This is a genomic window from Rhodoferax koreense (genome assembly GCF_001955695.1).
Lineage (GTDB): Bacteria > Pseudomonadota > Gammaproteobacteria > Burkholderiales > Burkholderiaceae_C > Rhodoferax_B > Rhodoferax_B koreensis.
This window is the reverse complement of sequence record NZ_CP019236.1, coordinates 1529147-1752853: the sequence shown is the minus strand read 5'-3', so window position 1 is coordinate 1752853 and position 223707 is coordinate 1529147. Positions and strand designations below refer to the sequence as shown.

The 223707-nt window shown below is 64.9% G+C and carries 220 protein-coding genes, 2 tRNA genes, 1 other RNA gene and 3 pseudogenes (2 of these 226 only partly in view); 88 read left to right on the top strand and 138 right to left on the bottom strand.

All coding sequences use genetic code 11. The features are described 5' to 3' along the window. From clsB to RD110_RS28820, 4 genes are all read right to left on the bottom strand, one after another. A protein-coding gene (clsB, locus tag RD110_RS08275) for a cardiolipin synthase ClsB (protein ID WP_076198453.1) crosses the window boundary here: on the bottom strand, positions 1-1189 show its 5' portion. Its footprint begins 23 nt before the window's first position; the window shows 1189 of its 1212 coding nt (coding positions 1-1189); it begins with the start codon at positions 1187-1189; its stop codon lies off the left edge, out of view. After that, positions 1190-1924 (bottom strand): endonuclease/exonuclease/phosphatase family protein, encoded by a 735-nt coding sequence (locus RD110_RS08270; RefSeq protein WP_076198451.1) that lies wholly within the window; start codon positions 1922-1924, stop codon positions 1190-1192. It abuts the gene before it with no gap. Beyond that, entirely contained in the window at positions 1921-2433 is a 513-nt protein-coding gene (gene nudB / locus RD110_RS08265) for a dihydroneopterin triphosphate diphosphatase (protein WP_076198439.1), read from the bottom strand. The genes RD110_RS08270 and nudB overlap by 4 nt, the downstream gene beginning before the upstream one ends. Positions 2434-2554: 121 nt before the next feature. Next, positions 2555-2683: a hypothetical protein gene (locus tag RD110_RS28820; RefSeq protein ID WP_275425865.1), complete on the bottom strand. Its 129-nt coding sequence runs from the start codon at positions 2681-2683 to the stop codon at positions 2555-2557. On the opposite strand from RD110_RS28820, the gene RD110_RS08260 reads away from it, so the two are divergent. Then, complete coding sequence (locus RD110_RS08260) at positions 2682-3659, top strand: GMP reductase (protein ID WP_076198437.1); 978 nt, start codon at positions 2682-2684, stop codon at positions 3657-3659. The two genes, RD110_RS28820 and RD110_RS08260, sit on opposite strands and share 2 nt — an antisense overlap. A 21-nt stretch (positions 3660-3680) precedes the next feature. Here the strand turns inward: RD110_RS08260 and RD110_RS08255 are convergent, their stop codons facing one another. Both RD110_RS08255 and RD110_RS08250 read right to left on the bottom strand, forming a co-directional pair. Then, positions 3681-4628, bottom strand: a complete 948-nt coding sequence (locus tag RD110_RS08255) for a carbohydrate kinase family protein (protein WP_083686152.1) — start codon at positions 4626-4628, stop codon at positions 3681-3683. Between the two features lie 8 nt (positions 4629-4636). Next, a complete protein-coding gene (locus RD110_RS08250) occupies positions 4637-5488 on the bottom strand; it encodes an alpha/beta hydrolase (RefSeq protein WP_157900094.1) in 852 nt (283 codons plus the stop codon). A 191-nt stretch (positions 5489-5679) separates the two neighbouring features. Between RD110_RS08250 and RD110_RS08245 the strand changes: the two genes are divergently transcribed. Further along, positions 5680-5755: transfer RNA gene (locus RD110_RS08245), tRNA-Lys, on the top strand. Between the two features lie 311 nt (positions 5756-6066). Here the strand turns inward: RD110_RS08245 and RD110_RS08240 are convergent. The 10 genes from RD110_RS08240 to RD110_RS08195 all read right to left on the bottom strand — a co-directional run bounded on the left by RD110_RS08240 (position 6067) and on the right by RD110_RS08195 (position 21080). Beyond that, complete coding sequence (locus RD110_RS08240) at positions 6067-8238, bottom strand: polysaccharide deacetylase family protein (protein ID WP_076198431.1); 2172 nt, start codon at positions 8236-8238, stop codon at positions 6067-6069. 126 nt (positions 8239-8364) lie between these two features. After that, complete coding sequence (locus RD110_RS08235) at positions 8365-9642, bottom strand: hypothetical protein (RefSeq protein ID WP_076198429.1); 1278 nt, start codon at positions 9640-9642, stop codon at positions 8365-8367. Then, the gene (locus tag RD110_RS08230) at positions 9639-10466 is read right to left on the bottom strand and encodes a hypothetical protein (protein WP_076198427.1); all 828 of its coding nucleotides are present in this window, start codon (positions 10464-10466) and stop codon (positions 9639-9641) included. The genes RD110_RS08235 and RD110_RS08230 overlap by 4 nt, the downstream gene beginning before the upstream one ends. Positions 10467-10476: 10 nt before the next feature. Next, positions 10477-11349, bottom strand: coding sequence for a YaiO family outer membrane beta-barrel protein (locus RD110_RS08225; protein ID WP_162277352.1), 873 nt, complete (start codon positions 11347-11349; stop codon positions 10477-10479). 2 nt (positions 11350-11351) lie between these two features. Then, positions 11352-12545 (bottom strand): non-hydrolyzing UDP-N-acetylglucosamine 2-epimerase, encoded by a 1194-nt coding sequence (gene wecB / locus RD110_RS08220; protein WP_076198424.1) that lies wholly within the window; start codon positions 12543-12545, stop codon positions 11352-11354. Beyond that, positions 12542-14476 (bottom strand): polysaccharide deacetylase family protein, encoded by a 1935-nt coding sequence (locus tag RD110_RS08215; RefSeq protein WP_076198422.1) that lies wholly within the window; start codon positions 14474-14476, stop codon positions 12542-12544. Before RD110_RS08215 ends, wecB begins: the two co-directional genes overlap by 4 nt. Next, positions 14473-15615 carry a polymer-forming cytoskeletal protein gene (locus tag RD110_RS08210; protein WP_076198420.1) on the bottom strand — a complete coding sequence of 381 codons (1143 nt, stop codon included), beginning with the start codon at positions 15613-15615 and terminating at the stop codon, positions 14473-14475. The genes RD110_RS08215 and RD110_RS08210 overlap by 4 nt, the downstream gene beginning before the upstream one ends. Further along, positions 15612-16937 (bottom strand): glycosyltransferase family 2 protein, encoded by a 1326-nt coding sequence (locus RD110_RS08205; protein ID WP_239467199.1) that lies wholly within the window; start codon positions 16935-16937, stop codon positions 15612-15614. The genes RD110_RS08210 and RD110_RS08205 overlap by 4 nt, the downstream gene beginning before the upstream one ends. A 272-nt stretch (positions 16938-17209) precedes the next feature. Next, positions 17210-19381, bottom strand: coding sequence for a hypothetical protein (locus RD110_RS08200; protein WP_157900093.1), 2172 nt, complete (start codon positions 19379-19381; stop codon positions 17210-17212). A 178-nt stretch (positions 19382-19559) separates the two neighbouring features. Continuing rightward, the gene (locus RD110_RS08195) at positions 19560-21080 is read right to left on the bottom strand and encodes a CoA-acylating methylmalonate-semialdehyde dehydrogenase (protein ID WP_076204621.1); all 1521 of its coding nucleotides are present in this window, start codon (positions 21078-21080) and stop codon (positions 19560-19562) included. Positions 21081-21190: 110 nt separating this feature from the next. Between RD110_RS08195 and RD110_RS08190 the strand changes: the two genes are divergently transcribed. Next, positions 21191-22132, top strand: coding sequence for a LysR family transcriptional regulator (locus tag RD110_RS08190; protein WP_076204618.1), 942 nt, complete (start codon positions 21191-21193; stop codon positions 22130-22132). Here the strand turns inward: RD110_RS08190 and RD110_RS08185 are convergent, their stop codons facing one another. The 3 genes from RD110_RS08185 to RD110_RS08175 all read right to left on the bottom strand — a co-directional run bounded on the left by RD110_RS08185 (position 22133) and on the right by RD110_RS08175 (position 24638). Next, positions 22133-23245 (bottom strand): extracellular catalytic domain type 1 short-chain-length polyhydroxyalkanoate depolymerase, encoded by a 1113-nt coding sequence (locus RD110_RS08185; RefSeq protein ID WP_076204617.1) that lies wholly within the window; start codon positions 23243-23245, stop codon positions 22133-22135. It lies immediately after the preceding gene. A 37-nt stretch (positions 23246-23282) separates the two neighbouring features. Continuing rightward, a complete protein-coding gene (locus RD110_RS08180) occupies positions 23283-23690 on the bottom strand; it encodes a CopG family transcriptional regulator (RefSeq protein ID WP_239467198.1) in 408 nt (135 codons plus the stop codon). A gap of 162 nt (positions 23691-23852) precedes the next feature. Continuing rightward, positions 23853-24638, bottom strand: coding sequence for an Npun_F0296 family exosortase-dependent surface protein (locus tag RD110_RS08175; protein WP_157900092.1), 786 nt, complete (start codon positions 24636-24638; stop codon positions 23853-23855). Between the two features lie 289 nt (positions 24639-24927). On the opposite strand from RD110_RS08175, the gene RD110_RS08170 reads away from it, so the two are divergent. The 3 genes from RD110_RS08170 (at position 24928) to RD110_RS08165 (ending at position 27982) form a co-directional block, all read left to right on the top strand. Next, complete coding sequence (locus tag RD110_RS08170; protein ID WP_162277351.1) at positions 24928-26889, top strand: diguanylate cyclase domain-containing protein; 1962 nt, start codon at positions 24928-24930, stop codon at positions 26887-26889. Positions 26890-27024: 135 nt separating this feature from the next. Continuing rightward, the gene (locus RD110_RS27800; RefSeq protein WP_157900091.1) at positions 27025-27177 is read left to right on the top strand and encodes a hypothetical protein; all 153 of its coding nucleotides are present in this window, start codon (positions 27025-27027) and stop codon (positions 27175-27177) included. A 352-nt stretch (positions 27178-27529) separates the two neighbouring features. Beyond that, positions 27530-27982, top strand: a complete 453-nt coding sequence (locus RD110_RS08165) for a hypothetical protein (RefSeq protein WP_076198410.1) — start codon at positions 27530-27532, stop codon at positions 27980-27982. A 12-nt stretch (positions 27983-27994) separates the two neighbouring features. Here RD110_RS08165 and RD110_RS08160 read toward each other — a convergent pair whose 3' ends face one another. The 16 genes from RD110_RS08160 to RD110_RS08085 form a co-directional block, all read right to left on the bottom strand. Further along, on the bottom strand, positions 27995-28285 hold the full coding sequence (locus RD110_RS08160) for a hypothetical protein (RefSeq protein WP_076198408.1): 291 nt from the start codon (positions 28283-28285) through the stop codon (positions 27995-27997). A 2-nt stretch (positions 28286-28287) separates the two neighbouring features. Continuing rightward, positions 28288-28812, bottom strand: a complete 525-nt coding sequence (locus RD110_RS08155) for a hypothetical protein (protein ID WP_076198406.1) — start codon at positions 28810-28812, stop codon at positions 28288-28290. A gap of 1 nt (position 28813) precedes the next feature. Beyond that, positions 28814-29287 (bottom strand): glycoside hydrolase family 108 protein, encoded by a 474-nt coding sequence (locus RD110_RS08150; RefSeq protein WP_076198393.1) that lies wholly within the window; start codon positions 29285-29287, stop codon positions 28814-28816. Continuing rightward, positions 29287-29556 carry a holin gene (locus RD110_RS08145; protein ID WP_076198391.1) on the bottom strand — a complete coding sequence of 90 codons (270 nt, stop codon included), beginning with the start codon at positions 29554-29556 and terminating at the stop codon, positions 29287-29289. Before RD110_RS08145 ends, RD110_RS08150 begins: the two co-directional genes overlap by 1 nt. Continuing rightward, entirely contained in the window at positions 29553-29939 is a 387-nt protein-coding gene (locus tag RD110_RS08140; protein ID WP_076198389.1) for a hypothetical protein, read from the bottom strand. The genes RD110_RS08145 and RD110_RS08140 overlap by 4 nt, the downstream gene beginning before the upstream one ends. Positions 29940-29950: 11 nt before the next feature. Next, the gene (locus RD110_RS08135) at positions 29951-30313 is read right to left on the bottom strand and encodes a hypothetical protein (protein ID WP_076198387.1); all 363 of its coding nucleotides are present in this window, start codon (positions 30311-30313) and stop codon (positions 29951-29953) included. Next, the gene (locus tag RD110_RS08130) at positions 30314-30724 is read right to left on the bottom strand and encodes a hypothetical protein (protein ID WP_076198385.1); all 411 of its coding nucleotides are present in this window, start codon (positions 30722-30724) and stop codon (positions 30314-30316) included. It abuts the gene before it with no gap. Further along, positions 30724-31260: a hypothetical protein gene (locus RD110_RS08125; RefSeq protein ID WP_076198383.1), complete on the bottom strand. Its 537-nt coding sequence runs from the start codon at positions 31258-31260 to the stop codon at positions 30724-30726. The genes RD110_RS08130 and RD110_RS08125 overlap by 1 nt, the downstream gene beginning before the upstream one ends. A gap of 190 nt (positions 31261-31450) precedes the next feature. Continuing rightward, positions 31451-33337 carry a hypothetical protein gene (locus RD110_RS08120; RefSeq protein ID WP_157900090.1) on the bottom strand — a complete coding sequence of 629 codons (1887 nt, stop codon included), beginning with the start codon at positions 33335-33337 and terminating at the stop codon, positions 31451-31453. Between the two features lie 3 nt (positions 33338-33340). Then, a complete protein-coding gene (locus tag RD110_RS08115) occupies positions 33341-34705 on the bottom strand; it encodes a hypothetical protein (protein WP_076198380.1) in 1365 nt (454 codons plus the stop codon). Between the two features lie 2 nt (positions 34706-34707). Then, positions 34708-35358 (bottom strand): hypothetical protein, encoded by a 651-nt coding sequence (locus tag RD110_RS08110; RefSeq protein ID WP_157900089.1) that lies wholly within the window; start codon positions 35356-35358, stop codon positions 34708-34710. 1 nt (position 35359) lies between these two features. Continuing rightward, entirely contained in the window at positions 35360-36163 is an 804-nt protein-coding gene (locus RD110_RS08105; protein WP_076198376.1) for a hypothetical protein, read from the bottom strand. Position 36164: 1 nt separating this feature from the next. Further along, positions 36165-36482, bottom strand: a complete 318-nt coding sequence (locus tag RD110_RS08100; protein ID WP_076198374.1) for a hypothetical protein — start codon at positions 36480-36482, stop codon at positions 36165-36167. After that, positions 36479-36946, bottom strand: coding sequence for a hypothetical protein (locus RD110_RS08095; RefSeq protein WP_076198372.1), 468 nt, complete (start codon positions 36944-36946; stop codon positions 36479-36481). The genes RD110_RS08100 and RD110_RS08095 overlap by 4 nt, the downstream gene beginning before the upstream one ends. Further along, on the bottom strand, positions 36946-38373 hold the full coding sequence (locus RD110_RS08090) for a hypothetical protein (RefSeq protein WP_076198370.1): 1428 nt from the start codon (positions 38371-38373) through the stop codon (positions 36946-36948). Before RD110_RS08090 ends, RD110_RS08095 begins: the two co-directional genes overlap by 1 nt. Beyond that, positions 38373-39035 carry a phage adaptor protein gene (locus RD110_RS08085; protein ID WP_076198368.1) on the bottom strand — a complete coding sequence of 221 codons (663 nt, stop codon included), beginning with the start codon at positions 39033-39035 and terminating at the stop codon, positions 38373-38375. Before RD110_RS08085 ends, RD110_RS08090 begins: the two co-directional genes overlap by 1 nt. A 570-nt stretch (positions 39036-39605) precedes the next feature. Here RD110_RS08085 and RD110_RS08075 point away from each other — a divergent pair. Further along, on the top strand, positions 39606-41606 hold the full coding sequence (locus RD110_RS08075) for an acyltransferase family protein (protein WP_076198364.1): 2001 nt from the start codon (positions 39606-39608) through the stop codon (positions 41604-41606). A 190-nt stretch (positions 41607-41796) separates the two neighbouring features. Next, entirely contained in the window at positions 41797-41925 is a 129-nt protein-coding gene (locus RD110_RS28815) for a hypothetical protein (RefSeq protein ID WP_275425864.1), read from the top strand. A gap of 22 nt (positions 41926-41947) precedes the next feature. On the opposite strand, the gene RD110_RS27795 is transcribed toward RD110_RS28815, so the two are convergent. The 17 genes from RD110_RS27795 to RD110_RS07995 form a co-directional block, all read right to left on the bottom strand. Continuing rightward, on the bottom strand, positions 41948-42181 hold the full coding sequence (locus tag RD110_RS27795; protein ID WP_157900088.1) for a hypothetical protein: 234 nt from the start codon (positions 42179-42181) through the stop codon (positions 41948-41950). Positions 42182-42269: 88 nt separating this feature from the next. Beyond that, a complete protein-coding gene (locus RD110_RS08070) occupies positions 42270-43382 on the bottom strand; it encodes a hypothetical protein (protein ID WP_157900087.1) in 1113 nt (370 codons plus the stop codon). Between the two features lie 8 nt (positions 43383-43390). Then, positions 43391-44854 (bottom strand): hypothetical protein, encoded by a 1464-nt coding sequence (locus RD110_RS08065; protein ID WP_076198360.1) that lies wholly within the window; start codon positions 44852-44854, stop codon positions 43391-43393. A gap of 12 nt (positions 44855-44866) precedes the next feature. Beyond that, positions 44867-45175: a hypothetical protein gene (locus tag RD110_RS08060; protein ID WP_076198358.1), complete on the bottom strand. Its 309-nt coding sequence runs from the start codon at positions 45173-45175 to the stop codon at positions 44867-44869. Positions 45176-45185: 10 nt separating this feature from the next. After that, complete coding sequence (locus RD110_RS08055; RefSeq protein WP_076198356.1) at positions 45186-45797, bottom strand: hypothetical protein; 612 nt, start codon at positions 45795-45797, stop codon at positions 45186-45188. A gap of 118 nt (positions 45798-45915) precedes the next feature. Next, on the bottom strand, positions 45916-46971 hold the full coding sequence (locus tag RD110_RS08050; protein ID WP_076198354.1) for a phage major capsid protein: 1056 nt from the start codon (positions 46969-46971) through the stop codon (positions 45916-45918). Positions 46972-47103: 132 nt separating this feature from the next. Continuing rightward, the gene (locus tag RD110_RS08045) at positions 47104-48213 is read right to left on the bottom strand and encodes a hypothetical protein (RefSeq protein WP_157900086.1); all 1110 of its coding nucleotides are present in this window, start codon (positions 48211-48213) and stop codon (positions 47104-47106) included. Between the two features lie 2 nt (positions 48214-48215). Continuing rightward, a complete protein-coding gene (locus RD110_RS08040) occupies positions 48216-50369 on the bottom strand; it encodes a hypothetical protein (protein ID WP_076198350.1) in 2154 nt (717 codons plus the stop codon). Further along, positions 50369-50959, bottom strand: a complete 591-nt coding sequence (locus RD110_RS08035) for a hypothetical protein (RefSeq protein ID WP_157900085.1) — start codon at positions 50957-50959, stop codon at positions 50369-50371. The genes RD110_RS08040 and RD110_RS08035 overlap by 1 nt, the downstream gene beginning before the upstream one ends. Positions 50960-51032: 73 nt before the next feature. Continuing rightward, positions 51033-51521, bottom strand: coding sequence for a hypothetical protein (locus RD110_RS08030; RefSeq protein ID WP_076198346.1), 489 nt, complete (start codon positions 51519-51521; stop codon positions 51033-51035). A 42-nt stretch (positions 51522-51563) separates the two neighbouring features. Next, positions 51564-53105 (bottom strand): terminase, encoded by a 1542-nt coding sequence (locus tag RD110_RS08025; protein WP_204250041.1) that lies wholly within the window; start codon positions 53103-53105, stop codon positions 51564-51566. Further along, entirely contained in the window at positions 53102-53578 is a 477-nt protein-coding gene (locus RD110_RS08020; protein WP_076198344.1) for a terminase small subunit-like protein, read from the bottom strand. The genes RD110_RS08025 and RD110_RS08020 overlap by 4 nt, the downstream gene beginning before the upstream one ends. Continuing rightward, positions 53575-53940, bottom strand: a complete 366-nt coding sequence (locus RD110_RS08015; protein ID WP_157900084.1) for a hypothetical protein — start codon at positions 53938-53940, stop codon at positions 53575-53577. Before RD110_RS08015 ends, RD110_RS08020 begins: the two co-directional genes overlap by 4 nt. Next, a complete protein-coding gene (locus tag RD110_RS08010) occupies positions 53937-54221 on the bottom strand; it encodes a hypothetical protein (protein ID WP_239467197.1) in 285 nt (94 codons plus the stop codon). The genes RD110_RS08015 and RD110_RS08010 overlap by 4 nt, the downstream gene beginning before the upstream one ends. Further along, the gene (locus RD110_RS08005) at positions 54202-56034 is read right to left on the bottom strand and encodes an AAA family ATPase (RefSeq protein WP_076198338.1); all 1833 of its coding nucleotides are present in this window, start codon (positions 56032-56034) and stop codon (positions 54202-54204) included. Before RD110_RS08005 ends, RD110_RS08010 begins: the two co-directional genes overlap by 20 nt. Continuing rightward, positions 56031-57005, bottom strand: a complete 975-nt coding sequence (locus RD110_RS08000; RefSeq protein ID WP_157900083.1) for a helix-turn-helix domain-containing protein — start codon at positions 57003-57005, stop codon at positions 56031-56033. Before RD110_RS08000 ends, RD110_RS08005 begins: the two co-directional genes overlap by 4 nt. After that, the gene (locus RD110_RS07995) at positions 57002-57301 is read right to left on the bottom strand and encodes a helix-turn-helix domain-containing protein (protein ID WP_076198334.1); all 300 of its coding nucleotides are present in this window, start codon (positions 57299-57301) and stop codon (positions 57002-57004) included. Before RD110_RS07995 ends, RD110_RS08000 begins: the two co-directional genes overlap by 4 nt. A gap of 122 nt (positions 57302-57423) precedes the next feature. Here RD110_RS07995 and RD110_RS07990 point away from each other — a divergent pair, with 122 nt between their 5' ends. Further along, complete coding sequence (locus tag RD110_RS07990; protein WP_076198332.1) at positions 57424-57663, top strand: hypothetical protein; 240 nt, start codon at positions 57424-57426, stop codon at positions 57661-57663. 13 nt (positions 57664-57676) lie between these two features. Here the strand turns inward: RD110_RS07990 and RD110_RS07985 are convergent, their stop codons facing one another. Beyond that, positions 57677-57880, bottom strand: coding sequence for a Cro/CI family transcriptional regulator (locus RD110_RS07985; RefSeq protein WP_076198330.1), 204 nt, complete (start codon positions 57878-57880; stop codon positions 57677-57679). 69 nt (positions 57881-57949) lie between these two features. Between RD110_RS07985 and RD110_RS07980 the strand changes: the two genes are divergently transcribed. From RD110_RS07980 to RD110_RS07970, 3 genes are all read left to right on the top strand, one after another. Beyond that, on the top strand, positions 57950-58339 hold the full coding sequence (locus RD110_RS07980) for a helix-turn-helix domain-containing protein (protein WP_076198328.1): 390 nt from the start codon (positions 57950-57952) through the stop codon (positions 58337-58339). Positions 58340-58468: 129 nt separating this feature from the next. Continuing rightward, positions 58469-58690 carry a hypothetical protein gene (locus RD110_RS07975; protein ID WP_076198326.1) on the top strand — a complete coding sequence of 74 codons (222 nt, stop codon included), beginning with the start codon at positions 58469-58471 and terminating at the stop codon, positions 58688-58690. Further along, entirely contained in the window at positions 58687-59046 is a 360-nt protein-coding gene (locus tag RD110_RS07970) for a hypothetical protein (protein WP_076198324.1), read from the top strand. Before RD110_RS07975 ends, RD110_RS07970 begins: the two co-directional genes overlap by 4 nt. Here the strand turns inward: RD110_RS07970 and RD110_RS07965 are convergent. Next, positions 59006-59668, bottom strand: a complete 663-nt coding sequence (locus tag RD110_RS07965; RefSeq protein ID WP_076198322.1) for an SOS response-associated peptidase — start codon at positions 59666-59668, stop codon at positions 59006-59008. The two genes, RD110_RS07970 and RD110_RS07965, sit on opposite strands and share 41 nt — an antisense overlap. 123 nt (positions 59669-59791) lie before the next feature. Here RD110_RS07965 and RD110_RS07960 point away from each other — a divergent pair, with 123 nt between their 5' ends. The 4 genes from RD110_RS07960 to RD110_RS07945 all read left to right on the top strand — a co-directional run bounded on the left by RD110_RS07960 (position 59792) and on the right by RD110_RS07945 (position 62026). Beyond that, positions 59792-60034 (top strand): hypothetical protein, encoded by a 243-nt coding sequence (locus tag RD110_RS07960; protein WP_076198320.1) that lies wholly within the window; start codon positions 59792-59794, stop codon positions 60032-60034. A 69-nt stretch (positions 60035-60103) separates the two neighbouring features. Beyond that, a complete protein-coding gene (locus RD110_RS07955; protein WP_076198318.1) occupies positions 60104-60460 on the top strand; it encodes a hypothetical protein in 357 nt (118 codons plus the stop codon). Between the two features lie 370 nt (positions 60461-60830). Beyond that, the gene (locus tag RD110_RS27790; RefSeq protein WP_157900082.1) at positions 60831-61286 is read left to right on the top strand and encodes a hypothetical protein; all 456 of its coding nucleotides are present in this window, start codon (positions 60831-60833) and stop codon (positions 61284-61286) included. Beyond that, a complete protein-coding gene (locus tag RD110_RS07945; RefSeq protein ID WP_076198314.1) occupies positions 61280-62026 on the top strand; it encodes a DUF1828 domain-containing protein in 747 nt (248 codons plus the stop codon). The genes RD110_RS27790 and RD110_RS07945 overlap by 7 nt, the downstream gene beginning before the upstream one ends. A gap of 121 nt (positions 62027-62147) precedes the next feature. On the opposite strand, the gene RD110_RS07940 is transcribed toward RD110_RS07945, so the two are convergent. The 3 genes from RD110_RS07940 to RD110_RS07925 form a co-directional block, all read right to left on the bottom strand. Then, on the bottom strand, positions 62148-62465 hold the full coding sequence (locus RD110_RS07940; RefSeq protein WP_157900081.1) for a hypothetical protein: 318 nt from the start codon (positions 62463-62465) through the stop codon (positions 62148-62150). A 528-nt stretch (positions 62466-62993) separates the two neighbouring features. After that, a complete protein-coding gene (locus RD110_RS07930; RefSeq protein WP_076198308.1) occupies positions 62994-63335 on the bottom strand; it encodes a hypothetical protein in 342 nt (113 codons plus the stop codon). After that, positions 63332-63877 carry a hypothetical protein gene (locus tag RD110_RS07925; RefSeq protein ID WP_157900080.1) on the bottom strand — a complete coding sequence of 182 codons (546 nt, stop codon included), beginning with the start codon at positions 63875-63877 and terminating at the stop codon, positions 63332-63334. Before RD110_RS07925 ends, RD110_RS07930 begins: the two co-directional genes overlap by 4 nt. 555 nt (positions 63878-64432) lie before the next feature. Here RD110_RS07925 and RD110_RS07920 point away from each other — a divergent pair. Next, positions 64433-65092, top strand: coding sequence for a hypothetical protein (locus RD110_RS07920; RefSeq protein ID WP_076198304.1), 660 nt, complete (start codon positions 64433-64435; stop codon positions 65090-65092). Positions 65093-65247: 155 nt separating this feature from the next. Further along, complete coding sequence (locus RD110_RS07915; RefSeq protein ID WP_076198302.1) at positions 65248-65934, top strand: hypothetical protein; 687 nt, start codon at positions 65248-65250, stop codon at positions 65932-65934. Positions 65935-66159: 225 nt separating this feature from the next. Here RD110_RS07915 and RD110_RS07910 read toward each other — a convergent pair whose 3' ends face one another. Together RD110_RS07910 and RD110_RS07905 are read right to left on the bottom strand one after the other, a co-directional pair. Beyond that, the gene (locus tag RD110_RS07910; protein WP_076198300.1) at positions 66160-66516 is read right to left on the bottom strand and encodes a hypothetical protein; all 357 of its coding nucleotides are present in this window, start codon (positions 66514-66516) and stop codon (positions 66160-66162) included. 3 nt (positions 66517-66519) lie between these two features. Beyond that, positions 66520-67173, bottom strand: coding sequence for an Arc family DNA-binding protein (locus tag RD110_RS07905; protein ID WP_083686147.1), 654 nt, complete (start codon positions 67171-67173; stop codon positions 66520-66522). Positions 67174-67206: 33 nt separating this feature from the next. Here RD110_RS07905 and RD110_RS28950 point away from each other — a divergent pair, with 33 nt between their 5' ends. The 6 genes from RD110_RS28950 to RD110_RS07875 all read left to right on the top strand — a co-directional run bounded on the left by RD110_RS28950 (position 67207) and on the right by RD110_RS07875 (position 70792). Then, positions 67207-67389 (top strand): Arc family DNA-binding protein, encoded by a 183-nt coding sequence (locus RD110_RS28950; RefSeq protein WP_076198296.1) that lies wholly within the window; start codon positions 67207-67209, stop codon positions 67387-67389. Then, positions 67386-68153 carry a BRO-N domain-containing protein gene (locus RD110_RS07895; protein ID WP_076198294.1) on the top strand — a complete coding sequence of 256 codons (768 nt, stop codon included), beginning with the start codon at positions 67386-67388 and terminating at the stop codon, positions 68151-68153. The genes RD110_RS28950 and RD110_RS07895 overlap by 4 nt, the downstream gene beginning before the upstream one ends. Positions 68154-68239: 86 nt before the next feature. Further along, the gene (locus RD110_RS07890) at positions 68240-69040 is read left to right on the top strand and encodes a hypothetical protein (protein ID WP_076198292.1); all 801 of its coding nucleotides are present in this window, start codon (positions 68240-68242) and stop codon (positions 69038-69040) included. Further along, positions 69037-69810 carry a hypothetical protein gene (locus RD110_RS07885; RefSeq protein ID WP_076198290.1) on the top strand — a complete coding sequence of 258 codons (774 nt, stop codon included), beginning with the start codon at positions 69037-69039 and terminating at the stop codon, positions 69808-69810. The genes RD110_RS07890 and RD110_RS07885 overlap by 4 nt, the downstream gene beginning before the upstream one ends. Next, on the top strand, positions 69807-70487 hold the full coding sequence (locus RD110_RS07880) for a hypothetical protein (RefSeq protein WP_076198288.1): 681 nt from the start codon (positions 69807-69809) through the stop codon (positions 70485-70487). Before RD110_RS07885 ends, RD110_RS07880 begins: the two co-directional genes overlap by 4 nt. Beyond that, entirely contained in the window at positions 70484-70792 is a 309-nt protein-coding gene (locus RD110_RS07875; RefSeq protein ID WP_076198286.1) for a hypothetical protein, read from the top strand. Before RD110_RS07880 ends, RD110_RS07875 begins: the two co-directional genes overlap by 4 nt. A gap of 14 nt (positions 70793-70806) precedes the next feature. Here the strand turns inward: RD110_RS07875 and RD110_RS07870 are convergent, their stop codons facing one another. After that, complete coding sequence (locus RD110_RS07870) at positions 70807-71010, bottom strand: hypothetical protein (RefSeq protein WP_076198284.1); 204 nt, start codon at positions 71008-71010, stop codon at positions 70807-70809. 56 nt (positions 71011-71066) lie between these two features. Between RD110_RS07870 and RD110_RS07865 the strand changes: the two genes are divergently transcribed. Genes RD110_RS07865 through RD110_RS07855 form a run of 3 tightly spaced genes read left to right on the top strand, consistent with a single transcriptional unit; the run spans position 71067 to position 72708 of the window. Next, positions 71067-71336, top strand: a complete 270-nt coding sequence (locus RD110_RS07865) for a helix-turn-helix transcriptional regulator (RefSeq protein WP_204250040.1) — start codon at positions 71067-71069, stop codon at positions 71334-71336. Then, positions 71333-71554, top strand: coding sequence for a hypothetical protein (locus tag RD110_RS07860; RefSeq protein ID WP_076198282.1), 222 nt, complete (start codon positions 71333-71335; stop codon positions 71552-71554). The genes RD110_RS07865 and RD110_RS07860 overlap by 4 nt, the downstream gene beginning before the upstream one ends. Continuing rightward, positions 71506-72708 carry a site-specific integrase gene (locus RD110_RS07855; RefSeq protein ID WP_076198280.1) on the top strand — a complete coding sequence of 401 codons (1203 nt, stop codon included), beginning with the start codon at positions 71506-71508 and terminating at the stop codon, positions 72706-72708. Before RD110_RS07860 ends, RD110_RS07855 begins: the two co-directional genes overlap by 49 nt. 125 nt (positions 72709-72833) lie before the next feature. Here the strand turns inward: RD110_RS07855 and ssrA are convergent. The 4 genes from ssrA to ompA form a co-directional block, all read right to left on the bottom strand. Continuing rightward, positions 72834-73220: a transfer-messenger RNA gene (gene ssrA, locus RD110_RS07850) on the bottom strand. Between the two features lie 45 nt (positions 73221-73265). Then, complete coding sequence (locus RD110_RS07845) at positions 73266-73931, bottom strand: HAD-IA family hydrolase (RefSeq protein WP_076198278.1); 666 nt, start codon at positions 73929-73931, stop codon at positions 73266-73268. Then, a complete protein-coding gene (gene ubiG / locus RD110_RS07840) occupies positions 73928-74644 on the bottom strand; it encodes a bifunctional 2-polyprenyl-6-hydroxyphenol methylase/3-demethylubiquinol 3-O-methyltransferase UbiG (protein WP_076204608.1) in 717 nt (238 codons plus the stop codon). The genes RD110_RS07845 and ubiG overlap by 4 nt, the downstream gene beginning before the upstream one ends. Before the next feature lie 129 nt (positions 74645-74773). After that, positions 74774-75415: an outer membrane protein OmpA gene (gene ompA / locus RD110_RS07835; RefSeq protein ID WP_076198276.1), complete on the bottom strand. Its 642-nt coding sequence runs from the start codon at positions 75413-75415 to the stop codon at positions 74774-74776. 228 nt (positions 75416-75643) lie between these two features. Here ompA and gyrA point away from each other — a divergent pair, with 228 nt between their 5' ends. The 11 genes from gyrA (at position 75644) to rfaD (ending at position 89594) form a co-directional block, all read left to right on the top strand. After that, entirely contained in the window at positions 75644-78313 is a 2670-nt protein-coding gene (gyrA, locus tag RD110_RS07830; protein WP_076198274.1) for a DNA gyrase subunit A, read from the top strand. 91 nt (positions 78314-78404) lie between these two features. Next, positions 78405-79514 (top strand): 3-phosphoserine/phosphohydroxythreonine transaminase, encoded by a 1110-nt coding sequence (serC, locus tag RD110_RS07825; RefSeq protein WP_076198272.1) that lies wholly within the window; start codon positions 78405-78407, stop codon positions 79512-79514. A gap of 3 nt (positions 79515-79517) precedes the next feature. After that, positions 79518-80636, top strand: coding sequence for a prephenate dehydratase (gene pheA / locus RD110_RS07820; protein ID WP_076198270.1), 1119 nt, complete (start codon positions 79518-79520; stop codon positions 80634-80636). 12 nt (positions 80637-80648) lie between these two features. Further along, positions 80649-81527 carry a prephenate dehydrogenase gene (locus RD110_RS07815; RefSeq protein WP_076198268.1) on the top strand — a complete coding sequence of 293 codons (879 nt, stop codon included), beginning with the start codon at positions 80649-80651 and terminating at the stop codon, positions 81525-81527. Between the two features lie 10 nt (positions 81528-81537). Continuing rightward, positions 81538-83541: a bifunctional 3-phosphoshikimate 1-carboxyvinyltransferase/cytidylate kinase gene (locus tag RD110_RS07810; RefSeq protein WP_076198266.1), complete on the top strand. Its 2004-nt coding sequence runs from the start codon at positions 81538-81540 to the stop codon at positions 83539-83541. A 195-nt stretch (positions 83542-83736) separates the two neighbouring features. After that, complete coding sequence (rpsA, locus tag RD110_RS07805) at positions 83737-85422, top strand: 30S ribosomal protein S1 (RefSeq protein ID WP_076198264.1); 1686 nt, start codon at positions 83737-83739, stop codon at positions 85420-85422. 170 nt (positions 85423-85592) lie between these two features. Beyond that, the gene (locus RD110_RS07800; protein WP_076198262.1) at positions 85593-85913 is read left to right on the top strand and encodes an integration host factor subunit beta; all 321 of its coding nucleotides are present in this window, start codon (positions 85593-85595) and stop codon (positions 85911-85913) included. Positions 85914-85990: 77 nt separating this feature from the next. Further along, entirely contained in the window at positions 85991-86305 is a 315-nt protein-coding gene (locus RD110_RS07795) for a LapA family protein (protein ID WP_076204605.1), read from the top strand. Beyond that, positions 86295-87452: a lipopolysaccharide assembly protein LapB gene (gene lapB, locus RD110_RS07790; RefSeq protein ID WP_076198260.1), complete on the top strand. Its 1158-nt coding sequence runs from the start codon at positions 86295-86297 to the stop codon at positions 87450-87452. The genes RD110_RS07795 and lapB overlap by 11 nt, the downstream gene beginning before the upstream one ends. Before the next feature lie 147 nt (positions 87453-87599). Beyond that, a complete protein-coding gene (gene rfaE1, locus RD110_RS07785) occupies positions 87600-88547 on the top strand; it encodes a D-glycero-beta-D-manno-heptose-7-phosphate kinase (protein ID WP_076198258.1) in 948 nt (315 codons plus the stop codon). A 12-nt stretch (positions 88548-88559) separates the two neighbouring features. Further along, positions 88560-89594 carry an ADP-glyceromanno-heptose 6-epimerase gene (rfaD, locus tag RD110_RS07780; protein WP_076198256.1) on the top strand — a complete coding sequence of 345 codons (1035 nt, stop codon included), beginning with the start codon at positions 88560-88562 and terminating at the stop codon, positions 89592-89594. Between the two features lie 44 nt (positions 89595-89638). Here rfaD and ispH read toward each other — a convergent pair whose 3' ends face one another. Next, the gene (gene ispH / locus RD110_RS07775) at positions 89639-90580 is read right to left on the bottom strand and encodes a 4-hydroxy-3-methylbut-2-enyl diphosphate reductase (RefSeq protein ID WP_076198254.1); all 942 of its coding nucleotides are present in this window, start codon (positions 90578-90580) and stop codon (positions 89639-89641) included. A gap of 86 nt (positions 90581-90666) precedes the next feature. Then, the gene (locus RD110_RS07770) at positions 90667-91131 is read right to left on the bottom strand and encodes an FKBP-type peptidyl-prolyl cis-trans isomerase (protein WP_083686145.1); all 465 of its coding nucleotides are present in this window, start codon (positions 91129-91131) and stop codon (positions 90667-90669) included. Positions 91132-91273: 142 nt separating this feature from the next. Here RD110_RS07770 and radC point away from each other — a divergent pair, with 142 nt between their 5' ends. The 5 genes from radC (at position 91274) to RD110_RS07745 (ending at position 95849) form a co-directional block, all read left to right on the top strand. After that, the gene (radC, locus tag RD110_RS07765) at positions 91274-91960 is read left to right on the top strand and encodes a RadC family protein (RefSeq protein WP_076198250.1); all 687 of its coding nucleotides are present in this window, start codon (positions 91274-91276) and stop codon (positions 91958-91960) included. Further along, the gene (locus RD110_RS07760) at positions 91957-92592 is read left to right on the top strand and encodes a Smr/MutS family protein (protein ID WP_076198248.1); all 636 of its coding nucleotides are present in this window, start codon (positions 91957-91959) and stop codon (positions 92590-92592) included. Before radC ends, RD110_RS07760 begins: the two co-directional genes overlap by 4 nt. Positions 92593-92668: 76 nt before the next feature. Beyond that, positions 92669-93634: a polysaccharide deacetylase family protein gene (locus RD110_RS07755; protein ID WP_076198246.1), complete on the top strand. Its 966-nt coding sequence runs from the start codon at positions 92669-92671 to the stop codon at positions 93632-93634. A gap of 74 nt (positions 93635-93708) precedes the next feature. Next, positions 93709-94962: an AAA family ATPase gene (locus tag RD110_RS07750; RefSeq protein ID WP_076198244.1), complete on the top strand. Its 1254-nt coding sequence runs from the start codon at positions 93709-93711 to the stop codon at positions 94960-94962. After that, positions 94959-95849, top strand: a complete 891-nt coding sequence (locus tag RD110_RS07745) for an HNH endonuclease family protein (protein WP_076198242.1) — start codon at positions 94959-94961, stop codon at positions 95847-95849. Before RD110_RS07750 ends, RD110_RS07745 begins: the two co-directional genes overlap by 4 nt. A gap of 26 nt (positions 95850-95875) precedes the next feature. Here the strand turns inward: RD110_RS07745 and RD110_RS07740 are convergent, their stop codons facing one another. Beyond that, positions 95876-96280, bottom strand: a complete 405-nt coding sequence (locus RD110_RS07740; RefSeq protein ID WP_076198240.1) for a group II truncated hemoglobin — start codon at positions 96278-96280, stop codon at positions 95876-95878. 11 nt (positions 96281-96291) lie between these two features. Then, positions 96292-96672, bottom strand: coding sequence for a winged helix-turn-helix transcriptional regulator (locus RD110_RS07735; RefSeq protein WP_076198238.1), 381 nt, complete (start codon positions 96670-96672; stop codon positions 96292-96294). Positions 96673-96723: 51 nt separating this feature from the next. Here RD110_RS07735 and RD110_RS28525 point away from each other — a divergent pair. Next, a pseudogene (locus RD110_RS28525) lies at positions 96724-96972 on the top strand (nuclear transport factor 2 family protein); the annotation flags it as partial. Between the two features lie 24 nt (positions 96973-96996). Continuing rightward, on the top strand, positions 96997-97821 hold the full coding sequence (locus RD110_RS07730) for an SDR family oxidoreductase (RefSeq protein ID WP_076204602.1): 825 nt from the start codon (positions 96997-96999) through the stop codon (positions 97819-97821). An 18-nt stretch (positions 97822-97839) separates the two neighbouring features. Here the strand turns inward: RD110_RS07730 and RD110_RS07725 are convergent, their stop codons facing one another. Together RD110_RS07725 and RD110_RS07720 are read right to left on the bottom strand one after the other, a co-directional pair. Next, positions 97840-100368 (bottom strand): ABC transporter permease, encoded by a 2529-nt coding sequence (locus RD110_RS07725; protein WP_076198236.1) that lies wholly within the window; start codon positions 100366-100368, stop codon positions 97840-97842. Between the two features lie 104 nt (positions 100369-100472). Beyond that, positions 100473-102257, bottom strand: coding sequence for a diguanylate cyclase (locus tag RD110_RS07720; protein WP_083686144.1), 1785 nt, complete (start codon positions 102255-102257; stop codon positions 100473-100475). Positions 102258-102414: 157 nt separating this feature from the next. Between RD110_RS07720 and tam the strand changes: the two genes are divergently transcribed. Together tam and RD110_RS07710 are read left to right on the top strand one after the other, a co-directional pair. Beyond that, on the top strand, positions 102415-103179 hold the full coding sequence (gene tam / locus RD110_RS07715; RefSeq protein ID WP_076198232.1) for a trans-aconitate 2-methyltransferase: 765 nt from the start codon (positions 102415-102417) through the stop codon (positions 103177-103179). Positions 103180-103195: 16 nt separating this feature from the next. Beyond that, positions 103196-104134, top strand: a complete 939-nt coding sequence (locus tag RD110_RS07710; protein WP_076198230.1) for an SMP-30/gluconolactonase/LRE family protein — start codon at positions 103196-103198, stop codon at positions 104132-104134. Between the two features lie 17 nt (positions 104135-104151). On the opposite strand, the gene RD110_RS07705 is transcribed toward RD110_RS07710, so the two are convergent. The 7 genes from RD110_RS07705 to apbC all read right to left on the bottom strand — a co-directional run bounded on the left by RD110_RS07705 (position 104152) and on the right by apbC (position 112109). Continuing rightward, the gene (locus RD110_RS07705) at positions 104152-104487 is read right to left on the bottom strand and encodes a c-type cytochrome (protein WP_239467196.1); all 336 of its coding nucleotides are present in this window, start codon (positions 104485-104487) and stop codon (positions 104152-104154) included. Then, a complete protein-coding gene (gene fdhD, locus RD110_RS07700) occupies positions 104484-105326 on the bottom strand; it encodes a formate dehydrogenase accessory sulfurtransferase FdhD (RefSeq protein ID WP_083686143.1) in 843 nt (280 codons plus the stop codon). The genes RD110_RS07705 and fdhD overlap by 4 nt, the downstream gene beginning before the upstream one ends. Next, positions 105313-105579: a hypothetical protein gene (locus RD110_RS07695; protein ID WP_076198228.1), complete on the bottom strand. Its 267-nt coding sequence runs from the start codon at positions 105577-105579 to the stop codon at positions 105313-105315. Before RD110_RS07695 ends, fdhD begins: the two co-directional genes overlap by 14 nt. Before the next feature lie 3 nt (positions 105580-105582). Further along, a complete protein-coding gene (locus tag RD110_RS07690; RefSeq protein ID WP_076198226.1) occupies positions 105583-107925 on the bottom strand; it encodes an FdhF/YdeP family oxidoreductase in 2343 nt (780 codons plus the stop codon). Positions 107926-108195: 270 nt separating this feature from the next. Continuing rightward, positions 108196-109827: an OFA family MFS transporter gene (locus tag RD110_RS07685; RefSeq protein ID WP_083686142.1), complete on the bottom strand. Its 1632-nt coding sequence runs from the start codon at positions 109825-109827 to the stop codon at positions 108196-108198. Between the two features lie 231 nt (positions 109828-110058). Next, positions 110059-111021, bottom strand: a complete 963-nt coding sequence (locus tag RD110_RS07680) for a LysR substrate-binding domain-containing protein (protein WP_076198224.1) — start codon at positions 111019-111021, stop codon at positions 110059-110061. Further along, on the bottom strand, positions 111018-112109 hold the full coding sequence (apbC, locus tag RD110_RS07675) for an iron-sulfur cluster carrier protein ApbC (protein ID WP_076198222.1): 1092 nt from the start codon (positions 112107-112109) through the stop codon (positions 111018-111020). The genes RD110_RS07680 and apbC overlap by 4 nt, the downstream gene beginning before the upstream one ends. Positions 112110-112246: 137 nt before the next feature. On the opposite strand from apbC, the gene RD110_RS07670 reads away from it, so the two are divergent. Together RD110_RS07670 and metG are read left to right on the top strand one after the other, a co-directional pair. Then, positions 112247-113476 (top strand): patatin-like phospholipase family protein, encoded by a 1230-nt coding sequence (locus tag RD110_RS07670; protein ID WP_076198220.1) that lies wholly within the window; start codon positions 112247-112249, stop codon positions 113474-113476. 80 nt (positions 113477-113556) lie between these two features. Beyond that, the gene (metG, locus tag RD110_RS07665) at positions 113557-115635 is read left to right on the top strand and encodes a methionine--tRNA ligase (RefSeq protein WP_076198218.1); all 2079 of its coding nucleotides are present in this window, start codon (positions 113557-113559) and stop codon (positions 115633-115635) included. Positions 115636-115642: 7 nt separating this feature from the next. Here the strand turns inward: metG and RD110_RS07660 are convergent, their stop codons facing one another. After that, a complete protein-coding gene (locus tag RD110_RS07660; protein ID WP_076198216.1) occupies positions 115643-116014 on the bottom strand; it encodes a hypothetical protein in 372 nt (123 codons plus the stop codon). Between the two features lie 126 nt (positions 116015-116140). Beyond that, positions 116141-116647: an outer membrane protein assembly factor BamE domain-containing protein gene (gene bamE, locus RD110_RS07655; RefSeq protein ID WP_076198214.1), complete on the bottom strand. Its 507-nt coding sequence runs from the start codon at positions 116645-116647 to the stop codon at positions 116141-116143. Positions 116648-116683: 36 nt separating this feature from the next. On the opposite strand from bamE, the gene RD110_RS07650 reads away from it, so the two are divergent. Further along, entirely contained in the window at positions 116684-116890 is a 207-nt protein-coding gene (locus RD110_RS07650; protein WP_076198213.1) for a DUF3460 family protein, read from the top strand. Positions 116891-116977: 87 nt separating this feature from the next. Beyond that, positions 116978-117826, top strand: coding sequence for a segregation and condensation protein A (locus RD110_RS07645; RefSeq protein WP_076204590.1), 849 nt, complete (start codon positions 116978-116980; stop codon positions 117824-117826). On the opposite strand, the gene RD110_RS07640 is transcribed toward RD110_RS07645, so the two are convergent. The 3 genes from RD110_RS07640 to RD110_RS07630 are packed head-to-tail and all read right to left on the bottom strand — an operon-like array spanning position 117811 to position 120696. Then, positions 117811-118887 carry a glycosyltransferase family 4 protein gene (locus RD110_RS07640; protein WP_076198211.1) on the bottom strand — a complete coding sequence of 359 codons (1077 nt, stop codon included), beginning with the start codon at positions 118885-118887 and terminating at the stop codon, positions 117811-117813. The two genes, RD110_RS07645 and RD110_RS07640, sit on opposite strands and share 16 nt — an antisense overlap. Continuing rightward, the gene (locus tag RD110_RS07635) at positions 118884-119792 is read right to left on the bottom strand and encodes a UDP-2,3-diacylglucosamine diphosphatase (RefSeq protein ID WP_076198209.1); all 909 of its coding nucleotides are present in this window, start codon (positions 119790-119792) and stop codon (positions 118884-118886) included. The genes RD110_RS07640 and RD110_RS07635 overlap by 4 nt, the downstream gene beginning before the upstream one ends. A gap of 1 nt (position 119793) precedes the next feature. Beyond that, positions 119794-120696 (bottom strand): GNAT family N-acetyltransferase, encoded by a 903-nt coding sequence (locus RD110_RS07630; protein ID WP_076204587.1) that lies wholly within the window; start codon positions 120694-120696, stop codon positions 119794-119796. A 155-nt stretch (positions 120697-120851) separates the two neighbouring features. On the opposite strand from RD110_RS07630, the gene RD110_RS07625 reads away from it, so the two are divergent. From RD110_RS07625 to RD110_RS07610, 4 genes are all read left to right on the top strand, one after another. Continuing rightward, entirely contained in the window at positions 120852-121253 is a 402-nt protein-coding gene (locus RD110_RS07625) for a phage holin family protein (protein WP_076198207.1), read from the top strand. A gap of 15 nt (positions 121254-121268) precedes the next feature. Next, the gene (locus tag RD110_RS07620; RefSeq protein ID WP_076198205.1) at positions 121269-121523 is read left to right on the top strand and encodes a helix-turn-helix domain-containing protein; all 255 of its coding nucleotides are present in this window, start codon (positions 121269-121271) and stop codon (positions 121521-121523) included. Positions 121524-121560: 37 nt separating this feature from the next. Then, positions 121561-122328 carry an exodeoxyribonuclease III gene (xth, locus tag RD110_RS07615; protein ID WP_076198203.1) on the top strand — a complete coding sequence of 256 codons (768 nt, stop codon included), beginning with the start codon at positions 121561-121563 and terminating at the stop codon, positions 122326-122328. A gap of 101 nt (positions 122329-122429) precedes the next feature. Further along, complete coding sequence (locus tag RD110_RS07610) at positions 122430-124280, top strand: gamma-glutamyltransferase family protein (RefSeq protein WP_076198201.1); 1851 nt, start codon at positions 122430-122432, stop codon at positions 124278-124280. A gap of 21 nt (positions 124281-124301) precedes the next feature. Here the strand turns inward: RD110_RS07610 and RD110_RS07605 are convergent, their stop codons facing one another. Both RD110_RS07605 and RD110_RS07600 read right to left on the bottom strand, forming a co-directional pair. Further along, a complete protein-coding gene (locus RD110_RS07605) occupies positions 124302-124550 on the bottom strand; it encodes a hypothetical protein (RefSeq protein WP_076198199.1) in 249 nt (82 codons plus the stop codon). Between the two features lie 11 nt (positions 124551-124561). Next, complete coding sequence (locus RD110_RS07600) at positions 124562-124780, bottom strand: DUF3606 domain-containing protein (RefSeq protein WP_076198197.1); 219 nt, start codon at positions 124778-124780, stop codon at positions 124562-124564. 238 nt (positions 124781-125018) lie between these two features. Here RD110_RS07600 and RD110_RS07595 point away from each other — a divergent pair, with 238 nt between their 5' ends. The 3 genes from RD110_RS07595 to RD110_RS07585 all read left to right on the top strand — a co-directional run bounded on the left by RD110_RS07595 (position 125019) and on the right by RD110_RS07585 (position 127974). Next, positions 125019-125834 (top strand): transglutaminase-like domain-containing protein, encoded by an 816-nt coding sequence (locus RD110_RS07595; protein WP_076198195.1) that lies wholly within the window; start codon positions 125019-125021, stop codon positions 125832-125834. 209 nt (positions 125835-126043) lie between these two features. After that, positions 126044-126814: a substrate-binding periplasmic protein gene (locus RD110_RS07590; protein ID WP_076198193.1), complete on the top strand. Its 771-nt coding sequence runs from the start codon at positions 126044-126046 to the stop codon at positions 126812-126814. A gap of 185 nt (positions 126815-126999) precedes the next feature. Beyond that, positions 127000-127974, top strand: a complete 975-nt coding sequence (locus RD110_RS07585) for a magnesium and cobalt transport protein CorA (RefSeq protein ID WP_076198191.1) — start codon at positions 127000-127002, stop codon at positions 127972-127974. A gap of 9 nt (positions 127975-127983) precedes the next feature. Here RD110_RS07585 and RD110_RS07580 read toward each other — a convergent pair whose 3' ends face one another. The 6 genes from RD110_RS07580 to RD110_RS07555 all read right to left on the bottom strand — a co-directional run bounded on the left by RD110_RS07580 (position 127984) and on the right by RD110_RS07555 (position 134669). Then, entirely contained in the window at positions 127984-129318 is a 1335-nt protein-coding gene (locus tag RD110_RS07580) for a PQQ-dependent sugar dehydrogenase (RefSeq protein ID WP_076204584.1), read from the bottom strand. 133 nt (positions 129319-129451) lie between these two features. Then, on the bottom strand, positions 129452-130384 hold the full coding sequence (locus tag RD110_RS07575) for an alpha/beta fold hydrolase (protein ID WP_076198189.1): 933 nt from the start codon (positions 130382-130384) through the stop codon (positions 129452-129454). Positions 130385-130399: 15 nt separating this feature from the next. Then, positions 130400-131578 carry a HupE/UreJ family protein gene (locus RD110_RS07570; protein WP_157900079.1) on the bottom strand — a complete coding sequence of 393 codons (1179 nt, stop codon included), beginning with the start codon at positions 131576-131578 and terminating at the stop codon, positions 130400-130402. After that, the gene (locus tag RD110_RS27785) at positions 131575-132729 is read right to left on the bottom strand and encodes a tetratricopeptide repeat protein (protein ID WP_076198185.1); all 1155 of its coding nucleotides are present in this window, start codon (positions 132727-132729) and stop codon (positions 131575-131577) included. Before RD110_RS27785 ends, RD110_RS07570 begins: the two co-directional genes overlap by 4 nt. Further along, the gene (locus RD110_RS07560) at positions 132729-133001 is read right to left on the bottom strand and encodes a hypothetical protein (protein ID WP_157900077.1); all 273 of its coding nucleotides are present in this window, start codon (positions 132999-133001) and stop codon (positions 132729-132731) included. The genes RD110_RS27785 and RD110_RS07560 overlap by 1 nt, the downstream gene beginning before the upstream one ends. A gap of 36 nt (positions 133002-133037) precedes the next feature. Continuing rightward, positions 133038-134669: a DUF4331 domain-containing protein gene (locus RD110_RS07555; protein ID WP_076198181.1), complete on the bottom strand. Its 1632-nt coding sequence runs from the start codon at positions 134667-134669 to the stop codon at positions 133038-133040. A 278-nt stretch (positions 134670-134947) separates the two neighbouring features. On the opposite strand from RD110_RS07555, the gene RD110_RS07550 reads away from it, so the two are divergent. Both RD110_RS07550 and RD110_RS07545 read left to right on the top strand, forming a co-directional pair. Then, positions 134948-135523 carry an RNA polymerase sigma factor gene (locus tag RD110_RS07550; RefSeq protein WP_076198179.1) on the top strand — a complete coding sequence of 192 codons (576 nt, stop codon included), beginning with the start codon at positions 134948-134950 and terminating at the stop codon, positions 135521-135523. A 9-nt stretch (positions 135524-135532) separates the two neighbouring features. Next, on the top strand, positions 135533-136324 hold the full coding sequence (locus RD110_RS07545) for an anti-sigma factor (protein WP_076198177.1): 792 nt from the start codon (positions 135533-135535) through the stop codon (positions 136322-136324). A gap of 16 nt (positions 136325-136340) precedes the next feature. Here the strand turns inward: RD110_RS07545 and copM are convergent, their stop codons facing one another. The 5 genes from copM to yaaA form a co-directional block, all read right to left on the bottom strand. Further along, positions 136341-136739: a CopM family metallochaperone gene (gene copM, locus RD110_RS07540; protein ID WP_076198175.1), complete on the bottom strand. Its 399-nt coding sequence runs from the start codon at positions 136737-136739 to the stop codon at positions 136341-136343. Positions 136740-136838: 99 nt separating this feature from the next. Further along, positions 136839-137705: an NADPH-dependent 7-cyano-7-deazaguanine reductase QueF gene (gene queF / locus RD110_RS07535; RefSeq protein WP_076198173.1), complete on the bottom strand. Its 867-nt coding sequence runs from the start codon at positions 137703-137705 to the stop codon at positions 136839-136841. Between the two features lie 12 nt (positions 137706-137717). Next, positions 137718-138602 carry an alpha/beta fold hydrolase gene (locus RD110_RS07530; protein ID WP_076198171.1) on the bottom strand — a complete coding sequence of 295 codons (885 nt, stop codon included), beginning with the start codon at positions 138600-138602 and terminating at the stop codon, positions 137718-137720. A 124-nt stretch (positions 138603-138726) separates the two neighbouring features. Further along, positions 138727-139614 (bottom strand): 2OG-Fe(II) oxygenase, encoded by an 888-nt coding sequence (locus RD110_RS07525; protein WP_076198169.1) that lies wholly within the window; start codon positions 139612-139614, stop codon positions 138727-138729. A 43-nt stretch (positions 139615-139657) separates the two neighbouring features. After that, on the bottom strand, positions 139658-140434 hold the full coding sequence (yaaA, locus tag RD110_RS07520) for a peroxide stress protein YaaA (protein ID WP_076198167.1): 777 nt from the start codon (positions 140432-140434) through the stop codon (positions 139658-139660). Between the two features lie 158 nt (positions 140435-140592). Between yaaA and RD110_RS07515 the strand changes: the two genes are divergently transcribed. Both RD110_RS07515 and galU read left to right on the top strand, forming a co-directional pair. Continuing rightward, positions 140593-143568, top strand: coding sequence for a valine--tRNA ligase (locus RD110_RS07515; protein WP_076198165.1), 2976 nt, complete (start codon positions 140593-140595; stop codon positions 143566-143568). An 80-nt stretch (positions 143569-143648) separates the two neighbouring features. After that, positions 143649-144554, top strand: a complete 906-nt coding sequence (gene galU / locus RD110_RS07510) for a UTP--glucose-1-phosphate uridylyltransferase GalU (RefSeq protein WP_076198163.1) — start codon at positions 143649-143651, stop codon at positions 144552-144554. Between the two features lie 61 nt (positions 144555-144615). Here the strand turns inward: galU and RD110_RS07505 are convergent, their stop codons facing one another. Together RD110_RS07505 and cysM are read right to left on the bottom strand one after the other, a co-directional pair. Next, complete coding sequence (locus RD110_RS07505; protein ID WP_076198161.1) at positions 144616-144843, bottom strand: sulfurtransferase TusA family protein; 228 nt, start codon at positions 144841-144843, stop codon at positions 144616-144618. Positions 144844-144861: 18 nt separating this feature from the next. After that, entirely contained in the window at positions 144862-145764 is a 903-nt protein-coding gene (gene cysM, locus RD110_RS07500; RefSeq protein WP_076198160.1) for a cysteine synthase CysM, read from the bottom strand. A 38-nt stretch (positions 145765-145802) separates the two neighbouring features. Between cysM and RD110_RS07495 the strand changes: the two genes are divergently transcribed. Further along, positions 145803-145887: transfer RNA gene (locus RD110_RS07495), tRNA-Leu, on the top strand. 151 nt (positions 145888-146038) lie between these two features. On the opposite strand, the gene istB is transcribed toward RD110_RS07495, so the two are convergent. Together istB and istA are read right to left on the bottom strand one after the other, a co-directional pair. Next, positions 146039-146932: an IS21-like element helper ATPase IstB gene (gene istB, locus RD110_RS07490; protein ID WP_076198159.1), complete on the bottom strand. Its 894-nt coding sequence runs from the start codon at positions 146930-146932 to the stop codon at positions 146039-146041. Continuing rightward, a pseudogene (gene istA / locus RD110_RS07485) lies at positions 146925-148456 on the bottom strand (IS21 family transposase). Before istA ends, istB begins: the two are co-directional and overlap by 8 nt. On the opposite strand from istA, the gene RD110_RS27780 reads away from it, so the two are divergent. The 5 genes from RD110_RS27780 (at position 148412) to RD110_RS27770 (ending at position 151770) form a co-directional block, all read left to right on the top strand. Further along, positions 148412-148672 (top strand): antitoxin VbhA family protein, encoded by a 261-nt coding sequence (locus RD110_RS27780; RefSeq protein ID WP_157900076.1) that lies wholly within the window; start codon positions 148412-148414, stop codon positions 148670-148672. The pseudogene istA and the gene RD110_RS27780 sit on opposite strands and share 45 nt — an antisense overlap. Positions 148673-149308: 636 nt before the next feature. Further along, positions 149309-149833, top strand: coding sequence for a plasmid mobilization relaxosome protein MobC (locus tag RD110_RS07480; protein ID WP_076198158.1), 525 nt, complete (start codon positions 149309-149311; stop codon positions 149831-149833). Between the two features lie 60 nt (positions 149834-149893). Further along, positions 149894-150058 (top strand): AAA family ATPase, encoded by a 165-nt coding sequence (locus RD110_RS27775; protein ID WP_157900075.1) that lies wholly within the window; start codon positions 149894-149896, stop codon positions 150056-150058. 346 nt (positions 150059-150404) lie between these two features. Continuing rightward, positions 150405-151220, top strand: a complete 816-nt coding sequence (locus RD110_RS07470) for a patatin-like phospholipase family protein (protein ID WP_338053087.1) — start codon at positions 150405-150407, stop codon at positions 151218-151220. 43 nt (positions 151221-151263) lie between these two features. Then, a complete protein-coding gene (locus RD110_RS27770; protein WP_157900074.1) occupies positions 151264-151770 on the top strand; it encodes a hypothetical protein in 507 nt (168 codons plus the stop codon). A 99-nt stretch (positions 151771-151869) separates the two neighbouring features. On the opposite strand, the pseudogene RD110_RS27440 reads toward RD110_RS27770, so the two are convergent. From RD110_RS27440 to RD110_RS07450, 5 genes and pseudogenes are all read right to left on the bottom strand, one after another. After that, positions 151870-152034 (bottom strand): annotated as a pseudogene (locus RD110_RS27440) (IS3 family transposase); the annotation flags it as partial. A gap of 146 nt (positions 152035-152180) precedes the next feature. After that, positions 152181-153341 carry an IS30 family transposase gene (locus RD110_RS07465; RefSeq protein ID WP_076198156.1) on the bottom strand — a complete coding sequence of 387 codons (1161 nt, stop codon included), beginning with the start codon at positions 153339-153341 and terminating at the stop codon, positions 152181-152183. A gap of 234 nt (positions 153342-153575) precedes the next feature. After that, the gene (locus tag RD110_RS07460; RefSeq protein ID WP_076198155.1) at positions 153576-154220 is read right to left on the bottom strand and encodes a hypothetical protein; all 645 of its coding nucleotides are present in this window, start codon (positions 154218-154220) and stop codon (positions 153576-153578) included. Then, positions 154217-157372 (bottom strand): HsdM family class I SAM-dependent methyltransferase, encoded by a 3156-nt coding sequence (locus tag RD110_RS07455; RefSeq protein ID WP_204250039.1) that lies wholly within the window; start codon positions 157370-157372, stop codon positions 154217-154219. The genes RD110_RS07460 and RD110_RS07455 overlap by 4 nt, the downstream gene beginning before the upstream one ends. Next, positions 157369-157659, bottom strand: coding sequence for a DNA-binding protein (locus RD110_RS07450; protein ID WP_076198154.1), 291 nt, complete (start codon positions 157657-157659; stop codon positions 157369-157371). Before RD110_RS07450 ends, RD110_RS07455 begins: the two co-directional genes overlap by 4 nt. A gap of 756 nt (positions 157660-158415) precedes the next feature. Between RD110_RS07450 and RD110_RS07445 the strand changes: the two genes are divergently transcribed. Then, positions 158416-160167 carry a retron Ec67 family RNA-directed DNA polymerase/endonuclease gene (locus tag RD110_RS07445; RefSeq protein WP_076198153.1) on the top strand — a complete coding sequence of 584 codons (1752 nt, stop codon included), beginning with the start codon at positions 158416-158418 and terminating at the stop codon, positions 160165-160167. A 479-nt stretch (positions 160168-160646) separates the two neighbouring features. On the opposite strand, the gene RD110_RS27765 is transcribed toward RD110_RS07445, so the two are convergent. Then, positions 160647-161018 carry a hypothetical protein gene (locus RD110_RS27765; protein ID WP_157900072.1) on the bottom strand — a complete coding sequence of 124 codons (372 nt, stop codon included), beginning with the start codon at positions 161016-161018 and terminating at the stop codon, positions 160647-160649. Between the two features lie 503 nt (positions 161019-161521). Continuing rightward, complete coding sequence (locus RD110_RS07440) at positions 161522-164671, bottom strand: DUF11 domain-containing protein (RefSeq protein WP_162277348.1); 3150 nt, start codon at positions 164669-164671, stop codon at positions 161522-161524. 387 nt (positions 164672-165058) lie between these two features. Between RD110_RS07440 and RD110_RS07435 the strand changes: the two genes are divergently transcribed. Beyond that, a complete protein-coding gene (locus RD110_RS07435; protein WP_076198141.1) occupies positions 165059-166351 on the top strand; it encodes a lytic murein transglycosylase in 1293 nt (430 codons plus the stop codon). 43 nt (positions 166352-166394) lie between these two features. Here the strand turns inward: RD110_RS07435 and RD110_RS07430 are convergent, their stop codons facing one another. The 7 genes from RD110_RS07430 to RD110_RS07395 form a co-directional block, all read right to left on the bottom strand. Beyond that, on the bottom strand, positions 166395-169547 hold the full coding sequence (locus RD110_RS07430; RefSeq protein ID WP_162277347.1) for a DUF11 domain-containing protein: 3153 nt from the start codon (positions 169545-169547) through the stop codon (positions 166395-166397). A 326-nt stretch (positions 169548-169873) separates the two neighbouring features. After that, positions 169874-170170, bottom strand: coding sequence for a DUF7507 domain-containing protein (locus RD110_RS07425; protein WP_076198137.1), 297 nt, complete (start codon positions 170168-170170; stop codon positions 169874-169876). After that, positions 170119-173127 (bottom strand): DUF11 domain-containing protein, encoded by a 3009-nt coding sequence (locus RD110_RS07420; protein WP_157900071.1) that lies wholly within the window; start codon positions 173125-173127, stop codon positions 170119-170121. Before RD110_RS07420 ends, RD110_RS07425 begins: the two co-directional genes overlap by 52 nt. A 513-nt stretch (positions 173128-173640) precedes the next feature. Next, positions 173641-175206 carry a methyl-accepting chemotaxis protein gene (locus RD110_RS28810; protein WP_083686136.1) on the bottom strand — a complete coding sequence of 522 codons (1566 nt, stop codon included), beginning with the start codon at positions 175204-175206 and terminating at the stop codon, positions 173641-173643. 152 nt (positions 175207-175358) lie between these two features. Continuing rightward, entirely contained in the window at positions 175359-175637 is a 279-nt protein-coding gene (locus tag RD110_RS07405) for a DUF1289 domain-containing protein (RefSeq protein WP_076198133.1), read from the bottom strand. Positions 175638-175652: 15 nt separating this feature from the next. Continuing rightward, entirely contained in the window at positions 175653-177587 is a 1935-nt protein-coding gene (locus RD110_RS07400; protein ID WP_204250037.1) for a potassium transporter Kup, read from the bottom strand. Between the two features lie 105 nt (positions 177588-177692). Further along, positions 177693-178445: an IclR family transcriptional regulator gene (locus tag RD110_RS07395; RefSeq protein WP_076204575.1), complete on the bottom strand. Its 753-nt coding sequence runs from the start codon at positions 178443-178445 to the stop codon at positions 177693-177695. A 114-nt stretch (positions 178446-178559) separates the two neighbouring features. On the opposite strand from RD110_RS07395, the gene RD110_RS07390 reads away from it, so the two are divergent. Then, on the top strand, positions 178560-179744 hold the full coding sequence (locus RD110_RS07390) for a fumarylacetoacetate hydrolase family protein (RefSeq protein ID WP_076198131.1): 1185 nt from the start codon (positions 178560-178562) through the stop codon (positions 179742-179744). 63 nt (positions 179745-179807) lie between these two features. Here the strand turns inward: RD110_RS07390 and RD110_RS07385 are convergent, their stop codons facing one another. Then, entirely contained in the window at positions 179808-180386 is a 579-nt protein-coding gene (locus RD110_RS07385) for a glycine zipper 2TM domain-containing protein (RefSeq protein WP_076198129.1), read from the bottom strand. Between the two features lie 476 nt (positions 180387-180862). Here RD110_RS07385 and RD110_RS07380 point away from each other — a divergent pair, with 476 nt between their 5' ends. Then, entirely contained in the window at positions 180863-181786 is a 924-nt protein-coding gene (locus RD110_RS07380) for a S1C family serine protease (RefSeq protein WP_239467195.1), read from the top strand. Between the two features lie 6 nt (positions 181787-181792). Here RD110_RS07380 and RD110_RS07375 read toward each other — a convergent pair whose 3' ends face one another. Next, positions 181793-182722: an SDR family oxidoreductase gene (locus tag RD110_RS07375; protein WP_076198127.1), complete on the bottom strand. Its 930-nt coding sequence runs from the start codon at positions 182720-182722 to the stop codon at positions 181793-181795. 44 nt (positions 182723-182766) lie between these two features. Between RD110_RS07375 and RD110_RS07370 the strand changes: the two genes are divergently transcribed. Beyond that, positions 182767-183870: a CDP-6-deoxy-delta-3,4-glucoseen reductase gene (locus RD110_RS07370; RefSeq protein WP_239467194.1), complete on the top strand. Its 1104-nt coding sequence runs from the start codon at positions 182767-182769 to the stop codon at positions 183868-183870. A 27-nt stretch (positions 183871-183897) separates the two neighbouring features. Here RD110_RS07370 and RD110_RS07365 read toward each other — a convergent pair whose 3' ends face one another. From RD110_RS07365 to RD110_RS07330, 8 genes are all read right to left on the bottom strand, one after another. Continuing rightward, positions 183898-185175 carry a carbohydrate porin gene (locus RD110_RS07365; protein WP_083686135.1) on the bottom strand — a complete coding sequence of 426 codons (1278 nt, stop codon included), beginning with the start codon at positions 185173-185175 and terminating at the stop codon, positions 183898-183900. 87 nt (positions 185176-185262) lie between these two features. Next, positions 185263-185916 (bottom strand): beta-phosphoglucomutase, encoded by a 654-nt coding sequence (gene pgmB / locus RD110_RS07360; protein WP_076198125.1) that lies wholly within the window; start codon positions 185914-185916, stop codon positions 185263-185265. Positions 185917-185945: 29 nt separating this feature from the next. Then, positions 185946-188303, bottom strand: a complete 2358-nt coding sequence (locus RD110_RS07355) for a glycoside hydrolase family 65 protein (protein ID WP_076204563.1) — start codon at positions 188301-188303, stop codon at positions 185946-185948. A gap of 59 nt (positions 188304-188362) precedes the next feature. After that, positions 188363-189553 carry an ABC transporter ATP-binding protein gene (locus RD110_RS07350; RefSeq protein ID WP_076198123.1) on the bottom strand — a complete coding sequence of 397 codons (1191 nt, stop codon included), beginning with the start codon at positions 189551-189553 and terminating at the stop codon, positions 188363-188365. 13 nt (positions 189554-189566) lie between these two features. Further along, entirely contained in the window at positions 189567-191222 is a 1656-nt protein-coding gene (locus RD110_RS07345) for an alpha-glucosidase family protein (RefSeq protein WP_076204560.1), read from the bottom strand. A gap of 8 nt (positions 191223-191230) precedes the next feature. After that, positions 191231-192076 (bottom strand): carbohydrate ABC transporter permease, encoded by an 846-nt coding sequence (locus tag RD110_RS07340; RefSeq protein WP_076198111.1) that lies wholly within the window; start codon positions 192074-192076, stop codon positions 191231-191233. Between the two features lie 17 nt (positions 192077-192093). Next, on the bottom strand, positions 192094-193032 hold the full coding sequence (locus RD110_RS07335) for a carbohydrate ABC transporter permease (protein WP_076198109.1): 939 nt from the start codon (positions 193030-193032) through the stop codon (positions 192094-192096). Positions 193033-193144: 112 nt separating this feature from the next. After that, positions 193145-194413 (bottom strand): ABC transporter substrate-binding protein, encoded by a 1269-nt coding sequence (locus RD110_RS07330; RefSeq protein ID WP_083686134.1) that lies wholly within the window; start codon positions 194411-194413, stop codon positions 193145-193147. A 177-nt stretch (positions 194414-194590) separates the two neighbouring features. Here RD110_RS07330 and RD110_RS07325 point away from each other — a divergent pair, with 177 nt between their 5' ends. Together RD110_RS07325 and RD110_RS07320 are read left to right on the top strand one after the other, a co-directional pair. After that, a complete protein-coding gene (locus RD110_RS07325) occupies positions 194591-195604 on the top strand; it encodes a substrate-binding domain-containing protein (RefSeq protein ID WP_076198105.1) in 1014 nt (337 codons plus the stop codon). Between the two features lie 58 nt (positions 195605-195662). Continuing rightward, positions 195663-196649 (top strand): Bug family tripartite tricarboxylate transporter substrate binding protein, encoded by a 987-nt coding sequence (locus RD110_RS07320; RefSeq protein ID WP_076198103.1) that lies wholly within the window; start codon positions 195663-195665, stop codon positions 196647-196649. A 5-nt stretch (positions 196650-196654) separates the two neighbouring features. Here the strand turns inward: RD110_RS07320 and RD110_RS07315 are convergent, their stop codons facing one another. After that, positions 196655-196963, bottom strand: coding sequence for a hypothetical protein (locus RD110_RS07315; RefSeq protein ID WP_157900069.1), 309 nt, complete (start codon positions 196961-196963; stop codon positions 196655-196657). Between the two features lie 159 nt (positions 196964-197122). On the opposite strand from RD110_RS07315, the gene RD110_RS07310 reads away from it, so the two are divergent. Beyond that, positions 197123-198106 (top strand): DnaJ C-terminal domain-containing protein, encoded by a 984-nt coding sequence (locus RD110_RS07310; RefSeq protein ID WP_076198090.1) that lies wholly within the window; start codon positions 197123-197125, stop codon positions 198104-198106. After that, positions 198103-198417, top strand: coding sequence for a chaperone modulator CbpM (locus RD110_RS07305; protein ID WP_076198088.1), 315 nt, complete (start codon positions 198103-198105; stop codon positions 198415-198417). The genes RD110_RS07310 and RD110_RS07305 overlap by 4 nt, the downstream gene beginning before the upstream one ends. Here the strand turns inward: RD110_RS07305 and RD110_RS07300 are convergent, their stop codons facing one another. The 3 genes from RD110_RS07300 to RD110_RS07290 all read right to left on the bottom strand — a co-directional run bounded on the left by RD110_RS07300 (position 198418) and on the right by RD110_RS07290 (position 203328). Then, complete coding sequence (locus tag RD110_RS07300; RefSeq protein WP_076198087.1) at positions 198418-199953, bottom strand: mechanosensitive ion channel family protein; 1536 nt, start codon at positions 199951-199953, stop codon at positions 198418-198420. It lies immediately after the preceding gene. Between the two features lie 159 nt (positions 199954-200112). Next, positions 200113-202713: an ATP-dependent chaperone ClpB gene (gene clpB, locus RD110_RS07295; protein ID WP_076198085.1), complete on the bottom strand. Its 2601-nt coding sequence runs from the start codon at positions 202711-202713 to the stop codon at positions 200113-200115. Between the two features lie 186 nt (positions 202714-202899). Further along, complete coding sequence (locus tag RD110_RS07290) at positions 202900-203328, bottom strand: molybdenum cofactor biosynthesis protein MoaE (RefSeq protein ID WP_239467265.1); 429 nt, start codon at positions 203326-203328, stop codon at positions 202900-202902. On the opposite strand from RD110_RS07290, the gene RD110_RS28510 reads away from it, so the two are divergent. Both RD110_RS28510 and RD110_RS07285 read left to right on the top strand, forming a co-directional pair. Next, the gene (locus RD110_RS28510) at positions 203218-203550 is read left to right on the top strand and encodes a hypothetical protein (RefSeq protein ID WP_239467326.1); all 333 of its coding nucleotides are present in this window, start codon (positions 203218-203220) and stop codon (positions 203548-203550) included. The two genes, RD110_RS07290 and RD110_RS28510, sit on opposite strands and share 111 nt — an antisense overlap. Positions 203551-203674: 124 nt before the next feature. Then, positions 203675-204595 (top strand): dihydrodipicolinate synthase family protein, encoded by a 921-nt coding sequence (locus RD110_RS07285; RefSeq protein ID WP_076198083.1) that lies wholly within the window; start codon positions 203675-203677, stop codon positions 204593-204595. A 7-nt stretch (positions 204596-204602) separates the two neighbouring features. On the opposite strand, the gene moaD is transcribed toward RD110_RS07285, so the two are convergent. The 6 genes from moaD to RD110_RS07255 all read right to left on the bottom strand — a co-directional run bounded on the left by moaD (position 204603) and on the right by RD110_RS07255 (position 210796). Beyond that, positions 204603-204854 carry a molybdopterin converting factor subunit 1 gene (gene moaD / locus RD110_RS07280; protein WP_076198081.1) on the bottom strand — a complete coding sequence of 84 codons (252 nt, stop codon included), beginning with the start codon at positions 204852-204854 and terminating at the stop codon, positions 204603-204605. Further along, a complete protein-coding gene (locus tag RD110_RS07275) occupies positions 204851-206134 on the bottom strand; it encodes a molybdopterin molybdotransferase MoeA (protein ID WP_076204554.1) in 1284 nt (427 codons plus the stop codon). Before RD110_RS07275 ends, moaD begins: the two co-directional genes overlap by 4 nt. 11 nt (positions 206135-206145) lie before the next feature. Next, entirely contained in the window at positions 206146-206679 is a 534-nt protein-coding gene (gene mobB / locus RD110_RS07270) for a molybdopterin-guanine dinucleotide biosynthesis protein B (RefSeq protein ID WP_076198079.1), read from the bottom strand. A gap of 81 nt (positions 206680-206760) precedes the next feature. Next, entirely contained in the window at positions 206761-208203 is a 1443-nt protein-coding gene (gene thrC, locus RD110_RS07265) for a threonine synthase (protein ID WP_076198077.1), read from the bottom strand. Beyond that, the gene (locus RD110_RS07260) at positions 208203-209525 is read right to left on the bottom strand and encodes a homoserine dehydrogenase (RefSeq protein ID WP_076198075.1); all 1323 of its coding nucleotides are present in this window, start codon (positions 209523-209525) and stop codon (positions 208203-208205) included. The genes thrC and RD110_RS07260 overlap by 1 nt, the downstream gene beginning before the upstream one ends. A 47-nt stretch (positions 209526-209572) precedes the next feature. Then, complete coding sequence (locus RD110_RS07255) at positions 209573-210796, bottom strand: pyridoxal phosphate-dependent aminotransferase (RefSeq protein WP_076204551.1); 1224 nt, start codon at positions 210794-210796, stop codon at positions 209573-209575. 146 nt (positions 210797-210942) lie between these two features. Between RD110_RS07255 and RD110_RS07250 the strand changes: the two genes are divergently transcribed. The 4 genes from RD110_RS07250 (at position 210943) to RD110_RS07235 (ending at position 214225) form a co-directional block, all read left to right on the top strand. Further along, entirely contained in the window at positions 210943-211320 is a 378-nt protein-coding gene (locus tag RD110_RS07250; RefSeq protein WP_076198073.1) for an Mth938-like domain-containing protein, read from the top strand. Positions 211321-211518: 198 nt separating this feature from the next. Further along, positions 211519-211995: a peroxiredoxin gene (locus RD110_RS07245; protein ID WP_076198071.1), complete on the top strand. Its 477-nt coding sequence runs from the start codon at positions 211519-211521 to the stop codon at positions 211993-211995. A 188-nt stretch (positions 211996-212183) separates the two neighbouring features. Beyond that, on the top strand, positions 212184-213899 hold the full coding sequence (locus RD110_RS07240) for a PhoH family protein (protein ID WP_076198069.1): 1716 nt from the start codon (positions 212184-212186) through the stop codon (positions 213897-213899). Between the two features lie 26 nt (positions 213900-213925). Then, the gene (locus RD110_RS07235) at positions 213926-214225 is read left to right on the top strand and encodes an antibiotic biosynthesis monooxygenase family protein (RefSeq protein ID WP_076198067.1); all 300 of its coding nucleotides are present in this window, start codon (positions 213926-213928) and stop codon (positions 214223-214225) included. Between the two features lie 64 nt (positions 214226-214289). On the opposite strand, the gene RD110_RS07230 is transcribed toward RD110_RS07235, so the two are convergent. Further along, the gene (locus tag RD110_RS07230) at positions 214290-214946 is read right to left on the bottom strand and encodes a YiaD family glycine zipper/OmpA-like lipoprotein (protein ID WP_076198057.1); all 657 of its coding nucleotides are present in this window, start codon (positions 214944-214946) and stop codon (positions 214290-214292) included. Positions 214947-215231: 285 nt separating this feature from the next. Between RD110_RS07230 and RD110_RS07225 the strand changes: the two genes are divergently transcribed. Further along, complete coding sequence (locus tag RD110_RS07225; protein WP_076198055.1) at positions 215232-215735, top strand: pyridoxamine 5'-phosphate oxidase family protein; 504 nt, start codon at positions 215232-215234, stop codon at positions 215733-215735. Between the two features lie 77 nt (positions 215736-215812). Here the strand turns inward: RD110_RS07225 and RD110_RS07220 are convergent, their stop codons facing one another. From RD110_RS07220 to RD110_RS07205, 4 genes are read right to left on the bottom strand one after another with little or no spacing between them, the layout of a single operon-like run. Continuing rightward, on the bottom strand, positions 215813-218398 hold the full coding sequence (locus RD110_RS07220; RefSeq protein WP_076198053.1) for a bifunctional aconitate hydratase 2/2-methylisocitrate dehydratase: 2586 nt from the start codon (positions 218396-218398) through the stop codon (positions 215813-215815). A gap of 57 nt (positions 218399-218455) precedes the next feature. Next, positions 218456-219061, bottom strand: a complete 606-nt coding sequence (locus RD110_RS07215) for a hypothetical protein (RefSeq protein ID WP_076198051.1) — start codon at positions 219059-219061, stop codon at positions 218456-218458. Next, positions 219058-220086 (bottom strand): HpcH/HpaI aldolase/citrate lyase family protein, encoded by a 1029-nt coding sequence (locus tag RD110_RS07210; RefSeq protein WP_076198049.1) that lies wholly within the window; start codon positions 220084-220086, stop codon positions 219058-219060. Before RD110_RS07210 ends, RD110_RS07215 begins: the two co-directional genes overlap by 4 nt. A gap of 8 nt (positions 220087-220094) precedes the next feature. Continuing rightward, positions 220095-221081, bottom strand: a complete 987-nt coding sequence (locus RD110_RS07205; protein WP_076198047.1) for a malate dehydrogenase — start codon at positions 221079-221081, stop codon at positions 220095-220097. A gap of 218 nt (positions 221082-221299) precedes the next feature. Between RD110_RS07205 and RD110_RS07200 the strand changes: the two genes are divergently transcribed. The 4 genes from RD110_RS07200 to sdhA form a co-directional block, all read left to right on the top strand. Further along, on the top strand, positions 221300-222112 hold the full coding sequence (locus RD110_RS07200) for a GntR family transcriptional regulator (RefSeq protein ID WP_083686133.1): 813 nt from the start codon (positions 221300-221302) through the stop codon (positions 222110-222112). Between the two features lie 126 nt (positions 222113-222238). Beyond that, a complete protein-coding gene (gene sdhC / locus RD110_RS07195; RefSeq protein WP_076198045.1) occupies positions 222239-222682 on the top strand; it encodes a succinate dehydrogenase, cytochrome b556 subunit in 444 nt (147 codons plus the stop codon). Between the two features lie 20 nt (positions 222683-222702). After that, positions 222703-223071 carry a succinate dehydrogenase, hydrophobic membrane anchor protein gene (gene sdhD, locus RD110_RS07190; RefSeq protein WP_076198043.1) on the top strand — a complete coding sequence of 123 codons (369 nt, stop codon included), beginning with the start codon at positions 222703-222705 and terminating at the stop codon, positions 223069-223071. A gap of 8 nt (positions 223072-223079) precedes the next feature. Next, positions 223080-223707: the beginning of a succinate dehydrogenase flavoprotein subunit gene (sdhA, locus tag RD110_RS07185; RefSeq protein ID WP_076198041.1), read on the top strand. 1181 nt of this gene lie beyond the right edge of the window; only the first 628 of its 1809 coding nucleotides appear in the window; it begins with the start codon at positions 223080-223082; its stop codon lies beyond the right edge, outside the window.

Genomic DNA, 223707 nt, shown 5'->3' with positions numbered 1-223707 from the left:
GCAGCGCCAGCCGCATCACCAGCATGGCCAGGTACTCCATGCCCCGCTGGCGCAGCGGGCGGCGCGCGTACGTGGCCGGGTCCACGGCCGGGCCGGCCAGTTGCATGGCGCCCAGCAGCCGGTCACGCAGCTCGGTGGCGAAGCCGGCATCGTCCACCACCACATTGGCCTCGCGCGCGAGCAGCAGGCTCAGCGGATCGAGGTTCGACGAACCCACGGTGGCCCAATGCCCGTCGATCACCGCCACCTTGGCATGCAGGAAGCTCGGTGCGTATTCGAAGATTTCGACGCCGGCGCCGAGCAGCGCGCCGTAGATGGGTCGCGAGGCGTGATACTGCATGAAGTACTCGTACCGGCCCTGCAGCAGCAGTTGCACACGCACGCCGCGCTCTGCCGCGAGCACCAGCGCGCGGCGCAGCTTGAAACCGGGCACGAAGTAGGCGTTGGCGATGATGATCTCGCGCCGCGCGGCACCGATCGCGCGCAGGTAGGCGCGTTCGATGCGCTTGCGGCTGCGCAGGTTGTCGCGCAGCACCAACGCCGCGCGGGCCAGGTGGCCGCCGGCCAGGCTTTGCCCCGCTGGCGCCGGCAGCGTGATGGGCGCCAGCAGCCGCTGCACGGCCTTGTGCAGATGGTGCTGCCGGAGTTCGCGCACCGCCTGCAGGCGCCGCCACAGCAGCGCCACGGTCTGTTCCGCCTCGGCCACGAGCGGCCCGGTGATGCGCACGGCGAAGTCGAATCGCGGCGCGGCCAGCACGCCATGGGTCGGATCATGGAAATCGTCGAGGATGTTGATGCCGCCGCAGAACGCCAGCTCGCCATCGATCACGCACAGCTTGCGGTGCAACCGGCGCCAGCGCGTGGGCAGCAGCAGCGCCATCGCGCTCACCGGCGAATACACGCGCCAGGCCACGCCGGCCTGGCCGAAACGCGATCGCCACAGGGCGGGCAATACGCCGGTGCCCAGGCCGTCCACGGTGAGGCACACCTTCACGCCGCGTTCGGCCGCGCGTGCCAGGGCCTCGGCCACGGATGCACCGGCGCCGGTGAAGTCGAAGATGTAGGTTTCGAGCCGCACCTCGTGCCGCGCGCCGTCCATGGCCTCGATCAGGGCGGGAAACAGTTCCCGGCTGCCTTCGAGCAGCCGCAGGTGGTGGCCGCCGCGCAGCCGGGGCGCCGAGCGCGACATCTACGTCGGCATGCCGAACTCGGCCAGCAGCGGCAGATGGTCGGACATGCGCCACCAGATCCGGCCCTTCGGCACTTCCAGCCCCAGCGGCTTCAGGCCGCGCGCGTAGACGTAATCGAGCTGCACCAGCGGTAGCCGCGACGGATAGGTGAGCGCGCCCTTCTTCTCGAACGCCTGCATGTGGATGGCGTTGAGCGCGGTGCGCATCTGCGTGCCCCAGTCGTTGAAATCGCCCGCCACGATCAGCGCGGCGCCCGCCGGCACCTCTCGGGCGATGTAAGCCTGCAACTGGCGCACCTGGCGCAGGCGGCTGGCCGGGATCAGGCCCAGGTGCACCACGATCACGTGCACGGGTGTGTCGTGCACCTGCACGTGCACGTGCAACAGGCCGCGCTGCTCGAAGCGGTGGTCGGACATGTCTTCGTGTTTGTGCCACACCACCGGCCAGCGCGACAGCAGCGCATTGCCATGTTCACCATGTTTGGTGACCGCATTGGTCTGGTAGATGGCCTCGTAACCCTCGGGCGCCAGAAAGTCGGCCTGCGGCAGATCCGGCCAATGGGTGAAGTATTTCTGCTCGTTGCGGTTGAGCTTGCGCACTTCCTGCAGGCAGACGATGTCGGCATCGAGCTGCTCCACGGCATGGCCCAGATTGTGGATCTCGAGCCGGCGCGCCGGCCCCAGGCCCTGCACGCCCTTGTGGATGTTGTAAGTGGCCACGCGCAGGATGTTCATGCGGCGGCCGCCCAGCCCGAGGTGGGTGAAATGTCTTCGATGAAGCGTGGCAGCATCAGGATGGCCTCGGCATTCGACGGCGAGAAACAGGCCTCCGCCGCTGCCAGGTAGGGCAGCCAGCGGTACGCCGTGTGCTCGCGCGGGCTCAGGCGCACCTCGGTGCCAGCCGGCACCTGCAGGCTGAACAGATGCTCGGTGTTGTGCACCACGCCCGGCGCGTAGCGGTGGCGCCACTGCGGGTAGATCTCGTAGATGTTCTCGATGTCCCAGTCGCACAGGCCGTCGGCCAATGCCGAGCCCGGGCCGCAGGCGATGCCGGTTTCCTCGAACACCTCGCGCACTGCGGTGTCATGGAAGTCCTCACCGGGGGTGTCCTTGCTGCCGGTGACGGATTGCCAATGGTCAACATGGCCGACGGCATCGGCGCGGCGGATCAGCAGCACCTCGAGGGCGGGCGTGTGGATCACCACCAGCACGGATTCGGGAAGTTTGGGCGGTTTTGGGTTCACGGGGCGATCTTAGCCAGTCGGGCCGCGCAAGGCACGGCTTTACCGTAGCGCAACGCGCAACCACGCGGCCAGCGTGGGTTCAACCCCGGCGGCTCACCCCAAAGGGCCGGCAGGGCTAGAATCAATCACCGGGCCCAAGCAATTGCAGCCCGGTTTTTTGTGCCCGGCTCAGTTCGGGAGACGCACGAAGACCGGCTTCAGTCCAAGCGCTCAATCGTTTTTCAAACTTTTGATGAAAGCTGACGGACATGGAAATCTTCGACTACGACAACGCCCTGCTGCTGCCGCGCAAATGCCGCGTGGAAAGCCGCTCCGAATGCGACGCCAGCGTGGAGCTCGGCGGGCGCAGCTTCCGCCTGCCCGTAGTGCCGGCCAACATGAAGACCGTGGTGGACGAGGCCATCTGCGAATGGCTGGCCGAACACGGCTACTTCTACGTGATGCACCGCTTCGACCTGGACAACGTGAAGTTCGTGCGCCACATGCACGAACGCGATCTGTTCGCCTCGATCTCGCTGGGCGTGAAGCCGGCCGACTACGCCACGGTGGACCAGCTCGCCGCCCTCGGCCGCGCGCCCGAATACATCACCATCGACATCGCCCACGGCCATGCCGACAGCGTGAAGAACATGATCGCCTACCTGAAGAAAAAGCTGCCGGCTTCGTTCATCATCGCTGGCAACGTGGGGACGCCCGAGGCCATCATCGACCTGGAGAACTGGGGCGCCGACGCCACCAAGGTCGGCATCGGCCCGGGCAAGGTCTGCATCACCAAGCTCAAGACCGGCTTCGGCACCGGCGGCTGGCAACTGAGCGCGCTCAAGTGGTGCGCGCGCGTGGCCACCAAGCCCATCATCGCCGACGGCGGCATCCGCGATCACGGCGACATCGCCAAGAGCATCCGCTTCGGCGCGACGATGGTCATGATCGGCTCGCTGTTCGCGGGCCACGAAGAATCGCCGGGCAAGACCGTGGAAGTCGACGGCGTGTTGTACAAGGAATACTACGGCTCGGCCAGCGACTTCAACAAGGGCGAATACAAGCACGTGGAAGGCAAACGCATCCTGGAGCCGATCAAGGGCAGGCTGGCCGACACGCTGGTCGAGATGGAGCAGGACGTGCAGAGCTCGATCAGCTACGCCGGCGGCACCCGGCTCATGGACATCCGCAAGGTCAACTACGTCATCCTCGGCGGCGACAACGCGGGCGAACACCTTTTGATGTAGCCGCCCTACGACCCGCCTCGGTCAAGGGGCGGCGGCCAGGAAGGCGTCGAGTTCGGCGCGGTCCGGCCCGTTGACCACCCCGCCGGCGCGCTGGCACTTGATGGCCGCCGCGGCGGCGCCGAAACGGATGGCCGCCCGGTCGCCCAGGCCGTCGGCCAGCGCAATGGCCAGCGCCGCATGGAACACGTCGCCCGCGCCGTTGGTGTCGACCGCCTTGATCGGGAACGAGGGCAGGAACTGCACCTCGCCCGCCTGCGATGCCCGCAGCCAGTACACGCCGCGCTGGCCCAGCGTGACCACCGCCACCTGGGTGCCTGCGGCAATCGCAAGCTGCAGCGCGGCCGGCAGGGCCAGGCCCGGCGCGAACGCGGCCAGACCGCTTTCGGAAAACACCGACCAGTCGGCCAATGCACTCAGGACCTGCAGATCGGCCTGCGGCGAGATGTCGCCGTCGAGCACGCTCAGCACGCCGTTGGCCCGCGCCCAGTGCAGCGCCTGCGTGGCGCCACGCATCCAGCGGGGATCGACCATCACCACGTCCGCACCTTCGAAGCCTCGCGTGTCAAGGGCGCCGGCGCGTGCCAGCGCATCGCCACGGCTGTTGAAGATCTGGCGCTCGCCATGGGCATCGATCACCACCGCCGAGATCGACGACGAAGCGCCCGGCACACGCTGGAGCCCGGTGCAGTCCACGCCGTTGTTGCACAGCCGGCCATGCAGGAAGGCACCGGCCTCGTCGTCACCCACCGCGCCATGCAGCCGAACCCGTGCGCCGAGCCGCGCCGCGGCGATCGACGCATTCGAAGCCATGCCACCCGAAATCATGCGGTAGCGGTGCGCGGGCGTCTTGGTCGGCTGCGCGGGAAATTCGGCGATGTCGAAACAATGGTCCACCGCGGCGTGGCCGACGGTGCACATGCGCGGACCCATCCGGTCCGAGACTGCCCAGTTGTCAACAAACTCTGACATCGGTCACCTCACTGCAGGAGTAGTTGGCAGGCCAGCTGGTGCAGGCGATGGCGCGGCCTGGTCAAGGCCTCGACGATGCTGAAGTGGTTCAGGCCGGGCAAGGTTTCGCTCACCGGAACCGTCTCGGTTCCCCAGGCCTGCTGGATCAGGGCGTTGTGGCGCAGGAACTCCGCGCTCTCGTCGCCGCCGACCACCGAGAACAGCTGGCCATTTTTCGGTGCGGGCATCCAGGCCGGGCTGCTTTGGCGCGCCTGCGCCGACGTGAGGCGAAGCGCCTCGGCGAGGAACGGCGTGCGGCGGATCGACTCGAGCTCATACAGGCCAGAGATCGACAGCACGTGCCTCACCAAGCGCGCCGGCAGGTCCGTCCCGACGGCCGTCCATTGGCAGGCCAGCAACATCGCCGCCAAATGCCCGCCCGCCGAATGCCCCACCACGGTGATGCGTTTCGGATCGCCGCCGAAACGCGCGATATTGCGGTACACCCAGGCCAGCGCCTGCACCTGCTGCAGGACGATCTGCGCAATCGTCACGGTCGGGCACAGGTCGTAGTTGGGCAACACCACGCACGCGCCGACACGGTTGAAGGCCGGCGCAACGAACGCGTGTTCGGCCTTGTCCAGCGAGCGCCAGTAGCCGCCGTGGATGAACACCAGCACCGGCGCCTTCGCCCCGGCAGCCGGGAAGATATCGAGCTTCTCCATCGCTCCGTCGCCATAGGCGGCATCGAGCGTGCAGCCCTTGCGCCGACGCACCCGCGCCGAAGTCTCCGCCCAATGGGCCAGATGCCTCGGGTGCTCAGGCACCAGCGCCCGGTTGTTGTACATGCGATCCAGCCACGCCCCGTCGATTCTTGTCACGCGAACATCCTTGCTTTTTGCGGCACGTATCTTGGCACACGCGGCGACTGCCGCCTCGCGGAACGCCGGCACCCGGTGACGGCCGGACGACGATACAGAAAAATACGTTTTGTTGAGTCCACCCGGAAAAATCCAGATTTTTGCTGCATAATAGCGGGCTTAGCAGGCGAGACTTTCTCGGATGCTCAAGTGGGTTCTTAGCTCAGTTGGTAGAGCAGCGGACTCTTAATCCGTAGGTCGTGTGTTCGAGTCACACAGGACCCACCAAAAAATTAAGAAGAATCAAGCACCTCACGCGAAAGCGTCAGGTGCTTTTTTCTTTTCCGATTTTTTGTCCATGTTCTTCTGGTTGCATCGGGTTGCGCGTACCCTGCGCAAGCGTCTGATGGCATCGAAAAGGCATGCGGGGCCTGGTTCAGCCGTTGAATACCTGCCGCCAAGCCGACGACCGGTTCTTCGCTGACCCTGCCCCGTCTCATGTCCGTCATTCACCGAGTCGGCGGACCGACCGCCACGACGTCGGCGGCTCCGTGCTCAAAGCCATTGTGTGGCCCAGTCGTCGGGCCGCGGCCTGGACGTCAGAGTTTCCACGCCATGAAGGTGATGCTCGTGCCGGATTTGGCCGTCACCACCCAGTTCTTCGAGTCGGTCGTCGAAACGCTGCCCGAGCCCGATATGACGGCCGGCATGGTGTATTCGCTGCGGGGCAACAGCCACGTCACATCGGTGAGAGACACCGGGTTGTAACCCGTGAAGTTGATCCAGCCGGCAGTGCCGCTGGCGCTCCAGGTGGTCTGCAGACGGCGCTGAGAGAAGTCGGCGAGTTCGGCCATCGTGTACCACTTGAACCGGCCCGCCGATTGCAGCGTCGCGGCGCGCCTGACGAAAGTCTTCACGACACCCAGGTGCCCGAGTGCGCCGGGTGGATGGTTGTAGAACAGGCGGTTGGTGCGGTTGTTGACCACGAAGCTCTGCAGGTCGACCAGCCACTGCGCGGACGTGCGGTCGGTGACACCGTCGAGTTCGAACTCTTCGAACGTAGCGGACTTGCCCAGAGGAGCAATGGGCATGGCCCAGAGCTTGTTCGTCAGGCGCTCGCCGCTGCGCCATTCGCGCGTGGCTGCTGCTCCGGTGTTGCTGACGGTGTACATGCCGACCACGCCTCGCCGCTCCAGCCATTGCGTGGCCCAGGTGGGATTGTTGCCCACGGGAGCCGAATAGGCGCGCAAGCGTTGATTGGTGACGTCCTCGATCGCGTTGAAGTTCAGCACCAGCCAGGGCAGGTAGGTATCGGCATTGGTCTCGTTGGCGTTCAGGCCGTACAGGTCATGGTTCCAGCCACCGTGCGAGCCGATCTCGTGCGGCATGCCGTAGCCGCGCGCGTACCAGCCGACCTTGGCGGTCTTGGCCACCACGGCCTGCGCAGCCGGGTTGTTGGGCAGGTTCATGCCTGCCCCATCGCCCAGGGTCACGACATCGGGACCGGCGGTGAAATGCACGGTGAACGGACCCTGGTTCTGCATGAAGTCCATGGCCATGAGGCTGCGGAACTGCGGCACGATGTCATCGCCGTCGTCCACGTGCCAGTTGTAGACCAGGCCGCCCACGCCCCTGGGCTGGACGGACAGGCGCGGCATGACCACCTGGTCACGCGCGAAGTGGTTCAGGAAGCCCTGGATCAGCACGCCGTCGGTGCCGATCGCCTTGAAGTAGCCCAGCGGGATGTTGACGAACAGCACCTTTCCGGAACCGTAGTCGCGCTCGCCCGCCACCAGTCCGTGCTGGGGCGAAGTCAGGAACACCTTGCCGGGGAAGGTACCGGTCGTCACGAAGTGGTAGTAGCTCAGTTCGCCGAAGCCGTAGCCGCTGATCGACTGCATCGCCGCGTCAGAGGACGCAAGCCTGGAGGCCGTGACCGCGGGTGCGTTTTCGCTCCAGTTGGAGCCGTCGGCATTGACGACGGCGCTGACGTCGTCGCCCTGGCGCAGGCTGGCCGCGGTGCTGCCCGTCCTAAGTTGCGACTGCAGTTGCGCCAGCGCCTGCGTCGCGTTGCCGACACGCAGGTCATAACGCAGTTGCGTCGCGCTGGTCGCAGCGGCCGAGAGCCGGGCCAGGCTGGGCGAGCCGCCCCTGGCGCGCGCCTCGATCAGGGAGCGCATGAACTGCGAGCCACCGGGGTCGAACCGGTTGGTCGGAACGAACACTGCGTTCGCAGGGCCGGCGGTGGCGACGGCGGCCGCAGCGCTGCCGGTATCGGCCACGTAGGGCATGTATTTGCCCGGCGGCAGCGACAGGTTTTCCATGCGGCCCTTGCTGCCGACGATGGGGCCGAAGCCGACCACGCGGTCGCGCAGCAGGTCGTACTGCACGTAGTCCACGCCCACCAGGTCGGAGAAGCGGGACTTGCCCGTCAGCGAGTACACGCCGCTGTCGGTCAAGGCGCCTGCGTCGTAAGTCAGCATCAATTGACCGCCGGCGTTGACGTATTGCTTCACGGCCGCCACCAGCGCATCGCTGGCCTGGATGTGCGCGCTGTCGGGCAGGATCAGGCCGGCAATGGTGTTCACCGCGTTCGCCCCGAGGGCGAGAAAGGCGGAGTCGGTCATGGTCCTGATCTGGATACCTTCTTCGGCAGCCGAATCCGTCCAGACCTGGACCTGCCAGCTCGACAGGCTGGCCCCATCGGGGATCAGCAGCGTGAGCCTGTCGCGCGAGGTTGCAGCCTGCGCAGCGCCGCTCAGGGCCAACATAATCGGCCACAGCAAAGCCGCGACCAGTCGCCGGTCAATCCGCCGGAGGAAGAAACAACATGAGTCAAGCAGGGAAGGCATAGGACACCTTGAGTTGAGGTTGAGGGAGGGGAACGACGAAAGTGGTCACCTGCCCGGTGGTCCGGGAAGGCCCGGCGCATCGGAGGCAATAGGGCTGCGGACCGGGTCGGCGAGCCAGAACAGCCAGAGCAGATCGCCGACCTGGAACGGCCAGGCGAACGGCCTGGCCGGCGGCATCCATGCCAGCCGGGCGCGGGCCACCCAGGCCCGGGTGCTGTCGATTTCGCCAACGCAGCGTGCCGCCACGGCCACCGCCGGCCACCAGAAGCCGTCCGGATCGACATTGCGGGCAGACCAGTCGGCCTTGTTGCGCCATTGCGCGGCCGCCTTCCGCCAGGCCGCGCGCGAGCGCTGCAGGGCCGCCGGGCCGGCGTCGCGGCCCCACAGCAGCGGCCAGGCCTGCGCAACGGTGTCGGGATACCAGGTTGAAAAATCGGGCTTGGTGGCGCCGAGGCTCACGCGCCAGGTCTGGCTGGGTGCATGCCACAACTGCTTCACGATGGCGGCATCCAGCCGGGCGGCGGTGGCCGTGCTGTTCAGGCCCGCCTGCGGTACCTGGTAGACCTCGGTCTGCAAATGCGCCCAGGCCCGCCAACCGGCGGCCACCTCGACCGCATCCATGAGGTAGGCCACCTGGTGGTCCGGCTTGGCCCAGCTCAGGCCGCCGGGCTCGGCGAGCGACGCCATGGTGCCGGCCGCGGACTCTAGCGCCGCGCGCACCGCGGGCTCGCGCAGCAGCCCGGTGTCGCCGCTGAAACGCAGGTAGGCCTCGGCCATGAGCAGCGTGGACGCGGCCGTGCTGTCGTCGGCGTCCACCTGCGGGCAGGTACGTGCATCGCGGCCGGGTGGGCAGGTCGCTTCGCGCAGATCCGCGCCGCGCACCCAGTGGTCGAACACCACGCCCCGGCCGGGCCCGGTGACGGTGGTGTGCGAGACCTGCCAGCGCAGCCAGCGCGCGGCCGCGGGCGCGAGCGCAGGTTCGATCCGCAATGCACCGATGAAGGCCAGGTTGACCTGGTAGGCCGAGACGTAATGCCAGGCTTGCCCCTGCGGATCGACGTAGCCCGGCGAGGGATGGGCCTTGACCGCACCGTCGGCGGGCTCGCCGGGCGCCTGCAGCATCAGGGACTCGAAGGTGCGCAGCGCGGCGTCGCGGAATTCGGCGTCGACGACCTGCCCGGGCTCGCAGGCATCGGGCGCCGGCGGCGATCCGACCTCGGCGCGACCGGCCGCCATCACGCCGAACGCACACAGCAGGACACCGGCCACGCGAAGCGGCATCCCGGACGCCAAGGCTTCGTGCCGCGCACCACCCAGGCTCATGCCGCCTCCCGGTCGCCGGACGCGCTGGGGGCCGGCCAGCTCATGCCCCAGCCGTAGAGTGCGACGAAGCCGACGATGGCCAGCATCACACCGAACAGCAGGTGCAGCACCGGCAGCAGGATCAGGCCGGCGGCCTGCACCAGCGCGACATGCAGCGCATATTGCAGCGGCGTCAGCACGGCCAGATAGGCGGCCGTCAGCACGGTGAGCAGCGTGCGCTGCCACATCGCGAAAGGAAACAGATAGAAGGTGGCCAGGTGGATCCACGGCGTCAGCAGGATCAGGTACCAGGCCTGGCGCATGCCGCTGATCACGTGGCTGCCGATCGAATGCACGAAGCTCGCGGGCCAGAACGCGAAGAACAACACGGCCGCGGCATGGATCAGCACACCCAGCCGGACGAAGAACGCGATCGGCTTCGCCGGTTCGGGCAGCCAGGAGGTGCACCACCACAGCATCGTCAGCGCGGCACCGTGCCAGACCGGAGCCCAATCGTCGGGCACGGCCTGCACCAGTTCGATGGACGGCACACTCACCGCGAAGAGTTCGTGCGTGGCCACACCCGCGCCTCCCAGGTCGAACCGCCCGGGCAGCGCCAGGACCTGCATCCACCACAGCAGCTGCATGCCCCAGAACCGGCCCACCCAGGGCCGCAGCCACCACAGCGCCAGGCTCAGGCCGAGGGCCAGGGCCACGCTGCCCCACAGCCGGCCGCGCGGCAACGACAGGCGCCAGATGGCGCGGTGCGTTGCAATGGTGCCGCCGCGGTGGCCTTTGGCGCGCAACCGTGCCAGCACTTCGCGCGCGAGGTGTCGCTGCGTCATGGCCGTGCCCTCACCACTGGACGAACAGCCCCGCGCCCAGCGTGCTGCGGTGGTAGGTCGGGTTCCGGTAGTACTCGGCCTGCGCGCTGAGGCCCCAACGCGGGCCCAGCCAGTAGCGCCAGTTGACGCTTGCGCTGCTGCTGCGGAAATTGACGAGTTCGGTCGGGCTGCCGAACCAATAGGCCCAGTTCTGGGCGAGGCTGCTGCCGGTGGGTTGCGGCACCGTACGGGCCTGTGTGCCAAGCGACTGGTACGCCTCCGTGCCTTCGCTGTAGCGCACGCTGAGGTATTGCGCCCCTTCGCGGCCGAAGGTCACGCTCGCATACGGCATGTGCGAATGGATGCGGCCCGGCTGGCTCACGTTCAACGTCACGCCGGCCTCGATCACCACCGGCGCGTCGAGGTACCAGGCGGCGGACAGCCGCATGCTGGTGTCGTTGCGATCGCTATCGAAGGCCGCGCGGTACAACGCGGCCGAAGTCACCAGTTGCCGACTCGGAAGCCACTTGCGCGACAACTGCGCATCGACGCGGTAGTTGGCCCAGTTCGGGCCGCCCGTGCCGGCCGCCACCGTGCCGGTGGTGTACCAGTCGGGCGACAGCACCGCGGTATACGCAATACCGACGATGCCGCCGTGGTCGCCGAATTTTCGCTCGTCGAGCACCTCCGCCTGCAGCACGTCACCGCCCGCCAAGGCCCAGGTGCCGCGCAGGTCGAGCGATTCGCCGTCGGGCAGCCCGGCGGAAAGCTTGCTGTGGCTGCCGATCAGGTCGAAGGTGGCCCTCGCCGGCACGGCCTGTTGCGCGGCGTCCTGCGCCATGGCCATCTGAGCCGTACAAAGCAGGGCGGCGACCACCGCGGTCGGCGATATTTTCCAGGCCACCGTCATGCCTCGATCTCGCGGGCCAGGACGTCGGCGATGCGCCGCGCGGTGTGGCCGTCGCCAAACGGGTTCACCGCACGGCGCATGCGCTTGAGTTCGGCCCCACCCTTGAGCAGCTGCGTCACGGTGGCGAGGACATGGTCCGCGTCGGTGCCGACGATCAGGCCCGCGCCGGCTTCGATCAACTCGGGCCGCTCGGTCGTGCTGCGCAGCACCAGCACCGGGCACGAGAGCGCCGCGCCCTCCTCCTGGATGCCCCCCGAATCGGTCAGCGCCAGCAGGCTGTGCTGCAGGCACCACAACAGAGCCGGATAGTCGAGCGGCGGGCACAGGCAGAGCCGGCCCTCGAGCCGGTCGGCCAGCGCCCCGAGTTCGGCATGCACCACATCGCTGACGGCCGGGTTGCCGTGCACCGGCCAGACGACGGCGAGGTCGTCATGCGCCGCCAGCAGGCGCGCCACGGCCCGCGCAATGTTCCGGATGCCCGGGCCCCAGTTCTCGCGCCGATGGGCGGTCACCGTAATGAGGCGGCAACGCGCGAGGTGCGGCTGCAGCCTCTGCAGCGGCCCGGGCAGCGCCAGCCTGCCGCTGCCAAGCAGTTCGGCCAGGCGCGAGGTGCCCGCGAGCGCGGCATCGACTGCGGTGTTGCCGACCATGTGCACGCCGCCTGCGGCCAGGCCCTCGCCGTTCAGGTTGGCCGCCGCGCCGGGCGTGGGGGCGAAATGCCAACGCGCCAGCCGCGCCGTGAGTTCGCGGTTCTTTTCCTCGGGGAACGGTTCGCGCGCATTGAAGGTGCGCAGGCCGGCCTCGACATGGCCGATCGGGATGTCGAGGTAGAAGGCCGCCTGCGCCGAGCCCAGCGTGCTGGTGGTGTCGCCATGCACCAGCACCGCACTCGGCCGCACTTTCTCGAAGACGTCGGACAGCCCTTCGAGCAGCAGCGCATTCAGGTGCGCCAGGCTACCGTTCCTTCGTTCGAGCATCACCTCGTGCTCGGGCGCGATGTCGAAGAAGCTGTAGAGCGACTCGGCCATCTCCCGGTGCTGGCCGGTGTGCACCCAGGCCACGGGCATGCCGCGGCGGCGCAGTTCGGCGTAGACCGGCGCCATCTTGATGATCTCGGGCCGGGTGCCTACGGAGATCAGGATAGGGTTTCGCGAGGCCGTGTCGGGCGCGGCGGTGAAGGATGTCGTCATGGATCGGGATGCGGAGTGGAAGGAGATGTGGAGGCGGCGGATCCGGTAGCCGGCGCCAGCCGGAGCCGCAGCGTTGGCGATGCGCCGGCGACGACGCGCCAATAGGCCACATCCCGGTCGATCTGCGCCTGGCCGGCCAGCAGCGTTGGCCGCGCGTAGCGATCGACCGGCAGCAGCCAGGTCATGTGTTCGAGCGAGCGCGGATGGCTGGCCTCGAGCCATTGCCCCCCGTCCTGCGCGCCATCGGGTTCGAGCGTCCAGTCGACCTTGAGCCGGTCATTGGCAAAGTCGGCGTAGGCCGCCATGGTGGTCCAGCGCAGCGTCTGGTTCTTCACCAGTTCGGCCGTGTGCCGCATCCAGCCCTTGAAGGCTTCGGGGAACATGGCGATGCCCGGCGGGTGGAAATACACCAGCCGCACCGTGCGGTACTCGGCGCAGAAATCGGCGACATCCTTGAGCCAGGCTTCGATGTCGCGCTCGGGCACATGGGCCGCCTGTGCCTCTTCGAAGCTCGCGTAGACGCCGTAGCTCATCACCGGAAAGGACCACATGTCCTCGGGACCGCGCAGGCCATCCTGGTAGCTGCGCGTGGGCGCCATGCCGATGTCTCCCGTGAAGTAGTAGGCATGGATGCCGCGCCCCCGCAGCCATCGGGTCACCCAGGCCGGGTGGTTGCCGATCGGCGCCGAGTACTCGCGCACGGACCGACCGCTGGCCTGGGCGACGGCGGCCAGGTTCTTCTCGATCAGCGGGATCGAGAGCTTGCGGTCCTGCCTGTCGACGAGGCGGCCGAACGCGTTGTGGATCCAGCCGCCATGGCTGCCGACCTCGTCGCCGCGGTCGGCGAAGCGGCGCACCCATTCCTTCATGCGCGTGTTGTTCGCCAGGTCCATGCCCTGGCCGTCGCCCTCGGCGTCGACGTCGGGGCCGGCGGTCAGGTGCACCGAATAAGGCCCCTGCTCGAACACGCCGAGCGCAGTCAGCGACTCCATGGCCGGCACGGCCGCGGCGGAGTCGATATGCCAGTTCATGACCATCGCGCCGCGCGCGTCGGGCATCGGCGAGAGCTGCGGCAGTCGGGCCACGTCCTGCGCGAAGTAGCGCAGGAAGCTGTTGAGGAAAAAGCCGTCGGTGCGCAGCTTCAGGTAGCCCAGCGGCAGGTTCACGAACAGCACCTGGCCCTTGCCGAACGCGTGCAGCCCGGCCAGCAGGCCGTCGCCGTCGAAATGCATCAACCGCCGGCCATCGAACCGGCCACGCGTCTGGAACACCGGGTAGCGCAGGCGGCCGTAGTTGTAGCTCACCACCGCGAGTTCCTCGTCGGCCAGTGGCGGCGGCTGGGTGCTGGTCAACGGGTCCTGGCTGTCCTCGCGCATCAACTTGCCGGGTGACAGGCGCAGCAGCGGCATGGCCGCGCCATCGACCCAGGCGACCTGCTCGCCCGACATGCGCGCGCCAAGCTCGCCGTACAGCGCGTAACGCACGCCGGCCATGTCGGAGAAGCGCGACTGCACCGGGTGGTAGGTGCCATCCATGTCCTCCAGGCCTGCATCCTGGGTCAGCAGGATCTGGCCGCCGTTGCGCACGCGTTGCTCGAGCTGGGCCACGAGTGCGTCGTTCATGCGGCGGTGCACGGTGTCGGGCAGGATCAGCGCCGCATCGAGCGGAAGACCGCCCGGGCGCAGCAGCGCCGAGGCGCGTACCACGGACATCGCAAATCCGTTCTCGGCGGCAGCGTCCTGCCACAGCTTCACATGCACGTTGTCGTCGGAAAGATCGTCGGGAATCAGCAAGGCCAGCCGGGTGACCTGGACCGGTGTGGCATCCGAAGCCCGGCTCCAGTGCCACAGCAACGACAACAGCACCGCAGCCAGCGCGATGACGCCCAGCCGACGCCACCAGAGGTAGCGGGCGGAAGGAGCCGTCGTCATGCGAGGGCCCGTTCCCGCGCCGCGACGGGGGCGGGCCGCGACAAGTCCGACACCGTTGACTCCGCTGGATGCGCATCGGCCGTCTGGCCATCGCCCGCACTTCTGGTCGATCCCTTTTCACCCGCCCAGACCGTGCCATGCACGACCGCACCACTGCTGACCCGGATGACCGGCGCGGCCACGGTCGCCCACCGCTGTGGATCGCCGATGCGGCAGTTCGCGCCGACATCGACCGCCGTCTCTGAGACCGCCGCGCCCTGCACCACGCAGCCATGGCCGAGCTGGATTTCGCCATCGGCGAAGATGCTGCCGCTGACCCGGCAGCCGCGCGCCAACCGCAACCGGCCATGTGCCTTGAGGCTGCCGGTGACGCGGCAGTCGGCGCCGAGTTCCATGTCGCCGGCAGCGACCAGATCGCCCTGCCATGCACGCCGCGCGGGCAAGACCACGCTCGCCTTGCTGAAGCCCCGTCGCTGCTGCGCGTCCCAGGCCAGCCCCGCTGGCCAGTCTCGCATCGGCAGGATTTCACCGGCCACGGCCTCGGCCCCGATGGTTCTCGGCAGGAACTGGATGGTCGGCGCATGCAGGAGCGTGAAGCCCACGCCCTCATCCAGGCTCAAGGCCTGGGCCGCGGTGATGCGGCCGGGCAACGTGCTGCCGGCATGAACCGTCACGTGCCGGCCATGGGCCCAGCGCAGCACGGAAGCCCCGCCCAGCAGATGCAGATCCGCGTCGGACCACAGCGCCCGGTAGACACCGCCGGTGGCCGTGGTGAGGCTGCCCGTGGCCGCGACCTCGACGAGGAAGGACACGCGGCGCGGCAGGCTGGCATCGCCATCCACGTGCCACACCCGGCGGCTCGCGCCCGTGTCGCGTTCCGCTGGCGACAGCGGCCACGCCACGGCGGCGGCCTGGGTCAGGCACATGAGTTCGGACTGTCCGACGCGGTTTGCGCACGAACGGATCGCGTCCTTCAGCATGGCCGAGAAACGGGTCGCCATGAACGTCGGGTCGAGCGCGTCGGTCTCGTCGATCGGCAGCGGCACGATGTCCCGTGGGCGCCGCCATTCGCTCAGCGCCGGCAGCATCGGCAGCAACACCACGGCCAGCGTCAGCCCGGCAAGCAGGGCCAGCATCATGGCTGGCCCTTCGGCGCGGCACGGCGGTAGCGCACGGTCTTGTCCCAGTGGAATTTGCGCCCGGGCATGCGGTCCACCACCACCTGTTCCCAGACCGACAGCGCAATCGCCACGGCGCTGACGATGAAGCCGAGGAAGGAGAAAGCCAGCAGGCGGATGCGCCGGTTCGAGCGGTCCAGGTGCACGGCCGCGGCGATCTCGAAGAACGCCGCGAAGTTGCCCAGCGCGCTGTGCACCATGAAGGCCATCAGCAGCAAGGCGGGGGCGAGCCACTGGATGCTGACGGTGAAATACATCAGCACGCTGAGCACCCAGCCCAGTAGCAGGATCGGCGACATCATGTAGACGCCGAGCAGCAGCAGACCGTCCACGCGTTCGACGAGGCCGAGTTCGCGGTTGCGGTACAGCGCGCCGGCATGGCGCACCATGGCTTGGTTGTGGCCCTTGGACCAGCGCTTGATCTGGCGCATGCGCACGGCCCAGCTCTGCGGCACCTCTTCGTAGCATTCGGCGCGGTTGTGATAAACCGTGCGCCAGCGGCCCAGCAGCAGCCGGTAGGTCAGGTCGGTGTCTTCGGCGAGCACGTCGTCATGCCAGCCGCCCACGGCCTGCAGCGCACTCATGCGGATGCCGCCGACGGTGCCGCCGTACTGCGGCACCAGGCCGAGGTTCATGCGCGCCTGCTGGTCCACTTGGTAGCCGCCGGAGCGCTCCAGGTCGAGCAGCCGGGTGAGCAGATTGGCGCCGACGTTGTGCGGCACGACGCGGCCCATCACCGCGCCCACTTCGGGATCGAAGAAGGGCGCCATCAAGCGCCGGATCAGCCCGCGCGAGGGCATGTAGTCGGCGTCGAAGACGACGATGAAATCGGTGTCGACGGTCTCCGTCGCGTCCTTCAGCGCCGCCGCCTTGCCCGGTTTGCCGCCCACGCGGTGGAACGGCACGATGCGCCCGGGGAAGCGCGCGACCACGGCGTCGATGATTTCGCGCGTGCGGTCGCTCGAGCGGTCGTTCACCGGCACCACCACCATGCGGTCGGCCGGGTAGTCCACCAGCATCAGGTTTTCCAGGCAATCCTGGATCACATCCTCTTCGTTGTGCGCGGCCACGAAGATGGTGACCCGCGGCCAGTCGGCGCTGACGATGCTGGCGTAAGTGTGGCGCTGGCGGCCGAACAGGCGGTTCAACGAAAACACGTAGTGCCGCGCCGTGTAGACCGTGAGCAGCAACATGACCACCACCATCAAACTGGCGAGCGTCCAGGCCCAGGTGGCGCCGAGCGGGCTCTGGACGCGGACACCGAACTGCGACGTTTCGAGCACGCCCGCAGCAGTCGCAAAAAGAAGACAAACCACACTGGTTACCAGTGCTGTTTTTCCAATACGGATGGTCATTCGTTCCTGTGCAGAGTATGCAAAGTCGCGAAGTATGCCCAAAGGGATACCAACCAAAGGCGGATTTCTGCGTGTTTGGCGCCGTCTTTTACATGCCGTATCTCAATCGTTCATCGATTAACGTAACACGTTCGACATAGGAAACAGATACTTGATTTATATGAGTATTTATCCAAGCGAACGCGGTGCAGCAGGCAAACTCAGACGGTGAAAAATGCGCGAACTCCTTGCAGCCAGCCCAGGCGCCAAGCCGCGAGCGCCGCGCCCAGCACCAGCAGCAAGGCCACCAGGCTCCACCCTCCGACATGGCGCTCGCCGAACGGGTCTGGCTGGCGCCGCGTGCCCGGCGGCAGGCGCGCGGTCTGCGACAGGGACGCGCCCAGCCGCACGTTGAGCCGCATGCGGCCATTGATGGCCCAGCCGCTGGCGTCCAGGATGGGGCCGAGGCTGCGCTGGCGCAGCTTGAGCCAGGCGATCAGCATGCTCGGCCCCGAGATCGACAGCACGATGCCGATGATGGCCAACGGAATCCACCAACCCAGATCGACGAACTTCCCGAACACGCCGACGATGACCGCGCTGATGCTGCCCAGGGCCACCCCCAGTGCGGCCACGGTGCCGACATCGATGCGACTGCGCGGTGCTGAGACCGGCGGCGTGGTCATCGTGGAAGCGGTGGCTGTGGGCAACGCCTTGTCGGCCTTCGCGATCTGGCCGGCCCAGCCCCCGAGCTTGGTTTGCTGCGTGGCGTCGCTGGCGGCCGCGCGCTTGGCGACCTGCTCCTCGATCATGCGCAGGAACTTCTTGTACGGGGAGAGGAAGGCCTGGGCGATGCTGATCGGGTTCTCGATCACCTTGACGATGCGGGCGTCCCAATCGAGGCCGTCGCGATCGTAGAAGAGTCCGTTGCGACCGACGAACAGGAAGTCCACATCGCCGGCCGTGAAGGCCGCGGCGATCGTCATCCTTTCCTTGCCGCGCGTGCATTCGCAATAGGCAAGATAGGCCTTGGCCAGGCCGGCCACGACCGCATGCTTGCCGGCATCGGCCACTTGCACCGTGAGGTCGCAGCTGCGTCCGTCGAGGTACAGCCGGCCTGCCTGGAAGACCGCGCCCTCCCGGTGGTAGAAAGACTCGAAGGAGACGAAGTTGCGCAGCAGCGCCAGCAGGTCGCGCTGCAGCCGCAACAGCTTTTCCAGATCGTTCACCAGGCCCTGCTGCGGGGCAGCCTGGCTGTCCTGTGCGATCAGCGCCAGCAATCGTTCGCGCGCCGCGGGCAGATCGCATCCGAGCAGCCGGTTCACGGTCTCGCTCCCGAGCGCGGCCACCGGGCCTGCGGGGCGCGTGGCCAGCCAATCGCCGCACGGTGCGACCAGGGCTTTGAGCTGCTGCCAGGCCGCTTCGTCGATGGCATGGCCATGGTCCGCGCCAAGCAGCGGCAACACAGCCTGTTCGCGCAGCGCGTCGAGCGCAGGCTGCCAGGCGGGGTTCACATATTCTCCCAGCGGCAGGGCACGGCCGGCGGCCACTGGCGCCAGTGGCAACTGCTTCAACGGATCGGCGGTGAGCGACAGGATCTGGGACGCATAGGCGCGCAACTCTTCGGCCGGCGGCGCATTCAAGGCCCCGGCGGCGCCCGCGTCATACGCGGCCAGTCGGCAGCGCGCAAAGAAATCCTCCACCTTGGGCTGTACCGCCTGCACGGCCTGCGCCGCGGTGCGTAGTGCGCCGCAATCCTGCTCACCTTGGGCATGCCAGGCCAGCAGGCGCTCGGCGGCCTCGAAGAAAGCCAGGCCACGGGCCTTGTCGATACCCGGCGTACCGCTGGCGTCGTCGACACCGCCGCCAGTGGCGATGATGGTTTCGATCAACTCGCGCAAGGCCGCATCTTCGGCCGCGGTCGCGGGCGTCACGATGCCGTCGCCATTGAAGCGTTCGCTCGCCAGGTGCTTCTGGCGTTCGACCAGTGCCTCGAGTCCGATGTCGCTCGCATCTTTGAGCCCCTGTAGTGCCAAGGTATGGCGAGCCTCCGCGGCCAGGGCACGCCCTGCCTCGTTGTCGGCCAGATCATCGAGCGCCAGCCGGCCGGCAGGCTGCAGCAACAGATCGGGGTTGCGCAGACGCGCGCAGGCCCAGTCGCAGGCCGCCAGCAGCTCGGGCGCGCGGATGCGTCCGTCGTGGTCGGTGTCGATGAGGTCCAGCGTACGGGTGTCGAAGTCGATGCCGCGCGTGGGGCAAGCCAGCGCCACCCAGAGCTTCTGGTCGAGTTCGCGCAGGTGCGCGATGTCGGCACCGCGGGTGATCAGGACTTGGTCGACGCCGCCCGCGCGGAAGAATTGCCAGGCGTGGGGCACATGGGATTCAGAAGACATGGGCTGAGAAAGCAGCGCCGCATCGCCCGTTGTGGCATCCAGGGGCGCACGGAATGACTAGGGGAAAACGAAACCCAAGCATCGCGCACCTTGACCGTGACAGGTGTCCAAACCCGCCACACCCGGCTGTAGGACGGCGCCCTTTCCGGCGCTCGTGCTCCCCTCTTATCCTCGCCTCTTACTTGGCCGTGGGCATCACGAACTCGGCGCCCTTGCCGATGCTCTCGGGCCAACGCTGCATCACGCTCTTTTGCTTGGTGTAGAAACGCACGCCCTCCTCGCCATAGGCGTGCATGTCGCCGAAAAGGCTCTTCTTCCAGCCGCCGAAGCCGTGCCAGGCCATCGGCACCGGAATCGGCACATTGATACCGACCATGCCGACCTGGATGCGGCGGCTGAATTCGCGTGCCACGTTGCCGTCGCGCGTAAAACACGACACGCCGTTGCCGAACTCGTGCGCGTTGATCAGTTCGATGGCCGAGGCCAGGTCCGGCACACGGACGCAGCTCAGCACCGGACCGAAGATTTCTTCCTTGTAGATCTTCATCTCGGGCGTGACGTGGTCGAACAGCGTGCCGCCCATCCAGAAACCGTTGTCGCAACCCGCGCCGGCACGTGCGCCCTGGAAACCGCGGCCATCGACGAGCAGCTTCGCGCCTTCCTTCTCACCGGTTTCGATGTAGCCGGTGATGCGTTGGTGTGCGGCGCGCGTGACGATCGGGCCCATTTCGGCCGCGAGGTTGGTGCCGTTGAGCACCTTGAGTTCATGCGTGCGTGCCACGAGCTTGTCGATGACCTTGTCGCCCGCGTCGCCCACCAGCACAGCCACGCTGATCGCCATGCAGCGTTCGCCGGCCGAACCGTAACCCGCGCCGATGAGGGCGTCCACGGTCTGGTCGATGTCGGCGTCGGGCATCACCACCATGTGGTTCTTCGCGCCGCCAAGCGCCTGCACGCGCTTGCCGTGGCGCGCGCCGGTCTCGTAGATGTAGTTGGCGATCGGCGTGGAGCCGACGAAGCTGATGGCCTTCACGTCGGGATGCTCGAGCAGCGCGTCCACCGCCACCTTGTCCCCCTGAACCACGTTGAACACGCCGTCGGGCAGGCCAGCCTGCCTGAGCAGATCGGCCATGAACAGCGACGGCGTCGGATCCGTCGGGCTGGGCTTGAGCACGAAGGTATTGCCGGCGGCAATCGCCACGGGGAACATCCACATCGGCACCATGACCGGGAAGTTGAACGGCGTGATGCCAGCCACCACGCCCAGCGGCTGGCGCAACGTCCAGTTGTCGATCCCGGTGGAGACCTGGTCCGTGTAGTCGCCCTTGAGCAACTGCGGAATGCCGCAGGCGAATTCGACGATGTCGATGCCGCGCGAGACCTCGCCCTGCGCGTCGGTGAACACCTTGCCGTGTTCGGCGGTGATCATGTGGGCCAGTTCGTCCTTGTGCACGTTCAGCAGCTCGAGGAACTTGAACAGCACGCGGGCCCGGCGGATCGGCGGCGTGTCGGCCCACTTGGGGAATGCGGCCTGGGCCGCGGCCACGGCCACGGCCACCTCGTCCACGCCGGCCAGCGCCACGCGACCGGTCACCGCGCCGGTAGCCGGGTTGAACACATCCTGTGTGCGGCCCGAAGTGCCGGCGGCAATGCGGCCGCCGATGTAGTGGGCGATGTCGGTGATGGCGGTGCTGGTCATGATGGTGCGTGCGGTGCAGTGGTGAAAGTGCATGGAGTTTAGGAAGCCGTGCAAGCCTTGCATAGACCGCGTGGCTGAAAGCTTTGTTCATCATGGTGAACAATGCAGGCATGCGAAGTTCAAAAGTCGAAAGCCTCTGGTCCCATCTGCACTGGTTGATCGTGTTGTCCGAACAGGGCAGCTACACCGCCGCTGCCAAACGGCTCGGCGTGAGCAAGGCCGCCATGAGCCAGCACATTGCGGAACTGGAGCGCGAGGTCGGGCTGCCACTGGTGCGCCGCACCACGCGCAGCATGCGGCTGACCGAGGCCGGCCAGCGGCTGGTGGACGACACCGGGCATGCCTTTGCGCAGATCGCCGAAAGTTTCCACGGGGCCAAGGATCTTGCCGGTGAACCGCGCGGCCTGGTGCGGGTTACGGCGCCGGTCGCACTCGGCCGACAACAGCTCGTGCCGCGCGTGGCCGCGTTTTTGCTCACGCATCCGGCGATTCGCGTGGAAATGGAACTGTCCGACCGCTTCAGCTCACTCGCCACCGAAGGCTTCGACCTCGCGGTGCGGCACACGGCGGCGCCACCCGACACCCACGTCGCCTGGGAGCTGTGCAGGACCTACTCCCTGCTCGTCGCCAGCCGGGCCTACCTGGACCGCTGCGGGAGCCCGGCCGCACCCCAGGCCCTGACGGAACACGCATGCCTGCACTATCCCCGCGGGAAGGACTCGCCGGTCTGGTCCCTCGAGCCGAAGTCCGGCCGCACCAAGGCGGCCCAACGCATCACCGTGCCGGTGGGCGGCCCGCTCGCGGCCAACAACAGCGAAGCGCTGCGCGATGCCGCCATGGCCGGGCTTGGCATCGCGCTGGTGCCGGATTTCTCGGCCCAGGCCGGTTTGCGCAGCGGCGAGTTGGTGGAGGTGTTGCCCGACTGGCGCCCGGTCGGTACGTTCGCCGAAAAGATATTTGCGCTGCGGCCTTATGCGCAGCAGGTGCCGCGCGCGGTCACGCTGTTCGTGCGCCACCTCGAGCGCAGCATGGCGGCGGGTTTCCAGGCCTGATCAGGCGCGCGCGTCCGGGCGGCGATGCCCCGCGAAAAAGCGCATCATCTCGCGAGTCGCATCGGGGCCGGTGCCATCCGTGTAGCTGCCCTGCGGCCGCCCACCCGACCATGCATGGCCCGCGCCGTGAATCAGCCAGTGTTCGGCCAGTACGCGGCCATCCGCGGCAGTGTGGACGGTGCGGGTGAAGCGACGGCCGTTGGGAGCGCGGCCCTGCTCCTGCCGTTGCGAGGCAGGCGCCGCGTCGTCGCCCAGCGCCTTGGTGACGACCTGCTGACCGTTCAGCGGATGCACCGTGTCATCACGGTCGCCATGGAAGACGATGGTCGGCACCGCCGCGCCCGATGCGCCGTTCGCGCGCGCGGCACCGGCCGGGGAAACGCCTGTTTTCATCACCGAAAAGGCGCCGGGCATGTCACGCGCCGCACCGGGCGGCAGGCCGGAATGCACGCCGGCCGCGGCAAAGATTTCGGGATACGCCTCGGCAAGAATCGCGGCCATGGCGCCGCCGGCCGACAGCCCGGCCACATACACGCGGCTGGGGTCGATGCCGTGGCTGCGCACGATGGCCTGTGTGAGGTTGCTGATCACTCCCGGTTCACCGTTACCGCGGCCCTGGTGGTTGTGCTTGAACCAGTTCCAGCAGCGCGACGGATTGGCATCCTGCGCCTGCGCGGGGTACAGCACATAAAAGCCTTGCTCGCGCGCCAGTTCGTTGATACCGGTGCCGGCGGCGAAATCATCGGGGTTCTGCGTGCAGCCATGCAGCATGACCACCAGGGGCAGCGACTGGCCCTCGTAGCCAGGCGGCACATAGAGCTTGTAGGCGAGGCTGCGACCGGCATGGCTGTGCGTACCGCTGACGAAGTCGGCGCTGGCGGCGTCGGTTTTGGCCGAGGTGGGCTTGGCGGCACCGACCTCGAAGACGTAGCCGTCGAGCACGGTGCCTTGTGTCGTCGGCGGTGCCACGGGCATGCCGGGCGGCGAAAAGCCGGGATTGGACAGGCCGGCCTGCCTGAGTGCACGTTGGATGTTTTCCGTCGCCTGCTGCAGGTCGCCGCCTTGCGTGAGCCGGCTGGCTGCGCGCATCAAGTCGTGGATGGAGGAATGCATGGAATCTTTCATGAAGGTGTTGGGAATGCGACGTGGCTCAGCGCTGGCGGCTGGCCAGCGCGGCCTTGACCTCGGTGCTGGCTTGCAGCGCGCCGAGCACGTCGATTGAATCGATGGTGGCGAGCGCGAGTTCGGGCGTGACGTCGGCGGCAATCGTCGCGAGTCCGAGTACGCGAATCTGCAGCTTTTGTCCGGCGGCCTGCACGGCACGCAGGTCATCCGCGCTGAAATGCTGCATGCCGAGCACGAGCATCTTGCGGGCCACGACCTGCTGGACGGCGTCGGCATGGCTGCGCAACTGGTTGCGGATGGCGGTGCGGATGAAGTCGGAACGGTTGCCGTAGAAGCTTTCGGCCACCAACAGGTCGATCTGGCCAAGATCGACGAACCCCAGGTTGATGGTGATCTTTTCCGAATCGGCCGGTTTGAGTTTGTTTGGCAGCATGGAAAGCATCCTAACACCATCCAACTGGATGGTTATTGGATGTTTTTTGACCATTTTCACGGAATGGACATGGGGACGAACAGAAAAAAAGGCCGTCCGCTGAACCAGCGAACGGCCTTGGGCCAAGGGGCGCGAGGCCCCCGGCCATCCCACCAACAGTCTTCAGCGGATCAGCTTGCGGCGACGTGTGACCACCACCGCGGCCAGGGCCAGGCCCGTCAAAGCCAGGGAGGCAGGTTCGGGCACGTTGCGGGCGATGTTGTAGCCAATGGCCAGGTTGTCCATCTCGAAGGCGACGCCAGAGGTGGAGAAAGCGAAGCTGGTGAACTGCTCGGCCGGCGTGAAGAACAGGTTCACGTAGATATTGGACGAGTCGGCCTGCTGGTTGCCGGACGTGCCCTTGAACTGGTTGATCAGGCTGCTGCCGGTCACGGTGGCAATCACGGCCCCGGAGGCGTTATAGAAAATGAGGTCGTTGAAGGTATCGATCGAGCCGTAGTAGAGACCGAAATAGTTCAGGCTGGCGCCCGGACCGAGCGTTGCCAGCAGTCCCGAATAGTTGATGTTCACTTTGTCGGGCAGCGCGCCGCCAGGCGTCGGCCCGAAAGCGTAACAGGTCTTGTCGCCTGCAGGCGCGGCAGCCACGCTTGCCACAGTGCCCGTGCGCAGGCCATAGGTGCCGCCGGCGATGCTCACGAGGTTCGACGGCGTATCCAAACCGCATCCCTGGGCATTGCCGCCGCCGTTGCGCGCGTCGAACGTCTCCACGAACAGGCCTGAGCCGGCCGCCGCCACGTTGTTGGCACCCAGCAGATAGCTCGTCTTGCCCGATTGGTCGCCGCCAGCGACATTGGTGTTGGTGGAGTCGAAAGAGACGCTGTACGCCAGCGCAGGGACGGACGCCGCGAGACCCATTGCCATCACGCTGCCGAAAAGAATCTTTTTCACCTGGCTCACCCCTTTTGTTTCTTGAAAGTACATATGGAAACAATTATCCGTATGGACATGGAAGATCGCCCAACGCCGACTTGCTCCGCGCCCGGCTTTCCGGTACTTCTTGGCACAAGCTCGCGGCTTTGTCGTTGGGTGTGTTCTTCGCCCAACGCGCGTTCGAGGGGGTACATGTGAACGATTGCACGCTTGGACAGGGCAGACTCGAACCCCATCGATTTGCACCATTTCCGGACTATTTCATTCCTGAAAAAGAACACACAGCGCGAAAATCGATCGGATGCCCATGCCTCAGGACCGCGGTCCAATCTCATCCACCGTTTCCCGCGCCGACCTGTCGGCATGGGCGGTTCTGGTGCTGGCATTGAGTTTGATTTTCCTCATGGGCGCCGTGCAATTGCAGCGCAACCACGCGCAAATCAAGGCAGAACAGCAAAACCGCCTGCAGACCCAGGCGAGAGTTGTGGCGGAAAACTTGGTACGGCAGCTGCGCGGCGTGGACAGTGCACTGCGGGGTCTTCGCGCTGACCTGACAGCCCCGTCGGCGGCGCAGGCGGATGTCGTCTCGCCACATCGGCTCAATGAACTCGGTCGGGCCATGCCGGGCGTCAGAGGCATCGTGGTACTCGACGCGCAAGGCAGGATCACGGTTTCGGAAGCATCGGTCCTGGAGGGCCAGGATTTTGCCTCGCGCGAATACTTCAGGGCACCCAGGGAACGGCCGGACTACACGAGCCTGTACGTGTCGCCGCCGTTCACATCCACACGTGGTGTCTACTCCATCAACCTCGGCATCGCCGTGCCCGATGTGCATGGCCGGTTCAATGGCGTCATCTCGGCAAATCTCGATCCGGAGTATTTCGAAATCGTCGCCCGCTCCGTGCTGTATGCGCCCGACATGCTGGTGAGCGTGATCCACGGTGATGGCAAACCGTTCATCGACCTTCATCCCGCGCGATCCGGCCACGGCAAAGACCCGGCACAACACAGCGCCAGTTTCGCGCGACACATTGCCAGCGAACGCAGCGAGACCATCGCCGAAGACGAAGATGCCTTGACCCATGACAACCGCATGGTGGTGTTTCGCACCGTTTTTCCGCCAGAACTGGACATGGACACGCCGCTGGTGGTGTCGGTGAGCCGCAGCACGCGAGAGGTCTATGCGCCGTGGCGCGACGACGTGCGCAGCCTCGCCTTGCTGTTCGTTCTGTTGTGCATCAGTTCGGCGGGCACCTTGCATTTCGTGCAGCAACGCCGCCAGGCGACCTCCCATGCCGCAAACGAACGTCAGCGGCTGGCCGACATCAGCGCCGAGCAGCTGCGAGGCGCCGCCGAGCTTCAGCAGCGCACCGGCCGCCTTGCCAAGGTCGGAGGCTGGCAGCTCGAACTGGCCACCCAGCAGATGACCTGGACCGACGAGATGTACGAGATCCACGACGTCGATCGACAAGCTGCACTGTCGAGAGGGGTGGCTCTCTCACCTTACACGCCCGATGCGCGTCGATTGGTCGAGTCCGCCATGCATGAAGCCATCCAACACGGCACACCGTGGTCGCTCGAAGCCCGCGTGGTCACCGCTCGGGGACGCCAACTCTGGGTGCGCACCCAAGGAGAAGCCATCGTCGAGAATGGCCGGGTGGTGCGGCTGATCGGGGCATCGCAGGACGTCACCGAGCGCGTACGTTTTGCCACCGAGTTGCAGGCGGCCAACGAGAAGCTGGAGCGCCTCACCGTCACGGATGGCCTAACGGGCGTCGGCAATCGCCGGCTGTTCGACCAGAAACTCGCGACCGAATGGACCCGTTGCGCGCGGCGCGGACTCGACCTCGGCTTGCTGATGGTAGACATCGACCACTTCAAACTCTACAACGACCATTACGGACACCAGGGCGGCGATGCCGTGTTGCGCCAGGTGGCCACCATCCTGACGCAATGCGTGCAGCGGTCTGGCGAACTGGTGGCACGCTACGGCGGGGAAGAGTTTGCGGTGCTGCTGCCCGGCAGTGACATGGAGAGCGCGAGCATCGTCGCCGATCTGTTTCTCGCCCAACTTGCCCAAGCCGCGATTCCGCACATTGCGTCGAGCACCGCTGCCGTGCTCACGATGAGCATCGGCGTCGCCAGCATGGCGCCCGTCGCCACCGATCAGCCCGCACAGCTGATCCGGTCTGCGGACAGCGCTCTCTACATCGCAAAGCACCTCGGCCGCAACCGCGCGGAGCAGGCCCCGGCGGTCGCCGGCCCCTAAGGCCCCCACAGCGCCCACGGTAGGTGACGCGGACGCTTGGGATTCGCTCTGATATTGATCGAATAATGCCGGAATTCGCAGCCTAAAAATTCAGGCTTCATGCAAACGACATGTGGTTCCGCTAAATTGAGGCGCATGAGTCACGACACCTCCTCCCCATCCGCCGAGTCCGAACGACCCGTCGCCGAGCCATTGACCAGCACGGCACTCATCCAGTCGGTGCTGATGCTGGGTATGCTGGGCTTGGCCGCCTACAAGGTGCTTGACGCGGCTTTGCGCCTGCTTTGAGCAGGCCGCCCGAACGTTCGACGCGCCGGAACAAGCTGAATCGGGCTTTGGCGATCGTCGTTCTGACGGTGGTGGCGCTGGCGTTCATCGGTGGCGTCACCATCTTTTCATACCAGATGCTAAGGACGGCATAACGCCAAGCCGTATCGCGTTCATCTTCTGTTCAAGATAAAAAAACGGGAGTCGCTGGTGACAACGACTCCCGTTCGGTGCGGTGGTGGAGCTGGGGGGATTTGAACCCTCGCCGCACCTAGGCTGGACGGGGGTTTGCGCCATTCGGTGCGAATCCGGTGCGAACCGCTCATCCCGTTTCCTGTTCCCCGCGAGCCTGGCGCTGCGTAGGATCGGCCGGATGAAACGCTACTTCTTCAGCTTCCTGATGCGCGGCGAGGCCGAGAGAATGATATTCGAGGTGGCGGAGCAGGAACAGATTCGGCTGTCGGCCTGCCTGGAAACCTTCGATCCCTCGCAGACCATCGGGTTTTTCGGGTTTGACTCGACAGATGGGCAGAGCGTCCATCTCAACCTTGCCGAGCTCCAGGTCGCCCGGCAGCTTTGGGAACCGATATGGATTTCCAGGGAGGCGGAGGAATACGAAGGTGGCGTCAAGCTGAAATTCAGAGACCGGCCCGAAATCTTTGATGAGTTCGTCGAGCCCGAGGACTGCATGACACTTGTGGAAGGCCTGGCGGACGAGAGCACACTTTTCGTCACCTTCGTTGATGGCGATGGCGAAGAGTACGTTTTTGCCAAGCCTCACCTGATTTGGGCGATCGTACCCACAAAGTATTTGCAAGGAAACTGACGATGCCGCGGCTCAGGACAGTGGCGCCGGCCCGGTGGCGAACGTTTTTGGCTTGGTGTGGCGTTCCGTCTCGATTTTCTCGATGCCGAACTGCTCCCGCAACATCACGCCGAGAGCTAGCCAGTCGGCTTTTTCGATTCGGTGGATCTGCGTTCCGTCCCGCAGGAAGGCGCTGATGAAGGCCCGCTTGCCCCCCAGCAGTTGCGCCGTGGCCACTACGGGGAACTTGTCGCGATTCTCGTAGCTGTCGCCATCCTTGAACCCGCGCAGGGTCACAGTGATGGATTCTGCGTGCCAGTGCATTGCTATCGCGTCAGGTTGGTGATCGTCAGATCTTTGTTCGCCGAACTTCGCGAACTGCCGAACTCGTACTGATGTGCATCGCGCAAGCATAGGCCGAAAGTAGCGGCGATGGTGCTGATCAGGCCCACGGCCTCGCCGGGAATTTTTTCCTTGTAGAAGATCAGCACCACGAGGCAGGCGATCAGACCTACGACGTCAAGAAACACCATGATGTCAGCGCGTACGTTGCGCCGGCCCAGCTTGGCCAGGTCTACATCGCGGGCGCGTGCATCGGCTCGGTCGGCCAGGTAGGCCTTCTCCAGGTCTGTTTCGCTGGCCAGCACAGCAGTCTTGAACTGCAGCGCCAGGGTCGGGTCGGCCTGCAGGGCCGTCGCCGCCTCATCGGGAGTGCCCTTGCCGGTCACCGTCTTGGCGATGTCGATCACCTGGCCGGCCACCGTCGCGGCCGTGTCCGAGTTGCTGAAGTATTTGATTAGTTGCGGCGCGAACTGCGAAGCCAGCGCCAAGCCAATGGTGATGGGGTCCATTTCAATTGTCCTCAGCAGCGTAATCGAGGTTGCCGGCCACGCGGATCGCCCAGCCCTTGCCGTAGGTCGGCCAGTTGGCTAGGCTGGCGTAGTAGCGGATGCGCTGGGCGTTGAAGCGCAACAGCACGTCATTGAGCTCCATGGCGGCCAGCGCGGCGGCGCTGCGAGGCCCCCAATGCCCGTCGTCGGCCACACCGACCGCCGACTGCAGCTTGCGCAAGCCGGTTGCCAGGCCACCATTGACGGCGAAATCGAAGACCTGGAACTTGACGGCCGGATGCGCGTCGCCGAGCGGTTCCCAGAAATCACGCAGGTAAATCAGCTTTGCACCGTCGCGGGTCAAGGCCTTGATGTCGACGTTGGGGTAGGAGCGCTTGCTGATCCCCCAGTTGGTCTCGCCGCCCGGGTCGCGAACATCGTTGCTGTAGCCGCCCTCGTGACCCAACAGTCGGTCGAATGCTTGCTCAAATTCCATCAATCGTCCTCCCCAAGCGAAACCATGTCGGTGTCGCTGCTTAGCATCCGTTCGAGCCGCCGCATACGCGCAGCGTGCTCGCGCTTGGCGCGCTGCCGTGCTTCGAGCTTGAAGGCGAGGTTCATCAACAAGCCCGCCACAGCCACGCCGAGGCCGGCCCAGGCGATGAACTCGTGCGAACTGAACCCCGCGATGAAAGCGACAGTGCCGCCTCCCGTGGTGACTTTGCTGGCAATGCCCGCGGTTGCTGCTTCTGCTGGCGTGTTCATGGGAGCGCAGCCGCCTCCGCAAAAAGGCAATCTGTTTCTTCCTCCGTGAGAGGAACTTCGGCAATCAAGGTCTGTACCAGGTCAGAATCGCGGTCCACCGTCTGAGCCCGCGCCCAAGTGATCCGCGCCTCGATTCCTGCCTGCCCTGACATGGCTTGGATCAGGTTTTCTACCCGCGTTAGCTTGCCGGCGCGACTGAGGACGATCTGCGCATTGAGCATGGGCACGATCCGCGGCACCGCGAGAGGAGGCGTCAAGGGCTGACTTAACGCTTCGGCCTCGGCCACTGAGATGGACACCAATTCAGGCCCGATGAAGGCGTCTTGCGACCCATCGGCTTCGAACGCGTAGACGGCGTTCGCGGAGTTCTTGAAATATTTCATGGGACTGTTCTTTAGCGGAGCTCGGCCCAGGAAGCCAGCGAACCTTGCGTGACGAGCAAAGCGTAGGAGGCTCCCGGAGGTACAAGTGCAGTGGCCGCGAGCGTCGTGTTGGCCGGTGTGCTGCCAGCGGTGGTGACGCTGATTCCAATACTGGACACGCCGCCAATCGTCCAGGCCAATGCCAAGGTGCTGTTCGCAACCACGCCGGACACAGACGCGGACACCATGATCGTCTTGCCGGTCGTGTTGATATACGTTGTGTTGATCGCCCGGCTGGCCATAAGCCCTTGCCAAGTTTGGGCGCCCTTTTCCACCCGTGCCAGTTGCGCGGAGAAAGATTTTTTGAGCGGCAGTGCGCTAAATCCGGCCAACATTCAATAATCTCCGGCTACGCCGACCAGAGCAATAGAAAACGACCCGCCCACGGCCGATTTGACGCGAGCCCGTAGGGCGCAGCCGGTTTCGAGATACAGCGCCCCGCTCTCTGTGTACGTCAGGCCAGGAATGTCCGTGGGGTTCAGCAGAGCCACGGATTTCGCCGCGCCGTTCGTGCCCGCGCCGATCGGAATCGTCACTTCGCCGATTGGGTAATCCACGCCGGATTTCTGCACTGCGAGTTGCATTACGTAAAACCCGGCCGTATCGGTGCTTGCGCCAAACAGCGAATCGACACGCGAGCCATTGATCCCGGCGGAGAAAACCGTTTTGAACGTGGTGCCGTCGGCGTTGACGAAAGCCACGGCGGGGGTGCGCGGCGTGGCGATGAAGGATGGAGCGCTGGACATTAGAAACCCCCGTAGAAGGCGGAAAGAGCAGGAAGGGATGCGGCACGAGCCGCGGCATCGACCTCAACGACGGCCGCCTGGGTGTTGGTGCTGCTGATCGTGGCGGTCGGTGCGAAAGCCTGCGCCGCGGCGTTGTTCGCGGTCACGAAGACCTGCCACTTGCCAGCGGCGTAATCGGCGGCAAAGTTGCCAGAGACATGGGCGACCGCGCAGATGTAGGAAGCGCCAGAAACGTCCACCATGTCGTTCACGGCATATGCGGTCAAGGTAGCCCACAGGCCGCGAGCGTTCCACTTCGTCGCCTGAACGAATGCCTTGGTCGTGGCGCTGAGGTTGTAAGGCTCGACCAAAGCGTCCAAGAGCTTGCCGTCGTCGCGCTGGATCAGCGCCAGGTTGCGCTCGATGTCCGAAATGGAAACTTCGATGGCGTCGAACTCAGCGTCCACGCGGTCGGTGCGCACGGTCGAGCGGCCTCCGACATTGGCGCGCTCGTCCTGTGCAAAGTTCGTCGACGGCGTGTAGGGCGTGGGTTGCATGCCACGTATTTGGCATTTCTCACGCCTACGTTTTTTCCACGAATCCGCTTACCATCCGGACATGACTTTCGAAAAACTGCTCGGCACCGCGATCGCCATGTCCATGGTCTGCCTGTTCTGGCTCGGCGTGAACATGTTCGACGGCTGGGTGCAGCGAAACGTCTATCCCGTCATCCGCTTGAAGTTCGCGCTACTGCGCCAGAAAATTGCCAGTGGAAAGGCCGGCCAGACCGCCAAGAACCTGTGTCGCACGCTTGGGGTTGGCAAAAAGCACATCGGTCGCTGACTGCGGCGCACCGCGCTGGATCTGCTCGCCCATCAGTTTGGCGGCAGACTTGGGCTCCAGCAGAGCCTGCGCGATGATGGTCTGGATCTTCTCCTCGGGGCCCGCATAGAGGAACTTCGCCACCTTCGACACGCCGGGAAAATTTAACGCCCCACCGACCACGCCCGGCGCACCGGATTGGTTTGCGATGTTGCTCATGGCAAGTTTCTGGAAGGTGTCCGAACCCACGCCGCGGCCCAGGTCCTGCGCGTTGGCCTTTCGCGCCAGGTCGCCAGCGATGCCTTCCAGCGTGCGCATCTGGTCGGGCGTCATCACGTCGGCCATGCCCGAGCCTTTGAACTTGGTGGCCTTTACCGCCGTCTGGTCTGCATTGCGCAACGCGGTGGCGAACTTGTTGCCGGTCTCGCGCGCCAAGCCGCCGTAATCGTTCAATGCCGGTTCCAGTTTTGTCAGCAGTTCTTGACCAATGTCCATCTGCCCGATCGGCTTCGACATATCGGCGTAGGTGGTGCGGGCCTGGCGGTACGCAGGATTGCGCGACTCCATCCAGTTCAACAGTTGCCCTCGCAGCGCCTTCACCGAATCACCCGCCGAACCTGCATAGCCTGATGCCGGATCCTTCAGCATGGTGTCCACAGCCATTTTCAGATCGTGCAACCCCTGGCCGGTGATCTGCGTCGATGCCGCTGGGCCCTTCACCCCGAGGCCTCCAAATGGGCTCGGCGGCTCCACGTTGAAGGTGAACGGCCGTTGGTTGTTCTCCGCCAGCTTCTTCGCCATGGCGAGGGCCTCCTGCATCGCCGGTGTCTGCAGCAGGCGCTGCAGTTGAGGGTCCATCGTGTAGTTCGCCTGGGCCGCCTGCGAATACAAGCCCTTCGTAGCTGCCTTGCGCGCATCGACCGCCGCGGCTCGTGACGTGGCATCGCCCGCCATGTCCCGCAGCGCGCCGGTGCGGGCCGCGGCCTGCTCCATGCCACGCTGGGCGAACTCGGCCGGTTGTGCCGCCGCGACGGAGCGCTCCAGCGCCGCGATGCCACCGTTCTCGGCCACCTGGGCCGCCGTCGGTAGTGATCCGGGCACCAGCCCGGCCGCACCGGCAAGGCGCTGCACCACGTCGTCCGCGCCCTCGCCCGCCGCACGATTCAGGGTACGCCCGGCGATGGCCTGCCGGCCGCCCTCATACAGCGGCTCGGTCAGGGCCTTGGCCGTGCGCCCGATGGCCGGCACCACCTTACTAACCGCGCGCGCCACGGCCGGCACCACGGCACCGCCGGCCACACCAGCAACGGCACCACCTGCCGCACGTCCAGCGCGCTCGCCGGCTGTCCCATACTCCAAGGCGCCAGGGGCAGCACCAGCGACCGCCAGCCGGGCCACGTTGCCAGCCACACCCGCCGCGCCGCCGACCGGAACGACCATCGAGGGCAAGGCCTCGCCGATCGCGGTGGTGATGGCGTGCTGCTCCTGCAGCGGCTTGTAGAGGCGTGTCTTTTCTTCATGGTCTGCCCGCAACTGCTCGAGCGCGGCCTTGTCGCCGGTCAGGTTGAATCCCAGCTGCTTCATGCCGTCGATGATGTTGTCGGTGGTGCGGCCGGCGCCGATCAGCGCCGACATGAACGCGCCCGGGTCGTCGGGCGTGGCCTGGGGTGCGGGTGCTGCAGCGGGCGCCGCCGGCGTGGCCTTGCCGAAGTGCTGCTGCGCGAAAGCGGTCACTTGCTCCGGGGTGGCTTCATCGGGGCCCTGGAACACGTGAATTGCGCCATCTGGGCCTTGAACACGGTATTTCGCCATGGCTTATTCCTTGCCGAGGTAGGTGAAGCCGGCCGGCCCTGGGGCCGCGGGCACCGGTTGCGCACTGGTCAGGCTGGGCACGCCGCGGCGATCCTTCGGCACGGAGCCGAACACACCCTCGATCGCGATCTGGCGGTTGCGCGCCTTCTGCTTGATGGTTTCCGGCTTGTCGTTCGGCTGCGGGAAGTATTGCTTCGTGGCGTTGGCGAACTCGCTCGGTGCGATCGCGGCGCCCGACTCGCGACGCAGGATCGCGTTGATGAAGTCGCGCTGCGCCTGCTCGGCGCGCTGGCCCTCTTCCGACTGCAGCCAGTTCGCGACCATCCCGATGCCGGGCACCACGCTGTTGTCGGCCGCGACGCGCGAGTTCACTGAAGCGGGCGAATACTTGCCTTGCAGCTGATTCAGGATGCTGTCGGCCTCCTGCATGCGCGAGCCGTAGCCGTTGTCCTTGGCCTGGCCCTCGGTCAGCTCCTTGGTGCGGCCGGCCATGGGCTTCCCGTCGACCATGATTGGGCGAGCGGTGCCGGCCCGCTCGTCAATGAGCATGCCGCTTGCTGCGTCAAATTTGCCCTTGGGCGCATTGATGATCTGGCCGGTTTCGGTGCGGATCTTCTCCGTCGCCGCCTTGTGCTGTCCAGCGCTGGCGTAGCTGTTCGCCGCCGACGCATTTTGCGCACCCGCCTGGGCGCCGCGCAGGCCGATGGTGGACTTGGCCAGCGGATTGTCGGTGTTCAAGCTGCCGGCGAACAGATCGAGCACACCGCCATCGCCGCCGGCATGGTACATCGGCTTGCCGTCCATGGCGGCTTGAGCACCGGCGACGGCGTTGCGGTTCTGCGTGCCCGCCAGGATCGCGTCGGACAGCGCGGAGGCCCGGTCAATTTGTCGACCTTCGGCGACACTCTTGCTACTTTTGTCGCCGATCGCGATGGCATTTCGGTTGCCGCCGATCATCGCCGCGACGTTGCCCAGCTTGGACGCCCAGTCTGGCGCGGGCATCGTTGGGCCGACGCCATCCACCGCGGGGGTGTCGTACCGACTGCCCAGTTTGCCGGTCTGCAAGTAGGCGTCGACGGTGGGCGCCTCGTCAGACGGAATGCCCGAATTCAGCATCGCGGCGTCGCGCAGCGCGGTCGGGGAACGCGCCTCGAGCTCGGCACGCTCCGATGCCGCCTTGGCGCCGGCCAGGTCCGCGGTGGCGTCGTGCGCGCGCTGCTGGGCCAAAGCGTTGGCGATCTTGCTCTGGTAGGTCACGGCCTGCTCGCGGCCCTGCTCGAAAGCCTGATTGCCGCCCACCAACGCCTGGGCGAGGGCACCCAGGCCTGGCGTGGCGGCGCGAAATGCGGATACGTTGTAGTTGGGCATGGTTACCGTCCGATCCCTCGTGCGTATTTCAGGCCGTAGCTGCCGTCCGGGTCCCAGCTCACACCAGCGCCAGCCTTGCCGGCCATGGCGCCGCCGGCGGCCGAGGCGATCGAGCCGAGCAAGCCATAACCAGGCGTCTGAACGCTGTCGGCGTCATTGCGCGTGGCCGAATCCATGTTTTTGGTCGTGCCCCAGAGGTTCTGCAGGTTGCCCGCCAGGCCGGCCCGGCGCAGTGCGTCGTCGTTCATCAGTCCGCCGGCCGAGCGGTTCTTCGCGGCCTCGCGGGCGATCGACGTCAAGCGCGTGCCCTCGTCGATGGTGCGGCTCGCCTTGTCCTTGAGAAAATCAGCGCTGACGTTGCCTGCATCACCCGCGGTGTCCACCAGGGCGCCACCGGCGCCGGCGATGTCCGTCTGTGCTTGTTGGTAGGCCTTGTCCTCGTTGGCCGCGAGCTGCTGATTGCGCTGATCCATGCCGTAGTTCTGGCCCTCGGTCTGCACGAGGGCGGTAGCCTTGTCGGTGGCTGCGTTGTCGCGCTCCATCTGGCGGTTCAGGATCTGGCGCTTTTCGTCAGCCTGGTCCTGTTGTGCCTGGTTTTGTAGCAGCGCGCCACCGCCCGAGAGAAGCAACGGAAGAAGAACTTCTGGTCCCATGTCAAACCCCCGTGATCATGCCCGTGGAGGCTTTGGTGGATCGGCCGCTTGTCGGCGCGTAGTTGTTGAACCATTCCGTTCCGGCCTGTTTGCCCTGCCGGTACTGGCTCTGGTTCGAGATCAGCGCGGTGTTCGCGAACAGATCACCGAGCGTGGTGCCGGTGGCGTCCGCCGCGGCTTGATCGTTGTTGTTCTGCAGCTGGGCCGTCGCCGAGCTCAACGCGGAACCCTGGTCCATGCCGGCGTCGATGGACTGCAGCAGGTTCAAGCGCGTGGTTTCATCGTTGCCCTTGAAATTGGCCTTCGCCGCATCGGCCTTGCCGCCCAGGTCGAGCAGACCGTTCGAATACGTGCGGCCGAGCAGCGCGTTCTGGTTGATGTCCTCGCTGCCGCCGTTCAGCCCCTTGGCGAACAGTTCGAACTTGAGCGCACGACCGGCGCTGTCCTTGGTTTCGTCGAGGCCGCGTTTGCCGGCGTTGTAGGCGTTGTCGCGGACCGTCTGGTACAGCGTATCGCGCGCCCCGGCATTGGGATTCGCCTCGCCACCCGTCGTGACACCTGAATTTTTGTAAGCGGCCAGCGCCTTGTCGTAGCCGGCCTGGTCGAACATGGCGCTACCGGAATCACCAACGCTCTCGCCACTCCAGTAATCTGCCATGTTGGGCGACGTCCCGGTGTAGGTCGTCGTGGTCGGCGCGTTGCCAACGCCGAACTGGTAGTTCAGTGCGTCGCGCGCGGCCTGCTTCTTGGCTTCGGTCTCGGCCTGTTTCTGCTCGTAGTTGTCGCTTCCGCCGCCGCCACCCATGTCAAGCTCCCGGAGTCCATTTGACCGTGCCACCCGCGGTGGAGATGAACGCCATGCGCTCACCTTCCATCAACTCGATGCGATAAGGCGTGTTCGCCACGAACACCTGGTCGGTGCCGTCGTTCAGCGCGGTCGGGTTCGTGCCCTTGCGACCGAAGCAGGTGTTGTCCGGGGTCACCAGCACCTTCACCGGCACGCCGGCGGGATGGTTTGCGGGTCGCACCACCACGGGCGACTGCGCGGATGTGCCGGCGGCGTTGACGATGGATGTGGACTGCCCGCCGGTCAAGGCCTCGGCGGTGATCTGCGTGATGTTCATGGCGACCCCTGATAAACGAAAGTAAGAATGTCCTGGCCGTCTCTGCCGGCGCGTCGGCGGACGCCCTCAAGCTCGAAATTCAGGCTGCGCGCGAACACATCGGCCTCGGCCCAGCCCGCAAGGACTTGCGCCTCGATGCGCGGGATGGACTTCGCAGCGTTGCGGAAGACTTTACGGCTGTGCCGGATGAGTTTTTTCCACGATGCGGGTTGCATGGCGTCGGTGGCCACCATCCACGCGGTGCCGCACCAGGGGACGTGCTGACTGATGCCGCCGATCGCCACCGGTTCGTTGAACGTGTCGAAAAGGGCCCAGGCCGCGCCGTCGGTTTGCCAGCGGTTCAGGCCGAAGACTTCGGGGTCGGTGATCGTGCTGACGGCGCGCAAGCATTCCCGGTCCATCTCGCGCATATGGTGCGCGACGTAGACGGCGGCCGAGAGCGTGAGCGTGCGGAATTCATCCATCAGCCGTTGAGGCCTAGGGTGTTGTAAAAAAGCGTGAGCGCGTCAATCGTCATGGCCTCGTCCTTCGAGTGCCGAAACACCGGGGCCAGCGCCGGCGCCATGATCTCCACCGGCAGGATGTCACCCGGCCGCGTGTCGCCAGGAATCACCATCGGAATCGATTCCTTGCCGGTGTCCCGTGGATCGAACTTGTAGGACACCGACGGTGTTCCTTCGGTCACGAAATCGGCCCCATAGAACTGCTTGCTGACGCCCGGGCTTTTGGCATCCTGAAAAGCCATCTGGACTTCGATGTCGATCAGTTGCCCGTCATCGGTGAACTTCAGTGGGTCGGCTTCGTATAGGGCATCGACGCTGCGCAGATAGACCTTGCCGGCCAGTGTCGCGATGGCCTTGATCTCGATCGGGTAGATGTACTCGGACCAGCAGGCGATCTTGCTGCTGCGCGAGAAGGTGTACACCCACACCTTGGAATAGCTCCCCATGTCCATCACCGCCCAGTACTGCCCGAACTCGGCGATCCATACGCCCATGATCTCTTCAGGATCGGCTGTCGCGGCCACGGTGGCAATGTCCGGCTTCACCAGGGGATCGATCGGCACACCAACATCGGAATCATCGATCCGATTGCTCACGGCCTGCACGGTCATAGAGCGAAAACCGAAGGGCGACAGGAACACCAGGTCGCTGAAGAAGGACGCCAGTGAGAGCGGCGCCTGCGTGCCGATGCCGTACAGCCGCTTGCTGATGGCGTTCGCCGCGGGGTCGGTGGCCACGGCCCAGATCTGCGCGCTGTCGTCGAAGAACACCACCAGGCTATCCTGGAAGGTGCCGCAGGCTTTCACCAGGCCCTTGGTGTCCTGCTGAAGGCCCGCGGGCAGGAAGCCGGCATCGGAGGCCGTTGTCCAATCGCGCGCGGCACCGGCGGCCGAGTAGCGCACATTCTCCGCAGAAGGCGCGAAGATCCGGCTCGCGGCCTTGGTCACGCCGATGGTGTGCGGGCAGTTGGCGTCGGAGATGTAAGTGGTGGCCCCGTCGACGTAATGGTGACGGGTGTAGCCCGAGGCGTAGCGCGCCACCACGTAGATGAACCCCTGGAAAAGGTCGGCGTAGTAGATGCGGTCCAGCGTGGAACCTGCAGGCGGGACATTCAGGCTCACGCGATCGATCGGCAGGCCTGCAACAACCGGCGGCGCAAAGCCAGAGGGGGCGTCGCAAAACACCTTCAGCGCACCGCTCACCGACTCGAGGCCGAAGGATCCGGCCAAGCCGGCAGTGACCTTGCGCAGCCCCGGACGCTTGTTCAGGCGCTTGCCGAGCGTGACGTAGGCATTGCGCAGGCTCCAGAGCTTGTTCGCATCCTGGCTGTTGATCGACAGTCGGCGATCCAGGCCGCCGGAGAACTCGTTGTACGTGATGGCAGGCATCAGGGCACGTCCCGACCGACCACCGCGGGCTTGCGCAGCTGCGGCGGCATGGTATCGCGCCGGTAGACGCCGTTCGAGCCGAAGGACTGGCCGCGGATCGAGGCCAGCAGCGTGTTCAGCTGCCCCTGGTAGGTCGGCGCGTCCGGCTGCCGGTAGTGCGCCTTGGCGTTGGCGAGGGCGTGCAGCAGCACCATTTCATCCTCGAGGGTGCACGCGTCGCCAGCTTCAGAGAATCGACCCAGATCGGCCACGTACCAGATGCGGATGGTGTATTGCTGGTTGGCGCGCGGGTAGATCAGGATCTGTGCATATCGCTCGTAGCGCACCGGGGAGGAAAGCGTCTCCATGGTGGACCACATCGTGGTGGTGATGCCTTCGCGAAGCTGCAGCCACTGACCGGAATACTTCGTCTCCACCCGCAATACCCGTTGATCCCGGGCGCAGGCATCGGGGTAATCGATCTCGTTTTGCTGCTCGCCGAGGGTCTTGTCCTCGTAGGCGATCAGGTGTTTCCAGTCCTGCATCCGGTACAACTGGGCCTGGCCATTGGCTAGGAAGGAATCGATCAGCGCCAGGTTCGCGCCGCCCGAGGCGCCCATGCCGGCCATCCCCAGCCGGGCTAGCAGTGTCGTGCGAAGGGTTTCGAGCGTGCGGTAGGCCATCGGCCGACTATCGGGCGGATGGCGCTACTTTTTTTCCACGTTGGCACGGGCAATGGTCCTCAACCCCATCCTCACCGGCAGTGGGTGGGGATCGCGCCCGCTCTAACTAGGGCGGTAGCACTCGTTAAAGGCACCTTCTGGCATCCAGGTTTCGTACTGATCTGGACAATCAAGCCGGCGCACAACCAAATACCCCGGGAATATACGAAGGTGGCTGGGTGGCGCCTTCATGTTCCGCGATTGCGCCATGCGCCTGTATCGACGGTCGTACTCTGCATTTGAGAGCTCCACAGCCCGAACCTGTCGTCCGAACTTAGACGCGGCCCCGCCGTCGATGGCGTCGAAGACTGCCATCTCGGCTTGGTCGAGATAGCACTTATTGAAATCAAAGGCTGTCATGCGGTTCCCGCTTGAGAGGCCGACATCGTATCAGCCACCTCGCGCGGTCCTATCCCCCGGCAAAGGGGGGTGGGATCTGTCGTGATCGCGTGGTCGAAAGGTGCTTACTTACATGTTGCAGTGCACAAAAACCTGATGTAATAACAAGCTAACGATCACTCGAAAGTTAGTATGCAACCGAGGCCTGCCGGTCCAACAGAATTTCGTGCCGACATCAATGGGCTGCGCGCCTGGGCGGTTGCCGCAGTGGTCCTATACCACTTCGCTGTTCCAGGATTCAGCGGCGGATTTGCTGGCGTAGACGTCTTTTTTGTAATTTCCGGATACTTGATGACCGGAATCATTATCAAAGGCCTCGAAAGGCAAGTCGAGGACACATCTTTCGACATCTGGAAATTCTATCTCGCGCGCGCTATCCGAATTATTCCAGCGCTGCTTACGCTGTGCTCTGCGTTGATGGCCGTAGGCTGGTTCTTCTTGCCACCGGTTGAATACGCCTTACTTTCTAAACACGCCGTCAGCGCACTAGGTTTTTTCAGCAACATCATTTATTTTATTGAAATAGACTACTTTAATATTGATGCACATTACAAATGGTTGCTGCATACATGGTCTCTGTCCGTAGAATGGCAATTCTACCTTGTTCTACCCATATTATTGGCCTTACTGTGGAAGGTCGCACCTGGTAGAAAAAACGCAAGGATAGCGGTCGTACTAGCTATTTTCATTTCCCTGGCAGCGTCGATATCTGCATCAGAATTAAATCCGAGCTTTGCCTTCTATCTATTACCAACCAGGGCGTGGCAAATGCTGGTTGGAGGACTTGTCTTTTTAGCACCGATGGATTTGCAGCGCTCACGTCGTACTCAACTTACTGTCGAGGCGACAGGCTTCCTGTTACTAATATTGTCGATAGGTATTTTTACTACCCAAACGGTGTGGCCAAGTTGGCGGGCCCTAATCCCTACTTTAGGTGCGGCGCTAGTTCTCGTTGCAAATAATGCACGCTCTGCCTGGACAGGCACACGGATTGCGCAATGGTTGGGGAAGTGCTCTTATTCCATATATTTGTGGCACTGGCCGCTTGTCGTCGGACTTTTCTACGCTGACTCCAGCAAAAACGCATTGGCAGTGTCCTGTGGCCTCGTGGCGACCGCAGTGCTGGGCTGGCTTTCCTACCGATTTGTAGAGCAGCCAACTGCGAGATCTTTGCGCCTCATGACGCCGGTCAAAGGTTGGGGAACAATCGGTGCACCTGTTGTGGTGTTGGCTGCTGCGGGTATCGCCATCAAGCTTGGCAACGGTATTCCAACCCATATGAGTGAGCGCTATCAGAAAATCATAGGGGAAACTCAGCTGCCTTTATCTTCCAACGGCTGGTGTTTCTACTCAGTGGACACAAATCCAGCGCTGTCAGTCGGCGCAAACGGACTCACTTGTCATCTCGGCGCCAAGGGCGCAGCCGCGAAAGTCCTGTTATTCGGCGACTCATTTGCCGGACACAACGAACCATTTTGGGACCAGATAGGACGCAAAGAGAACTTCGACGTTAATGCGGTCACCACAAATTGGTGTGCGCCGGCGTTAAATGCAGATTTCGTAGGCCCCACACCGGGCCGCGCCTTCGAACAATGCTTAATTAATCGTAAATACTTTCGAGAAAGCGTTAAAGATTATGACATGGTGGTAATGGGAGGCAACTGGATTGAAACGCTTAGAAATAAGCAGCTGGCAGGTTTTGAGGAAGCCGTTTCCTTCGCATCCACTCATTCCGCAACCGTGGTCATCATGCCCTCTCCACCGCGATATGATGCAAATCTTGGGTTAAAGTTTGCACGCAATCTAGCAAATGGCGTAGATTTCAATATAGAAAAATACACAATGAAAGAAAATCACGCCATTACAGAAGCAAACCTAGCAATAAAAAATATTGCTTCCAAATACAAAAACGTGATTTATTTGGATCAAGAGGAGGTCTTCCCAAAGAGCGGAACCAATCTTCTTGATGGGACAGTATTGCCTCTAAGCTTCGACGGCGCGCATATAAGCATCTTTGGCGCGAGGACATCGGCTGAATTCTTTGCAAAAACTCAAGCTTATAAACTGGTCATCCGGAGCTTACGCGAGCCACAATTCCCGAATTCTTCCGCTGTTGCATCCGGTCGCCCGTAGCCAGGACATAGCCATCAGCAGGTTGGCATAACCATCGTGACCGACCCACCTGGCTCACTCTGCATTGCGGCGAACAGTCCTCATGCACCCTGCTTCATACCCGAAATCTGACGGACGAAGGAGTGCTTTGCGCAGGAGTTGCCTGATTCGTGCGACAGGTTACATTTGCATTTGCTCGAAAGGCAAACAAATGGACCCCATCCTCACCCTCGCCGCCCTAGGTTATGCCGCAATCATCGTTGGCATCTACTCTCTGGCGCGCTCGTATTACAAGCTGCCGCCAGAGGATCGGGTGGTCGAGGATGAGGACCGCCGCTAGCCAACTCAGGTCAGCGGCGCCATCAGCCGACCCACAAACGATGCGGCCGGATAGGCACGCCGCTGGCATTCAGATGCCAGCCCGCAGGCACCGTTAGCACTGTCCGGCCCACACCGATCGCGGCGTTGTCGGCAATGATCCCGCCCGATACGATGGTTGAACCAACGTCCACACTGATGCCGAAGGTTGCCTGGGTCGGATTCGTCGCAAACACGACTTCCAAATGATCGAACGTCCCACCTGGCGTAACCGTCAATCGATCGGCAACGGGTCATTCCCAGAAGACGACCGCCGAGCGCATCAAACGACGCCAACGGCGATGAGGTGCCCCGGCAAAGGGGGGTTCACACCGCGCGCAGCAGGCTCTGAAACGCCATGTTGATCTGCGCGGACGGCAGGCCTGGCGCACCCTGCATCGCTGCAATGCCGCGGATGCGGTCACCGTAGTTGTCGGCCGCGCTCGGGCAGATCCAGCCGCCCTCGGAAAACTCGTTCCAGGCGTAGTGCAAGCCGATGCCGCTCTCGCAGTTGCCAGGGAACGACTCGATGAACGTTTTCGCCGCCTGCACATGGGCCAGGTACTGCGCCGTGGTCGGCATGGCATAGGCTGTACCCGCAACCGATTCGCCACCGACATAAGGACTGCCAGAACCCACGCGCGGCGTCCAGTCGAGGCCTGACGTGATCTGAGGGATGATTTGGCTACCGCTGGCTTTGAGCGCATTCCACCGTGCCACGGCGACGGCCGTCAGGTCAGCGTAGGTCTTGGCCACCTGGCCTTGATTCGAGTACGTGAAATAACCACTGAAGGCATCGAATCCGAGGTTCGTGTACGTGCTGTCCAGCGACACGATGTAGGGATTTTGTCCACCCAACGCTTGGACTTTGGTGCGCAGCGAAGCAATAGCCGCCTGTGCCGTTGCCAACACACCGCCGCCCGTCTGTGCCACGAATGAAGCAGCGTCGAACAGCGCCAGGATCGGCCGGCCGTTGTACTGGTGGTAGTCGGCCTCCAGCATCCGGGCGGCCAGCACGCTGGAATAGCTGTCCCAATCCGCAGCCAGTGCCGGCGATGACCAGGTGCGATAGCCCTCCATGATGAAAGCGTGCTTCACCTTTGAGCGGTGTGGGCTAACAAGGTAACCCTTGTAGCCGCCATTCATGCCCGCGGTGAATACGGCATCTTCAGTTCCCTTGCCTGGTGCCAGGAAGTTCGGCTCGCTCGGGTACATGAGATACCAAAACGCCTCAATTCCGCACAGCGAGGCCATCAGCAGGTCGGAGTCGATCACCGCCTGGTCGTTGCAGTTGGCGGTAATGGTCGCACCCACGCGCTGCGCGAAGTAGGGCCGGCGCGGCTCGTACTGCACGGGGCCAAGGTAAGAGTTCTCGTAGGCGCCCAGCGTGCCATTCGCCCCTTGCCAGAGGCCGTTCCAGTGAACAACAGCGTGTCGCATGTCGGTCCTTAGACGTTACGGCTGAGAGCGGTCTGCAGCGTCTGCATGCGCGCGTGGAAGGCGAACATTTGCGCCTGGGTCACGCCGGTGTTGAAATAGGCCGAGCCGCCCGTGTAGCTGTTGGCATCGAGCACCTGATCCGGCGTGCCGTTGGCATTGCGCAGCAGTTCGAAGGCTTCCAACGTGCAGTCCGCACCCGTTGTGCTCGTTGCGCTGGTGTTCAGGCTCGTAGCATTGAACGTCAGTTCCGCGTCCGTGTTGGAACGGCGAATGACACCGTATCCGCCAGCTGCATTCCCATTGAACGCCGCGGGTGAGGAGGTGCTGAACGCGCCGCCTGCCTTCCCGCGGATGCTGGTGGACGAACCCGTCCCGACTGCATTGGTGTTGTAGCCGAGCGTGAAGTGGTTCGTTTCAGCGACACCCAAGCCGCAGCGCAGCGTGGTGCTGCCTGCCTGCGTTGTCCGCAAGTATTGGTAGAACGATCCGATGTGCTTCGGGTTGTACTGGCGGCGCACGTATTTGGCCGTGGTGCCATCACCCTTCACGCCCAGATTCTCGGCGTAGTCGCCCGACACGATGCCGACGAAGATGGCGTTCGTGGCGTTCTTGATCTTGACCGGCGAGGCCGCGAAGTCACCGACCGGAACCCAAATGTCATCGAGCAACGTCCACAGGCCATCGGCCTTCAGGCCGGTGATGAAAGCCTGCACCGCAGCCTTCGTGCCGCTGCTGGTCGTACCGCTTGCGGCCGTGACGCGCGCATTGAACGCGGTCATGTCGGCATCGGTCGGGGCCGATGCGTCCACGCCGTTCAGCAGGAACTTGTTGGCCGCGATCTGCGTCAGCGACACCATGACACCGGCCGAAGCGGCACGGTACAGAGTCGAGGGGCCGGCCACGCCGTTGACCGTCACACCAGAGGGGAAAGTAAAACCGGGCGTGCCATTCAGCGCAACCACGCACGAGAACAGCGAATTCAGCGTTGCGCCGGCCAGGCCCAGCGGGATTGTCATCACCAAATCGGGATTCACCAGCGGGACGATGGAACCGGAATCCGACGATGCGAACGACCGGGCCGACGAGACATCAGTCCCCACCGTGGTGCTGCCGCCGCCACTCCCACCCCCTTCCACCGAAAATGTGGCTGCCGTGCCCACGCCCTTGAGACGGTAGACCGTGCCAGCGTCCGTGCCCGAGCTCGCCAGGGTCAGCCAGGTGCCAGGCGGATATGTCAGCGTGCCGGCCGCGAGTTGCGCATTCAGGTCAGCGATTTCGCTCGCGTTCTTCACACCCAGATTCGGCAGCGTCGCGATGTTCGCCGGCGCGGTAGGCCCCGCATAGAAGGTCCGGCTGTTGTCCGCGTTCACGAGGTAGACCGGAAACTTCAGCGCGTACGCGTCGGCTTGGGCCTGGGTGATCGTCAACGGAACGGCCGTTTTCGAATCCTTCTGGATGACATAGGTGGGCATACCGCGCTCCGGTTATTTCGAGGTGGATTTCTTCTTGGCGGCGGTCTTTGCGGGCGCTGCGACTGCGGCAGGCTCCTGCGGGGTTTCGGTGACGGCTTCGGGCGCATCGCCATCGGCCGGGCCTGCTTCTTCGGGCTCTGGCTGCGCGAGATCCGCGGCCACCTGTTCCTGGGTCGCGCGCCACGCCTTCAACGGTTGCGTCTCGCCCTCGCCGATGACGACTAGGACGCCATGCCCCTGATCCTCGAAGGCCTGGGCCTCGTCGACGGTGAGTTCCTTCGGCACCTGGGTGGCCGGGTCTTTGACGATCAAGAAAAGCATGGTGGGCTCCTTAGCCGAGTTGGACGTCGAGGGATTCGGCGAGCTTCACGAGCTCGTCCAGCGGCATGGCCGCGAGTTCTTTTCGCTTCTCGATGGCTTCGCGCTTTTCTTCTGCCGAGGCCTCCTTGTGCACGTCCGGCGCGTAGCCGTAGGCCAGGATCAGGCCGCGCAGCTGAGCTTCGGGCAGATCGGCCAGGCGAGGCACGCCCACCAGCGACGCGAATTGACCGGATTGCAGGCGGCCGTAGACCTTCTCGACGTTGGACACGTTGTCCTCGCGGTGCTTGCCGTAAACATCCGCCAGGCGCTGGTATTCGATGCCGGCGTCACCGGAGAACACGTAGCCGAGGCACAGGTTGGTGGACGGCTTGGAGAAGGCTTCCTGCGTCTTGTTGTACGGCAGGTTGACGGGCGAGGCCTTGGCCGAATAGCCTTCGTCGAGCTTTTCGATGTCGACAGGCTTGATGTTGCCCTCGCCGTGGATTTCTTCGAGGATGGGGAGCTCGTGCTGCCAGATCACCACGGGCGTGCTGAGCATCGGCCCCTGGAAGACGTTGACGAGGATGCGGCGCGACAGACTGGCGCCCTTGGGACCTGCGTATCTCGATTGTGCGGTGGCCATGTGATCTTCCTTTTTGTATTCAAAAAAGGGCCGGGTTGCCCCAGCCCGAAAGGTCCTGCCACCGCCGCGACAGAACTGGAGACAACTGCAGAGAAGCGGTCAGGCGGCCCGCGGTGAATCAGGCCAGGGCGAGAACGGCGTTGGCGTTCGCGCGGTTCATGGTCAGCGCGCCTTTCCAGGTGAGACCCCAGTAGTACTCGTAGCGGTCATACGCACGAGGCGGCTTGCGGGTGATCATGTCGTGGCCTTGCAGGGGGCGCAGCGTGATCGTGCTGGAGTTCAGCATGTAGCAGCGCTTTTCCCAGGCGGTGGCCGGGGCGTAGCGGCTGTCCAGTTCCTGGAACTCGGGCGACCATTCCATCTCGATGCCCTGGAACGTCAGCACTTCGGTGCCGCCTTCGACGCGCTTGCGGTTGCTCGGACCGAAGTCCATGCGGCCGAAAGTGTTCAGCACGAAGTTGCGGTAGCCGTCGATGAACTGCGAGCCAGCGATCAGCGCGTCGGGCTTGCCGCCGTTGCGCATGCACTGGCGGTAGTTCACTTCCATGCTGTTCAGGATCGTGCCAGTGCTGGTCGTGGTCGTCAGGCCGGTGGCCACGTTGTTGCGCCAGTAGGCGTTGGCCGCGCTGGAACGGTCGATGCCGCCGACCACGCCCGCCGTCGGCGTCAGCGAGAGCAGCGAATCCAGGCCCGCGATGGAGTCGGTCGACTGCGTGCCGTCCAGGTGCAGCTGGTAGCTGAACTGCTCCTGGAAACCCAGGCGCAGCACTTCGGACTGTTCTTCGAACAGGTTGGTCAGCTGGATCTTTTCGGCTTCGGACGAGTTGCCGGGCTCGCGGTCATCGTTGATGATGATGCCGTTCTGCGCCAGGCGGTCTTCATCGAGGGCCAGGCCGTCGTGGCACGAGCGCCATGCGTAGTTCGCCTGCTCGTTGGTGACGCGACGGTTGTACGTCACGATGGACGAACCGTTGTACCACTGGAAGTTGGACGAGTAGCTCTTGCGGAGCTGCTCGACGATGTACTGCTTCGCGCCGGGCGCCTTCTTCTGCTTGCTCTTCAGCAGCTTCAGCAGGGGGCGTTCCAGGGCGATCTGGTCGACGGGCTTGTTGGCCAGGTAGAAGTCGATGCCGATCTTGCCGGCGTCGCTGATTTCTTGTGCGGTGAATGGCATTTTTCATCCTTGCAAATGTTGAAGAACACACGCCCCGACGACTGGGCTACTACGTCACATTTGCGCGGGATGAATTGCGCTCACATCCGAACCGACCATGCCCTTGGCGAAGGGGCGTTACGCCGTTGCCGACTACATGCCTGCGGGCTTTGGTGCGCCCCACATGGCCTCGTAGCTGGACTTTGGAGCCTGCCGAGGCGACTCACCGCCCGTTGGACGCAGCACCTGGGTGCTTTGCGTTGTTCGAGCCGATGCGGCAGTTTGCTTGATGAGGTTGTAAGTTTTTTCCACGATGCGCGGCCACAGGTTCGGCGGCACGCCGACGAGCAGGCCACCCTGCACTTCCTTCAGCAGCAGCGGTTCGATGCGCAGGTAATCGAGGTCGCTGGTCATCTTGGACTTGCAGAACTGGTCGACGGCAAGCTGACCCTGTTGCACTGCCTGCTGGACTTCCTGCTGCTGGCGCTCTTGCTGTTGCTGGCGCTGGGCGCCTTGCTGCTGGTTCTGCTGGATGGTGCGGGCTCGGGCGATCTCCAGCGCGCGCTCCTGGTCGATCTGCAGGTTGTCCACGGCCTCGCGCAGGTCGGGGAAAGACGCCAGCGCATCCACCTGGCCGATCGGCTTGCCGGTGACGAGCGAGATCTGGCGCAGCTGGTCTTCCAGCACCTTCTGCGCGCCGGCCATGTCGCCGCGGTTGATCAGGCCGATCACGGAGGTGGCCTGTTCGAACTGCTCGCGGGTCACGCCGTTGTCGCGGAAGGTCGTCTGCATGGCCTGGGCACTCTGCAGCATGGGCAGCACGGCTTCAGGACTGCCGGCGATCTGCGTGGCCTGCTCCAGCTTGCCAGCCAGCTCCTTGTTCGTGTTCACCAGCGCCTGGAAGCGCTCCTGCGCCTTGGGTGCCAGCCCTTCGGGCATGGCGTTGGGGTCGACAGGCGGCTTCTTCAGCGGATCGACGGGCGGCGCGGCCGGGTCCACCGGTGGCTTGCCGGCGAAACGGCCGAGCGCATCGCGGGCGCGCTGGTCGGCGGCGGCCTTTTCCTCGGGCGTCGTCACCGTCGGGAACATGGCCTCCTGCATGGTCGCAGGCTTGGGTGTCAGTTCGGTGCCGGGCGTTGCCTCGGGCGTCTCGACGCCGGCGACCGGCGTCAGGTCGGCGGATTCGGTGGGCTCGAAGCCACCACCGTCTTCACCGGGTTCTGGGCTGCGGTACAGGCGAGAAAAGAATCGGCGGATTTTCATGGTCATTGCGGCATCTCGGCCGTCTGTGGTTGCGGAACGGGTTGCGCGCCAGGCTCTCCTGGCTCGCTGGGTTCGTTGGTCGGGTGCTCGCCCGGCTCCTGGGCCTCCGGCATCGGCGGGAGGCTCTCCAGCACGCCCGGGGCGATGTTGCCCATCACGGCCTGGAAAGCGATCGCGCCGCGGATCGGGTCGGCCGACGTGGCGATCGAAGCACCGGCGGAGACCAAGCCCTTTTCGAGCTTCTCGTTGGCGTCCTTCAACTCGGCCTCAAGCGCATCGAGTTGCTGCTTGCCCATGATCAGCTGCTGCTTCATGGCGGCCGGGTCGTCCTGGCCCTCGGCCTGCTTCGGCAAGAACTGCTCGATGTCGATGCGCTCGTCGAAGCGGCGCATGGTTTCCCGGGTGAGCTCGATCACGGCCTGGGCGAGGTTGTCCTGGCCCTTCTCGCGCAGCTCGGCCACCTTGCTGACGGCCTCGTTGATGATGGGCAGCAGCTTGGTCCAGCGGTCCTGCTCCTGCAAGCGATCAGGCTTGCCGGTCGAGCCACCGCGCACTTCCACGCTGATCAGGTTGAAGATCTGGTCGATGCCCATTTGCGGCCACACCGCGTCCTCACCGGCCAGCGCCCTCACCTCGGCCTCGTTGAACTTGCGCAGCATGATCTCCAGGCAGTACGGCCCGAGCTCGTTCAGCAGGTCCTCGAGGATGTCCTGGCGCTCACCGGCCCGGCTGCGCAGGCCCTGGCTGAGAATCTCCGCCTCCGTGGCGGTCTTGGCCTTGGTGATCGAGCCGGTGGAGGTGTCGCCGCCGCCCAGGATCTTCTCCATGTCGCCGCGCGCGCCGCTGGTGTCGTAGTTCTCGCCTTTCAGCTGGGCCATCTGCCCCATCCAGACGTCGTTCGTGATGGGCTGACCACCAACACCTTCCACCATGATGGTGTCGCCACCCTTGCGGTTCTTGATGTTCTCGACGTCAGCCGGCGTGAGTGATCCGCCCTTGCGCACGATCAGGACCGGCAGTGCTTCGCGGCGGTCGCGCACGAAGTCGTCGCGGCTCTGGTTGTGCTCGGACACCAGCTTGTCGGTCAGTTCGATATCCGACAGCGGGTAGAAACTGCCGTCTATCTCGTTGAACGTCAGCAGGAAGAACGGATACCAGCGCTTGCCGGTCCAGTCAACCGACGACGGCGGCTTGCAGAAGCCCTCCTCGCCATCGCAGACGTAATACAGGCGGTTGTCGTCCTGACACCAGATTTCCCACACGCACAGCAGCGTGGCCGAATTGTCCACGCCACCGTTGCCGGCCTTCATGGCGCCGCCGTCCTCCTGCTCGGAATAGCTCTTGCCCTTCTTGCAGGCGTAACCGAAGGTGGTCTGATACTGGTCGGGCGTCATCCACACCCGGTGCGCCATGGCGGCAGCCCGTGGGTAATCGGCCACGGCGCGCACGGACGGATCCACCACCAGGATGTCCTCGCTCATCACGAAATCGAGCGCGATGCCCTTGGCAATGGCGATCTCAGTCTGCGACTGCAGCCCCTCCATGGTCTGCTTGAGCTCGGCCAGCTTCAGCACCTCGTCGCTGCCGGCCTGGGGATCGTTGGCCTGGTCGAGCAGCATCTGGATGCGGTCGATGTTGTCCTGGGTGTCCTTGATCTGGTTCAGGATCAGCGGGTCCTGGCCGCGCTTCTCCTGCCAAGAGGCCTTGAGCCAGCCCACCGACGTGGCGAAGCCCGAGCGGATGGTCTTCTTGGCTTGTTTCTTCAGGTTCGCATCCTTGACGACGAACTTCTTCAGCATGAACTCGCAGGTCGAGGCGAATTTCTTCGTCGCATCGATCTGCTGCGGGTTGACACCTGGGCCGGGTTGCGCCGAGAACTCCGGATCCTTGGCGTAGATCTGCGGCAGCATCGCGGCCATGTTGGCGTAGTGCAGGTTCGCGCGGACCGTTTCCTTGCCCTCGGTGTTCGGCTTCTTGCCGGCCAGCAGCTTGCGGTTGGTGTCGAACTGCTTGAAAGTCTTCTCAACGCGCTTTTCGGCCGCGGCGATCTTCTTCAGCCAGTCGGCCGCGAGTTTCTTGTCCTCTTCGGAGACAACCCGCTCCGCCGGCGACTGGTCGGCAGCCTCGGGGGCGGCGGGGGCGGGTTGTTCGAACATCAGCTGGTGATCGAAACGCCGACGGTGCCCGACGTGTACGCGGTCAGCACAGCGCGCATGATGATGTTCGGCTTGATCTCGAACTCGACGCCGGATGTCGCCGCGGTGAGGGTCACGGTGCTCTTGGCGGGCGTGGAGTTCGAGCCCGCCGATGCGACACCGATCGAAGGCGCCATGACCGGAGCGCTGGCCCCGTCGTTGTTCGAACCGGCGGCGAAATCGGCCAAGCTGGCATAGGACTCGATGTCGAGGGTGGCCACGCCGTTACCCCAGGCGGCGCAATTCATGCTGTGCTGCTTCATGTGCGGGGTGTGGCTGAACACCACGCCGACGCGCGGCGTGCCGCCATAGGCGCCATTGCCGGACGAGCCGAGCAGCACCGCGGTGGTGGCCGTCACGTTCGCCAAGCTCCAGGTGCCGTTCGCGTTGGTGTTGCCTGTGATGCCGGCGATCGCGATGCGGTCGTCGTTCTTCAGGCCATGGCCAGCGCCCAACGTGATCACGATCGGCGTCGCGTTGGTGGCGCCTGACACGGTGAGAAGCGCGGCGGCAGCCGTTGCGGAGCCAAGGGAGAGAACTTTGTTGGACATGATGTTTCCTTCTTCGGCAGACTACGGACCTGCCAGCCGGACACGAAGCAAAGGGCCGTGCCGCCCGAGAGAATCAGTGGGCTACACGGCCAGCGGCCATCACAATGTCGTCACCGGCCAGAATGCGCAGCTTCGCGGCATCGGCTTCGAATTCGGGGTTCTTCTCGGCGTCAGGCTTGGCGGCGAGGTTCAGGCGCTCGATCGGGAGCAGCGCGGCGATGCGCGCCTGGGCGGCCATGGCATCGACGATCTGGTCGTCCTCGCTGTTCAGCGCGTTGATGGTGTCCTGCAGACCCATGCCGGCCATCAGATCGGCAGATTCGCGGTCTGGCGCATGGATGACGATCACGTCACCGCCGACCGTGGCGCCGCCCTGCATGGTGAAGATGTTCTGTCCGTCGAGCCAGCCGGCCACGGTATAGAGGAACATCACCTCGCCGTCGTCATCCCGGCGTGTGCCTTCGAAGATCACGGCCGGCTCTTGCAACTTGGCAAGCTGCGCAGCGGTGATGCTGCGACGGGTGGCGAAGTGTGGCGCGACGTTGGCGGCGGAAATGCTCATGCCGCTATTTCACGGCGGCAAGCGTTACGTTTTTTCCACGTTTCAGCCGCGGCTGCCCTGCGAAGTGATCCAGTCCATCGTCCATGGCGCCGGGCCGGTCGGGGTGCGCGGCTTCTGCACACGGCTCACCGGCCGACCCATGCACGCATAGCGCGTGTCGTCGCCGGCGTGGTCTTCCATGTCGGAGTTGATGTCCTCGGGCTTGTTCTCGTCGTGCTGCAGCGGCGGCACCGTGCGCCACCAGTCGTAGCAGTCCTCGGTGACGAACAGCATGGGCTCGCCGTCGTCGACATCCTCCCAGGCCAGGCGGGAATACATCTCCTGCCAGCCGAGGGCGCGCGTGTTGTCGGCAGGGGCGAAGCGCGGGCCGCAGATCTTGTTCGGATCGCGTGCGTCGCATTTCAGCATCTTCTCGGCGTTGGACGCGCCGCCGTCCTCCTTCCACATCGAGGGATCGGCCCGGCTCATGGCCTCATCGATCTTCTCGCCGCGTTCGCGCTCCATGATGCCGCGGCCCACCGCCTCGGCCGACAGGCGTAGCCCCTCGTTGGCCTTGATCTGGCCGTCCTCGTCCCGCTTGACGCCATACCACTCCCGGTAGCGCACCAGCGCGCCCTGGGGCAGCATGCGCTCCTTACCGTCCTTGAAGGTCTTGACCCACTCGGCCTCGGCCACCACCCACCAGCCGACGCTGAACGGTTTCGCGCTGCCCCAGTCGAACGACCGGAAGCGCGTCCAATGTGCAGGCGGGGTGAAGCTCGGCAGCTTGTGTTTGTCCTCGCGGATGTTGTCGAAGAACGCGCCGGCCACGATCGACCAATCACCGTCGCGCATGGCGCGCACCAATTCCTTCGTGCCCAGGCCGGCCAGCTTGCCCTCGTACTCGGCCGCGTCGATGTGCGGGTTGTCTTCCAGCCTGGCCGGGATGTACTGACGCAGCATGCCGCCCTCGGACGGCGACATCCGGCGGATGGCGAACTCGGCCACGCCATCGATGAAAGCCGCCTTCACCCAGCCGTGTCCCAGGTTGCCCGGATTCGACCCGCTGAGTGCCAGTGGGATCTTGGCCGACAGGTTCACGCCGAACTTTTCGCGGAAGAAATCGATGGCCCATTGCGGGATGTCCAGGCCCGGCGCGCGCATCCGGCCGCGCAGGAAGCGATAGATCGTCGAGGTGAACATGGTGAGCTCGTCGATCAGCAGCACATGGATTTCCGCGCCCTGGTACTTGAACCGGTGCTTCTCGAGCTGGCAATGGCACAGGAAGATGCGCGAGCCGTTCCAGAACCTGATTTCGTCGTCCACGATCTTGACGTGGCCCGACTGCACCAGCGGCGCCAGCATCACCGGAAAGCCGCCCGTGCCTTCCATGTGGTTCTTGATCAAGTCCTCGTAGATGCGGCGGAACAGGTACACGTTCAGGCCGGGGATCAGTCCGCACAGGATGATGGCCAGCGCGCGCATGAAGTAGCTCTTGCCGCCACCGGCCGCGCCACCGTAGAGGATTTCCGTGGCTTCGGACTTCAGCGCGCGGGTCTGCTTCGGCGTGAACTTGATGTTGAACTGCGGGGGGTTCGTCGTCATGAGAGGGTGATGTTGAACACCGGCGGTATCGCATTAAGTGGCTTGCCATCACCATCGGTCACGGCCATCTTGTCGCCGTAGCGTTTCGGGTCCCACTTGGCGAGCAGCTTCAGGCGGGTCTCGACGCGCAGCTTGGAGCGCTGGACGTGCTCGGCGTTGAACGCCATGGCTTTGACCGCCCCCTCGTCGCCCTCGCCGGCCAGCTTCTCGATGAAGTCGTTTCGCGCGTCGTCTGCGATCTCCAGGCATGCATTGGCGATGGCGTCGAAGCCGGCCTCTCGCGCACGCGCGATGGCGGACGAAATCGCCTCGTCGCCATCTGCCCAAATCCGCACAGTATGGTCGCTCGGCATGTGCGCATCCCGGCAAATCTGTGCCAATGGCTCCCCGGTGCTGAGGCGCGTGCAAATCTCCGCAACCAGTTCCGGCGTGTACTTGCTCGGCCGACCTGCCTTGCCCTTCTCCTTCTTCATGCCACCTCCACGAACAACAGGCGCTGATGGTCTTCAACCGTCTGTGTGACCGCAACCTTGCGCGGGCGTGGGCGACCCCGGATAGAGCGATCGGCATCCACCATCACCACCGGGCGGATTTCCAGGACATCGGGCTCGAACTCCCGCATGTGGGCGACGTACTGCTCGGGGCAGTAACGGCGGTAGAGCGCCAGGACAATGCGCGCATCCAGGTCCTTCGGGTCGCCTCCTTCGCACCAGTGGGACACGGACTTCACCGTCCGGCCGCAAGCCTTGGCGACCTTGGTCATGGAGACGCCTGCCTTCATCAGATCCCGGAGGATGAAGAACCAGGGGCGCTGCTTTTGATTGCGTGGGTTCATCGGGTGAGCCTCCCTCCGGCTACACGCTCTTCCGCACGCTTGATCATGGTGCTGCGCACCGCACTGGAAATCTTGTGGCACTCGTCTTTCCTGCCGGCGTAGAGCGGCACGTAGTCCATAGCACGGTCGTCGGAATAAGCGCGGCGGTTGCTCGAAAGCATCTCGGCGAACGATTCGATGTGAAAAGCGTTCTGGCTGTGGCTCCACAGGAGGACCCATGGACCACCTGTGTTGGCGGTCGGGGCCGGCGTGGGCGTGAGATTAAAGGTGCTCATGTTCATTGCTCGGCTCCTGGGTTGAAAAATCGACGTAATGGAAAGGAAGGCGGCGCGGCTGCGATCGGTATTGCATGGAGGCTTTGTCGAACCAGAGGCGCCAGGTGTAGTCCTGGTGTTCGCCGTACCGTGACTTTTTCAGGATCAGCTTCGCGTCGATGTCTTCCTGCTGCTTCTGCCATTCCGCGATGGCCTCCTCGTCGGTCGTGTTGGGTGGTGCCTCGTCCTTGGGCGCTTTCCAGATGGAGAAAACGTTGTCGGCTCCGTTGACGATGCCACCAGCACCAGCGACATCCATCTTTCCGGGCGCCTCCGTTTCGTCCCGCCCCTTGCGCGGGTGAGCGACGAGGTGCACATGGGCGTCGTAGGTCTTCTTGAAGACCACGATCTTCTGCACGGCTTCGTTCTGCCTGCTGATCGCGCCCGGGCCGTCCTGCGGCACGTCGATCATCATCAGGCTGTCGATCACGAAGTGGCGCACCCCATAGCGGCGGGCGGCATAGGCGAAGACCTCCAGCAGGCGATCGAGCTTCGCCGTGCCCACCAGGTCGAACAGCCAGCATTTGTCACGCAGCCATGCCCCAACGGCGTGGATGTACTGCCGGGTCGGGCGGTCAACGCCGGTGGCTTGCTTGTGGATCCGCTTCAGGTGCTTGGCCGGCGGCATTTCTCCAGAGAAGATCACCACGCGCTCACCCTGCTTCATCAGGCCCAGCAGGATCTGATCGAGCATCAGGCTTTTGCCGTGGCCGTTGATGCCGGTCCAGCAGGTGTATTCGCCGCGGCGGAAGTAGAACCAGTCGACTTCCTTGTCGAGCCTCAGTGCGGGCTCGGCGGGTGCGCCAGGGGGCGGGTAGAACAGGGCCTCCACCTGTGGGGTGTAGTCGTCGGCGCTGTGCAGTTCGTCAGGGTCCAACGGGCGCGCATCGTCCATGGCCATCTTGAAGTCGTACGGCTCCGCGCCATCCTGCAGCCACTGGTTGGCATCCTTGGCCCCCAGTCGAACCCGACGGCAGCGTTCGATACCGAGCCGGCTGATGACCTCGGCAGCGCCTTTGTCGCCGGGCGGATCGTTGTCGAAGCAGACGAGGATGTCGCTGAACCGCTCGAGCCGATCCCAGTCGATCTCGATCCATTGATGGTTGCCCGCACCCTGGTTGACCGACAAGGCGGGAACGCCCATCTGGTGCAAGGTCATCGCGTCGATCTCACCCTCCGTGATCGCCACGGTCCGGGCCTTCGGCTCGATGAGGTGCCAGCCGAACAGACACGGTGCAGCGTCCTTTTCCTGGCGCATGTCCTTTTTGTCGTCGGGGTTGCGGTACTTGACGTTGATCAGCTCGCCGGTATCGTCGATGAACGGGAACACGGCGTACACCTTCCCCGATTGCTGCATCTCGCCGACCTTGAACGCCTTGATCGTTTCCTCGGTCAGACCTCGGCTGGTGAGCCACTCGGCGACACGGGCCTTGGGCGTTCGAACGCTGGGCTTGGCCGGCCGGCGATAGACCCTCTCCGGAGGCCGCGGCGCATCGTCGCGGATGCCGAGGAAGGCCTTGATCGATTTCATCGCTTCGGGCATCGACTGGCCCCGGCACGCCATCCACAGGTCGATCAGGTCGCCGCTTTCCCCCGAGCTGAAATCCTTCCAGACCCCTGCTTTTGCACCGCTGACGCGCACCGACAGGCTCTCCCCCGGCTCGCCGCTGGTGTTGCCGACCTTGACCTCCTGGCCTTTGCGTTTGCCCTCGGGGAGCAGGAGCTCCACCACGTCCACGGCCCGAGCGGCGAGCGCCCTGCTGATCTCGGCGGCGTTCATGCGCTCACCTCCGCAGGCAGTCGCTTGCCGTCTCGGAACTGATGAAAGTTCAGGACGTGGCAGTGCGCGTTTTGGGCTTCGGCGATGTGCGTGAAGCCGGCGAGCTCGAACCAGCTCGGACCCTCGGCGGGCTTTTTCGCCGTCGCCGGCGGCTCGTCGTTCCAGCGTTCGTTGTTGAGCCAGGTCGCAGGGTGGGGAATGAAACGGCCGCCCTCCTTCCGCCAATCCTCGGTCTTACGCTGCCACGCGATGGCGTCTAGCATCAGGTCGATGACGGCCCGGTCGGGTTCGCGCGTTTTCCAGACCTTGAACCAGGCCTTGTGCGCTGCCGGTCTCGAAACCTTGCGGGGGTAGGCCTTCCAAAATTCGAGGAACCCGGCCAACACGAATGCACCTGCATCGATTTCAGAATCCGATGCTCGCGCGTTGGTGGTTCTTGATGGTTCAACTGATGGTTCTTGATGGTTAGTGTGCGGCTGCCGCACTGGTTTGTGCGGCATCTGCACGGGTGGTGGTGCGGCATCTGCACCGGTCAGTGCGGCATCTGCACTGGTCCCCTCGTTCAACCCGTGCGGCATCTGCACCCCTACCTGTGCGGCATCTGCACTGGTTTCGGTGTTTGACCGGTGCGGCATTTGCACGGGTGGGAGTGCGGCATCTGCACTGGTCAAGCGCTTCATGGTGCGTGGCGATTTCTCGCTGGATGGGCTGAAGAGATCAGGGGTCAGCATATATTTGGTGTGCCGGCCGTTCGATCGGTCGGCCGATAGGGCATGGCTCGATTCCAGCCATTTCAGGGCGTCGATGACCGCCCGCCGGGATACGCAGGTGCGCTCGGAAATCGTGTCGATCGACGGCCAGCACAGGCCTGCATCATTGGCTTGGTCGGCCATTGAGATCAGCACGGCCTTCGCGGTCGGCGGCATGCGCAGCGGCCAGCAACATTCCATAACTGCGTAGCTCAAGATCAATCCCACTCCAGGTTTCGGACGGACTGCACGGCGTTCAGGTGCTCCTTGGCCATCAGCAGCAAGGCGTCCACGTAGTCGGGCGGGAAACACCGTGAGGTGGCCGGCGAGACCTTAAGCCCGGCATAGGCCAGTACCAGCGCCAACTTGTCGAGGTGGTCGCTGAGCAGCCGGGAAACGGTGGATTCGCTGACACCCATGGCCGCGGCAATGGCGGCCTGCGTGGCGTCGCGCTGGGTGGCCTGCAACACCGATGCGGTGATCTTGCGGGCGCGGACGTCTGGCGGTTCAAGATCCATCACGGCCCACTTTCATGGCATTGCATGAGGATGCGGCGCCGTGCGGCTGCTGCATGGCGGTGAAATTCGTTGCAGTGCGTCTTGCTGGTGCTTCCAGGCAGGCCGGCCGAGACTTGCCTCCCATGACACACCACATACCCCGAACACCGGCACAACTCGCCCACCCTGCCCTCGTCCACCGCTCGTCGCACAGCGCTGTCTCGGTCAACACCCGCACCACCGGCGAGAGCACGCAATCCGTACGGACCTCTAAGCTCGAAATGCACTGGGTGGACGGCGTGCTGCAGGTGCGCTTCATCGAGGCGCGCATGGTCGGCCAGACGAGGCTAGGCGACGCGCCGTGCCGGCCGAGGCGGATGTGAGCGTCGCGGGGCACTATGCCTCCTGCCGAGCGTCTGCGGTCAGTTCGAGCCGCAGCTTCCTCGGGAGGTGCTTGCGTGCCATCACAGCCCAGATTCGGTCCTCTATCCGGTCGGTCAACTCTTCCGGCCACTTCTTCACCGCCTGGTAAGTCACGCCAACGGCCTTGGCGGTTGCGTGTACTCCGCCCAGAAGTTCAATCGCTTTTTGCTTTTTCATACCGTTATTTGAACCGATGTTTAACGATTTAACAACACGGGTACAAAAATATTTGTTATGCTATGAACCATGGTTACATACTGGGAACGCTTAAAGCCGGAAATGGACGCGCGGAATATGGAGGTCGCGGATTTGGCACGAGCCATCAACGTGACTTTTCAGGCTGTTGCGAAGGTGCGAAACGGGGGCGCATTCGGCTCCGCGAACAACTTCAAGGCCGCCACACTGTTCGGACTGGCGCCGAGATGGCTTGCGACTGGCGAGGGCAACAAGTGGGCGAGCGAGGCCCAGCGTGAGGCAGCGGAAGCGATCCCGTCGCTTCAAGCAACCCTCGGCACGGTCTGGCCATTCCCGACCCTACAGCCGGCCGACTTCGAAGGACTGGGCGAGTCCGAACTCACCCGCCTGGAGAAGACGATCCGTAATCGGATCGAAGAGCTGAAATCAGACCGCATATAACGCGGCTGTGCCGCTTGGTGCAACACGCGACCAAACCACCACCGACCAGAACAATGGTTGAAGCGGAACGCCCATCGCGCTAAACTAACTGTATGAAAATACAGTATTTGGCAGAAAGGAGTTATCGCTATGAGCCACTCGCCACTGGTCAGCGTTGACCAAGACCTGAAGGAAATCGCCATTCAAGCCGGGCTGCTGGAACCAGATCAGGAACCTTCCGGCGCCCTGCTCGCCTACGGCTACGACATCATTGCGGCGTGCGCGCGCATCGGTGACAGGTACGGCGACCCGGAGCGCAACCCGGGCGACCACATCCGCGCGGTCTTCTTTCCGCACCCCGATGCACCGTGAAGCTGCAGGTTTACCGACTGCGGGAGAAGGGCCGGCGCCTGCCGGGAGGTGAGGTCGAGCGGCGCGGCCCGGAAGTTGGCGAATTCATGTACGAGCGGAACAACATGCGCGGCCGCACGTTCAAAGCCTTGCTGGTGCGCCCTGGTGACATGAAAAACTTCCATGTGATTCCGCTGCTCGACGAGGCAGTCATCCTGAAGGTCGATAGCCAGGGGATGCTGATCGCCGGCCGCGAATTCGTCTCGAACGGCGTTCGAAAGCACCAGAACAACGAATACCGGCAAAGCTGGTGGTGCGTCCTGCCACAAGGGGCAACTACGCCACCGGCCCCGCTTGAAACACCTCCACAGGCGTGAGCCTGAGAAGCGTCCTTGCCTCGTCAACGGTGCCGGCCAGCCAAGTGTCGATATCGCCCGCCTCAATCGGTATCACGCTGCGCTTGTCCTGCTGATCGGGCCCGAGCTTCGGGTCTGGCTTGTGCATGCGGCGCATCAGCGGATGGTGGTCCGCGTTGAGCGTGAGCATGGTGTAGCTCTCGTGGATCTCGCCTGTGGCCTTGTCGGTCCATGTGTTCCACAGGCCGGCCAGGCTCCAGGGTTCACCGTCGGCGCGGCGGAAGCGCCACCATTCGTTCTTCCCGCTTTCCCAGTTCGGTTCGTCGAAGTCGAGCGCCGGGATGATGCAGCGCTGGCCGCGGGCCCATGGCTGCTTGTAACTGGCCGTCTTTTCCAAGTCCTCACTGCGCGCGTTGTTCGTGCTGTACGGCAGCTTCGCGGCTTTGGCAAACCACGGAATCAGCGCCCATTGACCGACCACCAGCTCGCGCGAGTAGCCGGCATCTTCGCGCGCCCGCCGGATGAACGGGCCAGGGCTGCGCGGAAATTGCGTCGGAGGCCATAGAGGCAGTGTCTTGCCCCTGGGAAGGTCCCAGAAGCGCTCCACATCCGTTTCCTGCGGGCTGGTGTACCGGTTGCACATGACAAGATCGTAACGCTACCCCGTCAGCAGTAGGGTCGCAAAAAATGGATTGAATTGACGTTGGCGCGTGCCTATGATTTCCTCAAATTTGTGGATGGACTCCACGACCGCAGGAGACAAGCAATGTCGATCGAGATGCTGGCAAAGCTGGCCGAGCAGCCGTTGCCGCGCTTTTTTCTGGAGCAGGAAGACATAGACCGGGTCTTGCTCTGCCAGGCAGCGGGTTATGTCGATGCCTACGTCCCGCCGCCGTCCAAGGACGCCGGGCCGGCCAAGGTGATGCGCATCAAGCCTGAAGGGCACCGGGCGCTGGCGATTTACTACCGAGAGAAGATCCGGGAAAGCGGCTTCGGCGACCTTAGCTGAATGCGGCGTTCGCCGACATGCGCTCTTCAGAACGAAAAAGATACTGGCATCCTGAACGGAGGGATTGCCATGAGCACAGCGCGCGCGACACGGATCACCGATATCGAGGTGTTCAACCTGCCTGGCGACAACGAAGTCGCCATGACGGTTGAGACCGGAGAAACCTGCCAGACCGTCGTCCTGGACAACGCCGAGGCGGCTGCGCTGATCACCAGTTTGACGGCGCGCCTGATGGAACGACAAACCCCCGAGGCAATGCAGCTGCTGCAGATCTTCGCCATCCGCAAGATCGATGCCGGGCAAACGCCGGACGGCAGGCCCTACCTGCAATACCAACTCGAGAACGGGCTGACGTTCGGCACCGGGATCACGCGCGGAGAGGTGGCTGCGCTGCATGCCAGCCTCGGAGCGCTACTTGTGAACTGAACAGTCTCTCGGCGAATCGCTCAACCTTGCGTTGGTCGGCCTGCCCTACGACTCGGCCCGGGTCTTCCAGCGGCCGTCGGGCAAGCGCTCCTTGCTTGGCGTCGGCCGCGGTGGTGGCGGTTCAGGGCGTGAAGGAGGCTTCAGATCCGTTCGCATGGCGAACTAATTCTGGCACTGATTCGGTCGACTTTCGAGCGTTTTCCTCGGTGTGCAGCCGCCTGGGCGGTCCCCCGAGATTGCTGACAGACTCGCTCGCTTGCCCGAAGTGAGTGCAAACCCCTGCACCATCGGGTAATTTTTACGGGAAGCATCCTGTTTCATCTTGCACAATAGATGTCCCCGTCGCGTTTTATTCACATAGGAAGACTACTTGGCCCATCTGTCACTGCATGAGTTAATCTCGATGCAGAAAAGAAGTATTCGGTGGTCAGGCTTCAAGGCACGATCAAACCATGCGGGTCATCTCATTGGCGTGGCGGAAGTCGCTGACGGGCATGGAATCACCATCCCAGGCGTGACCGTCCAGATTGAAATAAAGGCCCCGGTGGACGCCTCGCGCTGCTTATACCTTTTCAGTCTTATGCAGCAGGTAAAAGGGCAACGTGGCGTCGTCTATCAATTGGAAGTGGCGCCAGCGGAAAAACGAACTCACAATGGTCATTCGCCCATCTACGGACCACACGAGCACGTTGGTCGCGAAGAAGAACCCACACCGGTCACAAGCAGTGCGGTAACCTGCAACAATTGGAAATCGTCTCTCGCGTGGTTTTTCCTGCGAGTCAACGTCCAAGCTTTCCCAATCGAAGACCCTACCGAGCCATGTTGAACTGCAGCTGGGCGTCAGCCCTGACACGTTTTGACTGCCAGACCATCCGGGCGCTGGACGGTAGCCCCTGCCTAGAAATCGGTACGCCGTTCAGCCTGCCCGATGGCAGCGCCATCAACCTATACATCCACCAGGTTGGTCAGGAGATGCTGAAGATCAGCGACAACGCTGATACGCTTTTTCAGTTGGGAGGCATGGGCCTGGATGTCTGGCAAGCGGCACGCCTGAACGCTGTGCGCGACTTGATGAAGCGCCACAAAATGGCAGTTGGTGAGCGAGGCGAGGTGTTCCTGTTAGCCAAGCATTCCCATGCCGCAAGCGGATTTGCGTTGGCCATAACTGGGCTGCTCGCGCTGTCCGGCTGGGCTGCCAACCATATGGAGATAGACGCGCCAGAAATTGACATCGTCGCTCAGATGGAGCCGTACATCATCGCACGCGATCCGAACGCAGTGCTTAAACGTAGACCACATGCCCGAGGCGCATCCAGCACGGATTACACGTTCGATTTGCAGCACGGGAGAGATCTCATTGACGTAATCCCCGCAGATCCACGATCCACCGGTGCAGCGATGCGCAAGGCGGGGGACATCCAAAACGGCCCGTTTGCTGAGCACCTGTCGCCGTTGATCATCGTCTACGACTTGGTGAACAGCGAGAAGGCGACGAACGAAATAAGCATTCTCGGCTCGATGACTCGTGCGATGCCGGCGAGCCATCTGATGGCGACGTTTCATTGAACTGGCCGCTGACCATCCAAGCAGCCCGCCCCGAGCGGGCTTTTTAACGCCCGCTCGATATCCCGTTAGGCCCTGATGCGTGCTGCCTCTTTACAGGCTCCGCTCGTGGCCCAGTCGAGCTTCAGGCTTTAACCTTGCCGCTCGCCGTCAATCCCACGTAATCAGGCACGTTTGGCTTTGGCTCAGGCCGATCCTTCACCGGGTTTTGCTCGTTGTACGAGTCGTGCTGTGCGGTGGCCACTATCGCGTCAGCCTCTTCCAACTCTGCAAGTAGTTGCGCCTCACGGGCCTCTTTGCTTTCGACAGAGCGATCTGAGCTATCCCTGTTGATGCGGATCAATTCCCCAATGCGGTCACGGCGGGTGCGCGCCTCGGCCACAGCGTCCCGGTGGTCTTTAGGCAGGGGATTGTTCTGGACGTTGGTGCGGCGTTTGTTCAAGCGGGTCTCCGTTGTAGGGTGAGCGAGGCCTGTCAACTTTAACCTGCAACTTTCGCGGATCCAACACGGCTCAGGGGCGCCCTGCTCGGCCCTTTGTTTGTCCACAGTCATCCCGCTTCGCCCACCGTATTGATGATGCAAATTCGCTGGACCTATGGGTCAATCCGTCACCGCGCCCACGCGGACCGTGGGAGCTTCGGGACACACCATGGCAACAAGGAAAATTGGGAGGGACGCGGAGACCGGGCTGTTCAAGCCGGTGAAGGAGGCTGAAAAAGACAAAAAGGGATCGGTAGTCGAGACCATCAAGATCCCTGCGAAAAAGCCCCCGGCCAAAAAAACCAAGTAGCCTGGCTCTCTACATCAGCCCACCCTACCCCGGTGGGCTTTTTTACGCCTGGACGATCTACCTCCATGGCTCAACCGCAAAGGGCTAATAGATAGCCAGTTTGCCTCGCTGAATCGTGAAACTCCTTGCATCCCCGCGACCGAGCACCACCTCAATGGGGCAAGAAGTTCGCCATGCTTTCAAGGCTTCTTGTCGACGGCATCGTGCTTGCCGCATGTGCGAAAGTATGCGGTGCCATGCTCGAGCGTGAAACTGGCTTTGTAGTTGTCATCTGCTGTGAGATGGATTGTCCAAACCGCGACCTTTTTGGTTGGGTCCAAGCGGCTTTGCACTTCGCGGTTCTTCAGAGTGTGAAGGTGCAACTTTGCAGGCGGCGCATCCAATTCCATGAAAAGCATGGACTGAATTGCTTTTTTTCCCTCTGCCTGAACGTTACCCGGCAGATCTTTCCATCTGGCTCGGTACGCGTCGTTGTTCAGGTCGATTCCTCGGATGGTACGCCCCTCGATCGGGGCGTTCATCCTTCCGAGGCGATGCGATCGAAGACAGCTTCCAGTTCAGCCGCGTTAGTAGCGGAGTAGCCTTCGCTGATGTGAGCGTGATTGGCTTCAATGTCCATCAATGCCCAGCGGAATGATTCCATGGCGTCGAAAAGATCGCAGGCCGCGGCGGCTGCGTTCGTCGCAGCAGCGCTGATCTTGCCGTGCCTTTTAGCGATGGCTGCAAGGTTGAGAAAATCGCCATGCCTGCGGAGCATGCCGTGTTTCATGCCCTCAATGTGTTTGAACATGTCGTCGAGCGAAGGGTAGGATTCGATGCCAGCGGCATCGTTGGAACTGTTCCTCAACTCGTCAGCAGCTCCGCGGAACCAGATGGTGTCGTCTCTCATGGACTTAGTCATCTTGTCCACCACTCTTGCGTTGAAGTGGTCAAACCAGGCGAAAGAAAGGCGTCGAACGAAAGGCCCAATCAGCGAGGAGTTGTGAAGCTCGCTCTCGATACGTCCCATGCGTTCCGTCGCCAGATCGAAGAAGGTCGAATCTATGGCCATTGCTGATCTCATCTCTCTTCCCTCCCTGGTTGATGGTGCGGTGGTTCTTCTCTTGTGTTCGCCGAAGCGAAAACTTGACCATCTGGTCAAGACTCCCAATTATGGGCGTTATTAGCGAGACTGTTAGTAACGTCGTGGACTTATCCACACTTTTCCGCACGTTTTCGCACTTTGCCCCACATCACGCTACGGGTTTACCCATGGCTCAGCAGCGTTAACCTGTCGTTTTAACCAGTTGTTGCAGGGCCTACCTTGAGGTTCCCCGTGTGTCGGCCTCTCCACATTGCTTGCGCTTTGATCTTGGTTCACGAGATGCTCTCAAGGACTGCCTTCGCCTTCCCTGGTGGCGTTGATGTGACAGATCCAGGCCCCACTAGTTCCGCATGGCCTGCATCAATCGTTCGTTATGGTGCCGTGGGTCACCATGCATCCGGGGTACAGGTTCCCTGCACATCGATGACGTGGCGCTATTGACGGGCCTCTTCTCGTCCACGGTCGTCCCGCTTCGTGTCGCACAATGGCGCAAGCGGCACGCATTCATCCGTGCCTACCGAGCGAAAGGGCGCGATGAGGATTGCTGAAGAAATTGCATTGATGGAAGCCGAATTTGTCCCTGGTGATGTGCTGCTAACCGCGGTTGCCGAGCAAGAACAAGTCCATGCCTATCAAGCAGCAAGTTGGTTTGTGCGACACCTCACCGCGCTGGACGAGCTTCCGATGTTTGCGTTCAATCGTCTCCTGAGGGATTTCCGCATCATTTCGCCCCCTTGGTCGTCCGACGTTTTCCACGCTGTGGCGGACCAGAGACCAGATGAAGTCGACTGGGACGAAGACCAAGATGGCTATATCGGCGGTTGGCTCTCGCCCGCGCTTGAAGATTTCTTTGCTGGCACTGGCGTAAAGTTTCCCGCCGCAAGGGTGGCCGCCCTGCTCAACCCAGGCCAGGACCCAGGTGCGGTCGCTTCTACGATTGCGGAAACGTTTCAGCCCTCGCCCCAAAGCCTCGAGGCCTTGCGCGCAGAGACGCTATCGACAAAGGAGCGCACGACGCTCTTGACCATCATCGCGGCCATTGCCGAAGAAGCAAAGATCCAAATCTTGACCCCCAGCAAGTCCGCGGAGTTGATTGCCGGGCTGACCGTTGCGATGGGCACTCCCGTCGCAAAGCGCACGATCGAAGAGCACCTCAAGAAGATTCCTGACGCCCTGGAGCGCCGAGCCAGATAGCAACGGACTGGCAGTTGCCGCCGTCGCTTGGCAATTGCCAGTCCGGCTGATGCGCCTGGGCTAAGCATTAACAATCGTTCTCCGTCCAACATAGTCCCGGATAGTGCCGCACAATCCGGTGATGGCAATTCTGCCGTCCAGATGGACAAGGCGAGATGACGATAAAAATCCCACCGCGGAAGTACCTCACGTTCAAGGAATTAGTAGACCGCTGGCAGTGCACAGACAGTGATCTGAGATACCTCGTTGTAAACGGCGAAATGAAGCCCTCCTTCAAGGCGACGGAGCCGCTTAACGTTCCTGACTGGGAATTTGATTCGTTTTCCGGAGCGTGCATTCCAAGTGACAAAATGTCGGGCATCGAAGGATACGATTTGGAGATACTGCCAGGAGGTTGGCTTTACCTTCAGAGCCCCCAAGTCATCGCTCCTCTGGACTGCAGATTTGAACTGGCCAGTTCGGCTCGCGATCCTAAGGTTCCGGAAGATGAAAATGACGGGCCACTAGGTTCGTGGTTTTGGCTGACCGTGCCTCTCGGAATGGATGAAGTGCAAGAAAAATGTGCTTTCGTGATGGAGGAAGTGCTGAGGTACGAGTCTCGGCACGACCAAGAAACCCCAAACGCCGAAATCGAAAAACCCCTGGGGAATCGCGAGCGCGACACCCTGCTTTGCATCATCGGAACCGTTTGCACGATTGCAGGGATCGACTTCAAAAAGTCATCGAAGTCTGCTGCCCAGATTCAGCATGCCGCAGCCCAACTGGGCGTCTCCATCGGAGACTCGACCATCGAGGGCCATCTCAAAAAGGCGAGGGAAGCGCTTGGCAGCCGCATGAAATAAGGGCTTGATAGGCAATTGCCTATTTGGTTTGGGCAATTGCCCCCACGGTCCAGCCTGAGCAACGACAGTTCATCCCATACCGCCACGGCGGGTTTACTGGGATGAACGATGCCACCAAACACTACAGCGCAGCCGCTACCTACCAAGCCGAGTGGTTTGTCCGGGATTTTGACGGTGAAGTCCAAGATCATTGGCGGCATGAGCACCGTCAAAATCTTCGTGAATTTAGGGTTTGGGCCCATCCGCCGCAGCTACAGCCTTGGCACGGGAGGCTTTCACCCATATACCAAGATCGTCGAACAGGTTCATGGCGACGATGATCAGCATCGTCTGCATTCCCAATCCCAGCAGGAGATCCTGTCGCGCGGCCGGCTGGTGATTGTTGAAGAGCTCGAAGGCCATCCAGATCAGCCCTCCAATCACGAACAAATCCAGGGCGACCATAAAAAGCTTGAAGTTCAGGGCGCGCCTCAACTGGTCCTTGTGCCGCTCCAGCCAATCCTTCAGAAGGAAGCTGACGATTTGCTGGAGCAGAAACAGGAGCCCGGCGCCAACCAGCGAGCCGAGATTGAATACGTCCATGGGTTATGGCTTGCGCTTGGGGGATGGTCCGTTGTTCGCGACCTTCCGTCCTACCTGCATCGGTTTTCTGTTTATTACCGATTGGTAGAAGTCGAGGGGTTCCTGGATGGCGTCACCGCGAGAAGAAATCGTCCTAGCTGCTACGCGCTTCGCCTTTTTAAGATTGGCCTCGGCAGTCTTCGCAGTCTCCATGGCCTTGTCAAAACGTCCAGCTTCAAGGGTCCTTTCCGCATCAAGGTAAAGCAGGTACGCAGCCTCGTAGGCCTCATCAAGTTCTTTCTTGTTCGGAAACTCTACTCCCAACGCATCCAGTGCGGGGAACAACTCCATGAAAGCCTGCCCCACGATGGCGCCTTGAAAGATACGGCTGACATTCTGAATCTCCATGGCCGCAGCGTCTTCCTCCGCCTTTGCGACTGCAAGAGCCAATGCCTGGACCACAGTGTCCGAGCCGGACGGCTCGATCGAAAAGGACGCATCAAGTCGATGCAGCAACTCCGCATGCAAGCTGCGCCCACTTTTCTCCGCGGCGGCCTGCACCTTGCTTTTTAGCTCCTCCGGCATTCGCAGAGGGTAGGAGGGAGCTTGATGTCTGTCTGTTGCCATACCCGGATTGTGGACATCAAAAGGATTCTTTTCAAAGAATCTAATTGACATCCACAAATTAAGAATCTATATTTCATCCACATCATGCCAAACAAAGACCGCCATCAAATTCCGCCAACCCCGGTTCGGCTGCCTGACTCCTTGAAAGCCGACTTGAAAAAGTCTGCAAGCAAGAACGATCGCAGCCTAAACGGCGAAATCGTCAACCGCCTCCGGTCGACATTCGACGACCACAACCCTAGCCAACTCAAAGGAGCCCGTGCATGAGCAACATCATTCCCTTCAACTTCGACGGTGCAGCGATCCGTGTGATCGACCTAGACGGCGCACCCTGGTTCGTCGCGATGGAAATCGGCGCGGTCCTGGCTTACTCAGACGCTGAAGCGATGACCCGTCGTCTCGACGACGACGAAAAACAAAACCTACAGATCGTCGGTTTCGGTTCCAGAGGCGTAACCCTGATCAACGAATCAGGTCTCTACTCTGCAATTCTCGGCAGCCGCAAGCCAGAAGCGATGAAGTTCAAGAAGTGGGTTACTTCGGAAGTGCTGCCAACGATCCGCAAAACCGGCAGCTACACCGCGCCCAAGCCCGGCGCGTCACAGGTTCGTCTGGCCTATGACGCAGCCAAGGCTTTCCCGCCGCTGTTCCGCGTGGCACGCCTGCTCGGCTGCGACAAGAACGCCGCCGCCATCAGCGCGAACCAGATGGTGACCAAGCTCACCGATGTGAACCTGATGGCGGGCCTGGGCCAGATTCACCTGGTGGCGGAAAAGCAGGACACCCAGTTCTTCACGCCGACCGAGTTGGGCAAGCGCATCGACACCAGCGCCCGCGGCGTGAATCTGCTGCTGGCCGAAGCCGGTCTGCAGATGAAGCGTGGTGACGTGTGGGAAGTGACCGAGGCCGGCCACGAGTTCGCGCGGATCTACGACACCGGCAAGAAACACGGCAGCGGCGTACCCGTGCAACAGATCAAGTGGGCGGCGAATGTTTTGCCGCTGCTTGGCGAGCAGAAAGAGGCCGCATGAGGCCCACAAAAGGCGAATCCGCTAAGCACGGCAATGCGAAGCGGATTCTTGAAAACCACCCCAGCGCTTAAACCGAAGGAATCTTCATGGCGAATCCTACCGCAGGCACGCCCACGCGTGCAACCAGGGCAAAAACCGCCCCTCCGCCCTCCGTCGTCGAAGACCCGACGACATCTGCTCTTTCCCCAGCGCAAACCGTCTGGATCGAGAGCGCCCGGCCCATTCTTCGCGAGTGGATCGACAACCTGTACGAGCTGAACAACACCATCATCTCGGAAGAAGCCGAAGGGCCGGCGGCCAAGCTGGTCGATCTGGCGGAACGGGAAATCAAGCGCCTGCAACGCGCTGAAGACACCGACGACGGATGGCGAGCGCCCTACGAGTTCAGCTACGAGCTGTCGTACGGCATGCAGGTGTTGTTCGAGGCGGCCCACAGCGCTGCCGATGAAACGGTATGCGACCCGGCCGGCCTGGTGAGGCATGCCGCACTGGTGGCCCAGGCAGCGGCCTGGACGCACCTGGTAAGCGAGACGGTGGACAAGCTGCCGGCGAGCATCGACACCCTTCGCGAGGTCTGCAAGGGCAGCGCTGTGTCGTTCGCCGCGTCACGTACGCCCTCGCCCGCCAAACCGATCTCCGCCAATTCCATGAACGGCTACAACCCGGCCCAGGTCAAGATGGCCTTCGAACACCTGGCGTCGATGGCCTGCACGATCCGTGACTATCTCGAGCAGGACGAAGCCGTCAGCCCCTTCCCCGCCATCATGATGGTGTCGCAGGTGGGTGCGTTGGCCGATCAGATGGCGAACTTCAGCGTGATCGGCCCGGTCTCCGAATGGGCCATCGGCCCGCAGTTCCGCGATGCCGGAAAGGCGGTGACAGCATGAACGCGACCATCACCCCGACCCGGGCCAAAGCCAAGCCCGCCGTCGTCGAACAGCCGGCCGCGCCCGCCCTGCCCTGGTGGCTCGGCCCCACGACACAGGCACGCGACGCGCTGAGCACCCTGCTCAACGAGGCCTATCACCTCGACCTGCCTGATGAGGACAGTGATTCGAATTACGCTTTGCGGCTGCTCGGCATGGCCGCCGCGGTGGTGGACGATGAGATGCTTCCCGCCGAGATGCTGAACGCCGAAGATCCTCAGAACACGGTGGCCGAAGCGTCTTTCAACTGCATCGCCCTGCTGCGTGCCACGTTGGTCCACCCGGACGGCTCGTTCGACATCCGTCGGCGCACATGGGTCCAGCATGCGTTGAGCATCCTCAACGTGATGACCAGCATGCACATGAGCGGGGCCAAGGGGCAGGACTACGTGCCGACGCTGGAGCGAGCCGTACAGACCGCGCCGCCAGAGCTGGCTTCCGTTCAACCGCCGCAGGCCATCACACGCGACACCGAACTCGTACAGAGCGGCGATATCGCCCTCAGCATCGTCTCGCATGCAACGTGGGACATCGAACCCCTCAGCGATGCATTACTCGACGTGGCCGGCGAATTGGGCGGCGTAGAGGCAGGCCTTGTCCGGTGCTATGCCCTGCGCATCAAGCATCTGAACAGCATCGTCATGTCGTACCTGACCGACGACTCCATCACCGTCGACGAATCTCACCAGGCCGTCTTCGGCCGGCCGTTCCCCGAAGGAGTCCCAGCATGAGCACCACCGAAGCACTCTCGGCCAACGAAATCGAGCGGTACTGGGGCCACTTCAGCCTCTCCATGGACTCGGCTTACGAAATAATCGATCGAGCCACGAAGGCTGCCGCTGAACAAACGCACTGCCGTCGTACGCTGGAGATTGCTCGCGACTGGCTCGGAGCAACCACCAATACATTGTCCGAAGACCGGGCGTCCGAGGCGACCGTCGCCGAGGCCCGGGGCGACCTCGCGTCAATCATCGCCCTTCTCTTCGGCGGCATCAAACTCGCCGATGGGCCGGATGCTGCAACAGTTCAGGCACTGTTGGTCAAGGCGAACGACCAGTTGACCATCCTGCTCGGTGAACTGGACACGGTGGAGGCCAAGGGCTACTTGGCGAAACCGGCACGCGAAGAGCGCGATCCAGCTCAGGCGGAGAAACCAAAGGAATTCCTCAGCGGGCGCACTGAAGATGACGTGCAACAGGCCCTGACGGAAATCGTCACGGTCTGCGAGTCGGGCTGCAGCTACATCGACAAAGCGGCGCAGGCGGGCGAAGTGGACCTGGCGGTGGTTCGGTCGATGTTGAAACAGGTCGGCAGCCTGGCCGACGACTTGGGCATGACGCACTATGGCGTGGGCAGCCCGGTCGATTGGGTCATTCAGTTCGCCCCCGAAAAGGCAGGTGCCGAATGAAAACGCCCTACCTCGTGCTTTGCACCAACTCCCAAGCCGCGCGCATCGTGGAGGATCGAGCCACGCTGGAGCGTTTCGCTGCGGCGGTCTCAAGCCAGCTCGCGGATCTGCTGGTCGTCGTCGGCAACACGGACGCCGACGAGGGGTTCATCAAGGGCACCCTTGAACTGGCCGCCGATCTGGCTTTTCAACTCCAGCAAGCTTGCGCCGCCCTCAGGGACGGCCCTGAACGTCATCAAGACTTCGATTGGCAGGCCCCGCCGGAGTCTGTGCAGAGACGAAGCGCAAAGGCGGTGGCGGCATGATTCCGTCGTCGAATTTACTGCGCTCCTTCTGCGACTCCGGGTATGGCAATGTGGTTGATAGCGATGATCTGCGCGATGGCCAAAATCTCGTTCCGGGTGTACTCGCTGCCAGGAAAGGCAAGGGCCGCAACTTCAATGGCGGCCGCGATTTGATCCAAGGTCCGCTCTTTGGCGATGTTCAGGCCGCGCTTCTTGGCGATGTCCGTAAATGCATTCATGTGAGTCCCCGAAGAATTAAGTCGCTCAGTATGACTGCGCATGGAGAAGGCACAGCATGACCAGCAACATCGAACAGGCCAGGTCCCTGATCCGCCAAGCCCTGATGCTGCTCGGCGAAGGTCCCGGCAGCGAGGCACCAGCCCCGGACCGGCTGATCCGTCTGCCCGAGGTGATGGAGATCACCGGGTTGAAGAAGTCGACCATCTACAGGATGCTCAAGGACGGCGTGTTCCCTCCACCCGGCAAGCTGGGCACGAGGTTCACGACCTGGAAAGAAACCGCCATTCGGGCCTGGGTTGACGCCCGGGTCCCACACACACCATGACCAACGACCAACAATACCGCTGGGTAAAGCTCTCCCGGCATTGCGAAATGACCGGCGACACGCCGGATGCCGTCCACGCCCGCCGCCGAAAGCAGCAGTGGACCGACGGCGTACAGTGCAAGCTCGGCAAGGATGGCAACCTGTACGTGAACCCGGAGGAATGGAACAAATGGGTGGAGGGCAACCAGCCGGAAACATCGCATGTCCGCGTGGCATAAAGATCCGCGAGTTCAAGCACGAGCTGCGCATCCAGATCGCATTCAGCTTCCGCTCGGTCGAATGCCGTGAACTGCTGCCGCCCGGCCCGATCACCAAGACGGCCGTCACCCTGGCCAACGGGCTGCGCGCGGAGATCCTGCGCAAGATTTCGGAGGGGACTTTCGTCTACGGCGATTACTTCCCCAGCAGTCCGCGGGCCAAGACCTTCGGCGCCGATGGCGTGCGAATCACCGTCGGTAAGCGGCTGCAGAAGCAGCTGGAGGCCTACGAGCACCAGGTGGCCAACGGCACCATGTCGCCCAGCACGCTCGACGGCTACAGGAAGGCCATCCGCAGCGAACGCATGGCACACTGGACGGACAAGCCCCTTGCGGCCGTCACGCCCAGCGAGTTGCGCACGTGGGTCGCCAGCCTGGACGTCACGGCCAAGTTCGCCCGCAACCTGCTGACGCCGCTGCGCAGCGTATTCGAGGACGCGCTGAACGACGACCTGATCGAGTTCAACCCCTTCGACCGGATTGCCCTTACCAAGCTGCTGAAGCAGACCACCAAGGCCAGCGACTACGAGGTGGATCCGTTCACCGAGGACGAGCGCGAGGCCCTCATCTCCGCATGCCGACCGGACGAAGCGCCCATGGTACGGTTCTGGTTCGCCACCGGGCTACGTCCAGGCGAACTGATGGCGCTGCAGTGGCCCAAGATCGACTGGACGGAGAAGAAAGCGCGGATCGACCGCAACCAGGTGGCCGGCGTCGTGAAGGGACCGAAGACGGAAGCTGGCATCCGCGACATCGAACTCAGCACTGAAGCTATCGCTGCCCTCACCGCCCAGAAACCGATCACCTTCCTGGCCAACGCCCATGTCTGGGTCAACCCGGCCAGCGGCAAGGCCTGGACGACCGACGCCCAACTGCGCAAAACATTGTGGGTATCGCTATGCAAGCGGGCCGCGGTGCGGTACAGGAATCCGTACCAGGTACGCCACACCTGGGCTAGCAGCCAGATCACCGCGGGGGTCAATCCGTGGTTCGTTGCGGATCAACTCGGCCATGTGGACGTGCAACTGGTGTTCACCACCTACGGCAAGTTCATGCCGGCCGACTACCGCAAGCCGCGTGTAGCCGGGTTGAAAGTGGTGGCGAACAATGGTTAAGCGTGCGTTTCCGCGTGCGAATTTCGGTGCGAAATCCGTGCGAAACGGGGGCCAGTTTGGGGAGGTAAAAGCCGGTTTGGAAGGAAAAACGCCAATGGTCTCCCATTGGCGTTAGTCGTCTTTACTGGTGGAGCTGGGGGGATTTGAACCCCCGTCCGCAAGCCTTCTTCGAGCAGATCTACATGTTTAGCGGTCTGATTTGAGTCTTGCCACCTGTGTCGCGCAGTCGCACGCTACACAGGACGCCAGTACCCTATTGTCTCGCTCCAGACCAAGGTACCCGGTCCGGCGCCAGCCGATGTGAATAACCTTACAGCCTGGACTGATCGACTTGCGTCAAAAAGCCCTTGCCCAGCCCATCGGCCTGCTGTTGTAAGGCTCACTGGTTATTAAGCAGCGAGTGCGAAACGTTCGTCGTTTGCAGTTAGTTTGTTTGAATCTGTTTTACGAGCGCATTCAGCTCGACATGCACCACAGCGATTCCGAACCCACGTCGAAACCAGTGCAGCCCCAGGGTTTGCATTTTAGGCCATTTGCCCGGATCACAAGGGCTCGAGTCAGTTTAGCCAGTTTAATAAGGCCAGTGGCGTGTCGATGGACGCATGGGCGCCCCAGGCGGCCGGATCTGCCTTGTTCCCGAGATAGCCGTAGGTGGCGGCAATGGTGCCCATGCCGGCGGCGCGGCCGGCAATGATGTCGCGTTCATCGTCGCCGACGTAGAGGCAGCGCTCGGGCGCCAGGCCGATGCGCCGGGCCGCTTCGAACAGAGGCTCGGGGTGCGGCTTACTGTGCGGCGTGGTGTCGCCGCAGACCACGGTGCGGGCGGTGGCGAACAGCGGGATGGCACGGGTCAACGGCAGGGAGAAACGCTCGGCCTTGTTGGTGACCACGCCCCAGGGCAAGCCGCGGGCATCGAGCTGGGCGATGAGTTCGGCCACGCCATCGAAAGCGTGGGTGCGTTCGGTCATGCAGTTTTCGTAATTGACGAAGAACTCTTCGCGCATGGCCGGAAAATCCGGATGGTCCGGCTTCATGTCGAAAGCCAAGCCGAGCATGCCGCGCGCACCGGCACCGGCCATGTGCCGGTAGTGCGAGAGCGGTAGGGAATCCAGTCCGCGGTCTGTGCGCATGCGGTCGACGGCGGCGCCAAGATCGGGAGCACTGTCGATGAGGGTGCCGTCGAGGTCGAACAGAACGGCGTCGATGGGGCCGAAAGGACTCATGCTGCAGGCTTTCTGGTGGCAAACATGTAGTTGACGCTGGTGTCCGCGCTGAGCCAATAGCGGCGCGTGAGCGGGTTGTGCTCGAGGCCGCGGGTCTGCTGCAGCGCCAGGCCTGCCGCGCGTGCATAGAACGCAAGTTCACTCGGGCGGATCAGCTTGGCGTATTCATGCGTGCCGCGGGGCAACATGTTCAATACATATTCGGCACCGACGATGGCCAGCAGGAAAGCTTTGGCATTGCGGTTGATGGTGGAGAAGAACACCCAGCCGCCAGGCTTCACGAGATCGGCACAGGCTTGCACCACCGACGCCGGATCGGGCACGTGCTCCAACATCTCCATGCAGGTCACGATGTCGAAGCTGGCCGCTTGCTCGGCGGCAATGGCTTCGGCGCTGACTTCGCGGAATTGCAGGTTCGGTGTGCCGGCCTCCAGCGCGTGCAGTTGCGCGACCCGCAGTGCCTTGGTCGACAGGTCGATCCCAAGGACTTCAGCACCCTGGCGCGCCATCGCATCGGACAGGATGCCACCGCCACAGCCGATGTCGAGCACCTTCTGGCCAGCGAGCGGCGCGATGCCGTTGATCCAGTCCAGGCGCAACGGATTGATCTGGTGCAGCGGGCGGAATTCGCTGTCCGGGTCCCACCAGCGGTGCGCAAGTTCGGAGAATTTGGCCAGTTCGGCCGGGTCGGCATTCAGGGTCGGTTGCTGCATGTTGTCATTGTCCCGCAATCAGACGTACGGCCAGCGTCCGGACAAGAAAAAGCCCCGCGAGCGTGAGCAGGCGGGGCTGGCGAGCAGGCCGCAGCCTGCTCCAATCCATGAAAGGCGGATTGGCGGAAATCAGTTGGCGCGGGTGCCGACCACTTCGATTTCAACGCGACGGTTCTTGGCGCGGCCTTCAGCGGTCTTGTTGTCAGCCACTGGTTGCTTCTCGCCCTTGCCTTCGGTGTAGACGCGGTTCTTTTCGATGCCCTTGGACACCAGGTAAGCCTTGACGGCTTCGGAACGGCGGACCGACAGCTTCTGGTTGTAGGCATCGCTACCCACGGAGTCGGTGTGACCCACGGCGATGATGACTTCCAGGTTGATGCCCTTCACCTTGCTCACGAGGTCGTCCAGCTTGGCCTTGCCTTCTGGCTTCAGGACCGACTTGTCGAAGTCAAAGAACGCGTCAGCGGCGTAGGTGACCTTGGTCGCAGCGACGGCTGGTGCGGCGGCGGCAGGAGCCGGGGCAGCAGGAGCCGGAGCAGCGGCAGGTGCCGGTGCAGCAGGAGCGGCGGTTGGAGCGACCAGCGCGCCATCGCAGCCAGGAGCAGCGGTTGCAGGCGTCCAGTTCGCATCGCGCCAGCACAGTTCGTTGGTGCCGTTCTTCCAGACCAGTTCGTTAGAACCGTTCTTCCAGTTATCAACGGTTTGTGCACCAGCGGCCGTTACCAACGCTGCGGAGGCAAACAACATCGCCACTTTGTTCAATTTCTTCATGGTTCTCCTCTTGGGGGGAAAAGGCGCAGCAGCGCTGCGAAACAGGACGCTCACAGTGACCACCACCGTGAACGTTCATTGAATTGTGCCACACGTAACTATGAAACCAAGGGTTAACGGGCGTTTGCATCGTAGGACGAAAGCCGATTTAAGCGCATGTGTTGCGGCGGTGCGACAGCCACTTGACCTTAAAATGAAACCCTCTCGCCGCATCACGTCCAATCGCTCATGACCCAGTTCGCCAAAGAAACCCTGCCCATCAGCCTTGAAGAGGAGATGCGGCGCAGCTACCTCGATTACGCGATGAGCGTGATCGTGGGCCGGGCATTGCCTGATGCACGCGATGGCCTGAAGCCGGTGCACCGCCGGGTGCTGTTCGCCATGCACGAACTGAACAACGACTGGAACCGCGCATACAAGAAGTCGGCGCGCATCGTGGGCGACGTGATCGGCAAGTACCACCCGCACGGCGACCAGTCGGTGTACGACACCATCGTGCGCATGGCGCAGGATTTCTCCATGCGCCACATGCTGGTCGATGGCCAGGGCAACTTCGGCTCGGTCGACGGCGACAACGCCGCGGCGATGCGGTATACCGAAATCCGCCTGGCCAAGATCGCGCATGAACTGCTGGCCGACCTCGACAAGGAAACCGTCGATTTCGGGCCGAACTACGACGGCAGCGAGAAGGAACCGCTGGTGCTGCCCACGCGGCTGCCTAATCTATTAGTGAACGGCTCGGGCGGCATCGCCGTGGGCATGGCCACCAACATTCCGCCGCACAACCTGAACGAGGTGGTCGACGCCTGCCTGCATCTGCTGCGCAACCCGGACGCTTCGGTCGACGACCTGATGGAAATCATTCCGGCGCCCGACTTCCCCACGGCCGGCATCATCTACGGCATCAACGGCGTGAAGGACGGCTACCGCACCGGCCGCGGCAAGGTGGTCATGCGCGCCAAGTGCCACTTCGAGGACATCGACCGCGGCCAGCGCCAGGCGATCATCGTCGACGAGCTGCCCTACCAGGTCAACAAGAAGACGCTGCAGGAGCGCATGGCCGAACTGGTGCACGAGAAGAAGATCGAGGGCATCAGCCACATCCAGGACGAGTCCGACAAGTCCGGCATGCGACTCGTGATCGAATTGAAGCGCGGCGAAGTGCCCGAGGTGGTGCTGAACAACCTCTACAAGCAGACGCAGCTGCAGGACACCTTCGGCATGAACATGGTGGCCCTGATCAACGGCCAGCCCAAGCTCTGCAACCTGAAGGACCTGGTCGAGGTGTTCCTCGAACACCGGCGCGAAGTGGTCACGCGGCGCACGGTGTTCAACCTGCGCAAGGCCCGCGAGCGCGGCCACGTGCTCGAAGGCCTGGCGGTGGCGCTGGCCAACATCGACGACTTCATCCGCATCATCCGCGAGTCGCCCACGCCGCCCGTGGCCAAGGTCGAACTCATGAACCGCCCCTGGGACAGCAAGCTCGTGCGCGAGATGCTCACCCGCACGCGGGCCGACGGCGGCATCGTCAACGCCGACGACTACCGGCCCGACGGCCTGGACCGGGCCTTCGGCATGGGCGCCGACGGCTTGTACCGCCTCTCCGACACGCAGGCGCAAGAGATTTTGCAGATGCGCCTGCAGCGCCTGACCGGCCTGGAGCAGGACAAGATCGTCGCCGAATACAAGGAGGTGATGGCCGAAATCGAGGACTTCCTCGACATCCTGGCCAAGCCCGAACGCGTGTCGGTCATCATCGGCGAGGAACTCACCGCCATCAAGACCGAATTCGGCCAGACCAAGCTCGGCGCGCGCCGCAGCCTGGTGGAGCACAGCTCGTTCGACCTGAGCACCGAAGACCTGATCACGCCGACGGACATGGTCGTCACGCTGTCACACAGCGGCTATATCAAGAGCCAGCCCTTGTCCGAATACCGTGCGCAGAAGCGCGGCGGCCGCGGCAAGCAGGCCACGGCGACGAAGGAAGACGACTGGGTCGACCAACTGTTCATCGCCAACACGCACGACTACCTGCTGTGCTTCTCCAACCGCGGCCGGCTCTACTGGCTGAAGGTGTGGGAAGCGCCGCAGGGCTCGCGCGGCTCGCGCGGCCGGCCCATCGTCAACATGTTTCCGCTGCAGGAAGGCGAGAAGATCAACGTCGTGCTCGCGCTCACCGGCGCCAACCGCACCTTCCCCGCCGACCACTATGTGTTCATGGCAACCAGCATGGGCACGGTGAAGAAGACCCCGCTGGAAGATTTCAGCAACCCGCGCAAGGCCGGCATCATTGCCGTCGACCTCGATCCGGGCGACTTCCTGATCGGCGCCGCCCTCACCGATGGCGAACACGACGTGATGCTGTTCTCCGACGGCGGCAAGGCCGTGCGCTTCGATGAAAACGACGTGCGCCCCATGGGTCGCAATGCCCGCGGCGTGCGCGGCATGATGCTCGAAGAAGGCCAGAGCGTGATCGCCATGCTGGTGGCCGAGGACGAAGCCCAGAGCGTGCTCACCGCCACGCTGAACGGCTACGGCAAACGCACCAGCATCACCGAATACACGCGCCACGGCCGCGGCACCAAGGGCATGATCGCGATCCAGCAGAGCGAGCGCAACGGCAAGGTCGTGGCCGCCACGCTGGTGCATGCGGACGACGAGATCATGCTGATCACCGACAAGGGCGTGCTGGTGCGCACCCGCGTCAGCGAGATCCGCGAACTCGGTCGCGCCACCCAGGGCGTCACCCTCATCGGGCTGGACGAAGGCTCCAAGCTCAGCGGTCTGCAGCGCATCGTGGAAAACGACGCGAACGTGCCTGCGGCAGATGCCGAATCCGGCGGCGGCGAAACGGCGGCCCCCGATACCGGCGAAGCCCCCGACGCGCCAGACGCCTGATCCGCCATCTCCGTAGCGCCTTGCTACTGATTCAATAGCTACCTGCGCCTATCCCACCTGCGCAGTAGGCACTTTTTACTGTGGACTTGAGATGAACCGACCGTACAACTTTTCCGCCGGTCCCGCGGCCATTCCCGAAGAGGTGCTGGCCACGGCCGCGAGCGAAATGCTCGACTGGCACGGCAGCGGCATGAGCGTGATGGAAATGAGCCACCGCGGCAAGGAATTCATCTCCATCTACGAAGAGGCGGAAGCCACCATCCGCGAACTGCTGGCCGTGCCGGGCCAGTTCAAGATCCTGTTCATGCAGGGCGGCGGCCTGGCCGAGAACGCCATCGTGCCGTTGAACCTGTCGCGCGGCGGCAGGGCGAACTTCGTGGTCACCGGCAGTTGGAGCCAGAAGTCGCAGAAGGAAGCGCAGAAGTATTGCGAGGTGCACATCGCCGCCAGCAACGCCTCGCCCGCCGGCCACACCAGCCTGCCCGATCCTGCCACCTGGTCGCTCGATGCCAAGGCCAGCTACACCCACATCTGCACCAACGAGACCATCGACGGCGTCGAATTCCAGACCCTGCCCGATCTCAAGGCGCTCGGCAGCGATGCGCCGCTGGTGATCGACTTCTCGTCCCATGTGGCTTCGCGGCCCGTGGATTGGTCCAAGGTCGGCCTGGCCTTCGGTGGCGCGCAGAAGAACCTCGGCCCGGCCGGCTTGACCATGGTCGTGGTGCGCGAAGACCTGCTCGGCCATGCCATGGCCGTCTGCCCCAGCGCCTTCAACTACAAGACCGTGGCCGACAACGAGTCGATGTTCAACACGCCGCCGACCTACGCCATCTACATCGCCGGCCTGACCTTCCAGTGGCTCAAGCGCCAGAGTGAGGCCGGCCTGACCGGCATCGCCGCCATGGAGCACCGCAACATCGCCAAGGCCAGGTTGCTGTACGAGGCCATCGACGGCTCGCAGCTTTACTTCAACAAGGTCGACGCGGCCTGCCGTTCGCGCATGAACGTCCCGTTCTTCCTGCGTGACGAGCGCCGCAACGACGCCTTCCTCGCCGGCGCCAAGGCGCGCGGCCTGCTGCAGCTCAAGGGCCACAAGTCGGTGGGCGGCATGCGCGCCAGCATCTACAACGCCATGCCGCTGGCCGGCGTGCAGGCGCTGGTGGACTACATGCGAGAATTTGAGACGAAACAAGCCTGAGCCATGTCCGAACCACATTCCTCGTCCGAACCCACCAAAGACATGCCGAACCTGGCCGACCTGCGCGTGCAGATCGACGCCATCGACCAGGAACTGCTGTCCCTGCTGAACCGGCGCGCCCATGTGGCCGAACAGGTCGGCGAAGTCAAGAAACGCGAAGGCACGCCCTTCTTCCGGCCCGACCGCGTGGCCCAGGTGATCGAGAAGATCCAGACGCGCAACCCCGGTCCGCTGAAGGACCAGCACGTGACCAACATCTGGCGCGAGATCATGTCGGCCTGCCTGGCGCTGGAGGCGCCTCAGCGCGTGGCCGTGCTCGGCCCGGTGGGCACCTTCACCGAGCAGGCGGCGCTCGAATACTTCGGCAACGCCGTGGAGATGGTCTACTGCGCCAGCTTCGACGAAGTGTTCCACGCCACGGCGTCGGGCGCGGCGCAGTATGGCGTGGTCGGCGTCGAGAACTCGACCGAAGGCGTGGTGGCGCGCACGCTCGACCTGTTCCTGCACTCGCCGTTGCATGTGGTCGGCGAGGTGAGCCTTTTGATCCGCCACAACCTGCTGCGCCAGAGCGATTCGCTCGAGGGCATCGAGGTCGTGCTGGCCCATCCCCAGGCGCTCGCCCAGTGCCAGACCTGGCTGAGCCGCCACCTGCCGCACGCGGAGCGCCGCGCCGTGTCGAGCAACGCCGAAGGCGCCCGCCTGGCGACCACCAACCCGGCCTGGGCCGGCCTGGCCAGCGAGCATGCCGCGGCCCAGTTCAACCTGCACATCGCCGCCCACGCGGTGCAGGACGAAGCCTATAACCGCACGCGCTTCGCCGTGATCTGCCTGCCGCAGACCCTGGCCGCGCCGCCGGCCACGGGCAAGGATTGCACCAGCCTCGTGGTCTCGGTGCCGAACGTGCCCGGCGCCATGCACGACCTGCTGATGCCGCTCAAGCGGCATGGCGTGTCCATGACGCGCTTCGAATCACGACCGGCGCGCACCGGCCAGTGGGACTACTTCTTCTACATCGACCTCGACGGCCATCCGAGCCAGCCCAACGTCGGCCAGGCACTCGATGAACTGAGCAAGATCTGCGCGTTCTACAAGGTGCTGGGTACCTATCCCGTCAGTTCATGAAAGCCATGCCAGATGTTTGAACAACTCGGCCTGATCGGCTGCGGCCTGATGGGCGGCTCGTTCGCCTTGGCGTTGAAACGAGCCGGCCTAGTCAAACGGGTGGTCGGCTACAGCAAGTCGCCCTCCACCACCAGCCAGGCGCGCCAGTTGGGGGTGATCGACGTGGAAGCGCCATCGGCGCTGCTGGCGGTCGCCGGCGCCGACATCGTGCTGCTGGCCGTGCCGGTGTCCGCCACCGAGGCCACCTTCAAGTCGATCAAGCACCTGATCACGCCGCAGACCCTGGTGATGGACGTGGGCTCGACCAAGCGCGATGTGGTGGACGCGGCGCGGCGCGCACTGCGCGAACAGGTCGGCTCCTTCGTGCCCGCGCACCCGATCACGGGCAAGGAAGTGTCGGGCGTGGAGCATGCCGACCCCGACCTCTACATCGGCAAACACGTGATCCTCACCCCCATCGAACGCACCATGCCGCGCCAGATCCAGCAGGCCACGGAAGTGTGGACGGCGCTGGGCTGCAACGTGGTGCAGATGACGCCCGAGTCGCACGACGCGGCGTTTGCCGCGGTGAGCCACCTGCCCCACCTGATCGCCTTCGCCATGATGCAAAGCCTGCTGACCCAGCCCAATGGCGCGGAATACCTGCGCCTGGCCGGCCCGGGCTTTCGCGATTTCACGCGCATCGCGGCCAGCGATCCGCACATGTGGCGCGACATCCTGGTGGCCAACCGCGAGGAGCTGCTGACCCAGACGCAACACTTCCGGCGCGCGTTGGAGCACCTGGAACAACTCATCGACAGACAGGACGGCGACGCGCTCGAAGACCTGATCGCCCAAGCCAGCGACGCCCGCGCCGACTGGCGCATGGTGTCCTTCAAACCCCAGAAATAGTGCCCGCCTGATGTTCTCCACCGCTTTCCTCGATCTCCCGCCACTGGAGGGTGCCGGCGGCACGGTGCTGCTGCCCGGCTCCAAGAGCATCTCCAACCGCGTGCTGCTGCTGGCGGCCCTGAGCGGCGGCACCACCACCGTGCACGACCTGCTCGACTCCGACGACACGCGCGTGATGCTCGCGGCGCTGCGCCAGCTCGGCTGCGGCGTCGCGCAGCAGGGCTCGACCGTGGAGATCACCGGCCTCGACGGCCAGCTCAAGGTCACGCAGGCCGACCTGTTCATGGGCAACGCGGGCACGGCGATCCGCCCGCTGACCGCCGCGCTGGCCGTGCTCGGCGGCGACTTCACACTGCATGGCGTGCCGCGCATGCACGAGCGCCCGATCGGCGACCTGGTCGATGCCCTGCGCCAGCTCGGCTGCCTGGTGGCCTACACGGGCAATCCCGGTTATCCGCCGCTGCGTCTGGGCGGCCAGGGTGCGCCACCCCGACTGCACCTGGACGCCCCGATCCGCGTGCGCGGCGACGTGTCGAGCCAGTTTCTCACCGCGCTGTTGATGGCCCTGCCCCTGGTGGCCAGGCAGGACGTCGTCATCGAAGTCGTGGGCGAACTCATCTCCAAGCCCTACATCGAGATCACGCTGAACCTGCTGGCGCGCTTCGGGATCACGGTCGCGCGCGAGGGCTGGCAGCGTTTCACGATCCCCGCCGGCAGCCGCTACCGGTCACCGGGCGAGATCCATGTCGAGGCCGACGCCTCTTCCGCTAGCTATTTCATAGCACTCGGCGCAATTGCGACGGGCGACAGCGGCACAATTCGCATCGAAGGCGTGGGCGAGGCGTCGATCCAGGGCGACATCCGTTTCGTCGAGGCCGCACGCCTCATGGGCGCGCAGGTCGCCGGCGGGCCGAACTGGCTCGAAATCCGCCGCGGCACCTGGCCGCTCAAGGCCATCGACCTCGACTGCAACCACATTCCCGACGCGGCCATGACGCTGGCGGTGATGGCGCTGTATGCCGACGGCCCGACGACCCTGCGCAACATCGCCAGTTGGCGCGTGAAGGAAACGGACCGCATCGCCGCCATGGCCACCGAAATGCGCAAACTCGGCGCCACGGTGGAAGAAGGCGCGGACTTCATCCGCGTGCAGCCGCTGGCGAATCCAGCGGATTGGCGCGCTGCGAGCATCCACACCTACGACGACCATCGGGTTGCCATGTGTTTCTCGCTCGCCGCCTTCAATCCGGCCGGCCTGCCGGTGCGCGTCGAAGATCCGAAATGCGTCGCCAAGACCTTCCCCGACTATTTCGAAACCCTGCTCTCGGTGTCGCACACGGCGACCCGGCACATCCCGGTGATCTGCGTCGACGGCCCCACCGCCTCCGGCAAGGGCACGGTGGCGGTGGCGGTCGCGGCGCGACTGGGCTACCACTTCCTCGATTCCGGCGCGATGTACCGCGTCACCGCCCTGGCCGCGTCGCGCGCCGGCCTGGCCATCGACACGGCGCATGAAGCCGCCATCGCCACGCTGGCGCAGACGCTGCCGGTGCGCTTCGAAGGCGGCAAGGTGTGGCTGGCCGGCGACGACGTGACCGAGCAGATCCGCACCGAGGAAGCCGGCATGAACGCCTCCAGGGTGTCGGCATTACCGAGCGTGCGCACCGCGCTGGTGGCCCTGCAGCACAGCTTCCGGCGCCTGCCCGGCCTGGTGGCCGACGGGCGCGACATGGGCACGGTGATCTTCCCGCAGGCCTCGCTCAAGGTGTATCTCACGGCCAGCGCCGCCTGCCGCGCCGAACGCCGGCATAAGCAGTTGATTTCAAAGGGGATTTCAACTACAATCGACAGTCTTCGCGCAGACCTGGAAGCGCGGGATGCCCGGGACTCGTCCCGCAGCGTCTCGCCTCTGAAGCCCGCGCAGGATGCCTTGCTGCTCGACAACTCCGAGATCTCGATTACCCAATCGGTCGATCAGGTGCTGGCGTGGTGGGAAGGCCGGCAGCCTTTCTGAGGTTGCCAAAACCCTGGCCCATTCCGTTGGTTCCGCGCTGCAGGCCGTGTCCTCGAACATGTGCCGCACGCGGTCTGGCGGTCTGGTTTTCAACCCTGCAACCCCGCGGTCTCAAACACCGCAAACCGCCACGACAGCCATAAAAACGGTCGCAATCCCGCGCCCGGAAACCTGCTCAGTGGATTAGGAAACTCAATGTCAGAATCTTTTGCCGACCTTTTCGCCGAATCGGAACAACGTACTGAAACCCGTATCGGTGAAGTCGTCACCGCCGAAGTCGTCCGTATCGAACACAACTTCGTCGTCGTCAACGCAGGCCTCAAGTCCGAAGCCTACGTGCCGCTCGAAGAATTCAAGACCGACAAGGGCGAAGTCGAAGTCCAAGTGGGCGAATTCATCTCGGTGGCCATCGTCGCCATCGAAAACGGCTACGGCGACACCATCGTCAGCCGCGACACCGCCAAGCGCCTGGCTTCCTGGATGTCCCTGGAGAAATCCCTGGAATCCGGCGAGTTCGTCACCGGCACCACCAGCGGCAAGGTCAAGGGCGGCCTGACCGTCCTGGTCAACGGCATCCGCGCCTTCCTGCCCGGCTCGCTGATCGACACCCGCCCCATCAAGGACTTGTCTCCCTATGAGAACAAGACCATGGAATTCAAGGTCATCAAGCTCGACCGCAAGCGCAACAACGTGGTGCTGAGCCGCCGCGCCGTTGTCGAAGCGTCGATGGGCGAAGAACGCGCCAAGCTGATGGAAACCCTGAAGGAAGGTTCCGTGGTGCACGGCGTGGTCAAGAACATCACCGAATACGGTGCGTTCGTGGACCTGGGCGGCATCGACGGCCTGCTGCACATCACCGACATGGCATGGCGTCGCGTGCGTCACCCGTCCGAAGTCGTGACGGCTGGCCAGGAAATCACCGCCAAGATCCTGAAGTTCGACACCGAGAAGAACCGTGTCTCGCTGGGTCTGAAGCAAATGGGCGACGATCCTTGGATGGGCGTGAACCGCCGTTATCCGCAAGGCACGCGCCTGTTCGGCAAGATCACGAACATCGCCGACTACGGTGCATTCGTCGAACTCGAACCCGGCATCGAAGGCCTGGTGCACGTCTCCGAAATGGACTGGACCAACAAGAACATCGCTCCCGCCAAGCTGGTCACGCTGGGTGAAGAAGTCGAAGTCATGGTCCTGGAAATCGACGAAGACAAGCGCCGCATCAGCCTGGGCATGAAGCAATGCAAGGCCAACCCATGGCAAGAGTTCGCGCAGGACACGAAGCGCGGCGACCGCGTCAAGGGTCCGATCAAGTCGATCACCGACTTCGGCGTGTTCGTCGGCCTGGCTGCCGGCATCGACGGCCTGGTCCACCTGTCCGACCTCTCGTGGAACGAACCCGGCGAAGCCGCGGTGCGCAACTACAAGAAGGGCCAGGAAGTGGAAGCCATCGTGTTGGCCGTCGACGTCGACCGCGAACGCATCTCGCTGGGCATCAAGCAGCTCGACTCCGATCCGTTCACGACCTTCGTGACGGTGAACGACAAGGGCCAGACGGTGACCGGCAAGGTCAAGACCGTCGACGCCCGTGGCGCCGAGATCGACCTGGGTGAAGACATCATCGGTTACCTGCGCGCTTCCGAAATCAGCCGCGACCGCGTCGAAGACGCGCGCAACGTGCTGAAGGAAGGCGACGAAGTCACCGCCGTGGTGGTCAACGTGGATCGCAAGACCCGCAACATCCAGCTGTCGATCAAGGCCAAGGATGCAGCCGACCAAAGCGAAGCGATGCAGTCGCTGAGCCAGCAATCCGCGCGTGAAAACGCCGGCACCACCAGCCTGGGTGCCCTGCTGCGCGCCAAGCTGGACAACAACAATAACTAAGTTGTTGAACGGTTGAGCTCAGGCCGATCCGACTTGCAAGGGCAAGAGGATTGGCCTGATTCACGACCGACGCATGTCCGCATGCGTTTTGATTTCCACCCGGCGCAGCATCCACCGGCCTTTCGATGCGCACCGGATGGAAATCAAAACGGAATGAACTCCCTCGCCCAATGACCCGATCCGACCTTGTTGAAGAGCTGGCCGCCCGTTTCAGCCAGCTGACCCACCGCGACGCGGAAGCCGCCGTCAAGACCATCCTGGACGCGGTCAGCGAAGCGCTGGTGCGCGGCCACCGCATCGAGATCCGCGGTTTCGGCAGCTTCTCGATCAACCGCCGGCCGCCGCGCATGGGACGCAACCCGCGCAGCGGCGAGGCCGTGGCCATTCCCGAAAAACGCGTGCCGCACTTCAAGCCCGGCAAGGCCCTGCGCGAAGCCGTCGACCAGCGCACGGCCGAACTCGAAAACAAGCCCATCTCCCGCCGCGCCTGAACCTGCCGCGCGGCGTTCTGGAGGCTCTGACGATTGAATAGAATGCCAGCCGATAGAGGGCCAAAATGAAAAATCTGATGTGGCTGCTTAAGTGGGTACTTAAAGCAGCCATTTTTTTTACCCTGTTCGCGTTCGCCCTGAACAACCAGCAGGATGCGACCGTGCATTTCTTTTTCGGCACGCAATGGCGCGCACCGATGGTGCTGCTGATCCTGAGCGCTTTCGCCGCCGGTCTGGCGCTGGGCATCCTCGGCATGGTGCCGCGCTGGTGGAAACACCGCGTGGTGGCGCGCAAGTCGCTGCAGCCCGCAACCCCGGTGCCACCGGCCTCGGCCGTGACCGCCGACGTGCCGCGCACCGAGCCTCTGACGGGCCCACCGCATGGACTTTGATCTCGGCTGGATCCTGCTCGGCCTGCCGATCACCTTCATCCTCGGCTGGCTGGCCTCGCGTTTCGATCTGCGCCAGCTCCGCGTGGAGAACCGGCAGGCGCCGAAGGCTTATTTCAAGGGCCTGAACTTCCTGCTCAACGAACAACAGGACCAGGCCATCGACGCCTTCATCGAGGCCGTGCAGAAAGATCCGGACACCTCGGAACTGCACTTCGCGCTCGGCAACCTGTTCCGCCGTCGCGGCGAATACGAACGCGCCGTGCGGGTGCATGAGCACCTGCTCTCGCGCGGCGACCTCAGCACGGTGGACCGCGACCGTTCGCAGCACGCACTGGCGCTCGACTTCCTGAAGGCCGGCCTGCTCGACCGCGCCGAGGCCGCGCTGCGCAAGCTCGAAGGCACGAAGTACGAAGCGCAGAGCCGCCTGGCGTTGCTGTCGATCTACGAACGTTCGCGCGACTGGCCCAAGGCTTCGGCCATCGCCAAGAAGCTCGAGGACGCGGGCCAGGGCAGCTTCAACGGGCGGCTCGCGCATTACCTGTGCGAGCAGGCCGCCGCCCTGGTCGCTTCGCGCCAGCCCGAAGCGGCCCTGCTGCTGTTGCAACAGGCCATCGCCACCGCGCCGCAGGCGCCGCGACCGCGCATCGACCTGGCGGCCCTGCAGCAACAGGCCGGCCAATTTGGCGAAGCCTTTGCCACGCTGCAGACGCTCGCCGAGACCGCACCGATCGCCATGCCGCTGATTGCGCCGATGATCGCGCGCGTCGGCACCGAGGCCGGCCGATCGGCAGAAGCACTCGCTTTGCTAGAAGCCAGCTACGCCCAGAGCCCGTCGCTCGACGTGCTCGAGGCCATCGTTTCGCTGCAGTCCGCCAACCCGGCCGAGGCCGCCGCTGCACGTTACCGCTATGTGCAGCATCTCGACCACGAGCAATCGCTGGTCGCTGCCGCACGCTGGATCGCCGGCGAGAAACTCGAACACGAAGAATTCCATCCCCAGGTGCAACGCGCGCTCGACCACGCCACCAAGCCGCTCACGCGTTACCGCTGTGCGGCCTGTGGCTTCGAGGCCAAGCAGCATTTCTGGCAATGCCCCGGCTGCCAGGCCTGGGACAGCTATCCCGCAAGAAGGGTCGAAGAACTGTAATATGGAACACCCCCAAGTCGCTCACTTCGTGTAGCTCTCCCCCCCTTGCAGGGGGCGACACCAGCGGCCTGGCAAAGCCAGTTCTGCGGTGCCTCTGGAATAGGTCAGATCCGTTCTACAGTGCACGCAGCGCGTTATAAAAACAAAATGACAACCTTTTCCAAACTGTCGCGCGCACAGATGACCCAGGCCCAAGTGCTGGTGGTCGGCGACGCCATGCTCGACCGCTACTGGTACGGCGCCGTGGACCGCATCAGCCCCGAGGCACCGGTGCCCGTGGTGCGGGTCACGCGCGAGGAAGAACGCATCGGCGGCGCGGCCAACGTGGCCTACAACATCGTCACGCTCGGCGCGCAGGCATCGCTCTTGACGGTGGTGGGCGACGACGATGCGAGCCACAAGCTCGAGGCCCTGGTCGCCAACACCGGCATCCGCACGCACTTCGGCCGCGATCCGCAGTTGCAGACCACGGTCAAGCTGCGTGTCATCGGCCGCCAGCAGCAACTGCTGCGCGTGGACTTCGAGAACACGCCCAAGAGCGAGATCCTGGCCACGCAGTCGGCCACCTTCGCCACCCTGCTGCCGACGCACCAGGCCGTGCTGTTTTCCGATTACGGCAAGGGCGGCCTGGCCCACGTGGGCGACATGATCGCGCTGGCGCACGCGAGCGGCAAGAAGATCCTGATCGACCCCAAGGGCAGCGACTATTCACGCTACAGCCGCGCCAGCCTGATCACGCCGAACCGCGCCGAGCTGCAGCAGGTGGTGGGCAGTTGGAGCAGTGAGGAAGAGTTGCGCAACAAGTCGCAGAACCTGCGCCAGCAATTGCAACTGGAAGCCCTGCTGGTCACGCGCAGCGAGGAAGGCATGACGCTTTACGACGAAGCCGGCGAACTGCACGTGAGCGCCCAAGCCCGCGAGGTGTTCGACGTCACCGGTGCCGGCGACACGGTGATCGCCACCATGGCCGCGCTGGTCGCAGCCGGCCTGAGCCTGCGCGAGGCCATGCCGCTCGCGAACCGCGCCGGTGGCGTGGTGGTGGGCAAGTTCGGCACGGCCACCGTCAGCTACGACGAACTGTTTTCCGCGCTTTAAAGAGGATTTCCCATGACCCGCATCGTTGTCACCGGCGCAGCCGGCTTCATCGGCAGCAACCTGGTGCGCGGCCTGAACGCGCGCGGCATCAACAACATCATCGCGGTCGACGATCTCACGCAGGGCGACAAATTCCGCAACCTGGTCGATCTGCAGATCGCCGACTACGTCGACCAGGACGTGTTCTACAGCCGCTTCGCGCAGGGCGTGTATGGCGACGTCGAGGCCGTGTTCCATGAAGGCGCGTGCAGCGACACCATGGAGAGCGACGGCAAGTACATGATGGACAACAACTACCGCGTGTCCTGCGACCTGTTCCAGGCCTGCCAGCACCGCGGCACGCGCCTGTTGTACGCCTCGTCCGCGGCCACTTATGGCGGCTCGACCAGCTTCATCGAGACGCAGGAATACGAACGCCCGCTCAACGTCTACGGCTATTCCAAGCTGCTGTTCGACCAGCGCATGCGCCTCGAATGCGGCGCCGACTTCGGCAGGCTGAAGAACCTCACCAACAACCAGGTGGTGGGCTTTCGTTACTTCAACGTCTACGGCCCGCGCGAGCAGCACAAGGGGCGCATGGCCAGCGTGGCCTTCCACCAGTTCAACCAGTTCAAGGCGGAAGGCCGGGTCAAGCTGTTTGGCGAATACGGCGGCTACGCCCAGGGCGGCCAGATGCGCGACTTCGTGTTCATCGACGACGTGGTGGCGGTGAACCTGTGGTTCTTCGACCATCCGGACCAATCGGGCATCTTCAACCTCGGCACCGGCCGCGCGCAGCCGTTCAACGACGTGGCGCATGCCGTCGTGAATACCCTGCGCGCCGAGGCCGGCCAGCCCGCGCTGAGCCTGGACGATGCGGTGACGCAAGGCCTGATCGAATACGTCGCCTTCCCGGATGCGCTGCGCGGCAAATACCAGTGCCACACCCAGGCCGACCTCACGGCCCTGCGCGCCACGGGTTGCGACCATGTGTTCGCCGATGTCCAGACCGGCGTCGCACGTTATGTGCAAAGCCTATCGCAGGACGGCTCGGCCGCTATCAAATAAATAGCTGACCGCGCAGACCCCGCCTGCGCCGCAGGCCTTTTTTCTTAAGAAGCCGGCACATCCATCCGCAAGCCCTTGGGCAGCGGAAACTTCACCGTCTCCTCGATGCCGTCCATCTTGCGCACGGCCACCGCGCCCAGGGCCTTGATGCGGTCGATCACCTGCTTCACCAAGACTTCGGGCGCCGACGCACCAGCGGTCAGGCCGACGCGGGTCTTGCCCTCGAACCAGGCGGGCTGCAACTCTTCGGCGCTGTCGACCATGAAGGCCGGCGTACCCAGTTTCTCGGCCAGTTCACGCAAGCGGTTGCTGTTGGAGCTGGTGGGGCTGCCGACCACGATGACGATGTCGACCTGCGGGCTCATGACCTTGATCGCGTCCTGCCGGTTCTGCGTGGCGTAGCAGATGTCCTGCTGCTTGGGTTCGCGGATCAGCGGGAACCGCGCCTTCACGGCGGCGGAGATTTCAGCCGCGTCGTCCACGCTCAGCGTGGTCTGCGTCACGACGGCCAGTTTGCTGGTTTGCGACGGCTGCACATGGGCCACGTCGGCCACGTCTTCCACCAGGTGGATGCCACTCTCGAGCTGGCCCATCGTGCCTTCGACCTCGGGATGGCCCTTGTGGCCGATCATGATGAACTCGAAGCCTTCCTTGTGCAGCTTGGCTACCTCGACATGCACCTTTGTCACCAACGGGCAGGTCGCGTCGAAGATCTGGAAGCCGCGCGCACGGGCTTCGTCCTGCACGGCCTTGCTCACGCCGTGGGCCGAGAACACCAGGGTCGCGCCCGGTGGCACATCGCTCAATTCCTCGATGAAGATCGCGCCCTTGTCCTTCAAATCGTTGACGACGTAGGTGTTGTGCACGATCTCGTGGCGCACGTAGATCGGCCGGCCGAATTTCGCCAGCGCGCGTTCGACGATCTCGATGGCCCGGTCAACGCCCGCGCAGAAGCCGCGCGGTTCGGCGAGGAGGATGACCCCCACGCTACCCGCTTCGCGTGGTTCGCTGCCCCCCGGGGGGGCCGATTTTTCTAGGGGCGGCCCGTCGAAAAATGTTTCCTCAGGACAGCTCATAGCACACCGATCAACAGCACTTCGAACGTCACCGGCTGGTCGGCCAGCGGGTGGTTGAAGTCAAACAACACGGCGTCCGATCCATCGGCCTTGCCGACCTGCTGCACCGCACCAGCGTACTGGCCCAGGCCGTCCGGCGTGGGGAACTGCACCACGTCGCCCACGCGGTAGGTCTCGTCGGGGTCGCCCAGCTGGTTGAGCAGCTTGCGCGCCACCCACTGCACCATGTCGGGCTTGCGTTCGCCGAAGGCCTCGCCCGCCGGGATCTCGAAGCTGGCGCGTGTGCCCTCTTCCAGCCCCAGCAGCCGCTGCTCGACGGCCGGCGACAGCTCTCCCGTGCCCAGCGACAGCGTGGCCGGCTTGCCTTCGAAGGTGTTGATGATGTCGCCCCCCGGCCCCGCCAGGCGGTAATGCAGGGTCAGGAAAGACCCGGGTTGGACGGTGGCGATGGTGGTGGACATAAAAACTCTCTGGGCCGCGCCCGATAGTGGCCGGGTCGGCATTTGGCGAATAAACTGGCCTCCATTGTAGAAAGTTAAGCGGCCAGCCCCCGCCAAGAACCATAAAACCCTGCATGCCCCGCCCGACCCTGCCGCCTCTGCAATGCCGCTCAAAGATTTGCCCCCCGATGCACAGCCGCGCGAGAAGCTGCTCGCGCGCGGCCCCGGCGCGCTCGTCGACGCGGAACTGCTGGCGCTGCTGCTGCGCACCGGCATCCAGGGCAAGGGCGTGTTGATGCTGGCCCAGGAACTGCTCGCGCCGCCGCCGCTGGGCTTCGGCGGCATCGCCGGGCTGCTGCACACCACGGCCGATGGCCTCAGGCGCATCAAGGGCCTGGGGCCGGCCAAGCGCGCCGAGATCGTGGCCGTGCTGGAGTTGTCGCGGCGCGCGCTGGCACAGCAGCTCCAGGAGCGCGAGGTGCTGACGGCGCCCGAAGCCGTGAAGCATTTCCTGCAGTTGCACCTGGCGGCCAAGGCGCACGAGGTGTTCGCGGTGATGTTCCTCGACGCGCAGCACCGGCTGCTGGCCATGGAGGAAATGTTCAAGGGCAGCCTGACCCAGACCAGCATCTACCCGCGCGAAGTCGTGCTGCGCGCCTTGCACCACCAGGCCGCGGCCGTGGTGCTGGCCCACAACCACCCCAGCGGCAGCGTGCAGCCCTCCAGGGCCGACGAATCCCTGACGCAGACGCTGAAGTCGGCGCTGGGCCTGGTCGATGTGCGGGTTCTGGACCATGTGATCGTCGGCCCCGGCGTGTCGTTGTCGATGGCCGAGAAGGGTTTGCTTTGAAGATCACCTCGCTGCAGGACCTGAAGAAGATCCAGAAGTCCATCCAGGAGACCGCCGCACGGCAGGCCGCCGAACGCGCCGCCCAGCTCGAGCGCGAACGCCGGCTCGCGGCGCAGAAGAACCTGTTCATGCTGGCCGTCGGCGCCGTCAACCCGCTGCCCGACCAGCGCAAGGCCGAACTCAGGAAGGCCCAGCCCGAGCCGGTGGCCACCCAGCTGCAGCGCGACGAACAGGCGGTGCTGGTCGAGGCGATCAGCGACGGCTTCGACGCCAGCAACCTGCTCGACACCGACGACGCGCTGAGTTATCGCCGCCAGGGCATCGGCGCCGACGTGACGCGCCGGCTGCGCAAGGGCGAATGGAGCATCCAGCGCCAGATCGACCTGCACGGCCTGCGCAGCGACGCCGCACGCGACGCCTTGTCGGGCTTCATCCGCGACGCGCAGAAGCACGGCATCCGCTGCGTGCGCGTGGTGCACGGCAAGGGCCTGAGCTCACCCGGCAAGACGCCGGTGCTCAAGGGCAAGGTGCGCAACTGGCTGGTGCAGAAGAACGAGGTGCTGGCCTTCGTGCAGGCCCGGCCGATCGACGGCGGCGCGGGTGCGCTGGTGGTGCTGCTCAAGCCCGGCTGAACCGCAGGGTCAACCGACCGGCGCGCTGCAACGTCATACACTCTGTCGGCGCTGGTGCAGCCGTCTCGCGAAAAACATGTTCAAAACCCTCCTGAAGCAACTCTCGCCCGCCGGTGAACGCGGCCGCCTGTCGATCCTGATCTTTCACCGCGTCCTGCCCGAACGCGACCCGATCTTCCCCGGCGAAGTCGATGCCGCCGCCTTCGACGCGATCTGCGGCTGGATGAAGGCCTGGTGCAACGTGTTGCCGCTGGACGTCGCAGTGCAGAAGCTGAAGGAACGCAGCCTGCCCGAGCGCGCCGCCGCCATCACCTTCGACGACGGTTATGCCGACAACCGCACCGTGGCCCTGCCGATCCTGGCCCGGCACGGCCTGACCTCCACCTTCTTCATCGCCACCGACTTCCTCGATGGCGGCCGCATGTGGAACGACACCGTGATCGAATCGGTGCGCCTGTGCCAGTCGCCGCAGCTCGACCTGACCCAACTCGCCAAGCGCGACGGCTCGGGCCACCTCGGCAGCCACACCATCGACACGCCCGAGGCCAAGCGCCAGGCCATCGAGCACATCATCGGCCAGATCAAATACCTGCCGGTGCTGGAGCGCCACCTGCTCACCGAGAAGATCGCCGATTGCGCGGCCGTGAAGCCGCCGGTGGACCTGATGATGACGTCGCAGCAGGTGCGCGAACTGCGCGACGCCGGCATGCAGATCGGGGCGCACACACGGTCGCACCCGATCCTGGCCAAGCTCGAAGCCGACGCTGCCTATGCCGAGATCGCGCAGAGCCAGCGCTTCCTGGAAAGTGTGCTCGGCGAACGCGTGGGCCTGTTCGCCTACCCCAACGGCAAGCCCGGCACCGACTACATCCCCGAGAGCGTGCGCATCGTGCGCGAACTCGGCTTCGACGCCGCCGTCTCCACCACCAAGGGCGCGGCCGATGCCGGCACCGACCTGTTCCAGATCCCGCGCTTCACGCCCTGGGATCGCAGCCGCCTCAAGTTCGGCGCACGCTTCGCGGACAACCTCTGGCGCGCCTGACAGGCCGCCGCATCGCCTGAACAGGCGTTGCACCCCGACGGCTTCGACGTTATAACCGCGCACCCGGAGGCGCGATGTACATCCACCAGTTGTCGGTTCGCAACCTGCGCAGCATCGCGGCGCTGGAGGCCAATTTCGCCTTCGATGGCCAGCGTTACGGCCCGGCCAGCGGCATGGTGCCGCCGCGCCTGGCCAACGTGAACGTGATCCTCGGCGACAACGGCGTGGGCAAATCCTCGCTGCTGCAGGCCGTGGCGCTGGCGGTGCTCGGGCCTGATGCCGGCGATTTGCCGACACGGCCGATGGTGCGCATGCAGCCCGGCGGGGACGCTGCCCGCAGCCGCGCGGTCGGCGCCCATGCGGCCGAGATCGAAGCCGTCTTCGCTTCCGCGGCATCTCCTCGGGGTGCGCGCAGCCTGGCTGCACCCCCGTCCGTCCACAGCATGCTGCGCATCGTGCGCGAGACCGGCAACACCCGCGGCGAACAGACCGAATGGCTGGGCCCGAACCCCAGGACCCGCGGCGCCGCCCCGGCCGGCTTCGCCGTCGGCTACGGCGCGACGCGAAACGCAGCTGCGGCTGCCTCCGCCACCGCACGCGGCCAGCCGACTTCGCTGCAGGCGCAGCGTTTCGCCAGCCTGCTCGACCACGGCGGCGGCTTGGTGGCGCTGGAGATGTGGATGCCGCAGCTGCAGCGCAGCCGGCGCCGCTTTCAGGAGGCCACAGCGCTGCTCAACCGCCTGCTCGCCCCCGTGTCCTGCCGCTTCACGGGCCGGCGCGACCGCCAGGGTATCTACCTTTTCGAAGGCCAGGCCCCTGTCGCGCTGCCGCTGGCCGCCTGGTCCGACGCGCAGCGCAGCTTCATCGGCTGGGTGGCCGACCTGCTCTACCACCTGTGCGCCGCCTGTCCGCGCGGCCAGGCCCTGGCCGATCAGCCCGGCATTGCGCTGGTCGACGAGATCGACGCGCACCTGCATCCGTCGGTGCAGATGCAGATCGTGCCCACCCTGGCCGCCGCGCTGCCCCGGGTGCAGTTCATCCTCACCTGCCACAGCCCGCTGGTGGTGGGCGGGCTCGACATTGCCAACCTGCTGGTGCTGCGCCGCGCCGGCGACGGCGTGGAAGCCACACGCATCGACCGGCCGGTCTACGGACTCGACGCCGACCAGTTGCTGGTGAGCGATCTTTTCGGCCTGCCCTCCACGCGCGCCGCAGGCCAGCGCGACACCTTGAAACGCCTGGCCACGCAGGCCCGCGGCGGCGATGCCCAGGCCGCGCTGCGCTTCCTCGATGCGCTGGCGCCGGGCCAGGGCGGCGGCGCGCGATGATCCGCTACCCTATCGGCGAAGCCGAACTGCGCCGGCGCATCGAAGACCCTGCGCAGGGCGGCAAGGCGGGGTGGCTGGCGCTGGCCGCCACGGGCCAGGCGGCCGTGGCGAAGGCCGGCCGCTGGACCAACGGGCAGTTCCCGGAACTCTGGACCGACGTCAAGGGCGTCTACATCACGCTGCAGCACTCGAAATGCGCGTACTGCGAAACCGTGGTCGGTGGCGCGGCCGGCCGGGTCGAGTTCGACGTGGAGCACTTCCGGCCCAAGTCGCGCGTGCAGCCGTGGTCGCCTCCGGCACCGCTGGCCGCGTTGAAGATCGTGGTTGCACGAGGCGACGCCGCCGGTTACCACCTCCTGCCCTATTCGATCTGGAACTATGCGGTGTCGTGCAAGACCTGCAACACCAGCTACAAGGGCGACCGCTTCCCCACCGCCGCCGCGCCCGCAAAAACCAGCGCCGCGACGGCTGCGCTCAAGGCCGAGAAAGCCTATCTGGTGTATCCGATCGGCAGCCGCGACACCGACCCGCAAAGTCTGATCGGCTTCAACGGCGCCTCGCCCTGCGCCGTGGCCAAGAGCGGTTTCCCACGGCAACGCGCGCTGGTCACCATCGCCTTCTTCGGACTGGACGACGCCGACCGGCGCGGTGACATCTTCAAGGCCCGTGCCGGTGTGATTCTGGCGGTGGGCATGTGCCGCCAGTTGCTGGTGGCGGCCAACGCGGCGACCAAGGCCAAGCTGCAAAAGCGCCTGGACGCCTTCCTTTCGCCTGCGGCGCAACACAGCGCTTGCGCCCAGGCCTTCAACGCGTTGTGGGACGCGGATCCGGCCCTGGCCGCCGACTTCATGGACAAGGCCGACGCGCTGTTCCAGAGCAGTTCCTGAGCGGTCCCAAGCGGCCTAGCCGTAGCTCAGACCCCCTTGTTGCGCATCCAGTCCGCGGTCTGGAAGAAACTGGCCTTGAGCCGCTGGCGCAGGTCGTCCGGCACGCCGGTCTCGCCCATCGCCTGGTCCATGCAGGCCAGCCACTGGTCGCGCTCCAGAATGCCGATGGCGAAAGGCATGTGCCGCATGCGCAGCCGCGGATGGCCGAACTGCTCGGTGTAGTGCTGCGGCCCGCCCATCCAGCCGCACAGGAACCAGAACAGCCGCTGCCGCGCGTTGTCCAAGGTCGGCCCATGGGCGGCGCGCAGGGCCGCGTATTGCGGCTCGAGTTCCATCAGGTCGTAGAACCGCTCGACCATGGCCTTGATGCGGTCCTCTCCGCCGATCCATTCGAAAGGGGTGTTGAAGGGCGCGGGTTCTTCGGGTGTCATGGGCGGGGATTCTAGGTGTCCCGTTGTTCGCCCCACTGCAGGATGGCGTCGAGTGCCGGACACAGCGCCTGGCCCCAGGCCGTCATGCGGTAGTCGACTCGCGGCGGCACTTCCGGATACACCGTGCGCGCAACGATGCCATCCGCCTCCAGTTGACGAAGCTGCTGCGCCAGCATCTTCTGCGAGATGCCGTCGATGCGTTTTTCGAGGTCCGAGAAGCGCTGCACCTGACCGCCGAACAGATGGAACAGGATGACCAGCTTCCAGCGCCCCTCCACCAGGCCCAGGAGTGCCTCGATGTCGATGGCCGCCGACAGCGGCGTGTAGACCTTGCGCTGGGCCGGGGGATTGGCCCCACGCAAGGCACTTACTTCCTGGTGCGTACTTCTCATGCGATCAGGATACCCCGAGCATCAAGACCTCGCGACCTCCAAGCCATCACCATGACACTCGAACACCATCCCGCCCTCGCCCGCTACCTGGAAGCACAGCGCCTGCGCGACCCCTCGCGGCTCGATGCCTGCTTTGCACCCGATGCCACGGTCCACGACGAAGGCCAGACCTGGCAGGGCCTGGCGCAAATCCAGGCCTGGAAGCAGGCGGCCCAGGCCAAGTACCAATACGACCTCACAGCGATCAGCCTCACGCCCCAGGACGGCCAGCTCAAGCTGCTGACGCGGGTGGCGGGAAACTTCCCCGGCAGTCCGGTCAACCTGATGCATGTCTTCACCGTCGCGGACGACAAGATCCAGTCGCTGGCGATCCGCAACCCGGTCCAGCTCGAAGGCCTGCGCGCCCTGGTCACCGGCGGCACCAAGGGGGTCGGCGCGGCCGTGGTGACCCGGCTGAGCGCGGCTGGCGCCCGGGTGTGGACCACGGCGCGCTCGCGCCCGGCCGATCTGCAGGCGGAGAGCTTCACCGCGGCGGACGTGAGCACGGCCGCAGGCTGCCAAGCAGTGGCCGAGGCCGTGCAGGCGAAATTCGGCGGCGTGGACATCATCGTGCATGTGGTCGGCGGCTCCAGCGCCCCGGCCGGCGGCCATGCCGTGCTGGACGACGCGCAATGGCAGCGGGCAATCGACCTGAACCTGCTCCCCGCGGTGCGGCTCGACCGCGCGCTTCTGCCCGGCATGCTGGCGCAAGGCTCTGGCGTGATCGTGCATATCACGTCCATCCAGCGGCAGTTGCCGCTGCACGAAGCCACGCTCGCCTACGCCGCGGCCAAGGCCGCGCTCTCCAACTACAGCAAGGGCCTGTCGAAGGAAGTCAGCCCAAGGGGTGTGCGTGTGGTACGGGTTTCGCCCGGCTGGGTGGCAACCGAAGCAGCCGTGGCGCTGGTGCGGGAGATCGCCCGCCAGAACGGCACCGACGAGCACGCCGCCCGGCAGTCGTTGATGGCTTCCCTCGGTGGCATTCCGCTTGGCCGGCCCTGCCGACCCGGGGAGGTGGCCGACCTGGTGGCGTTCCTGGTGTCGCCGCAGGCCGGCGCGATCACCGGGACGGAGTACGTCATCGACGGCGGCACGGTGCCGACGGCCTGAAGGCCGGCCCATGCCGGTTCAATCCGAAGCGCTGCGCAGCGTCAGCATCACCGGCCGGCGCAAGATCTCGCGCAGCCCCCACCAACCGGCTGCCAGCGCCAGCACGGCACCGGCCAACGCGCCGAGCACGGGCACCCACAGCGACGAGGTCCAGGCGAAGTCGAACACGAAACGCGCCAGCGCCCAGCCCACGGCCACGGCCGCGAGGCTGGCCAGGAAACCGGCGAGCAGGCCGACGCCGGCGAGTTCGGCGCGCTGCACCTGGCGCAGCAACGCGGCCGGCGCACCCAGCGCACGCATGATGGCGAATTCGCGCGCGCGCTGCTCGCGCGTGGCGGTGATGGCGGCGAACAGCACCACCAGCCCGGCGGCGAGCGTGAAGCCGAACAGGAATTCAACCGCGCGGATCACCTGGTCCAGCACGCGCTGTACCTGGGCCAGCGCGGTGCTGAGATCGACGTTGGTGACATTGGGAAAAGCCCGCACCAGGCTGTTGTCGAAACCCTTGGTGTCCGGTGCGCGGAAGGCCGTCATGTAGGTCACCGGCACGTCGGGCAGCGTGCTGACCGGGTAGATCACGAAGAAGTTGGCGTGCATCGAGCCCCAGTCCACCTTGCGCAACGAGGTGATCTTCGCATCGGTCTGCTGCCCGCCCATGTCGAAGCGCAATGAATCGCCGAGCTTCAGGCCGAGCGTCTTGGCGATGCCTTCCTCCACGCTGATCGCACCGGGCTCCTCGTCGGTCCATTTGCCGGCGACGATCTCGTTGTGCGGCGGCCGGGTGGCGCTGTTCGACAGGTTGAACTCGCGGTCGACCAGGCGCTTGGCGCGGTCGTCGGTGTAGTCGTCGGGCGAAACCGGCTTGTCGTTCACGGCCACCAGACGGCCGCGGATCATCGGGTACCAGTCGTACTGGCGCACGCCACCGTCGCGCAGGGCCTTCTGGAACGGTTCGTTCTGCTCGGGCATGACGTTGATCACGAAGCGGTTGGGCGCATCGGCCGGCGTGGCCTTGCGCCAGCTGTCGACGAGGTCGGTGCGCAGCAGCACCAGCAGCATCAGCGCCAGCAGCCCGACGGCAAGCGCGCTCACCTGCACCACGGCATAGGCCGGCCGCGCCGAGATCTGGCGCGTGGCCAGCACCAGCCAGCGCGGCGCCGTGGCCTCGTTGACGCTGCGCCGCAACAACATCACGCACACCCAACTCAGCGCCGCAAACACCAGCACCGCCGCGCCGAAGCCGCCGACCGCGATCAGCCCCAGTTTCACATCGCTGCTGGCCGCCAGCAGCAGCGCCGCGAAGCCGAGCACGCCCAGGCCGAGCGCGGCCACCGACGTCGGCTTGAGGTTGCCCATGTCGCGCCGGATCACGCGCAGCGGCGGCACCTGCGCCAGCTGCAACACTGGCGGCAGGCCGAAGGCGCACAGCAGCGTCAGGCCCATGCCCAGGCCGAACATCACGGGCCACAGCGTCGCCGCGGGCAACGTGGCATCGACCAGGCCGGCCAGCAGCGCGACGAAGGCGTAATGCACGCCGAAACCGAGCGCCACGCCGAGTCCGCTCGCGAACAGGCCGACCAGCGCGAACTCGAAGGCATAACTCAGGGCGATGGTGCGCTGGCTCTGGCCCAGCACACGCAGCATGGCGCAGTCGTCCAGGTGATTCGCCGCGAAGCCGCGTGCGGCCAGGCCCACCGCCACCGCGCTCAGCAGCGCCGACAGCAGCGCCACCAGGTTCAGGAACTTGTTGGCGCGCTCCAGCGTCTGGCGCATCTCGGGCCGGCCGCTGTCCAGCGACTCCAGGCGCAGCCCGCGCGTGGCGGGTTTCTTGATCTCGGCATCGGCCCAGGCCACGAAGTCGGCCACCGGGCGCTCGGCGCCGGCCACGGCCAGGCGGTAGGTGAGCCGGCTCGCCGGCTGGACCAGCCCGGTGGCGGCGAGATCCCGCTCGTTGATCATCACGCGCGGCGCGAAGCTCATGAACCCGCCGCCGCGGTCGGGCTCGATGACGATGATGCGCGCGATGCGGAACGCCGAATCGCCCATGAGCAACTGGTCGCCCATGCGCAGGCCGAGCACATCGAGCAGCGGCGCATCCACCCAGGCCTCGCCCGGCGCGGGGATCTCCCGCGTGGCCGCGCCGGGCGCGTTCGGCGCATCGGGTCCGCTGGCCACCTTCAGGCTGCCGCGCAGCGGATAGCCCGGCGGCACCACCTTGAGCGCCACCAGCTTGGCCGCGCCGCCCTGGGCATCCGGGGCCCGGCCCATGGTCGGAAAGCCCACTGTGAGCGCGGTCTGCAGGCCCAGCGCGCGCGCCTGCGCCAGGTAGCCGGCCGGCGGCGCGTTGTCGCTGACCAGCACCGCGTCGCCGCCGAGCAGTTGCCGCGCGTCGCGCTGCAGGCCGCCCTGCAGCCGGTCGGCGAAGAAACCGACCGCGCTGAGCGCGGCCACGGCCAGCGTCACGGCCACGATCAGCAACCGCAGTTCCCCCGAGCGCAGGTCGCGCCAGAGCGTGCGCCAGCCCAGGCGCCAGAAGGAGTTTTTCATAAGTGGCCGCTACCTTAGCGCAAATGCCGACGCCCACGCGGTTCAGGTGGAATTGCGGGCATTGCGGTATTGCGGTATCACGCCCCCGGAGCGGTGCAAGCCCTTCAGGCCGCAGCCAGCGTCGCGGGCGTCGTGTCCTCGTTGAACGCGCTGTCGCCGCGTCCATGCTTCTTCACGAAGTACATGGCCTGGTCGGCCGCATGCATCAGCACGCTCAGGTCGCGCCCGTCGGAAGGAAACCGGGCGATGCCGATGCTGCACCCCACCTTCAGCTGCTTTCCGTCGAAAGGCACCGGCTGTGCGACCAGATGGATCATCCGCTGTACCAGGGCCTGCAACGCCGCGCGGTCGGGCGTGTCGCCGAGCAGCACCGCGAACTCGTCACCGCCCAGGCGCGCCGCCAGATCGCGCCCGCCCAGCACGGACTGCAGGCGCTGGCCGACGGTGGCCAGCACCTTGTCGCCGGCCGCATGGCCGCATTGGTCGTTCACGGGCTTGAAATGGTCCAGGTCGATCAGCAGCACGGCCGCCTGCGTGCTCGTCTCCAGCAGGCGACGTCCATGCTGCGTCCATCCGCTGCGGTTGGACAGGCCGGTCAGCGGATCGGTCTGCGCATCGCGGGCCAGTTGCTCGGCCTTCTGGCCAAGCTCGCCATTGAGCTTGCGCACGAGATGGATGCGGCTGCCCATCGCGACGACGAGCACGGTGATCTCGACCACCAGGCCGAATTGCAGGCCGTCGTAGTGCCAGGGCAGATCCAAGACCCGGAAATTGTTCAGCGCCACACCGGCGGCCGCGAAGAACAGCACCGCCAGCGCGGCCAGGTACCAGCCAGCAGGCCTGAAGCCGCGTTGCAACGCCACGCCTGCGGCGGCGAACATGACGACGGGCGTTGCCAACGACAGGGCCTGGGTGAGGACCAGGGCCCAGCGCGTCGGCCCCAGCAACGCCAGCAGCACGGCCAATCCGCACAGCGGCATGAAAGCCAGCAGGCTCCTGGCAAGACGCGGCGCATAACGCGGCAGCTCGAGGAAGCTGCGGCAGAACAGTGCGGCGAAGGCGATCCATAGCGGCGGCGCGGCCAGGACCACGGTCGGCACCCAGGCGCGGGCATCGGCCAGCAGATAGCGGCCGAGATGGCCGTTGAGCGCGGCGATGGTGACGATCGCGAACAGGCAGGCCAGGAAGTGATAGCCATACAGCGGCTCGCGGAACACCGCCAGCAGCATCAGGTTGTAGATCAGCATACCGAGCAGCAGCCCATAACAGATGCCGTTGTACATCGACAGACCCTGCTCGGCCTGGCCGAACTGGACCGCGTCCCACACGCTCCACTGGTAGTACTGCGGCAGGTCGGAGACGGCGCGCAGGTACAAGGTGTACTCGCCCGGCTGCGCCAGATGGAACCGGTACATGGCGCGGTCGCCGTCCAGCGCGGGCTGCGCCGACGGCACGGCCAGGTCGCCGAGGCGCGGAGGTGCCAAGGCCGTGCCATTGACGTCGTAGGGGCCGTACACGCTGAAGTGCTGGAGGATGGAATTGGAGGAGTCGATCAACCAATTGCCGTTGCTGCCTGCCTGGTGCAGCCGCACCTTGAACCAGCGCGCATGCGCATCCAGGCCAGATTGCTGCACGACCGACGACGGCACGGCGAAGCGGTCGTCCAGGGAAGTGTTGCGGATGTCGGCGATGCTCATGCTGCCCTGGACGTCCTCCAGATAGCCGATGCGCCCGACCAGGGAAGTCCCCCCAGGCGCTGCGTCCAGTGTCACCAGTGGCACCACCTCGGCCCGGGCGACGGCAGAGGCGAGCAGGACCCAGCTCCAGGCCAGCACCAAGGCCAGGCAGCAGCTGCGGATCGACAACAGGGGCGGGCGAGACGTCACCATCGATTTGCACAATATTCAGCTGTCTATCGTTATTTGTACACAAAACTTTAGTTGAAAATAATTGAGCACCATGTTACCAGCGGATGCACTCTACCGGCGCGGCCCCGACAGCTACAGTACGCTAGCGCTTCCGCCATCCCGCTCGAAAGGAATCACGATGACCTGGTCAGCCCGACAGTATTCAAGCTTCGAACAGGAGCGAACCCGCCCGGTGCGCGATCTCGTCGCCGCGCTGCAGGTCGAACATGTACGCAGCGCGGTCGACATAGGGTGCGGCCCGGGCAACTCGACCGAAGTACTGGCCCGGCGCTACCCCGGCGCGGTCGTGACCGGCATGGACAGTTCCGACGACATGGTGGCCGCCGCACGCGAGCGCCTGCCCGCGCTGCGGTTCGAGGTGGCCGACATCGCCAGCTGGCAGCCACCGCAAAGCTACGACGTGATCCTGGCCAACGCCTCGCTGCAATGGCTGCCCGACCATGCACGGCTCTACCCGCGGCTCGTGGCGCAACTCGCGCCGGGCGGCAGCCTGGCCGTGCAGACGCCCGACAACCTCGAGGAGCCGGCACACCGCCTGATGCGCGAGGTGGCGGCCGATGGCCCCTGGTCGGCCAAGATCGGCGGTCTCGAACATCCGCCACGCCACAGCGCCGAGTTCTACTACGCACTGCTGCGCCCGGTTTGCAGCCAGGTCGACGTGTGGCGCACCACCTACTTCCACCCGCTCAAAGGCGGCGCGGCTGCAGTGGTCGAATGGTTCAAGGGCACGGCGCTCAGGCCTTATGTGGCGCCGCTCGATGCGGACGAAAAAGCCGCCTTTCTTGCGCGTTACCTCGAAGCCATCGCCAAGGCCTATCCGGCGCTGCCGGACGGCACCGTGCTGCTGCCGTTCCCGCGGCTGTTCATTTTGGCGAGCCGCTGACAAAGAGGATTTCTTCATGTGGCAAGCCAGCGAACGTTATCCCGACCCGGCGATCGAGGTGCTCGATCCGCGCTTTCTCAACTACCGCATCACATCAGCCGCCGTGGAGCGGCTGGCCACCGGCATGCGCTGGGCCGAAGGGCCGGCCTGGTTCGGCGACGGGCGCTACCTGCTGTGGAGCGACATCCCGAACAACCGCATCATGAAGTGGGAAGAGGAAACCGGCGCGGTGAGCGTGTTCCGCAAACCGTCGAACTACGCCAATGGCCACACGCGCGACCGGCAGGGCCGGCTCGTCGGCTGCGAACACGGCGGCCGGCGCGTGGTGCGCACCGAATACGACGGCAGCCTCACCGTGCTGATGGACCGCTTCGAGGGCAAGCGCCTGAATTCGCCGAACGACGTGGTGGTCAAGTCCGACGGTTCGGTCTGGTTCACCGACCCGCCGTTCGGCATCCTCGGTTTCTACGAAGGCGCGCCAGCCCCCAGCGAGTTGCCGACCAACGTCTACCGGCTCGACCCAGTCACGGGGGCGGCCACCGTTGTCACCTCGGCCGTGGCGCGGCCGAACGGCCTGTGTTTCTCGCCCGACGAAAGCCGGCTCTACTTGGTCGAGTCCGGTGCGGTGCCCCGCCGCATCCGGGTCTTCGACCTGAGCCAGGACGGACAGCGGCTCGAAAACGACCGGGTCTTCGTGCAATGCGCGGAAGGCGAGACGCCGGATGGCTTTCGCTGCGACGTGGACGGCAACCTCTGGGCCGGATGGGGCCTGGGCGAGGGCCGCGACGGCGTGCGCATCTTCGCCCCGGAGGGCACCGCCATCGGCCACATCCACCTGCCGGAACGCTGCGCCAACCTGTGTTTCGGCGGCCCGGCGCGCAACCGCCTGTTCATGGCGGCGAGCCAGTCGGTCTATGCGCTGTATGTGAATACCCAGGGGGCAGCCGGCGGCTGAAACGGGGCCGCCACCGATCACGGCGCCGGCTGCGACAGCACCCAGATCGCGAGCAGGCGCGCATCGGCTTCGCTGACCTTGGGCTGGCGCGGCATGATGACGCGGCCCCAGGTGCCCACGCTGCCGCTGCGGATCTTGGCCGCGAGCTGTGCGGGCATGGCCGGGTCGTTCCGGTAGCGCTCGGCGACCTGGGCAAAGCCCGGGCCGACCTGCTTGTGCACCAGGCCATGGCAGGAAAAGCAGCCGTAGTCCTGCGCTTTCTGTTGAGGCGTCGGTTCGTTCGCGCTGCAAGCCAGAACAGGCCACAGCCCGGCCATCAGCCATGCAACACGGAGCCGACGGATGAACATCATGCCGCCGGCACGTAACGCGTCGCGCGCGGCGAGCGGCACAGGCCCCAGAGCTGCAACCCGGCCCGCGTGGCAATCTCCAGCGCAAGCGAGGTGGGCGCAGAGATCGTGGCGAGCATGGGGATGTCGAGCCGCGCGCATTTGCGCACCAGCTCGTAGCTTGCGCGGCTGGACATGACGACAAAGCCGTCTTCCTTCAACCGCCCCTGCAGCGCCAGCCGGCCGAGCAGCTTGTCGAGCGCGTTGTGCCGGCCCACGTCTTCGAGCACATCGCGCAGCGTGCCGTCCGGTGCAGCCCAGCCCGCGGCATGCACGGCGCCGGCCTCGGCATTCAAGGTCTGCCAGGCCGGCATGGCGTCGATGGCGCGCAGCACGGTAGCCGCCGGCATCGACGCCACCCAGGCGCGCGGCGTGATCGCCTCGGGCACGATGTCCAGCGCCTCGAGGCTGTCGATGCCGCAAATGCCGCAACCGGTACGGCCCGCCAGCGCACGGCGCCGTTCCTTCAGCCGCGCGAAACAGCGCGAGGCGATGTCCAGGTGCACTTCGCACGCGGCGGGCGAGCCGAGCAGCTCGACCCCATACACGTCGGCCGGGCTGTCGACCAGGCCTTCGCTCAGCGCGAAGCCGAGCGCGAATTCGTGCAGATCCGCCGGTGTGGCCATCATCACCGCATGCGAGATGCCGTTGAACACCAGCGCCACCGGCACCTCGGCTGCCACCACGTCGTCGCGTGCGGCACCTGTGGGGCCGGTCTGCGCCGAGAATGACCACACGCGGCACGGTGCCAGCGGCTCGGGTATCTGCTCGGTGATGATTGCGTCGTCGTCAGGTGTCGGCATCGGGTTCCTTCAGCGATGGCAGGGTACGCCGGCCCGCCTCGGTGAGGTGGACCATCCAGCGGCCATCGAGCGACTCTACACGCAGCCAGTCCGGACCGGGCTGGCCGCCGATCGTGGCCTCGCTCATGAGGTGCAGCCGGCGCAACAGCACACTCGCGCCGAGGCCGAGCCGCTTGCCCAGCCTCGGCAATGACACGGGCTCGGACGACTCGGCCAGGGCCTGCAGGATGGCGACCGTAAACGCGTCGGCCATGGCTCAAGCCACGCCGGCGTCTGCCTTCAGGGCAGCGCCCGCGTCCACATCGGCAGCATGCGGCACCAGTACCACGGGGATCGATTTCGAGGTCGGCGTGCCGGCGTTCAGCGCGACGGACGACAACGGCACGAGCGGATTCGTCTCCGGGTAATAAGCCGCGATGTCGCCGCGCGGGATGTTGTACGCCACCAGCTTGAACTTGTCGGCACGCCGCTGCTGGCCATCGTCCCACACCGTCTTGATGTCGACCCAATCGCCATCCTTCAAGCCGAGTTGCTTGATGTCGGCGGCGTTGATGAAGACCACACGGCGCTGCCCGAACACGCCGCGGTAGCGGTCGTCGTGGCCGTAGATGGTGGTGTTGTACTGGTCGTGCGAACGCGTGGTGAGCAGCGTGAACACGGTGGTGTCGAGCCCGCGCGATCGCACCTGTTCGCGGGCCTTGTGCGACGGTGTGTCGCGCGGCACGGCATGCGTGAAGAAGCCGGCCTTCTTCGATGCGGTATTCCATTCGCGCTCGCTCGCGGTATTGCGCAGGCGAAACCCGCCCGGCACGGCCACGCGCTGGTTGAAGTCCTTGAAGTCGTCGAACACCGCCTCGATCTTGTCGCGGATGCGGCTGTAGTCCTCGATGAGCCAGAGCCACGGCGTCTTCGAGCGATGACCGATCGTGGCCGCGGCCAGCCGGGCGACGATGGCCGGCTCGGACAGCAGGTCTTCGGACGCCGGCGGGTTGATGCCCGAGGAAATGTGCACCATGCTCATCGAGTCCTCCACCGTCACGCCCTGCGGGCCGGCGGCCTGCACGTCGATCTCGGTGCGGCCCAGACAGGGCAGGATCAGCGCCTCGCGGCCATGCACGATATGGCTGCGGTTGAGCTTGGTCGTGACGTGCACCGTCAGGTCACACTGGCGCAGCGCCTTCCAGGTCTCGTAGGTGTCGGGCGTGGCCGCGGCGAAGTTGCCACCGAGCGCGAAAAAGACCTTGCCCTTGCCTTCCAGCATGGCCTGGATCGACTCTACCGTGTCCCAGCCGTTCTCGCGCGGCGGCGCGAAACCGAACACCTCGCCCAGCCGGTCCAGGAAGGCCGCCGGCGGCTTCTCCCAGATGCCCATGGTGCGATCGCCCTGCACATTGCTGTGGCCGCGCACCGGGCAGGGGCCGGCGCCGGGCCGGCCGATGTTGCCGCGCAGCATCAGCAGGTTCACCAGCATCTGGATGGTGGCCACCGAGTCGCGGTGCTGGGTGATGCCCATGCCCCAGCACAGGATGGTGCGTTCGGCATTGCAGTACACGTCGGCGGCGGCGCGGATCTGCGCCTCGCTCAGGCCCGATTCCTCCTCCAGCAAGGTCCAGGACTCGGCACGCAGATCGGCGGCGAGTTCGGCGAAGCCGGTCGTGTGTTCGGCGATGAAGCCGAGGTCGAGCACCTGGTCGCCGCGGTCCTCGCGCTCGATCACATGCTTCATCATGCCCTTGACCGCGGCCAGGTCGCCGCCCACGCGCAGTTGGTAGTAGTGCGTGCTGATCTCGGTTGAACTGAGGGTGGCCATCTCGAGCTTGTCCTGCGGATCGGCGAAGCGCTCCAGCCCGCGTTCACGCAGCGGGTTGAAGCTCACGATCTTCGCGCCGCGCTTGTGCGCCTGCCGCAGTTCGCCAAGCATGCGCGGGTGGTTGGTGCCGGGGTTCTGGCCGAAGATGAAGATGGCGTCGGCCAGTTCGAAGTCGTGCAGCGTCACCGTGCCCTTGCCCACGCCGATCTGCGGCCGCATGCCGCTGCCGCTGGGCTCGTGGCACATGTTGGAGCAATCGGGAAAATTGTTGGTGCCGTATTCGCGCACGAACAACTGGTACAGGAAGGCCGCCTCGTTGCTGGCCCGGCCCGAGGTGTAGAACACGGCCTGGTTCGGATCGGGCAAGGTGTTCAGATGCCGGGCGATGAGGGCGAAGGCGTCGTCCCACGCGATCGGCACGTATTTGTCGCTGGCCGCGTCATACACCATGGGATGCGTCAGCCGCCCTTGGTCTTCGAGCCAGAAGTCGCTTTGCTTCGCGAGTTCGGCAACGGTGTACCGGTCGAAAAGTTCAGGGCCGGCGCGCCGCGCGGTAGCCTCGGCTGCCACGGCCTTCACGCCGTTCTCGCAGAACTCGAAGGTGGAGGCGTGGTTGCGGTCGGGCCAGGCGCAGCCCGGGCAGTCGAAGCCGTCGGGCTGGTTCGCCGACAGCAGCGTCTTCGCGCCCTTGAGCGCAATGTCTTGTTTCAACAGCGCGTTGGTGACGCTGCGCAACGCCCCCCAGCCGCCCGCGGGGCCCTTGTAGAGCTCGATCTTTTGTTCTTGCATGCGGCAGTATTGGATGCGGCTTGATCCAGGTCAAATTGAATCGGGACATGCGGCGATTCAATTTGGAAATGAGGAATCCGGGTGGGCATGGTGCTCCGTCGTGCCTCGGTAGACTTCATGGCCTCAATTGACGTTGTTGGCCACGCTGCCCTTGCCCGAAGAATGGCTCGCTGCGGAGCCGGCCCATAGCTGGTTGCGCGAGACGCTGATGACGTTGTGCCTCTGCGCCCTCGCCGTCACCGAAGGCCGGTACCGGGAGCGCACCCTCCCTCAGTTGAAGAACTTGGCCGCGCTCACCAGCGTCTTGTAGACGCCCCAGGCCAGCGGAATGCCCACCGCGGCCCAGGCCAGCGCCACCGTCAACGGGCTCACCGCGTCGGCGTTGCCGCGGCCGCTGCCGACCTCGGAAGCCGATGCCTTTTCATGCGCCAGTTTCTTCTCCACCGCGAGTTCGGCGTCCGTCATGAAGTGTTTGTCCGCCAGCGGACGCACCAGCAGGTTGGCGACGAGGCCGATCACCAGCATGCCGACCAGGATGTACATGGTCTGGTTGTAGACCTGTTCGCGCGGGATGCCCAGGCCGAGCTGGTATTCGCGCATGTAGTTCACCACCACCGGGCCGAGGATGCCGGCCGTGGCCCAGGCGGTGAGCAGGCGGCCGTGGATGGCGCCGACGAATTGCGTGCCGAACAGATCGGCCAGGTAGGCCGGGATGGTGGCGAAGCCGCCACCGTACATCGACAGGATGATGCAGAAGGCGCCGACGAAGGCCAGCTTGCTGCCCGCGCCCGCACTTGACGGGATGCTGAAGTACAGCAGGCCGCCGAGCACGAAGAACACGCAATACGTCATCTTGCGGCCCAGCTTGTCGGACAGGCTGGCCCAGACGAAGCGGCCACCGATGTTGAACAGGCTCAAGAGCGCGGTGAAGCCGCCGGCCACGGCCGCGATGGCCGCGAGCTGCGCCTTGTCGAGTTCGGCGAACTTCTGCGGCACGCCGATGAGGGCGCCGCCGAACACTTCCTGCAGCATGGGCGAAGACATGCCGATCACGCCGATGCCGGCGCTCACGTTCATGCACAACACGGTCCACAGCAGCCAGAACTGCGGGATGCCCCAGACCTTCTTCACGTGCACATGGCGCTGCGTGATCATCGTGTTGGCGGTGGGCGGCGGCGGCGTCCAGCCGGCGGGCTTCCAGCCCGTGGCCGGCACGCGGTAGCCGAGTGCGCCGGCCATCATGAACACGAAGTAGACCAGCGCCATGACGACGAAGGTCTGCAGCACGCCGGCGCTGGTGGGCGTGGCGAAAGACTTCATCAGCTCCACGGCGAGCGGCGAGCCGATCATCGCGCCGCCGCCGAAGCCCATGATGGCCATGCCGGTGGCCATGCCGCGCCGATCGGGGAACCACTTGATCAGCGTGGACACCGGCGAGATGTAGCCCAGCCCCAGGCCGATGCCGCCGATCACGCCCGAGCCGAGGATCATCAGCCAGAACTGATGCAGGTGGATGCCCAGCGCCGACAGCAGCATGCCGCCACACCAGCACAGGGCGCTGACGACGCCGGCCTTGCGCGGGCCCACGCGTTCGAGCCAGCCGCCCCAGATGGCCGCCGAGCAGCCGAGGAACACGAAGAACAGCGTGTACATCCAGCCGAGCGTGGCGATGCGCCAGTCGCAGTCGGTGGCGAACAGTTCGGCGAAGAAACTCATGTCCTTGGCGCAGGCCTGGGCCCCGGTGCCGGCCGTGGCCAGCATCTTGGACAGCGGCAGCCAGAACACCGAGAAGCCATAGGCCATGCCGATGCACAGGTGGATGGCGAGCGCGGCCGGTGGCACCAGCCAGCGGTTGAAGCCGGCGCCGGCGATGATGCGCTCCTTCTCCAGCCAGCCGGGCATCGCCGATGGGCTGGCAGGGCCGCCCGCTGGCAGTGTGGCGGTTTGGAAGGTGTCCGAAGATGGTCCGGCCATAAGGCTCCTCAAAGTTGGGGTTGACAACGTTGCGGTGCCGGAGATCGCCGTCATCCGCAAACGAAGCCGCGGAGTGTACTTTTCGTAACCCCGTCGATCCAATTGGATCGGCACATGGTGCAATTCAGGAAAAAAATGAAGGGGAAACCCTGGGCGAGGTCAGTTCGGCAGCGGGAACTCGGTCATCGGCGGCAATTGCTGCAGCCAGGTTTCGTCCTGCATCAGCGCGATGGCGGCCTGCAGCGCACGCGACACGCGGTCGCTGTTGTGCGTCATGAAGCCCAGCGGCGTCTGCAGCAGCGGCTCGACCAGCGGCCGGGCCTCGAAGGCGGCGTCGTGGCGCAACAGCTCAAGCGCCGCGCCGGGCAACACGCTGGCCAGCGCGCCGGCGCCCACGCTGCGCGCCAGGGTGTGGATCGAGTTGGTCTCCATGGCCGGCGTGACCAGCACGCCCGCGGCCTCGAAGGCCTGGTCGACGATGGCGCGGTTGTGCATGTCGGGCGTGAGCAGGCACAACGGCAAGGCGCCCGCCTCGGCCCAGGACATCGGCGCGCCGAGCCGCCAGGCCGGCTCTGCACCGGGCTCCTCGCCGGGACCGGAAGTGCGCTGCACCAGGTAGTAGCGCTCCGTGCATTGTGGCCAGACGGCCAGGCTCACGTTGCGTACGCGGGTGCGGTCGGTGTAGCCCAGGGCCAGGTCGAGCGACATGCTGTCGAGAGCGGTCTCGATCTCGAGCGAGCTCAGCGAGATCACCGTGGGCATGATGCCCGGATGGCGCAGCTGCAGCGCGATGGCGAAACGCGAGAGGATCGGCATGGCGGTCGGCACTGCGGCCAGCCGCAGCCGCCCGCTGGGCTGCGTGGCTTCGTTGTGCAGCCGCTGGCGCAACAGTTCCTGCTCGTGCAGCATGCGCTGCGCGGTGGCGAACACGGCCTCCCCCTCGGCCGTGAGCCCGGCGAAGGTGCGGCCACGCTTCACGATCAGCACGCCGAATTCGCCTTCCAGCGCGCGCAACGCGTTCGACAGCGCCGGCTGCGTGATGTGGCAGGCCTGGGCCGCGCGGCCGAAGTGGCGGTGCTCGTTGAGCGCCACCAAATAACGCATGGAGGCGAGGACGTTCAAGTGTTTTTACTGATGGAAATGGTCGGGAACTTGGAAGAAAAGTCCTTGTTCTTCCCCGCGATCGACACCGCCACCTGGCGCGCCACGGCCTTGTACAGCGCGGCCACCTCGCCGTCCGGATCGGCCGCCACGGTGGGATTGCCGGTGTCGGCCTGCTCGCGGATGCGGATGTCCAGCGGCAGCGCGCCGAGGTAGTCCATCTGGTAGTCGGCCGCCATCTTCCTGCCACCGTCGGCGCCGAAGATGTGCTCCACATGGCCGCAGTTCGAACACACGTGCACCGCCATGTTCTCGACGATGCCGAGGATCGGCACGCCGACCTTCTCGAACATCTTGATGGCCTTCTTGGCGTCGAGCAGCGCGATATCCTGCGGCGTGGTGACGATCACCGCGCCCGTCATCGGCACGCGCTGGGACAGCGTGAGCTGGATGTCGCCGGTGCCCGGCGGCAGGTCGACGATGAGGTAGTCCAGGTCCTTCCAGTTGGTCTGGCGCAGCAGCTGTTCCAGCGCCTGGGTGGCCATCGGGCCGCGCCAGATCATGGCCTCGTCCTGCGCCACCAGGAAGCCGATCGACATCACCTGTACGCCGTGGTTGACCATCGGCTCCATGGTCTTGCCGTCGACGCTGTCGGGCCGGCCGGTGATGCCCATCATCATCGGCTGGCTCGGGCCGTAGATGTCGGCGTCGAGCAGGCCCACGCTGGCCCCCTCGGCGGCCAGTGCCAGCGCCAGGTTGGCAGCGGTGGTGCTTTTGCCCACGCCACCCTTGCCGGAGGCGACGGCCACGATGTTCTTCACGCCGGGCAGCAACTGCACGCCGCGCTGCACGGCATGCGGCACGATCACGCTGGACAGGTTCACGCTCACGTTCCGCACGCCTGGCACGGTGCGGGCGGCCGCGGCCAGCGCCTCGCGCAAGGCCGGTATCCGGCTCTTGGCCGGGTAGCCCAACACCACGTCGAATGCCACGTCGGCGCCCGCCAGCTGGAAGTTGCGCACGGCCTTGGTGGAAACGAAATCAAGGCCGGTATGGGGATCGACGACGGTGGCGAGCGCGTCGAGGACGAGTTGTTGGGTCACGGACATTGGGGGTTACTCCTGGGGGCCTGTAGTCTAGCGAAGGCCTGCCGACCCCGACGTCCGTCGGGCCATCGCACAGAACTGCCGCGGAATGCTATATATTCAATAGCAAAAGAAGAGACATCCATCGCCCTCCGAAGCGCATGACAACGCCATTGCAAGCCCAACGGCCCGTCGCCTCCCCGTCCACGGGGTTGCTGCTCACGGGCGGCGGCGCCCGCGCGGCCTACCAGGTCGGCGTGCTGCAGGCGCTGGCGGATCTGCGCCGGGCCAGCGGCGCCAGCGACCAGGGCAATCCGTTTCCGATCATCGCCGGCACCTCGGCCGGCGCCATCAATGCCGCGGCGCTGGCCTGCGGCGCCGACGATTTCGACGGCACGGTGCGCCGCATCGCCGAGGTCTGGCGCGGCTTTCACGCCGGCCAGGTGTACCGCGCGGATTCGCTGGGCGTCGCCCGCACCGGGGCGCGCTGGCTGGGCCTGTTGTCGGTGGGCTGGATGCTGGCGCAATGGCGCCGCGTGCACCCGCGTTCGCTGCTCGACAACAGCCCGCTGCACGACCTGCTGAAGCAGCTGGTGCCGCTGGAGCGCTTGCCCGAGCTGGTGCGCCAGGGCCATCTGCATGCGCTGGCGGTCACCGCTTCGAGCTATAGCTCGGGCGAACACGTGACCTTCTTCGACGGCGACGCCGATCTCCAGCCTTGGACACGGTCGCAGCGCCAGGCGGTGCGCGCGCCCATCACCCACGCGCACCTGCTGGCCTCGTCGGCCATTCCCTTCGCGTTCGCCGCCGTGCCGCTGCCCATGCAGGGCGGCACCGAGTATTTCGGCGACGGCTCGATGCGGCAGTCCGCGCCCATTGCGCCAGCCATCCATTTCGGGGCCGAGCGCATCGTGGTGATCGGCGCGGGCCGCATGCACGAGCCACCGGGCGAGGCCCCCACGCTGGGCAGCGAAACCTACCCGTCGCTCGCGCAGATCGCGGGCCATGCGCTGTCCAGCATCTTCCTGGACGCGCTGTCGGTCGACGTGGAGCGCGTGCGCCGCATCAACCAGACGCTGGCGCTGATCCCGGCCGAACAGCGCCACCTCAGCACCCTGCGCCCGATCGAGCTGCTGGTGATCGCGCCCTCGCAGCGGCTGGATGCGGTGGCGGCCCGCCACGTCCAGAGCCTGCCGCCGGCGGTGCGCGCCATGCTCAGGGGGCTCGGCATGGGCTCGCAGGAAGCCGACGCCAAGGGCTCGGCGCTGGCCAGCTACCTGCTGTTCGAGGCCGACTACACCCGCGAGCTGATGGCCCTGGGCCATGCCGATGCCTGCCGGCAGAGCGCCGAGATCTGCGCGTTCTTCGGCTGGCCGGCCATCGCGCTGTAGCCGTCGCGCCAGCCTGGCGGGTTTGGGCGGGCGCGGCACGGCCGACTAAAATCGGGGGCTGTTTTGAAAGCCCGCAGTCCATGCCACGCCAAATCTTTGTCACCACCGCCCTGCCCTACGCCAACGGCAACTTCCACATCGGCCACATCATGGAATACATCCAGGCCGATATCTGGGTGCGGCACCAGCGCATGCAGGGCAACCTGGTGAACTTCGTCGGTGCGGACGACACGCATGGCGCGCCGATCATGATCGCCGCCGAAAAAGCCGGCAAGACGCCGCAGCAGTTCGTGGCCGACATCGCCGCCGGCCGCAAGCCCTACCTCGAAGGTTTCCACATCGCCTTCGACAACTGGCACAGCACCGACGCGCCCGAAAACCACCAGCTGGCCCAGCAGATCTACCGCGAGCTCAAGGCGGCGGGCCTGATCGCGAGCAAGACCATCGAGCAGTTCTTCGACCCCGAGAAGAACATGTTCCTGCCCGACCGCTTCATCAAGGGCGAGTGCCCGAACTGCCATGCCAAGGACCAGTACGGCGACAACTGCGAGGTCTGCGGCAAGGTCTATGCGCCGACCGACCTGATCAACCCGTACTCGGCCCTTTCAGGTGCCAAGCCCGAACTCAAGAGCTCGGAACACCTGTTCTTCGAACTGTCGAACCCACGCTGCGTGGAATTCCTGGAAAAGTGGACGCAGGACGGCCGGCTGCAACCCGAGGTGGCCAACAAGGTCAAGGAATGGTTCACCGTGCGCACCAACCCGGACGGCAGCACCAGCGAAGGCCTGGGCGACTGGGACATCAGCCGCGACGCGCCCTACTTCGGCATCGAGATCCCGGACGCACCGGGCAAGTATTTCTACGTGTGGCTCGACGCGCCGGTGGGCTACCTCGCCTCGCTGAAGAACCTGCTCGACAAGCGCGGTGAAGACTTCGACGCCTACATGGCCAATCCGGACCTGGAGCAGTACCACTTCATCGGCAAGGACATCGTCACCTTCCACACGCTGTTCTGGCCGGCGATGCTGCACTTCAGCGGCCGCAAGACGCCGAACTCGGTGTTCGTGCACGGCTTTCTCACCGTCAACAACGGGGAGAAGATGAGCAAGAGCCGCGGCACCGGCCTGGACCCGCTCAAGTACCTGAGCCTGGGCATGAACCCGGAATGGCTGCGCTACTACATCGCCGCCAAGCTCAATGGCAGGAACGAAGACATCGACTTCAACGCCGAAGACTTCATGGCGCGCGTGAACAGCGACTTGATCGGCAAGTATGTCAACATCGCCAGCCGCGCGGCGGGCTTCCTGGCCAAGCGCTTCGGCGGCGCGCTGGGCGCGGTGTCCGAAGACGGCATCGCGCTGATCGAGGAACTGCGCTTCGAGGCCGAGTCGATTCAGCGCTACTACGAGCAGCGCGACACCGCCCGTGCGCTGCGTGAAGTCATGGCACTGGCCGACCGTGTGAACGCCTATGTCGATGCCAACAAGCCTTGGGAGCTCGCCAAGAAGGAAGACGCGCGCGAACGGCTGCACGACGTGTGTTCGGCCTGCGTCGAAGCCTTCCGCCTGCTCACGCTGTACCTCAAGCCGGTGCTGCCTGCGCTCGCGGCCGAAGTCGAAAGCTTCCTGAAAATCGCGCCGCTGCAGGACGGCGACGCCGTCACGCCATTGCGCCCCGGCCATGTGATCGGCGACTACAAGCACCTGATGCAGCGTGTCGACATCAAACAGCTTGATGCATTATTTGAGGCTCCCACGCAATCAGAGACTGCGCTGGCAGCTACGGAAAAAATAGCACCAGGCGGTGAAGAAATTGCACCCCTGATCACCATCGATGACTTCGCGAAGATCGACCTGCGCATTGCGAAGATCGTGAACTGCGAACCCGTGGAAGGCTCGACGAAGCTGCTGCGCCTGACGCTGGACGTGGGCGAAGGCCGCGAACGCAACGTGTTCAGCGGCATCGCCAGCGCCTACAAGCCGGAACAGCTCGTCGGCAAGCTCACGGTGATGGTGGCCAACCTCGCGCCGCGCAAGATGAAGTTCGGCGTGAGCGAAGGCATGGTGCTCGCGGGCAGCCATGGCGACGACAAGGTGGACGGTGGCATCTACGTGCTCGAACCCTTCCCTGGCGCGCAGCCGGGCATGCGCGTGCGCTGAAAGGGCCTCAGGGCTTGGCGGGTTGGGGCTTGCCGGTGCGGTCGTCGCCACCGGCGTCTTCGACATCGCCACGGCTCACCGGTGCGCTGGTGCCAGCCGCATAGCTGCGGTCGTTGCCAATGGCGCCGCGGGCGCTGTAATCGCTGCCGCTGCTGTCGCTGGGGCCAACCGGTGGGCTGCCGTCGGCGCGGCCGGCACCGTCGGCCCGCTCCGATGGCAGCACACTGCCGTACTGGTGCGCGCTGTTGTCGTCGCCATAACCGCCACCCGCTTCGTTGCCGCCGTTGCCGTCACCGCTGGCACTGCCGTATGCGTTGGTGTTGCGATGGCCATCATGGTCGCCGCGGCGCTGGTTCAGCGGATTTTCTTTTTTGTCCATCTCGCATCCTTTCGGTTCTTGCCCGAATCGGGCCGTGATACAAGGATGCACAAGGCGATGTGCCGCACGGGCCGGTGTGTGGCCCATCCAGACGTAGGCGCCGACCGACGGTGAATTCGCGGTGGGTCAGCGGTTGGTTCCGCCGTCGGTCTGCGGATCGGGTACCGAGCCGGTGCGCAGCACGCGGTAATCGTTGTCGAAGGTGACGGTGAAGATCAGCTGCTGCTGGTCGCGGCGGTAGCGCCAGTCGTAGTCGACCTCCTTCTTCAGCGCGAAGGGGGTGATCTTCATCGGCTTGCCGAGCATCTTGCGCACGTCCTCCATCATCATGCCGGGCTGCACCTTGGCGAAATTCTCCGGCGTGAGCACCTGGCGCAGCGCGCTCATCTTGCCGTCGGGGCCGATGGTGATCATGTAGTTCTGCGTGCCCGCGGGCTGGCGGTTGTATTCCAGGGTGCGGCCGCCGCCGGGCGCGTCCCAGATCTTCTCGGGTTCGCCGAACTTCGCGCGCACGTCGGCCTCGGTGGCCACGCCTTCCTCGAGTTCGGCGATGCGTTGCGGATCGCAGCCGGAAAGCAGCAGCGCCGCCAGACAGGTTCCCAAGCAAATTTTCTTCAAACGACTGGCAACCATCGCTCCCCCGTAAAATCAAGCAAAGAGGTTAAGTCTATGTCCATATTTCGCCGTCCCGATTACCAGTCCGACACCACGCAGTTCATCGACCAGCTGAAGGCCCAGAAGCCCGAGCTGGAGGCCCAGCAACGCGCCGGCCGCGCGCTGCTGTGGGACAAGAACGTGGACCGCGCCGCCTGGCGCGAATACCGCGAAGCCCAGGTCGAACAGCAGCCCTACGTCTACCAGACCCAGGTCAAATAGACCCCGCGTTCATCATCGAATCCATTGCCAGCGCAGCATTTACGGACGCTGACAGCTACTGATTCGATAGCAAACTTGAACAACAACGTGGACCACGCAGCCACCCTGGCCCTGCCACCGGAGCCGGGCGGCAGCGGCACGCCCCAGGTCGTCGACCAGGTGGCCCTGGCGCGCCTGTACGGCGAGCCGCTGTTCACCATGCCGCACGACCTGTACATCCCGCCGGATGCGCTGGAAGTGTTCCTCGAGGCCTTCGAGGGCCCGCTCGATCTGCTGCTCTACCTGATCCGCAAGCAGAACTTCAACATCCTCGACATCCCGATGGCCGGCCTCACGCGCCAGTACTTGGTGTACGTGGAGGAGATCCGCACGCGCAACCTGGAGCTCGCCGCCGAGTACCTGCTCATGGCCGCGATGCTGATCGAGATCAAGTCGCGCATGCTGCTGCCGCCCAAGGCCGTGGCCGAGGGCGAGGAGCCCGAGGACCCGCGTGCCGAGCTGGTGCGCCGCCTGCTCGAATACGAGCAGATGAAACTCGCCGCGGCGCGCCTGAATGCCCTGCCGCAGTACGGCCGCGACTTCCTCAAGGCCCAGGTCTACATCGAGCAATCGCTGCAGCCGCGTTTCCCCGACGTGCACCTGGTCGACCTGCAGCAGGCCTGGGCCGACATCCTGAAGCGGGCGCGGCTCGTGCAGCACCACAAGATCAGCCGCGAGGAGCTGTCGGTGCGCGAACACATGAGCTATGTGCTCAAGCGGCTGCAGGGCCGCAAGTTCGTCGAGTTCGAGGAATTGTTCGACCCGGCCAAGGGCATGTCGGTGCTGGTGGTGACCTTCATCGCCCTGCTCGAACTCGGCAAGGAAACCCTGATCGAGATCACCCAGGCCGAAGCCTTCGCGCCGATCTACGTGCGTCTGGCCTATTCGCCGGTCTGAGCCAGGCCGAGCGGCCGGACCATCGGCTTCGCCGCGCTGCGTGCCGGCACCAGGTGGCCCACGAACAGCCGCGTCGATGCCTCCCAGCTGAAATGCAGCGCCCGCGCCCGTGCCTCGGCGCGCGGCGTGGCCAGGGCCCCGAAGAAGGCCTCGCGCAAGTCCTCGTGCAACACGCCGCCACGCGCGGCGCCATCGTGCGCACCCAGCACCTCGAACGGTCCGTCCACCGGATAGGCCGCCACCGGCGTGCCGCAGGCCATGGCCTCGGCCATCACCAGGCCGAAGGTTTCCGACGGGCTGGGGAAGACGAACACGTCGGCGCTGGCATAGACCCTGGCCAGTTCGTCGCGCGGCAGCACGCCCATCCACCGCACGCCGGGAAAACGCTCCTTGAGCGAGGCTTCCAGCGGCCCGACGCCGCAGACGATCTTCGTGCCCGGGATGTCGAGCTTGAGGAAGGCCTCGACGTTCTTCTCGTACGACACCCGGCCCACATACAGCGACACCGGCCGGGCCAGCGTGCCGGTCGAGGCGCAGCCGCGTGCCGTCTCGGCATAGGCGAAAAGCCGCGCGTCGACGCCGTGCGTCCAGCGCCGCAGATTCCGGAAGCCGCGCTGCTCCAGCATCTGCAGCACGCCGAGCGTGGGCACCATCACGCCCGACGAGGCCTTGTGGAACCGGCGAAACAGCGCATAGCCCCAGGCCAGCGGCAGCTTCAGCGCGGCCTGCAGGATTTCCGGGAACCGCGTGTGGAACGCGGTGGTGAAAGCCAGCCCGTGGCGCATGGCATAGCCGCGCGCGGCCCAGCCGAGCGGACCTTCGGTGGCGATGTGCAGCGCGTCGAATTCCAGCGCGTCCAGGCGGCGGGCCATTTCGCGGCGCGGGCGCACGGCGATGTCGATGCCGGCATAACCCGGGCACGGCCGGGTGCGGAACAGGCCGGGGTGGATCACCTCCACGCGGTGGCCGGCCAGCTCGAGTTCGCGCACCAGCTCCACCAAAGTGGTGACCACGCCGTTGACCTGCGGCTGCCAGGCGTCGGTGACGAGGGCGATCCTCATGCGGGCATCTCTTCCGGAGTGAATTCTTCCGGTGTGGATTCCAGCGGGCGGGACCCGGCCGAAGGCTGGCGGATGCGCCCGTTCCACTGCACGAGTTCGAGCCGGCCGTCGAGATGCTCGACCAGCGCCGTGCGGCTTTCCACCCAATCGCCGTCGTTGCAGTACAGCGTGCCGTCGATCTCGCGCATCTCGGCGCGGTGGATGTGGCCGCAGACCACGCCGTGGTGGCCGCGCTTGCGCGCCTCGGCGGCCACGGCCTCTTCGAAATCGGTGACGTAGTTCAACGCCTTCTTCACCTTGAGCTTGAGATAGGCCGACAGCGACCAGTACGGCAGGCCCATGCGGTTGCGCAGCCGGTTCAGGTGGCGGTTGAGCTTGAGCGTGAATTCGTAGAGGCCGTCGCCCACATAGGCGAGCCACTTGGCGCACTGGATCACCGCGTCGAAGGCGTCACCGTGCACCACCCACAGGCGACGGCCGTCGGCCGTGGTGTGCACCATCTCGTCCTGCACCTCGATGCCGCCGAAATGCAGGCCGAGGAAACCGCGCGCGAATTCGTCGTGGTTGCCGGGGATGAAGACCACGCGGCAGCCCTTGCGCGCGCGGCGCAGCAGCTTCTGCACCACGTCGTTGTGCGACTGCGGCCAATACCACTTGCGGCGCAGCTGCCAGCCGTCGATGATGTCGCCGACCAGGTACAGGGACTGGCTCGGATGGTGTTTCAGGAAGTCGAGCAGCGCCTCGGCCTGGCAGCCCGCTGTACCCAGGTGCAGGTCGGAGATGAAGATCGCGCGGTAACGCGGCGGGCCGGCGCTCTCCTCCGCTTCGATGTCCGGCCCGGTGCCGGCAGCAACGCCGTTCAACAGCTTGCTCCAGGGGGCGGTGGCATCGAAGGTGGCCTGCATGTCAACCTCCGTTCAGACCTTGTGGGCCGCGGCCGAGGAAGTGTTTGCGGTAGCGCGAAGGCATGTCGGCGATGCGCATGAGCATCGGAAGGTCGGCGGTGTTGAAGTCCGGGTCCCAGGCCGGCGCGCCGAGGATCTTCGCGCCCAGGCGCAGGTAGCCCTTGATCAGCGCCGGCGGCTCGATGTCGAGCGTGCCGTCGAGCTGGTCGACGGGCAGCGGCAGCCGCGGCAACACGTGGTGCTCGATCGGCGCGAGGTGCGTGCGCTTGAGCTGCTGCCAGATGCTGGCTGCGGCGTCTCCGCTGACCACGCCGTTGTGCAGCATCGGAATGCTGGCGCAGCCGACCATGGTGTCGAGCTGGTTGCGCACCATGAATTCAGCCAGCGCGCCCCACAGCGCCATGATCACGCCGCCCTGGCGGTAGTCGGCATGCACGCAGCTGCGGCCCAACTCCACCATGCGCGGGCGCAGCGTGCGCAGCCGGGTCAGGTCGAATTCGGTGTCGCTGTAGGTGCTGCCCACGCGCCGGGCCTGCACCGGCGTGAGCACGCGGTAGGTGCCGACCACTTCGCGCGTCGCGGCGTCGCGTACCAGCAGGTGTTCGCAATAGTCGTCGAACAGGTCCACGTCGTGGCCCGGCACGTTGGTGGACAGCCGCGCGCCCATCTCGCCAGCGAAGACCTGGTAGCGCAGGCGCTGGGCCTGGCGCATTTCGTCCTGGTGCTTGGCCCAGGCGACCTCGATGCCCTGCGGTGCATTCCGCGCAACGGATTCAGCCGCCGGCACCGGCGCCTCGACCACGGCCGCCGCGGCGACGTAAGCCCGGCGCGTGAAGGCACCACGCAGCAGGGAGGCCGGCGTGATCGGCGACAGCGGGAACGTCGGGTTGGGCAGCTCTTTCACGGTCGGCTCCTGTTGGTGCATGAAAATGTCATGCAGGGAGTCTGAAAGCGCGCGGTGACGGGGGTGTGTCGTTTCGATGGCGGTTCGATGACAGCGCCCGAAGCCCGCCGGTCGATATGATCGGTGCCACCTCATCACCCCGCCACGCATCCGCCATGTCCGCCAACCTCACCGCCTTCCTCGTCCACTGGGCCATCACCGCGCTCTCGCTGTGGATCGCCAGCCATATCTTCAGCGGGCTCAAGTTCAGCAGCACCGGCGCGCTGGTGGTGTCCGCGCTGCTGCTCGGTTTTGCCAACGCCATCGTCAAGCCGCTGCTGATCGTGCTGACCCTGCCGCTCACGCTGCTGACCTTCGGCATCTTCCTGCTGGTCATCAACGCGCTGGTGCTGCTGCTGGTCTCGGCGCTGGTACGCGGCTTCAAGCTCTCGGGCTTCTGGACGGCGTTCTTCGCCAGCATCTTCATCTCGCTCCTGAGCATTGCCATCGGCTCGCTGCTCGGCGGCGACACCCCGGCCACCACCATCCAGATGCCGCACAACGGCGTCTGGCTGTAGCCACCACGTTCGGCCATGAGCCAAGGCAAGCGGGTCTCCGCGACCCTTCCCGACGACGCGGTCCGGGCCATCCAGGCCATGGGCGCCGCGGCCCGGCAGGCCCGCCTGCAGGCCGGCGAAGGCCAGGCCGCCGCAGCCGCCCGCCTGGGCGTGCACGTCCAGACCATCGGCCGCATCGAGGCGGGAGAACCGGGCGTGGCCGTCGGCCATGTCCTGGGCATGCTCGCGCTGTACGGCATCCAGACCAACCTCCAGTCGCCCCAGGGCTGAGCACGCCCGCGACATGCACAACCCACGGTAGATCCCCATGCAACTCGCCACCTGGAACGTCAACTCCCTCGCTGTCCGCCTGCCGCAGGTGATCGACTGGCTGCTCGCCCATCCGGTGGATGTGCTGGCCCTGCAGGAAACCAAGCTCACCGACGACAAGTTTCCCCACGCGGCGCTGGCCGAGGCCGGCTACCGGGCGCAGTGGTACGGCCAGAAGACCTACAACGGCGTGGCGCTGCTCACGCGCAGCGAAGCCACCGACGTGGTGCGCAACATCCCGGGCTTCGACGACGAACTGGCGCGCGTGATCACCGCCACCGTCGACGGCGTGCGCGTCATCGGCGCGTACATGCCCAATGGCCAGGCGCCCGGCACCGACAAGTTCGACTACAAGATGCACTGGCTCAAGGCGTTGCGCGACTGGGTGCGCGAGGAGCTGGCCACGCATCCGAAGCTGGTGCTGATGGGCGACTACAACATCACCTTCGACGACGCCGACGTGTGGGACCCGGTGCTGCTCAAGGACACCATCCACTGCACGGAAGAAGAGCGCTACCACCTGCGGGCGCTGGTCGCCCTGGGGCTGGCCGATGCCCATCGGCTGTTCCCGCAGCCGGAAAAGAGCTATTCGTGGTGGGACTACCGCGACTTCGCCTTCCGCCGCAACCGCGGCCTGCGCATCGACCACATCCTCATCAGCGAGGCGCTCAAACCGTTGGCCCGGCGTTGCGTCATCGACAAGCCGACGCGCAAGAACGAACGGCCCAGCGACCATGCGCCGGTGATCGTGGAGCTCGATCTCTGAGGCGTCCGAGGTTTCCGGCGTGTTCGTAAACAAGTGAAACCCCGGTAGAGGCGGCGCGGTGCCCTGGGTAGACTGAAACTTGCCGAACAACAAGGAACCGCATGAAGCCTGCTTTCACCAGCCTCCCCCGTCTCGGCAGCCTCGCCTGCGCCGCCCTGCTGGCCGCCTGCGCCTCGCCAGGCCATCCCCCGGCCTTCAGCTACAAGACGCCGGACCAGCCCGAGGGCTCCTCCGGCTACACCGAGAAACCCGGCTGGCGCACCCATACGTATGCGGTGGCCGCGGCCAACCCGTTGGCCACCGATGCCGGTGCGCAGGTGCTCAAGGCCGGTGGCTCGGCCATCGACGCCGCCATCGCCGTGCAGATGGTTCTGGCCCTGGTGGAGCCGCAGTCCAGCGGCGTCGCCGGCGGCGCATTCCTGGTGTATTTCAACGGCAAGGACGTCGAGGCCTTCGACGGCCGCGAGACGGCACCGGCCGCGGCCGACGAAAGGCTGTTCCTCGGCGCGGACGGCAAGCCGCTGGCCTTCTATGACGCTGTAGTCGGTGGTCGCTCGGTCGGCACGCCTGGCGCGGTGCGCATGCTGGAGCTGGCCCACCGCGAGTACGGCCGCCTGCCCTGGGCGCAGTTGTTCCAGCCGGCGATCCAGTTGGCCACCAACGGCTTCAAGGTCAGCGCCCGGCTGAACACCCTGCTCGCCGGCGAGCCGCACCTGAAGAAGGATCCGGTGGCTGCCGCGTATTTCTACGACGCGAGCGGCCAGCCCTGGCCCGTGGGCCATGTGCTGAAGAATCCGGCGTTGGCCGATGTCCTGCAGCGCATCGCCACGCAGGGCTCCAAGGGCTTGCTCGAAGGCGAGGTGGCCCAGGCCATCGTCGACAAGGTGCGGCACCATCCGGCCAATCCCGGCCAACTCGCGCTGACCGACCTGTCTGGCTACCAGGCGAAGAAACGCGCCTCCCTCTGCTTCGACTACACGGCCAAGGCGGCTGCTGGCGCGAAGGATTACCGCATCTGCGGCATGCCGCCGCCCAGTTCGGGCACCATCGCCGTGGGCCAGATCCTCGGCCTGTTGAACAACACCGATGCGGCACGCCTGCCGCTGGCCGCCGGCGTGACCGGCTTTTCCGGGCCGACCCCTGGCGCGGACTGGCTGCACCTCTACACCGAGGCCTCGCGCCTGGCGTTTGCCGATCGTGGCCAGTTCGTGGCCGATCCCGATTTCGTGCAGCCCCCCGGCGGCAGTTGGTCCACACTGTTGAGCCCGGCCTACCTGGCGGAACGGGCCAGGCGCATCGACGGCTCACCCACCGGCCAGAGCATGAAGACAGCCACGCCGGGCCATCCGGGCGCGATGCAGGTGAGCTACGCACCCAGCCCCGACCAACCCGAATACGGCACGAGCCACATCAGCATCGTTGACGCCTACGGCCATGCGCTGGCGATGACCACCACCATCGAGGACCAGTTCGGTGCGCGCCAGATGGTGCGGGGCTTCCTGCTGAACAACGAACTCACCGACTTCAGCTTTGCGCCGGCCGACGCCGCCGGCCTGCCGATCGCCAACCGCGTGCAGCCCGGCAAGCGACCACGCTCGTCGATGTCGCCGACACTGGTGTTCGACAAGGCCACCGGCCAGTTGGTGATGAGTGGGGGCAGCCCCGGCGGTGCGGTGATCATCCACTACACGGCCAAGACGCTGTACGGCGTGCTCAACTGGGGCATGAACGCGCAGACTGCGATCAACCTGCCCAACTTCGGCTCGCTCAACGGGCCGACGCTGCTGGAGGAAAAACGCTTTCCGCCTTCCACCGTGGAGGCCCTGCGCGCGCGCGGCGCGGAAGTGCGCGAGCAACCCATGGTCAGCGGCCTGCAAGCCATCCAGAAGACCGCCGACGGTTATTTCGGTGGCGCCGATCCGCGCCGCGAAGGCTTGGTGCTCGGCGACTGAAGCCGCGGCGGTTTCAGAGGACTAGAAACGGCCCTGTCCGTCCCCGGTGCGGTCGTGCACCCAGCGCACCGCCTGCTGCTGGGCGTGGCGCAATGCCTCCTCGGCGCCGGCGTAAGCCTCGGCATCCTGCGGCAATGCGAGCTGCTCCAGCCCGGGCAGGCCATGACGGTACAGCACATGGGGTTCGAAGCTCTCGGGTCCGCGTTCGATCACGCTGCAGGTGAAATGGCAACCACGGTACTCGAAGGCCGTGTCGGTCGTTGCGTCCATCAGGCCGCCCCTTACGGTGCACCGGCGGCTGTGGTACCGCGGCCGGCGCTGGGCGGCATGCCGAGACTCACCCGGATCTCCTCCGCCGACACGCCCACGGATGCCACTGCCCGGCGCAAGGCGGCCTCGCTGACGCCGAGTGCGGCGGTCCAGTAGTTCACCTCGCGCGGCTCGGTGATGTTGATGTCGCCGTGGTCCGATGCAGCGGATGTTTGGTGGTGATCTGCCATGGAAACCTCCTGAAGTAGCCGCCATTTTTCCGCGCCGCTCAGTGCTGGCCTGTCGGCGGAAACAAGCACACGGTGTGGGATTGCGCCTGCCGGGTGCACACGTAGGCCGAAGCCCACACAGGTGCGTGATTGGCCTACGCGCTAATGGGAAACCCCATGGCAAGGCAGCGCCGCACGACGACCTAGGATGGCCAGGCACCAATCGTGCTTCACTCCCCATGCAACCAAGGTTTTCCCCATGCTCATCCAGATCGGCTATGACATCGAATTGAGCGTGACCGCTCCCACCGCGCTGATCTACATGCTGCAGGTGCACCCCTCCAGGGCGGCGGACCTGGTTGCGCCCGAGAACATCACCATCAGCCCGCCGCTGCAGACCGACTTCTACCAGGACGCGTTCGACAACCATTGCGCACGCGTCCATATCCCGTACGGCACCAGCACCGTGCGGCTCCAGAACCAGGCCACCATCCGCGACAGCGGCCTGCCCGATCCGGTGGACTTCTACGCCTATGAACACGCGCCCGCCGATCTGCCGGTGGAGACACTGCAGTTCCTGCTGCCCAGCCGCTATTGTGATTTTGACGGGGAACTGCTCGCATTCGCCTGGAGCCGTTTCAACGGCGTGCCGCAGGGATGGCAACGGGTTCAGGCCGTCTGCGATTTCGTGCACCAGCACATCCGCTTCGACTACCAGACCGCTCGCCCGACACGCACCGCGCTCGACGGCTTCCGCGAAGGTGTGGGCGTGTGCCGCGACTACACGCACTTGGCGATTTCGCTGTGCCGTTGCCTGAACATTCCCGCGCGCTACGTCACCGGCTACCTCGGTGATATCGGCATTCCGCCCGTGCCGTATCCGATGGACTTCAGCGCCTGGTTCGAGGTCTACCTGGGCGACCGCTGGCACACCTTTGACGCGCGCCACAACACGCCGCGCATCGGCCGCGTGGTCATCGCCCGCGGGCGCGACGCCGCCGACGTACCCATCACCATGGCGTTCGGTGCCAATTCGCTACTGCGCTTCAACGTCACCACCGACGAAGTGTTCTGAACCGCGTCTGCCCCAGCCCGGGGCACGCACACCCCGGGCGCACCAGAAGCGCTTACGGCCCGTCACATCGGTCCACTTGCCAGCCCCTGGTCACTTCACTACGATGGCACTGCCGGAATTTGAATCAACTTGTGACTTGAGTCGCCAATTGCGTTTCGCAGGTGTCTTGGATCCATCGATTCAATTCCACCATCGAAACGGAGGCGAACATGTGCAACCTGGAACCCCGCGGAACCCAGTTGCGGCCGACCACTCGCCGCACGGTGCTCGCCGCCCTCGGCATGGCGCTGTCGGCAACGTCGTTCGGCCAGGCCCCTGCGCCCGAGATCTACCTCGTCTCCGACGAATGGCACGACCTCACGCGCCGCGACGGCACCGGGCTGTATTTCGACCTGATCCGCATGGTCTACGAGCGCCGGGGCGTGAAGATCAGGATCGGCATCTTTCCCTATGCCCGCACGGTGCAGATGGTGAAGGAGAAGCAGGCCGACGCCTGGGTCGCCTCCTTCCTGCACGAGAAGGATTTCCCGCTCTATCCGAAATGGCATTTCGACCAGAACGCCCAGATGGTGGTGTTCCGCAAGACCCTTCCCGGCGGCTACAGCGGGCTCGCTTCGCTGCGCAACAAACGCGTGGGTTGGCTGCGCGACTTCGGGCTGGACCGCTACATCCTCGAGCCGATGAAGATCAACGAGGTGGACTCGATCAAGAGCGCCTTCCTGATGCTGGAGAACGACCGCTTCGACTACTTCATCGGCGCCAAGTCCGATCTGGAGGACGGCATCAAGAAGGACAAGATCGACATGGGCCGCTACGAGATGGTGTTCGCCATGAATCTCGGCCTGTACCTGGCCTTCGCCGATACCGAGCGCGGCCGGAGCTTCCGGGCGATGTGGGACAAGGAAATGGAGGGCCTGCACAAGACCGACGCCTTCAAGGCCGTCTACAAGAAGTACGGCTACGACTACCCGTTCCCTTGAGCCCGGCTGGATGTGGCATGCCCCGGGCCGGCGGCCGGGTCGGCGTCGCAACCGGGAAATCTCGGCCGTCGACTTTCAAGACGGCGCCGGGCGTGCGGCAAGGCCTGCCATGTGCCATCATGCGCGCCTCGTGACCCCGTTCGCCCCATTCACCCGTTTGCAGGCGCTCCCTTCGAAAGCGACAGATGCTCATCAATTGTGTGGTCTACCAGCAAGGCGCCAAGCTGGCCGACATCCCCGTCCAACAGATCAGTGAATACCTCGCCCGGCCCGGCACCTTCGTCTGGGTGGCGCTGCAGGACGCCACCGCCGAGGAGCTTGCCGAGATGCAGGCCCAGTTCGGCCTGCACGAACTGGCGGTGGAAGACGCCCAGCATGGCCACCAGCGACCCAAGATCGAGGAATACGGCCCGTCCATCTTTGCCGTGCTGCACCTGGTGGAGATCGACCCGGCCGATCCCGTGTCATTGCATGTGGGCGAGGTCGACGTGTTCACCGGGCGCAACTACGTGCTGTCGGTGCGCAACCGCAGCAAGGTCGGCTTCCTCGGCGTGCGCGAGCGCTGCGAACGCGAACCCGAACTCTTGACCAACGGCGCGGGCTTCGTGCTGTATGCGCTGATGGACGCGGTGGTGGACCGTTACTTTCCGATCATCGATGCCTTCGAGTCCGAACTCGAAACCATCGAGCAGCAGATCTTCACTTCCGGCGCGGCGCGCGCCAACATCGAGCGGCTGTACGAGCTCAAGCGGCGCGTGATGGTGCTCAAACACGCCGTGGCCCCGTTGCTCGAAGGCACGAGCCGACTGCATGGCGGACGCGTGCCGCAGATGTGCGCCGGCGTGCAGGACTACTTCCGCGACGTGGTGGACCATCTGGCGCGCATCAACGGCTCGATCGACACCATCCGCGACACCATCGGCACGGCCATCCAGGTGAACCTGGCCATGGTGACCATCGAGGAAGGCGAAGTCACGAAGAAACTGGCCGCCTATGCCAGCATCTTCGCGGTGTGCACGGCGTTCGCCGGCATCTGGGGCATGAACTTCGAAGCCATGCCGGAACTCAAGTGGCGCTACGGCTACCCGGTGGCCCTGCTGGTGATCGCCGTCGCCTGCGGCCTGGTCTACCGCAAGTTCAGGAAGGCAGGGTGGGTCTGAACGGCCTGCCTACTGCGCCGACACCCGCCAGATGACGTTGCCCACGTCGTCGGCCACCAGCAGGGCGCCCGTCTTGTCCAGGGCCACGCCCACCGGGCGCCCGAGGGCCTTGCCGTCGTCGCTGAGGAAACCGGTGAGCACGTCCACGGGCGCGCCGGCCGGCTTGCCGTTCTGGAACGGTACGAACACCACCTTGTAGCCGCTGTGCGGCTTGCGGTTCCATGAGCCGTGCTGCCCGATGAACATGCCCTGGGCGAACACGGCGGGCAGCGTGGTGCCGGCGGACCAGGCCAGGCCGAGAGAAGCCGTGTGCGGCCCGAGCGCGTAATCGGGCACGGTCGCCTTGGCCACCATCTCGGGCGCAGGGGGCTTCACGCGCACATCCACGTGCTGGCCGTAGTAGCTATACGGCCAACCGTAGAACGCGCCGTCGCGCACGGACGTCATGTAGTCCGGCACGAGGTCGCTGCCGATCTCGTCGCGCTCGTTGACCACGGTCCACAGCGTCGGCGCGGACCCGGCGGAAGCCGGTGTCCAGGCCATGCCGTTCGGGTTGCGCAGGCCCGAGGCGAACACGCGATGGGCGCCGGTCTGCGCGTCGACCTCCCAGACGGCGGCGCGGCCGGTTTCGGCCTCGATGCCGTTTTCGGCCACGTTGCTGTTCGAGCCCACGGTCACGTAGAGCTTGCTGCCGTCCGCGCTGGCGATCACGTTCTTCGTCCAGTGGTGGTTGATCGGGCCGGCGGGCAGGGCCACGAGCGGCGTGCCCGGCGCGCTGATCTGCGTGTCACCGGTTTTGTAGGGGAAGCCGACCACCGCGTCCGAATTCGCGACGAACAGCCTGTTGCCCACCAGCGCCATGCCGAAGGGCGAATTCAGGCCGGCCAGCAGCACGCTGCGCTGGTCTGCCACGCCGTCGCCATCGGTGTCGCGCAACAGCGTGATCCGGTTGGCGCTCGGCACACCGGCCCCGGCGCGGGCCATCACCTTCTTCATCACCCAGCCCTTGATGCCCTTGCCGTCCTCCGGCTTGGGCGGCGCATTGCTCTCGGCCACCAGCACGTCGCCGTTGGGCAGCGTCATGACCCAGCGCGGATGGTCCAGGCCGCTGGCGAAGGCCTGCACCTTGGTGCCGGCCGCCGCCTTCGGCGTGGCACCTGCCGGCCATCCCTGGGCCGGGGCGATGTTCACGGTGGGAATCAGCGTGGGGTTCGGCTCGGGGAGCGTGGGCGTGGCGCCGGTGCCGTCGAGCACCGTCAGTTTGGCGGTCTCGCCGCAGCCCGCCACCAACGACGCGGCTGCCACCGCCACCAGGCTGGTCGAAAAAATACGCTGAAAAACCATGTTTTGCTCCTGTGCCTCGCGGCTCTTGGCCGAAAAGCTTACCGGGCCGGGCACGGCCGATCCGTGCGTGGCCATGCTCGGCTTCTGTAGGAGCGCAGGCCAATTTGCCTCCGCCCCAGAAAGGGGCGTCGACTCAGGAGCCGATCGGAACGGGGAATGCGGCGGCCGGAGGGGCGAGCGCTTCCCGCAAGGCCGCATCGAACGCCGCCGCCTGCTCGAACTGCACCCAATGGCCCGCATGGTCGATGAACCGCAGGCCACGGAAACCAGGCGCCGAGGCCAGCGCCGCTTCAAGTGCCTCCAGCTTGCCTAGGTACAGCACATCTTCACGGCCGTAGATGGCGAAAACCGGACAGGTCACGACGGCCAACGCCTGCAGCAGGGCGTCGCTGTAGGCCAGGCGGCGGCCCGGCATGCGGTCGCGCACCACGTTGGCGGCGTGCAGGGCCAGCGCCAGCGGTGTGATGGAGGCCGCGTCGGCGAACATCAGAGCCTTGAGGTTCAAGCGATGCACGGCTTCGACCTCGGCGGGATCGGCCAGATGCCGCCAACCGGTCAACTGCACGGCGCGGCGCGAGGCCAGGCCCAGCCCCGGCGCACCACAGACCACCAGGCGGTGCACGCGGGCGGGATGCGCGGCTGCCAGCAGCCCGGCGGTGAGCCCCCCGAACGAAAAACCCACGAGATCGCAGGCCCGGTGGCCGGAGGCGCCAGGCGTACCGAGCAGCAGTCGCAGGCCGGCCTCGAGCGGCGCCACCAGCGCATCGGCGTCGCGCCCCTGCGCAGGTAGCGCCGAGTCGCCGAAACCCGGCAGATCGGGCACCAGGACCTGGCGGCCGGCCTGGACGAGCGGCGCGATATTGCGGACCCAATGCGTCCAGCTGCCGCTGCCGCCATGGAACAACACCACCGGTGGCAATTCGCTGGCCTCGCCCCAGATGTGCCAGACCACATGGCCATCGCCGCACGGCGTTTCGCGGCGCGTGGCCATGGCCAGCAGTTGTGGAATCAGCGCGGGTGTGTCGAGGTGCAGGGCGGCGTCGAGGGCGGCATCGGTGAACGGCATGCCTTGTTTATACCCTCAGCGCACGCGCTCCCAGAACCAGAAGGCGGCGACCAGCACCAGCAGCCACGAACCGCCACGCACCACCACGCGGCCATGCCAGGGTTGGCGCTGCACCACCTGCGACATCAACACCCAGCCGGCCACGGCGAGCAACTGGCCGCATTCGACGCCCAGGTTGAAGCCGGCCAACGCCCAGGGCAACAGGCCGGCCGGCGCGGCGGCCTCGGTCAGCAGGCTGGCGAAGCCGTAGCCGTGCACCATGCCGAACAGCAGCGCCAGCACGTCGGTGCGCACGTGCCGCACCGGAAAGATGTTGAGCAGCGCCGTGATGGCGATGGTGACGGCGATGGCCGGCTCGACCCAGGCCGGGGAAGCGGAAGTCAACCCCAGCGTCGCCAGGATCAGCGTGATCGAGTGGCCGACCGTGAACGCCGTCACGGTGCGCAGCAGCGCCCACCAGTTGGCGGCATGGCGCGCCGCCTGCAGGTCGGTTTCGCGCGGTGCACGCCGGCCCAGCGCCAGCCGCAGCGGCAACACCAGCGCCAGCAGGAACGCGAGGTGGTCGTAGCCTTCGAGCAGATGGTGCACGCCCAGGTTCAGGTAGGCCCACAGTGTGGCCGGGCCGGTGTGTGCGCCAGCGGCAACCGGGGCACCGCCCTCCGGCTTAGCGTGGCGGATCGACAGCGCGCCCGGCGCCGTGGCCGACCAGGTGGACAACAGGGCCTGCCCATCGACCATGCCGGTGACCAGCAGCCGGTGCGTGGCGTCCTGCTCGCGCAGCAGTCGGTAGCGGAAGGACGTGGCACCGCGGCAGGCCGTGTCGCTGGCGAATCGGATGTAGGTACCGTCGCTGCGCCGTTCCAGGCCGGCATAGCTCCAGGCCAGATGGCACGCCGGAGCGCCCGGTGCGGCGTCGCCTTCGATGCCGGTGCTGGCCTGCAACAGATCGTGCATGGCAGGCAGGGCCGCCTTGATCTCGCCCCAGGTGACCTGGCCGTCGGCATTGGCGTCGAGCGGCACCAGCAGGTCCAGGTCCTTGATGGCGATGGCCAGCGTGAGCTTCAGCGCCGCCGTGTCGGCCACGCCCGTGGTCTGCACGTCGAGGTAGGCGTCGCTGCCCTTGTGCGCCCAGGCCGGCGCCTGCACCAGCAGGAGCAGCAGACAGGACAACACGAGGCGAGGGAAGTGCCTCATCGCGCCACCAGCCGCTGGTCCTGCAGGCCCGTGGCCTGGATCTGCTGACGGATGCGAGCGGCGGCCTCGGTGTCGCCGGCCGCGGCGGCGACCTCCAGCGCAATCCACCAGTCGATCGGCTCGCGCTGCAAGGCCAGGTTGCGCAGCGCCAGCGGCAGCGCCCGCGCGGGCGCGTCGTCGAGCCACCATGCCAGCAGCGCACGCTCGCGGTCGTGCAGGTCGAGGTCGTCGCCACGGCGGTCGAGCGCGGCCTCGCGCGCATGGAGTTCGTCGCGCAGGGCCGCCCAGCCGGCATCGTTCAAACGGCGCAAGGCCAAGGCCTGGCGCAGCAGCACCGCGTCGGTGAGCGGCAGGCCGGCGAGCAGCTTGCGCGCTGCCGTGTTGTCACCCGTGCGCAGCAGCAGGTCGCTGAAGGCGATGGCGGTGTAGAGATCGTGTTCGGCGGCCAGGCTCTGCGTGTAGGCGATGCGTGCGGCCGCGGGCCGCCCGGCCCGCTCTTCGCTCTCGGCCAGCAGGGAGTAGATCCAACTCCGCTGCGCTTCGCCGCCGCGCATCGGCAGGCTGTCCAGCATCAGGCGAAAGGCTGCGCCAGCCATCGGCTGCCGACCCTGCAACGACAGCGTCTCCAGTTCGCAGGCGCGGGCATACAGGGCCTGGCCCGCGCGGCCCACGGCCTCGCAGGCGGCGAGGGCCTGCGCATAGCGGCCTTCGACGCGTTCGAGCGCGGCCAGGTCCAGCCAGCCCTGTGCGTGTTGCGGCGCGCGCGCAAGTGTGGCCTGCAGCACGGCACGGGCCGGGCCGAACAGGTGCCGGCCCTGCTGCACCGTGGCCTGCAGGATGGCCAGGTCGGGCGGCGCATCCGGCTTGTCCCACCAGGGGGCGAGCGCGGATAGCGCCCTGCCCCAGTAGCGCGCATCACCGGTCTGGCGCGCCACGTTGATGGCCTCGCGCGCCGCTCCTGCGGCCAGCACCGGGTCCGCCGGGCGCGCGGCTGCGGCAGACGCAACCGGCGCGGGTCTCGAGCGCGTGACCGCCGGCAGCACCTCGACCACTTCGTCGTCCCGCGCAGGCTCGGCCAGGGGCGCCGCGAGACTCGCCGTGGCCAGCATCAGCGCCAATGCCATCGCCGCGGTGAGTCTGCCCTTCATCATCAGAGGTCGGCGGGCTCGTCGGACTCGCTGGTGGCCAACTTCGCATTGCCGAGCAGCACCGGCTCGCTGGTCTCGCTGGTCGCGGCTATCAGTTGCCTGGCGAAGGCGATCACGTCCTTGATGCCTTGCTCCACGCCGACCGGCACCTCCGTGCCATCGACGAAGCCGCCGCCCGAGGCCGTGCCACCACCGCCACCGCCGCCACCACAGGCGCCGAGCGCGATGGTGGCCGCGGCCACCATCGCCGTGGTTGCCATAGAGAAATTTTTCATGTCAAAGCTCCTTGTTGGTCGGCGCCCGCGGCCGCGTCAATAAGATGCCGAACCGGAGTTCGGTGTGTTGAGGTAGGGGAACCGGGCGAGGAAGGGCACGGTCGCCTGGTCCACACCGTCGTGGATGTTGGCCGACTGCGCGCCCAGCGGCACACTGGCTGGCTTGCAGGCCGAGGTCAGGCTCGGCACGCCCGGCACGCCGTTCAATCCGAGGGCATTGCCGTCGCCATTGATCACGCACAGCCCGCCGAGCATGGCCACCAGCGCGATGTCGACCACGTCGTCCTTGGGCCGGCGGCCGTTCGGAAAGCCCGCCAGGTCCTTGGCCTGGGCCAGATTGGCCGGGCCGCCGACACGCAGCACCTCGCCGGCCACGCCGAGTCGGTTCTGGTCGGCGAACATCACCGGCGCGATGGCCGTGTTCAGCCGCAGCATTTCGGACGGTGCGACCGAGGCCGGCTTGTTGACCCCGGCGATGCCGGTGAGGAACACGGTGGCCAGGTCGGTACGCGGCAGATTGGTCGGCGCCACGGCGGAGGCATTGCCGGCCAGGGCGATACCCAGCAGCGCGGGCAGGCTCGGGTTGGTCACGTAGCTGAGGAACTGGGCGTCGTCCTGCGGCTTGGAAGCGTTGAATTTGTCCTTGTCGGGCAGGCCGATCACGAGTTCGTTCACCAGTGGCTGACCCAGGCGGGAGACCTGCACCCAGGCGCCGCCGGCCTTCTCGCTGGTCTGGTGGCCCGACGGCGGCTTGCCGTTGAGCAGCCGCGCCTGGCGCATGCTGGCCGTGGTCCAGCCGCCGATTACCGGATCGGCGCCGGCCGTCAGGCAGTCCTTCGGCACTTCGATGGCGATCGAGGTGATGTTGGCCTTCTGGATGACGTGGTTGCCGCCTTTGCCGACCGCGTCCTTGTTGGCCGGATCGAGCAGGAAGGCCGCGGGTGCATTGACCAGGTCGAACACCGTGCCGAGGTTCACGGCGAAACCTTCCTGGCGCTGGCCGACGAACACCTTGCCGATGTCCTTGCCGGCCGGGCAGCCCGGAATCTTGATGCTGTGGATGTGTTTCTGCGCGTAGGCTTCATAAGCCGCCGGATCACCCAGCGTCTTGGCGCCGATGTAGTCCACCGGCTTTTCGAACACCGTCGCGCCGCTGTCCTTGGTCACCGCCTGCGCCCCGCCCTTGCGCCGGTCGCCGCGCACCACGCTCACGGTGTAGGTTTCGTTGAGGTTCAGGTTCGGGTCGTTGACCTGGCTCACGGCGCCGGCCTGGATCAGCGGGATCGGCACGCTGGCCGAGCCGATGGGCAGCGGCACGCTGTTGAGCTTGTTGTTGAAGCGGAACTGGAAGGTCAGGTCCTCCTTGCCGTCACCGTTGTTGTCGATGTGGATCTCGTACAGGGCGTTCGGGTCGAGCTGGAAGTAGTTCGGCCCGCCGTACGGAGCCTGCAGCGGCTGGTAGTTGGCGATCATGGTCACATAGTCGGAACGGCCGCCGCTGCCGTTGCCGGCCACGCCCTCGTAGCTGCGAAACATGTAGAAATCCGTGCCGTCCACCTTCGGACTGGTGGTGATGAACGGGGCTTCGCGGTGGCTCGACGCCATTGCGGCGGCGGCGACCAGCAACAGGGAGCAACCCTGCGCGACTTTGGCAAACCTGAAGACCATGATTTCGCTCCTGTGAATACGTTGTGGGTGGTGGCGGAACGTACAAAGGCTTACGTCCCTTGACCCATACGAAGCGAAATCGGCAACAGATTCAAAAAAGCGCAATTTCGGTGTCTGCTGAATCCGCGCAGCCTGCCGTCGCGTACCACCTGCACACCATGCCGCACCGTCTTGCCCTTCCCCCGACCACCGCGTCACTTCACGCGCCGCACGGCCGGGCGTGCCGGTCTGCGCACGGGTATTTTTGGCAAAACCGGTCGTTATTGCACAATCCGCCGATGCCCCAAGTCCTCGCCGACACCGAACTCATCGAACTGCTCGACCGGGTGGCCGCGCGCGACCAGGCGGCGCTGAAAACCCTGTACGACCGGACCGCCTCCAAGCTCTACGGCCTGGCGCTGCGCGTGGTCGGCCAGCGCGATGGTGCGGAAGACGTGTTGCAGGAAGCCTTCGTCACCATCTGGCGCGTGGCCGGCGACTACCGTGCCAGCCTGAGCCCGCCCATGGCCTGGATGGGGCTGATCGTGCGCAGCCGGGGCCTGGATTTCCTGCGCCGGCGCACGGCGGACCGCGCCCAGTTGACGCAGGAGTTCGACGACATCATGGCCGACACCTTCGAAGGCGAGGCGGCCAACCCGATGGACAGCACCGATGCCAGCCAGCAGGCGCGCGCGCTGCACGACTGCCTGGCCCAGCTCGACGGCCGGCAGCGCGAGGTGGTGAGCCTGGCCTATCTGCGCGACCTGAGCCACGGCGAACTCGCCGCCCAGTTGCGCCTGCCGCTGGGCACTGTGAAGACCTGGATCCGGCGCGGCCTGATGCAGTTGCGCAACTGCATGGCCGGTTTCACCTGACAAGCCGCCATGGACATCCAACACCATCCCGAACTGCTGGACCGCCTGGCGTCGCAGTACGCGCTCGGCAGCCTGCGCGCGGGCGCGCGGCGCCGGCTCGAGGCCATGGCACGCGAACAGCCACCGGTGCGCGCGGCCTTGCTGATCTGGCAGGCGCGGCTGGCTTCGCTCGCCGAACTGCAGCCGGCACAACGCCCCGCGCCCGAGGTCTGGACGCGTATCGACAACCTCGTCGCTGCGGACGTGGTGCGCCAGTCCATGCAGGCTGGCGCGACGCGCCAGGCGCCGGCCAGGGGCGGCTGGCTGGGCAGCCTCGGGTTGTGGCGCGGGTTGGCGGCTTCCGGCGTGGCCGCAGCCGTACTGGCGCTGGTCAACACGGCGCAAGTGCGTGAACGGCTCGGCCAGGAGGTCGCCACGTTGCAGACCCGCCTTGCGACGACACCGCAGATCCAGTACGTGGCCGTGCTGGTCCATGCGCAGCCCGGCACCACCGAGGACACGGCTTCCATGCTGGTGACCTTCGACGCGCAGAACGGCCAGCTCGTGTTGCAGCGCGTGGGCAACTACCAGGAAACGCCGGACAAGTCCTTGCAGCTGTGGGCCTTGCCGCCTTCGGGCGCGCCGCGCTCGTTGGGCGTGCTAGGCCGTGACCGCGTGCTGCGGATTCCCGCCGGCCCTGGCGAAGTGCGCGAAGTGCCTGCGCTGGCCATCAGCCTGGAGCCGCGCGGCGGCGTGCCGGGCGCCGGCGGGCCGACCGGACCGGTGTTGTTCAAAGGCGCGCTGATTCAGAAAACGTCGTAGCGCGACGCGGCCGCCTTCACTTCACCCCTTTCTTCGCCTGCCATTTCTTCATGAAGGCGATCTCGGTTTCCTGGGCCTTGACGATGTCCTGCGCCATCTTGCGCAGTTCCGGGTCCTTGCCGTACTTCAGCTGAACCTGGGCCATGGCCACCGCGCCCTCGTGGTGCGGGATCATGTGAGAGACGAAATCACGGTCGGCGTCGCCGGTGTAGGCCACGCCCATGTCCTTCATCATCTTCTCGTCGCTGGCCTGGAAAGCCTTGGTCGACGGGCTCGCATCGGCCGGGGCGGCGGGCGCGTTGTGGGCGCCGTGGTCCATCTTGGACTGTGCCACGGCGGGCACGGTCAGCACGGCGAGGCACAGGCCGATGGCGGCGCTGGCCGATTGGATGGCGAAAGAGCGGGGGGTGTTCATGGGAAGAATCCTCGGGTTGCGGTACATGGCCGGCATCTTCGGCCTTGCCCCCATGGGAAGGTCAAGCCCCTCGACGACGAATCCGCAAATGGCGGCCGCCTATTGCCTTGCCATGCGGATGTTGGCCGGCAGCGCGGCCGGATGGCTGGTGCGAAAGGGGTTGATGTCCAGCCCGCCGCGCCGCGTGTAGCGCGCATACACCGTGAGCTTGATGGGCCGGCAGCGGCGCCAGATCTCCATGAAGATGCGCTCGACACACTGCTCGTGGAACTCGTTGTGGTTGCGAAAGCTCACGATAAAGCGCAGCAGCCCCGCCTGGTCGATCTGCGGCCCGCTGTAGCTGATCTGCACGCTGCCCCAGTCGGGCTGACCGGTGACCAGGCAGTTGCTCTTGAGCAGGTTGCTGGTCAGGACCTCGGTGACCGGGGCCTCGTCGAAAGTCGCGGTGAGCAGTTCCGGCGCTGGCGTGTAGTGCGTGCACTCGAGATCGAGCCGGTCCAGGCTCAGGCCGTCGATCTCGTGCACTGGCTCGCGGTCGAAGGCATCGGGCAGGAGCAGTTTCACGCCGACCGTGGAGGGCGTTTCGCTGCCGCGCCAGACAGCCTCGCTGATGTCGGCGCGGATGCGGTCGCGCACGGCCTGGGCATCGGCGAAGCGCGTGTTGTTGAAGCTGTTCAGATACAGCTTGAACGACTTGCTCTCGACGATGTTGGGCGTCTCGCAGGGCACGGTGATGTGGGCCAGCGCCACCTGGGGCTTGCCGCGCGGGTTGAGCCAGCTCAGTTCGAACGCCGTCCACAGGTCGGCGCCGAAGAACGGCACCGGCTGCTGGCCCGTGCTCGCGTCCGCGCCCAGGCCGATCTCCGCCCGTTTGCCAGCGCGCGGTATCGGGAATAGCAGCGAGGCGTCGTACTGGTCGATGTAGGCGGATGTCTTGCCGAGCTGGGATTGTTCGGGGGTGTTCATGGTCGGTTCAAGCTAGGTGTGTGTTGCGAGGTGGGGCTGCAGTTCGACCAACAGCCGTTCGACGACGCCGGGTGGCAGGTCATGGCCCATGCCGTCGATGCCGACCAGCCGCGCGCCCTGGATGCGGCGCGCCGTGTCCTCCCCGCAGGCATACGGCACCAGGGGGTCGGCCCGGCCGTGCAGCACCAGCGTGGGGGCGCGCAGGTTGATGAGTTCGAGCGCACGCGTGACATCGGCCCCCACGGCCACCATCTGGCGCACGGTGCCGGCCGGGTGGAAGCTGCGGTCCATGGATTCGGCCACGCGCGCGCGGAGTTCGGCCTCGGGCGTGGGAAAACCGGGGCTGCCGATCGCCTGGAAGAGCCTCACCGCGTGGTCGATCAGGCCTGGCCGGCTCTGGTCGACCGGGCGGCGCATCATCAGGCGCAAGACCTCGGGCTTCGGCGGCGGCAGATGGCGCGCGCCGCTCGAACTCATGATGCTGGTGAGGCTGGCGACGCGGTCCGGCGCGGCCAACGCCACGCGTTGCGCGATCATGCCGCCCATGCTGGCGCCGACCACGTGGGCCTTGCGGATGCCCAACGCATCGAGTGCGCCGACGGCGTCGAGCGCCATGTCGCGCAGGCTGTAGGGCGGGCGCACGGGCAGGCCGAAACGCAGCTTGGTCGCGGTCCACAACACATTGGGTGTGCCGAGCTGGTCGAAATGCTGGCTCAGGCCGATGTCGCGGTTGTCGAGCCGCACCACGCGGTAGCCGGCATCCACGAGGGCCCGCACCAGGGCCGGCGGCCAGCCGGTGAGCTGCATGCCCAGGCCCATGATCAGCAGGACCACGGGGCGGCCGGGCGCGCCGGTGTCCTCGACCTCGAGGGAGATGCCGTTGGCTTTTACTTGCATGCGATCGGGACGCGTGATGAACCGGCGTTGGCGAAGAAACCAGGTGCTTCGACAGGCTCAGCCCCTTCGACAAGCTCAGGATGATCGGGTGCTTCGACAGGCTCAGCACGAACGGGGCTCATGTTCATACGAACTCACGCTCGCGCAGCCACTTGGTGGCGATCCACTTCTCGCCGGCCAGGACGGGGGCGCCGCCGTGCAGGCTGCGCGTCGAAGGATCGGGCCGGTCGTAGCTGAAGAACACGGCGTTGCCGCGCTGCGGCGCGACCTCGAAATGGACGTCGGGGAACGTGGTTCCGCCGCCCCGCTCCGGCTCGTTCAGGTACATCACCAATGTGGCGACGCGCTGGCCGCCGCGCTTGAGGATGGTGGGCGTGCCGGCGGCGCCAACATCGAAATAGTCGTAGTGCGGCTTGTATTCCGCGCCTGGCCGGTAGTGCAGCACCTGAAGGCCTTCGCCATTGACCTCCGGCCAGTTCAGGAGTCGCGCGATACGCGCCTCGATGCGCTGGATCAGCGGGGTTTCGCCCCGGTTGAAGAACATGCCGTCGCTGGTGCGGTCGACGTTGACCTCCTGCCCGCCGGTCTGCACGGCCACCGTCAGCGAGCGTTGCAGGCGCGGCTCCGCGGTCGCAATCAGTTCCTCGCATTCCTCGGCGCTGAGCAGGTTGCCCAATACCACGAGGCGCGGCTGGCGCATGCTGCATAGGACCTGCACCCGCCGGTCGCCGGCATCGATGAAGGACCGGCCGTTCGACGGGAGTGGCTCCGGCACCGGCACCGCTTCCCCGGGCCGACCCTGCTGCGCCGCCTGCAGGGCAGCCTGCACGGCGCGCGGGCCGAGGTGTTCGCTGAGCGTGGTCTCCATCGCGTCCATCGCCGTTTCCTCGTGCCAGCCGGCGTCGCGCATCGACTGCAGGATGATGTCGGCCCCATGGCCGGCTTCGGCCTGGTCGATGATCCACTGGCGGAGCTGCGGTGTGATGTTCTGCGGGGAAGTGCTCTGGGTCATGGCTGGAGCCTCCTGTTGCGGTGCTGTCGTGATCTGGCCGAGGTCAGTCCGCGGTCTTGCGGCGGAAGACCAGCCGGTCGGGCTCGGAGGCCGCGGCGGCAAACGCATAACCTTCCAGGTCGAAGCCTTCGAGCTGCCGCGGCAGGCTGAGCCGCTGCGTCGTGGCGTAGCGCGCCATCAGGCCGCGCGCGCGCTTGGCCATGAAGCTGATGATCTTGTACCGGCCATTCTTCCACTCCTCGAAAACGCATTCGACCACGCGCGCCTTGAGGACATCGAGGTCCACTGCCTTGAAATATTCCTGCGAGGCCAGGTTCACCACCACCGGCGTGCTGTCGCTGCGCAGCCGCTTGTTCAGGTGCTCGGCGATGCGTGCACCCCAGAACTTGTAGAGCGTGGCGCCATGTCCGCCGGCCAGCCGCGTGCCCATCTCCAGTCGGTAGGGTTGCATGCGGTCGAGCGGGCGCAGCACGCCGTACAGGCCGCTCAAGATGCACAGGTGGTCCTGCGCCCAGGCCAGGTCTTCCGCGCCCAGGCTGCCCGCGTCGAGCCCACCGTAGACGTCGCCATTGAAGGCCAGCACCGCCTGCTTCGAATTGTGCGCGGTGAAACGCGGGCGCCAGGCCTGATACCGCGCCACGTTGAGCTCGGCCAGCGCATCGCTCAGGTGCATGAGTTCGGCGATCTGGCGAGGCGACTGCGCCTTCAGCAAAGCGATCAGTTCGGTCGATTGCGCAACGAACTGCGGCTGGGTGTGCGGCAGCTCGCCGGTCGGGGTGTCGAAATCGAGCGATTTGGCGGGGGACAGCAAAAACAGCATGGAGCGGAGGGAGGTAACGCGGAAGTCCGAGGGAAGCGGGCTATCTTAGGTGAACGCCGGCCACGGCCGCTGGACAGCGATTAAAATCCACCCATCCTGTCATCCATCTCCCAACGGCATCCAAACGGGATGCCGTTTTTCATTTCCCTGGGTCATCCATGAGCGACACACTTCAGCAGCCCGGCTTAGACAGCCTGTCCAAATCCTTCGAGCCCGCCGCCATCGAGGCCCACTGGGGCCCGGAATGGGAGCGGCGCGGCTACGCGGCGGCGGGCTACCGCGGCACGCGGGCGCCGCAGGCTGGCGAGCCGTCGTTCGCCATCCAGCTGCCGCCGCCGAACGTGACCGGCACGCTGCACATGGGCCATGCGTTCAACCAGACCATCATGGACAGCCTGACCCGCTACCACCGCATGCGCGGCTTCAACACCGTGTGGGTGCCCGGCACCGACCACGCCGGCATCGCCACGCAGATCGTGGTGGAACGCCAGCTGCAGGAACAGAAGATCAGCCGGCACGACCTGGGCCGCAAGAACTTCGTCGCCAAGGTGTGGGAGTGGAAGGAGCAGAGCGGCAACACCATCACCACACAGATGCGCCGCATGGGCGACAGCGTGGACTGGGGCCGCGAATACTTCACCATGGACCCGAAGCTGTCCAAGACGGTGACCGAGACCTTCGTGCGGCTCTACCAGCAGGGGCTGATCTACCGTGGCAAGCGCCTGGTCAACTGGGACCCGGTGCTGCAGAGCGCGGTGAGCGACCTGGAGGTGGAAAGCGTCGAATCCGATGGGAAGATGCACTACATCACCTATCCGTTCGCCGACGGGCCGCAGCTCATCGATGGGGTGATGCAGCGCGGCATGACGATTGCCACCACGCGGCCCGAGACCATGCTCGCCGACGGCGCGCTGGCCGTGCACCCGGAAGACGAGCGTTACCGGCACCTGCTCGGCAAACTGGTTGATCTGCCCTTGTGCGACCGGCGCATTCCGATCATCGCCGACGACTTCGTGGACCGCGCCTTCGGCTCGGGCTGCGTGAAGATCACCGGTGCGCACGATTTCAACGACTACGCCTGCGCCCAGCGCCACAACATCCCGCTGATCACGATCTTCACGCTCGACGCGAAGATCAACGAGAACGGCCCGGCCGCCTACCAGGGCATGGACCGCTTCGACGCGCGCAAGGCCGTGCTGCGCGACTTGGAAGCCCAGGGTTTCCTCATCGAAAGCAAGCCGCACAAGCTGATGCTGCCGATCTGTGCCCGCACCGGCCAGGTGGTCGAGCCGATGTTGACGGACCAATGGTTCGTCGCGATGACGAAGGTGAGCGAACAGGACCCGACCGGCAAATCCATCGCCACGAAGGCCATCGAGGCCGTGAGCAGCGGCCAGGTGCAGTTCGTGCCCGAGAACTGGGTCAACACCTACAACCAGTGGATGAACAACATCCAGGACTGGTGTATCAGCCGCCAGTTGTGGTGGGGCCATCAGATCCCGGCCTGGTACGACGAGGATGGGAAGGTCTACGTGGCACGCGACGAGGCCGAAGCGCAGGCCCAGGCACCCGGCAAGACGCTCAAGCGCGACGAGGACGTGCTCGACACCTGGTATTCGTCGGCGCTGGTCCCTTTCAGCACCATGGGCTGGCCGGACGCGGCCGTCGCCCCCGCCGTTCGCACTGAGCCTGTCGAAGTGCCTGCGCCATCTGCAACCCTTCGACAAGCTCAGGGCGAGCGGAATTTGAGCGATTACGACCTCTACCTGCCCTCCTCCGTGCTCGTAACGGGCTACGACATCATCTTCTTCTGGGTCGCCCGGATGATCATGATGACCACGCATTTCACCGGCCAGGTGCCGTTCAAACACGTCTACATCCACGGCCTGGTGCGCGACGCGCAGGGCAAGAAGATGAGCAAGAGCGAAGGCAACGTGCTCGACCCGGTCGACCTGATCGACGGCATCGCGCTCGCGCCCCTGCTCGACAAGCGCACCACCGGCCTGCGCAAGCCCGAGACCGCGCCCACCGTGCGCAAGAACACCGAAAAGGAATTCCCCGAAGGCATTCCGGCCTTCGGCGCCGATGCGCTGCGTTTCACCTTCGCGTCGCTCGCCACGCTTGGCCGGAGCATCAACTTCGACAGCAAGCGCTGCGAGGGCTACCGCAACTTCTGCAACAAGCTGTGGAACGCCACGCGTTTCGTGCTGATGAACTGCGAAGGCCAGGACTGCGGCCTGAAGGAACACACCAAAGCCGAATGCCAGCCCGGCGGGCCGTTCCACGGCTACATGCAGTTCAGCCAGGCCGACCGCTGGATCAGCTCCATCCTGCAAAAGGTGGAAGCGGACGTGGCCAAGGGCTTCGCCGAATACCGGCTCGACAACGTGGCGGGTGCGGTCTACGACTTCGTCTGGAACGAGTTCTGCGACTGGTATCTCGAAATCGCCAAGGTGCAGATTCAGAACGGCTCGGAAGCGCAGCAGCGCGCCACGCGCCGCACGCTGATCCGTACGCTGGAGGCCATCCTGCGGCTGGCGCATCCGCTGATCCCGTTCATGACCGAGGAACTGTGGCAGAAGGTCGCACCCGTCGCAGGCATTACCGGTGAATCGGTGAGCATTGCGCCCTATCCGCAGGCGCAGCCGGCCAAGATCGACGAGGCCGCCATCGCCCACGTGGCCAAGCTCAAGCAGATGGTCGACGCCTGCCGCAACCTGCGCGGCGAGATGAACGTATCCCCCGCCACGCGGCTGCCGCTGTACGCGTTCGGCGACGCGGAATTCATGGCGCAGGTCGCCCCGGCCCTGAAGGCGCTGGCCAAGCTCAGCGAGGTCAAGATCTTCGACGACGAAGCCGCCTGGCAAGCCGCGGCGCAGGCCGCCCCGACGGTGGTCAGTGGTGAAGCGCGCATCTGCCTGCACATGGAAATCGACGTGGCCGCCGAGAAGGCGCGCCTGGGCAAGGAGGTGGGCAAGCTGCAGGCCGAGATCGCCAAGGCGAACGGCAAGCTCGGCAACGAAGCCTTCGTCGCCAAGGCGCCGCCGGCCGTCATCACCCAGGAACGCCAACGCGTGGCGGATTTCACCGCAACGCTGGCCCGCATCGAGGCCCAACTCGTAAGACTAGGCTGATGGACGGCACCCGGATCGTGCGCTAGGATTGTGCAGCCCGGGTAAACCCGATCGTTTTTTCCAACTCCCCCTCAGTGCACATGCCCAACTCTCACAAAATCGTCAAGAAGGCTGTTTTCCCGGTGGCCGGACTCGGCACCCGGTTCCTGCCGGCCACCAAGGCGCAACCCAAGGAAATGTTGCCGATCGTGGACAAGCCACTGATCCAGTACGCCGTGGAAGAAGCCTACGCCGCCGGCATCCGCCACATGATTTTTGTGACTGGACGCAACAAACGTGCGATCGAAGACCACTTCGACACCGCCTACGAACTCGAGGCCGAACTCGAGGCCGCCAACAAGAAGGAACTGCTGGCGTTGGTGCGTTCGGTGCATCCCGACGACATGGACTGCTCCTTCGTGCGCCAGCCGCGTTCGCTGGGCTTGGGCCATGCGGTGCTCTGCGCCGAGCATCTGGTGGGCCACGAGCCCTTCGCCGTGCTGCTCGCCGACGACCTGATGATCGGCCCACCGGGCGGCCAACCCGTGCTGGCGCAGATGACGGCCGCATTCTCGCGCTGGGGCACCTCGCTGCTGGCCGTGCAGGAAGTGCCGCTGGACCAAGTGCGCCGCTACGGCATCGTGGCCGGCGAAGTCGTGCCGGGTCTGGAAGACGGCCGGCTCACCCGCGTCAGCCACATGGTGGAAAAACCTTCGCCCGAAGAATCGCCTTCGCGCATGGGCGTGGCCGGCCGTTATGTGCTCACGCCCGGTGTGTTCGAGCAGATCCGCAAGCAGCCGCGCGGCGCGGGCGGTGAAATCCAGTTGACCGACGGCATCGCCGGCTTGCTCAAGACCGAAATCGTGCACGCCTACGAATACGAGGGCAAGCGCTTCGACTGCGGCAGCAAGCACGGCTTCCTGGAAGCCACCGTGTCGCTGGCGCTGCAGCACCCGGAAGTCGGCGCCGGCTTCCGTGAGTACCTGAAGTCCCAGTCGCTGAACTGAAAGGGTTCTGCGACCTCGAAGCCGCGCCCTGTGCGCGGCTTTTTCGTTGACGCACGGAAACTCAGCGGCGGCGCAACACGTGGATGTAGTCCGCACCCGCCGTCTGCTGATCGACCAGTTCGTTGCCGGTCTGCTTCGCGAAGGCCTGGAAGTCGCGCATCGAACCCGCGTCGGTGGATACCACGCGCAGCAATTCGCCGCTCTGCATCCCCGTCAGGGCCTTCTTGGCCTTGAGAATGGGCAGCGGGCAGTTCAATCCGCGCGTATCGAGCTCTTGGTTCACTTGCATTGAGATTCCTTCGAAAAATCAGGCTGGGAACACGCCAGTGGACAGATAACGGTCGCCGCGATCGCACACCACGAACACGATCGTCGCATGGCTTTCGCGCTTGGCGATCTCCTGCGCCACCCAGCAGGCACCCGCGGCCGAGATGCCGCCGAAGATGCCCTCTTCGCGTGCCAGGCGACGGCACATTTCCTCGGCATCGTCCTGGCCCACATAGACCAGTTCGTCCACCCGCGAAGGATCGTAGATCTTCGGCAGGTATTCCTGCGGCCACTTGCGGATGCCGGGAATGCGCGAGCCCTCGCTCGGCTGGGCGCCGACGATGCGCACCTCGGGGTTCTTTTCCTTGAGGAAGCGCGACACCCCGGTGATGGTGCCCGTGGTGCCCATGGCGCTCACGAAGTGCGTGATGCGCCCGCCCGTCTGCTCCCAGATCTCGGGACCGGTGGTCTCGTAGTGGATGCGCGGATTGTCCTGGTTGGCGAACTGGTCGAGCACGCGGCCCTTGCCCTCGCGCTGCATCTGCTCGGACAGGTCACGCGCGTATTCCATGCCGCCGCTCTTGGGCGTGAGGATCAGTTCGGCACCAAAGGCCTTCATGGTCTGCGCACGTTCGATCGACAGGTCCTCCGGCATGATCAGCACCATGCGGTACCCCTTGACCGCCGCCGCCATCGCCAGCGCAATGCCGGTGTTCCCCGAAGTGGCCTCGATCAAGGTGTCGCCCGGCTTGATCTCGCCGCGTTCTTCCGCACGCTTGATCATCGACAGCGCCGGCCGGTCCTTCACCGAACCCGCCGGGTTGTTGCCTTCGAGTTTTCCCAGCACCACATTGCCACGCACGTTGTTTTCTGCAGCACCGATACGCTGCAAGGCCACCAGCGGCGTCTTGCCGATGGCATCTTCGATCGTTGGGTAGTTCATACCCGCACTGTGCCATAATTCGACTCTTGTTTCTGCCGGCCCGGGTGGTGAAATTGGTAGACGCAGGGGACTCAAAATCCCCCACCGAAAGGTGTGCCGGTTCGATTCCGGCCCCGGGCACCATTCAAAATTCTCTAGCGTTTTCAACACGTTAGAGACTTCTGAAGATCGCTCCAGATACTGGGTGTTAGAGCCGATCCAATCTTGACCACCAGTGCCAATTGAATTTTGACCAGGGGCTAGAGCGGCCTCCGTGGAGGCCGGCTGTGAATAACTATAGGCTGTCTGCCTCGGTTGGGCCTCCTTTTCTTGCATTGGTTTGGTCTGTTTCCGAGCCGTCAGGCGAGGCCCCCTCCGCGTTCTCGACGGACTGGCCAGCCGCCACCTTCCGGCTCTGCTCCCTCGTTTTGATCCGTCCCTTGGCTTCGTGCGTGCTGTGCCGGAACCGGTAGGACTCGTTGCCCGTCTCGATGATGTGGCAGTGGTGGGTCAGCCGGTCGAGCAAGGCCGTGGTCATCTTGGCGTCGCCGAACACACTGGACCACTCTGCAAACGTCAGGTTGGTGGTGATCATTACGCTGGTGTGTTCGTAGAGCTTGGACAGCAGATGGAACAGCAGCGCACCACCGGCCTGGCTGAACGGCAGGTAGCCCAATTCATCGAGCACCACCAGGTCCATGCGCACCAGGCTCATGGCCATGCGCCCAGCCCGGCCCTGGGTCTTCTCCTGCTCCAGCGCATTGACCAGGTCGACCGTGGAGTAGAAGCGCACCCGCTTGCCGTGCCGGGTCAAGCCCGAGATGCCCAGCGCCGTGGCCAGATGGGTCTTGCCGGTGCCCGGCCCGCCGACCAGCACCACGTTCTGTGCATCCTGGGTGAACGACAGGTCGGCCAGCTTCTGGATCAACCGCTGGTCGACCTGCGAGACGGCGAAGTCGAACCCGGCCAGATCGCGGTGCATGGGGAAGCGGGCCGACTTCATCTGGTGGGCAATCGAGCGCATGGCCCGGTCGGCGTCCTCGGCCTGCAGCAGGTGTTCCACCAGCCAGCGGGATGCGGCCAAGGTGCTGTCACCCCCTTGCTCGGTCAGATCGGCCCAGGCCGCGGCCATGCCGTTCAGCCGCAGTGCTTTCAACTGTGCCTGCACATCGTTGGTGGTGTCACGCATGGCCGACCTCCTGTCCGTCCACGCGATCCAGATGGGTCGGTCGCAGCCGGTCGTAGCGTGCTGTGTCGGCCACCGGCACCTGGCTGAGCCGCAGCGAGGTCTCGGCCTGCGCCGGGGTGACAGGGTTGTTCAACCGCGCCAGCACGTTGCGCACATGCTCGACGCTGATGCTGCCGCTCGGTGCCATGCCCTCGAGCACCAGCTCGACCGCCACCAGCACCGCTTCGAGCCCGGCCTGTGGCACCACGGCCAGCACCTGGGCCATGGCCTTGTCGCCACCCGGATGGCGGAGCAGCGACTGGCGCAAGCGCAGCAGCGGTGCCGGCAGGTCCAGGAACGGCGTGCCGTTGCGCAAGGCGCCGGGCTTGCGCTGCACCAGTTCGATGTAATGCTGCCAGTCGTAGCTGGTCTGGCCGCTGCCGGGCAGACGGGCATGGCTGGCGACCACGGCGTCGGCCGTGGCCACGTCGATGCGCCCGGGATAGACCCGGGTGCTGACGATGTGGCCGGCCCATTCACAGGGCACGGAGTAGCGGTTGCGGGCGGCCGCCACCAGGCAGGTGCTGCTGACCCGGGCCAGCCGCTCGACGTAGCCGTCGAACGGAGCCGGCATGGACATCAGGTGGCCTTTCTCCAACTCCCACATCTCGGCGACCGTGAACTGCCGGTGGATCGGGTGGGCGGTGTCGGCCCACACCGAACGGCAACGCTCACCCAGCCAGGCGTTGAGCTCGATGAAGGAGCCGAAGCGCCGGGTGCCGGCTTCGATCCAGATGCGCCGCCGGCTGTCCTGCACGTTCTTCTCGACCACGCCTTTCTCCCAGCCCGAGGCGACGTTGCAGAAGTCGGGGTCGAACAGGTAGTGGCTGCACATGGCGGCGAAGCGGGCGTTGACGATGCGCTGCTTGCCGCGCTGCACCTTGTCCACGGCGGTGCGCATGTTGTCGTAGATGCCGCGCCGGGTCACGCCGCCCAGCGCCTGGAAGGACCGGGTGTGGGCATCGAACAGCATCTCATGGCCCTGGCTCGGGTAGGCCACCAGCCAGAAGGCCCGGCTGGCGCACAGCTTCAGGTGCGCCACCTGGACGTTGTAGAACACCCGCCGACGACCATGGCCTCGTCGCTCCAGTCGAACTGGAAAGCCTCGCCCAACTCGAAACTCAGCGGCACGAAGGCCTTGGTCGGACTGGATGCCGATTCGACCCGCCAGCGGCGGATGTAGTCGGTGACGGCGCTGTAGCCACCGCGGTAACCCTGGGCCTGGATCTGGGCGAACAGGGCGCGGCCGCTGCGCCGGCCTTGCTTGGGCCGATGGCTGTCGGTCGTGAGGGCCTGGTGCAGGGTGGCCTCGAAGGCGGTGAGCTTGCCCTCGACGCTGGCGCGTTCGTACTTAGGCACGGCCTCGCCGGGTGCCTTGAGCCACTTCTTGACCGTGTTGCGCGAGAGCCCGGTGCGCTTCGCGATCTCGCTAAGGGAGAGTTGGTCGCGCAACTTCATGCGCCTGACCTTGCCAATCATGTCCATGGTGATCACCTTGAATCCCTGCTGAAAGTTTCAGCAGGTCAGTGGAACACCCCGGTCAATTTTGGATCGGCACTTTACGGTTTAGCTGGTCAGTTTTGGATCGGCACTAACATTGAAGGATTCAAACTGCCCGAGGAAGAGGAAGCAAGAACGCGCCGTTTTATCAATGGCGAGATCGACCTTGCCGAGTTCTTGGATCCGCTGAAACTGTCTTGAGTTGCGACAGGTTCCCCGAAGCCATGCGCAACGCCAAGGGTCGCGCGCACTAGGCCACTAGGCGCGCCGCAGCAGCTCGGCACGCGACCTTCTCTGGGGTTTTAAGCTAAACAACGAGCCGCATCAGCACGAGCATCAGGCCGCCCAACTTGTTCTTTAGAAGAACAGGAACCAGGGCCAAAGCCAGAACAGCCAGGGTTGTTGCGTCAAAGGTCATGCACATCATTGGAGCGTCACGGCGCCTATGTAATGTGCCCTCTTTTCAGAAACGCAGGGCAGCAGCCCGGTAGCTCGACCAGGCCGTGCCTGACCAAGCCGGGACCAGCGGCGCCGGACGGTTGCTCAAAAAGGCCGACCCACTTTCGCATGCGAAAGTGGGTCGGAACTGGCGACGGTCCAGCCTGTTGAGAGGCGGTTTGACGTGACAAAACCGGCCGAGTGCTTCTGGTGTGTTCAGGCCTACCGTTCTCTGGAAGAACGAATACCGCTTGGTCATGACCAAAAAATGAGGGGCATTGTGGACTACTGCAGGATAGGTTAACCGCCGGTACACTGTGCGCACAGCGCCATTTTGAAACACCCCCTCGCACTGTTAAAACCTTATCGGGAGGCAATTTGGACAAGCCAAGCCGTGCAATGAACGTCCACCTAGGGGCGGACTTGAAAGCCCGCTGGACCGACTATTGCGCGGCCCTGGGGATGTCGCCGGGCGCAGCCATCAAGGAAGCTATAAAGGCGCAGCTTGAGAAGGCAGGCAAAAGTCCCGAGCCTAAGACTTACCAGCAGACACACGAAGCGCCGGCCAGCGAGCCGAAAGAGCGTTTTGAAATCCTGCTGACCGCATCTGAAAAGCGAGCTATCCGCGAGCGCGCGAACGTAGAGCGTTGTTCCGCGCGACGGTGGATAGTTGACGCCTGCAGAGCGGGGCTCACTCGCGAAGCGCAGTTTGGCATGAGCGAAATAGAAGCGTTGGGTGAATCGAACTATCAGCTTTTGGCGGTCGGCCGGAATCTGAACCAAATCGCGCGGCGCTTGAATGAAGGCAAGAACAAGCAATTAACCGTGGAGCACATCGAAAAGTTAAGCCGCCGCATCGATAAGCATACGGAAATTGTGAGCACTGCCATAAGAGCCAGTCTTGAGCGATGGGTCATCGAATGATGAAGGGGTGTATGGCGAACAAAGAAAGATTTTGGCACCACGCCGAGCAAAGGAAGAAGCATGCAGATCAGCAGGATGCATAGGGCCAGCGATTACCGAATATTTCGGAATTTCAGTTGGCCTACAGAACTCCCCGACTTTGCTCGATTCAACGTTATTCACGGTTGGAATGGCTCAGGTAAAACTTCGCTATCGAACCTCTTTCGACATATTGAGCGACGGTAACGGTTGACAGACGGACGGGTCGAAATCCTGCTAGACCAGACGCGAGTCGCTGGGACAGATTTCGGCACGGCAGCAGTACTTCAAGAAATCCTTGCTCTAATCCGCGAATGCGACCCTGAGCATTTCAAGTGCATGACTGAATTGGTCGCCCCACCCATGGCTCACACAGCCGGGAACTAGAGAAGAAGTGTTCATTGTTGATTTCCAACCAGCCCATGCATGTCAGTCTTTCCGGCGGCGGTCTACGGGCTGCCTTCTTCCATCTGGGCGCGTTGCACGGCTTGGCCGGTGATGGCCGGCTACAGCGAGTGAATCAGTTGTCGACAGTATCTGGACAGCCATCTTCTTGGCTGAATGGTCAAAGGCTGCGCAGCGATCACCAAGGTTAACGCCTGAAGATCTGCAGGCCTGCTCGCTCCGAGCATTTGAGCGACTGTGGCACTGGGCGTATGCTTGTCCGCGCTCACGTGCATTTGGCTCCGTCAGAGCACTGACTAGGGTAATCGTTCACGGGGAGGCCGGCTTTGGTTCAGCCATGGCACGCCAGTACAAAAAGCTTTTACGGGATGATCTTGACAATGGACTGTCACAGCTTGCTGCTTGTGTATTGCCGGAGTGGCGACTGGCTACCAGCGACTACACCAGCGGGAAACGAGCAATGCTGGTCTTCAATGATCGAGGGCAAATGCGCTCAGCTGATGCAATCTACCTCCCGACGGAGGACATAGGCATAGCGAAGGCGCTCAGCGCGTCGACCGGGATTCCTGGCGCATTTGAACCGCTTAGATGGAAAAAACACCAGCTTGCCGACGGAGGAATTCTTGACAATCAAGGCCTCCGCGAGTTGATGGATACCTCGGCTGAGCGTCTTTGCATCGACGCCTCAGCACCGCTCGCGCCCCTAATTTGGCAATCTGGCTGGACGGCGCCATTGCGTGCCATGGACATGCTGATGGAGCAGACGCGTGGCGATGTGTTGACAAGTAGATTACCTATTGTGTCCTTGCGTGATGACATTCCATCACCGTCCGCATTTCGATGGCGAGGGGCTATTGCTGCACTACGCACAGACCTAGATCGCACAGACCTAGATCGATTCACAAGCCTTGAATGTGATCTGGCATTTCTGGCGGGGCTATCAGTCTACTCTTGGTCGATCTGATCTACCGCCACGGGCTCCATTTAAGAAATCGCATCAGACTACGATGGCATTATGGCGTTTCGTTAATGACCCCATTGCCACCACGAATGAGAATATTCCTGAATTACGCAAGCAATTATTGCAGGAGCTTGATCGAGGAAAGTACCGTATATTGCCCAATTGGCGTGTCAAAGAACGGTGGGGCCCTGTCATGAACTTTGGACAGTTCTATCTGGTCTTTACTTTTTTCTTGGTTGGGGCATTTTATGCAATCGTTCCAATCCTTATAGTTTATGCAAAATTGAAAATTTCATGGGTGGCCTTTGGGGTATTACTCTGGGCCCTAGGAATTCTCGCGTTGTTTGTCATGCACTTGCGTCGACCAGAGGAAAGTATGCGTGTAACATACAGGACATGGTTGCGCATCCTAATTGGCGCTCCAATGGCGTTAATCTTGGGCATGTTTGGACCACTGTCTTGGTTGGCAACAAGAATGATGTCTGATCGGGATGGCAGTGTGTTCAGCCTACGCAAAAAAATTCGGCGCGTTGTGGACTCACTAGCTTCTTGAAACCTGAACCGCACCGGGTTCGTGGAGGCTTTTTGATTTAAATCAGGCCGCCACGGTGGAGGGCTGATTGGCAAGTTGCCAATAGTAATTTGCCTCAGCTCATGGAGGCGGGATGTATCCAATGGGCTCCAGCAGTCTGTGGGGGTTAAACCAGGACACCTATTCCAGGGTGGCCAATTCCACTGATTCCTTGGTCTTCCACGGTGCGCGACGGTGGATCTACTCGGCCCTGTACAGGCCATTGATCTTAAGCGCGTGGCAATTCCGTAGGCCTTGCTGGTCTGGACGCTTTCTACAACTGACACAGGCCTCACCACGGTATCGATCTTGTGCCACCTATCTCCCGTCTCTCGTTGTCCCGAAAGAATCTCATGACACTTCACAGCTAGGGGCTGCTTTGCAGGGCGGATTCAACCGGTCGATGCAACACATTCGTTGAACATCTCGGCGGGTGTGTGGAAGCCGAGCGTCTTGCGCGGCCTCTCGTTCAATTGTCGCGCTATCGCGTTGAGTTGGAGCTGTGAGTAGCCCGAGATGTCGATGCCCTTCGGCAGGTATTGCCTGGGCAGCCCATTGGTGTTCTCGTTACTGCCGCGTTGCCACGGGCTTTGGGGATCACAGAAGCAGACTTGGATGTCGGTGGCCATCGTGAATCGCTTGTGACCGTGCATCTCCGTGCCTCGATCCCAAGTCAATGACTTGTAGAGCTCCTGCGGCAGCTTGCGCGCGTTCTTGATCAGCGCGTTGACGACCGACTGCGAGTCCTTGCCTTCGAGCTTGACCAACATCACGTATCGCGTCTGTCGCTCGACCAATGTGGCGATCTGGCTGTTGCCGCTGCCGAACACCAAGTCTCCCTCCCAATGAACAGGCACCGCCCGATCTTCGACAGATGCGGGGCGCTCGCTGATCGACACGGCATCCGCGATCTGCCCATGGATCGCCGTCTTTTGCGTGTAGGAACGAGAGCGTCGCATGCCGCGCGTGCGCCTGAGGTGCTCAAGCAGCTCCTTCTTCAACGCGCCACGCGCTTGAATGAACAGGCTGCGGTAGATGGTCTCGTGTGACACATGAAGGTTCGGGTCGTTCGGATAAGCATGCGTGAGCCAGCCGGCGATCTGCTTGGGCGACCACCGCATTCGAAGCAGGTTCGCCACGACACCAGCCAGCGCCCGATTCTTGACCAGCTTGCATAGCTGTGGCCGTAGGGCTCGGTTCCAAGCCGCTTCGTCGGCGACGCTTGCCCGATAGCTGTCTTGCCCGGCGTTGCGCCCAATCTCGCGGCTGATGGTCGACGGCGCCCTGCCAAGTCGGGCGGCCACCGAGCGCATCGATTGACCAACGATCAGCGCACCAGAGATCTCTTCTCGCTCTGCCAGGGTCAACGCAGTGGCGCTGCGCCTGCGCTGCGGCGGTCGAATGCCACCGGTCTTTGACAAGATGTTGTGGATCGAAGTGTGAGGTCGATCAAACAGATGGCCAATCTGGTGAAGAGTCCAGCCTTCCTTCCATCGCTCCCACATCAATGCCTTCTGGGCGTCCGTGTAGTAGGTTCGCGTCCGATACTTCATCTGCAACACTCCTTCTGCTCATGCAGCTTTTAGTGTGTTGCATCGACCGGTTGAATCCGCCAGCGATTGCTGTCACTCAGCCCTCAACAGCGAGTCCACCGTCTCATCGATCTTCCGGTCATTCGCACGGGCTCCCGGTTGACCCCTGTCGCCACAACTCATACCAAAGTCGCTCACACTATTGCGTCAGCAACGCATGCTTGACGAGCAGTCTCGACGAGGAGGAGGACATGCTCAACTGTGGCGCTTGAGCCCTACGAACTCCAGGATCAAATGGTGGCAGGTGAAGTCTTGGGGATAAGGCTTACCGACGGGGGGCGACCGAACGTGATGGGACATCCGATGCGCCCGCATCAACGAAGGGCCGCCCACTTGGTGCAACGTACACCCTAATTTCTTGCCGATGCCGTCCAGTGCTTCCGACGAGTCCCCGCTCAGCAAGTAGCCAAGCATGGCTGCCGAGCCGGAGAAAGGCGAGTATCGGCAGGTAAGGAACTGCTGCCTGACGTCCTCCAGGTACTCCGAAATTCTTCCAGCGGTCTCCAGCACCTTTGCCTCCAGGGGCCACATCAACCGTTCATCCGACCGCAGCACAAACGCAATGTCGTACTGGGGCGGCTGCGCTGGCGGCGCCGCCATGGTCTCGTGCTCATATGCGCCATGCTGAACTCGAAAGGGTTCGTCGCCCGACATTGCATCGTTGATGCGCGCTTCCAGTCGCTGGGTAATGCTGCGTTCCAGATCGCGCGTGTCAATAGTTGGCGGCGACGCTCGCATGTCATCGTAAGCGGTCCAGACGAGGGTCAGCAGCGTGTCTGCGGGTGCCTGCATCCACGCCTTTGCTAGGGCGACAAAAGCCGGGTCGGCGGAGATAGTCATAGGATGGTCCGCGTCATGCCATCTTGATGCTGCATTCGAAACAGATCCACCGAGGCTTCATCCGCGTCGTTCAGGGCCGTGGACCTTGTCCAGTAGCGATGCACGTTGGGCTTGACGATGATGATCATTGGAACGCCATGGCCGGCGTCGTAGAGACGCACCACGCGCTTGGTATAGATCCCCAGTCGGCCCCCAGTGTCTTTCCCGTCCTGCAGATCCAGTCGCTCCAACTCGCCTAGAAGTGCCGGGGTGGTCATCTTGCGCCACTCGACGGGGGGGACGGATGAACGGCCAAGTTCAATAGAGACCATCTGATAAGGCAAAGCGTCGTCGTCCGGGGTGCAGAAAATGGTCGCACTCACTGCCTTGTCGGCACCAAAACCCGCCCTGAGCACACGCATGAAGTAAGTGCAGTAGTCACGGAGGTGGGCATTTGACGGGGCTCGCTCTTCCATACGCTGACTCTTGACCTTAGTTCGCCCCTTCTTCTCTTGAAAATCGGCGAGCGCCAACTCGCAAAGATCCTCAACCAGCACCTGCTCCGCGTCCTTCAGCGCGAACGCGCGGTACACGATCTCATCAATATCTTCATAGCTTTTGACCTTTTTGATCTGAGGCGGCAGTGGATGAGGGATCGGGATGTCCAGCAGTTCATTGGTCAGTGCCGCGGGACGGTAGGCGGCAATCCGTCCGCTGGTGAGCTTGAGGAAATAAACGGCCAGCAGGCTGTTCACGGCGAGGCAGGCGGCGTCAAGGAAGGATTGAGGACCATGGATCGACACGTAGTTGTCACTGAATACAGCCGCCGATTTGCTATTCGATTGAGCCAAGCGGGCCTGGAATCTGGCACGCCCCTTCTGCAGACCTTTCTTGAGAATAAGCTGGGGCCATTCGAAAGCTGCGAAGTTGGTGGAATCCTTGGAATGCACGCGGAGATCGCGCGTCGGAGCCAACAGGTCCGTGTCCAGGTGCATCAGCGATCCGTCCGGAAACGTGGTCTGGTCAAACAGCGGGCGTCCGTCCAAGTCAGGCTGAGGCCGAGTCCGGTCACCATAGATGAACCCTTGGCGCGTCAGCACCTTGATCGACTCGCCAGGGTTGGAAATGGTGGGGTATCCAACCAGCCGCTTGAGCAGGGAGCGATCACGAGGCGAGCCCCACATGAGTACCGTCCAGATCGTCGAATCATTCAGGGCTTCATGAACATATAAAGTACGGCAATCCTGGGGTTCAATCATGATTGTGAACTCGTCGGTCAGAGGCTTAAGCCGTTTAGGGCTGACGTACGAGATCCGGTCATTCCATGCCGGTCGGCCGGGAGACAGGACTACGATGCATGAAGGCGAAACGGACGTCTTGGTCGTGTGTGACTTGCGTTTGAACACGTCGAATCGAAGCGCTGCCAAGTTCACCACCTCCTCAACGCGGTGCGACTGAAACAACTGCTGACGGAACTCGCATGACTTGACACTCGTGTTGAACAAGAAGGCGCTTGCCGACTGAATCATCGCCACGCGCCCAGTCGGTTTTAACAACTGCGCCGCCTTGGCCAAGAAGAGTCCCCCGATGTCCTTGTTCGCAACGGTCCAGTTCCGCCGGTCAGCCTGGGCCCAGGCTTTTGCCTGCTCAGTCACGAGATCCTCGCCCCATGGTGCATTGCCAACCACGAGGTCATAGCACTGTGCGCTGGTCTGCGTACTGATGGCAGGGTTCTGCTCCGCAAAGAAGTCGCTGCATAGCAACCTGCGGTCTCGCATGCTCGGAAAAACAACCTGCGTCCAGTAGTGGCGCGGCTCGATCTCGTCGCACATTGCCAGATAGAGGCTAAAACAAGCAACGCGCACGGCATGCGGGTCGATATCCACGCCGATTAGGTTGCGCTCCAGCAGTCGCCGCAGCAGTTCGGCGCGCACCGGTTGACCTGGGTTGGCCAGTCTCCAGCGATGGACCAGACGCTGGAAGACCTTGACCAGAAAGATGCCCGAGCCGCACGAGGGGTCGAGCACCTTGAGGTCCCAGTCCAGCCCGCCCCACGGTAGCACCTTGTCCAACACGAAATCGACCAGATGCGGTGGCGTATAGAACACGCCGCCGTCGGCCGCGCGTTCATCGACAAACGTCTCGTAGATGCTGCTGATGAACTCCAACGGAATGACGTCGAACGAGTATTGTGGCCATAGACACTGCTGGCCGGACGGCATGTCAACATTGCCCCGAATGAAATCGGCCAACAAGGACAGATGCTTCTTGTTAACGATGCGCTTCTCCGCCGCCCAGCCTTTTGCGCGGGCTTCTGGTGTATCGCCCTTTCCGGGGAAGAGGTCGCCATTGAAGCGTTCATTGAGCCAATCGAACAACGCGTAGGCGTCTGTGTAGCTCGAAAGAATACTGTCGAAGCCTGCGTGGAGCTTTCTCAACACGCCTTCCGCATGAAGCCGGGCGAGTTTGGATGCTGTTAGGGCGGGGTTGCCGTCCACGTCCTTTCGATCAAACAGGAACTGAACAAATATGATGCGTGCCAGCAGATCATGGCAGACGTCTTCGTCGTCCAAGCCGATTTCTGCGAGAAGGTGCCTGACGTGCCTCAGGTTCCCCAGCAGCAACTGATCAGCGCGTCCATCACGGTCGAAACGCCCGGCGTGTTTAGAGAAAAACACCCCAGACACCAAATTGATCCAATGCAAGGACTGCGCTGCAACGCGTTCGAGCGCCAGGGTCTTCGATCCGGCAAGCTCGTCTGCGGTCACTGTGTAGACCACCCGGTCCGAGGACCGCTGGCCGAAGACAGGCGCCTCGCAGCATGTCCATACGCGCACCAAGCTAGGTTCGACGGTGATAAGGGCCGGACAATGAGAGAAGTTCCAGGCCAACCGGTGAAGTTCACTAAGCGTGTCATCCGAAGCTGGTTGCGAGAACTCCACCACGACCGCGATGGGCGGCTCGGTACTCGCAGCGCTCGGAACTTCGGCAAGCACACCAATGCGACACCCTTGGCCCGCTGCCTCCCCGGTTAAAGCGCGGCCGACTTTCTCTTGCACCAGAGCCGCAAACTTCGCGGCGCCTGCGCCGTCCGGTCGTACGATTTGCTCGGGGCGGTTCCAGCCCAGGCTTGCATGCAGCCAGTCCAACGTGAACACAGGCTGCTCGATCACGATTGCAGCTCCAACTGCTCTTGCCTGTCGCCACCGAAACGGCCAGGCTTGGCCGCGCCCCTTGGCTTCTTGGGCGTTCGGTCGATCTTTGCCAGCACGTCTTCGAAGCCGATGTTGCGCCCCTTTAACTCCGACAGCAGTGTGGCAATGACTGCCAAATGGGTGGGCACCCTGCCAACGCTGGCGTAGTTCGACACGGAGTTCTTGTTCATCCCTATGAGTTCTGCAAATGCGCGCACAGTGAGTCCAGCCAGGGCCAGCTCAGCGAGGAAAGCATCGTAGGTCATCCGGCCGTTACATCCATCAAGATGCACATTATTTTATGACGAAAGATACACAAAACAATGTGTAGCGGCACAACTATCCCTCTTTAAGACCGTATTGACGACCCATAGTCAAGGCAGAGGTCACTCAAAGGCCACGTACATCGAACGACCGGTTACCGCGGCAGTTGCCATTCAGCCCTCAATCACGAGCGACAGAGTCCAGTCTTGATCTATCGCTCGAAGCCTCGCGCCGAACGGCGGGTCATGGCCGGAAAGGGTGGGCACAAAGACGCGCCAGGAAGCTGACTGTCGATGCCCTGGTCAGGGGCTGACCAAGGTCAGCCGTCGGCGAAATCCACGAACTGACGCTGCCGGCCAAGCGCGGGCGTTCGCAAGTGACCGCCTTGTGCACGCCCATGCGCCCCCCCGGATGAAGGGGTAAGCCATCCTGCTGCCCGGTAGCGCGGCGGCATCAGACACTAGTGCAACGCGCCACCCGGCCGCAGCATATTCATCGTGAAGTCGTAGCCGCCGCCGAAACTGATAACCAACGGCGAGCTTCGGACGCCTTGTCTCGGGCCGGATGCAGCCCGAGAGTGCCGATCACCGTCGGCAGAATGGTAAAGTAGCGCCGGACTCGCAGACAGATTTTTTGCCATGATTCATGGCATGTGAAAGAAATGTCCCCGGGAAATGCTCCTCGGTATCCTCGCCGTATTGCGGCAATGCGCGTCCCCTGCGTTCGCGTAAGAGTGTCTGCGAGTCCACCTTATAACAATGACACTTGCAAACTTGAAGGGCGCCACCGATCTTCATGGTGTGGCGAAGCTACTTGATGTGAAGGCGGGAATGCTTTCGTACATTTTGTACAAGCAGCCTAAACCGGATCTATATAAGAAGTTCGAAATCAGCAAGAAGACGGGAGGCGTTCGGGAAATATCGGCGCCGTGCCCCCACTTGAAACTAATTCAGCAAAGGCTTGCTGCCATTCTTCTCGGTTGCTCATTAGAGCTCAAAGCGAAACATGCGACCGCGGTCAAGAACAAGAACTATGTGAGGCGTGAGGTTTCGCACGGCTTCACAAAGGGTCGTAGCATCGTTAGCAATGGTGAAGAGCACATTACGCGGCGCTTTGTCTTCAATGCAGACCTTTCCGATTTCTTCGGGACAATTAACTTCGGGAGGGTCCGAGGTTTTTTCATTAAAGACGAGAATTTTTCTCTTTTTCCAGCGGTTGCAACGATTCTTGCCCAGATCGCTTGCAGCGAAAACAAGCTCCCGCAGGGAAGTCCTTGCTCGCCAATTATCTCAAATCTGATTGGGCATCTTCTCGACATGCGACTCGTTGAGTTCGCATTGAGGCAGGGCTGCACATACACTAGATATGCTGATGACTTAACATTCAGCACCAATAAGCCTGAGTTCCCCACAGCCATAGCGGTTCAAAAAGAAGGCGACCCGCATAAGTGGATTCCCGGGGGCGGCTTGCAGAAAATTGTTCAGAAGTGCGGCTTTTCATTGAATGAGAAAAAGACTAGGCTCCAATACAGAGACTCTCGTCAGGAAGTGACCGGACTGACTGTAAACAAAAAAGTCAATGTCCCCGCGACGTATCGTTATGCCGCTCGCGCAATGGCGAACAACCTTTTTAAGACGGGAAAATTCCAGCACACTATCCACTTCACCGACAAAGACGGTGCAGCGCAAGAGCTACGAAGAGATGGCCATGCTGGCGAGTTGCGAGGAATGCTTAGTTACGTCGATCAGATAGATTTATATAATTCTTGCCGCGAAGAAGCGAACAGTTTGGTTCCTCTTGGTGCGCCCGGTAGACTTCAGCTCTATCGCCGAGTAATTTACTTCGACAGTTTTTATGCCCTCAGCAAGCCCATGATTGTATGCGAGGGAAAAACTGACAACACATACATAAAGCACGCAATCCTGCAACTTGCGGGTCACTACCCAACACTTGCCTCTGCCTCTATAACTGGTGGAAAGCCTGAATTAAAGGTTCGCTTGTATAAATATGCAGATCGTCGCTCGGCCGTTGTCACAGACATTGGCGGAGGCGTCGGAGGCTTGTGTCATCTTATTAAGAACTATCATGCCGACGTGGTCAACAAGTTTCGCGCCCCGCGACCAATGCATCCGGTGATCCTGTTGATTGATAACGATCTTGGTGCAGACAGCATATATGGGGCGATTTCGGGCTTGCTAAAGATAAAGAAGCCGAAAGGCCTTCGGCCTTTTATCCATCTCTTCTCGAATTTGTACGTCGTTCCAACGCCACTTGGCCCTGGAAATTCTCAAACGATGATTGAAGATTTCTTTGACGCCGCGACGCAAGCAGTGACGCTCAACGGGAAGACTTTTTCTCGACAGGATGAGGACTCTTCGAAGCATTATGGGAAGGCGGCATTTGCGCGAGACGTAGTTGCAAAAAATGCGGATAGCATTGATTTTAATGGGTTTCGGTCTATTCTGGATAGGCTTCGAGACGTGCTGCTCGACTATCCAACTCGACCATAGATTCCCTTTGATGTTCTGATCGATACATATAAATACATGCTCCATTGAATGAAGAATTAGCTGCCGGGGCAGGTGAAAGTCGATGGAAGGCCTTGCAAAAGCCCACTGACCCGCATGAACACTGGGTTTGCGCCAGTTCCCATGGTTGCTTGATCCCTCGAGAATCTTCACATCAGCTTTTGATTCCTGGGAGTTTGTCGACGCCCGAAGCCCAAAGCGCTGCCGATTTCTTCCACCCGCGTTTGGCCGAGTGCGCGGGGTGTCTGACCGGCAGGTTTGGGGCGGCGAAATCAGCAAAGCCGATGTCAGATCAGGGGCGCACAGCGCCAACTCGCCGATTGCGCAAACAGCCGCTCGCGCAGCTTGGGGACGAGCTGTCGCTGACTGACCGATTCGGGATGTACAGCGGACCGACGCGCCTGTTGAACGTAAATGGCGGGTTTCGCGCGCCGCGGTCGCTCAGCGCTGAAATCTCAAAGTCAGCAATCAGTCTGCAGCTGTCGTTCGCGGCTTTGCAGTGGCCAACCCTTCGTGGCCGAGAGCACCAATTCGCAGATTTCATGGGCGTCCGTTGACCTCGACGTAGCGGTATTGCGGAGTCGATTCCCCAACAGCAGTCGCCGTTTTCCGCGCCGCCAGTCCCACGGTGTGGTCACCTCAACGTCACGCCAAAGGCCAGCGCGCTTTGCCCGCGCCTCCTGCTCTGCGTATTCGTACTGGCCGCGGGCCTCTTGCGACTGCTCGCTTGTATAGGCCTGGTAGCCGATACGCCGCAGGGGCGATGAAAGCGCTTTGATAAGTCGCTCAGCAGCTTGTTGGCCCATAGTGGCGGTCAGCGTCGGCGTCTTCATTGCAGCTTGGGCTTCACGCCAGCTTCGTTTGCTGCTCAACTATGGATGGGCGTGACATAGATTTTCCAGTCCAACCAACTAGCGCTGTGCTGGAATGTAGTTGACCAGTTGCGTCTGAGACAGCCGTCTGCATCCGGCGTGCGAATGGCGGAAATCAGCCTGGCGGGGTCCATCGCAAATCACTGCGCGCCATCGAGTTAGGACCACCAACCACCCCTCCAAAGAAGCGCATCCGCGGTACAGTACAGGTACACAGATCAGTTTTCACCGATTTCGCAAAACTTCGCTAACCTACTGATCTGAAATTACTTTTTACTTCTTCAACCTTCGCTCAGCTTCGCACCGCTTACCCAGACAGAGCACCTTACACAGCGACTCAAAATCCCCCACCGAAAGGTGTGCCGGTTCGATTCCGGCCCCGGGCACCACGGCACCTCATGCAAACCCCTTGATTCGCACGGATCAAGGGGTTTTTCATTGGGCGATTCGGCCTTTCCGCGCCATCACGGCAGCACCGTGCACCGCACGGTGACGGTCACTGAGCCGCCGTTCGGGAAAGCCGGCAGGGTGATGCCGCTGCCGGTCAGGCTGGCCACCGGCACCGTGGCAGACGGGCAGCTGGCGCCGGCGGTGGCTGTGCAGGTCGCCGTGGCCGAGGGAATCTGGCAGTTCAGACCCACCGGAGTGTCGGTGAGCTTCGCGCCGTGGGCCGCGGCCGGGCCGTTGTTGGTCGCCACGATGGTGTAGGTCACCACCTGGCCGACCTGCACCGCCCCGGGCGGGCTGGCGGTCTTGACCACCTGCAGGTCGGCCAGGATCGCCGTGTTCGTCAGCGTGCAGGTGAGGTCGTCACCGGCCACCGGCGTGACGGAGAAGCTGGTGCCCGTGCCGCTGGGCGTCTGCCCGCCGACGAGGGCGTTGGTGCAGGCGTAGCTGCTGCTGTAGTTGGCCAGGTTGGTGGCGCCCGCACCGCCCTCCGACAGGGTGTAGCTGTTGCCGATCGTGATACCGCTGTGCGTGAGCACGCCCGTGGCGGTGCTGCCGCTGCCGGTGGTGGTCAGCCCCGCCATGCCGGTCATGTTCAGCGTGAACTGGTCGGCCGCGGCGGCCCGGCCACTGGGCAGGGCCTTTTGCAGCCGCAGCAGCGGGATGCGGCTGTTGGTGAAGGTGCAGGTGATGTTGGCCCCCGAGGCCGTGGCGGCAGCATCGAGCGTGACGGTGCGCGCGGCCAGGTCGGTCGTGGCCGTGCCGCCGCCGCCCAGGCCGGTGCAGTTGATGGCGCTGAGGACGTAGCCGGCCGGCGGGCTAGCTTCGGTCAGTGTCGTGGCGATGCCTGCCGTCGTCAGCACCTGCGACGTGCCGCTCACCGCCGTGCCGGCCACCGTGGTCGTGAGCGTCTGGGGCGCCACGCCGTTGCTGCCGCTGAGGCTGAAGGCGCCGACACCGCCCAGGCTCAGTTTGCTGAGGGTGACGCGTGCCGCGGCCTGGTCGGTGTCGGTGGCGGTGTTGTTGGCCGGGTTGGGATCGTTGACGTTGCTCGGCGGCGTGACCGTCACCGTATTGGTCAGTGCCCCGGTGAAGCCGGTGGGCACGGTCATGGTGACCGTGTAGGTCGCCACGGCGCCCGACGGCAGGTTCAGCCCGGTGTCGTTGAGCGCCCCGCTGCCGCTGGCCGCGCCGCAGACAGACCCGCCAGAGGTGGCCGCGCAGGTCCAGCTCACCGTGCCGGCGCTGATGCCGGCCGGCACCGGGTCGCTCACCGTCACGTTCTGCGCCCCGAACGGCCCGCCGTTGCGGACCACGATGGCGTAGCTGCGGGTCTCGCCGGGCACGTAGGTGTCGTTGGCCAGGTCGCTCGGGCCTTGCGCCGGGGTGTTGGTCTTGGTCACCGACAGATCGGCGGGGAATTGGATGGCGGCGCTGGCGCAGTTGGCGCCGTCGGCGTTGCCCGCAGCTGGTGCACTGCTCATCAGCGTGGCGGCTCCGGTGGCCGGGTCGATGGCGTAGATGGGCCCGCCGCCGCTGGCCAGCAGCGCGTTGCTGAAGCCCCACATCGCAATCGCCGAACCGAGCGGCGAGGTCGAGCCATTGTCGACAACGACGCCAGAGCCTGGATTGACACTGACCAGCCTGCCGCCACTGAGGCCGTACAACAGCCCGTTGTACCAGGCCAGGTCCGACACCAGGATGGACTGGCTCATGCTGATGCTGGTGGCCGTGCGCGCGGCGATGTTGACGCGGTACAGCGTCGCGCCGCCGGATCCGGAGGTCAGGTAATAGTCGCCCGCGGGCGAAATCACGCCGTTGCTGTAGTTGCCCACGGGCAGTCCGGCGATGACACCCAGGTTGACACTGCTGCCGTCCGAGCCCACCCGGATCAATTCGTTGCCGCTAGAGCCGTCCCACTCGATGCCGTAAATGTAGTTGTCCAGCGGGTTGTAGCCGATGCCGTTGCGCGCCAGGCCCGTGCCGAGGCTGGTGTAGGTGAACGGTGAACTCAAATAGCCCACGTTGTACAACGTGGACACATTCGGACTGCTCGCCGTACTGACCTGGTCCAGGAACATCCGCGCATTGCAGCTCCCGAATCCGGGTTGCGGCACCACCGTCAAAGATGCGCTGGGCGCCAGGACGAGATTGCCGATCGTGCTGCTCATGTTGGCGGCGGTATTCGAATAAGTTCCGCTGGAAACCGCCGTCACCGAGACCGACACTGTGCAACTCGCGTTCGCAGCCACCGTGAGGCCGCTTACCTGCACGCCGGTATCGCCTGCATTGAGCGTACCGCCAGAAGTGTTCGCCACCGTGGCGCCGCTGCAGGTGCTGCTGCTGATCCCGTTGGCGAGGCTCAGGCCGGCGGGAAAAATATCCGTGAAGTCGAGGGGCCCCAGCGGCATCGCCGTCGCCGCGTTGGTGCCGTTGGTCGCGTTGGTGTTATCGATCGTGAAGGTCAATGCGGTGGTCTGGCCCGACTGGATCGACGCCGCAGCGAATGCCTTGGTCAAACGCGCCGTCTGGAAAGACACCGACCAGGTCCAACCATCTCCGGAGTTGTAAGCGATGAGCTGGCGGTTCGCCGCGGACCAGCTCTGAACCGGCCCCCCATTCATGCGGAAACTGCCGCACGCGCCGCTAGGGTTGCCTCCGCCGTTCCCCATGCAGCCGCCGTTGTCCGCAGGCTGTGGCGTGTCGTTGAAGCGCGTGGTGGTCCCATTCAGCGCTGCCACCTCCATGGCGTCGTTCTTGGCCAGTTGGGTGTACGTGACCGCCCCGCCCGAGATGGTGGTGGCGCTCACGTCGTATACGGTGCCGTCCAGATTCTGGAGGTGGAGGACCGGGCCGATGATCGGCTTGTTGAAGCTGAAGCTGTGTGGCACCGTACGCAGGACCCCCGCGGCACCGTTGCCGATGCATTGGCTGACGGAAACGCTGCCCGCCGGTGGATCGGGTTCGATGAATGTGGCAACGTTGGTGCCACCCAAGGTCCCACCAGGCGCGGCGTGTTGGCTTGAGCCGCAAAAAGCAGGGTTGTTGATGGCGGCGCCCTGGGTATAGGTCGCCGTGACCCCGTTGCCGAACCCCAGCGACATCGCCTGCCCGTTACTGGCTGTCGTGCCGGTCGCCGTTGTCATCCATTGGTCGGCTTGTGCCATGAAGGGAAGGCAGGCGCCGGCAGCGAGCATGCAGAGCCCGGCCCAGGCGCTTTGCCACAGGCATCGTTTTACGGCCAACACGACTGCTTTCACCAGCATGGCAACGCCTCGCGGCAGGCGTGGCGAAGTCCTGCGAACTGATCTCCGTTGTTCGGTGAAAAATGTTGCATGCAACGGAAACCGTTATGCGGCAAATAAATAGAAAAGTAGATGAGCGTTTTTTTATTTTTGATTGTCTACAAAATTCCGTTTTTCTATCTTGGTTTAATCATTTGCTTACATAATTAGGTACTAAGAAACTAATTTTTTCCTTGCATAGCGAGCATCCTTGCCCGTGGCTGGTCGGCACCCGGGTTGGCCCTTCGCTCCAACAGCGAAAATCGGCGCATGAAACACCGCATCCATTCATCGCTTGGTCAGGTCCGGCTGCTCTACCTTGCCGGTGCTGCATGGCTGGCCGGCTGTGCCACGGCACCGCCCCACCCGGCAAGCCCGCCTGTACCACCGTCGTCTGCCGCGCCCGTCCCAAGCCAGCTCGCCCCAGCCGGCGACGCCGTGCGGGCCCAGGGCTTCGCCCGCTGGATCGAGGACTTCCGGGTCACGGCGCGCGCCGCGGGCATCAGCGACACCATCCTGCGCGAGGCGTTCGATGGTGTGCAGGAACTGCCGCGTGTGGTGGCCGCCGACCGTGCGCAGCCCGAATTCACGCGCACGGTGTGGGACTATCTCGACACCGCCGTGTCGCCGCAACGCGTCGCCCGCGGACAGGACAAATGGCTGCAGGTGCGGGCCGAGGCCGATGCGGCGGCGGCGCGTTACGGCGTGCCGGCCAACATCCTGATCGCCATCTGGGGCATGGAGAGCAACTACGGCAGCAACTATGGCGACATCCCGACCATCGACGCCCTGGCCACGCTGGGCTTCGAGGGCCGGCGTGAGGAATGGGCACGCGGCCAGTTGCTCGCGGCCCTGCAGATCCTGCAGAACGGCGACATCGACCGTGGCCACATGATCGGCTCATGGGCGGGCGCCATGGGCCAGACGCAGTTCCTGCCGTCCAACTTCCTGGCCTATGCGGTGGACGCCGACGGCGACGGCCGGCGCGACATCTGGGGCAGCATGGCCGACGTGCTGGCCTCTACCGCCAACTTTCTGGCCCGCTCCGGCTGGCAGGCCGACCAACCCTGGGGCACGGAAGTCCAGTTGCCGCCCGGCTTCGACGTGGCCCGGGCCGATGCCACTGTGCGTCAACCGGCCGCGCTATGGACGGCCGAGGGTTTGCGCAGCGCCGATGGCAGCGCACTGCCACCGTTGACCGATGCGGAAGTCCTCCTGCCCGCAGGCGCGCGTGGCCCGGCGTTCCTGGTCGGCCCGAGTTTCCGCTCCATCCTGCGCTACAACAACTCGGTGAGCTACGCACTCGCCGTCAGCCTGCTGTCGCAACGCCTGGCGGGTGGCGCAGAAGTGCAGGCGGCCTGGCCGCGTGATCTGCAGGCACCGACACGCAGCCAGGTGCTCGCACTGCAGACGGCACTGAACAAGCGTGGTTTTGCGAGCGGCACGCCCGACGGCATGATGGGCCCGGCCACGCGCGGCGCGATCCGCGCCTACCAGCGCAGCATCGGCGTGCCAGCGGATGGTTACCCGGATCCCGAACTGCTGCGCCGGCTGCGGGAATGAGCCGGGCCAGCTCTCGTTGACATGCGGGGATGACCGCCCTGGTTCAAGGCAACACCGTGCACTGCATCGTCAGCATTACCGAGCCGCCGTTCGGGAAGGCCGGCAGGGTGATGCCGCTGCCGGTCAGGCTGGCCACCGGCACCGTGGCAGACGGGCAACTGGCGCCGGCGGTGGCTGTGCAGGTCGCCGTGGCCGAGGGAATCTGGCAGTTCAGACCCACCGGGGTGTCGGTGAGCTTCGCGCCGTGGGCCGCGGCCGGGCCGTTGTTGGTCGCCACGATGGTGTAGGTCACCACCTGGCCGACCTGCACCGCCCCGGGCGGGCTGGCGGTCTTGACCACCTGCAGGTCGGCCAGGATCGCCGTGTTCGTCAGCGTGCAGGTGAGGTCGTCACCGGCCACCGGCGTGACGGAGAAGCTGGTGCCCGTGCCGCCGGGCGTCTGCCCGCCGACGAGGGCGTTGGTGCAGGCGTAGCTGCTGCTGTAGTTGGCCAGGTTGGTGGCGCCCGCACCGCCCTCCGACAGGGTGTAGCTGTTGCCGATCGTGATACCGCTGTGCGTGAGCACGCCCGTGGCGGTGCTGCCGCTGCCGGTGGTGGTCAGCCCCGCCATGCCGGTCATGTTCAGCGTGAACTGGTCGGCCGCGGCGGCCCGGCCACTGGGCAGGGCCTTTTGCAGCCGCAGCAGCGGGATGCGGCTGTTGGTGAAGGTGCAGGTGATGTTGGCCCCCGAGGCCGTGGCGGCAGCATCGAGCGTGACGCTGCGCGCGGCCAGGTCGGGCGTGGCCGTGCCGCCGCCGCCCAGGCCGGTGCAGTTGATGGCGCTGAGGACGTAGCCGGCCGGCGGGCTAGCTTCGGTCAGTGTCGTGGCGATGCCTGCCGTCGTCAGCACCTGCGACGTGCCGCTCACCGCCGTGCCGGCCACCGTGGTCGTGAGCGTCTGGGGCGCCACGCCGTTGCTGCCGCTGAGGCTGAAGGCGCCGACACCGCCCAGGCTCAGTTTGCTGAGGGTGACGCGTGCCGCGGCCTGGTCGGTGTCGGTGGCGGTGTTGTTGGCCGGGTTGGGATCGTTGACGTTGCTCGGCGGCGTGACCGTCACCGTATTGGTCAGTGCCCCGGTGAAGCCGGTGGGCACGGTCATGGTGACCGTGTAGGTCGCCACGGCGCCCGACGGCAGGTTCAGCCCGGTGTCGTTGAGCGCCCCGCTGCCGCTGGCCGCGCCGCAGACAGACCCGCCAGAGGTGGCCGCGCAGGTCCAGCTCACCGTGCCGGCGCTGATGCCGGCCGGCACCGGGTCGCTCACCGTCACGTTCTGCGCCCCGAACGGCCCGCCGTTGCGGACCACGATGCTGTAGCTGCGGGTCTCGCCAGGCACGTAGGTGTCGTTGGCCAGGTCGCTCGGGCCTTGCGCCGGGGTGTTGGTCTTGGTCACCGACAGATCGGCCGGAGCAGGACACCCATAGATCGCAGGACCGGTAAAGAAGAAATCATCCGCGGCCGAGCCCGCCGTGTAGGTCATCTGCACACTGGTGATCGTTGTGACCGAAGACGGCAGCGTGACCCAGATATCTTCGTTCGACACCCGATTGGTCTCCAGGGTGGTCGTTCCGTCAAACAGGCTCGCACCGTTCAGCGCCACCAGCGTCCCGTAACCGGCAAAGCCCGCTTGCGTTGTCATCGTCGCGTAATTGGTTCCGTTCACGCGCAGTGTCATGGTCGCCGCGTTCGATGGCAAAGGGTAGCCCGGGCTCCATTTCCAATTCATGTCGACGACAAAGCGGCCACCGTTCCCGGTACCCAGCCTGTAGTCGCCGGAAGTCGCCGTCAGCGTGGCGGTTCGCGTTTCGGTGGTGCTGTCGGTAAAGAAGTTGCTTTGAAAGGGGGCCGTTGCCAACAAGTTGACAGGCGTTCCGACCGTGCAGGTGGCGGGTGCGGGCGGCGAGGCGGTCACGCCAGTGGTGGCACTGGCGCAATGCGCGGCATTGCTGCACGACGGGCCTGCTGTGGGCGCTGTGCCGCCGTTGAAGGCGTCGCCGCCGCCTCCAACGGAAGCGTAGTTGACAACCGAGGAAGGCGATTCCGATGTGACCACGACGGGAATGATCAGCACCGCGGTGCCGCCGGCAGCAAGGGCTGTCGCCGAAGTACATGCGATCAGCATGCCGGTATTGGGAACGATGGTGGTCGCACTCTGCGCCGCCTCGTCCGAGTAGCTGCAGGTCCATCCGGTCGCGGCGGCGAATCCACTGGCCGGACGGATGCCGATGCCCGATGGCAACTGGTCGCGCACCGTGATGGTCCCGCTCGTAGACACCGCTCCCGTGTTGCCAACGGTCAGTGTGTAGGCGGCGCCGGGCTGTCCTACCGTCCACGGCCCGTTGCTTGCCTTGGTGATCGACAACGAAGGCGGCAGCAGATTGTTCACGAGCGTGCAGGTGACATCATCGCCCGCCGCAGGCGTGAGGGAGAAGCTCGTGCCCGCTCCACTGGGCATGCTGGTTCCCGTACCACTGGAGGCATTGGTACATGCGTAGCTCGTGTCGTAGCTGTTGAGCGTCGTGCTGCCCGATGCGACTTCGGACAATGTATAGACAGTGCCTGCCGTGAACGGCGCGAGCGTTGCGGTGCCGTTGCCCACAGTCGTCCCCGTGCCGGTCGTGGTGGTACTGGCCTGCGTGCTCCCTGCGTCCGCGATGGACAGCGTGAACTGGTTCGTCGCCGATACGCGGCCTCCGCCGATGACCTTCTGGATACGCAACGAAGCCTTGCACTGGTTGATCTGGATGTTGCGAAAGCGGATGTCATCGTCTGCCCCGCCGCCGTTGTAATTGGAGCGATAGAGATACTGCACGCTGGTGACCCGCGTGACGGAAAGCGGCAGACGAATGGTGAACGGACGGTAGGTGCGCCCACTCGAGAAGGCATCACCGACAAAGGGTTGCTGCGTGGCGGTTTCCGCATTGCCATCGACGGAAATCGACGATCCGTTGTCTGGCTGGAATACCCCGTTCGGACTGTTCAGGCCGGCTGAACTGTCCGATGTGGACAGCATCGCGTACCTGACCCCGTTGATGAGGATTTCCAACGTCGCCATGCCCGAGTTGGCACCATTGGAGTTGTTCCATTGAAGCTCACCCGCCACGCCGATCGCCCCGTTCGGCTGGGTGCCCAGGCGCGTGGTCGTTTGAGACCCATTCAACGTCGGGGTGTGGGTCTGGCCGGCCGTGTCGTCAGCGACAAAGCCTGAGTCGGCCGGCGAAGCAATCACAGGCAGCGAATTCGCAACCGAGCACTGATTGGTCGATTGCGCGTTCGCATCGCCCAAGCCGAAAACGCTGGCCAATACCAGGAAGCACCCAAGCGCAAGTTTTTTGGCGAGGGATTGGGAAGACCTCATCATGGGAAGCTAGACGATGAAATTTATAAAAATGTAACTTCTACAACAATATCATCAAAAAGAAAATTTCATTCATCTGCGCTTGTTTACTCGAGCGATGGGGATGGCCCGCTTACATTGCTTCCGGCTCAAGGCAACACCGTGCACTGCATGGCCAGCGTGACTGAGCCGCCATTCGGGAAAGCCGGCAGGGTGATCCCGCTGCCGGTCAGGCTGGCCACCGGCACCGTGGCAGACGGGCAGCTGGCGCCGGCGGTGGCTGTGCAGGTCGCCGTGGCCGAGGGAATCTGGCAGTTCAGACCCACCGGGGTGTCGGTGAGCTTCGCGCCGTGGGCCGCGGCCGGGCCGTTGTTGGTCGCCACGATGGTGTAGGTCACCACCTGGCCGACCTGCACCGCCCCGGGCGGGCTGGCGGTCTTGACCACCTGCAGTCGGCCAGGATCGCCGTGTTCGTCAGCGTGCAGGTGAGGTCGTCACCGGCCACCGGCGTGACGGAGAAGCTGGTGCCCGTGCCGCTGGGCGTCTGCCCGCCGACGAGGGCGTTGGTGCAGGCGTAGCTGCTGCTGTAGTTGGCCAGGTTGGTGGCGCCCGCGCCGCTCTCCGACAGGGTGTAGCTGTTGCCGATCGTGATACCGCTGTGCGTGAGCACGCCCGTGGCGGTGCTGCCGCTGCCGGTGGTGGTCAGCCCCGCCATGCCGGTCATGTTCAGCGTGAACTGGTCGGCCGCGGCGGCCCGGCCACTGGGCAGGGCCTTTTGCAGCCGCAGCAGCGGGATGCGGCTGTTGGTGAAGGTGCAGGTGATGTTGGCCCCCGAGGCCGTGGCGGCAGCATCGAGCGTGACGGTGCGCGCGGCCAGGTCGGGCGTGGCCGTGCCGCCGCCGCCCAGGCCGGTGCAGTTGATGGCGCTGAGGACGTAGCCGGCCGGCGGGCTAGCTTCGGTCAGGGTCGTGGCGATGCCTGCCGTCGTCAGCACCTGCGACGTGCCGCTCACCGCCGTGCCGGCCACCGTGGTCGTGAGCGTCTGGGGCGCCACGCCGTTGCTGCCGCTGAGGCTGAAGGCGCCGACACCGCCCAGGCTCAGTTTGCTGAGGGTGACGCGTGCCGCGGCCTGGTCGGTGTCGGTGGCGGTGTTGTTGGCCGGGTTGGGATCGTTGACGTTGCTCGGCGGCGTGACCGTCACCGTATTGGTCAGTGCCCCGGTGAAGCCGGTGGGCACGGTCATGGTGACCGTGTAGGTCGCCACGGCGCCCGACGGCAGGTTCAGCCCGGTGTCGTTGAGCGCCCCGCTGCCGCTGGCCGCGCCGCAGACAGACCCGCCAGAGGTGGCCGCGCAGGTCCAGCTCACCGTGCCGGCGCTGATGCCGGCCGGCACCGGGTCGCTCACCGTCACGTTCTGCGCCCCGAACGGCCCGCCGTTGCGGACCACGATGGCGTAGCTGCGGGTCTCGCCGGGCACGTAGGTGTCGTTGGCCAGGTCGCTCGGGCCTTGCGCCGGGGTGTTGGTCTTGGTCACCGACAGATCGGCGGGGAATTGGATGGCGGCGCTGGCGCAGTTGGCGCCGTCGGCGTTGCCCGCAGCTGGTGCACTGCTCATCAGCGTGGCGGCTCCGGTGGCCGGGTCGATGGCGTAGATGGGCCCGCCGCCGCTGGCCAGCAGCGCGTTGCTGAAGCCCCACATCGCAATCGCCGAACCGAGCGGCGAGGTCGAGCCATTGTCGACAACGACGCCAGAGCCTGGATTGACACTGACCAGCCTGCCGCCACTGAGGCCGTACAACAGCCCGTTGTACCAGGCCAGGTCCGACACCAGGATGGACTGGCTCATGCTGATGCTGGTGGCCGTGCGCGCGGCGATGTTGACGCGGTACAGCGTCGCGCCGCCGGATCCGGAGGTCAGGTAATAGTCGCCCGCGGGCGAAATCACGCCGTTGCTGTAGTTGCCCACGGGCAGTCCGGCGATGACACCCAGGTTGACACTGCTGCCGTCCGAGCCCACCCGGATCAATTCGTTGCCGCTAGAGCCGTCCCACTCGATGCCGTAAATGTAGTTGTCCAGCGGGTTGTAGCCGATGCCGTTGCGCGCCAGGCCCGTGCCGAGGCTGGTGTAGGTGAACGGTGAACTCAAATAGCCCACGTTGTACAACGTGGACACATTCGGACTGCTCGCCGTACTGACCTGGTCCAGGAACATCCGCGCATTGCAGCTCCCGAATCCGGGTTGCACCCGGGAATTGGTAAACGTGCAGGTCAATTGCGCCCCCGCTACCACCTCGGACCCCGGAATGGTCAGCAGACCGCTTGACAGGTTACTGGTGACAGGGACATTGGCATTGCTTGCATTGACGCAAGTGGCCGAACTCAGAGCCCAGCCGGTGGGAATGGTTTCGGTGATGCTGGTGGGGGTGTTGAATTGCGACAGGAATACGCCGGTGGCGGCTTGCGGATTGGTCGTCGCCGTACTCAGCGTCAAGGATGCCGGCAAGCCGTTGGTGCCCCCGGTAAAACTGAAACTGCCGGTGCCATCGATGCTTTGTTTGCGCACGATCACGCAGGCTGGCACCGTCGCGTTGAATGCGGTGTTGGCGGCATCCAGTATGGTCGTGGCGTTATAGGTGGTGCTATAGGACGCAATGCGCGGCGTACCGGTATCAAACGCCTGAGTCGAGATGGCTGTCGAATGGGCAGCGTCGTAATCGTTCCCGGTGCCGCCCCTGCTGGCGAAGGCACCCAGCTCCCCCCGGTTCACGGCGGACGTGGCCGTCGCATCGATACCCACGCCGACAATGACGGCGTTGCGCACATTTTTGAAACGATTGCTGTAGTAATAGAAACCAAGGCCGGTTTCGGTGGATGGCATTTCCCGGATTGATGTGCCATCGAGGCGGCCGAAGTTCGGGTCCGCATCGGTCATGTGGATCAACATCAGTTGCTGGGTGGGAGCGGACGGCCCCAGCGTGGGCTGGTTGTAGCTGTCGTTGCCTCCCGTCGTGCCGCCGCTATACAGCGCGCCTTCCAGAACCTTCAAGGCATGCTGGGCATAGTCGTCGTTGACATTGACGGTGAAGTTGCCACCGCCGCAATTGTCGCGATTGATCGCACCGGCAAAGTTGGTGCCGAATGAACGGCAGACCTTGTTGGCGGGACTGTTGTTGCCTGCATAGGCAAAATCAGCGGGATTGGTGGACCACCCACCCGGAATGGCGGAGCCGGTGGCAAGGTCGATGCGGCAACCATCGCGGCTGGCGCGGCGACCCGCCTCGCAGCCCCAATTGACCACTGCCAGGCGATAACCCGGGCGGCTCAGCACGCTTGCGGCGATGCCGGCGATAGCTTGCTGCGCCTCGTCGAACTCGGCATTGGTAATGGAGCTGGAGTTGTCCACAAACAGCAATACGTCCTTCCCAGGCGGCGTAGGGCAAGACTGCGCTAGCACCTGCGCGCTCAAGGCCAGCAAGACGCTGCTCAATACACAGACGAAACGAAAACGCCTGACTGACTTTTCAAAACGGCCGTTCTTCAAGGCTTCGAACGTGGTCTTCATGCGTAGGAATCCCTCATCACGTGCTTATCCGCCTGGGTGCCCCTCGGCGTGTCCTGGTATGTCCGGACACGGCTCACCAGGCCAGCCTTGCGCCCCATCAGTACGCAACCGAAAAAACAAGTAAATGTAACCTTTACAACAATAATAGCAGCGTAACCAAGGAGCGTCGGGATGCGCGATTGTGTTCAAACGCCGGCATTGACGGATTGCGTACCGATGTAGGCAACCGGGGCGCCTTAACCGGCCCGCGCCAAGATCACCTCTGCGAGGCGTTCGATTCGCCGCCGGCGGTGTCCATCGAAGCGAGGTGTTTCTTCCGGGGCCCGAACCGGAAGCGGCCGCACGATCGCCTGGCTAAGCCAATGCCAGCGCCGATCCGGTCCTGAAGACCGATACTGCGCGCACGAGTTGCTCGGCCTGATCGTTCAGGCTTTGGGCTGCGGCTGCCGACTGCTCCACCAGCGCGGCGTTCTGCTGCGTGGCCTGGTCCATCTGGGTCACGGCCTCGCCGACCTGGCTCACGCCCTGGCTCTGCTCGGTGCTGGCCGCGCTGATCTCGCCCATGATGTCGGTTACCCGGCGAATGGCGGTCACCACCTCCTGCATCGTCACGCCGGCCTGGTCGACCAACGTCGTGCCCTGGTCCACGCGTTCGACGCTGGCCGAGATCAGGTTCTTGATTTCCTTGGCGGCGTCCGCGCTGCGCTGGGCCAGGCTGCGCACTTCGCTGGCCACCACGGCGAAGCCCCGGCCCTGTTCGCCCGCGCGGGCCGCTTCCACCGCGGCATTGAGCGCCAGGATGTTGGTCTGGAACGCGATGCCGTCGATCACGCTGATGATGTCGGCGATCTTCTTCGAGCTGTCGTTGATGCCCTTCATGGTCTCCACCACCTGGCCGACCACGTCGCCGCCGCGCACGGCCACGGTGGAAGCGCTCTGCGCGAGCTGGTTCGCCTGACGCGCGTTGTCGGCGTTCTGCTTCACGGTGGAGCTGAGCTCTTCCATCGAGGCGGCCGTCTGCTGCAGCGCACTGGCCTGCTGCTCGGTGCGTGCGGAGAGGTCGTTGTTGCCGTGCGAAATCTCGGCCGAGGCCGTGGCCACGCCTTCAGCATTGCGGCGCACCTGAAGCACCGTCTGGCTGAGGCTGGTCTGCATGTTCTTCAGCGAAGCCATCACACTGCGTTCGTCGCCCGGTGCGAGACGGATCGGCATGCTCAGGTCGCCTTGCGCCACGCCCCGCGCGATGTCCACGGCGGCTGACGGCTCACCGCCGAACTGCCGAAGCAGTCCACGCGTCATCATCGTGCCGAAGGCCAGCAGCGCCACGCCCACGGCCAGCGTCAGTCCCGCCAGGGTGAATTTGGCCCGCTGGCTCGACGCGCGCGAGACCGCGTGGGCTTCCTGCACGGCCTTCTGGTTGTAGCCGATCAGGGCGCCCAGCGCGTCGCCCAGGGTCTTGAAACTCTGCCCTGAATCGACTCGGGCGCGGCGGCGCAATTCATCCTGCGCGGAGTAATCGGCGGCCTTGGCCCCGGCCAAGGTCTCGGCCGCGCTGGCCCGATAGCTGGCGAAACGCTGCGCCACGGTCTGGAACAGTTGGCGCTCCACGTCGTTGTCGACGCCCTTTTCGTAGCTGGCCATCTGCTCGGCGAAGCGCTTGTCGTGGCGATTCAGCGTGGCCTCGTCGGCGTCCACCTCGCGGGAATTCTGAGCGACCGCCAGGCTGAGCTCGGTCTGCCGGATGTTATTGGCTGCGTCGTTGATGCCGGACACCACGACCAGGCTGGGCACCGCGTCCTCGGCCAGGAAGGCCTCCGTCTCCGAAGCGGTGGTGAGTGCCATGAAGCCGAGCAAGGCCATGAGAATGCTCGACGCCAGCCCCGCCAGCGATAGCATCAACAGTTTGGTTCTGAGCGTCATGTGGCGACCGGACATCTGTGTTTTTTTCTGTAAATGAGAAGCCCGCGACCATACGGGAATCATCGACCGATGACCGGAGGGTTTTCCCTCGGTGGATGCGTCGAAGCTGGGACCCTGTCCGACTTCGCACGAATCGAACGGCAAAAATTGCGTCAGCCAGCCGTCATGCGCAGCCGGATGGCCTGCCAGACGGCACGTTTGGCCGCGGGTGACGCCCGGCTCCAGCCCGAGATTTCATCGAGCGTGCGAAAGCAGCCTTCGCACAGGCCCGCATGCGCATCGATGCGGCATACCGAAATGCAGGGCGAGGGTACGTCGTCGCCCGCCAAGGCCACGGTGTCGGCGCGGGCGGCCACGCGCCGCACGGCATCCTCGCGCGCGAGGCGCCGGGCCTCGGCCTCGAGCGACGGTGTGGACGGAATGTCTGCCATCAGTGAATCGGCGAATCAGCGCCGCCCGAGGGTGCGCTGGCCCATCTCGACGAGCCGGTTTTCCGGCAACTCGAAATAGTCGGATGCGCGGCCCGCATTGCGCTGCAGCCAGCCGAACAGCGCGCTGCGCAGCGCCGTCATGTGCAGCATGTGCCGCCCGCTGAGCGAAGCGCGCGAGACGAAATAGGAAGTACTCATCGAGGCGCAGTCCAGCCCCTTCTGGTACGCCAGGATGCGGATGAACTCGGGGACGTTGGGCCTTTCCATGAAGCCGTGGCGCGCGGTGACGAGCCAGATGCCGTGGCCCAGCGTGTGGCCCTCGATGCGTTGCCGCGCATCGATGCGCGGCACGTCGCAGGCCAATACGCGCAACACGATCACGATGTCGTGCAGCACCTGGTTGTGCTTGAGGTTGTGCAGCAGCGCATGCGGCACGGCGTGTTCGTCCGAGTTCAGGAACACCGCCGTGCCGCGCACGCGGTGCGGCATGTGACCTTCGAGCGAAGCGACAAAGGCCTCGATCGGCAGGCTTTCTGCGGCGGCGGCCTCCAGGCCGAGCCGACGCCCCTTGGCCCAGGTGGTGAACAGCAGCATGACCACGGCCGCCACCGCCAGCGTAAGCCAGCCGCCGTCGAGGATCTTCAGGCTGTTGGCCAGCACGAAGGTGAGGTCGATGAAGGCGAAGGCCAGCACGCCCAGGCCGACGGCCAGCCTGTTCCAGCGCCACAGACGGTAGGCGACGACGCCGGCCAGCAGGGTGGTGGTGACCATCGTGATCGACACCGCGATGCCGTAGGCGGCCGACAAGGCGCCCGAGCTGCGGAAACCGATCACCAGCAGCAACACGCCGACCATCAGCGTCCAGTTGACCATGGGCACGTAGATCTGGCCGATGGCCTCGCCCGAAGTCTGCACCACGCGCATGCGCGGGAGGTAGCCCATGCGCATGGCCTGTGCCGTCAGGGAAAACGCGCCGGAAATCACCGCTTGCGACGCGATCACCGTGGCCATGGCCGCCAGCAGCACCATCGGCAACACGGCCCAGCCCGGGTACATGCGGAAGAACGGGTTGTCGATGGCCGCCGGATCGACCAGCACCAGTGCGCCCTGGCCGAAGTAGTTGAGCACCAGGCTCGGCAGCGCGATGAACAGCCAGGCCAGGCGGATCGGCGCCGCGCCGAAATGCCCCATGTCGGCGTACAACGCCTCACCACCCGTGAAGGCAAGGAACACGGCACCCAGCACCGCCAGCGCCTGGGCACGGTGTGTGATCAGGAAGCCCACGGCGTGACGCGGATCGAGCGCGGCGAGTATCTGCGGCTGCTGCGAAACATGCCACAGCCCGCCCAGCGCCAGCACCCCGAACCACAGCAGCATCACCGGGCCGAAGATCCGGCCCACCACACCCGTGCCCTTGCGCTGCACGGCGAACAAGCCGACGAGGATGAACATCGTGACCGGGATCACATAGGTCTGCAGTTGCGGCGCCAGCACCTCCAGGCCCTCCACGGCCGACAGCACCGAGATCGCCGGCGTGATGAGGCTGTCGCCGTAGAACATGGCCGCGCCGAGCAGGCCGAGTCCACCGATGGCGCGCCATAGCCAATGGCCCGCGCTGCCTGGCGCGCGCTCGCCGAGCGCCTTGCGCGCCAGCGCCTGCAGCGCCAGGATGCCGCCTTCGCCGTCGTGGTCGGCGCGCAGCACGAACACCACGTATTTGAGCGTGACGACAAATACCAGCCCCCAGAAGATGAGCGACAGCAGGCCGAGCACGGCGGCCTGCGTGAGCACAACCCCATGATCGGGATTCAGGGTTTCCTTGAAGGCATACAGTGGCGAGGTGCCGATGTCGCCGAAAACCACGCCGAGCGCGGCGATCAGCAGGGCTGGGCCGTGCCGCGCGTGGCTGGCAGGCGCCGCGTCGACGGCTGCCTCCTGTTTGATGCTCATTCTCTCGCCTCGAACTGATGATCGTTGGATGGTCTGGGCATTGCGCGCACCCGTGCGCATGCGCTGCGACTCTACCTTATGCACGAAGCGGCAGATCCGCCGCTGCTAACGTGACATCCGCACGCCGACCTGTTTGGCGAGCTGCGCGATGCCGCCGGCCAGCAGTTTCTCGCGCCGGCGGTCCATGCGGTCGATCGGCACCGACGTGCTGACCGCCACGCGCCGCCCCATGGCCGTCTTGCCCACATAGGCCGCGAAGCAATGCAGCCCGGCCGACACCTCCTCCACGTCGAGCGCCACGCCCGCGTTGCGCACCTGCGCGAGCGCCTTGAGCAACTGCGGCACGCGGGTGATGCTGCGCTCGGTCAGCGCCACCAGCGTCGGCGGCAGCATGGCGAGCACGTCGGCATCGTCCATGCTGGCCATGATGGCCTTGCCCAGCGCGCTGCAGTGCGCGGGCAGGCGCGTGCCGAGGTCGGACACCAGCCGCACCGGCCGGTTCGCATCCTCGCGTGCCACGTAGACGACTTCGGCGCCGTCGAGGATGGCCATCTGCACCGCCTCGTTGTGCCTGGCCACGAAGGCGCTGGCCGCGGTGCGGAACGCCTCCTGCAGGCCGTCATGGCGCAGGTAGGCACTGCCGTGCTCGAACAGCCGCACGCCGATGACGTAGCCGTCGCCGCTGCGCTCGATCCAATTTCGGCGCTCGAGCGATTCGAGCAGGAGGTAGAGCGTGCTCCTGGCCAGGCCCGTGGCTTCCAGCAACTCGGCGGCACGCACCGGGGCGCGCACCTCGGCCAGACGCTGCAGCACCATGTCGGCCCTGCGCAGCGCGGGGACTTCGTAAGCTTCCGTCATGGGTTCGAGATTGTCCAACAGGTTGGAACATAAATCAATATGATGGACTCGCTCCAATGGCGCAGTTAAGCTGACGCTCCTTTTTCCAAGCCACCTCCAAGAGACAAGTTTCACATGACACCCATCGACATCGCCACCAGCCTGCCTCAGGACCTCGCACGCGCCACGTTGATCGGCCGCGTCTGGCGCAATGGTCCTGTCGGCGGGCCCAGCGTGGTCGCCGTACGCAATGGCGAAGCCTTCGACATCACGGCCAGCGTGCCAACCACGGCCGACCTGCTCGACCGCGGCGACGCACTCGCCTTCGCCCGCAGCGCCAAGGGCGAATCTCTCGGACCGGTGCAGGCCTTGCTGGAAGCCAGCCTCCAGACGACCAAGACTGACATCACCCTGCTCGCACCCAACGACGTGCAGGCCATCAAGGCCTGTGGCGTGACCTTTGCCGTGAGCCTGCTCGAGCGCGTACTGGAAGAACAAACCCATGGCGATGCCGAGAAGGCCAGCGAATTCCGCGAACGCTTGCAGTCCCAGCTCGGCGTGAACCTGGCGCAGATCAAGCCCGGCTCCAAGGCGGCGCTGACGCTCAAGGCCGAGATGGTGGCACGTGGCGCGTGGTCGCAGTACATGGAGGTCGGCCTCGGCGTGGACGCGGAAGTGTTCTCCAAGTCTCAGCCGATGTCGGCCGTGGGCTTCGGCGCCGAGGTGGGGTTGTCGCCGTCTTCGGAGTGGAACAACCCCGAGCCGGAAATCGTGCTGGCCGTGAACGCGCGTGGCGAAACGGTGGGCGCATCCCTCGGCAACGACGTCAACCTGCGCGACATCGAGGGCCGCAGCGCGCTGCTGCTCGGCAAGGCCAAGGACAACAACGGCTCCTGCGCCATCGGCCCCTTCATCCGCCTGTTCGACGAGCACTTCACGATCGACAGCGTGCGCCAGGCCGAGGTGTCGCTGCTGATCGAAGGTGCCGCGGACGGTTTCGTGCTCGAGGGCGTGAGCAACATGCGCGAGATCAGCCGCGATCCGCTGGACCTGGTGGCCCAGACCTGCGGCAAGCACCACCAGTACCCCGACGGCTTCATGCTGTTCCTCGGCACCATGTTCTCGCCGATCCAGGACCGCGGCGCCAAAGGCTCGGGTTTCACCCACAAGCTCGGCGATCGAGTGAGCATCCACACGCCGCAGCTGGGCCGGCTGGTCAACACCGTCCAGCTCTCCACCGAGATCGCGCCGTGGACCTTCGGCACGCGCGCGCTGTACGCCAACCTGCTGCAGCGCGGGCTGCTGGGTTCGGCGCAGTGACAACACCCGCCGGGCCTTGCTGCCGGGCGGGCGCTTTAGGCGTCGGGCGCCGTCAGGTCATCGTTACGAGCGGATGATCTGCCCGTTCTCGATGCGCACGCGGTCGCCCACGCGCAGGTCGATGCCGCCGCCGATGTCATAGGCCCGGTAACTGCCGTTGTCGAGCTGGATCGACACTCGGTAGACCTCGCGCACGTTGGGTGCGGCGCTGTTCTTCTCGATGCTGTTGCCGGCCACCGCGCCGCCGACGGCACCGACCGCGGTCGCGGCGTCACGGCCGAACCCCCCGCCGATCTGGTGGCCGATGATCGCACCTGCCACGCCGCCGATGATGGCGCCCGCGCCGCTACCGCTGCGCGGCCTTTCCTCGGTCCGCACCAGCTGGATCTGCGTGACCCGGCCGAATTCGGCCATCTGGACCTGCTGAGCGGGCACGGCGTAACCCTGTTGCGTGGATTGCACCGGGTAGGCGGCCTGGTTCGGATAAGCCTGGTTCGGATAACCGTTGTCGGAATAGGCCGGCGGCGCGGCGCAGCCGACAAGGCCAGCGGCGAGCACCGCCGCAGCGGCGAGCGAGGCGCCGGTGCGGACGGCCCGCACCTTGGCGGGCGAGAAGAACAGGGAACGGGACAGGTGCTGCATGGCAGTCTCCTTGGAAGTTGGTCTCGGCGAGGTCCGCTGCTTCCCGCATGTTGGACATCGCATGCCGGTATTCGAGCACGATGGCGTGCAGTCCGCACTCAGGCAAGCCCGCCTCGTGACGTGGGCGGTGCGCGGTGATTCGGTGTAGGACAAGACCTCATTGCCAGCAATGCGCTCACCACCTGGACCGGCCTCCGGCAGGCTTAGCAAAATATTTGCAGCAAGCCCCTCGGACAAGGCCGTCGCCGCTTGCATGGACCCCGAATTAGGTGCAAGCTTTCCTCGACGCCCGCCGCTTTCCGGCGGGGCATTTCGCCATCATCGCCAGGTGGCCGCGAGGGGAGCAGATCATGCATGCAGCCAAGCTTTGGGCCAGACGGCTCGGAACTCTTCGGCTTGGGATTTTTTGTATCGCGGCTCTCGCAGGGGCACTGCACGCGCAGGCCGCCAGCGTGGCGCCGCCACCGCCCCAGGCCATGATCGACGCCATGAGCCGCGCCAACGCCGCGGTCGTGGGCCTGCAGGTCACGGTGGCCGAAGGTGCGCGCTCGGCCGAATCACTAGGCAACCGGCGCCAGGGCTCCGGCGTGGTGATCGGCAGCGACGGCCTGATCCTGACCATCGGCTACCTGCTGCTCGAGGCGGAAAGCATCCAGATCGTCACGCAGGACAACAAGGTCTTGCCGGCCCAGGCGGTGGGTTACGACCAAGCCACGGGTTTCGGCCTGGTCAAGCCTCTGCTGCCGTTGCGCGGCATCGCGCCGGTGCCGCTGGGCGACCTGAGCGACACCCGGCCCGGCACGGTGCTGATGGCCGCCACCGGCGGCGAAGACGGCGACGTGAACATGACGCAGTTGGTGAGCCTTCGGCCGTTTTCGGGCTACTGGGAATACTTCATCGAATCCGCGCTGTTCACCAGCCCGCCGATCGAGAACCATTCGGGCGCGCCGCTGTTCAACCAGCGCGGCGAGCTCATCGGCGTTGGCAGCCTGCTGGTGCTCGACGCCATGGGGGACAAGCGGCGCTTTCCCGGCAACATGTTCGTGCCCGTCACCCTGCTCAAGCCGATCCTGGCCGAGTTGCAGCAAACCGGCAGCACCAAGCTCAGCCGGCGGCCCTGGCTGGGCCTGACCTCCACCGAGCAGGGTGGCCGCGTCCAGGTGCTGCAGGTCAACAAGGAAGGACCGGCCGAGAGCGCCGGCCTGCAGCCCGGCGACCTCGTCCTCGCGGTGGACGGCGCCAAGGTCGATTCGCTGGAATCGTTCTATAAGAAGCTGTGGTCGCATCCCGAGCCCGATGCCGATGTGCAGCTCACCGTGCTGCAAGGCGCGGACATCAAGACGATCAAGCTCAAGGGCGCGGACCGCATGTCGACCATGCGCAAACCGGCCGGCATTTGAGCGTGGTCAACCTGACCGCAAACCACTTTCCACCGACGGATACCACAGCCGCAGCCCGAGTTCGTGCTTAAGCCGGTCATTGTCCAGCCGGCGCGATTCGCCCATAAAGCTCAACAGCATCAGCGGCAACTGTCCCTGGGCCGTGCTGCGCGGCACGCGCTTTGGTCGCGGCATGCCGTAGAGGTCGGCGGCGAGGTCGAAATAGTCGCCCATCAGCAACTGACTGTCGTCGCAGACGTTGTAGATGCGCTGCGGCCGGCCGCGCCACAGGGCCGCCACGCAAGCGCGTGCGAGATCGTTCGCATGGATGTGGTTGGTGTAGACATCGTCGCGCGCCTCCAGCACCGGTGTTCCCTTCTGCAGGCGCGCCAGTGGCGTGCCGCCTTCGCGGTCGGGAGCGTAGATGCCGGGAATGCGCAGGATGCTGGCGCGCACCGTGCCGGCGTGGCGCGCCATGCGGCCCGCAAACCGCACGGCAGCCTCGGCGTCGACGCGCCGCTTGGCCCGTTCGGTGTGCGCGGCCAGCGTCCGCGTTTCCGCCGCCACCTCGCCGCGGCAGTCGCCGTAGACGCCGGTGGTGGAGCCGTAGACCAGCGCAGCCGGCGCGCTGCGGTGCTGCAGTGCGCGCAGCAACGCCTTGGTGCGCGGATCGCCCCGTCCCTCCCCGGGCGGCGGCGCCAGATGCAGCACCCGCGTGGCGAGGCCGGCCAGGCGGCGCAGGGTGGCCGGCTGATCGAGATTGCCCCGCAGAGGGGTGATGCCGTGGGCACGCAGCAGCGGCAGGCGGTCCGCGCTGGAGGTCAGCGCCAGCAGCCGCACCTGGCGCGGCAGGGCCTGGGCCACGCGCAGGCCGACGTCGCCGCAGCCCACGATCAACAGGCGTTCACGGCGGAAGCGCGCTGGCAGCGCACCGAGAGGGGATTGGTTTGAAGGCAAAATCGGGGATTGTGAACAGAGAGTCCTCTGAGGATAACGAAAAGATGAGCAGCCCCAATGAGGCCTCCAGCGCGGCCATGGCCCAGGCCGAATTCAGCGTCAGCGTGCTGCCCAGCGGCCGCAGCTTCACCACCCATGCGGGCGAATCCATTCTCGCCGCCGGCATCCGCCAGGGCGTGGGCCTGCCCTATGGCTGCAAGGACGGCGCCTGCGGCAGCTGCAAGTGCAGGAAGCTGGCCGGCAGCGTGGTGCACGGCCCGCACCAGAGCAAGGCGCTGAGCCCCGAGGAGGACGCGGCCGGGCTGGTGCTGACGTGCTGCGCGATCCCGCTGTCCGACGTGGTGCTCGAATCGCGCCAGGTCACCGACGAAAGCGCATTTCCGATCAAGAAGATGCCTTCCCGGGTGAGCAGCCTGGAAAGGGTCTCGGCCGACGTGATGGTGGTCCGCCTGCAATTGCCGGCGAACGACAACCTGCGTTACCACGCCGGGCAATACGTGGAATTCATCCTGCGCGACGGCGCGCGGCGCAGCTACAGCATGGCCAATGCGCCGACGGCCCGGCCGGAGCCGGTGGAAGGTGTGGCAACTGCGAATCCCGGCATCGAATTGCACATCCGCCACATGCCGGGCGGCAAGTTCACCGACCACGTGTTCGGCGCCATGAAAGAGAAGGAAATCCTGCGCATCGAAGGCCCTTACGGCAGCTTCTTCCTGCGCGACGACTCCGACAAACCCATCGTGCTGCTGGCCTCGGGCACGGGTTTCGCACCGATCAAGGCCGTGCTCGAACACATGCTGGCCAAAGGCATCACGCGGCCGGCCACGCTCTACTGGGGCGGCCGCCGCCCGGGCGACCTGTACATGGACGGCTGGGTGAAGGCGCGCCTCGCCGAAATGCCGAACCTGCGCTACGTGCCGGTGGTCTCCAATGCCCTGCCCGAAGACCACTGGACGGGCCGCACCGGCTTCGTGCACCAGGCGGTGCTGGACGACCTGCCCGACCTCTCCGGCCACCAGGTCTATGCCTGTGGCGCACCGATCGTGGTCGAATCGGCGCGCGACGCCTATACCCGGCTGGCCGGCCTGGACCCCGAGGAGTTCTTCGCCGACGCCTTCACCACCGAAGCCGACAAGCACTCCGGCTGATCGGCCCGCATCCGGCGAATCACCGGGTCACTGCCACCAGACCTCCATCTGCACGCCGAAGCTGGTGGCGCTCTTGCGACCATTGGTACCGAACGAGCTGCTGTTGGCCGTGGCGGCCGCATCGTTCCAGTTGGCGCGGGTCAGGTAGACGCGGAATTCCGGCCGGGTCCAGAAGTCGGTGTTGGGTGAAAACGCCACCGCGGCTGTGCTCTTGTAGAGGCGTTGCTTATCCTGGCCGTCGATGGCGCGCGATGTCAGCCCGACTTCGCCCAGCAGCTTGACCTGCCTGGCGACGCCGTAACTGACACGCCCACCGACACTGAGATCCTTGGTCTTGACACCGTCGGACGGGCCGCTGTCAGGGGTCCTGGTCTGGTAGCCAACCAGGGCCTGCCCGCCGAATTTGCCGACCTGCCAGTTGATGGCCTCGATGATGCGCGCCTGTTTGGCACCGGCCTGGGCCACACCGTTGACATCGTCCAGGTTGTAGAATTTGCCGTTGAGTGCCGCATGGCCGTTCGAGGCCTGCAGGAACAGGGAATTGGTCAACCCCTTCACCAAAAAGTCCTTCTGGTTGTGCAGCAGACCGAGCGCCCCGCCCTTCTTGCCCAGGGCGTAGCTTCCGCCGATGACCCCGCCCGTGAGGCTCAGCAGGCCGCCCGGGTTGACCGGCAGATCGACCAGCTGGAAGTTCATCCGCTTGCCATTGTTCGAGCTGGTGTTGTGGTTGTCGCTGTTGCCGTCGCTGTAGACGGAGAGATTGAGCTTGCCGCCGCCCACGGCAATGCCGTCGACACCCGCGCCGTAGTTGTCGCCATCTTCCATGACCCAGTTGTCCAGGATGTGGACATCCTGGATGCGGTGGAAGCGTTGGCCCGCCCAGAAGCTCAGGTTGGGCGCGAATTCGAGGCCCGAGATGTCCGAATACACCTGCGCCGTGCCGCTGGTGCCGTTGTAGACCTTGGGCATGTAGTACACGCCCCACTTGAGGCCTTCGCCGAGATCGAATTTCCTGCCGAGTCCGAATTCGATGTAGTTGTCGCCTTCATTGCCCAGGCGGTAGTGCTGCAGATCGCCGCCGAGCTGGTAGCCGGCCTTGGGCTGGCTGCCGGCCGCGCCATAGAAGCCGCCGCGCGCATAACCCCAAAGGTCCAGGCCGGTGGCCGTGCTGATCTTCTTGGCCACGGCGTCGGCCCCGGTCGGCTCCTCGGTGGGGTCGGCCGCGCGGGCCTGGCCCCCGAGCAGCAGGGAAACGGTGAAGGCGGCGGCGCCGAGGGTACTGAGCTTGAGTTTTTGTCGTTTCACGGAAACATCTCCATTTTTTGTGTTTGCGGTTGCTATCGCTGCGAAAAAACGCCACCGCCCGCTAGCCGGTGGCGCTGGGAACTCGGATCACCTCAGGTAGTCCGTGGGGTGGAAATGGGTCAGGTCGGGGATCACGCGGTCGGCCTCGAACAACACCGAACGGCTGCCGACACCGACCGCGAACATGCCGGCCGAGCGGATGGCCTGCACGCCGGCGACCGCGTCCTCCACACCGACGCAGCGCCCGGGCGCCACGCCCAGGGCCTGCGCCGCGCGGAGGAAGATCTCGGGATCGGGTTTGCCGTGGCGCACCTGGTTGGCGTCCACCACGTGGTCGAACAAGCCGGTGATCTGCAGCCGGTCCAGCACGGCCAGCGCGTTCTTGCTGGCCGAAGCCAGCGCCAGGCCCAAGCCGGACGCGCGCACGGCCTTCAAGGCCTCGACCGCACCGGGCAACAGGTCGGCCGAGGTGATGCGGGCCAGCAGCCGGACATAGGCCGCGTTCTTGCGGTCGGCCAGCCGCATCTTCTGCTCGTTGCTGTATTGCCCCGCCCTGGCGCCCAGGATCAGTTCGAGCGACTCCATGCGCGACACGCCCTTGAGGCGCTCGCCCATCGCATTGTTGAACGGCAGGCCCAGGGCGAGGGCCAACTCGTGCCAGGCCGCCAGGTGCAGCGCGGCCGTGTCGGTGATGACGCCATCCAGGTCGAAGATGAACGCGTGTCGGAATTCGGTGGCCATGGGGATCTTTCGGAAAGTTGGAATCCGTCTCAGAGCGGCATGGTTCGTTCGGGCTCGGCCCGGGTCAGCACCAGTTCCTCGCCGCGATGTACCAGGCGAAGGCTTTCGCCATCGACGAGCCGGTACCTGCAACCGTGCGCCTGCACCTCGACCTGCAGCTGTGCCTGCCCCAGGCGCAACTTGAAGGCGTAGCGCTGCCAGCCCGGCGGCAAGGTCGGCGAGAACGCGGCCACGCTGCGGCGCATGCGCAGGCCGGCGAAACCGGCCACCACGCCGAGCCAGGCGCCGGCCATGGCGGCGGTGTGCACGCCGTGGCGGGTGTTGCCGTGGTGGTCGTCGAGGTCGGTGCGCGCGCCGTCGGCGAAGTAGGCATAGGCCTTGTCGGCATAACCAACTTCGGAGGCGACGATGCCGAAGATGCAGCGCGAGAGCGAGGAATCGTGCGTGGTCAGCGGCTCGTAGTAGTCGAAGTCGCGCCGCTTTTCCTCGATGCCGAACTCGTGTCCGAGCAGCAGCAGCGCCAGCACCACGTCGGCCTGTTTGCAGACGCGGTGCCGGTAGATCACCAACGCGTGGTAATGCAGCAGCAGCGGGCGTCTGGCGCCGTCGAAGCCGCTGTCGGCCCACGCCGGCTTGGCGGTGAAGCTGTCGTCCTGCGGATGCACGCCCAGCGCGGCGTCGTAGGGCAGGTACATGTGTTCGGCCGCGTCGCGCCACGCCGGTGGCTCATCGGCCACCAGGGTGATTCGATCGTGCAGCACCGCCAGCGTGGCCGGGTGGCGCCTGGCCAGCCAGTCGAACACCTCCACGGCGAAGGCCAGGTGCATGCGCGCCATGGCATTGGTGTAGAAGTTGTTGTTGACCAGCGCGGTGTATTCGTCGGGCCCGGTGACGGTGTAGATGCAGAAGCGCCGCGCGGGCAGGCCAGCTTCCTTGCGGACTTCGAAGTGACCGAGGCCGAGCCAGATGCGCGCGGTCTCGAACACCATCTCCGCACCGTGCTGCAGCATGAAGTCGTCGTCGCCGGTCACCTCCCAATAACTCTTCACGGCATAGGCGATGTCGGCGTTGATGTGCACCTGGGCGGTGCCCGCCGGAAAATAGGAGGAACATTCCTCGCCCGCAATGGTGCGCCAGGGGTACAGCGCCCCTCGCGGATGCGCCAGGTCGCGGGCCCTCGCCCGGGCCGCGTCCAGCGTGTGGTAGCGGAACTCGAGCAGCTTTCGCGCGATGGCCGGCTGCGTGTAGAGCATCACCGGGAACACATAGATCTCGGTGTCCCAGAAATAGTGGCCGTCGTAGCCGCTGCCGGTCACCCCCTTGGCCGCCACGTTGCTGCGTCCGTCGCGGCCCACCGACTGCAGCAGGTGCAACTGGTTGAAGCGCAGCCCCTGCTGCAGCGCTGGGTCGCCGTCGATCTGGACATCGGCTTCGCGCCAGAACCGGTCGAGGAAATGCCGCTGCTCCTCGCACAGGCGGTCGAAGCCGGCCTCGACGGCCAGGCGCAGCTGCGTGTCCGCCTGGTCGGCGAGTTCGTCGACCGGCGTGGCACCCGAGGTCACCAGGGCCACCACCTTGTCGAGTTGCAGGCTTTCTCCCTTCTCCAGCCGCACACTGAAGCGCTGGCCGGGCGAGAGCGGGCCGCCGCAGTCCTCGGACGCGACCATCCCCTGCCGCTCGCAGCGCGCCTGGCTCTGCTGCGCGCTCACCACCACCAGCCCGCTGCGGCGCGTGCGCTGGGTGAGCACGGTGCGGCCGGGGCTGCGCGCCATCGCGACCGGCTCCAGCGCATTGGCCGCATGGGCCGAACCGACACGCGGATCGTCGCTGCCCATGATTTCCCGAGAACTTGCGTCGATGAAGGATTCGACGGCGACGACGGCCGGGCCGTCCAGTGGACGCAGTTCATAACGCAGCGCGAACACCGTCTGCCGCTCGAAACTCACCAGCCGGGTGCTGTTCACGGCCACGCGCCGCCCGCGTGGCGACACCCAGACGAAGCAGCGGGTGAGCAGGCCGGCGTCGAAATGCAGGGTGCGTGCGTAGTCCTCGATGCGACCGGTCTGCGGATCGAAGAACTCGTCGTCGATCCACCAGTGCACGGCCTTGGCATTGGGCAGGCTCACGATGAACTGGTTCGTGCGCGCCAGGCCGTAGCCGTTCTCGGGATAACGGATGTCCTCGGTGTCGTAGAAACCGTTGACGTAGATCGCGTCCTGCTCGGTGCCGGGCCAGCAGGCGCCCTCCTCGTGTGCGCCGCGAACGCCGATGCGGCCATTGCCCAGGCAGAACAGGGTTTCATGCAGCGCCGCGCTTGCAGCATCGGGACGGGTCTCGCGCAGGCTCCAGGGCGCGGTCTCGAGTGCCGCGGAAAAGGATTCGGACATGCCCATACGTGATCAGGAACTCATCGGCGCTCGGAAAGACGGAACGGGAGCGCGCAGCCTCATGCCACCACCGTGCGGGTACGCGCCACGGTGACGCCGGCCACCAGCGGCTGGCCGAGTACGTCGGCGTCCACCGTGCGCTTGAGCGCCACGTCGTTGGCGTCGAACATGTGCAGGCATTGCGGCGGGAAGTACAGCGTGATCGGATTGCCCACCGACACGCTGGCCTGGCCGCTCTGGCGCACGGTGACGAGTTCGCCGCCGGCCAGCCGCACATAGACGTAGCTCGACTCGCCGAGCTGTTCGAGAAAGGCCACCAGGCCGGTCACCACGTTGGCATCGCCGGGCGGCACGATCTGCACGTGCTCGGGTCGCACGCCGAGCGTGACTTCGGCATTGGGTGGCAACCCGGTGGCATCGACCTCGGCCAGGCAGGCGACTTCGGAGACCATGGCCACGGCCGATTTGCCATTGGCCCGCGCCAGGCGCGCGGACACGAAGTTCATCTTCGGGCTGCCGATGAAGCCGGCCACGAACTTGTTCACCGGATGGTGGTAGAGCTCCAGCGGCGGGCCGAATTGCGCGACGCTGCCATCGCGCTGCACGGCCTCCCCCGCATTGAGCAGCACGATCTTGTCGGCCAGGGTCATGGCCTCGACTTGGTCGTGCGTCACGTAGATCATGCTGGCGGTGCCGATGTCCTTGTGCAGCTTGGCGATCTCGAGCCGGGTCTGCACCCGCAGCGAGGCGTCGAGGTTGGATAGCGGTTCGTCGAACAGGAACACATCGGGCTCGCGCACGATGGCGCGGCCGATGGCCACGCGCTGGCGCTGGCCGCCCGAGAGTTCCTTGGGCAAGCGCTTGAGCAACGGGTCGAGCTGCAGGATCTTGGAGGCCTTGCGCACGCGCTGGTCGACCGTGGTGCTCTCGGTCTTCAACTGCTTGAGGCCGAAGGCCATGTTGTCGTAGACCGTCATGTGCGGATACAGCGCGTAGCTCTGGAACACCATGGCCACGCCGCGGCGCGAAGGCGGGGTTTCGTTGACGCGCTGGCCCTTGATGCCCAGGTCGCCGCTGGAGATGTCTTCCAGCCCGGCGACCATGCGCAGCAGCGTGGACTTGCCGCAACCCGATGGCCCGACGAAGACCACGAACTCGCCGGCCTGGATTTCCAGGTTGACGTTGCGGATGGTGTCGGCGCTGGCGCCGTCATAGCGTTTGTGGATGTTGCGAAAGCTGATGGCGGACATGTGGGGTCTCCTGTCAAATCGAGATGGGCGAGATGGGAAGCGCGACAAAGGCGCTGCCGTGCGGCGGCAGCTTGAGAGCGTGGCCATCGCGGTGCGTGCCCGGCGTGGTGGCGGGAGCGTCCTCGGCCAAATGCCAATCACCCGCCTCGACCTCGTAGCGCGCGGGCTGGTCGCCGAGGTTGAAGACACACAGCAGCCGCTGGTCGGCATGCGTGCGCTCGAAGGCCAGCACCGGGCCTTGCAACGGCAGCAGCGCCATTGCACCGGCCACCAAGGCCGGCTGCGCGCGCCGCCACTGCAGCAGTCGGCGGTAGTGGTGCAGCAGCGAACCCGCATCGGCCCACTGCCGGTCAGCCGCCAGCGCGCGGTGGGACTCGCCCAGCGGCAGCCAGGGCCGCGCATGGCCGCTGCCGAAACCCAGATCGGGTGCGTCCGCCATCCACGGCATCGGCGTGCGGCAGCCGTCGCGGCCCTTGTATTGCGGCCACATCGCGATGCCGTAGGGGTCCTGCAGATCGGCAAGCTCGATGTCCACCTCGGGCAGGCCGAGTTCCTCGCCCTGGTAGATGCAGGCGCTCCCGCGCAGTGTCAGCAGCAGCGCCGCCACCTGGCGCAGCAGCGCGGGATGCGGCGCCTGGCCGCCCCAGCGCGTCGCCACGCGCACGCAGTCGTGGTTGGAGACCGCCCAGCAGGGCCAGCCATCCGCGATCTGCGCCTGCAGGTTGGCCAGCAGGCCGTGCACATAGGGCGCGTCATATGTGGGGCCGAGCAGGTCGAAGCAATACGCCATGTGCAGCTTGTCACCGCCGCTGGTGTACTGGGCCATCAGCGCCACGCCACGTTCGTCGCCGATCTCGCCGACCATGGTGGTGTCGGCGTACTGGTCGACGAGGTGGCGCAGCCGGCGCAGGAAGTCCAAGGCCTCGGGCTGGCTCTTGTCGTACTGGTGCACCTGCCAGGCATAGGGGTTGGCGGCCGGCGCGGTCGGGTCCACGTGTGTCGGTGCACCCCGGCCGGGGTTGTCGCGCAATTGCCGGTCGTGGCAGCAGAAGTTGATGGCGTCGAGGCGGTAGCCGTCCACGCCGCGGTCGAGCCAGAAGCGCACCTCGGCGAGCAGCGCGTCCTGCACCGCCGGGTTGTGGATGTTCAGGTCGGGCTGGCTGGCCAGGAAGTTGTGCAGGTAGTACTGGCAGCGCCGCGTATCCCATTGCCAGGCGCTGCCGCCGAACACGCTGAGCCAGTTGTTGGGCGGCGTGCCGTCATGTTTGGCGTCGGCCCAGACGAACCAGTCGGCCTTCGGGTTGTCACGGCTGCTGCGGCTCTCGGTGAACCAGGCGTGCTGGTCCGAGCAGTGCGACAGCACCTGGTCGATCACGACCTTCAGGCCGAGGGCATGCGCGCGCGCGACCAGCGCGTCGAAATCGGCCAGTGTGCCGTACATCGGATCGACATCGCGGTAGTCGCTGACGTCGTAGCCGAAATCCTTCTGCGGACTCTTGAAGAACGGCGACAGCCAGACGGCGTCCACGCCCAGCCGGGCGATGTGGTCCAGCCGTGCGGTGATGCCGGGCAGGTCGCCGATGCCGTCGCCGTTGCCGTCGGCAAAGCTGCGCGGATAGACCTGGTAGATGACGCCGCCTCGCCACCATGGCGTTTCGACGGTGGGCATGGGCGCGCTCATCCCTTGACGGCGCCGGAGGTCAGGCCGCCGACGATCTTGCGCTGGAAGGCCAGCACCAGCACGATCAGCGGCAGCGTCACCAGCACCGACGCCGCCATGATCTTGCCCCAGGGGATCTCGTACTTGTCGGCACCGCTGATCAGCGAGATCGACACCGGCACGGTGCGGTCGGTGTTGTTCAGCACAAAGGTCAACGCGAACAGGAATTCGTTCCAGGCCGCGATGAAGGCCAGGAGGCCGGTGGTGACGAGGGCCGGCCACATCACCGGCAGGAACACCTTGGTGATGATGCCCCAGGGGGTGCAGCCGTCCATGATGGCCGCCTCCTCGAGTTCCTTGGGCAGGTCGCGCACGAAGGTCGTCAACACCCAGACCGTGAACGGCAGCGTGAAGATCATGTAGGGCAGCGTGAGGCCCCACCAGTGGTTGTAGAACCCGATGGTCTGCATCAGCTCGAACATGCCCGACAGCACGGCCACCTGCGGGAACATGGACACGGCCAGCACGCACAGCAGCAGCAGGCCGCGACCCTTGAACTGGATGCGGCCCAGCGCGTAGGCCGCCGTCACGCCGAGCAGCAGCGAGGCGACCACGACCAGGAAGGAAACGCCCAGCGAGTTGAAGATGTGCCGGCCGAAGGGCTGTTCCGGCACGGTGAACAGGCTGATGTAGTTTTTCAGCGTGGGCGCGTCGGGCCAAAGCGAGGTGCTGAAGAGCTCGGTGCCCTGCTTCAGCGAAGTCACGATGGCGAAGTAGAACGGGAACAGGCAGAACAGGCTGATCAGGACGACCAGCGTGTACAGGCCGATGTTGCCGAGCAGGCGCTGGGTGGAGAGGTTCATGGCTTGGTTCCCTGTCTTCACTTCTTGCCACCCAGGTCCACGCGCGACAGCTTCAGGTACAGCAGCGTGCAGGCGCCGATGATCAGGAACAGCACGGTGGAGGCGGCCGAGCCGTAGCCCACGTAGTTGTTGTCGACGATCTCGCGGCGCACGAAGCCGGACATGCTGATCGTGGCCACGCTGTTGGAGGTCATCACGTAGATGATGTCGAACACCCGCAGCGCATCGAGCAGGCGGAAGATCACCGCCACCATCAGCGCGGGCCAGATCAGCGGCAGCGTGACCTTGAAGAAGACCTTGACCGGATGGATGCCGTCGACGTGGGCGGCCTCGTAGCAGTCGCGCGGCAGCATCTGCAGCGCGGCCAGCGTGAGCAGCGCCATGAACGGCGTGGTCTTCCACACGTCGACCAGCACCACCGACCACAGCGCGTAGGCCGGGTCGGCCGTCCAGGCGATGTTGTGGTCGATGATGCCGGCGCTGCGCAGCATGGCGTTCAGCACGCCGAACTGGTCGTGCATGATCCAGGCCCACATCTTGGCCGAGACGATGGTGGGGATCGCCCAGGGCACGAGGACCGCCGCGCGCACCAGCGCGCGGCCCTTGAATTCGGCATTGAGCACCAGCGCGAAGACCACGCCCAGCACCGTCTCCAGCACCACCGAGACCAGGGAGAACTTGAAGGTGTTCTGGATCGCCATGCCCCAGTCGGTCTGCCAGAAGCCTTCGGGTGCCGCAAAGTTGAAGACGCCGTATTCGCCGAAGTAGTTGGACAGGCCGACCAGCTTGTAGGTCGAGTCGCCGATGCTGTCCAGGCTGGCGTCGGTGAAGCTGAACCAGATGGTTCGGCCTAACGGCCAGCCCGCGACCAGGGCCAGCACGACGAGCGTGGGCGCGAGGAACAACCACGCACTGCGCGTGCGTTCACGGGTGAGTTCGGATTTCGGATTGGTCATGCATCTCTTCCGGCAAGCGGCAGGCGCCACCACCCGCGCCCCCGAGGCCGGGGGCGATGGAGGGGCGCAGTGGGTTGAAGAAGCGTGGAGGGAGAAAGACGGCGGGAAGCGTCTACCAGTTCGGTCCGCGCCGGATCGCGTTGATCTTGGCTTCGAGCTTCTTCAGGCTCTCGTCGGCCTTGGCACCGCCGGACAGCACGTCGTGCGAAGCGTTCCAGAACGCGGCGGACACCTCGTTGTATTTCGCCCCGGTGACCGTGGCCGGGCGTGGCACGGCGTTGGTGAAGGTGTCGTACAGCGTGCCGAAGAACGGGCTGGCCTTCAGCACTTCCGGATCCTTGTACAAAGCCGGAATCGTCGGGTTGTACGAGCCGCGGATGGCGCGGTCCTTCTGCACGGCGGCGCTGGAGAGGTACATCACCAGGTCCGCGGCTTCGGTCGGATGCTTGGAGTACTTGACCACCGACAACTGCCAGCCGCCGAGCGTGGCGGCCGACTTGCCGTCGTCGCCCTTGGGCAGCGCCACCACGCCGACCTTGTCCTTCACCGGGCTGTCGGCCCCCTGGCTCAGCGACCAGGCGTAGGGCCAGTTGCGCATGAAGACCGAATTGCCCTTCTGGAATACGCCACGCGCGTCTTCTTCGCCGTAGTTGAGCACGCCGGTGGGGGCGATGGTGCCGATCCAGCCGGCCGCGGTGGTCAGCGCCTTCGCGGCCTGGGGATTGTTGACCGTGACCTTGCCGGTGGCGTCCACGATGGCGCCGCCGCCGTAGCTCGAGATCCATTCCAGGCTGTTGCAGCTCAGACCCTCGTACGCCTTGGCCTGGAAGACATAGCCCTGCATGTCGGCATTGCCGGCCTTGCGCTCGCCGTCCATTACCTTCTTGGCGGTGGCGGTCAGCTCGTCCCAGGTCGTGGGCGGCTTCTCGCCATACTTGGCCAGCAGGTCCTTGCGGTAGTACAGCACCCCGGCGTCGGTGAACCACGGCATTGCGAGCAGCTTACCGTCGACCGTGTTGTTGGACACGATGGCCGGGAAGTGTTCCTTCTCCGCGCCCTTGCTGTAGGGGCCGAGGTCCAGCAGGTGGGCCTTGATCGTGCCGGGCCACACCACATCGACCGAAATCACGTCCACATCGGTCGACTTGGCGGCGAACATCTGCCGGAACAGGCCGAGGATGTCGGAGGTGGACTGCGGGATGGTCAGGTGCTTCACGGTGTTGCCCGTCTTCTTGCTCCACTCGTCGGTGGCCTTCTTGCAGAACTCGAAGTCCTGGCCCACGGTGCCGCACGATACGGTGATCGTCACGCCGGCGTGCGCGCTGAGCGCGGCGACACCGATCGAAAGCCCGGCCGCCATGTGTTTCCATAATGTGTTCATTTTTCTCCTTCGTTATATTTTGAGGACAATCAACGCCGCGCAAGCATATTCAAAGCGCTTTGAGGCCAATTGCAGTAGTTACCCGAGTTTTGGTTTCAAAATAATTCTTTTGAATATTTGCATACACAATTACTTCGAAAAATTCGATCGAAATCCGAGCGGAATACGCCAACTGCCATGTCGCTGAAGAAAATTGCCGAGGAACTGGGCCTGTCGTTGACCACTGTGAGCCGTGCGCTGAACGGCTATCCGGAGGTGGCCAAGGCCACGCGCGCGGCCGTCGCGGATGCGGCCAGGCGGCTGAACCACCAGCCCAACGCCCGTGCGCGCGCCCTGGCGCTGGGCCGTGCCGGCGCCATCGGCGTGGTCTTCCCCATCACACCGGGCGACCTCGGCGATCCCCTGTTCCTGGCCGTGGTGAGCCGCATGGGCGAGCGCCTGGCACAGCAAGACCTCGACATGCACATCATTGCGGCACCGGCCGAAGGCGAACTGCAGGTCTACCAGCGCGCGCTCGGCCACATCGCGGCCTTCGTGGTGCCGCGCACCCGGGTGCGCGACCAGCGGCTGGCGCTGCTGCAGGCCCGCGGCGTGCCTTTCGTGGCCTATGGCCGCAGCGAGCGGTTCACCGACCCATACGCGTGGCTGGACTTCGACAACGAACGCGGCGCCCGCGAGGCCACCGAACGCCTCATCGGTTTCGGCCACCGGGACATCGCCTACCTCGGCGCCCCCGCGGCCTACAACTTCGCCACGCTGCGCTACCGCGGCTTCGAACGGGCGATGCAACAGGCCGGGTTGGCCGCGGGGCCGGCCGGGGTGCAGCGCGTGGAACTGGATCGGGGCGCGGGTTTCGCGGCGATGAGCCGGCTGCTGAACCGGCCCCGGCCGCCCACGGCGGTGCTGGTCGACAATCACCTCGCCGGCGTGGGCGCGGTGCATGCGGCGCTGCAGGCCGGCAAGGTCCTCGGGCGGGACATGTCGCTGATCGTCTACGACGGCCTGGGGCCCGACTCGGTCTTGCTGCGCAATACCATTACCGCCGTGGTGCAGCCGACGGCACAGACCGTGGCCGACATGCTGGTGGACTTTACACTCGCGAGGTTGAGCGGCCGCCCGCCGCAAGACCTGCAGCACCTCGGTGTCCCCGAATTGCTGCCTGGAGACAGTGACGGCCCGGCGCCTGCGTGAGGGCTTGACGCCAGCAACATGGCCGCCGTCGCTTGGGCCAACCCTTTAGCGACACACCATGCACAAAAGACAACTTCTCTCGTTCTGCGCCGCGGTGGCGCTGGCGGCACTGGGCACGGCACAGCACAACGCCAACGCGCAGGCATCGGCGCGGCCGCTGCGCATCATCGTGCCGTATGCGGCCGGCGGCCCGATCGACCTGACGGCGCGCATCCTGGCCGAACGGGTGAAGGACACGCTCGGTCCGGTGATCATCGAGAACCGGCCCGGCGCCGGCGGCAACATCGGCGCCGATGCCGTGGCCAAGGCCGCGCCCGACGGCCTGACGATCGGCATCGCGGCCACCGCCACCAACGCGGTCAACCCATGGCTCTACAGCAAGATGCCGTTCAATGCCGCCACCGACTTCGCGCCGATCACGCAGATGGTGCGCGTGCCCAACGTGCTCGTGATGAATGCGGACACCGCGCAGCGGCTGAAGATCAACACGCTGGCCGACCTGATCGCCTATGCCAAGGCGCATCCCGCCAAGCTCAACTATGCCTCGGGCGGCAACGGCAGCGCGGGCCATCTCGCAGGTGAGATGTTCAAGGCCCAGGCCGGCATCTTCGCCGTGCACATCCCGTACAACGGCGGCAACCCGGCGCAGCTGGCGCTGTTGTCGGGTCAGGTCGACTTCAACTTCGACAAACTGGCCACGGCGGCGCCGAACATCCGCTCGGGCAAGCTCAAGGCCATCGCCGTGACCACCGCCACGCGCAGCAGCGCCCTGCCCGAGGTGCCCCCCGTGGCCCACACGTTGAAAGGCTTCGCCATCGACACCTGGTGGGGCCTGGTGGCGCCGGCGCACACGCCGAAGGACGTGATCGCCCGGCTGAACCAAGCCTTCGTGGCCGCGCTGAACGCACCGGAGACCCACACGCGCTTCGCCAACCTGCTGGCCGAACCGGTGCCCAGCACGCCCGAGGCGTTCGGCGCGTTCATGCACGGCGAACTCGCCAAGTACGAAAAGGTGGTGAAGGCCTCCGGCGCGAAGGTCGACTGACCGCCTCAGCTGGCGCGCGTTTCCTTGACCTGCACGTCGGTGACGTCGATCAGGTCGCGCTCGCGCTGCACCGGACCGGCCGGCGCCGAAGCCCGCGCGCGCGGCTGCCAGCGATCGCCGGCGCGAAACACGCTGTTCCAGCCCGCGCCCGGATTCACGCGCATCACCCACGGCGTAACCGGACGGCCGGTGATCCTGGCCCATGCCGCACGCAGGCCCCAAACGGCGGCCAGCAGCATCACCACGACCAGCAGGCTGGCGGCGAACACCAGGGCGAAACCGACGAGCAGGAGCCGCAGCAGCAAGCGGATCATACCGGCAAGAAAATTGTCCACAAACGAACCTCCACATTGACGAGGCGCAAGCCTCACCGGCAAATTGGACCACGGCCGACAAAGAGACCACAGCCAGCAGGGACGATGCCGCTAACATGGCCTCCACAACATCCCCATGTTCTCAAATGAGGGTCGAAGATGGAATTCAAGGACTATTACAAGGTGATGGGCCTGGCGCGTGAGGCCACCCCCGAAGAAATCAAGCGTGCCTACCGGCAGCTCGCGCGCAAGAACCACCCCGACGTGAACAAGGAGGCCGGCGCGGAGCAACGCTTCAAGGACATCGGCGAGGCCTATGCCGTGCTGAAGGACCCCGAGAAGCGCGCCGCCTATGACGCACTCGGCGCGCAACGCGAGGGGCAGGAGTTCCGCCCGCCACCGGACTGGAACGCCAACCGCGCCCATGGTCGCGATCCGCGCGGGTCGCGGGAGTCGTTCGGCGACGAAGAGGCCGCCGACGCCAGCGATTTCTTCGAGACCCTGTTCCGCCACGGCTTCGGCGGTGCCCAGCCACGCGGCGCGCCCCCGGGCGGCCACGGCTTCACGGCCGATGGCGAAGACCAGTACGCCAAGGTGCTGATCGCGCTGGAGGACAGTTATGCCGGCACCACGCGCCGCATCGTGCTGCGCGTGCCCGAGCGCGATGAACAGGGCCGGGTGCAGATGCGCGAGCAGCAGCTCGACGTGACCATTCCGCGCGGCGTGCGCGCCGGCCAGCACATCCGGCTGGCGGGGCGCGGCGCGCCCGGCATGGGCAACGGCAAGCCGGGCGACCTGTTCCTCGAGGTCGAATTCGAGCCGCATGCGCACTATCGCGTCGACAAGCGCGACGTCTACCTCGACCTGCCCGTGAGCCCCTGGGAAGCCGCGCTGGGCGCCGAGATCAACGTGCCCACGCCGAGCGGCGAGGTCGAGCTCAAGATTCCCGCGGGCTCGTCCGCGGGCCGCAAGCTACGCCTCAAAGGCCGGGGCATCCCGGGCAGCACGCCGGGCGACTTCTACTTCGTGCTGCAGATCGCCGTGCCACCGGCCGACTCCGATGCCGCGAGCCAGCTCTACCGCGACATGGCGGCACAGTTCAAAAGCTTCAATCCCCGCGCGAAACTGGGAGCATCGACATGAACCAGAACCCGGGGGCCGGCGTCACCGGCCCGATCCACGAAGAGCAGCAGGACCTGACCCTGGCCGACCTCTGCCAGCATTGCCGCGTGCGCACCGAATACGTCGTGGAGATGGTCGAGGAAGGCGTGCTCAGCCCCGAAGGTACGGCACCGCAGACGTGGCGCTTCACCGGCGTGCATGTGCAGCGTGCCCGCGTGGCCGTGCGGCTGCAGCGCGACCTGGGCGTGAACCCTGCGGGCGCGGCGCTGGCGCTGCAATTGCTCGACGAGATCGAGGCGCTCAAGGCCCGCCTGCAAACGCTCTCGAGGTAGCTACTTCACCGAGAAGAAGGCGTGCATGCGCGCCTTCAGGTCCTTGCTGCGGTTGGGCACGGCCGAGGCCGATTGCTCGAGCCGGGCGTCCGTGGCGGCACGCCGCTGGGCCAGCAAGGTGGAGATCTCGCCGGCGAGTTCGGGCCGCGCGGCCAGCACTTGGCCGAAACCCTGCTTGTCGAGCCGGTAGCATTCGACATCGGTCACCGCCAGCACCGTGGCGCTGCGCGGCTCGCCGGTGAGCAGGCCCATCTCGCCGAAGAATTCGCCGTCGCGCAGCCGGGCGACCACGGTACGCCCCGCCGGGGCGCCATGGTGCCCGTTGCCACCCTCCACCACCACGTCGGCCTCGCCGTGGATCACCAGGTAGAGCCAATGCGCCACCGCGCCCTGGCGCGTGATCACGCTGCCCGCCACGAACGGCGCATGCACCAGATGATCGGCCAGGATCTGCTGCTCCGACTCGGGCAGGTTGGCAAACAGAGCGATGCCGCGGATCGCGGCCAGTCGGCGTGCCATCTCGCGCTGCTCGCGGGTCGCGCGCGACTGCTCGTCCTCCTGCGTCAGCCAACGCTCGGCCACCGGCACGCCGAGCCGGATCCCTTCGCGCGCGAGCGCCGTCAGCGCGTGCACACGCACTGCCGAGTCGGTCGGGTCATCGAACTGCGGGTCGGTCAGCCAGTAGCGCAGCGTGTAGCGGTGGTAGCCCGCGCCGATCTCCATCAGCACCGCGCTCGCCGGCGGCGCCTCGGCCACGTGCGAAATGCCGGCGTCGCGCACCGATTGCTCCAGCACCTGCAACACCCTGCCGGGCGAGGCGGCCTGGTCGATGTTGAAGTGCACCAGGCGGCGCCACTGCAGCGGCTGGCCGGGCTGACGGCGCAGCACCCGGAACCGGTTCTTCATGAGCCAGCTGTTGGGCACCACCACGGTCTCGCGGTTGCGGGTGACGATTTCGGTGAAGCGCCAGCGCACGTCCACCACCCGGCCGCTGAGGTCGTCGATCTGCACCCATTCGCCGACACGCAGCGAATTGTCCAGCTGCAGCGCCACGCCGCCCATCACGTTGCCCAGCGTGTCCTGCATGGCGAAGGCCAGCACCGCCGTCATGATGGCCGAGGTGGCGAACAACTGCGAGGGGTCGAGTCCTGCCAGCCGCAGCGACAGCAGGCCCCAGACCAGCGTGAGCCCGGCCAGCGTCAGGTCCTGCGCAATCTGCGGCAGGTGGATGCGCATCCCCGGCAGCAAGATGCGGAACAGCAGCAAGGTTCCGAGCTGGATCGCCGCCCAGACACCGAGCACCTGGGCGGCCTGGCGCAGTACCAGCGCCGCCGCGTTCGACGCGGGCTGGCCGCTGGCCTCGAGCAGTGCGGCCAGCAGCAGCGAGGCCACGGTGAGATTGAGCAAGGCCCAGGTCGCGCGCAGGCCACGCTGGTGCAATGGCCGCCACAGCCGAAGGCCTGCGGCCAGCAGCGCACAGACGCCGACCAGCACCAGCAACTGCTGGCGTAGAAGGCCGTCGGTCCAGATGGGCATGCGGTGTCTCCGGGGCGGGCAAGAAGCGGGCGTATGCGCTTCGCAACGCGACAGTGGCCATGGTATTGCGTTTCACGGTCGGGCGGAACCGGCGCCGCAACGCAAAAAGGCCGCCGCGCAAGCCTGCGCGGCGGCCCCGTACCCAGCACCCTGGCGGGCTTAATGCAGCGTGCGCCCGAAGCTGAACTGGCCTGGCGCCTGGATCGGGTCCACGTCCACCGGGATCACGTCCTTCGGCGCGAACTGCCCTTCGAGCAGCAGCTTGGACAGCGGATTCTCGATGCGTTGCTGGATCGCGCGCTTGAGCGGCCGCGCACCGAACACCGGGTCGAAGCCGACCTTGGCCAGCTCGGCGAGCGCGGCCGGCGTGATCTCCAGCGTCAGGTCCATCTTGGCCAGACGGGCCTGCAGCACCTTGATCTGGATCGCGGCGATCGCCTCGATGTTCTTCGCGTCCAGCGCATGGAACACCACGGTCTCGTCGATGCGGTTGAGGAACTCGGGGCGGAAGTAGTTCTTCAACTCGTCCTGCACCGCGTCCTTGATGTCTTCCGCGTCACGGCCCACCATGCTCTGGATGATCGGCGAGCCGATGTTGCTGGTCATCACGATCACGGTGTTCTTGAAGTCCACGGTGCGGCCCTGGCCGTCGGTCAGGCGGCCGTCGTCGAGCACTTGCAGCAGCACGTTGAACACGTCGGGATGCGCCTTTTCCACCTCGTCGAGCAGCAGCACGCTGTAGGGCTTGCGGCGCACGGCCTCGGTCAGGTAGCCACCCTCCTCGTAGCCCACATAACCCGGGGGCGCGCCGATCAAACGGGCCACGGAGTGTTTCTCCATGAACTCGCTCATGTCGATGCGCACCAGGTGGTCTTCCGAGTCGAACAGGAAGCCCGCCAGCGCCTTGCACAACTCGGTCTTGCCCACGCCCGTGGGGCCCAGGAACAGGAAGGAGCCGGTCGGCCGGTTCGGATCGGACAGCCCGGCCCGCGAGCGGCGGATGGCGCTGGAGACGGCCGAGATGGCCTCGTCCTGCCCGACCACGCGCTCGTGCAGCTTGGTCTCCATCTGCAGCAGCTTGTCGCGTTCGCCCTGCATGAGCTTGCTCACCGGGATGCCGGTGGCGCGCGCCACCACTTCGGCGATTTCCTCCGCGCCGACCTGGGTGCGCAACAGCCGCGGCGCGTTGGCCGTGCTCTTGTTCGATTCCTTCGCCTGGGCTTCCTTGAGCTGCTTCTCGAGCTCGGGCAGCTTGCCGTATTGCAGCTCGGCCACCTGGTTGAAGTCGCCCTTGCGCTTCAATTCCTCGATCTGGAAGCGCATCTTGTCGATGGCTTCCATCACGTGGGCGCTGCCCTGCGCCTGGGCCTTTTCGGACTGCCAGATCTCGTCGTAGTCGGCGATTTCCTTCTCGAGCTTGACGATCTCCTCCTCGATCAGCGCGAAGCGCTTGATCGAAGACTCGTCCTTCTCGCGGCGCACGGCTTCGCGCTCGATCTTGAGCTGGATCAGCCGGCGGTCGAGCCGGTCCATCACCTCGGGCTTGGAGTCGCGCTCGATGGCGATCTTGCTCGCGGCCTCGTCGATCAGGTCGATGGCCTTGTCGGGCAGGAAGCGGTCGGTGATGTAGCGGTCACTGAGTTCGGCCGCGGCCACGATGGCCGGGTCGGTGATCTGCACGCCGTGGTGGGCTTCGTATTTCTCCTGCAGGCCGCGCAGGATGGCGATGGTCGCCTCCACCGTCGGCTCGCCCACGAGGATCTTCTGGAAACGGCGCTCCAGCGCGGCGTCCTTCTCGATGTACTTGCGGTATTCGTCGAGCGTGGTGGCGCCCACGCAGTGCAGCTCGCCGCGCGCCAGGGCGGGCTTGAGCATGTTGCCCGCGTCCATGGCGCCTTCGCCCTTGCCGGCGCCGACCATGGTGTGCAGTTCGTCGATGAAGACGATGGTCTGGCCTTCGTCCTTGGCCAGTTCATTGAGCACGCTCTTCAGCCGTTCCTCGAATTCCCCACGGAACTTGGCGCCGGCCAGCAGTGCCGCCATGTCGAGCGACAGCACGCGCTTGCCCTTGAGCGAATCGGGCACCTCGCCGGCCACGATGCGCTGGGCCAGGCCTTCGACGATGGCGGTCTTGCCCACGCCGGGCTCGCCAATGAGCACGGGGTTGTTCTTGGTGCGGCGCTGCAGCACCTGGATGGCACGGCGGATTTCCTCGTCGCGGCCGATCACCGGGTCGAGCTTGCCCAAGCGGGCCCGCTCGGTCAGGTCCATGCAGTATTTCTTGAGGGCTTCGCGCTGGCCCTCGGCGTCGGCGCTGTTCACGCCCTGGCCGCCGCGCACCGCATCGATGGCGGCCTCGAGCGACTTGCGTGTGACGCCGTTGGCGCGCACCAGGTTGCCGACGTCGGCCTTGCTGTCGGCCAGCGCCAGCAGGAAGAGTTCACCGGCGATGAACTGGTCGTTGCGCTTGATGGCTTCCTTTTCCGTGGCCTGCAGCAGCTTGGCCAGGTCCTGGCCGACCTGCACCTGGTCGTGACCCTGTACCTGGGGCAGCTTCTTGATGGCGGCATCGGCCGCCTGCTGCAAGCCCTTGAGGTTGGCACCGGCGCGCTCGAGCAGCGCACGCGGGCCGTCGTCCTGGCCGAGCATGGCGGCCAGAAGGTGTACCGGCTCGATGTACGCGTTGTCGTTGGCCAGCGCCAGCGACTGCGCGTCGCTCAGGGCTTCCTGGAACTTGGTGGTGAGTTTGTCTTGTCGCATGGGTGTGTATCTTTTGAACTGGTTGGTCCGAACTGTTGTCTAGCTGAGGCTGTTGCGGATGTTTTCAAGATCGTGCCGGGTGCCGTCTGCCGCGCACTTGACCCAGGTCAAGCGCTGTCGCAACGGCCCGGGCGCCCACCTGGCGGCCGCCTAGCGCCCGCCTCGACCAGCGTCTGCCCTCGGGCCTCAGTCCGAAGAGTTGGACGCGTGAATGCCCCAGCGCGCCAGCGCCGCGTCGTCGCTCACCCGCGCATCCACCCAGCGCGCGCCCTCGGCCGTGCGCTCCTTCTTCCAGAACGGCGCCTGGGTCTTCAGGTAGTCCATCAGGAATTCGCAGGCCTGGAAACTCTGGCCGCGGTGCGCCGACGACACCGCCACCAGCACGATCTGGTCGAGCGGCTGCAGCAGGCCGACGCGGTGCACCACCCGCGCCGCGAAGATGTCGAAGCGCTGCAGCGCCTGGTCGATCATGGCCTCGATGGCCTTTTCGGTCATGCCGGGGTAGTGCTCGAGTTCCATGGACTGGACTTCGCCACGCACAGCACCACCGTTCCGATCTCGCACAGTGCCGATGAAAGAGCAGACCGCACCCACGCGAGGATCGTCACGACGCAGGGCCGCGATCTCGGCCGTCAGGTCGAAATCTTCCGTCTGGATGGAAACGCGCGCAGGTGCCATGACGCCATTGTGGCCCATCGCCGCGCGGGCCTGCCGACCTTGCCGTTAAACTCGCAGCCCATGTTTGGCCACACCCGTTCCCCCTCCGGCTCGACGCGCACCAGCGCGCCGAACGTCGCGGCCGTGGCCAAAAAATCCAAAAAACTGTTGCTCATCTGACCGGAGCAAGGGTTCCGTCGTCGGATGAGCGACGGAACCGCTTCGGCTTGGCAACCCGCCCGTCTTCGGCCCGCGCTCTTTCGACGGTGGTTTTCCATCGGTCTGTTTTGTTCAAGGACATCGCGTGGCTACTTCGCATTCTTCGCATTCTTCGCCCACTTCCCCCTCCCGCGTCGATGGCGCCCCGTTGGCCGGCCTGTGGATTCCGCTGGTGACCCCGTTCCGGGCCGGCGCCGTCGACCACGGCGCGCTGGCCGCGCTGGTGCGCGATCTGCGGCCCAAAGGCATCGCCGGCTTCGTGGCCTGCGGGAGCACCGGCGAGGCGGCGGCGCTGGACGATGCGGAACAACTCGCCGTGCTCGACACCGTGCGCGAGGCGGCCGCCGGCCTGCCGGTGATGATGGGCCTGTCCGGCTACCACCTGCCCCACCTGCTCGACCGGCTGGCCGCCGCGGCACAGCGGCCGCTGGCTGGCGTGCTGGTGGCTGCACCCTGTTATGTGCGGCCCGCGCAGGCCGGGCTGCTGCAATGGTTCACCGCGCTGGCCGACGCGAGCCCGGTGCCGTTGGTGCTGTACGACATTCCCTACCGCACCGGCGTCAAGCTGGAACTGGCGACCCTGCTCGCCCTGGCCGACCATCCGCGCATCCGTGCGATCAAGGACTGCGGCGGCGACGCGGCCAAGACGCAGGCCTTGCTGGCCGACGGCCGGCTGCAGGTGCTGGCGGGCGAAGACGCCCAGATCTTCACGACGATGGCGCTCGGCGGCGCGGGCGCGATCGCGGCCAGCGCGCACCGGCACACCGAGAAATTCGTGGCCGTGATGCGGCTGGTGGCGGCGGGCCGCCTGGCCGAAGCCCGGGCGCTATGGGAGCCCCTGCAGCCGTGGATCCAGGCCGCCTTCGCCGAGCCGAACCCTTCGCCGCTGAAGGCGGTACTGGCGCACCACGGCGCGATGGCGCTGGAGTTCCGGCCGCCGATGACGCCGGCCAGCGACGCCCTGCTTGCCCGCCTGCTGGCGGTGGACCAGGCGCTCTCCCGCTGACGGCCGTTCAGCCGCCGGTGACGGGTGGGAAAAACGCCACCTCGTCGCCGTCGGCCAGCGCCGCGTCTTCCTGGCGCATCACCTGGTTCAGCGCCATGCGCACCGATCTGCCGCGCGCCAGGCTGCCGGCACGGGCCTCGTCCCGGGCGATGAGCTGGTCGCGCAGCGCGCCCAGCGTGCCGGCCTGGGTCTCGACGACCTCCTCGGCGGTGCCGATGGCTTCGCGGATCGAGGCGAAGTACTTCACCTTGAGTTTCATGCCAGCAGTTCCGCAAACGAGATGAACTGCACCGTTTCACCCTGCACGATGGCGTGGCCCGGCGGCACGTCGACCACGCCGTCGCCCCAGACGGTGGAGGTGAGCACCCCCGAGCTCTGGTTGCGGAACAGTTCCACGCCGCCAGCGGCATTGCGGCGCACGCGCAGGAATTCGCGGCGCTTGTCGGCGCGCGGCCAGTCGAAATGGGCGGGCAACGCCACCGGTACGGGCGCGAGCCGCTGCACACCCTGCAGCTTCAGCAGGAACGGCCGCACCAGCAGCACGAAGGTGATGAAACTCGACACCGGATTGCCGGGCAGGCCGATGAAATGGCACGGCGCGCCTTCGGGGCCCGGCTTGACGATGGGCGAATGGATCTTGCCGTAGGCGAAGGGTTTGCCGGGCTTGATCGCGATCTGCCAGAGGTTGAGTTCGCCGAGTTCCTGCACGGCCGGCTTCACATGGTCTTCCTCGCCGACCGACACGCCGCCGCTGGTGAGGATCAGGTCGTGCGCCAGGCTCGCATCGCGCAGCGCCTGCAGTGTGGCGGCGCGCTGGTCGGGCACGATGCCGAAATCGGTGATCACGCAGCCCAGGCGCTGCAGCAACGCGCGCAGGAAGAAGCGGTTGGAGTTGTAGATGGCGCCCGGCTTCATCTGGTCCGGTGGCACGGCACCGGGCATGACGAGTTCGTCGCCGGTGGAAAACAGCGCCACGCGCGGACGGGCCACGACCGGCAGGGCATCCATGCCGATGCTGGCCGCCAGGCCGAGTTCGGCGGGCGTGAGGCGCGTGCCCTTCGGCAGCACCACCGCGCCGAGCGCGACGTCCTCCCCCGCGCGGCGGATCGACTTGCCCAACACGGGCAGTCGCTGGATGCGCACCGCGCCCAGGCCCGCCCCACCCGGCTCAACCGGTTCGCCCATCACCTCGCAGTCTTCCTGCATCACCACCGCGTCGGCGCCGCTGGGCACCGGCGCGCCGGTGAAGATGCGCGCCACCGTGCCGGGCGCGAGGTCGGTGCCGACCGCGCCCGCGGCGATGCGCTGCGACACCGGCAGCACGGTGCCGGCGGCCGGCAGGTCGGCGCAACGCACGGCATAGCCGTCCATGGCGCTGTTGTCCATCGGCGGCACCTGCAGCGGCGACACCACGTCGCGCGACAGCACCCGGCCGTCGGCGTCGAAGGTGGAGACGGACTCCGTCTGCGTCAGCGGCGCGGCCTGGGCCAGCAGCTCGGCCATGGCGTCGTCGAGCGATTTCATAGGTTGGGGGGTCATCAATGGCGCGTTCATGGCAGTTTCAACATGCGGTATTCGAACAGGTCCTGGTTGGCCATCAGCCAGTCGGCAATGGCCGGCGCGTCGTTCAGGTCGAGCACCTCGCGCAACGTGGGCGCGGGCAGTGCATCGGGCGCATCCGTGGCGATGGCCATCACGTCCTGGTCGTCAGGATAACGCGCCGGCTGGCCGGCTGCAGCGCGCCAGACTTCGACCTTGAACAGGTCGCTGAATTTGAAGCCCTCGACCAGCACCCAGTCGATGCCGGGGTCGAGTTCGGCGATGAGCTGGTGCACGGAGAGCGGCGTGGGCGATTCGAACTCGCGCATCAGCGCCAGGCGCCTGTCGGAGGCGATCAGCACCTCGTAGGCACCGGCCTGGCGATGGCGGTAGCTGTCCTTGCCGGGATGGTCGATGTCGAAGCGGTGGTGCGCGTGCTTGACCACCGACACGCGCTGGCCATGCGCCTTGAGCGCGGGAATCAGGCGCTCGAGCAATGTGGTCTTGCCCGCGCCCGAATAACCGGCGAAACCGACCACCTTCATGCGGCCGGCTTCCCGCTGCGACCCGCCCTGCTATCTATTCGATAGCTGATTGCGCAGCCGCACTCTGCGCGGGAGGCGGATTCAGGCACAACTCTTGGCGATGAACGCCTGCACCGCGGCGGCGTCGGCCGGCAGATCGATCACGCGCCGTGGCAGGTCTTCGATGCCGATGAACTTGGGCGGCCTTTCGGGCTCGATGCCCAGCGCCTCCTGCACCGTGGCGGCGAACTTGATCGGCAGCGCTGTCTCCAGCACGATCATCGGCACGCCCGGGCGGCGGTAGGCCTGCGCCACCTTCACGCCGTCGGCCGTGTGGGTGTCGATCATCACGCCGTGGCGGTCGTAGGTGTCCTTGATCGTGGCCAGGCGGTCGGCATGGGTGCTCTTGCCGCTCTTGAAGCCGTAACGCGTGGCGGCGTCCTGGAAGGCCGGGTCGGTGCCAAGGTCAAACTTCCCCTGGGTCGACAACTGCGCGCCGAACAGATCGCGCGTGCGCGCGCCGTCGCGGCCCAGCAGGTCGAACACGAAACGCTCGAAGTTCGAGGCCTTGGAGATGTCCATCGACGGGCTCGAGGTCTCGTGCGTGTCGGCGCTGCCGCGCACGCGGTAGACGCCGGTGCGGAAGAATTCGTCGAGCACGTCGTTCTCGTTGGTAGCCACCACCAGCTGGTCGATCGGCAGGCCCATCATGCGCGCCACATGGCCCGCGCAGACGTTGCCGAAGTTGCCGGACGGCACGGTGAAGCTGACCTTTTCCGCATTGGCCGTGGTCGCCTGCAGGTAACCCGCGAAGTAATACACCACCTGGGCCAGCAGCCGCGCCCAGTTGATCGAGTTCACCGTGCCGATCTTGTACTGGCGCTTGAAGGCCAGGTCGTTGGACACCGCCTTGACGATGTCCTGGCAGTCGTCGAACACACCTTCGATGGCGATGTTGAAGATGTTGGCGTCCATCAGGCTGAACATCTGCGCCTGCTGGAACGGGCTCATGCGGCCCTTGGGCGAGGTCATGAAGACACGCACGCCCTGCTTGCCGCGCATGGCGTATTCGGCCGCGCTGCCGGTGTCGCCGCTGGTGGCCCCCAGGATGTTCAGCGTCTCGCCGCGCCGCGCCAGCTCGTATTCGAACAGGTTGCCCAGCAGCTGCATGGCCATGTCCTTGAAGGCCAGCGTCGGGCCGTTGGACAAGGCTTCGAGCCACAGACCACCACCATCCTTGCCGTCTTCCAGGTGGCGCAGCGGCACGATCTCGCCGGTGCCGAAGACTTCGGCGGTGTAGGTCTTCTGGCAGATGGCGCGCAGGTCGTCGGCCGCAATGTCGTCGATGTACAGCGACAGGATCTCGAACGCGAGCTCGGCATAACCCTGGTCGCGATAGACCTTGCGCCAGCGCGTGAGCGTGGCGTCGTCGACTTGCGGATACGCCTCGGGCAGGTACAGGCCGCCATCGGGCGCCAGGCCTTCGAGCAGGATTTCGCAGAATTTGCGCGGGGTCTTGTCGCCGCGGGTGGAGAGGTAGTTCATCAGGCCAGTTCCTCCTTGCGGATGCGCGTGATCGGGGCCAGCACCGTCGGCAGCGCCTGCATCTCGGCGATGGCGGCGTCCATCTTGGCCTCGACGCAGTCGTGCGTCAGGATGATCACGTCCGTCTGCGTGGAGCCCTCGCCACCCACCTCGTCGGCCTCGCGCTGCAGCACCGCGTCGATGCTGATGCCGGCCCCGGCCAACAAACCGGTGACTTTGGCCAGCACGCCGGCCTCGTCGGCCACGCGCAGGCGCAGGTAGTAGCTGGTGACGATCTCGCTCATCGGCAGCACGGGCAGGTCGCTCATGGCGTCGGGCTGGAAGGCCAGGTGCGGCACGCGCTGCAGCGGGTCGGCGGTGTGCAGCCGGGTGATGTCGACCAGGTCGGCGATCACCGCGCTGGCGGTGGGCTCGCTGCCCGCACCCTTGCCGTAGTAGAGCGTGGTGCCGACGGCGTCGCCCTGCACCATCACCGCGTTCATCGCGCCTTCGACGTTGGCGATCAGCCGCTTGGCCGGCACCAGGCTCGGGTGCACGCGCAGCTCGATGCCCTTGGCGGTGCGCTTGGTGATGCCCAGCAGCTTGATGCGGTAGCCGAGCTGCTCCGCGTAACGGATGTCCTGCGCGCCCAGCTTGGTGATGCCTTCGATGTAGGCCTTGTCGAACTGCACCGGGATGCCGAAGGCGATGGCCGACATGATGGTCGCCTTGTGCGCCGCGTCCACGCCTTCGATGTCGAAGGTCGGATCGGCTTCGGCGTAACCCAGGCGCTGGGCCTCCTTGAGCACGACCTCGAAATCCAGGCCCTTGTCGCGCATCTCCGACAGGATGAAGTTGGTCGTGCCGTTGATGATGCCAGCGATCCACTGGATGCTGTTGGCGGTCAGGCCTTCGCGCAGCGCCTTGATGATCGGGATGCCGCCGGCCACTGCGGCCTCGAAGGCCACCATCACGCCCTTGCTGGACGCCGCCGCGAAGATCTCGGTGCCGTGCACGGCCAGCAGCGCCTTGTTGGCGGTGACCACGTGTTTGCCGGCGGCGATGGCTTCCATCACCAGTTGCTTGGCGATGCCGTAGCCACCGATGAGTTCGACGACGATGTCGATGTCGGGATTGGCGATGATGGCGCGGGCGTCGTCCACCACCTTCACACCCGTACCGACGATGGCCTGGGCGCGTGCGGTATCCAGGTCGGCCACCATGGTGATCTCGATGCCGCGGCCGGCGCGACGCATGATTTCAGGCTGGTTGCGCTTGAGCACGTTGAAGACGCCGCTGCCGACGGTACCGATGCCCAGGAGGCCGACTTGGATGGATTTCATAAGAATTCTTGAAGTGAAAAGTGACTGCCGCGCTGATCCGATCAGCGTCAGGCGCTACGTTTACGATAGTGCTCGAGGAACTTGGCGATGCGGCCGATGGCCTCGCGCAGGTCGTCCTCGTGCGGCAGGAACACGATGCGGAAGTGGTCCGGCGTGGCCCAGTTGAAGCCCGTGCCCTGCACCAGCATCACCCGGGTTTCCTGCAGCAGCTCGAGGAAGAATTGCCGGTCGTCCTCGATCGGGTAGACCTTCGGATCGAGCTTCGGGAACATGTACAGCGCCGCTTGTGGCTTGACGCAGCTCACGCCGGGAATCGCGGTGATGAGTTCGTAGGCCAGGTCGCGCTGGCGGCGCAGGCGCCCGCCCGGCGCCACCAGGTCGTTGATGCTCTGGTAGCCGCCAAGCGCGGTCTGGATCGCCCACTGGCCGGGCACGTTGGCGCACAGCCGCATGTTCGAGAGCATGTTCAGGCCCTCGATGTAGTCGCGCGCCGGCTTCTTCTCGCCGGAGACGACCAGCCAGCCGGCGCGGTAGCCGCAGGAGCGGTAGCTCTTGCTCAAGGAATTGAAGGTCAGCGTCAACACGTCATCGCTGAGCGAGGCGATGGCGGTGTGTTTCACGCCGTCGTACAGCACCTTGTCGTAGACCTCGTCGGCGAAGATCACCAGCCCGTGCTGGCGCGCCAGGGCGACGATGCTTTGGAGCAGTTCGTCGGAATACAGCGCGCCGGTCGGGTTGTTCGGGTTGATAACCACGATGCCCTTGGTACGCGGCGTGATCTTGGCGCGGATGTCGTCCAGATCGGGCATCCAGCCGTTCGACTCGTCGCAGATGTAGTGCACCGGCGTGCCGCCGGACAGGCTGACGGCAGCGGTCCACAGCGGATAGTCGGGCGCGGGCAGCAGCAGCTCGTCGCCATCGTTGAGCAGCGCATTGGTGGCCATGACGATGAGCTCGCTCGCACCGTTGCCGAGGTAGATGTCGTCGAGCGTGACGCCGGCGATGCCCTGTTTCTGCGTCTCGTGCATCACCGCCTTGCGCGCCGCGAAGATGCCCTTGCTGTCGGAATAACCGGCCGAATTCGGCAGGTTGCGGATCATGTCCTGCTGGATTTCCTCGGGCGAATCGAAGCCGAACACCGCCAGGTTGCCGATGTTGAGCTTGATGATCTTCTGGCCCTCTTCCTCCATCTGGCGGGCGGCGTCCATGATGGGGCCGCGGATGTCGTAACAGACGCTGGCCAGCTTGGCTGATTTTTGAATGGTCTTCATGTGTCCCACGATCAAGCGCGCGTTGTGTGCCATGCCCCCGTCAGCGGCATCTGCATTGGCGAAACCTATAATTGGACCACATTTCTGCGGGCCTTCCAGGCGGTGCAGCCCTCTACCGACGAGCCCGACCAAGCACTGCCTGCGCCATGAAACTCCAACCCGACAAATTCGACGTCCAGGCCATCACGGGCTACGGCCCGGGCTGGGTCGCCCTGCAGAACGAGCGCATCGCGCACAGCGTGATCCTCGGCTCGCGCGGCGAACGGGTGGACTGGCACTGCCCGTCGTTCGAAGACCTGACGCCCGGGCATTTCGAGATCCTGGCCGGGCTCAAACCCGAACTGGTGATCTTCGGCAGCGGCGACCGCATCCGCTTTCCGCAGCCGGCATGGCTGCAGGCACTGATCGCCCAACGCCTCGGCCTGGAGACCATGGACACGCGCGCAGCCTGCCGCACCTACAACATCCTGGCACAGGAAGGCCGCCACGTGGTTGTGGCTTTGCTGCTCGAGCCGGTGGCCTGAGCGGGTTTTCAGAGTAAAATCGCGGGTTGCAGTTCGAAGAAGCCAGAAGGCCTGTACCGCTGAAGGGGCGTGCCGGCGTTTGCGGGTGGCCTCGACGAAGATGGAGTGTAGGCCAAGCTTACCTCGCCTTGCGTCAGGTAGCTCCAGCCACTTCCAACTTTCAACGACCACATCCTGTCAAAAGAGATTCAAAGCTATATGGCGATCGTTGTCAATAAACCCATCCCCGAATTTGAAGCCAACGCCACTGGCGGAATCAAGGTCTCGAATACTTCCCATCTCGGCAAAGTCGTCGTCCTGTATTTTTACCCCAAAGACAATACGCCAGGCTGCACCACCGAAGCCATGCAGTTCCGCGACAAGCACAAGGAATTCGTGAAGGCGGGTGCCACCGTGTTCGGCGTCTCGCGCGACAACATGAAGTCGCACGACGAATTCAAGACCAAGCTCGAGCTGCCGTTCGAACTCATCGCCGACACCGAAGAGAAGATGTGCCACATGTTCGGCGTGGTCAAGAACAAGATCATGTACGGCAAGAAGGTCAAGGGCATCGAGCGCAGCACCTTCCTGATCGGCGCCGATGGCCTGCTCAAGAACGAATGGCGCGGACTGAAGGTGCCGGGCCACGTGGACGACGTGCTGCAGGCCGTGAAGGACCTCAAGAAGGCCGTCTGAGCGGCGGCGAAAGCGCTGGCTGGCGCATCGACCCGATGGCCGGCATGGTGTCGTCGGGGTCATGCATAATGAATCCATGCAGTTAGAGTTTTCGACCTTGCGTTCCCTCTGAAAAGCCGCCCAGGCCTCCTGGTCGGCTTTTTTGTTTTTCGATTGTTCAACGATCTTTTTTGCGAGCCCCACGCCACATGCCATTGCCTCCCGCCCCTACCAAGCGCGCCGCGTCCCTGGCCCGCGAAGACTACGACGCACCGGTTCGCACGGCCAGCAAACCCGGCCGCAGCAAAAAGACCCGCGTCGACGATGCGGCGCAGGATGAAAAACCGGTCGCCCGGCTGTTGCCGGCCGAGCAGATCGAAACGCGCGCACCGGTGCTGGCCAAGGAACCGCCCGCGCCCGCCGAAGTCGTCACCGCCCGCGCCGTCACGCCGGCCAACGACGACGCGGCCAGCCGCGACCGCGGTGCCCTGCTGCGCGAGCCCGCGCCCAAACGCAAGGCCGCGCCGAAGCCGGCGGGCCCGGCCAAGCTGTTCGTGCTCGACACCAATGTGCTGATGCACGACCCGATGTGCCTGTTCCGCTTCGAGGAACACGACATCTTCCTGCCGATGATCGTGCTGGAAGAACTCGACAGCCACAAGAAGGGCATGACCGAGGTCGCACGCAACGCCCGCCAGACCAGCCGCACGCTGGACGCACTGGCCGCGGCGAAGGAACAGGACATCGCCACCGGCCTGCCGCTGGACGCCACCGGCCACCGCGAAGCCCAGGGCAAGCTGTTCTTCCAGACGCAGGTGCTCGACTACAAGCTGCCGATCAGCCTGCCGCAGGGCAAGGCGGACAACCAGATCCTCGGCGTGGTGGAAGCCCTGCGCCAGCAGCATGCGCCGCGCGAGGTGGTGCTGGTGTCGAAGGACATCAACATGCGCGTCAAGGCGCGCGCGCTCGGCCTGGGCGCCGAGGACTACCAGAACGACAAGGCGCTCGAGGACGGTGAATTCCTGTACTCGGGTGCCCTCGCCCTTCCGCCCGATTTCTGGAGCAAGAACGGCAAGACGGTGGAGAGCTGGCAGCAGGGCCTGCACACCTTCTACCGCATCACCGGCCCGATCGTGCCCGAACTCCTGATCAACCAGTTCGTCTACTTCGAGGCGCCAGGCGAGCCCAGCCTGTACGCGCGCGTCACCGAAATCCGCGCCAAGACCGCGGTGCTCAAGACGCTCAAGGACTACAACCACCTGAAGCATGCGGTGTGGGGCGTGACCACGCGCAACCGCGAGCAGAACTTCGCCATGAACCTGCTGCTCGACCCCGAGGTCGACTTCGTCACGCTGACCGGCAATGCCGGCACCGGCAAGACCTTGATGGCGCTCGCCTCCGGCCTGACGCAGGTGCTCGACGACCGCCGCTACACCGAGATCATCATGACGCGCGCCACCGTGAGTGTGGGCGAGGACATCGGCTTCCTGCCCGGCACCGAAGAGGAAAAGATGGGTCCGTGGATGGGCGCGCTCGACGACAACCTCGAAGTCCTGGCCAAGACCGAGACCAGCGCCGGCGAATGGGGCCGCGCGGCCACCAACGAGCTGATCCGTTCGCGCATCAAGATCAAGAGCATGAACTTCATGCGCGGGCGTACCTTCCTCAACAAGTACGTCATCATCGACGAGGCACAGAACCTGACGCCCAAGCAGATGAAGACGCTGATCACGCGCGCGGGGCCAGGCACCAAGATCGTCTGCATGGGCAACCTGCAGCAGATCGATACGCCCTACCTGACCGAGGGCTCGTCCGGCCTCACGTTCGCGGTCGACAAGTTCAAGGGCTGGCCGCACAGCGGTCACATCACCCTGGCGCGCGGTGAACGTTCACGCCTGGCCGATTTCGCCAGTGAAGTGCTTTGAATGGAATTGATCGAGGAGACGAACCCATGATTCTGGAAATCGCGGACATCCGCATCAAGCCGGGCCAGCAGGCCGCATTCGACGAAGCAATCCAGCGCGCGCTGTCGACCGTGATGGGCAAGGTGAAGGGCGCGCTGTCGTATTCGGTGCACAAGGGCGTGGAATCGCCGGAGCGCTACGTCCTGCAGATCGCCTGGACCTCCATCGAGGCCCACAACGTCGGTTTTCGCGAATCTCCTGCCTTCGGCGAATGGCGGGCCATCATCGGGCCCTTCTTCGCGAGCCCGCCGGTGGTGGAGCATTTCGACTTGCTGGTCAAGTCCTGAACCCGCCTACCAGTCAAAAGGGCCCGCATCTGCGGGCCCTTTTTTCATGCATGAGGAAGAGAGGTCAGCGTTGTGACACCGCACGCTCCGCCAGGTAGATCTCGACCCGGCGGTTGCGCGCACGACCGGCTTCGGTGCTGTTGTCGGCGATCGGCTCGCGCGAACCCACACCGTTGACGGCGATGCGGGTGTAGTCCACGCCGCGCGAGGCCAGGTAGTCGCGCGCGCTCACGGCGCGGTTCATCGACAGCGGGTTGTTGATCGCGTCGCTGCCGGTGCTGTCGGTATGGCCGATGATGCGCACCTCGGTGTTGGGCTGGTCGCGCAGGCCGTTGGCGAACTGATCGAGGATGGGCCGCAGGTTCGGCTTGATGTCGGCGCGCCCCGTATCGAACGAGATGTCGCTCGGAATGTTGAGCTTGAGCTGGTTGTCCTGCGTCTGCACCACGTCGACGCCGGTGCCGGCGGTGGCGCGTTCCATCGCCACCTTCTTGTCCTGCATGTGCTTGGACCAGATGTAGCCGCCCAATGCACCGACACCCGCGCCGATGGCCGCGCCGGTACGGTTGCCGCCGATCAGCGCACCCGCCACGGCGCCGCCGGCCGCGCCGATGCCCGCACCCTTCTGCGTCTCGCTCATGTTGGCACAGCCGCTGAGCAGCACCGCGGCGCCGGCAACGGCCAGCAATGAAGTACGCGCCTTGTTGGAAAAGTTGACCATGAGGACTCTCCTTGTAGTGATGTGGATCATGCGCCATTGGAACGCAAGCGCATCGCCCTGTTCCTTCACGCAGGTCATACAACGCGACAAAAGGTAAACGGACGACGCATGACCGACGGAGATACCCACAGTTACACGCGGCCTTGGCCGACATGCGGCGTGCGAGGCGCTGCCCTGGCTGTCGGCATCGGCTGACAGCTGCTGGGGCCCTGCGCCGATGCGTGCGCCACAACCTCCCCCCTAGAGTGATTGCTCAACCAATCAACACAAACCCAAGGAGATGCCATGAGCGCCACCACATCCGACCACGACAAGCTTTTCGACCTGATCAAGGACACCCGTTTCGGCATGCTGACGCACCGCCATGACGACGGCCAGCTGCACAGCCATCCGCTGACCACGCAGAACAAGAAGGCCGACGAAGCCGCGACGCTGTATTTCTTCGTGCCGAAGAACGGCGACATCGTGCGCCACGTGGCAACGGACCCGAGTGTGAACGTGGCCTACGCTAATACGGACGCGGACAGCTATGTCTCGGTGTCCGGCCAGGCCAGTGTGCTGGAAGACCAGGCCAAGAAGGAAGAACTTTTCAACCCCATGGCCAAGGCCTGGTTTCCGGCGGGCCCGACCGACCCGAATCTGGCGCTGCTGGCCGTGCGGATCCTCGAAGCGGAATACTGGGACGTCGATGACAGCAAGATGGTGCAGTTGTTCAAGATGGCCAAGGCCGCCGTCACCGGCGAGCCGCCGCAGAATCTCGGCGAACACAAGAAGCTCAACATCGCCTGACGGCTTGAGCCAACACCCCTTGCGCCAATGAAAAAGCCCCGCGGCCGCGGGGCTTTTTGCTGTGGAAGGCCTGAAGATCAGGCAGCCACGCCGTCGGCGACCGACTTGTATTCCTCGAGCTTGTCGAAGTTCAGGTACTGGTAGATCTGGCCGCTGGACGCATCAAGCACGCCCACGCTGGCCATGTACTCTTCCCTGGTCGGGATGCGGCCCAGGCGCGAGCAGATCGCGGCCAGTTCGGCGCTGCCGAGGTAGACGAAGGTGTTCTTGCCCAGCCGGTTCGGGAAGTTGCGGGTGGAGGTCGACATCACCGTCGCGCCTTCGCGCACCTGCGCCTGGTTGCCCATGCACAGCGAGCAGCCCGGCATCTCGGTACGGGCACCGGCGTTGCCGAACACGCCGTAATGGCCTTCTTCGGTGAGCTGGTGCGCATCCATCTTGGTCGGCGGCGCGATCCACAGCTTGACCGGGATGTCGCGCTTGCCTTCGAGCAGCTTGGAGGCCGCGCGGAAGTGGCCGATGTTGGTCATGCACGAACCGATGAAGACCTCGTCGATCTTGGCGCCGGCCACGTCGGACAGCGTCTTCACGTCGTCCGGGTCGTTCGGGCAGGCCACGATCGGCTCGTGGATGTCGGCCAGGTCGATCTCGATCACGGCCGCGTATTCGGCGTCGGCGTCACCCTTGAGCAGTTGCGGGTCCTTGAGCCAGGCTTCCTGCGCGGCGATGCGGCGCTGCAGCGTGCGCGCATCGGCGTAGCCTTCGGCGATCATCCACTTCATCAGCGTGATGTTGCTGTTGATGTATTCGATGATCGGCTCCTTGTTCAGGTGCACCGTGCAGCCGGCGGCCGAGCGTTCGGCCGAAGCGTCGCTCAATTCGAAGGCCTGTTCGACCTTCAGGTCCGGCAGGCCTTCGATTTCCAGGATGCGGCCCGAGAAGATGTTCTTCTTGCCCTGCTTGGCCACCGTCAGCAAGCCGTCCTTGATGGCGTACAGCGGGATCGCGTTGACCAGGTCGCGCAGCGTGACGCCGGGCTGCATCTTGCCCTTGAAGCGCACCAGCACGGATTCAGGCATGTCCAGCGGCATCACGCCGGTGGCGGCCGCGAAGGCCACCAGGCCGGAGCCCGCGGGGAAGCTGATGCCGATCGGGAAGCGCGTGTGGCTGTCGCCGCCGGTGCCCACGGTGTCGGGCGTGAGCAGGCGGTTGAGCCAGCTGTGGATCACGCCGTCGCCAGGGCGCAGCGAAACGCCGCCGCGGTTGGCCATGAAGTCGGGCAACTCGTGGTGCATCTTCACGTCCACCTTCTTCGGGTAGGCCGCGGTGTGGCAGAAGGACTGCATCACCAGGTCGGCGCTGAAGCCGAGGCAGGCCAGGTCCTTGAGTTCGTCGCGGGTCATCGGGCCGGTGGTGTCCTGCGAACCGACCGAAGTCATCTTGGGTTCGCAGTAGGTGCCTGGGCGCACACCCTGGCCTTCGGGCAGGCCGCAGGCGCGGCCGACCATCTTCTGCGCGAGCGAGAAGCCCTTCTTGGTGTCCACCGGGCTGGTGGGCAGGCGGAACAGCGTCGACACGGGCAGGCCGAGTGCCTCGCGCGCCTTGGCCGTGAGGCCGCGGCCGATGATCAGCGGAATGCGGCCACCGGCGCGCACTTCGTCGAACAGCACGTCGCTCTTGACCTGGAACTCGGCGATGACCTTGCCGTCTTTCAGGGCCTTGCCGTCGTAGGGGCGCAGTTCGACCACGTCGCCCATCTCCATCTGGCTCACGTCGAGCTCGATCGGCAGCGCGCCCGAGTCTTCCATGGTGTTGTAGAAGATCGGCGCGATCTTGCCGCCGAGGCAGACGCCGCCGAAACGCTTGTTCGGCACGAAGGGGATGTCTTCGCCGGTGAACCACAGCACCGAGTTGGTGGCGCTCTTGCGGCTGGAACCGGTGCCGACCACGTCGCCGGCGTAGGCCACCAGATGGCCGCGCGCGCGCAGGTCTTCGATGAACTTCACCGGGCCGCGCTTGCCGTCCTCCTCGGGCACGATGCCGGGGCGCGCATTCTTGTGCATCGCCAGCGCGTGCATCGGGATGTCGGGACGCGTCGTCGCGTCGGGCGCGGGGGACAGGTCATCGGTGTTGATCTCGCCGGCCACCTTGAAGATGCTGACGGTGATGCTTTGCGGCACTTCCGGACGGCTGGTGAACCATTCGGCATCGGCCCAGCTCTGCAGCACGCTCTTGGCATTGGCGTTGCCGTTGTCGGCCTTTTCCTTGACGTCGTGGAACTGGTCGAACATCAGCAGGGTTTTCTTCAGGCCTTCGGCGGCGACGGTGCCGACTTCGGCGTCGTCGAGCAGATCGACCAGCGGGCTGATGTTGTAGCCGCCGAGCATGGTGCCCAGCAGTTCGGTGGCGCGTGCGCGCGAGAGGTACTGGCTCTTTTCCGTGCCATGGGCGACAGCGGCCAGGTAGCTCGCCTTGACCTTGGCCGCATCGTCCACGCCCGCGGGCACGCGGTGCGTCAGCAACTCCAGCAGGAAGGCGCCATCCTTGGCGTCGGCCGTCTTCAGCAGCTCGATGGCCTCCGAAGTCTGCTTGGCGGTCAGCGGCAGGGGTGGAATGCCGAGCGCGGCGCGTTCGGCGACATGGGCGAGATAGGCTTGCAACATGGTTTTCTCCGGTTCAAAAATCGTGGGGCGGGCGGGGCGGATGGAGGGACTCTGGAATTACTTGTTGGCCGGCGGCACGGCGTCGAGGACGCTCGGCGGCGGGTTCTTGCGGATCGCCTCGGCCACGACGACCTGGGACGGGCTCATGCATTCATCGGCCAGGCGCTGGCCGAGCTTGTGGTTCATCAGCATGGATTTGTTGGCCAGTTGCAGCCAGACCGCGCCGGCCTTCTGGTCCTCGAGCCGGATGGCACCGGTGGTCGTGGCCACGGGGGACATGCGGTACTTGAGGTTCTTCATCGTCATGTCGAAGTAGCCCGGATTCTTGGGATCGGCCACCACGGTGACCGAGTTGCCGAGTTCGCAGGGCATGGTGCCGACCTCGATGCGCTGGGCGATCGCCAGCTCGGCCGGCGTGAGGGCCGCTTCGGCGGCTTCGATGCCGGCAGCGACGTTCTTGGCGGCGCTCTTGAGTTCGACGCGGCTCTTCGAAGGAGGCTCCTTCTTGGCCACGACCTTCTTCGGCTGGGCCTTGGCTTTTGGCTCGGCCTTCGCAGCGGCTTTGGTGGCAGGGGTGGTCTTCTTGGCCGGTGCATCGGCTTGCGCCAGCGCCAAGCCCGGCAGGAGGGCGCTCAAGGCGAGGGTCAGGAAAATGGCTTTCATGGGATGGACGTCGTTGGGGTTGATGGGGAGGAAACAGGCCGGACGGCCTGGAAATAGGACTGCATTTCGGGCGGCAGAGCGCGCCCCGTCTGGTGGGCACGCTCGAGCACCTGCCAGAAATAGCGGTAGCTGGCGCGGTCGTGCAATTGGGCTCCGAAAGAGATCGGCGCCCAGTTCGCCTCGACGGCGGCAGCGATGATGCTTGAAGCGGCTTCGATCTCGGCTTCGGCAGGTGCGAAGGCGGCAAGGATGGGCCGGATCTGGTTGGGGTGGATGCTCCACATGCGGGTGAAGCCGAATTCGCGCGCCGCGCGCGTGGCCGCGGCCTGCATGGCGGCGGTATCGTTGAATTCGGTGACCACGCAGTGCGACGGCACCTTGCCGTGGGCGTGGCAGGCCGAGGCGATCTCGAGTTTGGCGCGCACGACCAGCGGATGCACGAACTGCCCCTTGGCACCCATGGCGTCGGAAGGAATCGCGCCGCCGTGCGCCGAGACGAAATCCATGAGCCCGAAGCTCAGCGACTGCACGCGCGGCTGCGCGGCGATCTCGAAGGCGCGGTGTACCGCGGCCGGCGACTCTATCAAAACTTGTAGCGGCAGATGCCCGGCGGATGCGCGCTGCAGGGCTTTTTCGGCCTGAATCACGTCGCGCACCGACTCGACCTTGGGCAGCATGATGTGCGTCAGCCGATGGCCCGCCTGGCCCGCGATGGTGGCGATGTCGGCCTCGAACGAAGGGTGGTCGACAGGATGGACCCGCACGCCGACGCGGGCGTTGTCGGCCGCGGCCAGCGCCAGCGCAACCACCAGCGCGGCATGCTCGGGCTCGCCGCCGACGGGCGCGCCGTCCTCGCAGTCCAGCGTCACGTCGAAGACGCAGGCGCCGAACTCCTCGGTCATTTCAGCCTGCAGCTGCAGGCTCTTGCGCATGCGCGCCTCCACGCCGCTGTAGTGGTCGCAGACCGGCAGAAAACCGCTGCCAGCCTGGGCCCCGAGCAGAACTTGGCGTGGATGTGGACGCATCGAACCGCTTAGAGCAGGTGCGCCACGCCGGCTTGTTCGTCGGTCAGCTCTTTCAGGGTCTTGTCGATGCGTTCCTGGCTGAAAGCGTCGATCTCGAGGCCTTCGACGACCTTGTATTCGCCGTTTTCACAGGTGACGGGGAAGCCGAACATCACGTCCTTCGGAATGCCGTACTGGCCGTCCGACGGGATGCCCATGGTGACCCACTTGCCATTGGTGCCCAGCGCCCAGTCGCGCATGTGGTCGATGGCGGCGTTGGCGGCCGATGCGGCGGAGGACAGGCCACGCGCCTCGATGATGGCCGCGCCGCGCTTGCCCACCGTCGGCAGGAAGGTGTTGGCGTTCCATTCCTGGTCGTTGATCATCTTGGCGACGGACTCGCCCTTGATGGTGGCGAAACGGTAGTCGGCGTACATCGTGGGCGAGTGGTTGCCCCAGACGGTGAGCTTCTCGATGTCGGCCACCGGCTTGCCGGTCTTGGCGGCGATCTGGCTCGCGGCACGGTTGTGGTCCAGGCGCAGCATGGCGGTGAAGTTCTTGCGTGGCAGGTCGGGTGCGCTCTTCATGGCGATGTAGGCGTTGGTGTTGGCGGGGTTGCCGACCACCAGCACCTTGACGTTGCGGCTGGCGACGGCGTTCAGCGCCTTGCCTTGCGCGGTGAAGATGGCGCCGTTGACGGCCAACAGCTCAGCGCGTTCCATACCCGGGCCACGGGGGCGCGAGCCGACCAGCAGCGCGTAGTCCACGTCCTTGAACGCCGTCATCGGGTCGCTGTGGGCTTCCATGCCCACCAGCAGCGGGAAGGCGCAGTCGTCGAGCTCCATCATCACGCCCTTGAGCGCCTTCTGCGGACCTTCGACAGGCACTTCCAGCAGTTGCAGGATGACGGGCTGGTCCTTGCCGAGCATTTCGCCGGAAGCGATGCGAAACAGCAGTGCGTAGCCGATTTGACCTGCGGCGCCGGTAACGGCCACGCGAACGGGTTTTTTGCTCATGGGGAAAAGCTCCAGATGTGTTGAGGAAGAAGGCTTTGGCGCCGCACCGCCAACTGGTGAGAAGCGGCGAAGAAGCGCCACGCGAACAGCCCTGGAGTTTACTCTCGAAAATCCGGTAGCGTCAATTTGTCTTATGTCTTATATAAGATATGATTCCGGTCGATTCAAGCGCGCAATTCAACCAGCCTCACGATCGATCCGAATCCCCCAACGCTGCGATGGCCCAGACCCCTTCCACCTCCGCCGAAGCCAGCTCCGTGGCAACCGAAAGCAGCCCGTCGCCGGCTTTGTCCACGCCGGCATTCAGCCCGCTGTACCAGCAGATCAAGGGCCTGATCCTGCAGAGCCTGCAGGCTGGCGAGTGGAAGCCCGGTGAATCGATCCCGAGCGAGATGGAGCTGGCCGCGCGCTACCGCGTGAGCCAGGGCACGGTGCGCAAGGCCATCGACGAACTCGCCGCCGAAAACCTGCTGCTAAGGCGCCAGGGCAAGGGCACGTTCGTTGCCACGCACGCCGAGCAACAAGTGCGTTACAGGTTTTTGAAACTCATGCCCGACCACGGCAGCGTCGACACGGAAGGCCCGGCACAGCGCCATATCGTCGACGGCAAGCGCCTGCGCGCCAATGCCGACGTGGCCCGGCTGCTCGGCCTGCGCACGGGCGATGCCGTGCTGCAGGTACGCCGGGTGCTGTCGTTCTCCTCGAACGGCGTGTTCGTGCCGACCATCCTGGAGGATCTGTGGTTGCCCGGCGTCCCGTTCAAGGGCCTCACGGCCGAGCGCCTGGCCGACGACCGCGGGCCGATGTACGCGATGTTCGAGGCCGAGTTCGGCATCCGCATGGTGCGGGCCGAGGAGAAGATCCGCGCGGTGATGCCCGACGCGGAACAGGCCGCCCTGCTGAAGCTTCCCCCGCAGACGCCGCTGCTCAGCGTGGAGCGCATCGCCTACACCTACAACGACGTGCCGATGGAGCTGCGCCGCGGGCTCTACAGCACGGCCACGCACCACTACCGCAACGAGCTCAGCTGAGCGCTGAGTTGACCGTTGCCGAAGGATTTGAAGCGGACTTTTCTCACACCATGCTGCATTGCAATAGAATTTTGAGTTGTTTGCAATGACGAATTACAAAGCAGTTACATCCACGAAAGCGCATCCATGACAGAGCTCGCCTCATCACCACGGCCCAAGCGGCCCGAATTCAGAAACATTAATGCCCTCAAGGATCTGCCCTCCTACCGCCTGCCGCCAGCAGGCTGGGTCTCGATCCTGCATCGCATCAGCGGCTTCATCATGTTTCTGCTGATGCCGTTCATCATCTGGATGTTCGACACCTCTGTCTCAAGTGAATTCTCTTTCGCCAAATTCAAGTCCGTGTTCAACGTCGGTGCCGGCTTCGTGCCCGGCTGGTTCTTCAAGCTGGTGGCGCTGGCGCTGATCTGGGCCTACCTGCACCACTTCATCGCCGGCCTGCGCCATCTGTGGATGGACGTGAACCACGCGGTGAGCAAGGAATTCGGCCGCTCCTCGGCCATCTTCACGCTTGCGCTCAGCCTGGGCCTGACCTTCGTGCTGATGCTGAAACTGTTCGGCGCTTACTGAAACCTCGGAGCAAAACAAAAATGTCTGTCAACTACGGCTCCAAGCGCCTCGTCGTCGGCGCGCACTACGGTCTGCGCGACTGGCTCGCCCAACGTGTCACCGCCGGCCTCATGGCCATCTTCACCGTGCTGGTGCTGGCCCAGCTGCTGCTCACCAAGGGACCGATCGGCTACGACCTGTGGGCCGGCATCTTCGCCGCCCAATGGATGAAGGTGCTGACCTTCTCCGTGATCCTGGCCCTGCTCTATCACGTCTGGGTGGGCATGCGCGACATCTGGATGGACTACGTGACGTCCATCATCTGGCTCCGGCTTTCGCTCCAGATTTTCACCATCGTCTGGCTGGTCGGCTGCGCCGGCTGGGCCATCCAAGTCCTCTGGAGAGTTTGAAAGTAGCCATGTCCTACACCAAAGCCAACATCACCAAGCGCAAGTTCGACGTCGTCATCATCGGCGCCGGCGGCTCCGGCATGCGCGCCGCCCTCGAACTGTCCCGCGCCGGCCTCAACGTGGCCTCGCTGTCCAAAGTGTTTCCCACCCGCAGCCACACCGTGGCCGCGCAAGGCGGCGTCTCCGCCTCGCTGGGCAACATGTCCGAAGACAACTGGCACTACCACTTCTACGACACCATCAAGGGCTCCGACTGGCTCGGCGACCAGGACGCGATCGAATTCATGTGCCGCGAAGCCCCGAAGGTGGTCTATGAACTGGAACACTTCGGCATGCCGTTCGACCGCAACCCCGACGGCACGATCTACCAGCGCCCGTTCGGCGGCCACACCGCCAACTACGGCGAGAAACCCGTGCAGCGCGCCTGCGCCGCGGCAGACCGCACCGGCCACGCCATGCTGCACACGCTGTACCAGCAGAACGTCAAGGCCAAGACCAACTTCTTCGTCGAATGGATGGCGTTGGACCTGATCCGCGACGCCGACGGCGACGTGGTCGGCGTGACCGCTCTCGAGATGGAAACCGGCGACCTGCACATCCTGCAGGCCAAGACCGTGCTGCTGGCCACCGGTGGTG

Excerpts from the sequence above, each read along its gene's own strand:
- RD110_RS08160 (WP_076198408.1), bottom strand. The coding sequence starts at position 28,285 with ATGCACTGGCACGCAGAATCCATCACTGTGACCCTGCGCGGGTTCAAG.
- RD110_RS07325 (WP_076198105.1), top strand. The coding sequence starts at position 194,591 with ATGTCGCTGAAGAAAATTGCCGAGGAACTGGGCCTGTCGTTGACCACT.
- RD110_RS07210 (WP_076198049.1), bottom strand. The coding sequence starts at position 220,086 with ATGCGTCCACATCCACGCCAAGTTCTGCTCGGGGCCCAGGCTGGCAGC.
- RD110_RS07390 (WP_076198131.1), top strand. The coding sequence starts at position 178,560 with ATGACACCCATCGACATCGCCACCAGCCTGCCTCAGGACCTCGCACGC.
- RD110_RS07620 (WP_076198205.1), top strand. The coding sequence starts at position 121,269 with ATGAGCCAAGGCAAGCGGGTCTCCGCGACCCTTCCCGACGACGCGGTC.
- RD110_RS08040 (WP_076198350.1), bottom strand. The coding sequence starts at position 50,369 with ATGTTCGAACAACCCGCCCCCGCCGCCCCCGAGGCTGCCGACCAGTCG.
- RD110_RS07725 (WP_076198236.1), bottom strand. The coding sequence starts at position 100,368 with ATGAAAAACTCCTTCTGGCGCCTGGGCTGGCGCACGCTCTGGCGCGAC.
- ubiG (WP_076204608.1), bottom strand. The coding sequence starts at position 74,644 with ATGCAGCAACCGACCCTGAATGCCGACCCGGCCGAACTGGCCAAATTC.
- RD110_RS07320 (WP_076198103.1), top strand. The coding sequence starts at position 195,663 with ATGCACAAAAGACAACTTCTCTCGTTCTGCGCCGCGGTGGCGCTGGCG.
- RD110_RS07985 (WP_076198330.1), bottom strand. The coding sequence starts at position 57,880 with ATGAAAAAGCAAAAAGCGATTGAACTTCTGGGCGGAGTACACGCAACC.
- RD110_RS07275 (WP_076204554.1), bottom strand. The coding sequence starts at position 206,134 with ATGACCCCCCAACCTATGAAATCGCTCGACGACGCCATGGCCGAGCTG.
- RD110_RS08140 (WP_076198389.1), bottom strand. The coding sequence starts at position 29,939 with ATGAAATATTTCAAGAACTCCGCGAACGCCGTCTACGCGTTCGAAGCC.
- RD110_RS07855 (WP_076198280.1), top strand. The coding sequence starts at position 71,506 with ATGGGTGGAGGGCAACCAGCCGGAAACATCGCATGTCCGCGTGGCATA.
- RD110_RS07345 (WP_076204560.1), bottom strand. The coding sequence starts at position 191,222 with ATGCCCACCGTCGAAACGCCATGGTGGCGAGGCGGCGTCATCTACCAG.
- RD110_RS07750 (WP_076198244.1), top strand. The coding sequence starts at position 93,709 with ATGTACATCCACCAGTTGTCGGTTCGCAACCTGCGCAGCATCGCGGCG.
- RD110_RS27800 (WP_157900091.1), top strand. The coding sequence starts at position 27,025 with ATGAGTCACGACACCTCCTCCCCATCCGCCGAGTCCGAACGACCCGTC.
- mobB (WP_076198079.1), bottom strand. The coding sequence starts at position 206,679 with ATGAAGGTGGTCGGTTTCGCCGGTTATTCGGGCGCGGGCAAGACCACA.
- RD110_RS07385 (WP_076198129.1), bottom strand. The coding sequence starts at position 180,386 with ATGCAGCACCTGTCCCGTTCCCTGTTCTTCTCGCCCGCCAAGGTGCGG.
- RD110_RS08240 (WP_076198431.1), bottom strand. The coding sequence starts at position 8,238 with ATGTTGGCCCTGAGCGGCGCTGCGCAGGCTGCAACCTCGCGCGACAGG.
- RD110_RS07525 (WP_076198169.1), bottom strand. The coding sequence starts at position 139,614 with ATGACCCAGAGCACTTCCCCGCAGAACATCACACCGCAGCTCCGCCAG.
- RD110_RS07580 (WP_076204584.1), bottom strand. The coding sequence starts at position 129,318 with ATGGTTTTTCAGCGTATTTTTTCGACCAGCCTGGTGGCGGTGGCAGCC.
- RD110_RS07910 (WP_076198300.1), bottom strand. The coding sequence starts at position 66,516 with ATGGACGTATTCAATCTCGGCTCGCTGGTTGGCGCCGGGCTCCTGTTT.
- bamE (WP_076198214.1), bottom strand. The coding sequence starts at position 116,647 with ATGGTTGCCAGTCGTTTGAAGAAAATTTGCTTGGGAACCTGTCTGGCG.
- RD110_RS07225 (WP_076198055.1), top strand. The coding sequence starts at position 215,232 with ATGAGCGCCACCACATCCGACCACGACAAGCTTTTCGACCTGATCAAG.
- RD110_RS07685 (WP_083686142.1), bottom strand. The coding sequence starts at position 109,827 with ATGCCCGGCTGGCTGGAGAAGGAGCGCATCATCGCCGGCGCCGGCTTC.
- RD110_RS07885 (WP_076198290.1), top strand. The coding sequence starts at position 69,037 with ATGAACGCGACCATCACCCCGACCCGGGCCAAAGCCAAGCCCGCCGTC.
- RD110_RS08105 (WP_076198376.1), bottom strand. The coding sequence starts at position 36,163 with ATGGGTGGCGGCGGCGGAAGCGACAACTACGAGCAGAAACAGGCCGAG.
- RD110_RS07570 (WP_157900079.1), bottom strand. The coding sequence starts at position 131,578 with ATGAGGCACTTCCCTCGCCTCGTGTTGTCCTGTCTGCTGCTCCTGCTG.
- RD110_RS07965 (WP_076198322.1), bottom strand. The coding sequence starts at position 59,668 with ATGTGCAACCGGTACACCAGCCCGCAGGAAACGGATGTGGAGCGCTTC.
- RD110_RS08145 (WP_076198391.1), bottom strand. The coding sequence starts at position 29,556 with ATGAACACGCCAGCAGAAGCAGCAACCGCGGGCATTGCCAGCAAAGTC.
- RD110_RS08025 (WP_204250041.1), bottom strand. The coding sequence starts at position 53,105 with ATGACGACGAACCCCCCGCAGTTCAACATCAAGTTCACGCCGAAGCAG.
- RD110_RS07465 (WP_076198156.1), bottom strand. The coding sequence starts at position 153,341 with ATGAAGTATCGGACGCGAACCTACTACACGGACGCCCAGAAGGCATTG.
- RD110_RS07315 (WP_157900069.1), bottom strand. The coding sequence starts at position 196,963 with ATGATCCGCTTGCTGCTGCGGCTCCTGCTCGTCGGTTTCGCCCTGGTG.
- RD110_RS08165 (WP_076198410.1), top strand. The coding sequence starts at position 27,530 with ATGAAACGCTACTTCTTCAGCTTCCTGATGCGCGGCGAGGCCGAGAGA.
- RD110_RS08120 (WP_157900090.1), bottom strand. The coding sequence starts at position 33,337 with ATGGCGAAATACCGTGTTCAAGGCCCAGATGGCGCAATTCACGTGTTC.
- RD110_RS07550 (WP_076198179.1), top strand. The coding sequence starts at position 134,948 with ATGCCCCAAGTCCTCGCCGACACCGAACTCATCGAACTGCTCGACCGG.
- RD110_RS07810 (WP_076198266.1), top strand. The coding sequence starts at position 81,538 with ATGTTCTCCACCGCTTTCCTCGATCTCCCGCCACTGGAGGGTGCCGGC.
- RD110_RS07915 (WP_076198302.1), top strand. The coding sequence starts at position 65,248 with ATGACGATAAAAATCCCACCGCGGAAGTACCTCACGTTCAAGGAATTA.
- RD110_RS08115 (WP_076198380.1), bottom strand. The coding sequence starts at position 34,705 with ATGCCCAACTACAACGTATCCGCATTTCGCGCCGCCACGCCAGGCCTG.
- RD110_RS08255 (WP_083686152.1), bottom strand. The coding sequence starts at position 4,628 with ATGTCAGAGTTTGTTGACAACTGGGCAGTCTCGGACCGGATGGGTCCG.
- RD110_RS07255 (WP_076204551.1), bottom strand. The coding sequence starts at position 210,796 with ATGAAGACCATTCAAAAATCAGCCAAGCTGGCCAGCGTCTGTTACGAC.
- RD110_RS07960 (WP_076198320.1), top strand. The coding sequence starts at position 59,792 with ATGTCGATCGAGATGCTGGCAAAGCTGGCCGAGCAGCCGTTGCCGCGC.
- RD110_RS07625 (WP_076198207.1), top strand. The coding sequence starts at position 120,852 with ATGTCCGCCAACCTCACCGCCTTCCTCGTCCACTGGGCCATCACCGCG.
- RD110_RS07260 (WP_076198075.1), bottom strand. The coding sequence starts at position 209,525 with ATGAAATCCATCCAAGTCGGCCTCCTGGGCATCGGTACCGTCGGCAGC.
- RD110_RS07945 (WP_076198314.1), top strand. The coding sequence starts at position 61,280 with ATGTTGAACTGCAGCTGGGCGTCAGCCCTGACACGTTTTGACTGCCAG.
- RD110_RS07745 (WP_076198242.1), top strand. The coding sequence starts at position 94,959 with ATGATCCGCTACCCTATCGGCGAAGCCGAACTGCGCCGGCGCATCGAA.
- RD110_RS28950 (WP_076198296.1), top strand. The coding sequence starts at position 67,207 with ATGCCAAACAAAGACCGCCATCAAATTCCGCCAACCCCGGTTCGGCTG.
- RD110_RS07460 (WP_076198155.1), bottom strand. The coding sequence starts at position 154,220 with ATGACTATCTCCGCCGACCCGGCTTTTGTCGCCCTAGCAAAGGCGTGG.
- RD110_RS08015 (WP_157900084.1), bottom strand. The coding sequence starts at position 53,940 with ATGAACCCACGCAATCAAAAGCAGCGCCCCTGGTTCTTCATCCTCCGG.
- RD110_RS08230 (WP_076198427.1), bottom strand. The coding sequence starts at position 10,466 with ATGACGCAGCGACACCTCGCGCGCGAAGTGCTGGCACGGTTGCGCGCC.
- RD110_RS08200 (WP_157900093.1), bottom strand. The coding sequence starts at position 19,381 with ATGTCTTCTGAATCCCATGTGCCCCACGCCTGGCAATTCTTCCGCGCG.
- RD110_RS07405 (WP_076198133.1), bottom strand. The coding sequence starts at position 175,637 with ATGGCAGACATTCCGTCCACACCGTCGCTCGAGGCCGAGGCCCGGCGC.
- RD110_RS07575 (WP_076198189.1), bottom strand. The coding sequence starts at position 130,384 with ATGCCGTTCACCGATGCCGCCCTCGACGCCGCCCTGCACCTCGACACA.
- RD110_RS07705 (WP_239467196.1), bottom strand. The coding sequence starts at position 104,487 with ATGATGTTCATCCGTCGGCTCCGTGTTGCATGGCTGATGGCCGGGCTG.
- cysM (WP_076198160.1), bottom strand. The coding sequence starts at position 145,764 with ATGAACTACCCAACGATCGAAGATGCCATCGGCAAGACGCCGCTGGTG.
- RD110_RS08005 (WP_076198338.1), bottom strand. The coding sequence starts at position 56,034 with ATGAACGCCGCCGAGATCAGCAGGGCGCTCGCCGCTCGGGCCGTGGAC.
- RD110_RS07905 (WP_083686147.1), bottom strand. The coding sequence starts at position 67,173 with ATGTCAATTAGATTCTTTGAAAAGAATCCTTTTGATGTCCACAATCCG.
- RD110_RS08090 (WP_076198370.1), bottom strand. The coding sequence starts at position 38,373 with ATGCCTGCCATCACGTACAACGAGTTCTCCGGCGGCCTGGATCGCCGA.
- RD110_RS08170 (WP_162277351.1), top strand. The coding sequence starts at position 24,928 with ATGCCTCAGGACCGCGGTCCAATCTCATCCACCGTTTCCCGCGCCGAC.
- RD110_RS08235 (WP_076198429.1), bottom strand. The coding sequence starts at position 9,642 with ATGAGCCTGGGTGGTGCGCGGCACGAAGCCTTGGCGTCCGGGATGCCG.
- RD110_RS08210 (WP_076198420.1), bottom strand. The coding sequence starts at position 15,615 with ATGATGCTGGCCCTGCTTGCCGGGCTGACGCTGGCCGTGGTGTTGCTG.
- RD110_RS07995 (WP_076198334.1), bottom strand. The coding sequence starts at position 57,301 with ATGGATCTTGAACCGCCAGACGTCCGCGCCCGCAAGATCACCGCATCG.
- gyrA (WP_076198274.1), top strand. The coding sequence starts at position 75,644 with ATGACCCAGTTCGCCAAAGAAACCCTGCCCATCAGCCTTGAAGAGGAG.
- RD110_RS27770 (WP_157900074.1), top strand. The coding sequence starts at position 151,264 with ATGGCATTATGGCGTTTCGTTAATGACCCCATTGCCACCACGAATGAG.
- RD110_RS08045 (WP_157900086.1), bottom strand. The coding sequence starts at position 48,213 with ATGAAAATCCGCCGATTCTTTTCTCGCCTGTACCGCAGCCCAGAACCC.
- yaaA (WP_076198167.1), bottom strand. The coding sequence starts at position 140,434 with ATGCTGTTTTTGCTGTCCCCCGCCAAATCGCTCGATTTCGACACCCCG.
- RD110_RS07895 (WP_076198294.1), top strand. The coding sequence starts at position 67,386 with ATGAGCAACATCATTCCCTTCAACTTCGACGGTGCAGCGATCCGTGTG.
- RD110_RS07200 (WP_083686133.1), top strand. The coding sequence starts at position 221,300 with ATGGCCCAGACCCCTTCCACCTCCGCCGAAGCCAGCTCCGTGGCAACC.
- xth (WP_076198203.1), top strand. The coding sequence starts at position 121,561 with ATGCAACTCGCCACCTGGAACGTCAACTCCCTCGCTGTCCGCCTGCCG.
- RD110_RS07815 (WP_076198268.1), top strand. The coding sequence starts at position 80,649 with ATGTTTGAACAACTCGGCCTGATCGGCTGCGGCCTGATGGGCGGCTCG.
- RD110_RS08060 (WP_076198358.1), bottom strand. The coding sequence starts at position 45,175 with ATGCTTTTCTTGATCGTCAAAGACCCGGCCACCCAGGTGCCGAAGGAA.
- RD110_RS07650 (WP_076198213.1), top strand. The coding sequence starts at position 116,684 with ATGTCCATATTTCGCCGTCCCGATTACCAGTCCGACACCACGCAGTTC.
- RD110_RS07980 (WP_076198328.1), top strand. The coding sequence starts at position 57,950 with ATGGTTACATACTGGGAACGCTTAAAGCCGGAAATGGACGCGCGGAAT.
- RD110_RS07735 (WP_076198238.1), bottom strand. The coding sequence starts at position 96,672 with ATGAGAAGTACGCACCAGGAAGTAAGTGCCTTGCGTGGGGCCAATCCC.
- RD110_RS08095 (WP_076198372.1), bottom strand. The coding sequence starts at position 36,946 with ATGGATGAATTCCGCACGCTCACGCTCTCGGCCGCCGTCTACGTCGCG.
- RD110_RS08150 (WP_076198393.1), bottom strand. The coding sequence starts at position 29,287 with ATGGAATTTGAGCAAGCATTCGACCGACTGTTGGGTCACGAGGGCGGC.
- wecB (WP_076198424.1), bottom strand. The coding sequence starts at position 12,545 with ATGACGACATCCTTCACCGCCGCGCCCGACACGGCCTCGCGAAACCCT.
- istB (WP_076198159.1), bottom strand. The coding sequence starts at position 146,932 with ATGCGTGACACCACCAACGATGTGCAGGCACAGTTGAAAGCACTGCGG.
- sdhD (WP_076198043.1), top strand. The coding sequence starts at position 222,703 with ATGTCTGTCAACTACGGCTCCAAGCGCCTCGTCGTCGGCGCGCACTAC.
- fdhD (WP_083686143.1), bottom strand. The coding sequence starts at position 105,326 with ATGCCGACACCTGACGACGACGCAATCATCACCGAGCAGATACCCGAG.
- RD110_RS07990 (WP_076198332.1), top strand. The coding sequence starts at position 57,424 with ATGACACACCACATACCCCGAACACCGGCACAACTCGCCCACCCTGCC.
- RD110_RS07505 (WP_076198161.1), bottom strand. The coding sequence starts at position 144,843 with ATGCAAGTGAACCAAGAGCTCGATACGCGCGGATTGAACTGCCCGCTG.
- RD110_RS07250 (WP_076198073.1), top strand. The coding sequence starts at position 210,943 with ATGAAACTCCAACCCGACAAATTCGACGTCCAGGCCATCACGGGCTAC.
- RD110_RS07610 (WP_076198201.1), top strand. The coding sequence starts at position 122,430 with ATGAAGCCTGCTTTCACCAGCCTCCCCCGTCTCGGCAGCCTCGCCTGC.
- RD110_RS08130 (WP_076198385.1), bottom strand. The coding sequence starts at position 30,724 with ATGTCCAGCGCTCCATCCTTCATCGCCACGCCGCGCACCCCCGCCGTG.
- RD110_RS07730 (WP_076204602.1), top strand. The coding sequence starts at position 96,997 with ATGCATGTCTTCACCGTCGCGGACGACAAGATCCAGTCGCTGGCGATC.
- RD110_RS08215 (WP_076198422.1), bottom strand. The coding sequence starts at position 14,476 with ATGACGACGGCTCCTTCCGCCCGCTACCTCTGGTGGCGTCGGCTGGGC.
- serC (WP_076198272.1), top strand. The coding sequence starts at position 78,405 with ATGAACCGACCGTACAACTTTTCCGCCGGTCCCGCGGCCATTCCCGAA.
- RD110_RS07955 (WP_076198318.1), top strand. The coding sequence starts at position 60,104 with ATGAGCACAGCGCGCGCGACACGGATCACCGATATCGAGGTGTTCAAC.
- RD110_RS07930 (WP_076198308.1), bottom strand. The coding sequence starts at position 63,335 with ATGAACGCCCCGATCGAGGGGCGTACCATCCGAGGAATCGACCTGAAC.
- lapB (WP_076198260.1), top strand. The coding sequence starts at position 86,295 with ATGGACTTTGATCTCGGCTGGATCCTGCTCGGCCTGCCGATCACCTTC.
- RD110_RS07880 (WP_076198288.1), top strand. The coding sequence starts at position 69,807 with ATGAGCACCACCGAAGCACTCTCGGCCAACGAAATCGAGCGGTACTGG.
- RD110_RS07710 (WP_076198230.1), top strand. The coding sequence starts at position 103,196 with ATGTGGCAAGCCAGCGAACGTTATCCCGACCCGGCGATCGAGGTGCTC.
- RD110_RS07595 (WP_076198195.1), top strand. The coding sequence starts at position 125,019 with ATGCTCATCCAGATCGGCTATGACATCGAATTGAGCGTGACCGCTCCC.
- moaD (WP_076198081.1), bottom strand. The coding sequence starts at position 204,854 with ATGAAACTCAAGGTGAAGTACTTCGCCTCGATCCGCGAAGCCATCGGC.
- RD110_RS27785 (WP_076198185.1), bottom strand. The coding sequence starts at position 132,729 with ATGATGAAGGGCAGACTCACCGCGGCGATGGCATTGGCGCTGATGCTG.
- RD110_RS08085 (WP_076198368.1), bottom strand. The coding sequence starts at position 39,035 with ATGGCCTACCGCACGCTCGAAACCCTTCGCACGACACTGCTAGCCCGG.
- RD110_RS07920 (WP_076198304.1), top strand. The coding sequence starts at position 64,433 with ATGAGGATTGCTGAAGAAATTGCATTGATGGAAGCCGAATTTGTCCCT.
- RD110_RS07740 (WP_076198240.1), bottom strand. The coding sequence starts at position 96,280 with ATGACACCCGAAGAACCCGCGCCCTTCAACACCCCTTTCGAATGGATC.
- RD110_RS07305 (WP_076198088.1), top strand. The coding sequence starts at position 198,103 with ATGAACCAGAACCCGGGGGCCGGCGTCACCGGCCCGATCCACGAAGAG.
- RD110_RS07795 (WP_076204605.1), top strand. The coding sequence starts at position 85,991 with ATGTGGCTGCTTAAGTGGGTACTTAAAGCAGCCATTTTTTTTACCCTG.
- radC (WP_076198250.1), top strand. The coding sequence starts at position 91,274 with ATGCCGCTCAAAGATTTGCCCCCCGATGCACAGCCGCGCGAGAAGCTG.
- sdhC (WP_076198045.1), top strand. The coding sequence starts at position 222,239 with ATGACAGAGCTCGCCTCATCACCACGGCCCAAGCGGCCCGAATTCAGA.
- RD110_RS08100 (WP_076198374.1), bottom strand. The coding sequence starts at position 36,482 with ATGAACATCACGCAGATCACCGCCGAGGCCTTGACCGGCGGGCAGTCC.
- RD110_RS07515 (WP_076198165.1), top strand. The coding sequence starts at position 140,593 with ATGAGCGACACACTTCAGCAGCCCGGCTTAGACAGCCTGTCCAAATCC.
- RD110_RS08030 (WP_076198346.1), bottom strand. The coding sequence starts at position 51,521 with ATGAGCATTTCCGCCGCCAACGTCGCGCCACACTTCGCCACCCGTCGC.
- RD110_RS07435 (WP_076198141.1), top strand. The coding sequence starts at position 165,059 with ATGAAACACCGCATCCATTCATCGCTTGGTCAGGTCCGGCTGCTCTAC.
- RD110_RS07560 (WP_157900077.1), bottom strand. The coding sequence starts at position 133,001 with ATGAAAAATTTCTCTATGGCAACCACGGCGATGGTGGCCGCGGCCACC.
- pheA (WP_076198270.1), top strand. The coding sequence starts at position 79,518 with ATGTCCGAACCACATTCCTCGTCCGAACCCACCAAAGACATGCCGAAC.
- RD110_RS07875 (WP_076198286.1), top strand. The coding sequence starts at position 70,484 with ATGAAAACGCCCTACCTCGTGCTTTGCACCAACTCCCAAGCCGCGCGC.
- RD110_RS07235 (WP_076198067.1), top strand. The coding sequence starts at position 213,926 with ATGATTCTGGAAATCGCGGACATCCGCATCAAGCCGGGCCAGCAGGCC.
- RD110_RS07355 (WP_076204563.1), bottom strand. The coding sequence starts at position 188,303 with ATGTCCGAATCCTTTTCCGCGGCACTCGAGACCGCGCCCTGGAGCCTG.
- RD110_RS07770 (WP_083686145.1), bottom strand. The coding sequence starts at position 91,131 with ATGTCCACCACCATCGCCACCGTCCAACCCGGGTCTTTCCTGACCCTG.
- RD110_RS07865 (WP_204250040.1), top strand. The coding sequence starts at position 71,067 with ATGACCAGCAACATCGAACAGGCCAGGTCCCTGATCCGCCAAGCCCTG.
- rfaD (WP_076198256.1), top strand. The coding sequence starts at position 88,560 with ATGACCCGCATCGTTGTCACCGGCGCAGCCGGCTTCATCGGCAGCAAC.
- RD110_RS07395 (WP_076204575.1), bottom strand. The coding sequence starts at position 178,445 with ATGACGGAAGCTTACGAAGTCCCCGCGCTGCGCAGGGCCGACATGGTG.
- rfaE1 (WP_076198258.1), top strand. The coding sequence starts at position 87,600 with ATGACAACCTTTTCCAAACTGTCGCGCGCACAGATGACCCAGGCCCAA.
- RD110_RS07340 (WP_076198111.1), bottom strand. The coding sequence starts at position 192,076 with ATGAACCTCTCCACCCAGCGCCTGCTCGGCAACATCGGCCTGTACACG.
- thrC (WP_076198077.1), bottom strand. The coding sequence starts at position 208,203 with ATGAACTACCTCTCCACCCGCGGCGACAAGACCCCGCGCAAATTCTGC.
- RD110_RS08070 (WP_157900087.1), bottom strand. The coding sequence starts at position 43,382 with ATGCGACACGCTGTTGTTCACTGGAACGGCCTCTGGCAAGGGGCGAAT.
- RD110_RS07240 (WP_076198069.1), top strand. The coding sequence starts at position 212,184 with ATGCCATTGCCTCCCGCCCCTACCAAGCGCGCCGCGTCCCTGGCCCGC.
- tam (WP_076198232.1), top strand. The coding sequence starts at position 102,415 with ATGACCTGGTCAGCCCGACAGTATTCAAGCTTCGAACAGGAGCGAACC.
- RD110_RS27765 (WP_157900072.1), bottom strand. The coding sequence starts at position 161,018 with ATGAAGACGCCGACGCTGACCGCCACTATGGGCCAACAAGCTGCTGAG.
- RD110_RS27775 (WP_157900075.1), top strand. The coding sequence starts at position 149,894 with ATGCAGATCAGCAGGATGCATAGGGCCAGCGATTACCGAATATTTCGG.
- clpB (WP_076198085.1), bottom strand. The coding sequence starts at position 202,713 with ATGCGACAAGACAAACTCACCACCAAGTTCCAGGAAGCCCTGAGCGAC.
- RD110_RS08010 (WP_239467197.1), bottom strand. The coding sequence starts at position 54,221 with ATGAACATGAGCACCTTTAATCTCACGCCCACGCCGGCCCCGACCGCC.
- RD110_RS07400 (WP_204250037.1), bottom strand. The coding sequence starts at position 177,587 with ATGAGCATCAAACAGGAGGCAGCCGTCGACGCGGCGCCTGCCAGCCAC.
- RD110_RS07690 (WP_076198226.1), bottom strand. The coding sequence starts at position 107,925 with ATGCAAGAACAAAAGATCGAGCTCTACAAGGGCCCCGCGGGCGGCTGG.
- RD110_RS08180 (WP_239467198.1), bottom strand. The coding sequence starts at position 23,690 with ATGCTGCCAAACAAACTCAAACCGGCCGATTCGGAAAAGATCACCATC.
- RD110_RS08185 (WP_076204617.1), bottom strand. The coding sequence starts at position 23,245 with ATGCATTCCTCCATCCACGACTTGATGCGCGCAGCCAGCCGGCTCACG.
- RD110_RS07450 (WP_076198154.1), bottom strand. The coding sequence starts at position 157,659 with ATGACCTACGATGCTTTCCTCGCTGAGCTGGCCCTGGCTGGACTCACT.
- RD110_RS07205 (WP_076198047.1), bottom strand. The coding sequence starts at position 221,081 with ATGAGCAAAAAACCCGTTCGCGTGGCCGTTACCGGCGCCGCAGGTCAA.
- queF (WP_076198173.1), bottom strand. The coding sequence starts at position 137,705 with ATGAACACCCCCGAACAATCCCAGCTCGGCAAGACATCCGCCTACATC.
- RD110_RS07845 (WP_076198278.1), bottom strand. The coding sequence starts at position 73,931 with ATGAGTCCTTTCGGCCCCATCGACGCCGTTCTGTTCGACCTCGACGGC.
- RD110_RS08075 (WP_076198364.1), top strand. The coding sequence starts at position 39,606 with ATGCAACCGAGGCCTGCCGGTCCAACAGAATTTCGTGCCGACATCAAT.
- RD110_RS07660 (WP_076198216.1), bottom strand. The coding sequence starts at position 116,014 with ATGGACAAAAAAGAAAATCCGCTGAACCAGCGCCGCGGCGACCATGAT.
- RD110_RS07720 (WP_083686144.1), bottom strand. The coding sequence starts at position 102,257 with ATGGTGACGTCTCGCCCGCCCCTGTTGTCGATCCGCAGCTGCTGCCTG.
- apbC (WP_076198222.1), bottom strand. The coding sequence starts at position 112,109 with ATGTCCGTGACCCAACAACTCGTCCTCGACGCGCTCGCCACCGTCGTC.
- RD110_RS07380 (WP_239467195.1), top strand. The coding sequence starts at position 180,863 with ATGATCGACGCCATGAGCCGCGCCAACGCCGCGGTCGTGGGCCTGCAG.
- RD110_RS07220 (WP_076198053.1), bottom strand. The coding sequence starts at position 218,398 with ATGTTGCAAGCCTATCTCGCCCATGTCGCCGAACGCGCCGCGCTCGGC.
- RD110_RS08065 (WP_076198360.1), bottom strand. The coding sequence starts at position 44,854 with ATGCCCACCTATGTCATCCAGAAGGATTCGAAAACGGCCGTTCCGTTG.
- RD110_RS07335 (WP_076198109.1), bottom strand. The coding sequence starts at position 193,032 with ATGACCAATCCGAAATCCGAACTCACCCGTGAACGCACGCGCAGTGCG.
- RD110_RS07545 (WP_076198177.1), top strand. The coding sequence starts at position 135,533 with ATGGACATCCAACACCATCCCGAACTGCTGGACCGCCTGGCGTCGCAG.
- RD110_RS07640 (WP_076198211.1), bottom strand. The coding sequence starts at position 118,887 with ATGAGGATCGCCCTCGTCACCGACGCCTGGCAGCCGCAGGTCAACGGC.
- RD110_RS07445 (WP_076198153.1), top strand. The coding sequence starts at position 158,416 with ATGACACTTGCAAACTTGAAGGGCGCCACCGATCTTCATGGTGTGGCG.
- RD110_RS07585 (WP_076198191.1), top strand. The coding sequence starts at position 127,000 with ATGCTCATCAATTGTGTGGTCTACCAGCAAGGCGCCAAGCTGGCCGAC.
- RD110_RS07870 (WP_076198284.1), bottom strand. The coding sequence starts at position 71,010 with ATGAATGCATTTACGGACATCGCCAAGAAGCGCGGCCTGAACATCGCC.
- metG (WP_076198218.1), top strand. The coding sequence starts at position 113,557 with ATGCCACGCCAAATCTTTGTCACCACCGCCCTGCCCTACGCCAACGGC.
- RD110_RS07890 (WP_076198292.1), top strand. The coding sequence starts at position 68,240 with ATGGCGAATCCTACCGCAGGCACGCCCACGCGTGCAACCAGGGCAAAA.
- RD110_RS08270 (WP_076198451.1), bottom strand. The coding sequence starts at position 1,924 with ATGAACATCCTGCGCGTGGCCACTTACAACATCCACAAGGGCGTGCAG.
- RD110_RS08135 (WP_076198387.1), bottom strand. The coding sequence starts at position 30,313 with ATGTTGGCCGGATTTAGCGCACTGCCGCTCAAAAAATCTTTCTCCGCG.
- RD110_RS07755 (WP_076198246.1), top strand. The coding sequence starts at position 92,669 with ATGTTCAAAACCCTCCTGAAGCAACTCTCGCCCGCCGGTGAACGCGGC.
- RD110_RS07530 (WP_076198171.1), bottom strand. The coding sequence starts at position 138,602 with ATGCAAGTAAAAGCCAACGGCATCTCCCTCGAGGTCGAGGACACCGGC.
- RD110_RS07925 (WP_157900080.1), bottom strand. The coding sequence starts at position 63,877 with ATGAGATCAGCAATGGCCATAGATTCGACCTTCTTCGATCTGGCGACG.
- RD110_RS07440 (WP_162277348.1), bottom strand. The coding sequence starts at position 164,671 with ATGGCACAAGCCGACCAATGGATGACAACGGCGACCGGCACGACAGCC.
- RD110_RS07300 (WP_076198087.1), bottom strand. The coding sequence starts at position 199,953 with ATGCCCATCTGGACCGACGGCCTTCTACGCCAGCAGTTGCTGGTGCTG.
- galU (WP_076198163.1), top strand. The coding sequence starts at position 143,649 with ATGCCCAACTCTCACAAAATCGTCAAGAAGGCTGTTTTCCCGGTGGCC.
- RD110_RS07695 (WP_076198228.1), bottom strand. The coding sequence starts at position 105,579 with ATGGCCGACGCGTTTACGGTCGCCATCCTGCAGGCCCTGGCCGAGTCG.
- RD110_RS07215 (WP_076198051.1), bottom strand. The coding sequence starts at position 219,061 with ATGAAAGCCATTTTCCTGACCCTCGCCTTGAGCGCCCTCCTGCCGGGC.
- RD110_RS08110 (WP_157900089.1), bottom strand. The coding sequence starts at position 35,358 with ATGGGACCAGAAGTTCTTCTTCCGTTGCTTCTCTCGGGCGGTGGCGCG.
- RD110_RS08125 (WP_076198383.1), bottom strand. The coding sequence starts at position 31,260 with ATGCAACCCACGCCCTACACGCCGTCGACGAACTTTGCACAGGACGAG.
- RD110_RS07590 (WP_076198193.1), top strand. The coding sequence starts at position 126,044 with ATGTGCAACCTGGAACCCCGCGGAACCCAGTTGCGGCCGACCACTCGC.
- RD110_RS08020 (WP_076198344.1), bottom strand. The coding sequence starts at position 53,578 with ATGAAGAAGGAGAAGGGCAAGGCAGGTCGGCCGAGCAAGTACACGCCG.
- RD110_RS07555 (WP_076198181.1), bottom strand. The coding sequence starts at position 134,669 with ATGGTCTTCAGGTTTGCCAAAGTCGCGCAGGGTTGCTCCCTGTTGCTG.
- RD110_RS07600 (WP_076198197.1), bottom strand. The coding sequence starts at position 124,780 with ATGGCAGATCACCACCAAACATCCGCTGCATCGGACCACGGCGACATC.
- RD110_RS08195 (WP_076204621.1), bottom strand. The coding sequence starts at position 21,080 with ATGACCAGCACCGCCATCACCGACATCGCCCACTACATCGGCGGCCGC.
- copM (WP_076198175.1), bottom strand. The coding sequence starts at position 136,739 with ATGAACACCCCCCGCTCTTTCGCCATCCAATCGGCCAGCGCCGCCATC.
- RD110_RS28810 (WP_083686136.1), bottom strand. The coding sequence starts at position 175,206 with ATGACGCTCAGAACCAAACTGTTGATGCTATCGCTGGCGGGGCTGGCG.
- RD110_RS07480 (WP_076198158.1), top strand. The coding sequence starts at position 149,309 with ATGAACGTCCACCTAGGGGCGGACTTGAAAGCCCGCTGGACCGACTAT.
- RD110_RS07605 (WP_076198199.1), bottom strand. The coding sequence starts at position 124,550 with ATGGACGCAACGACCGACACGGCCTTCGAGTACCGTGGTTGCCATTTC.
- RD110_RS07670 (WP_076198220.1), top strand. The coding sequence starts at position 112,247 with ATGACAACGCCATTGCAAGCCCAACGGCCCGTCGCCTCCCCGTCCACG.
- RD110_RS07230 (WP_076198057.1), bottom strand. The coding sequence starts at position 214,946 with ATGGTCAACTTTTCCAACAAGGCGCGTACTTCATTGCTGGCCGTTGCC.
- RD110_RS08155 (WP_076198406.1), bottom strand. The coding sequence starts at position 28,812 with ATGGACCCCATCACCATTGGCTTGGCGCTGGCTTCGCAGTTCGCGCCG.
- RD110_RS08055 (WP_076198356.1), bottom strand. The coding sequence starts at position 45,797 with ATGGCCACCGCACAATCGAGATACGCAGGTCCCAAGGGCGCCAGTCTG.
- RD110_RS07635 (WP_076198209.1), bottom strand. The coding sequence starts at position 119,792 with ATGCAGGCCACCTTCGATGCCACCGCCCCCTGGAGCAAGCTGTTGAAC.
- RD110_RS28820 (WP_275425865.1), bottom strand. The coding sequence starts at position 2,683 with ATGTCCGTCAGCTTTCATCAAAAGTTTGAAAAACGATTGAGCGCTTGG.
- RD110_RS07245 (WP_076198071.1), top strand. The coding sequence starts at position 211,519 with ATGGCGATCGTTGTCAATAAACCCATCCCCGAATTTGAAGCCAACGCC.
- RD110_RS07800 (WP_076198262.1), top strand. The coding sequence starts at position 85,593 with ATGACCCGATCCGACCTTGTTGAAGAGCTGGCCGCCCGTTTCAGCCAG.
- RD110_RS07310 (WP_076198090.1), top strand. The coding sequence starts at position 197,123 with ATGGAATTCAAGGACTATTACAAGGTGATGGGCCTGGCGCGTGAGGCC.
- ompA (WP_076198276.1), bottom strand. The coding sequence starts at position 75,415 with ATGAAGAAATTGAACAAAGTGGCGATGTTGTTTGCCTCCGCAGCGTTG.
- RD110_RS07975 (WP_076198326.1), top strand. The coding sequence starts at position 58,469 with ATGAGCCACTCGCCACTGGTCAGCGTTGACCAAGACCTGAAGGAAATC.
- RD110_RS07330 (WP_083686134.1), bottom strand. The coding sequence starts at position 194,413 with ATGAACACATTATGGAAACACATGGCGGCCGGGCTTTCGATCGGTGTC.
- RD110_RS08260 (WP_076198437.1), top strand. The coding sequence starts at position 2,682 with ATGGAAATCTTCGACTACGACAACGCCCTGCTGCTGCCGCGCAAATGC.
- RD110_RS28815 (WP_275425864.1), top strand. The coding sequence starts at position 41,797 with ATGGACCCCATCCTCACCCTCGCCGCCCTAGGTTATGCCGCAATCATC.
- pgmB (WP_076198125.1), bottom strand. The coding sequence starts at position 185,916 with ATGGCCACCGAATTCCGACACGCGTTCATCTTCGACCTGGATGGCGTC.
- rpsA (WP_076198264.1), top strand. The coding sequence starts at position 83,737 with ATGTCAGAATCTTTTGCCGACCTTTTCGCCGAATCGGAACAACGTACT.
- RD110_RS08035 (WP_157900085.1), bottom strand. The coding sequence starts at position 50,959 with ATGTCCAACAAAGTTCTCTCCCTTGGCTCCGCAACGGCTGCCGCCGCG.
- RD110_RS07860 (WP_076198282.1), top strand. The coding sequence starts at position 71,333 with ATGACCAACGACCAACAATACCGCTGGGTAAAGCTCTCCCGGCATTGC.
- RD110_RS08190 (WP_076204618.1), top strand. The coding sequence starts at position 21,191 with ATGCGAAGTTCAAAAGTCGAAAGCCTCTGGTCCCATCTGCACTGGTTG.
- RD110_RS08050 (WP_076198354.1), bottom strand. The coding sequence starts at position 46,971 with ATGCCATTCACCGCACAAGAAATCAGCGACGCCGGCAAGATCGGCATC.
- RD110_RS07350 (WP_076198123.1), bottom strand. The coding sequence starts at position 189,553 with ATGTCCGCCATCAGCTTTCGCAACATCCACAAACGCTATGACGGCGCC.
- RD110_RS07370 (WP_239467194.1), top strand. The coding sequence starts at position 182,767 with ATGAGCAGCCCCAATGAGGCCTCCAGCGCGGCCATGGCCCAGGCCGAA.